This window comes from Dyella psychrodurans (genome assembly GCF_003363265.1).
In the GTDB taxonomy this organism is placed as follows: domain Bacteria; phylum Pseudomonadota; class Gammaproteobacteria; order Xanthomonadales; family Rhodanobacteraceae; genus Dyella_B; species Dyella_B psychrodurans.
Window position 1 is genome coordinate 57672 of sequence record NZ_QRBF01000003.1, and the last position, 227563, is coordinate 285234.

At 61.6% G+C, this 227563-nt stretch carries 218 protein-coding genes, 1 tRNA gene and 1 pseudogene (2 of these 220 only partly in view); 107 read left to right on the forward strand and 113 right to left on the reverse strand.

What is annotated here, in order from left to right; translation table 11 throughout:
* The 9 genes from DWU99_RS09340 to DWU99_RS09385 form a co-directional block, all read right to left on the reverse strand.
* A protein-coding gene (locus DWU99_RS09340; protein ID WP_115477781.1) for an efflux RND transporter permease subunit crosses the window boundary here: on the reverse strand, window positions 1-787 show its start. Its footprint begins 2309 nt before the window's first position; the window shows 787 of its 3096 coding nt (coding positions 1-787); its start codon is at window positions 785-787; its stop codon lies beyond the left edge, outside the window.
* Window positions 780-1907: an efflux RND transporter periplasmic adaptor subunit gene (locus tag DWU99_RS09345; RefSeq protein WP_115477782.1), complete on the reverse strand. Its 1128-nt coding sequence runs from the start codon at window positions 1905-1907 to the stop codon at window positions 780-782. Before DWU99_RS09345 ends, DWU99_RS09340 begins: the two co-directional genes overlap by 8 nt.
* A 246-nt stretch (window positions 1908-2153) precedes the next feature.
* On the reverse strand, window positions 2154-3821 hold the full coding sequence (locus DWU99_RS09350; RefSeq protein ID WP_115477783.1) for a Na/Pi cotransporter family protein: 1668 nt from the start codon (window positions 3819-3821) through the stop codon (window positions 2154-2156).
* Window positions 3822-3998: 177 nt separating this feature from the next.
* Window positions 3999-6662 (reverse strand): magnesium-translocating P-type ATPase, encoded by a 2664-nt coding sequence (gene mgtA, locus DWU99_RS09355; protein WP_115477784.1) that lies wholly within the window; start codon window positions 6660-6662, stop codon window positions 3999-4001.
* A 165-nt stretch (window positions 6663-6827) separates the two neighbouring features.
* On the reverse strand, window positions 6828-7073 hold the full coding sequence (locus tag DWU99_RS09360) for a hypothetical protein (protein WP_115477785.1): 246 nt from the start codon (window positions 7071-7073) through the stop codon (window positions 6828-6830).
* 283 nt (window positions 7074-7356) lie between these two features.
* Entirely contained in the window at window positions 7357-8259 is a 903-nt protein-coding gene (cyoE, locus tag DWU99_RS09370) for a heme o synthase (protein ID WP_115477787.1), read from the reverse strand.
* The gene (locus tag DWU99_RS09375; RefSeq protein ID WP_115477788.1) at window positions 8256-9410 is read right to left on the reverse strand and encodes a COX15/CtaA family protein; all 1155 of its coding nucleotides are present in this window, start codon (window positions 9408-9410) and stop codon (window positions 8256-8258) included. Before DWU99_RS09375 ends, cyoE begins: the two co-directional genes overlap by 4 nt.
* Window positions 9410-9979 carry a hypothetical protein gene (locus tag DWU99_RS09380; RefSeq protein WP_115477789.1) on the reverse strand — a complete coding sequence of 190 codons (570 nt, stop codon included), beginning with the start codon at window positions 9977-9979 and terminating at the stop codon, window positions 9410-9412. Before DWU99_RS09380 ends, DWU99_RS09375 begins: the two co-directional genes overlap by 1 nt.
* Complete coding sequence (locus DWU99_RS09385) at window positions 9976-10716, reverse strand: SURF1 family protein (RefSeq protein ID WP_115477790.1); 741 nt, start codon at window positions 10714-10716, stop codon at window positions 9976-9978. The genes DWU99_RS09380 and DWU99_RS09385 overlap by 4 nt, the downstream gene beginning before the upstream one ends.
* A 59-nt stretch (window positions 10717-10775) precedes the next feature.
* Between DWU99_RS09385 and DWU99_RS09390 the strand changes: the two genes are divergently transcribed.
* Window positions 10776-10991, forward strand: a complete 216-nt coding sequence (locus DWU99_RS09390) for a twin transmembrane helix small protein (protein ID WP_115477791.1) — start codon at window positions 10776-10778, stop codon at window positions 10989-10991.
* 207 nt (window positions 10992-11198) lie between these two features.
* Here the strand turns inward: DWU99_RS09390 and DWU99_RS09395 are convergent, their stop codons facing one another.
* The 5 genes from DWU99_RS09395 to DWU99_RS09415 are packed head-to-tail and all read right to left on the reverse strand — an operon-like array spanning window position 11199 to window position 15474.
* Window positions 11199-12086, reverse strand: coding sequence for a cytochrome c oxidase subunit 3 (locus DWU99_RS09395; protein WP_115477792.1), 888 nt, complete (start codon window positions 12084-12086; stop codon window positions 11199-11201).
* A 39-nt stretch (window positions 12087-12125) separates the two neighbouring features.
* The gene (locus DWU99_RS09400) at window positions 12126-12308 is read right to left on the reverse strand and encodes a hypothetical protein (RefSeq protein WP_115477793.1); all 183 of its coding nucleotides are present in this window, start codon (window positions 12306-12308) and stop codon (window positions 12126-12128) included.
* A 4-nt stretch (window positions 12309-12312) separates the two neighbouring features.
* A complete protein-coding gene (ctaD, locus tag DWU99_RS09405) occupies window positions 12313-13938 on the reverse strand; it encodes a cytochrome c oxidase subunit I (RefSeq protein ID WP_115477794.1) in 1626 nt (541 codons plus the stop codon).
* 59 nt (window positions 13939-13997) lie between these two features.
* Window positions 13998-14972 carry a cytochrome c oxidase subunit II gene (gene coxB / locus DWU99_RS09410; protein WP_115477795.1) on the reverse strand — a complete coding sequence of 325 codons (975 nt, stop codon included), beginning with the start codon at window positions 14970-14972 and terminating at the stop codon, window positions 13998-14000.
* Window positions 14973-14991: 19 nt separating this feature from the next.
* Window positions 14992-15474, reverse strand: coding sequence for a DUF2244 domain-containing protein (locus DWU99_RS09415; RefSeq protein WP_199535751.1), 483 nt, complete (start codon window positions 15472-15474; stop codon window positions 14992-14994).
* Window positions 15475-15953: 479 nt separating this feature from the next.
* Between DWU99_RS09415 and putA the strand changes: the two genes are divergently transcribed.
* From putA to DWU99_RS09435, 4 genes are all read left to right on the forward strand, one after another.
* Entirely contained in the window at window positions 15954-19157 is a 3204-nt protein-coding gene (gene putA / locus DWU99_RS09420; protein WP_115478152.1) for a bifunctional proline dehydrogenase/L-glutamate gamma-semialdehyde dehydrogenase PutA, read from the forward strand.
* An 83-nt stretch (window positions 19158-19240) separates the two neighbouring features.
* A complete protein-coding gene (locus DWU99_RS09425) occupies window positions 19241-19981 on the forward strand; it encodes a TlpA family protein disulfide reductase (protein ID WP_115477796.1) in 741 nt (246 codons plus the stop codon).
* 158 nt (window positions 19982-20139) lie between these two features.
* Entirely contained in the window at window positions 20140-21219 is a 1080-nt protein-coding gene (locus DWU99_RS09430) for an AraC family transcriptional regulator (RefSeq protein WP_233511020.1), read from the forward strand.
* Window positions 21220-21442: 223 nt separating this feature from the next.
* Window positions 21443-22162 (forward strand): c-type cytochrome, encoded by a 720-nt coding sequence (locus tag DWU99_RS09435; RefSeq protein WP_115477797.1) that lies wholly within the window; start codon window positions 21443-21445, stop codon window positions 22160-22162.
* A gap of 18 nt (window positions 22163-22180) precedes the next feature.
* Here the strand turns inward: DWU99_RS09435 and DWU99_RS09440 are convergent, their stop codons facing one another.
* On the reverse strand, window positions 22181-22552 hold the full coding sequence (locus DWU99_RS09440; protein ID WP_115478154.1) for an ArsR/SmtB family transcription factor: 372 nt from the start codon (window positions 22550-22552) through the stop codon (window positions 22181-22183).
* 101 nt (window positions 22553-22653) lie between these two features.
* On the opposite strand from DWU99_RS09440, the gene DWU99_RS09445 reads away from it, so the two are divergent.
* Complete coding sequence (locus tag DWU99_RS09445) at window positions 22654-23400, forward strand: glucose 1-dehydrogenase (protein ID WP_115477798.1); 747 nt, start codon at window positions 22654-22656, stop codon at window positions 23398-23400.
* A 72-nt stretch (window positions 23401-23472) separates the two neighbouring features.
* Here the strand turns inward: DWU99_RS09445 and DWU99_RS09450 are convergent, their stop codons facing one another.
* The 3 genes from DWU99_RS09450 to DWU99_RS09460 all read right to left on the reverse strand — a co-directional run bounded on the left by DWU99_RS09450 (window position 23473) and on the right by DWU99_RS09460 (window position 25005).
* On the reverse strand, window positions 23473-23919 hold the full coding sequence (locus DWU99_RS09450; RefSeq protein WP_147292903.1) for a hypothetical protein: 447 nt from the start codon (window positions 23917-23919) through the stop codon (window positions 23473-23475).
* Window positions 23916-24554 (reverse strand): DUF5671 domain-containing protein, encoded by a 639-nt coding sequence (locus DWU99_RS09455; protein WP_115477800.1) that lies wholly within the window; start codon window positions 24552-24554, stop codon window positions 23916-23918. Before DWU99_RS09455 ends, DWU99_RS09450 begins: the two co-directional genes overlap by 4 nt.
* Window positions 24555-24801: 247 nt before the next feature.
* Window positions 24802-25005 (reverse strand): hypothetical protein, encoded by a 204-nt coding sequence (locus DWU99_RS09460; protein WP_115477801.1) that lies wholly within the window; start codon window positions 25003-25005, stop codon window positions 24802-24804.
* Window positions 25006-25283: 278 nt separating this feature from the next.
* On the opposite strand from DWU99_RS09460, the gene DWU99_RS09465 reads away from it, so the two are divergent.
* Genes DWU99_RS09465 through DWU99_RS09475 form a run of 3 tightly spaced genes read left to right on the forward strand, consistent with a single transcriptional unit; the run spans window position 25284 to window position 28799 of the window.
* The gene (locus tag DWU99_RS09465; protein WP_115477802.1) at window positions 25284-26519 is read left to right on the forward strand and encodes a parallel beta-helix domain-containing protein; all 1236 of its coding nucleotides are present in this window, start codon (window positions 25284-25286) and stop codon (window positions 26517-26519) included.
* An 11-nt stretch (window positions 26520-26530) separates the two neighbouring features.
* Window positions 26531-27691: an SO2930 family diheme c-type cytochrome gene (locus tag DWU99_RS09470; RefSeq protein WP_233511021.1), complete on the forward strand. Its 1161-nt coding sequence runs from the start codon at window positions 26531-26533 to the stop codon at window positions 27689-27691.
* Window positions 27692-27746: 55 nt separating this feature from the next.
* Entirely contained in the window at window positions 27747-28799 is a 1053-nt protein-coding gene (locus DWU99_RS09475; protein WP_115477803.1) for an NAD-dependent epimerase/dehydratase family protein, read from the forward strand.
* A 62-nt stretch (window positions 28800-28861) separates the two neighbouring features.
* Here DWU99_RS09475 and DWU99_RS09480 read toward each other — a convergent pair whose 3' ends face one another.
* The gene (locus tag DWU99_RS09480) at window positions 28862-29542 is read right to left on the reverse strand and encodes a TetR/AcrR family transcriptional regulator (RefSeq protein ID WP_115477804.1); all 681 of its coding nucleotides are present in this window, start codon (window positions 29540-29542) and stop codon (window positions 28862-28864) included.
* An 88-nt stretch (window positions 29543-29630) separates the two neighbouring features.
* Here DWU99_RS09480 and DWU99_RS09485 point away from each other — a divergent pair, with 88 nt between their 5' ends.
* Genes DWU99_RS09485 through DWU99_RS09515 form a run of 7 tightly spaced genes read left to right on the forward strand, consistent with a single transcriptional unit; the run spans window position 29631 to window position 39233 of the window.
* The gene (locus DWU99_RS09485; RefSeq protein WP_115477805.1) at window positions 29631-31259 is read left to right on the forward strand and encodes a xylulokinase; all 1629 of its coding nucleotides are present in this window, start codon (window positions 29631-29633) and stop codon (window positions 31257-31259) included.
* Window positions 31256-31921, forward strand: a complete 666-nt coding sequence (locus tag DWU99_RS09490) for a class II aldolase/adducin family protein (RefSeq protein WP_115477806.1) — start codon at window positions 31256-31258, stop codon at window positions 31919-31921. Before DWU99_RS09485 ends, DWU99_RS09490 begins: the two co-directional genes overlap by 4 nt.
* A complete protein-coding gene (locus DWU99_RS09495; protein ID WP_115477807.1) occupies window positions 31918-33393 on the forward strand; it encodes an aspartate aminotransferase family protein in 1476 nt (491 codons plus the stop codon). The genes DWU99_RS09490 and DWU99_RS09495 overlap by 4 nt, the downstream gene beginning before the upstream one ends.
* Window positions 33394-33398: 5 nt before the next feature.
* Complete coding sequence (locus DWU99_RS09500) at window positions 33399-34034, forward strand: class II aldolase/adducin family protein (RefSeq protein WP_115478156.1); 636 nt, start codon at window positions 33399-33401, stop codon at window positions 34032-34034.
* Window positions 34035-34082: 48 nt separating this feature from the next.
* A complete protein-coding gene (locus DWU99_RS09505) occupies window positions 34083-35270 on the forward strand; it encodes an MFS transporter (protein WP_199535752.1) in 1188 nt (395 codons plus the stop codon).
* Window positions 35271-35327: 57 nt separating this feature from the next.
* A complete protein-coding gene (locus DWU99_RS09510) occupies window positions 35328-37811 on the forward strand; it encodes a TonB-dependent receptor (RefSeq protein WP_115477808.1) in 2484 nt (827 codons plus the stop codon).
* Between the two features lie 6 nt (window positions 37812-37817).
* Window positions 37818-39233, forward strand: a complete 1416-nt coding sequence (locus DWU99_RS09515) for a coniferyl aldehyde dehydrogenase (RefSeq protein ID WP_115477809.1) — start codon at window positions 37818-37820, stop codon at window positions 39231-39233.
* A 99-nt stretch (window positions 39234-39332) separates the two neighbouring features.
* On the opposite strand, the gene DWU99_RS09520 is transcribed toward DWU99_RS09515, so the two are convergent.
* Complete coding sequence (locus DWU99_RS09520; protein ID WP_115477810.1) at window positions 39333-40748, reverse strand: OmpP1/FadL family transporter; 1416 nt, start codon at window positions 40746-40748, stop codon at window positions 39333-39335.
* Window positions 40749-40998: 250 nt separating this feature from the next.
* Here DWU99_RS09520 and DWU99_RS09525 point away from each other — a divergent pair, with 250 nt between their 5' ends.
* Window positions 40999-41289 (forward strand): YcgL domain-containing protein, encoded by a 291-nt coding sequence (locus tag DWU99_RS09525; protein ID WP_115478157.1) that lies wholly within the window; start codon window positions 40999-41001, stop codon window positions 41287-41289.
* Window positions 41290-41356: 67 nt separating this feature from the next.
* Window positions 41357-44824 (forward strand): ankyrin repeat domain-containing protein, encoded by a 3468-nt coding sequence (locus tag DWU99_RS09530; RefSeq protein ID WP_115478158.1) that lies wholly within the window; start codon window positions 41357-41359, stop codon window positions 44822-44824.
* A 72-nt stretch (window positions 44825-44896) separates the two neighbouring features.
* On the opposite strand, the gene DWU99_RS09535 is transcribed toward DWU99_RS09530, so the two are convergent.
* Window positions 44897-46000, reverse strand: coding sequence for a glycosyltransferase family 9 protein (locus tag DWU99_RS09535; protein ID WP_115477811.1), 1104 nt, complete (start codon window positions 45998-46000; stop codon window positions 44897-44899).
* A 142-nt stretch (window positions 46001-46142) separates the two neighbouring features.
* The gene (locus DWU99_RS09540) at window positions 46143-47981 is read right to left on the reverse strand and encodes a monovalent cation:proton antiporter-2 (CPA2) family protein (protein WP_115477812.1); all 1839 of its coding nucleotides are present in this window, start codon (window positions 47979-47981) and stop codon (window positions 46143-46145) included.
* Between the two features lie 114 nt (window positions 47982-48095).
* Here DWU99_RS09540 and DWU99_RS09545 point away from each other — a divergent pair, with 114 nt between their 5' ends.
* A complete protein-coding gene (locus tag DWU99_RS09545; RefSeq protein WP_115477813.1) occupies window positions 48096-48884 on the forward strand; it encodes a glutaminyl-peptide cyclotransferase in 789 nt (262 codons plus the stop codon).
* Between the two features lies 1 nt (window position 48885).
* Here DWU99_RS09545 and DWU99_RS09550 read toward each other — a convergent pair whose 3' ends face one another.
* Window positions 48886-49758, reverse strand: a complete 873-nt coding sequence (locus DWU99_RS09550) for a LysR substrate-binding domain-containing protein (protein WP_115477814.1) — start codon at window positions 49756-49758, stop codon at window positions 48886-48888.
* Between the two features lie 105 nt (window positions 49759-49863).
* On the opposite strand from DWU99_RS09550, the gene DWU99_RS09555 reads away from it, so the two are divergent.
* The gene (locus DWU99_RS09555) at window positions 49864-50436 is read left to right on the forward strand and encodes a DUF4865 family protein (protein WP_115477815.1); all 573 of its coding nucleotides are present in this window, start codon (window positions 49864-49866) and stop codon (window positions 50434-50436) included.
* Between the two features lie 17 nt (window positions 50437-50453).
* Window positions 50454-50834 (forward strand): tautomerase family protein, encoded by a 381-nt coding sequence (locus DWU99_RS09560; RefSeq protein WP_115477816.1) that lies wholly within the window; start codon window positions 50454-50456, stop codon window positions 50832-50834.
* A gap of 4 nt (window positions 50835-50838) precedes the next feature.
* Here the strand turns inward: DWU99_RS09560 and DWU99_RS09565 are convergent, their stop codons facing one another.
* Together DWU99_RS09565 and hemB are read right to left on the reverse strand one after the other, a co-directional pair.
* Window positions 50839-51966, reverse strand: coding sequence for an FAD-dependent oxidoreductase (locus tag DWU99_RS09565; protein WP_115477817.1), 1128 nt, complete (start codon window positions 51964-51966; stop codon window positions 50839-50841).
* A gap of 77 nt (window positions 51967-52043) precedes the next feature.
* Window positions 52044-53036, reverse strand: coding sequence for a porphobilinogen synthase (gene hemB / locus DWU99_RS09570; protein WP_115477818.1), 993 nt, complete (start codon window positions 53034-53036; stop codon window positions 52044-52046).
* A gap of 203 nt (window positions 53037-53239) precedes the next feature.
* Here hemB and DWU99_RS09575 point away from each other — a divergent pair, with 203 nt between their 5' ends.
* From DWU99_RS09575 to DWU99_RS09590, 4 genes are all read left to right on the forward strand, one after another.
* A complete protein-coding gene (locus DWU99_RS09575) occupies window positions 53240-54766 on the forward strand; it encodes a S53 family peptidase (RefSeq protein ID WP_115477819.1) in 1527 nt (508 codons plus the stop codon).
* Window positions 54767-54907: 141 nt separating this feature from the next.
* The gene (gene glk, locus DWU99_RS09580; protein ID WP_115477820.1) at window positions 54908-55924 is read left to right on the forward strand and encodes a glucokinase; all 1017 of its coding nucleotides are present in this window, start codon (window positions 54908-54910) and stop codon (window positions 55922-55924) included.
* A gap of 35 nt (window positions 55925-55959) precedes the next feature.
* Window positions 55960-56643 (forward strand): HAD family hydrolase, encoded by a 684-nt coding sequence (locus DWU99_RS09585; protein ID WP_115477821.1) that lies wholly within the window; start codon window positions 55960-55962, stop codon window positions 56641-56643.
* A 68-nt stretch (window positions 56644-56711) separates the two neighbouring features.
* Window positions 56712-57497, forward strand: a complete 786-nt coding sequence (locus DWU99_RS09590; protein ID WP_115477822.1) for a hypothetical protein — start codon at window positions 56712-56714, stop codon at window positions 57495-57497.
* Window positions 57498-57584: 87 nt separating this feature from the next.
* On the opposite strand, the gene DWU99_RS09595 is transcribed toward DWU99_RS09590, so the two are convergent.
* From DWU99_RS09595 to secB, 3 genes are all read right to left on the reverse strand, one after another.
* Window positions 57585-60614, reverse strand: coding sequence for a DEAD/DEAH box helicase (locus DWU99_RS09595; protein ID WP_115478159.1), 3030 nt, complete (start codon window positions 60612-60614; stop codon window positions 57585-57587).
* Window positions 60615-60708: 94 nt separating this feature from the next.
* Window positions 60709-61734 (reverse strand): NAD(P)H-dependent glycerol-3-phosphate dehydrogenase, encoded by a 1026-nt coding sequence (locus DWU99_RS09600; RefSeq protein ID WP_115477823.1) that lies wholly within the window; start codon window positions 61732-61734, stop codon window positions 60709-60711.
* Between the two features lie 9 nt (window positions 61735-61743).
* Window positions 61744-62232: a protein-export chaperone SecB gene (gene secB, locus DWU99_RS09605; protein ID WP_115477824.1), complete on the reverse strand. Its 489-nt coding sequence runs from the start codon at window positions 62230-62232 to the stop codon at window positions 61744-61746.
* 370 nt (window positions 62233-62602) lie between these two features.
* Between secB and rpmB the strand changes: the two genes are divergently transcribed.
* Both rpmB and rpmG read left to right on the forward strand, forming a co-directional pair.
* Window positions 62603-62839, forward strand: coding sequence for a 50S ribosomal protein L28 (rpmB, locus tag DWU99_RS09610; RefSeq protein WP_115477825.1), 237 nt, complete (start codon window positions 62603-62605; stop codon window positions 62837-62839).
* Between the two features lie 12 nt (window positions 62840-62851).
* Window positions 62852-63019 carry a 50S ribosomal protein L33 gene (gene rpmG, locus DWU99_RS09615; protein WP_026635435.1) on the forward strand — a complete coding sequence of 56 codons (168 nt, stop codon included), beginning with the start codon at window positions 62852-62854 and terminating at the stop codon, window positions 63017-63019.
* Window positions 63020-63175: 156 nt separating this feature from the next.
* Here the strand turns inward: rpmG and DWU99_RS09620 are convergent, their stop codons facing one another.
* Window positions 63176-64369, reverse strand: a complete 1194-nt coding sequence (locus tag DWU99_RS09620; protein WP_115477826.1) for a DesA family fatty acid desaturase — start codon at window positions 64367-64369, stop codon at window positions 63176-63178.
* Between the two features lie 176 nt (window positions 64370-64545).
* Between DWU99_RS09620 and DWU99_RS09625 the strand changes: the two genes are divergently transcribed.
* The 5 genes from DWU99_RS09625 to mutM are packed head-to-tail and all read left to right on the forward strand — an operon-like array spanning window position 64546 to window position 68719.
* Entirely contained in the window at window positions 64546-65298 is a 753-nt protein-coding gene (locus DWU99_RS09625) for an ABC transporter ATP-binding protein (RefSeq protein ID WP_115477827.1), read from the forward strand.
* The gene (locus DWU99_RS09630; protein ID WP_115477828.1) at window positions 65295-66080 is read left to right on the forward strand and encodes an ABC transporter permease; all 786 of its coding nucleotides are present in this window, start codon (window positions 65295-65297) and stop codon (window positions 66078-66080) included. The genes DWU99_RS09625 and DWU99_RS09630 overlap by 4 nt, the downstream gene beginning before the upstream one ends.
* Window positions 66080-67402 (forward strand): GldG family protein, encoded by a 1323-nt coding sequence (locus DWU99_RS09635; protein WP_115477829.1) that lies wholly within the window; start codon window positions 66080-66082, stop codon window positions 67400-67402. Before DWU99_RS09630 ends, DWU99_RS09635 begins: the two co-directional genes overlap by 1 nt.
* Window positions 67399-67890: a hypothetical protein gene (locus DWU99_RS09640; RefSeq protein ID WP_115478160.1), complete on the forward strand. Its 492-nt coding sequence runs from the start codon at window positions 67399-67401 to the stop codon at window positions 67888-67890. Before DWU99_RS09635 ends, DWU99_RS09640 begins: the two co-directional genes overlap by 4 nt.
* A 1-nt stretch (window position 67891) precedes the next feature.
* A complete protein-coding gene (gene mutM, locus DWU99_RS09645; RefSeq protein ID WP_115477830.1) occupies window positions 67892-68719 on the forward strand; it encodes a bifunctional DNA-formamidopyrimidine glycosylase/DNA-(apurinic or apyrimidinic site) lyase in 828 nt (275 codons plus the stop codon).
* A gap of 13 nt (window positions 68720-68732) precedes the next feature.
* Here the strand turns inward: mutM and DWU99_RS09650 are convergent, their stop codons facing one another.
* Together DWU99_RS09650 and DWU99_RS09655 are read right to left on the reverse strand one after the other, a co-directional pair.
* Complete coding sequence (locus DWU99_RS09650; protein WP_115477831.1) at window positions 68733-69506, reverse strand: hypothetical protein; 774 nt, start codon at window positions 69504-69506, stop codon at window positions 68733-68735.
* 33 nt (window positions 69507-69539) lie between these two features.
* Entirely contained in the window at window positions 69540-70172 is a 633-nt protein-coding gene (locus DWU99_RS09655; protein WP_115477832.1) for a thymidine kinase, read from the reverse strand.
* A 141-nt stretch (window positions 70173-70313) separates the two neighbouring features.
* Here DWU99_RS09655 and DWU99_RS09660 point away from each other — a divergent pair, with 141 nt between their 5' ends.
* Window positions 70314-72296, forward strand: a complete 1983-nt coding sequence (locus DWU99_RS09660) for a UvrD-helicase domain-containing protein (protein ID WP_115477833.1) — start codon at window positions 70314-70316, stop codon at window positions 72294-72296.
* 9 nt (window positions 72297-72305) lie between these two features.
* Entirely contained in the window at window positions 72306-73013 is a 708-nt protein-coding gene (bluB, locus tag DWU99_RS09665) for a 5,6-dimethylbenzimidazole synthase (RefSeq protein WP_115477834.1), read from the forward strand.
* An 11-nt stretch (window positions 73014-73024) separates the two neighbouring features.
* Here the strand turns inward: bluB and DWU99_RS09670 are convergent, their stop codons facing one another.
* The 3 genes from DWU99_RS09670 to DWU99_RS09680 form a co-directional block, all read right to left on the reverse strand.
* Window positions 73025-74044 carry an AI-2E family transporter gene (locus DWU99_RS09670; RefSeq protein WP_115477835.1) on the reverse strand — a complete coding sequence of 340 codons (1020 nt, stop codon included), beginning with the start codon at window positions 74042-74044 and terminating at the stop codon, window positions 73025-73027.
* A 160-nt stretch (window positions 74045-74204) separates the two neighbouring features.
* Window positions 74205-74600 (reverse strand): hypothetical protein, encoded by a 396-nt coding sequence (locus DWU99_RS09675; RefSeq protein WP_147292904.1) that lies wholly within the window; start codon window positions 74598-74600, stop codon window positions 74205-74207.
* 17 nt (window positions 74601-74617) lie between these two features.
* The gene (locus DWU99_RS09680; protein WP_115477837.1) at window positions 74618-74911 is read right to left on the reverse strand and encodes an ADP-ribosyl-(dinitrogen reductase) hydrolase; all 294 of its coding nucleotides are present in this window, start codon (window positions 74909-74911) and stop codon (window positions 74618-74620) included.
* Between the two features lie 651 nt (window positions 74912-75562).
* Between DWU99_RS09680 and DWU99_RS09685 the strand changes: the two genes are divergently transcribed.
* Both DWU99_RS09685 and plsB read left to right on the forward strand, forming a co-directional pair.
* Window positions 75563-76540 carry a hypothetical protein gene (locus tag DWU99_RS09685; protein ID WP_115477838.1) on the forward strand — a complete coding sequence of 326 codons (978 nt, stop codon included), beginning with the start codon at window positions 75563-75565 and terminating at the stop codon, window positions 76538-76540.
* Between the two features lie 29 nt (window positions 76541-76569).
* Complete coding sequence (gene plsB / locus DWU99_RS09690) at window positions 76570-79203, forward strand: glycerol-3-phosphate 1-O-acyltransferase PlsB (RefSeq protein ID WP_199535774.1); 2634 nt, start codon at window positions 76570-76572, stop codon at window positions 79201-79203.
* A 7-nt stretch (window positions 79204-79210) separates the two neighbouring features.
* Here the strand turns inward: plsB and DWU99_RS09695 are convergent, their stop codons facing one another.
* From DWU99_RS09695 to DWU99_RS09715, 5 genes are all read right to left on the reverse strand, one after another.
* Window positions 79211-79732, reverse strand: a complete 522-nt coding sequence (locus DWU99_RS09695; protein ID WP_115478162.1) for a demethoxyubiquinone hydroxylase family protein — start codon at window positions 79730-79732, stop codon at window positions 79211-79213.
* 273 nt (window positions 79733-80005) lie between these two features.
* Complete coding sequence (locus tag DWU99_RS09700) at window positions 80006-80599, reverse strand: DUF899 family protein (RefSeq protein ID WP_115477839.1); 594 nt, start codon at window positions 80597-80599, stop codon at window positions 80006-80008.
* A gap of 27 nt (window positions 80600-80626) precedes the next feature.
* Entirely contained in the window at window positions 80627-81355 is a 729-nt protein-coding gene (locus tag DWU99_RS09705) for a DUF899 domain-containing protein (protein WP_115477840.1), read from the reverse strand.
* Between the two features lie 63 nt (window positions 81356-81418).
* The gene (locus DWU99_RS09710) at window positions 81419-81868 is read right to left on the reverse strand and encodes an ArsR/SmtB family transcription factor (RefSeq protein WP_199535753.1); all 450 of its coding nucleotides are present in this window, start codon (window positions 81866-81868) and stop codon (window positions 81419-81421) included.
* Between the two features lie 139 nt (window positions 81869-82007).
* Window positions 82008-82928 (reverse strand): LysR family transcriptional regulator, encoded by a 921-nt coding sequence (locus tag DWU99_RS09715; RefSeq protein WP_115477841.1) that lies wholly within the window; start codon window positions 82926-82928, stop codon window positions 82008-82010.
* Between the two features lie 129 nt (window positions 82929-83057).
* Between DWU99_RS09715 and DWU99_RS09720 the strand changes: the two genes are divergently transcribed.
* Genes DWU99_RS09720 through DWU99_RS09745 form a run of 6 tightly spaced genes read left to right on the forward strand, consistent with a single transcriptional unit; the run spans window position 83058 to window position 88694 of the window.
* Entirely contained in the window at window positions 83058-84284 is a 1227-nt protein-coding gene (locus DWU99_RS09720) for an acyl-CoA dehydrogenase family protein (RefSeq protein ID WP_115477842.1), read from the forward strand.
* The gene (locus DWU99_RS09725; protein ID WP_115477843.1) at window positions 84284-85354 is read left to right on the forward strand and encodes a phosphotransferase family protein; all 1071 of its coding nucleotides are present in this window, start codon (window positions 84284-84286) and stop codon (window positions 85352-85354) included. Before DWU99_RS09720 ends, DWU99_RS09725 begins: the two co-directional genes overlap by 1 nt.
* Before the next feature lie 2 nt (window positions 85355-85356).
* Window positions 85357-86046, forward strand: a complete 690-nt coding sequence (locus DWU99_RS09730; protein WP_115478164.1) for a histidine phosphatase family protein — start codon at window positions 85357-85359, stop codon at window positions 86044-86046.
* 32 nt (window positions 86047-86078) lie between these two features.
* Window positions 86079-86849: an SDR family oxidoreductase gene (locus tag DWU99_RS09735; protein WP_115477844.1), complete on the forward strand. Its 771-nt coding sequence runs from the start codon at window positions 86079-86081 to the stop codon at window positions 86847-86849.
* A gap of 15 nt (window positions 86850-86864) precedes the next feature.
* A complete protein-coding gene (locus DWU99_RS09740) occupies window positions 86865-87653 on the forward strand; it encodes an SDR family oxidoreductase (RefSeq protein WP_115477845.1) in 789 nt (262 codons plus the stop codon).
* A gap of 24 nt (window positions 87654-87677) precedes the next feature.
* Window positions 87678-88694: an NADP-dependent oxidoreductase gene (locus DWU99_RS09745; protein WP_115477846.1), complete on the forward strand. Its 1017-nt coding sequence runs from the start codon at window positions 87678-87680 to the stop codon at window positions 88692-88694.
* 53 nt (window positions 88695-88747) lie between these two features.
* On the opposite strand, the gene DWU99_RS09750 is transcribed toward DWU99_RS09745, so the two are convergent.
* The 4 genes from DWU99_RS09750 to DWU99_RS09765 are packed head-to-tail and all read right to left on the reverse strand — an operon-like array spanning window position 88748 to window position 91838.
* Window positions 88748-89677: a c-type cytochrome gene (locus DWU99_RS09750; protein WP_115477847.1), complete on the reverse strand. Its 930-nt coding sequence runs from the start codon at window positions 89675-89677 to the stop codon at window positions 88748-88750.
* Window positions 89674-90336 (reverse strand): c-type cytochrome, encoded by a 663-nt coding sequence (locus DWU99_RS09755; protein WP_233511023.1) that lies wholly within the window; start codon window positions 90334-90336, stop codon window positions 89674-89676. The genes DWU99_RS09750 and DWU99_RS09755 overlap by 4 nt, the downstream gene beginning before the upstream one ends.
* The gene (locus tag DWU99_RS09760) at window positions 90333-91283 is read right to left on the reverse strand and encodes a molybdate ABC transporter substrate-binding protein (RefSeq protein WP_115477848.1); all 951 of its coding nucleotides are present in this window, start codon (window positions 91281-91283) and stop codon (window positions 90333-90335) included. Before DWU99_RS09760 ends, DWU99_RS09755 begins: the two co-directional genes overlap by 4 nt.
* A gap of 15 nt (window positions 91284-91298) precedes the next feature.
* A complete protein-coding gene (locus tag DWU99_RS09765) occupies window positions 91299-91838 on the reverse strand; it encodes a DsrE family protein (protein WP_115477849.1) in 540 nt (179 codons plus the stop codon).
* 138 nt (window positions 91839-91976) lie between these two features.
* Between DWU99_RS09765 and ubiE the strand changes: the two genes are divergently transcribed.
* Window positions 91977-92726: a bifunctional demethylmenaquinone methyltransferase/2-methoxy-6-polyprenyl-1,4-benzoquinol methylase UbiE gene (gene ubiE / locus DWU99_RS09770; protein ID WP_115477850.1), complete on the forward strand. Its 750-nt coding sequence runs from the start codon at window positions 91977-91979 to the stop codon at window positions 92724-92726.
* Between the two features lie 25 nt (window positions 92727-92751).
* On the opposite strand, the gene DWU99_RS09775 is transcribed toward ubiE, so the two are convergent.
* The 3 genes from DWU99_RS09775 to DWU99_RS09785 all read right to left on the reverse strand — a co-directional run bounded on the left by DWU99_RS09775 (window position 92752) and on the right by DWU99_RS09785 (window position 95183).
* On the reverse strand, window positions 92752-93297 hold the full coding sequence (locus DWU99_RS09775) for an acyloxyacyl hydrolase (protein WP_233511025.1): 546 nt from the start codon (window positions 93295-93297) through the stop codon (window positions 92752-92754).
* A 208-nt stretch (window positions 93298-93505) separates the two neighbouring features.
* Complete coding sequence (locus tag DWU99_RS09780) at window positions 93506-94195, reverse strand: glutathione S-transferase family protein (RefSeq protein WP_115477851.1); 690 nt, start codon at window positions 94193-94195, stop codon at window positions 93506-93508.
* Window positions 94196-94250: 55 nt separating this feature from the next.
* Entirely contained in the window at window positions 94251-95183 is a 933-nt protein-coding gene (locus tag DWU99_RS09785) for a DMT family transporter (RefSeq protein ID WP_115477852.1), read from the reverse strand.
* A gap of 118 nt (window positions 95184-95301) precedes the next feature.
* Here DWU99_RS09785 and DWU99_RS09790 point away from each other — a divergent pair, with 118 nt between their 5' ends.
* Window positions 95302-95802 carry an Lrp/AsnC family transcriptional regulator gene (locus DWU99_RS09790; protein ID WP_115477853.1) on the forward strand — a complete coding sequence of 167 codons (501 nt, stop codon included), beginning with the start codon at window positions 95302-95304 and terminating at the stop codon, window positions 95800-95802.
* Window positions 95803-95863: 61 nt separating this feature from the next.
* Here the strand turns inward: DWU99_RS09790 and DWU99_RS20980 are convergent, their stop codons facing one another.
* A complete protein-coding gene (locus tag DWU99_RS20980; RefSeq protein ID WP_158543253.1) occupies window positions 95864-97654 on the reverse strand; it encodes a DUF3300 domain-containing protein in 1791 nt (596 codons plus the stop codon).
* A gap of 226 nt (window positions 97655-97880) precedes the next feature.
* Between DWU99_RS20980 and pip the strand changes: the two genes are divergently transcribed.
* Window positions 97881-98831 carry a prolyl aminopeptidase gene (pip, locus tag DWU99_RS09800; RefSeq protein WP_115478167.1) on the forward strand — a complete coding sequence of 317 codons (951 nt, stop codon included), beginning with the start codon at window positions 97881-97883 and terminating at the stop codon, window positions 98829-98831.
* Between the two features lie 9 nt (window positions 98832-98840).
* Here the strand turns inward: pip and DWU99_RS09805 are convergent, their stop codons facing one another.
* A complete protein-coding gene (locus tag DWU99_RS09805) occupies window positions 98841-100556 on the reverse strand; it encodes an LTA synthase family protein (RefSeq protein WP_115477854.1) in 1716 nt (571 codons plus the stop codon).
* Window positions 100557-100727: 171 nt separating this feature from the next.
* On the opposite strand from DWU99_RS09805, the gene DWU99_RS09810 reads away from it, so the two are divergent.
* The 4 genes from DWU99_RS09810 (at window position 100728) to thrC (ending at window position 106577) form a co-directional block, all read left to right on the forward strand.
* The gene (locus DWU99_RS09810) at window positions 100728-102752 is read left to right on the forward strand and encodes a bifunctional 2',3'-cyclic-nucleotide 2'-phosphodiesterase/3'-nucleotidase (RefSeq protein WP_115477855.1); all 2025 of its coding nucleotides are present in this window, start codon (window positions 100728-100730) and stop codon (window positions 102750-102752) included.
* Between the two features lie 362 nt (window positions 102753-103114).
* Window positions 103115-104257, forward strand: coding sequence for a homoserine dehydrogenase family protein (locus tag DWU99_RS09815; protein ID WP_115477856.1), 1143 nt, complete (start codon window positions 103115-103117; stop codon window positions 104255-104257).
* Window positions 104254-105243, forward strand: a complete 990-nt coding sequence (locus DWU99_RS09820; protein WP_233511027.1) for a homoserine kinase — start codon at window positions 104254-104256, stop codon at window positions 105241-105243. The genes DWU99_RS09815 and DWU99_RS09820 overlap by 4 nt, the downstream gene beginning before the upstream one ends.
* Window positions 105240-106577 carry a threonine synthase gene (gene thrC, locus DWU99_RS09825; protein WP_199535755.1) on the forward strand — a complete coding sequence of 446 codons (1338 nt, stop codon included), beginning with the start codon at window positions 105240-105242 and terminating at the stop codon, window positions 106575-106577. The genes DWU99_RS09820 and thrC overlap by 4 nt, the downstream gene beginning before the upstream one ends.
* A 48-nt stretch (window positions 106578-106625) precedes the next feature.
* Here thrC and DWU99_RS09830 read toward each other — a convergent pair whose 3' ends face one another.
* Entirely contained in the window at window positions 106626-107195 is a 570-nt protein-coding gene (locus DWU99_RS09830; protein WP_115477858.1) for a hydrolase, read from the reverse strand.
* A 101-nt stretch (window positions 107196-107296) separates the two neighbouring features.
* On the opposite strand from DWU99_RS09830, the gene DWU99_RS09835 reads away from it, so the two are divergent.
* Entirely contained in the window at window positions 107297-107881 is a 585-nt protein-coding gene (locus DWU99_RS09835) for a TetR/AcrR family transcriptional regulator (protein ID WP_233511029.1), read from the forward strand.
* Window positions 107882-108155: 274 nt separating this feature from the next.
* On the opposite strand, the gene DWU99_RS09840 is transcribed toward DWU99_RS09835, so the two are convergent.
* The gene (locus tag DWU99_RS09840) at window positions 108156-108596 is read right to left on the reverse strand and encodes a DUF4156 domain-containing protein (protein WP_115477860.1); all 441 of its coding nucleotides are present in this window, start codon (window positions 108594-108596) and stop codon (window positions 108156-108158) included.
* 274 nt (window positions 108597-108870) lie between these two features.
* On the opposite strand from DWU99_RS09840, the gene DWU99_RS09845 reads away from it, so the two are divergent.
* The 7 genes from DWU99_RS09845 to DWU99_RS09875 are packed head-to-tail and all read left to right on the forward strand — an operon-like array spanning window position 108871 to window position 113733.
* Window positions 108871-109077 (forward strand): hypothetical protein, encoded by a 207-nt coding sequence (locus tag DWU99_RS09845; RefSeq protein ID WP_115477861.1) that lies wholly within the window; start codon window positions 108871-108873, stop codon window positions 109075-109077.
* 40 nt (window positions 109078-109117) lie between these two features.
* Window positions 109118-109588: a tRNA (cytidine(34)-2'-O)-methyltransferase gene (locus tag DWU99_RS09850; RefSeq protein WP_115477862.1), complete on the forward strand. Its 471-nt coding sequence runs from the start codon at window positions 109118-109120 to the stop codon at window positions 109586-109588.
* A gap of 48 nt (window positions 109589-109636) precedes the next feature.
* Window positions 109637-110287, forward strand: a complete 651-nt coding sequence (locus DWU99_RS09855; RefSeq protein WP_115478169.1) for a ubiquinone biosynthesis accessory factor UbiJ — start codon at window positions 109637-109639, stop codon at window positions 110285-110287.
* Between the two features lie 5 nt (window positions 110288-110292).
* Window positions 110293-111930 carry a ubiquinone biosynthesis regulatory protein kinase UbiB gene (gene ubiB, locus DWU99_RS09860; protein WP_233511056.1) on the forward strand — a complete coding sequence of 546 codons (1638 nt, stop codon included), beginning with the start codon at window positions 110293-110295 and terminating at the stop codon, window positions 111928-111930.
* 51 nt (window positions 111931-111981) lie between these two features.
* A complete protein-coding gene (locus DWU99_RS09865; RefSeq protein WP_115477864.1) occupies window positions 111982-112710 on the forward strand; it encodes a pseudouridine synthase in 729 nt (242 codons plus the stop codon).
* A gap of 10 nt (window positions 112711-112720) precedes the next feature.
* Window positions 112721-113143, forward strand: coding sequence for an alternative ribosome rescue aminoacyl-tRNA hydrolase ArfB (gene arfB / locus DWU99_RS09870; RefSeq protein ID WP_115478170.1), 423 nt, complete (start codon window positions 112721-112723; stop codon window positions 113141-113143).
* Window positions 113140-113733, forward strand: coding sequence for a 1-acyl-sn-glycerol-3-phosphate acyltransferase (locus DWU99_RS09875; RefSeq protein ID WP_115477865.1), 594 nt, complete (start codon window positions 113140-113142; stop codon window positions 113731-113733). Before arfB ends, DWU99_RS09875 begins: the two co-directional genes overlap by 4 nt.
* Before the next feature lie 87 nt (window positions 113734-113820).
* Here DWU99_RS09875 and DWU99_RS09880 read toward each other — a convergent pair whose 3' ends face one another.
* A complete protein-coding gene (locus tag DWU99_RS09880; protein ID WP_115477866.1) occupies window positions 113821-114282 on the reverse strand; it encodes a DUF4265 domain-containing protein in 462 nt (153 codons plus the stop codon).
* Window positions 114283-114380: 98 nt separating this feature from the next.
* Window positions 114381-115289, reverse strand: coding sequence for a LysR family transcriptional regulator (locus DWU99_RS09885; RefSeq protein WP_425476813.1), 909 nt, complete (start codon window positions 115287-115289; stop codon window positions 114381-114383).
* A 255-nt stretch (window positions 115290-115544) separates the two neighbouring features.
* Here DWU99_RS09885 and aceB point away from each other — a divergent pair, with 255 nt between their 5' ends.
* A complete protein-coding gene (gene aceB / locus DWU99_RS09890; protein ID WP_115477868.1) occupies window positions 115545-117140 on the forward strand; it encodes a malate synthase A in 1596 nt (531 codons plus the stop codon).
* A 34-nt stretch (window positions 117141-117174) separates the two neighbouring features.
* Complete coding sequence (gene aceA, locus DWU99_RS09895) at window positions 117175-118470, forward strand: isocitrate lyase (protein ID WP_115477869.1); 1296 nt, start codon at window positions 117175-117177, stop codon at window positions 118468-118470.
* A 95-nt stretch (window positions 118471-118565) separates the two neighbouring features.
* Here aceA and DWU99_RS09900 read toward each other — a convergent pair whose 3' ends face one another.
* Together DWU99_RS09900 and DWU99_RS09905 are read right to left on the reverse strand one after the other, a co-directional pair.
* Window positions 118566-120080 (reverse strand): YifB family Mg chelatase-like AAA ATPase, encoded by a 1515-nt coding sequence (locus DWU99_RS09900; RefSeq protein WP_115477870.1) that lies wholly within the window; start codon window positions 120078-120080, stop codon window positions 118566-118568.
* 145 nt (window positions 120081-120225) lie between these two features.
* Complete coding sequence (locus DWU99_RS09905) at window positions 120226-120555, reverse strand: accessory factor UbiK family protein (protein WP_425476812.1); 330 nt, start codon at window positions 120553-120555, stop codon at window positions 120226-120228.
* 113 nt (window positions 120556-120668) lie between these two features.
* Between DWU99_RS09905 and glnK the strand changes: the two genes are divergently transcribed.
* Complete coding sequence (gene glnK / locus DWU99_RS09910) at window positions 120669-121007, forward strand: P-II family nitrogen regulator (protein ID WP_115478172.1); 339 nt, start codon at window positions 120669-120671, stop codon at window positions 121005-121007.
* Here glnK and DWU99_RS09915 read toward each other — a convergent pair whose 3' ends face one another.
* Window positions 121008-121625, reverse strand: a complete 618-nt coding sequence (locus DWU99_RS09915; RefSeq protein ID WP_325048468.1) for a CcdC protein domain-containing protein — start codon at window positions 121623-121625, stop codon at window positions 121008-121010. It lies immediately after the preceding gene.
* 13 nt (window positions 121626-121638) lie between these two features.
* The gene (gpmA, locus tag DWU99_RS09920; protein ID WP_115477871.1) at window positions 121639-122382 is read right to left on the reverse strand and encodes a 2,3-diphosphoglycerate-dependent phosphoglycerate mutase; all 744 of its coding nucleotides are present in this window, start codon (window positions 122380-122382) and stop codon (window positions 121639-121641) included.
* Between the two features lie 145 nt (window positions 122383-122527).
* On the opposite strand from gpmA, the gene DWU99_RS09925 reads away from it, so the two are divergent.
* A complete protein-coding gene (locus DWU99_RS09925; RefSeq protein WP_115477872.1) occupies window positions 122528-123169 on the forward strand; it encodes a DUF4097 family beta strand repeat-containing protein in 642 nt (213 codons plus the stop codon).
* 15 nt (window positions 123170-123184) lie between these two features.
* Here the strand turns inward: DWU99_RS09925 and hemF are convergent, their stop codons facing one another.
* A complete protein-coding gene (hemF, locus tag DWU99_RS09930) occupies window positions 123185-124111 on the reverse strand; it encodes an oxygen-dependent coproporphyrinogen oxidase (protein WP_115477873.1) in 927 nt (308 codons plus the stop codon).
* Window positions 124112-124244: 133 nt separating this feature from the next.
* On the opposite strand from hemF, the gene DWU99_RS09935 reads away from it, so the two are divergent.
* From DWU99_RS09935 to DWU99_RS09945, 3 genes are read left to right on the forward strand one after another with little or no spacing between them, the layout of a single operon-like run.
* On the forward strand, window positions 124245-125459 hold the full coding sequence (locus DWU99_RS09935; RefSeq protein ID WP_115477874.1) for a beta-ketoacyl-[acyl-carrier-protein] synthase family protein: 1215 nt from the start codon (window positions 124245-124247) through the stop codon (window positions 125457-125459).
* Window positions 125456-126247, forward strand: coding sequence for a beta-ketoacyl synthase chain length factor (locus tag DWU99_RS09940; RefSeq protein ID WP_115477875.1), 792 nt, complete (start codon window positions 125456-125458; stop codon window positions 126245-126247). Before DWU99_RS09935 ends, DWU99_RS09940 begins: the two co-directional genes overlap by 4 nt.
* Window positions 126244-127008: a glycosyltransferase family 2 protein gene (locus DWU99_RS09945; protein ID WP_233511031.1), complete on the forward strand. Its 765-nt coding sequence runs from the start codon at window positions 126244-126246 to the stop codon at window positions 127006-127008. Before DWU99_RS09940 ends, DWU99_RS09945 begins: the two co-directional genes overlap by 4 nt.
* A 3-nt stretch (window positions 127009-127011) precedes the next feature.
* On the opposite strand, the gene DWU99_RS09950 is transcribed toward DWU99_RS09945, so the two are convergent.
* The 4 genes from DWU99_RS09950 to DWU99_RS09965 all read right to left on the reverse strand — a co-directional run bounded on the left by DWU99_RS09950 (window position 127012) and on the right by DWU99_RS09965 (window position 129045).
* Window positions 127012-127452 carry a hotdog family protein gene (locus DWU99_RS09950; RefSeq protein ID WP_325048469.1) on the reverse strand — a complete coding sequence of 147 codons (441 nt, stop codon included), beginning with the start codon at window positions 127450-127452 and terminating at the stop codon, window positions 127012-127014.
* Window positions 127449-128396, reverse strand: a complete 948-nt coding sequence (locus tag DWU99_RS09955; protein WP_115477877.1) for a lysophospholipid acyltransferase family protein — start codon at window positions 128394-128396, stop codon at window positions 127449-127451. Before DWU99_RS09955 ends, DWU99_RS09950 begins: the two co-directional genes overlap by 4 nt.
* Window positions 128393-128707, reverse strand: coding sequence for an ApeI family dehydratase (locus DWU99_RS09960; RefSeq protein ID WP_233511032.1), 315 nt, complete (start codon window positions 128705-128707; stop codon window positions 128393-128395). Before DWU99_RS09960 ends, DWU99_RS09955 begins: the two co-directional genes overlap by 4 nt.
* Before the next feature lie 68 nt (window positions 128708-128775).
* Entirely contained in the window at window positions 128776-129045 is a 270-nt protein-coding gene (locus DWU99_RS09965; RefSeq protein ID WP_115477878.1) for a phosphopantetheine-binding protein, read from the reverse strand.
* Window positions 129046-129139: 94 nt separating this feature from the next.
* On the opposite strand from DWU99_RS09965, the gene DWU99_RS09970 reads away from it, so the two are divergent.
* Window positions 129140-130132 (forward strand): chorismate transformation FkbO/Hyg5 family protein, encoded by a 993-nt coding sequence (locus DWU99_RS09970; RefSeq protein WP_115477879.1) that lies wholly within the window; start codon window positions 129140-129142, stop codon window positions 130130-130132.
* 11 nt (window positions 130133-130143) lie between these two features.
* Here the strand turns inward: DWU99_RS09970 and glmU are convergent, their stop codons facing one another.
* The gene (gene glmU / locus DWU99_RS09975) at window positions 130144-131514 is read right to left on the reverse strand and encodes a bifunctional UDP-N-acetylglucosamine diphosphorylase/glucosamine-1-phosphate N-acetyltransferase GlmU (protein WP_115477880.1); all 1371 of its coding nucleotides are present in this window, start codon (window positions 131512-131514) and stop codon (window positions 130144-130146) included.
* Between the two features lie 245 nt (window positions 131515-131759).
* Here glmU and DWU99_RS09980 point away from each other — a divergent pair, with 245 nt between their 5' ends.
* Window positions 131760-132449, forward strand: coding sequence for an SDR family oxidoreductase (locus DWU99_RS09980; RefSeq protein WP_115477881.1), 690 nt, complete (start codon window positions 131760-131762; stop codon window positions 132447-132449).
* Window positions 132450-132517: 68 nt separating this feature from the next.
* Here DWU99_RS09980 and DWU99_RS09985 read toward each other — a convergent pair whose 3' ends face one another.
* The 16 genes from DWU99_RS09985 to DWU99_RS10060 form a co-directional block, all read right to left on the reverse strand.
* Entirely contained in the window at window positions 132518-132940 is a 423-nt protein-coding gene (locus DWU99_RS09985; RefSeq protein WP_115477882.1) for a F0F1 ATP synthase subunit epsilon, read from the reverse strand.
* A gap of 92 nt (window positions 132941-133032) precedes the next feature.
* Window positions 133033-134466 carry a F0F1 ATP synthase subunit beta gene (atpD, locus tag DWU99_RS09990; protein WP_115477883.1) on the reverse strand — a complete coding sequence of 478 codons (1434 nt, stop codon included), beginning with the start codon at window positions 134464-134466 and terminating at the stop codon, window positions 133033-133035.
* 128 nt (window positions 134467-134594) lie between these two features.
* Window positions 134595-135527, reverse strand: a complete 933-nt coding sequence (gene atpG, locus DWU99_RS09995) for a F0F1 ATP synthase subunit gamma (RefSeq protein WP_115477884.1) — start codon at window positions 135525-135527, stop codon at window positions 134595-134597.
* Between the two features lie 94 nt (window positions 135528-135621).
* On the reverse strand, window positions 135622-137172 hold the full coding sequence (gene atpA, locus DWU99_RS10000) for a F0F1 ATP synthase subunit alpha (RefSeq protein ID WP_115477885.1): 1551 nt from the start codon (window positions 137170-137172) through the stop codon (window positions 135622-135624).
* Window positions 137173-137231: 59 nt separating this feature from the next.
* On the reverse strand, window positions 137232-137765 hold the full coding sequence (locus tag DWU99_RS10005; RefSeq protein ID WP_115477886.1) for a F0F1 ATP synthase subunit delta: 534 nt from the start codon (window positions 137763-137765) through the stop codon (window positions 137232-137234).
* Between the two features lie 3 nt (window positions 137766-137768).
* Complete coding sequence (locus DWU99_RS10010; RefSeq protein ID WP_115477887.1) at window positions 137769-138239, reverse strand: F0F1 ATP synthase subunit B; 471 nt, start codon at window positions 138237-138239, stop codon at window positions 137769-137771.
* A gap of 87 nt (window positions 138240-138326) precedes the next feature.
* A complete protein-coding gene (atpE, locus tag DWU99_RS10015; protein ID WP_115477888.1) occupies window positions 138327-138602 on the reverse strand; it encodes a F0F1 ATP synthase subunit C in 276 nt (91 codons plus the stop codon).
* A gap of 54 nt (window positions 138603-138656) precedes the next feature.
* Window positions 138657-139466 carry a F0F1 ATP synthase subunit A gene (atpB, locus tag DWU99_RS10020; RefSeq protein WP_115477889.1) on the reverse strand — a complete coding sequence of 270 codons (810 nt, stop codon included), beginning with the start codon at window positions 139464-139466 and terminating at the stop codon, window positions 138657-138659.
* 3 nt (window positions 139467-139469) lie between these two features.
* Window positions 139470-139835 carry a hypothetical protein gene (locus tag DWU99_RS10025; RefSeq protein ID WP_115477890.1) on the reverse strand — a complete coding sequence of 122 codons (366 nt, stop codon included), beginning with the start codon at window positions 139833-139835 and terminating at the stop codon, window positions 139470-139472.
* A 210-nt stretch (window positions 139836-140045) separates the two neighbouring features.
* Window positions 140046-140441: a phasin family protein gene (locus DWU99_RS10030; RefSeq protein WP_115477891.1), complete on the reverse strand. Its 396-nt coding sequence runs from the start codon at window positions 140439-140441 to the stop codon at window positions 140046-140048.
* A 164-nt stretch (window positions 140442-140605) separates the two neighbouring features.
* Window positions 140606-140968 (reverse strand): 6-carboxytetrahydropterin synthase QueD, encoded by a 363-nt coding sequence (gene queD, locus DWU99_RS10035; RefSeq protein WP_115477892.1) that lies wholly within the window; start codon window positions 140966-140968, stop codon window positions 140606-140608.
* Between the two features lie 58 nt (window positions 140969-141026).
* On the reverse strand, window positions 141027-142466 hold the full coding sequence (zwf, locus tag DWU99_RS10040; RefSeq protein WP_115477893.1) for a glucose-6-phosphate dehydrogenase: 1440 nt from the start codon (window positions 142464-142466) through the stop codon (window positions 141027-141029).
* 3 nt (window positions 142467-142469) lie between these two features.
* Window positions 142470-143495 (reverse strand): phosphogluconate dehydrogenase (NAD(+)-dependent, decarboxylating), encoded by a 1026-nt coding sequence (gnd, locus tag DWU99_RS10045; RefSeq protein WP_115478176.1) that lies wholly within the window; start codon window positions 143493-143495, stop codon window positions 142470-142472.
* A 17-nt stretch (window positions 143496-143512) separates the two neighbouring features.
* Window positions 143513-145828: a glucose-6-phosphate isomerase gene (gene pgi / locus DWU99_RS10050; protein ID WP_115477894.1), complete on the reverse strand. Its 2316-nt coding sequence runs from the start codon at window positions 145826-145828 to the stop codon at window positions 143513-143515.
* Window positions 145825-146898, reverse strand: coding sequence for a transaldolase (gene tal / locus DWU99_RS10055; protein WP_115477895.1), 1074 nt, complete (start codon window positions 146896-146898; stop codon window positions 145825-145827). The genes pgi and tal overlap by 4 nt, the downstream gene beginning before the upstream one ends.
* Before the next feature lie 183 nt (window positions 146899-147081).
* Window positions 147082-147336, reverse strand: coding sequence for an HAD family hydrolase (locus tag DWU99_RS10060; protein WP_147292905.1), 255 nt, complete (start codon window positions 147334-147336; stop codon window positions 147082-147084).
* Between the two features lie 277 nt (window positions 147337-147613).
* Between DWU99_RS10060 and DWU99_RS20985 the strand changes: the two genes are divergently transcribed.
* Entirely contained in the window at window positions 147614-147781 is a 168-nt protein-coding gene (locus DWU99_RS20985) for a hypothetical protein (RefSeq protein WP_158543254.1), read from the forward strand.
* Between the two features lie 82 nt (window positions 147782-147863).
* On the opposite strand, the gene DWU99_RS10065 is transcribed toward DWU99_RS20985, so the two are convergent.
* A complete protein-coding gene (locus tag DWU99_RS10065; protein ID WP_115477897.1) occupies window positions 147864-148085 on the reverse strand; it encodes a hypothetical protein in 222 nt (73 codons plus the stop codon).
* A 624-nt stretch (window positions 148086-148709) separates the two neighbouring features.
* On the opposite strand from DWU99_RS10065, the gene DWU99_RS10070 reads away from it, so the two are divergent.
* Window positions 148710-151892: a TonB-dependent receptor gene (locus DWU99_RS10070; RefSeq protein WP_233511034.1), complete on the forward strand. Its 3183-nt coding sequence runs from the start codon at window positions 148710-148712 to the stop codon at window positions 151890-151892.
* 139 nt (window positions 151893-152031) lie between these two features.
* On the opposite strand, the gene DWU99_RS10075 is transcribed toward DWU99_RS10070, so the two are convergent.
* Window positions 152032-153198, reverse strand: a complete 1167-nt coding sequence (locus DWU99_RS10075) for a XylR family transcriptional regulator (protein ID WP_115477898.1) — start codon at window positions 153196-153198, stop codon at window positions 152032-152034.
* A gap of 841 nt (window positions 153199-154039) precedes the next feature.
* On the opposite strand from DWU99_RS10075, the gene DWU99_RS10080 reads away from it, so the two are divergent.
* Window positions 154040-156253: a bifunctional diguanylate cyclase/phosphodiesterase gene (locus tag DWU99_RS10080; RefSeq protein ID WP_115477899.1), complete on the forward strand. Its 2214-nt coding sequence runs from the start codon at window positions 154040-154042 to the stop codon at window positions 156251-156253.
* A 213-nt stretch (window positions 156254-156466) separates the two neighbouring features.
* Here DWU99_RS10080 and DWU99_RS10085 read toward each other — a convergent pair.
* Window positions 156467-156543: transfer RNA gene (locus tag DWU99_RS10085), tRNA-Met, on the reverse strand.
* Between the two features lie 188 nt (window positions 156544-156731).
* Here DWU99_RS10085 and DWU99_RS10090 point away from each other — a divergent pair.
* The 8 genes from DWU99_RS10090 to DWU99_RS10125 all read left to right on the forward strand — a co-directional run bounded on the left by DWU99_RS10090 (window position 156732) and on the right by DWU99_RS10125 (window position 161805).
* A complete protein-coding gene (locus tag DWU99_RS10090; protein ID WP_115477900.1) occupies window positions 156732-157274 on the forward strand; it encodes an RNA pyrophosphohydrolase in 543 nt (180 codons plus the stop codon).
* Window positions 157275-157341: 67 nt separating this feature from the next.
* Window positions 157342-157542, forward strand: coding sequence for a (2Fe-2S)-binding protein (locus DWU99_RS10095; protein WP_199535756.1), 201 nt, complete (start codon window positions 157342-157344; stop codon window positions 157540-157542).
* Between the two features lie 133 nt (window positions 157543-157675).
* Window positions 157676-158146: a bacterioferritin gene (gene bfr, locus DWU99_RS10100; RefSeq protein ID WP_115477901.1), complete on the forward strand. Its 471-nt coding sequence runs from the start codon at window positions 157676-157678 to the stop codon at window positions 158144-158146.
* Window positions 158147-158260: 114 nt separating this feature from the next.
* Window positions 158261-159022 carry a DUF6776 family protein gene (locus DWU99_RS10105; RefSeq protein ID WP_115477902.1) on the forward strand — a complete coding sequence of 254 codons (762 nt, stop codon included), beginning with the start codon at window positions 158261-158263 and terminating at the stop codon, window positions 159020-159022.
* Complete coding sequence (locus DWU99_RS10110; RefSeq protein WP_115477903.1) at window positions 159009-159431, forward strand: bactofilin family protein; 423 nt, start codon at window positions 159009-159011, stop codon at window positions 159429-159431. The genes DWU99_RS10105 and DWU99_RS10110 overlap by 14 nt, the downstream gene beginning before the upstream one ends.
* A gap of 83 nt (window positions 159432-159514) precedes the next feature.
* Complete coding sequence (gene erpA / locus DWU99_RS10115) at window positions 159515-159883, forward strand: iron-sulfur cluster insertion protein ErpA (protein ID WP_115477904.1); 369 nt, start codon at window positions 159515-159517, stop codon at window positions 159881-159883.
* A gap of 15 nt (window positions 159884-159898) precedes the next feature.
* Window positions 159899-160864, forward strand: a complete 966-nt coding sequence (gene nudC, locus DWU99_RS10120) for an NAD(+) diphosphatase (protein WP_115477905.1) — start codon at window positions 159899-159901, stop codon at window positions 160862-160864.
* 71 nt (window positions 160865-160935) lie between these two features.
* Window positions 160936-161805 (forward strand): regulatory signaling modulator protein AmpE, encoded by an 870-nt coding sequence (locus tag DWU99_RS10125; protein WP_115477906.1) that lies wholly within the window; start codon window positions 160936-160938, stop codon window positions 161803-161805.
* Window positions 161806-161853: 48 nt separating this feature from the next.
* On the opposite strand, the gene DWU99_RS10130 is transcribed toward DWU99_RS10125, so the two are convergent.
* On the reverse strand, window positions 161854-163728 hold the full coding sequence (locus DWU99_RS10130) for an MFS transporter (protein WP_115477907.1): 1875 nt from the start codon (window positions 163726-163728) through the stop codon (window positions 161854-161856).
* Window positions 163729-164001: 273 nt separating this feature from the next.
* Between DWU99_RS10130 and DWU99_RS10135 the strand changes: the two genes are divergently transcribed.
* From DWU99_RS10135 to DWU99_RS10155, 5 genes are read left to right on the forward strand one after another with little or no spacing between them, the layout of a single operon-like run.
* Window positions 164002-164424 (forward strand): GFA family protein, encoded by a 423-nt coding sequence (locus DWU99_RS10135; RefSeq protein ID WP_484488888.1) that lies wholly within the window; start codon window positions 164002-164004, stop codon window positions 164422-164424.
* A gap of 9 nt (window positions 164425-164433) precedes the next feature.
* A complete protein-coding gene (locus DWU99_RS10140; RefSeq protein WP_115477909.1) occupies window positions 164434-164976 on the forward strand; it encodes a GNAT family N-acetyltransferase in 543 nt (180 codons plus the stop codon).
* 41 nt (window positions 164977-165017) lie between these two features.
* Window positions 165018-165383: a DUF2784 domain-containing protein gene (locus tag DWU99_RS10145; RefSeq protein WP_115477910.1), complete on the forward strand. Its 366-nt coding sequence runs from the start codon at window positions 165018-165020 to the stop codon at window positions 165381-165383.
* A 50-nt stretch (window positions 165384-165433) separates the two neighbouring features.
* Window positions 165434-165622: a hypothetical protein gene (locus DWU99_RS10150; protein WP_115477911.1), complete on the forward strand. Its 189-nt coding sequence runs from the start codon at window positions 165434-165436 to the stop codon at window positions 165620-165622.
* Window positions 165623-165658: 36 nt separating this feature from the next.
* On the forward strand, window positions 165659-166042 hold the full coding sequence (locus DWU99_RS10155) for a GFA family protein (protein WP_115477912.1): 384 nt from the start codon (window positions 165659-165661) through the stop codon (window positions 166040-166042).
* A 24-nt stretch (window positions 166043-166066) separates the two neighbouring features.
* On the opposite strand, the gene purD is transcribed toward DWU99_RS10155, so the two are convergent.
* The 6 genes from purD to DWU99_RS10185 form a co-directional block, all read right to left on the reverse strand.
* Complete coding sequence (gene purD / locus DWU99_RS10160; RefSeq protein ID WP_115477913.1) at window positions 166067-167350, reverse strand: phosphoribosylamine--glycine ligase; 1284 nt, start codon at window positions 167348-167350, stop codon at window positions 166067-166069.
* Window positions 167351-167485: 135 nt separating this feature from the next.
* On the reverse strand, window positions 167486-168862 hold the full coding sequence (locus DWU99_RS10165) for an AMP-binding protein (RefSeq protein ID WP_115477914.1): 1377 nt from the start codon (window positions 168860-168862) through the stop codon (window positions 167486-167488).
* A gap of 157 nt (window positions 168863-169019) precedes the next feature.
* Window positions 169020-169592, reverse strand: a complete 573-nt coding sequence (gene tsaC / locus DWU99_RS10170; protein ID WP_115477915.1) for an L-threonylcarbamoyladenylate synthase type 1 TsaC — start codon at window positions 169590-169592, stop codon at window positions 169020-169022.
* Between the two features lie 51 nt (window positions 169593-169643).
* Complete coding sequence (locus tag DWU99_RS10175; protein WP_115477916.1) at window positions 169644-172115, reverse strand: DNA topoisomerase I; 2472 nt, start codon at window positions 172113-172115, stop codon at window positions 169644-169646.
* A gap of 135 nt (window positions 172116-172250) precedes the next feature.
* Window positions 172251-173396: a DNA-processing protein DprA gene (gene dprA, locus DWU99_RS10180; RefSeq protein ID WP_115477917.1), complete on the reverse strand. Its 1146-nt coding sequence runs from the start codon at window positions 173394-173396 to the stop codon at window positions 172251-172253.
* A 79-nt stretch (window positions 173397-173475) separates the two neighbouring features.
* A complete protein-coding gene (locus tag DWU99_RS10185) occupies window positions 173476-174624 on the reverse strand; it encodes a LysM peptidoglycan-binding domain-containing protein (protein ID WP_115477918.1) in 1149 nt (382 codons plus the stop codon).
* Window positions 174625-174813: 189 nt separating this feature from the next.
* On the opposite strand from DWU99_RS10185, the gene def reads away from it, so the two are divergent.
* From def to DWU99_RS10215, 6 genes are all read left to right on the forward strand, one after another.
* Window positions 174814-175323: a peptide deformylase gene (gene def / locus DWU99_RS10190; RefSeq protein ID WP_115477919.1), complete on the forward strand. Its 510-nt coding sequence runs from the start codon at window positions 174814-174816 to the stop codon at window positions 175321-175323.
* Between the two features lie 2 nt (window positions 175324-175325).
* Entirely contained in the window at window positions 175326-176252 is a 927-nt protein-coding gene (fmt, locus tag DWU99_RS10195) for a methionyl-tRNA formyltransferase (RefSeq protein ID WP_115478179.1), read from the forward strand.
* The gene (rsmB, locus tag DWU99_RS10200) at window positions 176249-177544 is read left to right on the forward strand and encodes a 16S rRNA (cytosine(967)-C(5))-methyltransferase RsmB (RefSeq protein WP_115477920.1); all 1296 of its coding nucleotides are present in this window, start codon (window positions 176249-176251) and stop codon (window positions 177542-177544) included. The genes fmt and rsmB overlap by 4 nt, the downstream gene beginning before the upstream one ends.
* 76 nt (window positions 177545-177620) lie before the next feature.
* The gene (locus tag DWU99_RS10205; protein WP_115478180.1) at window positions 177621-179342 is read left to right on the forward strand and encodes an ArnT family glycosyltransferase; all 1722 of its coding nucleotides are present in this window, start codon (window positions 177621-177623) and stop codon (window positions 179340-179342) included.
* A 6-nt stretch (window positions 179343-179348) separates the two neighbouring features.
* Window positions 179349-180359 (forward strand): glycosyltransferase, encoded by a 1011-nt coding sequence (locus tag DWU99_RS10210; protein WP_115477921.1) that lies wholly within the window; start codon window positions 179349-179351, stop codon window positions 180357-180359.
* Window positions 180360-180369: 10 nt separating this feature from the next.
* Window positions 180370-181386, forward strand: coding sequence for a glycosyltransferase family protein (locus tag DWU99_RS10215; RefSeq protein WP_115477922.1), 1017 nt, complete (start codon window positions 180370-180372; stop codon window positions 181384-181386).
* A 252-nt stretch (window positions 181387-181638) separates the two neighbouring features.
* On the opposite strand, the gene DWU99_RS10220 is transcribed toward DWU99_RS10215, so the two are convergent.
* Together DWU99_RS10220 and DWU99_RS10225 are read right to left on the reverse strand one after the other, a co-directional pair.
* Complete coding sequence (locus tag DWU99_RS10220; RefSeq protein ID WP_115477923.1) at window positions 181639-182499, reverse strand: glycosyltransferase family 2 protein; 861 nt, start codon at window positions 182497-182499, stop codon at window positions 181639-181641.
* On the reverse strand, window positions 182496-183758 hold the full coding sequence (locus DWU99_RS10225; RefSeq protein ID WP_158543255.1) for an O-antigen ligase family protein: 1263 nt from the start codon (window positions 183756-183758) through the stop codon (window positions 182496-182498). The genes DWU99_RS10220 and DWU99_RS10225 overlap by 4 nt, the downstream gene beginning before the upstream one ends.
* Before the next feature lie 282 nt (window positions 183759-184040).
* On the opposite strand from DWU99_RS10225, the gene DWU99_RS10230 reads away from it, so the two are divergent.
* The 4 genes from DWU99_RS10230 to DWU99_RS10245 all read left to right on the forward strand — a co-directional run bounded on the left by DWU99_RS10230 (window position 184041) and on the right by DWU99_RS10245 (window position 188022).
* Window positions 184041-184859: a glycosyltransferase family 2 protein gene (locus DWU99_RS10230; RefSeq protein WP_115477925.1), complete on the forward strand. Its 819-nt coding sequence runs from the start codon at window positions 184041-184043 to the stop codon at window positions 184857-184859.
* Window positions 184859-185899 (forward strand): CDP-glycerol glycerophosphotransferase family protein, encoded by a 1041-nt coding sequence (locus DWU99_RS10235; protein ID WP_115477926.1) that lies wholly within the window; start codon window positions 184859-184861, stop codon window positions 185897-185899. The genes DWU99_RS10230 and DWU99_RS10235 overlap by 1 nt, the downstream gene beginning before the upstream one ends.
* A 69-nt stretch (window positions 185900-185968) precedes the next feature.
* Complete coding sequence (locus tag DWU99_RS10240) at window positions 185969-187696, forward strand: ArnT family glycosyltransferase (protein WP_115477927.1); 1728 nt, start codon at window positions 185969-185971, stop codon at window positions 187694-187696.
* On the forward strand, window positions 187693-188022 hold the full coding sequence (locus DWU99_RS10245) for a tetratricopeptide repeat protein (RefSeq protein WP_115477928.1): 330 nt from the start codon (window positions 187693-187695) through the stop codon (window positions 188020-188022). Before DWU99_RS10240 ends, DWU99_RS10245 begins: the two co-directional genes overlap by 4 nt.
* A 220-nt stretch (window positions 188023-188242) precedes the next feature.
* Here DWU99_RS10245 and DWU99_RS10250 read toward each other — a convergent pair whose 3' ends face one another.
* Window positions 188243-189121: an LpxL/LpxP family acyltransferase gene (locus DWU99_RS10250; protein ID WP_115478181.1), complete on the reverse strand. Its 879-nt coding sequence runs from the start codon at window positions 189119-189121 to the stop codon at window positions 188243-188245.
* Window positions 189122-189379: 258 nt separating this feature from the next.
* Here DWU99_RS10250 and dtd point away from each other — a divergent pair, with 258 nt between their 5' ends.
* Together dtd and rpoD are read left to right on the forward strand one after the other, a co-directional pair.
* Window positions 189380-189820: a D-aminoacyl-tRNA deacylase gene (dtd, locus tag DWU99_RS10255; protein WP_115477929.1), complete on the forward strand. Its 441-nt coding sequence runs from the start codon at window positions 189380-189382 to the stop codon at window positions 189818-189820.
* A gap of 165 nt (window positions 189821-189985) precedes the next feature.
* A complete protein-coding gene (gene rpoD, locus DWU99_RS10260; protein WP_115477930.1) occupies window positions 189986-191842 on the forward strand; it encodes an RNA polymerase sigma factor RpoD in 1857 nt (618 codons plus the stop codon).
* Window positions 191843-192061: 219 nt separating this feature from the next.
* Here the strand turns inward: rpoD and DWU99_RS10265 are convergent, their stop codons facing one another.
* Together DWU99_RS10265 and DWU99_RS10270 are read right to left on the reverse strand one after the other, a co-directional pair.
* The gene (locus DWU99_RS10265) at window positions 192062-192433 is read right to left on the reverse strand and encodes a nuclear transport factor 2 family protein (protein ID WP_115477931.1); all 372 of its coding nucleotides are present in this window, start codon (window positions 192431-192433) and stop codon (window positions 192062-192064) included.
* Between the two features lie 607 nt (window positions 192434-193040).
* The gene (locus DWU99_RS10270) at window positions 193041-193307 is read right to left on the reverse strand and encodes a metal/formaldehyde-sensitive transcriptional repressor (protein ID WP_115477932.1); all 267 of its coding nucleotides are present in this window, start codon (window positions 193305-193307) and stop codon (window positions 193041-193043) included.
* 51 nt (window positions 193308-193358) lie between these two features.
* On the opposite strand from DWU99_RS10270, the gene dmeF reads away from it, so the two are divergent.
* From dmeF to DWU99_RS10290, 4 genes are all read left to right on the forward strand, one after another.
* Window positions 193359-194282, forward strand: a complete 924-nt coding sequence (dmeF, locus tag DWU99_RS10275; protein WP_115477933.1) for a CDF family Co(II)/Ni(II) efflux transporter DmeF — start codon at window positions 193359-193361, stop codon at window positions 194280-194282.
* Between the two features lie 98 nt (window positions 194283-194380).
* Complete coding sequence (locus DWU99_RS10280; RefSeq protein ID WP_115477934.1) at window positions 194381-194956, forward strand: TetR/AcrR family transcriptional regulator; 576 nt, start codon at window positions 194381-194383, stop codon at window positions 194954-194956.
* A 93-nt stretch (window positions 194957-195049) separates the two neighbouring features.
* Window positions 195050-195862 (forward strand): oxidoreductase, encoded by an 813-nt coding sequence (locus DWU99_RS10285; RefSeq protein ID WP_115477935.1) that lies wholly within the window; start codon window positions 195050-195052, stop codon window positions 195860-195862.
* Between the two features lie 117 nt (window positions 195863-195979).
* Complete coding sequence (locus DWU99_RS10290) at window positions 195980-196981, forward strand: NADP-dependent oxidoreductase (protein ID WP_115477936.1); 1002 nt, start codon at window positions 195980-195982, stop codon at window positions 196979-196981.
* A gap of 99 nt (window positions 196982-197080) precedes the next feature.
* Here the strand turns inward: DWU99_RS10290 and DWU99_RS21205 are convergent, their stop codons facing one another.
* The 9 genes and pseudogenes from DWU99_RS21205 to DWU99_RS10330 form a co-directional block, all read right to left on the reverse strand.
* The gene (locus DWU99_RS21205; protein WP_233511037.1) at window positions 197081-197869 is read right to left on the reverse strand and encodes a hypothetical protein; all 789 of its coding nucleotides are present in this window, start codon (window positions 197867-197869) and stop codon (window positions 197081-197083) included.
* Between the two features lie 57 nt (window positions 197870-197926).
* Window positions 197927-198379 (reverse strand): annotated as a pseudogene (locus DWU99_RS21440) (TniQ family protein); the annotation flags it as partial.
* A 2-nt stretch (window positions 198380-198381) separates the two neighbouring features.
* Entirely contained in the window at window positions 198382-199395 is a 1014-nt protein-coding gene (locus tag DWU99_RS10300; RefSeq protein ID WP_115477938.1) for an AAA family ATPase, read from the reverse strand.
* Window positions 199392-201809, reverse strand: coding sequence for a TnsA endonuclease N-terminal domain-containing protein (locus tag DWU99_RS10305; protein WP_115477939.1), 2418 nt, complete (start codon window positions 201807-201809; stop codon window positions 199392-199394). Before DWU99_RS10305 ends, DWU99_RS10300 begins: the two co-directional genes overlap by 4 nt.
* 1048 nt (window positions 201810-202857) lie before the next feature.
* Window positions 202858-203175, reverse strand: a complete 318-nt coding sequence (locus tag DWU99_RS20790) for a hypothetical protein (RefSeq protein WP_147292906.1) — start codon at window positions 203173-203175, stop codon at window positions 202858-202860.
* A gap of 472 nt (window positions 203176-203647) precedes the next feature.
* Window positions 203648-204580, reverse strand: a complete 933-nt coding sequence (locus DWU99_RS10315) for an ImmA/IrrE family metallo-endopeptidase (RefSeq protein WP_115477941.1) — start codon at window positions 204578-204580, stop codon at window positions 203648-203650.
* Entirely contained in the window at window positions 204577-205092 is a 516-nt protein-coding gene (locus DWU99_RS10320) for a helix-turn-helix domain-containing protein (protein WP_158543256.1), read from the reverse strand. The genes DWU99_RS10315 and DWU99_RS10320 overlap by 4 nt, the downstream gene beginning before the upstream one ends.
* Window positions 205093-205102: 10 nt before the next feature.
* Window positions 205103-205750, reverse strand: a complete 648-nt coding sequence (locus DWU99_RS10325; protein ID WP_115477943.1) for a hypothetical protein — start codon at window positions 205748-205750, stop codon at window positions 205103-205105.
* Complete coding sequence (locus DWU99_RS10330) at window positions 205747-205956, reverse strand: ribbon-helix-helix protein, CopG family (RefSeq protein WP_199535757.1); 210 nt, start codon at window positions 205954-205956, stop codon at window positions 205747-205749. The genes DWU99_RS10325 and DWU99_RS10330 overlap by 4 nt, the downstream gene beginning before the upstream one ends.
* A 136-nt stretch (window positions 205957-206092) precedes the next feature.
* Here DWU99_RS10330 and DWU99_RS10335 point away from each other — a divergent pair, with 136 nt between their 5' ends.
* The 5 genes from DWU99_RS10335 to DWU99_RS10355 all read left to right on the forward strand — a co-directional run bounded on the left by DWU99_RS10335 (window position 206093) and on the right by DWU99_RS10355 (window position 210872).
* Entirely contained in the window at window positions 206093-206653 is a 561-nt protein-coding gene (locus tag DWU99_RS10335) for a hypothetical protein (protein WP_115477944.1), read from the forward strand.
* Window positions 206654-207084: 431 nt separating this feature from the next.
* Window positions 207085-207549, forward strand: a complete 465-nt coding sequence (locus DWU99_RS10340; protein WP_115478183.1) for a Mov34/MPN/PAD-1 family protein — start codon at window positions 207085-207087, stop codon at window positions 207547-207549.
* Complete coding sequence (locus tag DWU99_RS10345) at window positions 207531-208943, forward strand: ThiF family adenylyltransferase (RefSeq protein WP_115477945.1); 1413 nt, start codon at window positions 207531-207533, stop codon at window positions 208941-208943. Before DWU99_RS10340 ends, DWU99_RS10345 begins: the two co-directional genes overlap by 19 nt.
* Before the next feature lie 131 nt (window positions 208944-209074).
* Window positions 209075-209758: a hypothetical protein gene (locus DWU99_RS10350; RefSeq protein ID WP_115477946.1), complete on the forward strand. Its 684-nt coding sequence runs from the start codon at window positions 209075-209077 to the stop codon at window positions 209756-209758.
* 127 nt (window positions 209759-209885) lie between these two features.
* Window positions 209886-210872 carry a hypothetical protein gene (locus DWU99_RS10355; protein WP_115477947.1) on the forward strand — a complete coding sequence of 329 codons (987 nt, stop codon included), beginning with the start codon at window positions 209886-209888 and terminating at the stop codon, window positions 210870-210872.
* An 881-nt stretch (window positions 210873-211753) separates the two neighbouring features.
* Here the strand turns inward: DWU99_RS10355 and DWU99_RS10360 are convergent.
* Window positions 211754-212392, reverse strand: coding sequence for a hydrolase (locus DWU99_RS10360; RefSeq protein WP_115477948.1), 639 nt, complete (start codon window positions 212390-212392; stop codon window positions 211754-211756).
* Between the two features lie 10 nt (window positions 212393-212402).
* On the reverse strand, window positions 212403-213299 hold the full coding sequence (locus tag DWU99_RS10365; protein WP_115477949.1) for a pirin family protein: 897 nt from the start codon (window positions 213297-213299) through the stop codon (window positions 212403-212405).
* Window positions 213300-213427: 128 nt separating this feature from the next.
* Between DWU99_RS10365 and DWU99_RS10370 the strand changes: the two genes are divergently transcribed.
* A complete protein-coding gene (locus tag DWU99_RS10370) occupies window positions 213428-214354 on the forward strand; it encodes a LysR family transcriptional regulator (protein ID WP_115477950.1) in 927 nt (308 codons plus the stop codon).
* Between the two features lie 225 nt (window positions 214355-214579).
* On the opposite strand, the gene DWU99_RS10375 is transcribed toward DWU99_RS10370, so the two are convergent.
* The 3 genes from DWU99_RS10375 to DWU99_RS10385 all read right to left on the reverse strand — a co-directional run bounded on the left by DWU99_RS10375 (window position 214580) and on the right by DWU99_RS10385 (window position 216857).
* Window positions 214580-215023 carry a hypothetical protein gene (locus DWU99_RS10375; protein ID WP_115477951.1) on the reverse strand — a complete coding sequence of 148 codons (444 nt, stop codon included), beginning with the start codon at window positions 215021-215023 and terminating at the stop codon, window positions 214580-214582.
* A 108-nt stretch (window positions 215024-215131) separates the two neighbouring features.
* The gene (locus tag DWU99_RS10380; RefSeq protein ID WP_115477952.1) at window positions 215132-215758 is read right to left on the reverse strand and encodes an SRPBCC family protein; all 627 of its coding nucleotides are present in this window, start codon (window positions 215756-215758) and stop codon (window positions 215132-215134) included.
* A gap of 79 nt (window positions 215759-215837) precedes the next feature.
* Window positions 215838-216857 carry an aldo/keto reductase gene (locus DWU99_RS10385; RefSeq protein WP_115477953.1) on the reverse strand — a complete coding sequence of 340 codons (1020 nt, stop codon included), beginning with the start codon at window positions 216855-216857 and terminating at the stop codon, window positions 215838-215840.
* 108 nt (window positions 216858-216965) lie between these two features.
* Here DWU99_RS10385 and DWU99_RS10390 point away from each other — a divergent pair, with 108 nt between their 5' ends.
* On the forward strand, window positions 216966-217898 hold the full coding sequence (locus tag DWU99_RS10390; protein ID WP_115477954.1) for a LysR family transcriptional regulator: 933 nt from the start codon (window positions 216966-216968) through the stop codon (window positions 217896-217898).
* Between the two features lie 57 nt (window positions 217899-217955).
* On the opposite strand, the gene DWU99_RS10395 is transcribed toward DWU99_RS10390, so the two are convergent.
* The 4 genes from DWU99_RS10395 to DWU99_RS10410 form a co-directional block, all read right to left on the reverse strand.
* Complete coding sequence (locus tag DWU99_RS10395; protein WP_233511061.1) at window positions 217956-218660, reverse strand: response regulator transcription factor; 705 nt, start codon at window positions 218658-218660, stop codon at window positions 217956-217958.
* Between the two features lie 76 nt (window positions 218661-218736).
* Window positions 218737-220233: an efflux transporter outer membrane subunit gene (locus DWU99_RS10400; RefSeq protein ID WP_115477956.1), complete on the reverse strand. Its 1497-nt coding sequence runs from the start codon at window positions 220231-220233 to the stop codon at window positions 218737-218739.
* 25 nt (window positions 220234-220258) lie between these two features.
* Window positions 220259-223429: an efflux RND transporter permease subunit gene (locus tag DWU99_RS10405; RefSeq protein ID WP_115477957.1), complete on the reverse strand. Its 3171-nt coding sequence runs from the start codon at window positions 223427-223429 to the stop codon at window positions 220259-220261.
* A gap of 10 nt (window positions 223430-223439) precedes the next feature.
* Window positions 223440-224570, reverse strand: a complete 1131-nt coding sequence (locus DWU99_RS10410; RefSeq protein WP_115478184.1) for an efflux RND transporter periplasmic adaptor subunit — start codon at window positions 224568-224570, stop codon at window positions 223440-223442.
* Window positions 224571-224856: 286 nt separating this feature from the next.
* On the opposite strand from DWU99_RS10410, the gene DWU99_RS10415 reads away from it, so the two are divergent.
* Window positions 224857-225273, forward strand: coding sequence for a MerR family transcriptional regulator (locus DWU99_RS10415; RefSeq protein WP_115477958.1), 417 nt, complete (start codon window positions 224857-224859; stop codon window positions 225271-225273).
* Window positions 225274-225368: 95 nt separating this feature from the next.
* Here the strand turns inward: DWU99_RS10415 and DWU99_RS10420 are convergent, their stop codons facing one another.
* The gene (locus tag DWU99_RS10420) at window positions 225369-226031 is read right to left on the reverse strand and encodes a Rossmann-fold NAD(P)-binding domain-containing protein (protein WP_115477959.1); all 663 of its coding nucleotides are present in this window, start codon (window positions 226029-226031) and stop codon (window positions 225369-225371) included.
* A gap of 229 nt (window positions 226032-226260) precedes the next feature.
* Complete coding sequence (locus DWU99_RS10425) at window positions 226261-226701, reverse strand: hypothetical protein (RefSeq protein ID WP_115477960.1); 441 nt, start codon at window positions 226699-226701, stop codon at window positions 226261-226263.
* 452 nt (window positions 226702-227153) lie between these two features.
* Between DWU99_RS10425 and DWU99_RS10430 the strand changes: the two genes are divergently transcribed.
* A protein-coding gene (locus tag DWU99_RS10430) for a MarR family winged helix-turn-helix transcriptional regulator (protein ID WP_325048470.1) crosses the window boundary here: on the forward strand, window positions 227154-227563 show its 5' portion. It continues 7 nt past the right edge of the window; the window shows 410 of its 417 coding nt (coding positions 1-410); it begins with the start codon at window positions 227154-227156; the stop codon falls past the right edge of the window.

Below are 227563 nucleotides of genomic sequence, written 5' to 3' on the forward strand. Positions count from 1 at the left end.
CGTAGCGAAGCTTGCCGAGATCGCGCACCAGTACCGGCACGCCGTTGTTCTGGGTCACGACGACGTCGCCCAGATCCTTCAGCGAGTGCACCATGCCAATGCCGCGCACAATGTAGGACTGCTCGCCGCGCGTAATGCGCCCGCCGCCCGCGTTGGATGTATTGGCTGAGATCGCGGCAGTCACCTGATTGACGCTGACGCCGTAGTGCAGAAGCTGCTTGGGATCCAGCTCCAGCTGAAATTCCTTGGTGAAGCCGCCGAAATTGTCGACGTTGATCACACCCGGAACCTGTTGCAGCGCCGGAATCACGATCCAGGTCTGGATCTCCGACAACTGCATGAGGTTCTTGGTCTTGGACTCGAGCGTGTAGCGATAGATTTCGCCCGCCGGACCGCTCACGGGATCCAGTCCCGGCGTGATGCCCGGCGGCAATATCACCTGGCTGATGTGCTCCATCACGCGCTGGCGTTCCCAGTAGTCGTCGGCGCCATCCTTGAACACCAGCGTGATGAGCGAGAGACCAAAGGTGCTGCTCGAGCGCATGCCCACCAAGCCTTGCGTGCTCGCCAGGCCGCGTTCCAGCGGCGTGGTGATCTGCTGTTCGATTTCTTCCGCGGCGAGGCCTGGCACCTGCGTGGTGACTTGAGCGGTCACGTCGCTCAACTCCGGATAGGCCTCGATCGACAACTGCGTCCACGAGTAGTAGCCGAAGCAGATGACGAGAAACGTCACCACGATAAACAGCATGCGCTTCTCGAAACAGAAGCGGAAAGCCTGATTAATCATTGAGCAGCACTCCGCCCCTGACGATCACGCGATCGCCCGCCTTCAAGCCTTTCAGCACACGCGTGCCATCGGTCTCGTCATAGCTGAGGTCGACGGCGCGGCGCTCGAACGTCCATGGCGAGACTTCGACGAATACCGTGATGCTGTCGTTGTTCATCACGAGGGCCGACTCGGGGACGAACACTTGCGGCGGCTGCGGAATATCGATGCTCGCCGAAGCGAACATGTTGGGCTTGAGCTCGCCATCCGGATTCTGGAAGGTCACGCGCACGAGATCGCGCCGCGTATCCGGCTGCAGAACGGGACTGACGAAACTCACATCGCCGTGGAACACCTTGCCCGGATACGCCGAGAGCGTGGCGTCCACCTTCTGCCCCTTGGCGATCAATCCCGAGTCGATTTCCGGCACGTTTGCGGTGATCCAGACCGTATCCAGATTCGAGACGGTCATCATCGCTGCGGTAGGATCGTTGACATACGTGCCCGGTGACACCGAAAGCGCCGTGACGTAACCGCTGATGGGCGCGGTCACCTGCATCGGGCGCGACGTCTGCGCGTCCGGCGAACCGCTCAGCGCTTGCAGGCGCGTGCGGGCACGGTCGTATTCCGCCTGCGCCTGATTGAAACCGCTCTGCGTCGCTTCAAGATCCTTCACGGCGTTGCCACCCGCCGCTTTCACGCCGCGTGCACGATCCAGCGTTTTCCTGGCCAGATCGAATGCGTCGCGTGCCTTGACGACATCGGCATTGGCCTGCGCCAGGTCACCCGAATCCACCACGGCAAGCAATTGCCCGCGATTGACGTGATCGCCCAAACCAATCTTCAGCTCGACCACCTTGCCCGTCAGCGCGGGCAACACATTCGCCGTGCGTGCCGGATCGGCTTCCACGTTCGCCGGAAACATCATGGCGTGCGGCGCGGCGCGCATGTCTACTGGCTGGATGACCAGTTCCTTGCGCAGCGGGGAATTCTCCGGAACCTTCAGCACGCCATGATCCACCGTAAAGGCCGGCGGCGTCTCGGCATCCTCGTTCGAGCCATGTGAGCAGGCGGCCACGCTCAGTGCCACGGCCATCGCGATGGACACTCGCAATCCATTTTTATTCAGACGATGAAACATAGGGATTTCCCTTCGGCTTGGCGCTCGAATGCGTTCACTGCAGCCACAAGGCCACAGCGCTGTTGCAATACGGTGAAGGGAGGGCGAATCGCTGCGCTTGCAACGACCCGACGCGCCCCCGGACCGCGGTTGGGCCGCCTGAAAAACCACCGCTTCCGGGAAAGCTCCTGCTGGAGCACTCGCGCTGACGGGGTCAGTAAGGCGGGTTAATTGTGGGAGGTTCCGCTTGCGTGTGACTGTCCAAGTTCAGGCTTTTCCTTGTGCGACAGGGTTTGAAAGGGGATTGCGAACCAATCTGTCCTGCAACAGGCCCGCGCGCTCCAGCGGCAGATAGGCAATGGCCGCCAGATGCGAATGAATGCGCCTTAGGTCGCGCAGAATGCGCAGGTAGACATCGCCGCCACCGCCATCGCGCTGTTCGCGCATGGCACGAATGTGCCTGTCCGACGACTCGTTTTCCAAGCGCCATAACAGTTCTTTACGTTCGACCAGCTGTTGGGCCGCACGCAGATCGCCACGCATGAACACGGTAATCCCCAGACGCAGACTCTCCATGACATGCGCATGCATGGCCGCGAGATCCAGGATGTCATCGGCCGAAAAATCCTGCCCGCGTTCGGCTTTCTTGACGGCGAACTCCACGAGGTTGTTGGCGGTGATGTCGCCGATGTGTTCGATGTTCATCACGAACGCGTGGATTTCCTGGCTGCGTTCGCCATCTTCCTCGTTCAAGGCTTCGCCGCCGAGATCGGCAAGATACTGGCGAATGGCAATGCCAAGGCGGTCCAGCCACGGGTCTACGCGACTGATCGAGGCCGCACGCGCGGCGTCGTCCTTGCCGAACACTTCGACCAGGTTGGCGAGCATGCCCTCGACCATGTCGGCCATGCGCATGGATTCGCGCGTGGCGTTCACCAATGCCACGCTCGCGCTATCCAGCGCGGCTTCGTCCAGATACAACGCCTGACCCGGATCAGCGGGACGCGGCGGCTCGGGCTGCAAGCGCACGAGCAACTGCTCGAGCCGCTCTACGGGAAGGATGAAGATCAACGCCAGCCCCAGATTGAAGGCCGTGTGAAAGTTCACCACGACGCGAGCCGGCGACTCGCTGATGTGCGCAAGCCCATCGGCGATGGGGTGCAAGAACGGCAGGCACGCCACGCAGCCGAACGCGCGGACCAGCAGATTGCCGAGCGGCAAGCGACGCGCTACCGGCGTATTTGCTTCGAACAACGCCGGCAGGGTGCTGCCCAGGTTCGCGCCAAGCACCAATGCGAGCGCGCCGGAGGCGTCCACCACGCCAGCCGTCGCGAAGGAGACGATCAACAAGACGACCGCAACGCTGGAGTGACAGGCCCACGTAAGCAACGCGGCGACCACCACGGCCAACAGCGGCTCTTCCGAAAGGCTCTTCAGCAACGTGTGCAGGACTTGGGCATTCTCGATCGGCGCCATCGTCAACACGAGCAGATGCAGCGCCAAGAGCATCAGCCCGAGCCCGATGCTGACGCGGGCGAGATTCTTGTAGCGCGCGTCGTCGCTGCGTCGATGCGTGATGAAGCCGAGCAGCACCAGGATCGGCGCCACCACCGCGATGTTGAACGACATCACCTGTACGATCAGCGTGGTACCGACATTCGCGCCCAGCATCACGGTCAGGCCGGAGGCCAGGCCGAGAAAGCCGCTTGCAGCGAACGACGTGGCCATCATGCCTGTGGCCGTGCTGCTCTGAAGCAGCGCGGTGATGCAGACGCCAAATGCAAAAGCAGCGGGACGCCGGCCCAGGTAATGGCCCAGCCAACGTCGCAGCGCACTGCCGTAACCGCGCAGCACGCCGCTGGTGACCATGTGCGTGCCCCACAACAACAGGGCGACATAGCCCGCGATGTCGAGCAAGGCGAAAGTGCCTTTCATGACACGACTCCCGAAACAACACGATGCGGACGGACCCGCGTCGCCAATCAAATCGAATGGTCGGTGGACACGCCGTCCGCCGAACCCAACTCACCCGGCATCCCAGGCAAGGACCGGCGTGCCGCAACGATCCAGCTTGCCGACACGCCCAGCCCACGCTCCTCGCTATGCGCTTGCTTACAACCAGCGGATATAGCGGCGGATGTAAATGCCCTTCACGAACTGAGTAAGCACGCAGTAGGTGAAGACCGTCACCGCAACCCAGGCGAAGTAAACCATCGGCAATGGTACGAAGCCGAACTTCGGACCGATCCCCGAGAAAGGCAAGACCATGCCGATGACGATCACCGCCGTGGTCAAAGCCAGCACCGGCGCCGACGCAATGCTCTGCACGAACGGAATCTTGCGCGTGCGGATCATGTGCACGATCAGTGTCTGCGTCAGCAGGCTTTCGACGAACCAGCCCGTTTGGAAGAGGGCCTGATGCGCGGGCGAATTGGCGCCGAACACGTGCCACATCAACCAGTATGTAGTGATGTCGAAAATCGAACTGACCGGCCCGATCCATATCATGAAGCGGCCGATGTCGCTGGCATCCCACTTGCGAGGCTTGCGCAGATATTCCTCGTCCATGCGATCGAACGGAATCGACAGCTGCGAACCGTGATAGAGCATGTCCAGCACCAGCAGCTGCAGCGGAAGCATCGGCAGGAACGGCAGAAACGCGCTCGCCACCAGCACCGAGAACATGTTGCCGAAGTTCGAGCTGGCGGTCATCTTGATGTACTTGATGATGTTGCCGAAGGTGATGCGACCTTCGATCACGCCTTCTTCCAGCACCATCAGGTTCTTTTCGAGCAAGATGATGTCCGCCGACTCCTTCGCGATGTCGGTGGCCGTATCGACCGAAATACCCACGTCCGCTTCGCGCAGCGCCGGTGCGTCGTTGATGCCGTCGCCCAGGAATCCAACGGTGTGCCCCTGGCGCTGCAGCGACTTCACCACGCGCGCTTTCTGCAGCGGCGACATCTTGGCGAACACCGTGGTGCGCTTGACCAGCTCGTCCAGCTCGGCGTCTTCCAGCGGTTCGATGTGTTTGCCCTGCGCGGAGTTCACCACGTCGAGGCCCACTTCGCGGCAGATCTTGCGCGTCACCGCCTCGTTGTCGCCCGTGATCACCTTCACTTCCACGCCATGATGATGGAGCGCGGCGATAGCCGTGCCCGCCGTATCTTTCGGCGGATCGAGGAAGGCCAGACAGCCGACCGCGACCATGTCCTTTTCGTCGGTAACGCTGTAGGTACGGTTCGTCGGTGGCTGCTGCTTGATGGCAACGATCAACGCGCGCAGACCATCTTCATTGAGTTCGCGCGTCATCGCCTTGATTTCGGCGCGCAGCTCGTCGGTCATCGGACGAATACCGTCGCTGGCCTTGGCGTAGGCGCAGATGGACAGCATTTCTTCCACGGCGCCTTTGCACACCAGCAGATCCTGTCCTTCGCCGTTGCTGACGATCACGGACATGCGACGGCGCTGGAAGTCGAACGGAATCTCGTCGACGATGTGGTATTTGGCTGCTATCGGCTCCAGATCGCGGTGCGTCAGCACCGCCTTGTCCATCAGGTTCTTCAAACCCGTCTGGAAACGGCTGTTGAGATAGCCGTATTCGAGCGCTTCCTCGGATTCTTCGCCGAACAGATCCAGATGCCGTTCCAGCACGATCTTGTCGAGTGTCAGCGTGCCGGTCTTGTCCGTGCACAGCACATCCATCGCGCCGAAGTTCTGAATTGCGTTGAGGCGCTTCACCACGACCTTGCGCTTGGACATCGCCATCGCGCCCTTGGCCAGGTTCGCGGTCACGATCAGCGGCAGCATTTCCGGCGTCAGGCCGACCGCCACCGAGATGGCGAACAGGAAGGCCTGCAGCCAGTCGTGCTTGTCCAGACCATTGATGAGGAAGACGATCGGCACCATCACCGCCATAAAGCGGATCAGCAGCCAGCTCACGCTCTTCACGCCGCGGTCGAAGCTGGTCTGCACGCGCGTGCCCACGACGGTGCGCGCCAGCGAACCCAGGTAGCTGCGCGGCCCCGTCGATACGATCACCGCCGTGGCCGAACCGCTCACCACGTTGGTGCCCATGTAGCAGATCGTCGAGAGATCGAGCGGCGTTTCGGCGGCTTCGCGGGCGGCCTGCTCGGCATCGACGATCTGCTGCGGCGCCGCCTTTTCCACCGGCAGCGATTCGCCGGACAGAATGGCCTGGCTGATGAACAGGTCCTTGGCGGTCAACAGGCGCATATCCGCGGGCACCATGTCGCCCGCGGCCAGATGCACGATGTCGCCCGACACCAGCTCCGCCACCGGCACTTCGATGCGTTCGCTATGACCGTCGGAAGCGCGGCGGGTCACCGTCGCGGTGTTGCGCACCATCGCCTTGAGTTTCTCGGCGGCCTGCGACGAGCGGTACTCCTGGATGAAGCTCAGGGAGACGCTGATCGTCACCATGATCGAGATGATGGTCGGACCGGTCAGCGTGGTCGGATCGGTCGCCAGCTGAACGCAGGCCAGGACCAGCAACACGACGATGAACGGGTTCTTGAAGGCATGCAGCAGCTGAAGGAACCAGTGCGGCGGCTTCTCATGCGAAACCTCGTTCACACCATCGCGATCGAGCCGCTCGGCAATTTGGTCCTCATTGAGTCCCGCCAGGCTGGTATCGAGGGTCGCCAGCAGTTCGTCGTTCGGGCGGAACGCTTCCTGCGCGACGACCGCACGCGTCGGTGCGGCGCCCTTACCGGCCACCTTGCCTGCGATGGTCTGGGTGGAGTGCTGATTCATGACTCGCTTCCGTGGGTTTGTTGATGCCTGATTGGACCAGCGAGTCGGCGGGTAGACCCCCCGCGGTGACGCCGATACCGCTAGGGCCGCCCATGCGGCCCGCGCCAGGGGTCTGGCGGAGGCCAATCTTTGCGAAGAGCGGCGCCTGTTATCACTGATGACCTATCAGTGACTGGATATCAGCTCTAGATGACCGTTAGATTTCCGCGCGTCATGTTCGTGCCAATGAGCCACCGGGCGGCCACGGGCCGCATCGGCATCCCAGTGCATGTCGATGACCGCGGACGGGGTCGGAGTCACCAGCGGCTGAGGCACGGTGATCGTCCAGGTACGGTTCGAGGTGTCACGGCGACCGCCCAGGCTGGAACGGTCCGCGGTGCGAAAACGAAAGAAGTCGCGAAGGAGCTTCATGGGCCCATCTCCTTTAATAACGGTGCTCACGGCACCGTTAGGAGCGGGCCGGACTTCCCTAGTCGAGGAAAGCGCCGGCCAACCGCTGGCGGTTGCCGCGAACGATCAGCTTGTTATGCAATGCCGGCACCCGATGCTCGCGGATGTCGACGTTGCGACTAGGGTAAACGTCCATATGCCTTGGTTGAGTTCGGACAGAGGCCCGGCCGGCCATGTCGCGCCGGTGGGCGCGTGCATTGTCATGCTGCAGTGCGGGACTGTCAACCCTCTGAAATAAATCTCTTCAGAACGTGTGCTGCAGCGCAATACCTGGCTGGAACATGGGTGCCACCAGCCAGTGATCGGCCAACAGGAAGGCGAACAGGGCCATCAGGTAGACGATGGAATACTTGAAGACCCGCATTGCGAAAAATTCGTCCGGCGGGTTCATCAGGCGGATGGCGTAGTAGAGGAAGCCCGCGCCCAGCACGACCGCGCCGCCGAAATAGATCAGCCCGCTGTAACCGGTAATCGAAGGCAGCAGACTCACCAGCACCAGGAGCACGGTGTAAAGCAGGATCTGCCAGCGGGTGTAGCGCACGCCATGTGTGACCGGCAGCATGGGTATCTCGGCACGCGCGTAGTCGTCGCGGCGAAAGATAGCCAAAGCCCAGAAATGCGGCGGCGTCCATACGAAAATGATCATGCACAGCTGCAAGGCGAACGGATGCAGCGCGCCGGTGACGGCCGTCCAGCCGAGCACAGGCGGAATAGCACCGGCGAGGCCGCCGATCACGATGTTCTGGGGCGTGGCGCGCTTCAGGTACGCCGTATAGACCAGCGCATAACCGATCAAGCCGCCGAACGTCAGCACGGCAGTGAGCACATTGACCAGGAACCCAAGCACCAGCATCGATACGATGCCCAGCACGATGGCGAACATCAGCACCTGGTGCGCCGTGAGCGTGCCGGTGGCCAGTGGGCGACGCGCGGTACGCGCCATCAGCTTGTCGATGCGCTCGTCGATCAGGTGATTGAACGCAGCGGCCGAGCCCGATGCCATCCAGATGCCGAGCGTGCCGAACACCAGCGCACGCCACGGCGGAATGCCCGGCACGGCGAGAAACATGCCGATGACCGCGCAGAACACCAGCAACGCCACGACGCGCGGCTTGGTCAGCTGCAGATATTCGCGGGCAAGACTCATGGCATCGACTCCGGCTGAGCCTGCCACGGCTGCAGGCGCGCGAAGTTCGCCAGCAAGGTGAACAACAACAACGCGGCGCCACCGTTATGCAAGGTCGCAACGGGCAGCGGCAGACCGAAGTGCACGTTGCTGATACCCAGCAATACCTGGATCACCAGCACCACGGCAACGGCTATGCCACCCAGGCGAAATCCGCTTCGCGCGAGTCGATACGACAGCCAACCGAGATAACAGAACACCACCAACGCACCGATGCGATGCGTAATCTGGATCGCGCTGCGTGCGGCCATGTCCAGAATGCCGCCCTCGTAGTTCACGCCGATCTCGCGCCACAGCACGAAGGCCTGATGAAAATCGGTGGGCGGCGCCCATTGTCCGAGGCACTCCGGAAAATCGGTGCCGCAGGCAAGCGCTGCATAGTTGGCGGACGTCCATCCACCCAAGGCAATCTGAAAAGCGAGCAACACGATGCCCAACACCACCGCGTTGCGCAGTAATGCAAACTGGTTGTCCGGCGTACCCACACCGTTCAAGCGCAACGCGGTGTAAGCGAGCAGACCGAACGTCGCCATGCCGCCAAGCAGATGCCCCATCACCACGATGGGCTTGAGCAGCAGCGTCACCGTCCACATGCCGAGCATCGCCTGGAACACGATCACCGCGAGGGTCAGCACGCTCACCTTGAATGCGGCGCGCTCGCTCAACCAGAACGCGCCTGCCATGGGTAGCAAGATCGCGAGCAACGCCAGGCCCGAGGACCAATCGCGCTCGCCATGCAGATACAGCGTTACACCCAATGCCGCGAAGATCGCACCCAGCACGATGGTCAGCATCGTCAAGCGATCTCTGCGTGCCGCAAGCAGCGCAAGCACCAGCACCAGCACACCGAGCGTTCCGGCCAGCATGCGATGCACCTGTTCGCGCCATGCCTTGTCCGCTTCATACGGCCGATCCGGAAACGCCGCATCAGCCTGCGCCACGGCCTGCTCGTGATGCGGCCAGGTGGCCTTGCCATAGCAGGTAGGCCAATCCGGGCAGGACAGTCCGGCGTTGGAGAGGCGTACAAACCCACCGAACATCACCAGGCCGAAGGCGAACACGGCCGCCAGCAAGGCGATATAGGGCACGATTTTCCGGACGCGCAACGACATCAGTGAATCACCTTCTGCAGATCCTTGCGCAACCCGCTCGGATCGAAACCGGCAGGATACAGCGTCAGCGCGGTGCCGTCGGATTCCACAAGTAATGCCGTGACGCTGTCGGGGATGCTTGGCACGTAGACCGCAAGCCGGCCGTCCACGTCCGTGCCGAGCTGCCAGTAGTTTTCCATGCCGTCGGTCGCGGCCTCCGCAGGCGGCTGACCGACATACAGCAAGCGCAGACGGTCCATGTTGTTGTTGAGCGTGATGCGTGCGGCGGCCATCTTGGTCAGCGTATCCACGCAATGCGCCGCGCAACCCGGACCAGCCAGCGCAATCAGCGTGAGGCGCGGAGACGTATCGCGCCAGGGCCACATCTGGCCTTTGGCCAGCCGTACTTGAACATGCTCTTGCCCGAAGTTGCGCTGCGGCGCGATCGGCTGGCCATAACCCTTGCCCGTGGGTTGCCACCCGGCAAGATTGAGCAGGCCCGCCGCGACGATCGGCGCGGTGAACACAAGCACCACGAGCAGGAATTTCAGGCGGCTGGTGCGCAAGGCGCGGTCGGTCGTTTGAGTCATGATGCGTTCTTGTTCGGACGACGCTTCGCCCGATGCAGGACCAGAAAAATCACCACCGCCGCGAAGGCGAAGGTGAACCATTGAAAAGCATAGGCGCGATGCCGCGCCGGCGGCATCGACGAAAGATCGAGCGTATGCACGCGCACATATATGGAAGCCGGATCGGCATCCAAAGTCAGTACGCGCGGATAGAGCGTGGTGTGCAGATCCCCGGCGACCTGCTTCATATCCAGGTAGATCGACGTCTTGGGCCACCGCGCCTGCTGTGCCAGCGCGTTGCCACCCATCTCGAAACCCGTGCCCGGCGGGGGCTGATAAAGGCCCTGCAAGACCTGCCTGCCATCCGGCAGCGGCGGCAGTTGCGGAGGCGTGTCAGTGCTATTGCCCGGAAGAAAACCCAGATCGACCAGCAGCAACTGGCCCTGTCCGTTCGGCTGGAACGGCACGTACGCTTCGACGCCACCCATGTTGTCGTGCTTGGGATTGTCCAGCAAATACAGGCGATCGACGAGGTAATGGCCCTCCACACGCACGCGCGGATAAGCATCCTGCGGCGGATGGAGAGCCACTGCATCGAAGGCCTGTACAGGCGCGCTGGCCGCTGCGGCATACCGTCGCAGAAGTTCGTCCTTGAAGTCCGCGCGATGCAGCTGCCAGATGCCAAGACGCACAAAAACAAGGGCGCCCGCCACGGTCAGCGCCACGGACCACCACGATGGCCTGCGCATCCAGCTCACGCGGTGACTCCGCGGCAGATGGCTATACTGGCAATGTCGACACTGATCGGGTCTGTCACGTGGAAACCGCCTATAAAATCGCGCTGGTGATCATGTTCCTGGTGGTGGTGTTCAATCTCGGCCAGGCTCTGTATTTCATGATGACCGACAAGGACGGCAGCAAGCGCACGGCATGGGCGTTGACGCGGCGCATCAGCTTTTCCCTGCTGTTGATCGCCATGGTGATCGTCGGCATCAAGTTGGGCTGGATTCACCCGCATGGCGTGGGTCAATAAAGCGTGGGTCAATAAGGCGTGAGCCAATAAGCTGCCTTGCTCGGTCACTCCAGCACCAGAATGACGAGCAAACGAGCCATTGTAGCGACCCGCCTGCCCTAGCGCCCCACCCGCGACATTTAGCGCCCCGTTCCATACGTTTCCGGGACACGGAGAAAACAAAAAGCCCGCCGAATGGCGGGCTTTTTTGTTCCAGGCGCCAGGCGCTCAGAGAATGTAGACAAACATGAAAAGGCCCAGCCACACCACGTCCACAAAGTGCCAGTACCAGGCCACGGCCTCGAAGCCGAAATGGTGATCCTTGCTGAAATGACCCGCCAGCACACGCAGCCAGATGATCGCCAGCATGATCGTGCCCAGCGTCACGTGCAGGCCATGGAATCCGGTGAGCATGAAGAACGTGCAGCCGTACACGCCTGTGCCGAGCGTGAGGTTCAGCTCCTTGTAGGCCTCCATGTACTCGTGCGCCTGGCAGAACAGGAACGAAGCGCCCAGCAGCACGGTAAAACCCAGGAAGGCCAAAACTTTCTTGCGATGACCTGCGATCAGCGCATGGTGAGCGATGGTGACGGTGACGCTGGAGCTAAGCAGGATCAGCGTGTTGAGCAGCGGCAGGCCCCATGGCCCCACTGTCTCGAAGGCACCGCCGACATGCGCTGGTCCATTGCCGCCACCCGAACCCCATGATGCGGCGTAATCGCTCCACAGAAATTGATGCGTCAGCACACCGTGGCCATAACCACCCAGCCAAGGCACCGAAAACATGCGGATGTAGAACAGCGCACCGAAGAACGCGCCGAAGAACATCACCTCGGAGAAGATGAACCACATCATGCCCATGCGGAACGAGCGATCCACCTGGCTGTTGTAGCTGCCGGCCATCGACTCGTGAATCACCGAGCGGAACCAGCCGAAAAACATGAGCAGGATGCCGATGAAGCCGACCAGCAACAGCGTCTTGCCGAAGCTCGCTTCACCGGGCTCCGCATTGAGCCAATGCGCCGCACCGAACACGGTGAGGAACATGACCACCGCAGCCACGATCGGCCACTGGCTCTTGCTAGGTACGTAGTAGATATCGTGCTGCTGACCCATGGTGTGTTTCCCGTAGACGTTCCTGGTGACCTACGTGCCTTACTGCATGAGTGAATCGATTTGGTGCTGATGAATCTGCGGGTGATGCTGAAGCCAGAGCATCTGCCCGATGGAGAACACGAACACCACAAAGGCGACGATGCCGATGATCGCCGCGGTGCGTCGCGCGCGACGCAACCGCTGTTCCTGTCCTGTTTCCAGCGCGCGATGATCGAGCTTCATGCGATCAATCCTCGACGTGACCGTGCGCGAGTTCTTCGTCGTGAATCACCGGCGCGACGGTGAAGCTGTGGTGCGGAGGCGGCGAGGACAGCGTCCACTCCAGACCCCTGGCGCCTTCCCACACGCGATCGGTGGCTTTCTTCTTAGAGAACCACACGCAATGGATCACCACGCCGAGGAAGATCAGCTGCGAGGCGCCGAACAGGAAACCGCCGATGGAGCTGATCATGTTGAAGTTGGCGAACGCAACGTTGTAATCCGGAATACGGCGCGGCATGCCGGCAAGGCCGAGGAAGTGTTGCGGGAAGAACAACACGTTCACCCAGATCACCGAGTTCCAGAAGTGCATCTTGCCCCAGAACTCGCTGTACATATTGCCGGTCCACTTCGGGATCCAGTAATACGTCGCGGCGATGATCGCGAAGATCGCGCCGGTCACCAGCACGTAGTGGAAGTGCGCCACCACGAAGTAGGTGTCGTGATACTGGAAGTCCGCCGGCACCAGCGCCAGCATCAGGCCCGAGAACCCGCCGATGGTGAAGAGGATGACGAACGCCACCGCAAACAGCATCGGCGTTTCGAACGTCATCGAACCGCCCCACATGGTGGCGACCCAGTTGAACACCTTCACGCCCGTCGGCACCGCGATCAGCATCGTCGCGTACATGAAGAAAATTTCGGCGCCCAACGGCAAACCCACCGCGAACATGTGGTGCGCCCACACGATGAACGACAGGAATGCGATCGACGCGATCGCGAACACCATCGCCTTGTAGCCGAAGATCGGCTTGCGCGAGAAGGTCGGAATGATTTCCGAGATGATCCCGAACGCAGGCAGGATCATGATGTACACCTCGGGGTGACCGAAGAACCAGAACACGTGCTGGAACAGCACCGGGTCACCGCCACCGGCGGCATCGAAAAAGTGCGTGCTGAAGTACTTGTCGGTGAGCAACATCGTCACCGCGCCCGCCAGCACCGGCATCACCGCGATCAGCAGGAAGGCCGTGATCAGCCAGCTCCACACGAACACCGGCATCTTCAGGAGATCCATGCCCGGCGCGCGCATGTTGAGGATGGTCGCGATGATGTTGATCGCACCCATGATGGAGCTGATACCCATCAAGTGCACCGCGAACACCACATAGGCGAGCGAAGCGCTCTGCAGCGACAGCGGCGGATACATCGTCCAGCCGCCGGCAGGACCGCCGCCCGGCAGAAACAGCGTGGACAGCAGCAGCGTGAAGGCGAACGGCAGGATCCAGAACGACAGATTGTTCATGCGCGGCAGCGCCATGTCCGGCGCACCGACCATCATCGGGATCATCCAGTTGCCGAGACCCACGAAGGCCGGCATGACCGCGCCGAAGATCATGACCAGCGCATGCATCGTGGTCATTTCATTGAAGAAGTACGGTTGCACCAGCTGCATGCCGGGCTTGAACAGCTCCGCGCGGATCACCATCGCGAAGCTGCCGCCGATGAAGAACATCAGCAGCGAGAACACCAGATACAGCGTACCGATGTCCTTGTGGTTGGTGGACATCACCCAGCGCTGAAAGAAATTCAGATGCTCGTGATGCTCGTCGTGATGCTCATCATGGTGGTCGTGGGCGGCTGCTTGGGCCATAACCTTGAACCTCTACCTAATGAATGCGTTGTCGTGAACTGCGTAAGCAGCCGGGTGAATCAACCTTGTGTTCCGTGAGCGGGTGCGACCTGCGCCGTGGTGGCGGCCGCCTGCGCAGGTGCCGCGGCGGTGGACGCCGGCGCCGGCACAGCGGGCGCAACAGGCTTCTGCTGATCGGCCAGCCACTTCGCGAAGTCTTCCTTCGACACGGCCTTGACCACGATCGGCATGAAGCCATGATCCTGGCCGCACAACTCGGCGCACTGGCCGCGATAGATGCCCGGCTCGGTGATGTTGGTCCAGGTGGCATTCACCACGCCAGGAATCGCGTCCATCTTCCAGCCCAATGCGGGCACGAACCAGGAGTGGATCACGTCGTCGGCGGTGATCACGAAACGGATCTTGGTGTTGATCGGCACCACCAGCGGGTGGTCGACGTTCAAGAGATAGGTGTTGTAGCCGTCGACCTTCACCGCATACGGATCGAGGCCGGAATTGAGCTGGCGGGTGGCGTTGCTCTGGTCGTCGAGCTTCGACATGAAGCCCACGTTGCTGATCGCCTTGCCCTCGTAATCGACGTAGTCGTAACGCCATTTCCACTGATAACCGGTGACCTTCACCGTCATCTGCGCGCCGGTGGTATCGGAGAACTGGCGCAGGCCGTCGGTCGCCAGCCAGGCCAGCGTGATCAGAATGATGATGGGGATGACGGTCCAGATGATCTCGACCGTGGTGTTGTGCGACCACTTCTCCGCCACCGCACCGCGCGATTTGCGGAAGCGGAACATGGCGATGAACATCGCGCCGAACACCAGGATGCCGATGACAACGCAGACGCCGAGCGCCACATTGTTGAGCACGTACGGCACATGGGAATAGGTCGTCACGCCTGGCGTGAGATTCAACTGCCCAGGTTCCGGATTGGCCTGGACGGTACCGCCGAACAATCCAAGGGCTAGAACTCCCAACGCCCCGACTACGTGCCTGAAACCTTTTGGTCTACTGCCGTAACGCCCGATGCCGCCAGATGTCATGTTTGCACCTTTGTTGAACCTACCTGTACGGCTGGGATTGGACATCGGCCAGCAGCACCTTGAGTTTCCGGAATAACTCGGTGCGTTCCTCCTCGGCGAGGAAAGCCCCAACTTCCAGCCTGCGTCCGTGCGACGACAACAACAATCGGTAACGCCCCTCCCCTGACTCCAGCAGCACGCGCACCCAATAGGGTTGGAAGCGCATGCAACGGCGACCTGGCAGGGTTTGCACCTCCAGCGACTCAGAGTCGAGGGTGATGCGTTCGCTGCGGTCGCCGGCCCGCCAGGCCACGCTAAGCGCGATGGCCACGGCGGAAGCCTCGATCAGGGCGAACAGCGGAGCGAATACATCGCCCTGCCACGCTCCCAGACCTGCCGTTATCAACGCCAGAGCAGCCAGCACCAGGATCAGGCGACGCAGGCCGCGTCGGCTTAGCACGCGATTGGGCCGAAGCCACAACACGCACGGCAGGCCGCCGAGGGCTGGTCGAAGCACGATCATGAGAGTCCGGCGTGCCTGGAACGTCCCGATCATAGGCTGCGACGCCACATCGGGCAAGGATGGGCGCAACGTGCACGAAACGTGATCAATCGTTGCTCATGCGCTGCGAAAAGCCTAGAAATGCGCCAATTCTGCGAACACAAGCGCACACACGAACGTTGTCACGGATTTGAGATGTGCGACGCGCGTCCGTTCGCCGGTTGCTACAAATTGTCGCGGCCGACTGTTTGCTGGTACCAAATCGCCCATCCGCTCTCGCTCGTCATTCCGGCGCAGGCCGGAATCCAGTGGCAAGAGCGTGTGAACGGAGACGCAAGACAGGGGTGTGAGGACACTGGATTCCGGCCTGCGCCGGAATGACGGTGCGAAGGAAGCCCCGCCCGACCATCACAGCCCTTCCCGACAGTACGGATGCGCCCCACCACGCCCCACCGTACAATTCTCAATTCCTCACCATCCCTGCCCCGCGCCACGCCATCGTGACCCAACCCATTCTTACCCCCGAATTGCCGACCGGCACCGAACCGGCACGCGCACGCATCACCGCGGCCTGGCTCCGCGACGAGACCGAAGCCGTCAACGATCTGCTTGCCCAGGCCACGCTGCCGCCGGCCGAGCGCGAGAAGGTGATCGATCTGGCCGCCGAGCTCGTCAGCCGCGTGCGCGTGCGCGCCAAGGATCAGAGCGCCGTCGAATCCTTCATGCGCCAGTACGACCTCTCCAGCGAGGAAGGCGTGCTGCTGATGTGCGTGGCCGAAGCGCTGCTGCGCATTCCGGACAAGGCCACGGCCGACAAGCTGATCCGCGACAAGCTCGGCGATGCGAACTGGAAGAAGCATCTCGGCCAGAGCGAGTCGCTGTTCGTCAATGCCTCCACCTGGGGCCTGATGCTCACCGGCAAGCTGGTGAACCTGGCGGAAGAAACGCGCCACGATTTCACCGGCGCGCTGCGCCGCCTGGTCGGCCGCGCGGGCGAACCCGCCATTCGCCTAGCCGTGCGTCAGGCGATGCGCATCATGGGCCACCAGTTCGTGATGGGCCAGACCATAGGCGATGCGCTCGACCGCTGCGCCAAACCCGAGTACGCGGTGTACCGCTATTCCTACGACATGCTCGGCGAATCGGCGCTCACCGGCGAAACCGCCGAGCGTTATCAGCAGGATTACCGCAACGCGATCGCCGCCATCGGCGGACGCGGCCCGTTCGCCAACCATACGGATGCGCCGTCGATTTCGGTCAAGCTCTCCGCGCTGCATCCGCGCTACGAGTTGGCCAACCGCGAGCGCGCCCGTCGCGATCTCACCGCCAAGCTGCTTGAACTGTCGCAGCTGGCGATGAAGCAAGGCATCGCTTTGTCTGTGGACGCCGAAGAAGCCGATCGCCTCGAACTCTCGCTCGACATCATCGGCGACGTGTTCGCCCATCCGTCGCTGCAAGGCTGGAATGGCCTCGGCATCGTCGTGCAGGCGTATTCCAAGCGCACGCCGTTCGTGATCGACTGGCTGATCGAAACCGCGCGCGCCGCCGGCCGTCGCTGGTACGTGCGCCTTGTGAAAGGCGCCTATTGGGACGCCGAGATCAAGCGCGCGCAGGAACTGGGCCTTTCCGGTTATCCGCTCTACACGCGCAAGCCGAACACCGACGTGTCGTACATGGCTTGCGCGCACAAGTTGTTCGATGCAGGCAGCGATCTGATCTATCCGCAGTTCGCCACGCACAACGCGCACACGATTGCCGCCGTGCATCACATCGCGCGTGGACGGCCGTTCGAATTCCAGCGCCTGCACGGCATGGGCACGGATCTCTACGCCGAAGTGATCGGCAAGCAGAACCTCAACGTGCCATGCCGCGTGTACGCACCGGTGGGCACGCATGAAGATCTGCTGCCATACCTGGTGCGCCGCCTGCTCGAGAACGGTGCGAACACCAGCTTCGTCAATCGCGTGGTCGACGAAACGCTGCCGGTGCGCGATCTCGTCGCCGATCCCTGCGAAACGGTGCGTCGCTTCGCTTCGGCCAATCACTCCAGCTTTGCGCATCCGCGCATTCCGCTGCCGGTCAATCTGTTTGGTGAGAATTCTGCGCCTGCGCAGAATTCCAATTCGGTATCCAGGAAGAATTCCATGGGCGTCAACTTCTCCAACGACAATGAACTGAAGGCCCTCGCCGAGGCGGTCAACGCGAAGTCCGGTCCGTGGACCGCAGGTCCGCTGGTCGCCGGCGCGCAGGGTGACGGTCCCACCGTGCAGGTGACCAACCCATCCGATCGCCGGCAGGTGGTAGGCAGCTACGTCAGCGCCGACGCGGCACTCGTCGACAAGGCACTCGCCAACGCGGTCGCCGCACAGCAGGATTGGGATCGCCTGCCCGCCGCCAGCCGTGCCGCCATCCTTGAGCACGCCGCCGAACTGCTCGAAGCGCGTCGCGGCGAATTCATCGCACTGTGCGTGCGCGAAGCCGGCAAGAGCCTGCCCGATTCGATTGCCGAAATCCGCGAGGCTGCCGACTTCCTGCGTTACTACGCCGCGATGGCGCGCCGCCTGTTTGGCCATCCGGAACAGCTGCCAGGCCCGACCGGCGAAAGCAATCAGTTGTTTTTGAACGGCCGCGGCGCGTTCGTGTGCATCAGCCCGTGGAACTTCCCGCTGGCGATTTTCCTCGGCCAGATTTCCGCGGCACTTGCCGCCGGCAACAGCGTGATCGCCAAGCCGGCCGAGCAGACCAGCCTGATCGGCCACGCAGCCGTGAAGCTGCTGCATGAAGCCGGCGTGCCGGCCAACGTGCTGCAGTATCTGCCGGGCGATGGTGCCGTCGTCGGCGCGGCACTCACCAAAGATCCGCGCGTCGCCGGCGTCGCGTTCACGGGCTCGACCGAAACCGCGTGGGCCATCAACCGCGCGCTCGCCGCACGCAACGCACCGATCGCCGCGCTGATCGCCGAAACCGGCGGCCAGAACGCGATGATCGCCGACTCGTCGGCGCTGCCCGAGCAGATCGTGAAAGACGTGATCGCTTCAGCTTTCCAGTCCGCCGGCCAGCGCTGCTCCGCCGCGCGCGTACTGTTCGTGCAGGAAGATATCGCCGACAAGGTGATCGGCATGCTCGCCGGCGCGATGGCGGAACTGAAAGTCGGCGACCCGGGCCAGCTTTCGACCGACGTCGGCCCGGTGATCGACGACGACGCGCTGAAGATCCTCGACGACCATGCCGCGCGCATGGACAAGGAAGCGAAAAAGATCGCCGAAGCCAAGCTCGATTCGGCCGCTACGTCGAACGGCACGTTCTTCGCACCGCGCGCGTATGAAATTCCCTCGCTCGACATTCTCAAGCGCGAGGTGTTCGGCCCCGTGCTGCACGTCATCCGCTGGAAGGGCAGCGACCTGCCCAAGGTCATCGATGCCATCAACGCCACCGGCTATGGCCTCACACTCGGCGTACACAGCCGCATCGACGACACGGTGGAATACATCCGCAGTCACGCTCGCGTGGGCAATTGCTATGTGAACCGCAATCAGATCGGCGCGGTGGTCGGCGTACAGCCGTTCGGCGGCGAAAGCCTCTCGGGCACCGGTCCGAAGGCCGGCGGCCCGCACTACCTGCTACGTTTTGCGGGCGAGCGCACGCTTACCATCAACACCACGGCAGCGGGCGGCAACGCTTCGCTGTTGACGATCGGCGAGTAATCGCGCGCCGCATCCATCCCTCCCCTGCACGCAGGGGAGGGAGTATTACCGCAAGCATCTAGCGATTCGGGCTTCCAATCGATATGCGACATATCCTGCTGCTTGCATCCCTATTGGTGTTACTGCACGTCGCACCAGCCTGCGCAAATGGTTTGAGCAATGCGGAACAACACTTCATCGCCTCGCTTCAACTGGGCGCCACACCGCAAGTCCGCTACCTCGACGCGAACGGCAAGCCCCTGGACTACGCCGCCTTCGCGCAACAACTGCACGATCGCCGCTCTTACAGCATGACCCGCGACAACCGCTCCGGTGCGGCGATGCTGCGGCTGCGACCGGCAGGCGCGCACGCGGGCGAACCCGGGCGCTTCGCGTTCGGACGCGGCGATGCATTTCCGCCGTTCGAACTGCCGTCGCTGCAAGGCGGCGTTCAGCGGCTCGACGATTTTCATGGCCGCTACACGCTGGTGAGTTTCTTCTTCGCCGAATGCGCGCCGTGCATCGCCGAGGTGCCGACGCTCAATGCGTACGCGAGCGAACACCACGACATGAACTTCTTGGCCGTGACGTTCGAAGATAGCGAAACCGCGCAAGACTTCGTGAACGAACACGGGTTGACCTGGAACGTGCTGCACGACGGCCAGGGATTGACCGATACGCTTGGCGTGGGCATCTACCCCACCCTGATGCTGATCGACCCTTCCGGCCGGGTGGCGGGAGCCGCGGTCGGCATGACCATGAACGACGATCCAGCCCAACGACTGGCCTATCTCACCCATTGGATCGAACAATGGAAACGGGCCACATCTTCACCCGGCTCCTGAGTCGACGACGGGCAGCATCACCCGCGCTGCACATGACCTGCGCCCTTCATTAACAGACGTATCGCTTCTGCTTGTGCAGCGCGCTAACCACCCCGTATGCATACGTGCTAGAACACCGTATCTGCGCCGAAGAGGGTCGGCACGGGGGATGGTGGGGCATGTCGGAATTCGCATCAGGTATGCAGCATGTGCGGCGCGTGTTGTCGTCGGTCGAACCGGATCCGCGTGCGCTGACTGCCAACATCCCACCCAATGTGCTGGTGCACCTCACTGAGCTCGCCGCGCGGCGCGGCATTGCGTCCGAATCGTGGTTCGTAGGACTGGGCATCACGCGGCAGCAGATCAACGATCCCAGTGTGCGCATCTCCTATCGTCAGGCGCGCACGGTGGTCGCACGCGGACTGAAAGCCATGGGCGACCCCACGCTCGGATTGCAAATAGGCCGCAATCAGACGGTCGGTAGCTTCGGCTTGCTCGGCCTTGCCATGATGACCTCGCGCAATTTCGGCGAGGCCATGACGGTCGGCATCGCCAACCACAAAGTCAGTGGCAGTCTGCTCGACGTGGATTTCGTCGTGATCGACGAACAAACCGTGGCGCTGCAGGCATGGCCTCGGTTTGGCGAAGTAGATCTGCTGCCGTTCCTGTGCGAAGAGATGTTCGCCAGCAGTTTCGCCCTCGCGCGCGAATTGATCGGCCCCAACCTGTCCCTGGTGCGGCTGGAACTCACTTATCCGGCGCCGGCTTATGCTCGCGAATACAGCGCGGCGTTCCAATGCGACGTTCGCTTCGGCGCTCAATACAACCGCATTCTCGTCGACACCAGTTGGCTCGCACATCCGCTGCCTGGCTACAACCCGCTGACCTCCAAGCAGGCGCTGGCGCTATGTCATCAACAATTGCGCGGCGCCACGGGTTCCGACGAAATCGTCGGTTCCGTCGAACGCCTGCTGCGCAGTCGCCTGCGCGAACATCCACGTCTCACGGAAGTGGCGCGCACGCTTCATCTCAGCGAACGCTCGCTACGTCGCAGACTTGCCGACAGCGGTCGCATCTTCCGCGAAATCCACGACAGGGTGCGCGCCGAACGCGCGCTGGAGTTGCTGCACGCCGGCAAGATGAGCGTGGCGGAAATCGGCATCGAGCTGGGCTTCAGCGATCCTCGCGAATTCCGTCGCGCCTTCAAGCGCTGGACAGGCATGCCGCCGCAGCTCGCGCGCCGCGGCATGCCTTCCTGATACATACCGGCATCGATCCCATGGAATATCGAAGGCAGTATCTGTCTGCGCCCGACTGAGCGCCCTTTCAGGCAACGCGCGCCGAACTTTCAGCGCTCACAAGGGCTGCGATGGCCTGACCCATAGTCGCTGTCAATGGCGCTGATATGGAAAATCAAATTCCAAGCTGATACCTGCACACGCATACTTGTCCGCAGCATTCCGTATCCGCAGAGCTGCCCTGATGAGCGCAACATTGCACCGCATTTGTGCCAAGGTGTCCTCGGCGGGCTTCGCTCTGGAATCGTCGCCCGCGAACCTTGCCTGGTGGCGCTGCGCGATGCCGTTCTGGCTGATATGTCTGGTTGCACTGTCATTCCCGCTGTCCGCATCGGCCAACCCTCCCGCCACATCCGCGCCTCGCACAGCGCCTGCCTCCGTGGCGGTTTGCACGGGTTGCCACGGCCCGCAAGGAGCAGGCTCGGCGGCCGGCATGCCACGCATCGCAGGCATGGACCCGCGTTATCTTGCGCACGCACTTGCCATGTTCAAGGCAGGAACGCGTAGCAGCGACATCATGCAGCCCATCGCACGAACACTTTCTGATGCGGATATAGACGCGCTCTCAACGTACTTTTCGTCGCAACATCCGGCGCTCGCCGCCTCGCAGCAAGCGCCCTCGCCACAGTTGATTACGGCCGGTCGCACGTTGGCGATGCATGGTGATTCAAACGGCGTGGCCGCCTGCTTCGCGTGCCATGGCCCTGGGGGCACCGGAAACGGTCAGCGCTTCCCCAGTATCGCCGGCGAGCCTGCCGCTTTCGTGGTCAATCGTTTGCACGAATTCCAAGCGCGCGCCCGCGCCGGCAACGTCAAGCCGGGGTCGATGACCGAAGTGGCTTCGCGACTCACCGATGCCGAAATTAGAGAGGCTTCTGCGTATCTATCGGTGACGTCGCCCTGACGACGTTGCGAATTGGCGTCAGCCCGCGGCGGCCTTTTGCCTTCGTTTGGCTACGCGCATCCGGTCGGCAGCTTGCACCTGATGGGCTGTCATGATGGCTGGCAGCAGACCCGGGAAACGCTGCTCGATCTCTGCGCAACGCGTGGTGTTGCGCATCTCCACGCCTTGCCGCTCGCTACGAATCAGCCCCGCTTCGCGCAGCGCGCGAAAATGCTGCGAGAGCGTAGACTTGGGAATGTCGCGGTCGCTGATCTTCAGAAAGTTCGAACACGTGGCGCCGCTGGAGATCGCCAGTTCCGCATAAATGGCCGCGCGAACCGGATCGGACAGAGCATGGAGAATGCCCTCTACGGTGATGTCCTCGATCGATGGATGAATCAACGGTCTCATGACCGGCATTTTACAGGCGCCTTGACAACTAGTTCCATAGTTCATATGTTGCGAACTATGGTATTAAAGAACTTTCCCACCCACACAGGTCAAGAATCGTCATGAGCAAGCTCAAGGGTAAGGTCGCCTTGGTCACCGGGGCATCCAAAGGCATCGGCGCCGCCATCGCCAAAGCGTTGGCCGCAGAAGGCGCGTCGGTAGTCGTGAACTACGCATCCAGCAAGGCCGGTGCCGAAGCGGTGGTCGCGGAGATCGCGAAGGCCGGCGGCAAGGCCGTCGCCGTGGGCGGCGATGTGTCCAAGGCTGCGGATGCGCAGTCGCTGGTCGACGCCGCGGTCAAGCAGTTCGGTCGCCTCGACATCCTGGTGAACAACTCCGGCGTCTACGAGTTCGCGCCGCTGGAAGAGATCACCGAGGAACACTTCAACAAGCACTTCAACGTCAACGTGCTCGGCCTGCTGCTGACCACCAAGGCCGCGGCAAAGCATCTAGGCGAAGGTTCCAGCGTCATCAACATCGGCTCGCTGGTCACGCGCCTCACTCCGCCCGGCAGCGCCGTCTACACCGCCACCAAGGGCGCGGTCGACGCCATCACCGGCGTGCTGTCGCTCGAACTCGGCCCGCGCAAGATTCGCGTGAATGCGCTCAATCCGGGCATGGTCGAAACCGAAGGCACCCACTCGGCCGGCTTCATCGGTTCGGACTTCCACACCCATGCCACCGCGCAGACGCCGCTCGGCCGTATCGGCCAGCCTCGCGACATCGCGTCGATCGCCGTGTTCCTGGCTTCCGACGATTCGTATTGGTTGACGGGCGAACATTTGTTCGCCGCTGGCGGCATGCGCTGATTGGTTGCTCCTGATAGACAAGGCCCCGCTCGAAAGGCGGGGCCTTGTTCAATTTGAGCGCAAGCCATCACGCTATTGCACGGGAGTACCCATGTTCTCGGCGACAAAGCGAAAACAGTACTTTCCGGCTGGATGCTTCCAGTCCGAGGCATTGGGGATGTAGTAAGACCGCATATTGCGACCGCTCCACTGGCTGGATGCTTCATCAAAGGTTGCGCAGAGACTGTACGTATCTGCGTCACCGCGATTGTAGATGTAGGGTGTACCGGTAACCGGATCCCTGCTATCCGTCGTACTTACGCCCACATCGCCAAGATCCAATGGAAGCGACTTGTGTTGCGTCCAGTACATATGAATACCGAGCGACACGCGCCCAAGCTCGGAAACCCTACGCTGGTCCAGTTGCAATGCGCGCTGATGTCCAGGTGTCCCAAGCACGCGCAAACCAGCCGCCACCGCGCCGATCATAATGATCGAGGCGACCCCCAGAAGTATGCGCACACCCATATGCGGATTCATGCCGCCCCCTCATCGCGGCGCAGATCCCAAAGGTAATATCCGAATATCGCGCCTGCTATGAGGCCGGCAGCAAGCACTTTGAGCGCGAAGCGGGTGGTGATTTCGCCACCCAGAAAGCCATCAACCAATGTAATCAAATCACAAATAAGGACGACGGCCGCGACAAAAAGCGTGAGATACGTAAGCCACCGGCGAACGGCCGATTGCCGTTTTATCGCATGTTGCTTGAGTTCTCGTCCGATTTTTGCGGATAGCAGTAGAAAAACCGGGAATGCGATGACGATGGTGGCAACCGCCCAGCGGATATTTTCTTCAACGCCGTTGGCATACGGCAAAGCTGCATCCGGGAAACTGCGGTTGATCAGCTCAAATAGAAGAGTGCCAAGGTGATAAGCGCTCAGATAAAGCGTGGTAAACAGCACCAGATAGAGAAAGGCCTCCCGCGCCGATAAATAAGCACGCGGACGCGGCACGGGCACGGAAAAATCCACATCCGCATACGCCGCCATCGCACTTCGCGCCTGCTCCGGCGCCCAGCCTGCTTCAAACAACGCCTTTTCGATGCTTTGACGCGAACATCCGCGCATCAGCGCATCGCGCACGAACTGATCCAGGTCCTGCGTCGCACCGGCCATGTGTCCCCCTGTCCCTTTTGTGTGGAAACGTGCATCGACTCACGTCGACTGCGCACGTTCCACACTATGGCATGGCGAAATGGCCGAGCAAGGGCGAAAGCCTGCGCTCTTTGCAACGATGCTTCTCGGGAAAACCGCGACGAATGACCGGCGACGTCGCTCGACAAACGACAAGTGACGACGCGCGTCGATACAGTTGAGTGGATCGATTTGCACGGTGCAGCGCGGAGCGCTGGGAAACCGACTCTTATTGCCTATGCACGCTGCCGTCGCCGATACCCAGGCAAAGACGTGCGAACCGCTTGGGAGCTACGGCACGAACCGGGTCGATCCGCCGGGTGGTGCCTCGCTCAGGCTGCGACACTCCGACACTGCTGGACAAAGCGCTCACCTTGCCAGCCTCACTGCCAAACACCTGCTGGAAAAACTGCGGAACCGAGGACGAATGCATGACGACCTCCGTGGATGCTTGATGGAGAATCAAGTTAATGCACTGACAAACCGCTTAAAAGCGATATCTGTGCAACTCAGTCTTGAATTTTTATCAAGCTAGCCACTGCGATCTGCGAGGTATCCCAGGCCATGGATGGTCAGCGGCCTTTGGCCACATCACCCACACGCTGGCCGAATTGCCCCCCGCCTGAGTCCCGTTTGCCCTCCCCGTCGCCGCGCTCTTGCGTGACAGTGCTGTGCATACCGCGCCGTAGGGTGCGAGGGGAGGATTTCGCCATGCGCAAGACCCACATGCTGATCGGCATCGCGCTGCTGCTGGCTGCCTGCAGTCACCAGGAGTCCGCTCAGCAAAGTCAGACGGATCAATCGTTCGAGAGTAAGCTCGAGCAGCAGTTGCTCGATGCCAAGCCCGGCAGCGTCATCGACATTCCCGCCGGACACTACGCGTTGAAGCGCGGCCTGAGCCTGCGCACGGATGGCGTGACCATTCGCGGCGCCGGCATGGACAAAACGGTGCTGTCCTTCAAGGGCCAGGTCGTCGGCCCGGAAGGCCTGCTGGTGAACGCCAATGACTTCACCATCGCGAACCTCGCCATCGAAGACACGATGGGCGATGCGCTGAAGATCAATCAGGGCAGGAACATCACGATCCACGGCGTCCGCATCGAGTGGACGGACGGCCCCAGCAGCACCAACGGCGCATACGGCCTGTATCCGGTGAAAACGCAGAACGTGCTGATTGAAGATTCCGTGGTGATCGGCGCCTCGGATGCGGGCATCTATGTCGGACAGTCGAACGACATCGTCGTACGACGCAATCGGGCTGAACAGAACGTGGCCGGCATCGAGATCGAGAACTCGGTGAATGCAGACGTCTACGACAACACCGCCACCAAGAACACCGGCGGCGTGCTGGTCTTCAACATGCCCAACCTGTCGCAGGCCGGTCACGCCACGCGCGTGTTCCACAACAAGGTGTTCGCCAACAACACCGGCAATTTTGCGAAAAAGGGCGCGGCCGTCGCCAGCGTGCCGGCCGGTTCGGGCATCGTCGTCAACTCCAACGACAAGGTGGAGATTTTCGACAACGACATCGCCGACAACCAGACGGCCAGCATCATCATCTCCAGCTACTTCTCCACCAACTACTACAACACGCGCGGCGTCGCGGCCGATTACAACCCGTATCCGAAGGGCATCTACGTCTACGGCAACCGCATCACCGGCGGCGGCGATTCGCCGGACGGTTTGAAGTTGAAGACACTGAAGACCGCCGTCTACGGTCTCACCGGCAAATTCCCAGACGTGGTCTGGGACGGCTATGCCGATCCGAAGGATGTCGTGGATGGCCTGCCGCCGCCGAACGATCGCATCTGCATCCAGGATGTGAATGGCGTGCTGAACATCGACGGCCCGCATGGCTACAAGAGCCCGAGCACGGACACCAAAGCGTATCAGTGCACCTTGCCCAAACTGCCGCCGGTCGTGTTGAACCCGCAGCCGAAAGTCTGAGAGCGTTGTCCATGCAGATGAAGATGTGGTTGTGCGGGGGAATGTTGCTTGCGCTGTTGTGCCTGTCGGGCTGTCATCGCGAGATGGATCCCGTCGCGTTTCACGACAGCGGCTATCCGCAAAAATTGAGCGACTGGCACGTGGTCGAAGCGCGCGACGGCGTCCTTCAGTTGAACGACGGCGTCGTGCCCTACGAACTCAACACGCCGCTGTTCACCGACTACGCGCACAAGCTGCGCACGATCTGGATGCCCAAGGGCGTATCGGCCAAGTACAACCCGACCGACACCTTCGATTTTCCGGTCGGCACGATCATCAGCAAGACGTTTTTCTATCCGCTCCCCACAGGCGAGGCGCGCAACGCCACCGACTTGGCTCGCACGTACGACACCAGCCGCGACTTCGCAGGCCCGGGGCAAGGTTTGAAACTCGCCCATGTGCATCTGGTCGAGACGCGCCTTCTGGTGCGTCGCCAGGACGGCTGGGTGGCGATTCCTTACGTATGGAACGCAGACCAGACCGACGCCGTGCTCGCCCGCACCGGCGATGTGCAGGCATTGACGCTGGTCAGCGACAGCGGCGCGCGCGAAAACTTCAACTACGTCGTGCCGGACCAGAGCCAGTGCGTGAGCTGCCACGCACACGACTGGACGACGCGCGCGCTGCAGCCGATCGGTCCCAAAGCGCGCCATCTCAACCGCGACTACCGCTATGCGGACGGCGACGAGAACGAACTCGCGCATTTGATGCGCGTGGGCTATCTCACCGGCGCGCCTGCTCCGGCCGATGCGCCGCGCAATGCCAACTGGATGGACAAGCATGCACCGCTCGATGCACGTGCACGCGCCTATCTCGACATCAACTGCGGTCATTGCCACAACCCGCAGGGCGCCGCGAATACCACCGGCCTGACGCTGGACATCGCCACGCCCGAAGATCACCACATCGGCATCTGCAAACCGCCGACTGCTGCGGGCCAGGGTACGGGCGATCACTACTTCGACATCGTGCCGGGTCATCCGGACGACTCGATCCTGCCTTACCGGCTCAGCTCCGCCACACCCGGCACGATGATGCCGGAGCTCGGTCGCAGCACCGTGCATCAGGAAGGCGTTGCGCTGATCAAGGCGTGGATCGCATCGCTACCCGGCGAGTGCGTGGTGCTTCATTGAACCGAGCGACTGAAGTGCAAAACGACCGCCATCATCGTCCCTTCCCTGGAGCATCATGAAAGAAACGGCATTGGTCACCGGCGGCAGCGGCTTCGTGGCCAGCCATGTGATTCAGCAGCTGCTCCAGGCCGGCGACGCCGTTCACGCCACGGTGCGCAGTCTTGCCAACGAAGCCAAGATTCGCCCTCTGCGTCAGCTGCGACAGCAATTTCCCGATCAATTGCAGCTGTTCGAGGCGGATCTTCTCGCGCCAGGTTCTTTCGATACCGCCCTGAAGGGTTGCACCGTCGTTCACCACATTGCATCGCCCTTTTTGCTGCCGGAAAAAATCAAGGACGGCAAGCGGCAAATGCTGGAACCCGCACTGTTCGGCACCCAAAACGTGCTCGACAGCGTGAACCGGTCAAAGGACGTGCGACGCGTGGTGATGACCTCGACGGTCGGCGCCATCTTTGGCGATTACATCGATGTGCTGGGCATGAAGGACCAGACGCTTGCGGAAAGCTACTTCAACACCAGCAGCACGATCGAAAACAATCCTTACCACTACGCCAAGGTCGAGGCCGAGAAAGAAGCCTGGCGCATGTGCCGCGCGCAGGATCGCTGGAGCCTGGTCACCATCAACCCCGGCATGATTCTCGGGCCGTCGCTGACGCCCGCTTCGGAGTCGGGCAGCCTGTTTCTGCTCGACGAGATGTTCAAGGGCTACTTCTTTTACGGCATGCCGAATTTGAGCCTGACGACGGTCGACGTTCGCGAAGTCGCCACGGCGCACATCCACGCGGCGCGCCTGCCGCAGGCGCAAGGACGCTACATCCTTGCGGAGAAAGACATGATTTCCTTCGCGGAGATCTCCAAGATCGTCCGCAAGATTCACCGGCGCCCCTGGTTGCTGCCCAAGCATCAAGTGCCGGACACGGTGGTCAGGCTGATCGGGCCGTTCTTCGGATTGACGCAGGATTACATCCGCAAGCACCTGGGGATTCGCTTCAAGGTGGACAACCGCAGAAGCATCGACGAACTCGGCGTCGTCTATCGGCCGATCGAACAAACGCTGCATGAGCACTACCGCAGCTGGGCCGCACAACGCGCGGGTGCCACGGCGTGAATCGGTGCGCGATGTCCCGCATGGCTCAACAACGTGCGCGCGGAAACACGCGCCGATATGACTCAGCGCGCCGCGTTGCCCTGCAGGCGCTGGATGTTGCTGGCCAGGCTCGCGGCGACGAGGCGCATTACGGATGGCGCATCGAGCGCGGGATCGTCGAACAGCATTTCCAGCGCCGCGAAGGCCATGCTGTCCGCCACGCGGCTGATGAGTTGCAGTTCGCCCACCGGGATATCCGGAAAAGCTTCAATCAAACGCGCTGTGGCCTGAGTCGCGACCTCGGTCGCCGATTCGAGCCGGACATCCTGCAACATGGGAATCGCGCGCAGCGCGCGCATGATCCAGATGCCGCCCGTGGTTTTGCGCGTGATCTCGTAGGTTTCCAGCAGCAACCCCGTCAGCGCATCTTCCAGATGCCGGGCCGAGACAAACGCCGCGGGCGTCAGCCACTGCGCAAGCAACGCATTCTGCTGGTGCATCAGGCGCAAGCCCAGCTCATGCAGCATGGCGTACTTGTTCGGGAAGTAGCGATACAGGGCGGGCGGCGACAGGCCGGCACGCTGGCAGACCAGATTGGTGCTGAGCTGCTCGAAGCCCACCTCGGCCAGGGCCTGGGCCGTGACATCCAGCAAATGTTCGTAGGTTTCGGCGGCGCGGGGCTGTGCCGGCGTCACCTTGAGCGCCAGATCGAGCTTGGGGCGCTTGGCGCCGGGGCGGGGCCGCTTCTTGGTCGGGGCTGGCACGAACGTGGGTCCTGGCTTTGGGGCTTGCGTGAATTATAGCTAGAACTATATTGTAGCTAATACTATCTTTTTGGGGAGCAAGTCATTCATGCCCAGCACGGCGCAGGCCACCACGGCTTCCGGCAACGACCGCCTCGTTCTCGCGGTCGACCTGGGCACGTCCGGCTGCAAGTGCGCGCTCATCGGCATGGACGGCCGCGTGCTGGCCTGGACCTTCCGCGCCGTCACGCTGCACCTGGTGGATGAGCTGGGCGTCGAACAGGACCCGCAAGACTGGTGGCACGCCTTTCTCGATGGTGCGCAGGAATTGCTCGCCGCGGATGCTCGCCGTCGTCAGCAGGTCATCGCCGTCTGTTGCTCGACCTTCGGCGAATGCACGATTCCGGTAGACGACGAAGGCAACGCGCTGTCGCGCGCGATGCTGTGGGTCGACATGCGCGGAGCGGATGCGATCCGTCGGCGCGCACGCAGCGGGCGCTTGAACATCCAGGGTTACGGTCCGCTCAAGCTCGCGCGCTGGCTGCGACTCACCGGCGGTGCGCCGTCGCTGTCGGGCAAGGATCCCGCCGGCCACATCGCCTGGCTCTACGATCACCAACCGTCGCTGGTCGAGCGCACCGGCAAGTTTCTCAATGCGCTCGACTTCATGAACCTGCGTCTCACGGGCCGGTTTTGCGCAACCTACGATTCCGCACTCACCACCTGGGCCACGGACAACCGCGATCTCTCGCAGGTGCGTTACGACGCGCGCCTGCTGCGCATGCTGGGGGTGGAGCGCGACAAGCTGCCCGAGCTTGTGCATTCAACGGAAGTGATCGGTCATCTGCTGCCCACCGTCGCCGAAACCCTGGGACTTGCGCCAGACACCAAGGTCGTCGCGGGCGCCATCGACAATTCCGCGGCGGCGATTGGCGCGGGAACAGTGCGCGATCGCGAACTGCATCTGTATCTGGGCACCTCGTCCTGGCTCGGCGCGCACATGCCGAAAAAGCGCACGGACATCAACGCGTTCATCGCATCGCTTCCCTGCGCACAACCGGATCGCTATCTGGCCATGGCGATGCAGACCACGGCGTGCGGCAATCTCTCGTTCCTGCGCGATCGCATCCTGTTTCACGCAGATGAACTGCTGGGCGACGACCAGCGCATGGACGTCTATCCGCTGCTCGATCGCATCGCCGACCGCGTACCGCCGGGATCGCGCGGACTGATCTACATGCCCTGGCTGCTCGGCGAACGCACGCCGGTGGACGATCGCCATCTGCGCGCCGGCCTGTTCAATCTTTCGCTGGAACACACGCGCGAAGACATGATTCGCGCTTTCCTGGAAGGCGTGGCTCTGAATACGCGCTGGATGCTGGAGCCGATGCTCGACTTCATCGGCGGCGAACGCGGCGGCGCCATGACGATCGTCGGCGGCGGCGGCCAGTCGGATGTGTGGTGCCAGATGATCGCCGACGTCACCGGCATGGTCGTGCAGCAGCCACATGCGCCGATCCAGGCCAATGCGCTGGGCGCGGCCTTCATTGCGGGCATCGGCCTGGGCGAACTGACGTATCACGACGTGCCGACACTATGCCGGCACCGGCAACGCTTCGAACCGCGCCAAACCCTGCGCGGCCTCTACGACGATTGCTTCGGGACATTCAAGCAATTGCATCGGCAACTCGCGCCGATCTATCGCCGCCTCAATCAGCACCGGAGTCCGCCGCGATGAAATTCGAGTCCATTCGTCGTCGCGTCGTCGAGATGAGCGTACTGCTGGCCGACCACGGCTACTTTGCCGCCACCGGCGGCAACCTGGCCTTGCGCGCGGACGATGAACACATCGTGGTAACGCCATCGGCCGTCGATTATTACCAGATGGGCCCGGAGGACATCTGCGTACTGCGTTTGCGCAACCTGTCCAAGGTCGACGGCGAGCGCAAGCCTTCGGTGGAATCCGGCATGCACGCGCAGTTGCTACGCAAGCGCACGGATTGCTGCGCAAGCATCCACACGCACCAACCCGCGGCAAGTGCCTTGACCCTGCTTGGACAGCCGCTGCCTGTTCAACGCGCGAACCACCAGGCACTGCTTGGACCGCAGGTGCTGATCGCAGGCTACGCGCCATCCGGCACGCGTTGGCTATCCAGCAAACTTACTCGTGTGCTGCGCCCGGACGTCAACGCTTATCTGCTTCGCACGCATGGCGCGATCTGCTGCGGCGCCAGCCCCGAACGCGCGCTGCAAGCCATCGCCGCACTCGAAGCACTGGCCACGGCCTATCTGCGCGAACGCATCGCGGCCCGCGCCGCGCTCGCCACGCCCGAGCAAGGCGCGCTCAGGAAACTGATCGCCACGCTTGACGCGCATCCTGTTCAGGAGTTGATCGCATGAACGTCAAACAGACTTCCGACACCCTTCCGGCGAGCAGCGCCATTTCCCAATGGCCTGACACCGACGCGCTCTACCGTCGTTTCGATGCGCTGGTGAAGCAACCGATCCGTCCGCTGCGGCGCGATGCGATGGAACAGGTGCTCAACTATTTCGAGCAACGCTGCCAGACCTCCAAGCGCATGGCCGAGCAGGCCAAGCACGTCATTCCCGGCGGCGTGCAACACAACCTCGCCTTCAACTATCCGTTCCCGCTTGCGGTCACGCAGGTCAGCGGTGCGCATATGACGGATGCGGACGGCAATCGCTACATCGACTTTCTGCAAGCCGGCGGACCTACCCTGCTCGGCTCCAACTATCCCGACGTGCGCGCGAAGGTACACGCGCTGCTGGAGGAATGCGGCCCGGTCACCGGCCTGCTGCACGAGTACGAGATCAAACTCGCGGAACTGGTGTGCGACGCAATGCCCGGCGTCGACATGCTGCGCATGATGGGCTCGGGCACCGAAGCGGTGATGGGCGCGATTCGTCTCGCGCGTGCGTATACCGGCAAGAAACGCGTGATCAAGATCGGTGGCGGCTATCACGGCTGGAGCGATCAGATGGTCTACGGCATGCGCCTGCCCAATACCGGGCGCATGGAAGCCATCGGCATTCCGCGCGGCGCAACCGCCACCACGCAGGAAAGCCTGCCGAACGATCTGGCGGCGATCCGGCGCAAATTGCAGTGGAACCGTTTGCGCGGCGGCACGGCGGCGATCATCGTCGAGCCGTTCGGCCCCGAAAGCGGCACGCGGCCCGTTACCAAGGATTTCAACGCGCAGCTTCGCCGGTTGTGCGACGAGTTCGACGCGCTGCTGATTTTCGACGAAGTGGTCACCGGCTTCCGCGCCGGCATGGGCGGAGCGCAAGCGTATTTCGGCGTCACGCCCGACCTCACCATTCTCGGCAAATGCCTTACCGGCGGTTATCCCATGGCCGGCGCGATCGGTGGCAAGCGCGAGATCATGATGATGCTGGTCGGCGGCATCGGCACGACCGCCAAGCGCGCGTTCGTCGGCGGCACGCTCACGGCCAATCCGCTGTCTTGCGCAGCGGGTTATTTCGCGTTGCAGGAAATCCAGCGCACGGATGCCGCAGCGAAAGCCGGTCGCGCGGGCGATCGCCTGCGCCAGGGTCTTGAGCAGATCATCGAGCGCCTCGGCCTGCCTTATGTCGCCTACAACATGGGCTCGATCGTGCACCTGCAAACATCCGGCGTGATGCTGCTGGACACCAGCAACCTGCTCAAGCTCGTGCGCCTTAAGAACGAAGCCAGGCAACGCAAGCACATGATGGAGGAGATGGGTGCCGCCTACGCGGCGCATGGCCTGATCACGCTCGCAGGCAGCCGCATCTATACGAGCCTCGCCGATACCGATGCGGTGATCGACGACGCGCTCAATCGTTTCGAAGACGTGCTGAAACTGGTGTGACGCCGATGCCGCTCTCGAACCTGCTCGAAGACGCGATACATCGCCTGGACGGCAAGCATCTGCTCGGCGCCGATGCCAGCGTATCCGTGCGGCTGCCCGGCACGCAGGACATGTTGCTGGGCGCGCCAGGAAAGACGCCGTCGCGCGTACCGCTTACTAGCGGCAACGAGAACACCGAACACGCATGGCATGCCGCCGCCTATCGCGCTCGCGCGGACATCGGCGCGATTGCCTTGGGCGGCGGCTTCTATGGCCGCAGCCTTGGCGACTTCGGCGGCGACCTGCCGCAAGTGTTCGACGAACAGGCGCGGCATCTGGGGCGCGCATCGTTGCCGCTGGCGCAGATGGCCGGCGATCCCGAAGCCAGTGCGCAGCGCTGCCTGGCGACGCGCGGCAACGCATGGGTTTGCGGGCACACCGTGCTTGTGTTCGGCAGCACCGCACAACGTCTGGTGCTCAACGCCGAACTGCTGGAGAAATGCGCAAAGGCTTATGTGCTGGCCACGGCAACCGGCGCGCCGATCCACACCTTGCCCTGGTGGGTATGCCGCATCGCCAACGGACGCCTGAAGAAGGACCAGCGGCGTGCCGGCGAACGTTTCGCACAAGGATTGCTACCTGAAGAAGTGAAAGGCTACTGAGGTGAGCGATATGCAACGGCCCCGAGCGCACAACAGCGAGATACGCCCATGACGACATCGGTCTCGATCAGCTTTCGTCGCTCCGAAGTCGTAGCGGCCCTCGCCATGGGCTGCGTGGCGCTGATGATGCTCGGGCTGCAACCTGCTTTGCTTGGTACGTTGATCGAGCAGCGACGCATTTCGATGGAAGGCGTCGGCATCGTCGCCATGGGCGAAATTTTCTCGCTCGGCATCGGCGTCGTACTGGCCGAGAAGCTGTTGCCTTTGCATCGCATTCGCCCGGTCGCGATCGTCGGCTGCGTGTTGCTGGCGGCAGTCAATCTGCTGACCCTGAGGGTGCATGGCGATGCCGCCTGCACCGCCGTGCGCGTGATGGCGGGCCTGCTTGAAGCGAGCCTGTTCTGGATTACCACCATCGTGATCGTGCGCTCGCGCGAACCGGATCGACTGGCCGGCATCTTCCTCACGGTGCAGACGCTTACGCAGGCGTTCGTGATGTTCGCGATCGCCCGGCTTCCGCTCCATTTCCTGGGTTGGCAGGCGGGATTCGTCGTGCTGGCGCTGGTCTGTCTGCTGCCGTTGCTGGTCAGCTACCGTCTACCCGGACAAGTTGGATCGCATACCGATGCCATCATGCCTTCGGTGGTTTCCCTGCGCGGCTTTTTTGCCTTGCTGGTGCCGTTCGCGCATATGAGCGCGATCGGTACGCTTTGGGCTTACCTGGAACCGCTGAGCAGGAACGCAGGCGTCATCGGCCGCAATGCGGATACGCTGGTCGCGCTGGTGTTGCTGATGCAGGTTGTCGGCGGCAGCGTCGCCGCGATGGCGGTGCGCCGATGGCGCATCATGCCGGCCCTGGCGTTCAGCGCTGCGATCGTGGCGGTCATCGGCATGGCCATCCATCGCCTTCCTTCGCCCAGTCCATGGGGTTTCACGGCGTTGTGCGCCGTGTTGGGTTTTGTATGGTTGTTCCAGCTGCCGTTTCACATCCGGCTCGCGTTCGATATCGATCCGCGCGGGCGCATCGCCCTGCTGGCGCCCCCGGCCCAGTTGTTGGGCTCCGGATTCGGGCCGCTGGCGGCTTCTTTTAGCGTGCACGGCGACGATGTTCAGCGCATACCGCTGATCGCGGCGGGATTCGCGGTGTGCGTGGTAGTGGCACTTTTGTTGGTGAAGTATCGCGCTCCTTCCGGCAATGGGAGAGGGGTTTTGGCCGGGGGCGAGCACATCAAATAAACCCGATGCATCGACTTTGAGGGGCGATGCCATTCGAAGAATTTAGGGGAGAACAACATGACGATGCGGCAACGTACGCTTTCCACTTGCATGCACCAAGCACTGTTCGGTGGTGCAGCGCTGTTCCTTTGCGCATTCTGGTCGTCCGGCGCGCACGGAGCGCCGCAGGACACGGGCAACAATCCGCCTGCCACCAAGCCCGCTGCGAACAAGTCTGCGCCTGACGCAAGCCAGGCCAAGCAACTGGGCAATATCACGGTCACGGCGCAAAGCCGCACGCAGCAGATGGAACAGGTGCCGATTCCGCTGCAGATCCTCACGGCCAAGCAGATCGACACGCAGGCGGCCACGGACTTGAGCAAGATTTCCTTGTTCGTGCCCGGGCTCGTCGTGGACGGCAGCCAGCCGACACAGCCGAATTATTCGCTGCGCGGCATCAGCACGAGCGATTTCGGCATCGGCACGGAATCGGCCGTCGGCGTCTATATCGATGGCGTTTATGCCGCGCGCTCCGGCGGCGCGCTGCTGGCGTTCAACGACATCGACCGCATCGAAGTGCTGAAAGGTCCGCAGGGTACGCTGTTCGGGCGCAACGCGGCGGGCGGCGCGATCTCCATCGTCACCAACGAACCCACCGATACGTTCGAAGGCAAGGCGGTGCTGCGCTACGGCAACGATGGCGAACGCTACGAAAGCGCGCTGGTCAACATTCCGATCAACAAGGACATGGCGCTGCGCGTCAGCGTGCTGGACAACCAGAGCGACGGCTGGATCAAGGACCAGGCGACCGGCCAGCACTACGGCAAGAACGACGACTGGGGCAGCCGCATGGTGTACCGCTGGAACATCACGCCGGATACCCGCCTGTTGTGGTCATGGGATCACGAACGGCTCGATCAGCCCCCTCGACCGGCCATCGGGCTGGTGGCGCTGTCCAACGACACCAACCAGCGCCCGCCGTTTCCGCCCAATCCGCAAACCTACCTCAACCCGCTGACCGCACCGCTCTACAACGATGCGATCGGTGCGGCCGAGTGGCGTCACTTCGACGGCTCCACGCTGATCATCGATCACTCCTTCCCATGGGGGAGCTTTACCTCCACCACCGCGTGGCGTCACTTCAACACCTACAACGCCGAAGACAACGACGGTACCGATCACGTCGTCAGCTACCTGGCCACCACCAACATCGAGCACAACAACAGCTACTACCAGGAATTCAAGCTGGCCGGCGACAACGATCTGATGGACTGGGTGTCGGGCGTGAGCTTCTATTCGGAGCAGGCGCGCCAGAGCAGCGTGGTCAATACCAACACCAACAGCCTCGATACCTTGGCGCAGAACGTAGACAACCAGGGCCTGCCGCTGACCGAGATTACCCAGGGACTGCAGTCGTTCGGCCTGCCGTACAACCTGCTGGGCGATCCGTGGCAGGAGGAAATCAACAACGTCGGCAGGTTCAAGGCGTATGCCGCTTTCGGCGACGTGATCTGGCACCTCAGCGACAAGCTGGACCTCACCACCGGCCTGCGCTACACGGAAGATCAGAAGGACTTCACGTGGCTCACGCCACTACGCACGGCCACCGCCTTCGACCAGACCGTCGCCGAGCTCAAATCCACTGGCATCTTCGGCCTGCTGCCACCCGATGCGCAGCAAGCGCTGAATGCATTCGGCACGAACATCGTGTTTCCCAACGACGTGGGGCAATGGGTGCAGGCCAATCACAGCTGGCATGACTTCAGCCCACGCGCGGTATTGAGCTACAAGTTCACGCCGAACGTGATGGCGTACATGTCCGTCACCAAGGGTTACAAGGCGGGCGGCTACAACAGCCTGCAAGTAGGCTCGCTGTACGCGCCGGAAAAAGTGTGGAACTACGAAGGCGGCATCAAGACCGTGGTGCCCGAGTATGGCCTGATCTTCAACGCATCGGCGTACTTCTACCGCTACACGAACCTGCAATCGTCCGTCCTCGATCCCAACTACACCGGTTCGGGCGTGCCGTTCTATACCGTGATGACCAGCGACCAGCACGCGCACGGCCTGGATGTGGAAGCGCAGTGGCAGCCGGCCGACTCGCTGCGCCTGAACTTCACCAGTGCGTACATCGACAGCACCTATATCAAGGGCATTTCCACCTCGGGAGCGAATCTCGCGGGGCAGCCCACCGGAGAACCGTTCTTCTCGTCGACCGCGGGTTTTGACTACACCTGGTTCGGGGTCCACAACGGCAACCTCGAGTTCAGCATGCAATACGCCTACCGCGGCCCCACCCGCTGCAACGCGGATTCGGGTTTCCAGGGCACCTGCCTTACGACGCCGCTGTTCAGCGTGGGGACCTCCACTCAACGCACCGATGCCCGTCTCGACTGGCATACTCCTGACCAGCGCTGGGGCGTGGGGCTGTACGTCAACAACATGTTCAACAAGCGCTACGTGGTCAGCATCGGCAACGACGCCACCAACGACTTTGGTACGCCTTACGCAGTCATTACGCCACCACGTGTATACGGTGTGGAACTGAGGGCCAAATTCTGAGCCGCCATGAACAAGCCAGACACGCTCGACCTGCCCAGTGAACTCAAGCGCCTGCGCGAGGTGCAATCGCGCGATCCGCTGCCGGGATGGCAGACCCGCGAGCGGCGGCTGCGCGCGCTCGAAGCCGTGGTTCTCCAGCACCGCGACGAGATCGCCGAGGCGATCAACGCGGATTTCGGCTGCCGCCCGCGCGAGGAAACCGAGATGCTGGAGATCTTTCCCAGCGTCTCGGGCATTCGCCATGCCTTGCGTCACGGCCGGCGCTGGATGAAGCCGCAGCGCTCGATGGCGAGCCTGGCGTTTCTGCCCGCACGAACGGAGATGCGGCCACAGCCGCTGGGCGTGGTCGGCATCATCGTACCGTGGAACTATCCCTTGCTCCTCGCCGTGGGTCCGATGGTTGACGCACTCGCCGCCGGCAACCGCGTGATGGTCAAGATGAGCGAATACACGCCGCGCTTTTCAGAGCTGTTCGCCGACCTCGTCGCACGCCATTTTCAGCCCGACGAAGTGATCGTGGTCAACGGCGATGCGTCAGTAGGTCAAACCTTCGCCGGACTGCCGTTCGATCATCTGCTGTTCACGGGCTCTACGGCGGTGGGGTATCACGTGATGCGCTCCGCCTCGGCGAACCTCACGCCCGTCACGCTGGAACTGGGCGGCAAGTCGCCGGCCATCATCGGCCCCGGTGCGCGTTTCGAACATGCGGTGGAACGCATCGTCTTCGGCAAGATGGTCAATGCGGGGCAAACCTGCATCGCGCCGGATTACGTGCTGCTGCCGCGCGCGGATGTGGACCGCTTTACCGCCGCCGCGCGCGACACCGTAAAGCGCCTGTATCCGGACATCGCCAGCAGCAAGCAATACGCAAGTATCGCCACGGACCGCCACTATCAACGCCTGTCCGGCCTGCGCGACAGCGCGGTGGCCGCGGGCGCGCGCGGCGAACGCTTGAGCGATGCCATCGATCAGTCCACGCAGCGCCTTCTTACGCCGATGCTGCTGACCGACGTGAACGACGACATGGCGGTGATGCAGGAAGAAATCTTCGGGCCGCTGTTGCCGCTGGTGCCTTACGACAACTTCGGCGATGCGATCGACTACGTTGTCGCGCGCCCGCGCCCGCTGGCGCTATATCTGTTCGAGGAAAACCAGGCTCGAATCGATCAGGTGCTGTCGCGCACGCACGCGGGCGGTGTCAGTCTCAACGACACGCTGTATCACATCGCGCAACATGGCCTGCCGTTCGGCGGCGTGGGACCTTCGGGCATGGGCGGATATCACGGAGAAGCAGGCTTCCGGACGTTCTCGCACTTCAAGCCGGTGTTTCGTCAGGCACGTCTCAATGGCACTGGGTTGCTCAATCCGCCTTATGGCAAGCGTTTCCGGCAGATGCTGGAGATCCTGCTGCGTCGAGGCTGATTCATAGACGCTCATTCATACGCGTAACATCGACACGACTGCAAATAAAAAACCTCCCCGCGCAAACGGGGAGGTTTTTTTGTTCTACGCGACAACCGATCAGAACTTGTAGACAGCCGACAACGCGAACAGGTTGCCGTAGTCGTCGGAGGTACCGGTGATGACGTCTTCGGTCGCACTGATGTCGTTGCTGATCGCCGCACGGTTGACAAAGATGTGCGCGTACGAAGCATTGAGCGAGAGATGTTCGCTCGCCTTGTAGCCCAAGCCCACGGAGAGCAGCTTGCGCGACTCGTCCGGCACGCGCACGTCACGTGTCGCGCCCGATGTCGGCGTACTGTCGAAACCGATACCGGCGCGTGCGGTCAGCTTGTCGGTGAGGTAGTACTCGCCACCGAACGATGCGTACCAGGAGTTGTGCCAATCGAACGCCTGCGTGGTGGACGGCTGGACCGGATTGCCGTAGTTCACGGTGAGGTTCTTGAACACGTCCCACTGGGTATAGGCCACGTCCGCGCCGAAGCCGAACTTGTCTTCCTGGTGCCAGTAGCTGACCGTCGTCACCGCCGGCGTGGTGAAATCGGCCGTGCCGCTGGTGTTCTGGAACGGCAGGTTGGCGGTATTCAGACCCAGTGCCGGCGCGAGCTGGTTGATCAGCGTGGACACGCTCTGCGGCACGTTGAAATCAGCCGTGCCCTGCAGGCGATGGCTGATCTTGGAGCGGTAGTTCACCGCAAGGCGATCCTTCGGATCGATCTTGTAGTAGGCACCCAGCTGCCAGCCCCAGGCCCAGTCGCTGCCGGTAATGCGCGCGGAACCGTCGGTGCCCGGCGGAATCAGGCCGTACACGAAGCTCGGCGGCAGGTTGAGCTTGCTGCCCGGGCCGGCGAGCGCGAGGCCGACACTGGCGAAGTTGATCGCATTGGTCAGCGTGGCGGTCGTGCGCTGGGCGATGGCGCTGCCGCCGATGCTGAGGTTGTCGGTGACGTCGAACGACGCCGACAGCGTGCCGTCCAGCGACTCGAATTTGGAGTAAATGGCGTTGTAGCGACCGACCCAGTCGTTGTTGTAATCCGTCTTGAAGCCGAACGGCACGGTAAAGGCCGCGCCCACGTGCCAGCGATCGCTGACCTGGGTTTCAAAGAAGAAAGCCGGGACCGGCATGGTGGTGCCAGCGTCGCCACCATTGTTGCCGCTGATCGGATTGCCGAGCACGTCGTGGGCGCTGCCCGAGAACTGGGAGCTGAAATTGATGGCGGTGACGTCCGCCTCGAAATAGGTGCCCTTGAGGTCGGTCATCGCCGCCGGGCCGTTGGCCACCACGGATACATCGCCACCCGCAGTCAGCGAGCCGGCGTAGGCGCGGCCCATGGCCTGCGCACTGTCTTCCTTCAACTGAAAGGCGCTGGCGTGGGCTTGCTGCGGAGCGACAAGCGCACCGGCGATGGCGAGGCCCAGCGCGCCCAGGGCAAGCGGACGGGCACCACGGAGGGTGTTGCGGGAAAGCATGTGCATCAAGGGCTCCTGCTTATTATGTTGACGGCATCGGGTGTGGCAGGGGCCAGCGGAACAGAAATTCATACGCGCGTTTGATACCCCAGGCGGGCACTGTGCCGACTCGGGTCGGGGCATGCAAGTGCAGTCGCAGCAATCGGCGCAGCCATCCAAACCTGACTACGCGCAACACAGCCGCGCGTTGCGCGGGCGACGCTGGCGACCTGGGCTGTTAACCTTCGGGCCCATACGTCTTTCCGCGGGCACCGCCATGCATTGTTTCGTTTATGCCAGCCAGCGCAAGGCCGACACTTATCTGTGGTTGAACCGCAAGGACAACTTCCAGGCGCTGCCCGCTCCGTTGGCGCTGATGCTGGGCGATCTCCGTTTTGTCCTGGAAGTGGAGTTGCATGCGGAACGACGCTTGCCGTACGAAGACGCACACGTGGTGATGGACCATCTCCATGCCCAAGGCTGGCACCTGCAACTGCCACCGCAAGAAGCACTGGCATCGGCAAACCCGGCAGACCAGGAAGCAACACCCAAGCGCCAGGAAGAGTAGATGTGGACGCATAGTCGTTAACAAGTGATTACCGTCTCACGCGCCTATGGTTCCTATACTCGCCGACATGCCACCTATCAAATCGCGCCGCCCATCTTCCGCACTCACTTCCCTCGTCTGGTTCGTACCAGGATTGATCGTGGCAGGTATCGCCGCCGCCATCGGCGCGCATCCGCTCACGCTGATCCCGCTGCTGCTGGCCAATACCTTGACGATGGCCGCGGTCTGCCACGCCATCGGCTTCGATCCTGAACCGAATTTCTCGGCCACCGTATCGCGCCGCGGCGGCGCGCACGTGGCCATGTTCACGTGCTACGTGGCGCTGGTGTTCATGTTGATCGCGTGGCCGATGCTGCACCTCACCCAGCACCCGACGCTGGGAGCCACCCTGTTGTTGGCCGCGGCGCTGGTGGTGGCGCTGATGGTGCTGTGGCGATTGTGGCCCGCCTTTGCGCTGGTGTTCGTGTGGGATGACGCTTATCCCGCGCATGGAAGCCATGACGGCTCGTCGCTATTCACCGCGATGGCGCGCAGCATTGCCTTCGGTCGCCACCTCTCGCGCGAAGAGCATTTTTTCAGCCACTTTTTACCTGCTGCGCTGTCGTTGCTGATTCTGTCGTTCTCCGCGATCTCGTTGAGCGGCCTGTATGGCGTGCTGCCTTCGGAGATGCGCACCGCGGCGCTGGTGCTGTACGCCGTGGTGGTGCTGCCCTTGTGCTGCCTGCTGATCGCCAATCGCACGTTGCGCGTGATGCTGTGCGAAAGCCGTCGTCCGCGACACCGCAAGGACGCATCGACCCAACCTGCAACAGCGGGAGCGAAAGCATCCGTCTCCACGCTTCAGTTGAGCGAGCAGGAACGTACCGCCGGCGCGCCCGAACAGGCACAGGCGCTGCTGGCCGCGACGCGCCAGGGCGACATCGCGCGGGCGCTCGCGCTCGTCGAGGCAGGCGCCGATCCGGACACCGCACCGCAAGAGGGCGACCGCGATCAGCGTCCGGTGCTGATGCTGGCCGCGCTGCTGCCCGATCCGCACTTGTTGCGCGCGCTGATCATCAAGGGCGCCGACGTCAACCGCGCCAGCGGCGGCCTGACACCGTTGCTCGCCGCCACCCGCGACAGCTGGCATGGCCGCGCCGATGCCGTGATGACCTTGCTCGCCAACGGCGCCAATCCGCTCGTCGCCGATGCCGACGGCAATACGCCGCTGCACGGAGCCGTGCTCAGTGGTGAACCCACGGTGGCGGCGATGTTGCTGGATGCGGGCGCATCGGCCGACGCGCTCAACAAGGCCGGCGCCAGCCCGCTGTCGATCGCCTGCCGCGCCGCGAACTGGCCGGTGGTGCAATTCCTGCTCGAGCGCGGCGCCAAGGCGTCGCTGGCCAAGGGCGAACCGGCGCTGGTCGCCGCAGCCGGGATCGCCGACGACGACGTCAAGGGCGTGAAGTTGCTGCTGAAGCATCGTGCTCCCGTGAATACCGTCGACGCCAAGGGACGCAGTGCCCTGATGGCCGCCGCCGCCGAGGGGCACGAGCAGATCGCGCGCACCTTGATCGGCGCGGGTGCGGACGTGAATCTGGTCGACCATCACCGCAGCACGGCCTTGATGGAAGCCTCGCGCGCCGGCGCCAACGGCGTCGTGCAGCAACTCGCTCAAGCACAGGCCGATGCAAGCGCCCGCGATCATCACGGCCGCGATGCACTCACGCTGGCCTGCCAGTCGCCGCACGCAAGAGCCGAAACGATCCGCGCGCTGCTCGCACTCGGTGCCGAACCGAAAACGCCCGGCAGCGACGGACGCAGCGCGCTCGATCATGCCGCCGCCAGCGGACGCTGGGATCTGGTCGCCTTGCTCGATCCGGATACGCCGCTGCCCACCACCCTCGATCTCGGCAGCATTTCCGAAGGTGCCGATACGCCGGCTCATCTTCTCGACGCGCTGCGCTTCGGCCACTGGGCCATCGTCTCCAGCTTCAGCTCGCGCGTGCGCGAGTGGTCGCAGGCGCAACTGGCGCAGCTCTATCTGGATCTCACCGAACCCGGCCTCAGCACCGCGCGACGCTGGCTGCTCGATCACGGCCTGCAAGCCGAAGCGCGCCTGCAGCCGCAACTGATCGACGACCTCGACAGCGAGCATCCCACGCTGCCGTCGCTGGGTCGCCGCCTGTTCGACGCCCTGCTGTCGCTGCTGCCCGAAAGCACCGAAGCCGTCGAGGATCTGCTCGACGCAGGCGCCAGTCCTGCCGGCGCGGGGTTGCTGGCACAAGCGCTGGCGCGTACGCATAACGCCGCACAGAGTGCCGCCCTGCCGCTTGCCTTGCATGAGCGTGGCGCCGATCCCTTCGGCACCGACGAACGCGAGCGCGCGCCGCTGCATCTGGCCGCGACCAACGGCCAGCTCGATCTGCTGCAAGCCTTGCTGGCTCGCGGTTGCGATCCGAATTGCCGCGACAGCAACGGACGCACGCCGCTGTTCGCCGCACTGGAACACGGCGCGGATGCGCTTCCGCTGGTACGCGCGCTCGTCGCGCACGGTGCGGATGCCGAAGCGGTCGACGTGAATGGTGAAACGCCGCTCGGCCTCGCGCTCGAACACCCCGTGCTGGAACGCTGGCTCGACTGGAGCGGCTGGCAGCGCCCGCGCCGCCCGCTACGCGGTGACGACCTGATTCAAGCCGCCAAGCAGGGCCACGACATCGCCGTGCGGCGCCTGCTGGAACTGGGCTTTCCTGTCGATGCGCGCGACGCACAAGGCGCCACCCCGCTGCTGCATGCCTGCGGTGCCGGTCATCGCGACGTGGCGGCCACACTGATCGATGCAGGCGCCGAGTTGTCCGCCAGCGCAAGCAACGGCATGACGCCCCTCGCCGCGGCTGTCGCGGCACGTCGCGAGGCACTGGTCGCACTCCTGCTGGAACGTGGCGTCGATGTGAACCAGCGCCTGCCCGGCGATGCGACGGCGCTGATGATCGCCGCGGTACAGGGTTATCCGGAAATTGCCGAGCAGTTGCTGGACGCCGGTGCCGACGCCAACGCCATCGATGCAAGCGGACACAGTGCTCTGCACGCCGGATCGCAGTTCGGCTTCGAACAGAACGACAGCCTGCGCGCACGCCGCCTGTTCGACGCGTTGCTCAAGCGCAAGGCCGATCCGAATCTGGTCGACAGCGAAGGCAAAACCCCGCTTCTACTGCTGCTCGGCGCCCATCTGCGCCCAGGCAGCGAATGCGACCCGACACACATCGGTGCCTTGTTGCCAGTGCTGCTGGATGCAGGCGCGCGCGTCGACCACGCAGACAAGCGCGGCGTGACCGCGCTGCATGCATGCGCCATGCACGCCCTATTGCCGCCGGCTCGCGTATTGCTCGCCCGCGGTGCCGATCGCAACGCTGTGGACAGCTTCGGCCGCACCGCGGCGGATGTGGCGCGACACATCGGCTTTGTCGATATCGCGCACGAACTGGCGGCCCGTGGCAGCGCGATTCCCAGCGTGCGACAAACGCTGCGCCAACCGGCACAACCGTCGGATTCGTAACGCTTCGCAGAACGCGCAAGCACTCCCTCCCCTGCTTGCAGGGGAGGAGCTTCGTCAACGCATCACCGCGTTCTAGACGCGCGTCTGAGCGGATGCCGACACAGCCTCTGCTTGCCGCACCAGCGACGTGCGCGCCGGCAATCCGTGCCACGCATCAATCACTTCATCGGGCGCAATCGCATCCACGCGATTGAACGGCGGACCGCCCAGCACATGCACGGCGTCGGGCGTACGGCCACGCGGCGTCCAGTGGGCGGGCGACACCGATCCGAACATCACCACCAGCGGGCAGCCCATCGCCGCGGCGATATGCGCAGGCCCGGTATCGACCGAAATCATGCTGTGCGCGATCGCCAGCAACGCTTTCAATCTCGGCAGCGGCAATTCGGTGGCGACCACTTCGACACCGGGCTGCGCCATTCCCTGGCGGATGCCTTCCAGATACGCCGCCTCGTTGGGTGCACCACACAACAAGATCCTGGCATTGGGCAGCTGAGCGTGAATCGCGCTGGCAACACGCGCCCAATGCGCGATCGGCCACTGCTTGTCGTCGTCGCTCGCCGCTCGCACACCGTTCCAGCGGATGGTGCGCTTGTTTGCCGGCTGAAACAGCACCAGCGGGTGCCCGAACAACTCGCGCCGCACCAGCCAGCGATCGCACTCCGCGCGCTCCTGTGCGCTGACCAGCAGCTCTGGCATCGCCGCGGTCGCGCGTGCGACATCGCCGAATGACGCGCGGAACGCCGCCGGCGTGGTGTCGGCCAACTGCAGCAGATGCTCGATCCAATGCTCGCCCGGCTGCAACGGAATGTCGTTGAGAAACACACAGTGATTGTCGGGAATGCCGGCCAGCTTCAACAGCAGCCGGATTCGCGCGAGCGAGCGCGGCTGCGGCTCGCAGACATAGACAGGCACCTGCCGCATTGCACGCAGCGCATGCACGGCACGCCATTGCTCGGGACTCAAAAGAAACGGTCGATGATGCGCCTTGAGCGCGATCACATCCGCCATATCGGGCTGCCCCCGATATAACTCGATGGAGTATTTGCCGATGGCGAACAACTGGCAGGGCTGCCCATAGCGGGCATGCAGCCTGCGCAGCAAGGGCTGCAACAGCAGCGTGTCGCCAAGGCGACCGAAGCGGATGACAAGCGGGCGTAAGGAGGACGTAGACATGCGCAGGTGAAACGCGGTGTGCTCGATGTTGGTTTACGCCATTGACGTGCCGATTCCATGCGCGCAGCTTTCTTGCGCGGAACTTACTTTACGATCCCTTATAGGGATGACACCGTGAAGACGTTGGCCACGTCCTACAGCGCTAGCGCTCACCGACCAGCGGCGTATCCGCATCGGGGCGGTTGTCGGAGGGCGCCTTGATTTCGGCATCGGCCTCGAACAGCCTGTCCAGATCGGCCAAGGCTTCGCGCGTAGTCTGCACCAGCTTGGCTTCGTCGTCGTAGACCAGATATTGAATCTTCATCAGCTCGGCATCCTTGCGGCGGAAATTCTCGACCTCGGCAATCGCCTCTTCCGAACTCAAGCCCAATGCCTCGAGCGCCTTGCGCGTCATCTTGAGGCTCGAAAAAAGCGTTTCGCGAATCGGCTCGTCGATGCCTAAATCCATCAGCCGCCACACGTGTTGGCGATTGCGCGCACGCGCAATGATTTTCAGATCGGGGTAGTGGCGACGCACCACGCGCGCGATACGCAAACTCTCTTCGGGATCGTCGGTAGCCAGCACGAATACGTGCGCCTTGTCGGCCTGCGCCGCACGCAGCAATTCAGGGCGCGCCGGATCGCCGTAGAAAATGTCGTTGGTCCGGCTGAAGCGCTGCACCAGATCCACCTGTTCGACGGAGTGATCCAGCGCGACGAACGGAATGTGCCTCGCGCGCAGCACACGGGATACGATCTGCCCCATGCGGCCGTAGCCCGCGATGATCACGCGCGGCTGATCGGCCACGATGGTGTCGTAAGGACGGGGCGGCTCGGATTTGTGCTGCTTGCCCAGCAGCTTGCCGGTGACGACCACCAGCAAGGGCGTCAACGCCATCGACAGCGTGATCGCCAGCACCAGCAATCCGCTTTGCCGCTCGGCAATCAGTCCGCGTTCCGCCGCCTGTCGCAGCACGACAAACGCGAATTCGCCGCCGCTGGCCAGCAGCACAGCCAAACGCAACGCATCGCCGCGATTCAATCCGCTCGCCGTGAGTCCCAACGGCCACAGCAACAGGCCTTTGACCAGCATCAGCGCAAGCGTGAGCCCGATCACCAGCAACGGCGCCTGCAGCAACAGCTGCACCTGCATCGACATGCCCACGCTGATGAAGAACAACCCCAGCAGCAGCCCCTTGAACGGCTCGATGTTCGATTCCAGTTCGTGGCGATATTCCGAATCGGCGAGCAGCACACCCGCGAGGAAGGCGCCCAGCGTGACCGACACGCCGGTCTCTTCCATCAGCAAGGCCGTGCCCATCACCACCAGCAAGGCGGTGGCGGTCGATACTTCCACCGACTCGGTTCGCGCGACGATGCGAAAGATCGGACGCAACAGGTAACGCCCGCCCACCACCACGGCAACGATCACGGCCACCGTGCGAAGCACGGCCAGCACCTCGATACCGTGGCTGCTCGGCGTGGCCACCAGCAACGGTACGGCGGCAATCAGGGGGATCGCGGCCAGGTCCTGGAACAGCAGGATGGCGAACGATTGGCGCCCATAGGCCGTTCCGGCCTCCTTGCGCTCGGCGAGGATCTGCAAGCCGAATGCGGTCGACGACAAAGCGAGACTGCCGCCGATGATCGCCGCCGCGCCCGACGGCAGGCCAAACCACGCATAAGCAATCACGCCGATCACCGCGCTGCACGCGAACACCTGCAACAGGCCGGTACCGAACACCGCGCGGCGCATCACCCACAAACGTTGCGGCGAGAGTTCCAGGCCGATGACGAAAAGCATCAGCACCACGCCGAATTCGGAGATGGCCGCCACGCCGCCGGGGTTGGCGATCAATCCCAGTTCCGCCGGCCCGATGACGATGCCCGCCACCAGGTAACCCAGCACTGCACCAAGGCGGAACCGCTTGGCGAGCGGTACGGCGATCACCGTCGCCAGCAGGAAAACCACGGCTGTTTGCAGGAAATGATGGCTATCCACGCTAGCTACCTATCGGACTGGTCCTACGAGGACGATTATTTCACGCGCCGACCGACCGGAACGTAAAAAAGTGCTGCTGACGAATCCGTATCGAACATGGGATCATCCGACCCTATGAAACCCATCACGTTCTCCCTCGCCTTACTCCTGCTCTGTTGTGCAAGCATCGCAAGCGCACAGGACAGCGTCCCCGTTTACGGCTACAAGGTCGTGCACACCTATCCGCACGACACCGGCGCCTACACGGAAGGCTTCTTCTACCTCGACGGCAACTTTTACGAAGCCACCGGCGAGGTCGGCCACTCGAGCGTGCGCAAAGTCGACATCAACACCGGCAAGGTGCTGCAGAAAGTCGATTTGCCGCCGCCCGATTACGGCGAGGGTATCGTGGCATGGAAGAACCGGCTGATCGAACTGACCTGGCAGTCGCAGCACGGTTTCATCTACGACCTGCACACGTTCAAGCAGATCGGCAAGTTCGACTATCCCGGCGAAGGCTGGGCGCTTACCGAGGACAGCAAGCACATCTACATGAGCGATGGCACGCCCACGATCCGCGTGCTCGATCCGAACACGCTCAAGCAGACCGGCAAGATCGACGTCACCGCCGACGGCAAGCCTCTGGTCAATCTCAACGAGCTGGAGTGGGTGAAGGGCAAGATTTACGCGAACGTGTGGCTCACTCACGCGATCGTGCAGATCGATCCCGCGACGGGCAAGGTGGTCGGCGTGATCAACCTTACGGGCCTGGGCCCCAATCCGGCCGATCTGACGGATCCCAGCAACGATGTGCTCAACGGCATTGCCTACGACGCCAAGCACGATCGGCTGTTCGTCACCGGCAAGCGCTGGCCGCTGATTTACGAGATTCAACTCACGCCGCCGCAAACAGGCAGCAAGTAAGTCAGGCCGTTTGCAGGCTCAGCAAAACCAACTCGCCTAACCTTTCCACCGCCGGTTCCGCTTCGGCCTCGCTGCGATAAAGCGCGAGGCCGAGTTGTGGCAACGCGGGCAGGTTCGCCGACCGCGGGTCGAGGGCTCGCACATCCGCAGGCAAACCGAACGGCGTACGCACACTGATACCCAACCCCGCCTTCACCGCAGCCCACGTACCCGCCAGGCTTGCACTGGTGAAGGCAATGCGCCACGGGATGCCAGCGCGATCCAGCGCATCGATCGCCGCCGAACGCAACAGGCACGGTGCTTCAAGCACGACCAGCGGCAAGGGTTCGCCCGCTTCGCGCACAGGCTGTTCGTCATGGCTGGCGATCCAGCGCATGGGCAAAGTTTGCACGTGCTGTGAGTGCGCTGCGTGCAAACCGGCTTCCCACGCCAGTGCAAGATCGAGCCGCCCTGCATTCAGCGCATCGAGCAACGCCGTATTGCGTGCGATATGAACTTCGACGCGCAACTTCGGATGCGCGCGTTTGAAGCGTCCCAACACCTCGGGCAACACGCTTTCGCCGAAGTCTTCCTGCATGCCCAGCCGCACGCGCCCTTCGAGCTGCACGCCGCGCACGGCGCTGACGGCTTCGTCGTTGAGTTCCAGCAAGCGTCGCGCATAGCCGAGCATCGTCTCGCCAGCCTCGGTCAGCACCATGCCGCGCCCCGCCTTGCGCAGCAGCGGCGTGCCAGCCTGATCCTCCAGTTTCTTCAGCTGGGCACTGACGGCGGACGTGGAGCGCGCCAGCCGGTCGGCCGCCTTGGCGAAGCTGCCAAGCTCGACGCCGGTGACGAAACTGCGCATGACGTCCAGATCGAAGGTAACTCGCTGCATACAACCATCCATATTTTCGGGATTGTTGATACATAAATTCCCGATTTTCAATATTATGCTGACTCGCTAAGGTGAGCCCGTCAAGTCACCGGGAGCCGACCGCCCATGATCGCGATGCAATACCGCATTGTCCTGCCCGCCGACTACGACATGGGCATCATCCGTCGGCGCATCGCCGAGCGTGGGCACCTGACGGATCGCTTTCCGCACCTCGCGTTCAAGGCCTATCTCTTCTCCGATCGCAGCGCTGCCACGGGCCAGGGGCGGGAAAATCTCTATGCACCGTTCTATCTGTGGCACCACACGGAAGGCATGAACGCTTTTCTCGGCGGCGCTGGGTTTGCCGGCGTCGTCGAGTCATTCGGCCGACCCATCGTGCAAACCTGGTCGGTGTGGCGCGCGGAAACGGCAGCGGATTTGTCCAGTGCCACGCATGCAACGCGCGAACTCATGCCTGTCTCCGCACGCACGACACTTGGCGATCTGCGCGACGCGGAACAAGTTCGCCTGCAGACCGACCTCGATCGCGGCGCACTCGCCGCCGTCAGCGCCTACGATCCCACGCAATGGAACGTATTGCGCTTTCGACTGTGGCGCGGCGCTGTGGAACGACCCGACGGCGACAACGTGGATGTGTATCAGGTCGGCCATATCTCCCAACCGTCATCAAACCACTGAAAAGCAGGAGCAAGACCATGCCTCTCGTCCGTATTGCTTTGCGCCGCGGCAAATCCCCGGCCTACATCGCCGCGCTGCGTAACGGCATCTACGATGCCATGCGCGAATCCTTCAGCGTGCCGGAGAACGATCGCTTCATCCTGGTCAGCCAGCACGACGCCGACGAATTCGATTACGACCCCGGCTATCTCGGCATCGCGCGCACCGACGATCTGGTGATCGTACAGATCGCGTGCAACAACACGCGCACCGTCGAACAAAAGCAGGCGTTTTATCGCGCGGTCGCCGACAAACTGGCGGCGAACCCAGGCGTACGCAAGGAAGACGTGCTGATCAATCTGCTGGAAACCGCCAAGGAAAACTGGTCGTTCGGCAACGGCATTGCGCAGTACGTCTAGTGCACTACGGGTGGATGCGCAGCGGATGATCCATGCCGGAAATGGTGGCTGCCATCATCCGTTGTACCACCGGCAACTGCACCAGTTGCGGTGCCACCACGTTGCGGATTCGCGCAAGCGCTGCAGGCTTGCCGCGCATCAGACGCGTCACCACGGCAATTTTCTTCACGATGTCGTGATGCACCGGTTCGCGCAGCAATGCGTACTCGCGCATACGCTGCAGGCTTCCCTCCATCGCATCGGCTGCACAGTGCGCGAACACCCACGCATCCTCGATCCCCAGATTCATGCCGCGCGCACCCAGCGGCGAGTGGATGTGCGCGGCATCGCCGCCGAGCGCCACGCGCCCGACGCACGCGCGGCTGGCGAGGCGATGCCCGATGCGGAACGTCGATTGCCACTCCACTCGGCCAGTCACGCAGCCTTCCGGCAACTGCGCGAGGGGATCCGCGGTGTTGGCGATCACACGCCAGATGTCGTCGCGCAGCGCCACCATGAACATGAAACCATCGGGCAGCAAAACCACATGCGCGCGTTGCGGATCGAGCGTCGTACGCAGTTGTATGTCCCACAACTGCCAGGGTTCCGGAAGCGTGGTGCCTTCGAAAGCCAGACCCAATTGCTGTCGCACCGCGCTGCGCGCACCGTCCGCGCCGAAGGCGAGAGCAGCCGTGGCGGTCTCCTCCTGTCCATCGGCATGCCGCAAGGTCATCAACACACGATCGGTATCCTGCTGCAGCGTCTGCAGCGATGTCCCGCGTTCGACGGTTACGCCGCGTTCTTCCAGTGCCTTGTTGAGCAACGTTTCGGTGCGCGCCTGGGACAGGCCGATCAGCGGCTGGCCCGGCAGCAGTTTCAGCACGTCGAGCGTGGCGACGACCTTTGCGCCACGATGCATGCACGCCCCAACGAGGCGCACGCCTTCGGTCATGATGCGTGCGGCTACACCGCTATCGTGCAGAATTTCCAGCGTGCGCGGATTCACCAGCAACGCCTTGGATGTCGTGCTCGGTTCCGGCGCGGCATCGATGATGCGCACTGCCACGCCGCGATGCGCCAGAAAAAGCGCTGCGGCAAGTCCCGTAGGACCTGCGCCAACGATCAGGACCGGTGCACGGGCAGTAGCTGTCATGGCGAGCGCGTCCTGGCTGACTGGCTCGCACGATAATCCAGCGCACCTGCGCGCCGGATGTGTCGGACGTCAGGGTGTCATTCGCCGCGCAGCCAGCGCGCGGCGTCGATGGCAAAATACGTGAGGATGGCGTCGGCGCCCGCGCGCTTGAACGCGGTGAGCGATTCGAGCACCACGGCGCGTTCGTCCAGCCAACCGTTCTGCGCCGCTGCTTTGAGCATGGCGTATTCGCCGCTGACCTGATAGACGAAGGTCGGCACGCCGAAGGCGTCCTTCACGCGGCGCAGCACGTCCAAATACGGCATGCCCGGCTTCACCATCACCGCGTCGGCGCCTTCGGCGATATCCAGTTCCACTTCGCGCAGCGCTTCGTCGCTGTTGCCGATATCCATCTGGTAGGTGTGCTTGTTGCCCTTGCCAAGATTCGCCGCCGAACCCACCGCATCGCGGAATGGACCGTAGAACGCGGAGGCGTATTTGGCGGAATAGGCAAGAATGCGCGTGTGGATATGACCGGCGTTTTCCAGCGCTTCGCGAATGGCGCCGATGCGGCCGTCCATCATGTCCGACGGCGCCACGAAATCCATGCCTGCATCGGCTTGCGCCAGCGACATCTTGATGAGCGCTTCGACGGTCGGTTCGTTCATCACGTAGCCGTGCTCGTCGATCAAGCCATCCTGGCCATGCGTGGTGTAGGGATCGAGCGCCACGTCGCCGATCAAGCCAAGATCGGGATACTTCGCTTTCAGCGCACGCGTGGCACGTTGCATCAGGCCCTGCGGATTCCACGCTTCGGCCGCATCCTCGCTTTTCACGGCTCCGCCCGGCGACGGAAACAGCGCCAGCGCCGGAATGCCCAGGCGCACGCATTCGCCGGCGATCTTGAGCAAGCCATCGATGGACACGCGATCCACGCCCGGCATCGACGGCACCGGTTCGCGCTTGCCTTCGCCTTCGATCACGAACGCCACCATGATCAGGTCGCTGGGCAACAGCGTGTGTTCGCGCATCAATGCGCGGGAGAAGGCATCGCGGCGCATGCGACGCATGCGGATGGCGGGAAAGTTCATGCCAGGCATCTCTTGCAAGGTGTCCGCATAGTTTAACGCTGTGAAGGCCGTCACGCGGCCTGACCAAACGTCACACGCGCCTCGACTCAGTTTCTGAGATGCGCTGAGCTGAAAATTAACGCGCGTTTCCGTCTACGCAAGACTCATACATGGAATGTGCGATCTTTGGGTGGTGCACGTTCCCCTTCCCCAGGAGTTGCGTCATGAATCACAGCGCCACGCGTACCCCGCACTGGACCACGCCCGAAGGCATGAAATACCTCGGCCCGCACGAAGGCACGGAACCGATCGAAGTGACTGTCGTGTTACGACGCCGCCAAGGCGCCGTGCCGACGCCTGCAGCATGGCCACATCCCCCGCGCTGGGTGCGCGGCGAATACGGCAAGCATTTCGGTGCCGATCCGCTCGACCTGGACAGTCTTCGCGGTTTTGCGAGCAAGCATGGACTCACCGAAGCCAGCAACGATCTTCTTCGTCGCGTGTTGCGCCTTCGTGGCACGCCCTCCGCCCTTGAGCAGGCCTTCAGCGTCAAACTCGGCAAATACCAGCTCAATGGGTACGGACCGTTTGTCGGCTGCGGCCACGCACCGACGCTTCCGCCCGAAGCCATAGCGGTGCTGGGGCTGGATCGTCGACCGGTCGCACGCCCGCAATTTCGCAAGCCCCTGGCTCAGCCCAGCAGCAGCTTTACGCCGATCCAGATCGGCCAGCTTTACAACTTTCCGGCGGGCACGGACGGCACCGGCGAAACCATCGGCATCATCGAGCTGGGCGGCGGCTTCAGCACCACCGATCTCAACACCTATTTCAGCGGTCTTGGCATCACGCCGCCGAAGGTGATCGCGGTTTCCGTCGATGGCGGACAGAACCAGCCGGGCGGCGGCGACGCGGACATCGAAGTGATGCTGGATATCGAAATGGCTGGCGCTCTGGCGCCTGGCGCAACGATCGCGGTGTATTTCACGCCCAATACCGATCAGGGTTTTTACGACGCGATTTCGCAGGCCGCTCACGACACCACCAACAAACCTTCGGTGATTTCCATCAGCTGGGGCGGCCCCGAGGACAGCTGGAACAGCGCTTCGCGCACCGCGATGGAGACAGCGCTGCAGGATGCCGCGGCATTGGGTGTCACCGTGACGGTCGCAGCCGGCGACAACGGCTCCAGCGACGGTGAAAGCGATGGCCAGCCGCACGTGGACTTCCCTGCATCCAGCCCCTACTCGCTCGCCTGCGGCGGCACCACGCTGGACACGAGCGGCACCACCATCCAAAGCGAAGTGGTGTGGAACGAAACCGCCAGCAACGAAGGCGCGACGGGCGGCGGCGTCAGCATCGAATACGACCTGCCGACCTGGCAGCAGAACGCAAACGTTCCAAAATCTCCCAGCGGCAGCGCGGGGCGTGGTGTGCCCGACGTCGCCGGCAACGCGGACCCGGCGACCGGCTACCAGGTGCTGGCGGACGGACAGTCGCAGGTGATCGGCGGCACCAGCGCCGTCGCGCCATTGTGGGCTGCGCTGATCGCACGCCTGAACCAGAAGCTCGGCACACCCGTGGGCGATGTGCACGCTGCCCTGTATCAAATCGGCGAGTCGGCGTTTCGCGATATTACGCAGGGCAACAACGGCTCGTATCAGGCGGGGCCCGGCTGGGATGCGTGCACGGGACTGGGCAGTCCCAATGGCCAGGCCCTGCTCAATGCGCTGACCGCATTGAAAGGGCCGTAGCGATTTTCGGCCTTCGACCCATGAGGCAACGGGCCGGCACGCACGACATCGCCGGCCCGTTTTTCCGTATAGGCCTAAGCCCAAACTGGACGAACGGAGCGACACAGGGCAGTCTTGTCGGGCTAGTCGTCTGGATGCCCCATGGATCGCTCCGCCACCACCCCCACCCTGCTTGCCGACCTTGGCGGCACGAACGTCCGTTTCGCGCTCGCCGACACCACTTCATCCACGCCGTTGCTGATGGATAGCGTCAGGCGCTATCGCGTGAAGGATTTCGGCACACTGGCCGACACGATTCGCCAGTACTTCACCGACACCGGCCACACGGCATCGCACGCCATCATCGCGGCGGCCGGGCGCATCGCCAACGGCGAAACGGTGCAGATCACCAACAATCCCTGGGCGGTTTCCGCGCACGGACTGCAGGCCGAACTCGGGTTCGACGGCGTGCGGCTGGTGAACGATTTCGCCGCTCAGGGCATGTCGATTCCGTTGTTGCAAAAAGACCAGCTGCAAGCCGTTGGCGCAGCGTTGCCACCGGAACACGACCACAAGTCGGCGCAAACCTTCGTGGTGATGGGTCCCGGCACTGGGCTCGGCGTAGCCGGGCTGCTGCTGCGCTTCGGTCACTGGATCGTGCTGGAAACCGAAGGCGGTCATGCCGGCTTCGCCGCGCACACGGCCGAAGACGTGGAGATCCTGCATCGGCTCAACGCCCGTTTCGGTCGCGTTTCCAACGAACGCATGATCTGCGGCAATGGCCTGGTGAATCTCTACCTAGCGTTGGCCGACATCAACGGCCAGCGAGCTGAGGAATACACGCCCGAAGACATCACCGCGCGCGCCAGCGATAGCAGCGATGCGCTGTGCGTGCGAACGGTCGAAACGTTGGCCGGCATCTTCGGCAGCGTTGCCGGCGATCTCGTGCTGAGCCTGGGCGGCTGGGATGGCGTCTATCTCACCGGCGGCGTGCTGAAAATTTTGATGCCCTGGCTGCAGAGCGGCGGTTTCCGCGAGCGCTTCGAGGCAAAGGGTCGTTTCCGCGACACGATGGAACATGTACCGACGATTGCCATCACGCATCCCGAACCCGGCCTGCTTGGCGCCGCCGCGCTGGCGGTACTGGACACCGGCAAGGCTCTGCCGCAGCAGGGCTGAGCGGACACCTCGATCACATCGACGGACATTGCCTCATGCCCCGCTCGAGCACCGCTTTCCTTTTCGACCTCGACGGCACGCTGATCGACAGCGTCTACCAACACGTGCTTGCGTGGAAGGAATCGCTGGACCGCGAAGGTGTTGTGCTGCCGGTGTGGAGCATCCATCGCAAGATCGGCATGAGCGGCGGACTGTTCACCAACATCCTGTTGCGCGAAACCGGCCTGGACATCACGCCAGAGCGCATCCAGCGCCTGCAGCAATGGCACGCGGAAGCCTTTAACCGCCACCACACGCAAGGCTCGGTAAGGCCGCTGCCGGGTGCGCGCGAATTGCTGGATTTCCTCACCGCGGAAAACATTCCCTGGGCGATCGCCACCAGTGGACGCATGCAAACGGCCGCACACAATCTCGCCGCACTTGGGGTCGATCCGGACAAGGTCCCGGTGGTGACGCGCGACATGGTGCGTCACGCCAAGCCCGATCCCGACCTGTTCCTTGCTGCGGCGGAACGCCTGGGCGTGGACATCCATCAAGCCCTGGTCGTTGGCGACAGCATCTGGGACATGCTCGCCGCTCAGCGCGCACGAGCCTTGGGCATCGGCCTGCTTTCCGGTGGCTATGGCCAGGACGAACTGCAGCGCTCGGGCGCATTCCGTGTGTACGACGACCCGGCCGATCTGCTGCGGCACATCGACGAAGTCGCGGCCCGCGACTGATAGCCACAGGTCATCAAAAACGACCCTGGTGCGTTATGGTGCCTTGGGGAAAGTGGCCAGGTAGGGGTATGTTCAAAACATCGCTGTTTGCTGTCAGCGCGCTGGCCGCAGGTTTGGCGTTCGCGACGGTCGCATCCGCGCAGTCCTCGTCACCCGCTATAACGGTGAATGGCGCCAAGCCCGACGCCTCGCCATACCAACCCGCTCCGGATAATCCGAACCCACCTGTCCCGGACAAGGACATCTACTGCCTGCCGGCCATCGAGCAGTTCCTGCCTGGCGACTACTACGCCTGCGAAGCACGTGCCGCTTACGGCCGGAACAAGTTCCGAAAGATGATCGACATGCTGCAGGAGTCCGCATACTGGGCCAACAAGGGCGCCCAGTACGCGCTTGGTCTGGCTTACTTCAACGGCGACATGACCGATGTGCCACTGAATCGCCCGCTTGGTCTCGCGTGGCTGGCGTTGGCAGCGGAACGCAAGAATCAGCAATATCAGCTCGCGTATGCCAGCGCGCGCTCCGAAGCCACACCGCAGGAATATCAACAGGCATCGACACTGTGGCGGCAAATGCTCCTCAAATACGGGGACAAGGTCGCCGCGAAACGCGCCATCCTGCGCTTCAACCAAACCATCGCAGACATTGACGAAGCGGCGCGCGAAGGCGGCATAGTCTATCTGCCGGGCTACGCACCTTATCCGCAAAGCGCCTTCGTCGTGGCCAACAAGCTTCACGACCAAGCCACCGCCGATTTCGAAAACATCGGCGGAACCGTGGTGGTGGGCAAGCCCGAGTGGCTGCATGGGCAGCAACCCGCAAGCGCTTCGTCGACCTCGACGACAGCGCAATAAGTCTCACCGGGTGGCTCGAGCGCGATGCCCGGACGATCCGGGTTCGCTCCGCGCCACACCTTGCTGCGAATGATCGGTGGCGAAGACCTATCCGCCCGGTGCGAGCAGGGCGTCGAGATCGGCCTGATCGAAGCTGAGCTTCTCGCGCGTACCGCCACCTTCCAGCACGGCCTGGGCCAATTCCGCCTTGCGCGCCTTCAGTTCTTCGATGCGCTCTTCGACGGTGCCCGCGGTAATCAGGCGGAACACGAACACGGGCTTGTCCTGACCGATGCGATGCGCACGATCGCTCGCCTGCGCCTCGGCAGCGGGATTCCACCACGGATCGTAGTGGATCACCGTGTCTGCAGCGGTGAGGTTGAGTCCGACGCCACCGGCTTTCAATGACAGCAGGAACAGCGGCACGTCGCCTTCCTGGAAGCGTTGCACAGGTTCGGCGCGATCGCGCGTCTCGCCGGTCAGCATCACGTAGCGAATGCGGTGACGCTCCAGCTCGTTGGCGATCAGCTTGAGCATTTCGGTGAATTGCGAGAACAGCAGCACCTTGCGGCCTTCGGCGAGCAGCGCGGGCAACATGTCCATCAGCAACTCGAACTTCGCCGAGTCGCGCACGCCACGCGCAGCTTCCAGCTTCACCAGACGCGGATCGCAGCAGACCTGGCGCAGCTTGAGCAACGCATCGAGCACTACGATGCCGCTGTGCGCGATGCCACGCTGCGCGATCACTTCGCGCAATTCATCCGCCAGCGAAAGGCGCAGGCTTTCGTAGAGTTCTCGCTGGCGTCCGTCGAGCACCACGCGACGGGTGATCTCCGTCTTGGACGGCAGCTCCGACGCCACCTGCGATTTGGTCCGGCGCAGGATGAACGGCGCGAGGCGGCGATTGAGGCGCGCCTGGCAGTCTTCGTCGTGCTGCTTTTCGATCGGCACGCGGTAGTGACGACGGAACGCACCCTCGTCGCCGAGCAAACCGGGCACGGCAAGATCGACCTGCGACCACAGTTCGCCCAGATGATTTTCCAGCGGCGTACCGGTGAGGCAGACGCAGCGTGGCGCGCGCAAGGTAAGCGCGGCGCGGCGCGCCTGCGTGCGCGGATTTTTCACTTGCTGCGCTTCGTCGAACACGATCAACGAGAAAGGCTGCTTGCGCAGCGTGACGACGTCGCGCGGCAACAGCGCGTAGCTGGTGAGCACGATGTCCTGCGAAGCGATCTGCGAGAAATCGCCGCTGCGCTGCGGACCGTGCAACGCCAGCGCACGCAGCGAAGGCGCGAAGCGTGCGATCTCGGCCAGCCAGTTCGGAATGAGGCTGGTCGGCACCACAATCAGTGCGGGCTCTTGCAGCGCGCCGCGTTCTTTCAGCGCCAGCAGATGCGTGATCAGCTGGAGCGTCTTGCCCAGACCCATGTCGTCCGCGAGCACGCCACCCACGCCGGCTTCGGCCAGCGCATTCAACCACCGCAGGCCTTCGCGCTGATACGGACGCAATTCGACGGTGAGGCCTTCCGGTATCGCGTCGCTGGCACGCTCGGCGGCATCGCGCAGGCGCGCCGTGAATCCGCGCAGTTGCTCGGGCGCCTGCAGCTCGCCGCCACTGGGCAGGGCTTCGACGATCTCTTCCAGGCGGCCGGCCTGCACACGCGGCAGGTGCAGTTTTTTCTTGGGCTTTTCGAGATATTCGGCCAGCGGCGCGAGCAGGCCACGCAGTTCTTTCAGGCGCACGGGCACGCGGCGGCGTTCGTCGACCGGCGCGTACCACACGGCGTCTTCCGGCTCGTTCGGTGCAGGACTCAGATTGAGCTGATGTTCGGCAAGCGCCTGCGCCACAGCGGGCAGCAGGTTGCGGCGCTTGCCCTCGACCTCGATGCCGATTTCCAGATCGAAGGCGTGATCGTCCGCGTCTTCGACGACGTTGCCGTACCAGCGCACCGGACCTTCGAGCACTTCGAATGGAAAACTCGGCGCGTACTCGAGCAGGAAACCTTCGGCTTCGAGTTTCGGCCGCAGCGCAAGCCAGCGCGCGGGCGTGTTCACTTCAAGTGCGCCCGCATGACCTTTGCCGGGGAACAGCCAGGCGTCTTCGGGCAAGGTGTCGGCGAGGTCCCACGGCAGGCCTTCGGTATCGACACCGAGCGTGAGGCCGGCGCGCTCCAGCTGCTCCATCGTGGACAACTCTTCGGCACGCCGGCGCGTGATCTCCACCAACTGGCCATTGCGCACGCGACGCACCAGCGGCTCGCCACCGCGCCCGGGCAGGCGCTCGCCGGCGTAATCGAAGGCGAGCCGCGCATAGGCCAGCGGCGGCGTGCCCGCGGCCAATCGTGCATGGCGGGTGAGCGCGTGCAGCGTCAGCACCGGCTTGGGCGCGAGTTCCGCGCGGCGCAGTTCTTCGAACACCTGCGGCAGCGGAATGCGCTGCGCCAGGCGGCTGGACGGCAGGATGCGCCGCAGGCTGCGGCCGTACTCGTGCTTGAGCGGCGGCAGGTCGAGCCAATGCGTTTCTTCGGGATCGGCTTCGAGATGACCCAGTTCGGCACGCTCGGCGTCGAGGAACCACAGTCCATCCACGCGCAGCAGGCGCTGGCTGTGCGGAAGCGCCGGAAGCAGGCGCTGGCTGCCATCGTGCTCCAGATGCCAATGCCAGTTCAGCTGGTGCGATTTGCCGCGTGACAGGCGCAATCCGGCGAGACCGCCCAGGAAACACGGTGCGCAGTCGAGCATTTCCGCCAGCAGTGCATTGCCGACATGCCCCGCCAGTCTCGCGTAGCTGCGCGACTTGCGCGGCGTCTGCGGCAACCCGAGCACGGCCGTGGCGAGCCGCTGCTCGTGTGGTTGCAGCGCGCTGTGCGTCACCGCTTTGCTTTCCAACGGCGCCGGGCGCGCGAACCGCCCGTGTTCGACGGGCGTCAGCAGAACGGGAGCGGCATCCAGGCGCGCGTAGGGCGCACCCTCCTCGGGCACTACCTCGAAAAAGAAACCGAGCACGACGTGTTCGTGCGCAGCCGCTGTCGCCGGTCTGGCCAGCAGCTTGCGCCATACGCCGGGCAGGCTCTCCTCGCCGCGCTCATCCTTTGCCGCGGATGGATCGCCTTGGTGTTTCTCGTCCGGTACGTGCATGCGCATGCGATCCCTGGAGCGATCAAAACCTTGAGCTTAGCAGCGATCCGGGTCGATACCGCAAGCGGATATGGACATCCGTGATTTCAATCGCTCAGTAGGGTCCAAACAGACCCTTCGGATACTCAGGTTTTTGCTCGCGCGCCATCAGGGCCTTGAGGCCCTCGACCGGCGTCACCTCGCCATGCAGCACGGCACGCACGCCCTTGCTGATGGGCAGATCCAGGTCGTGCTTGTCGGCCAGGCGCACCACCTCGTCGGCGGTGACGACGCTTTCGACCACCTGGCCGATCTGCGCCACCGCTTCATGAATGCCGATGCCCTGCCCCAGTGCGATGCCCAACCGTCGATTGCGGGAAAGATCGCCGGTGCAGGTCAGCACGAGGTCGCCCAGACCGGACAAACCCATCAGCGTTTCCGGTCGCGCACCCAACGCAACACCGAGGCGCAGCATCTCGTTCATGCCGCGGGTGATCAGACCGGCGCGCGCGTTCAGGCCCAGCTGCATGCCGTCGGCAACGCCCGTGGCGACCGCCAGCACGTTCTTCATCGCACCGCCAAGTTCGGCGCCCAGCACATCCTTGCCGGTGTAGGCGCGGAAGTTGGGCGCATGCAGCAGTGTGGCGATCTGCTGGGCAAACGCCTCGTCTTCCGAATGCACGGTCACGGCACTGGGCATGCCGCCCGCCACCTCGCGCGCAAACGACGGACCGGTGATCACTGCGGCCGCGCGGCCCGGCAGCTTTTCAGCCACCAGCTCATGCAGGAAGCGACCCGTACCCGGCTCGAAACCCTTGGTCGCCCACGCGATGTTGGCGGCGGGATCGAGCAGCGGCACGATTTCGTCCAGCATTTCGGCAAACGCATGGCTAGGCACCACGATCAGCACGATCGTGGCGCCATGGAGTGCGTTGGCCAGATCGGGCTCGAAGGCGAGCCCCGCAGGCAGTTCGAGATCCGGCAGGTAGCGCTGGTTGCGCCGCGTGGCCGCCATCGCCGCCAGCGCAGCCGCATTGCGGCCCCACAAGCGGGTGGGAACACCATTGCGCGCAGCCAGCGTCGCCAGGGCCGTGCCCCAGGAACCCGCACCCAGAACGGCCAGAATCGGCTGGTCGCTCATGGTGTTCGCTCAGCTATTGAGCGTCGGAGCCTCACCGCCCGCCACCCGGCGCTGCTGCTCGGCATAGAGGGCTTCGAAATTGATCGGCTGGAGCAGGAACGGCGGGAAACCGCCTTCCTGAACGAGCGCGGAGATCACCTGGCGCGCATAGGGGAACAACAGGTTCGGGCAGTAGCTGCCGATGATGCCGGCGTGGTCGGCCTCGGTGAAGCCGGCGATGCCGAACAGACCGGCCTGGTGCACTTCGGCCAGATAAGCGGTGCGATCGTTCACGGTGCAGGTGAGGGTCAGGCTCAGCACCACTTCGTACATGTCACTGCCCAGGCCGGTAGCGCGCTGGGTCAGGTTCAGCTGGACCTGGGGAGCCTCGTTCAGCTCGCCCACTTCCTGGAAGATCTGCGGCGCGTTGGGGGCCTCGAAGGACACGTCCTTCACGTAGATCTTCTGCAACATCAGCTGCGGCTGGTTGGCCTGGCCGTTGGCGATGACTTCTGCCATGGGAATTCCTCAGTTCGAATAGGCTGGCGCGTAATGCGCAAAGGAGAGGATTGTTCCATAGATTCCCGGGTTCCGTCATGCGGCGGCGCCCTCGCCCTACCCCGGGGCTTTCGGAACAGGCGGCCTTCTCGCTCCCTCGCAGGCAGCCCACAGGACGGGCCGTTGCTCAAATATTGCGCATACGCTTGTTTTTCTGAGACAATGCGCGGCTCGCCCCCAACCGACCCGATCTTTCGGGCATGTCCACGACGCGATGTGGACCTCACGGCGCACGGCGAACGCAACACCCTCCAGCATCGCGTGGCGCAAGGCGCCGCTGGGCCGATGTCGCCCTGGCCAACGGGCGGTAAACGAAATTACGGAGGTCATCATGGCCCGTGTATGCCAAGTCACCGGAAAGGGTGTGCAGACCGGCAACAACGTCTCGCACGCCAACAACAAGACCCGTCGCCGCTGGTTGCCCAACCTGCATGAGCGTCGGTTCTGGGTTCCCAGCGAAAACCGTTGGGTGAAACTGCGCGTCTCCAACCAGGCGCTGCGCACCATCGACAAGAAGGGCATCGAGGCCGTGATCGCCGACCTGCGTGCCCGCGGCGAAAAGATCTAAGGGAGCTGAGCCATGTCCAAGAGCAAGAGCGACAAGATCCGTTTGATCTCCTCGGCCGGCACCGGTCACTTCTACACCACGCAGAAGAACAAGAAGAACACACCGGACAAGTTCGAATTCAAGAAATACGATCCGGTCGTGCGCAAGCACGTGATCTACAAGGAAGGCAAGATCAAGTGATCCGCCATCCCGGCGAAAGCCGGGATCAGGTCTTCCGACGAAAACCCGCCCTGGTGGCGGGTTTTCTTTTGCCTGCATTTTCTGCACGCCATCAAAAAGCAAAAGAAAAAGCCCGCCAGCGGCGGGCTTTTTCAACGATTCGTTTGGACGTCCGTATCAGTGGGCGACCAACGCGTAGCTCTTAAGGCGTTGCGCGAATTCCTGTAGCGCACGAATACCGCTCTGCTCGGCCTCGGCAATCCACTGCTGCAGACCTTTCAAGGCTTGCTCTGCGCCACGCTGCTCCATCAGTTCGGCGAGGCGGCTACGGAATTCGCATACCGTGCTGAGCATCGGACGCTTCGCCAAGACAGCCTGCATGCGCTCGCGGCCTTCGCCATCGAGCCAGCGACCGCCGTCGGCAAGTGCACGACGCAAACGGCGCGGCGTAGCCTTGATGCCTTCGCCCGCATGCTGCGCTTCGTCGCGCAGGGTGGGCACGATGACGTGACGGTAGTAGTCGGTCATCGCCTGGAAGCGATGGGTGAGCACGGCCTTGAGCGTCTCGGCGTCGGGCAGGTGCACGTTCGGGCGCACGTCCAGCGTCGGCGCCACGCGCAGCACCTTGGCGAGGCCGACGGCGCGCAGCAGGCAGATCATCGCCCAGCCGATATCGAACTCCCACTTGCGCAGCGCGAACTTGGCCGAGCTCGGGAAGGCGTGGTGGTTGTTGTGCAGCTCTTCGCCACCGATCCAGAAACCCCACGGAATGAGGTTGGTCGCGGTGTCGGAGCTTTCGAAGTTGCGATAGCCCCACCAGTGGCCGATGCCGTTGACGAAACCGGCGGCCCAGAACGGAATCCACGCCATCTGGATACCCCAGATGGCCAGGCCGACCACGCCGAACAGCGCGACATTGATGATCATCATCAGCGCCGGCCCCCAATACGGATGACCGGTGTAGAGCTTGCGCTCGACCCAGTCGTCGGGGGTTCCGCGGCCGTACTTCTCGAGGTCTTCCTTCACCAGGCTGGCGTCGCGGTAAAGCGCCACGCCGTCCCAGAAGACCTTCTTGATGCCGTAGATCTGCGGGCTATGCGGATCTTCCTCGGTTTCCACCTTGGCGTGGTGCTTGCGATGCACCGCTACCCATTCCTTGGTGACCATGCCCGTGGTGAGCCAGCCCCAGAAACGGAAGAAATTCGCAATGGCCGGATGCAGGTCGATGCCGCGGTGCGTCTGGCAGCGATGCAGATAAAGGGTGACCGTGAAAATGGTGATCTGCGTGACCACCAGCAGATAAACCAGAATCGCCACCCAGCCGGCTTGGCTCAGGCCGCCGGCAAGAAAATGCAGCACAGCATCTAACATCGTGTGATAACCCGGGAACGTTGAAAAGGCAGTCTAGTCGAGGGCGTCCGTACCTACCAGCATGGTAAGGCCCCGCCGCTTTCGCTTCCGTTAAAGCATTCAGCTCTGTGCCGAAATGTCACATTCGTGACGGCTAACGGTTGTGCAATCGATGGGGTCCCCCGGACAATCATGCAATGAATGCGCCGAAGCCCGCTTCACCTCCCGTACTGAAACTTGAAGACGTCAGCCGGCACCGCGCCGGACGCCCTGCCGTGAGCCACCTCAACCTGAGCCTCGAAGCCGGGCAAGTGCTTGGCCTGCTTGGGATCAACGGGGCTGGCAAGTCCACCACGCTGGCCATGATCGCGGGGGCACTGGTGCCCGATAGCGGCGCCGTCCGGCTTCAGGGGAAGGATTTCCTGGAGTACCCGGAACTGGCACGACAGGCCCTCGGATGGCTGCCGGAAAGTGCCCCAACATGGCCAGAACTGACCTTGCGCGAGCACCTGGAAGCTCATGGCCGCCTGCGCGGCCTGAAGGGCGACAATCTCAAGCAAGCTCGCGACGCGGTGGTCGCCAGACTGGAACTGAAAGAGCTCGAACGCCGCCTGGCCGGCGTGCTGTCCCAAGGCCAGCGCCAGCGTCTTGGGCTGGCGTGCGCGCTCCTCCATCGCCCGGCCTTGCTCGTGCTGGACGAACCCGCCAACGCGCTCGATCCGGTACAGGTCGTCGCGCTGCGCAATCTGTTGCGAGAACTGGCGGCCGGGGGCACGGCCGTGATTCTCTCCACGCACCAGTTGGGTGAAGTCACTGCGGTGTGTGATCGCGTAGCCATCCTGCATGAAGGCACGTTGCGCTACGACGCACCCTTGCATGCGGACGGACACGCCGCACTGGAAAAAACTTTCTTTGACATCGCGATGGCCGGCAGGACACAAGCCGCATGACATTACTCGCCGTGACGCGACTGGAATTGCGCCGCCTGTTTGTGCGCCCGCTCGGCTGGATCATCGGCGCTCTCGCCTTGGCGGAGTTGGGCTGGCGTTTCGCGCTGTTGCTGCAGATATTCCTGCTTAATCAGGTCAGGCTCGCCGCCCTGCCCGATGGCCCGGGCTATACCGATCTGGTGGCCGTCCGCATGTTCAGCAGTTTCATCACCGGAAGCCCGCTGCCGTTTGGCCTGATCGAACTCGCGTTGCTGCTGGTTCCCTTGCTGACGATGTCTACGCTCGCCAGTGAACGCAGTGCTGGAACGCTGCCGCTGTTGTTCTCCAGCGGCCTGTCCGCATCGCGCATTCTGCTTGGCAAATACCTCGCCGTGCTTATCTGGTTGGTGTTGTGGCTCGCGCTCGCGCTTGCCATTCCGGTAAGCCTTGCGCATGGCGCCACGCTGGACTGGGGCAAGCTCGCCGCGGCCGCGATGGGTACGCTCCTTGCGCTCGCCGTATTAGGTGCCATCGGTGTGGCGTGCTCCGCGTTTGCGTCGCATCCGGCCGTTGCCGCCGTCGCAGCATTGATGGTGGGACTGGGGTTGTATTGCATCAATCTCGGTGCGCAGCTTGCAGGCGTCAGCAACGGCTTCCTCAACTGGTTGGCGATGAGCACGCATCAGGAAACCCTGCTGCGCGGACTGGTATCGAGCATGGATGTGATCTGGTTTGTACTCGCGACTGCCGTGGCGTTGTTGCTGGGCATACAACGCCTCGCATCCGACCGGGGGCGCGGCTGATGAACCGGACTCTTCGCCGCTTGAACGGATGGATCTTCGCCGCGCTCGTGCTGCTTGGCGCTGGAGCGATCGGCTATCTCTCCGCACATCACGACCACGTCGCCGACTGGACCTACGGCAGCCGCGTCAGCATGTCGCCGGAAACACGCGCCGTGCTCGCCAAGCTGGATGGTCCCGTCGACATCGTCAGCTACGCCAGTCCGCAGGGCGACCTGCGCCAGACGATTGCTGCGGTAATGCAGCGCTACCAGCAGGCCAAGCCGGACTTGCATCTGAGTTTCGTCGATCCGCAAAAAGATCCCGCCGCGATGCGCAACCTTGGCATCACGGTGGATGGCGAACTGATCCTGCAATACCGCCATCGCGAGCAGCGCCTGGATACGCTGACCGAACGCAGTCTCACCGATGCGATGGAGCGCCTCGTGCGCGGCAACGATCGCATCGTCGCCTTCGTGACAGGCGACGGCGAACGCCGCGCGGACGGTGACGCCAACGCCGATCTCGGCACCTTCGTCCAACAGCTCGAACACAGCGGCATGCGTGCCGTGCCGCTGAACTTCTCGCAAGTCACCGCCGTTCCCGATCACACGGATCTTGTCGTGCTTGCAAGTCCTCAGGCTGCGCTGTCCGCCGGTGCCGTGAAAGCGCTGATCGATTACCTGGGCAAGGGCGGCAACGTGCTTTGGCTCGCCGACCCGGGCAATCAGGATCCCAGCTTGCAACCGCTCGCCGATGCGCTGGGCGTCCGTGTGCTGCCTGGCGAACTGGTCGATGCATCGGCCGCCGCGACGGGCCTGAAAGACCCGCGCATGATCGTGCTTGGAGATTACCCACTCAGCGATATCACGCGCGGTTTCACGCTCACGACGCTATTCCCTGAAGTCGCGCCGCTTGCCGAAGTGAGCAAGCAGGACTGGCAGATCGTTCCGTTCCTGCGTTCCAGCCCACAGGCGAGCACGCAGACGCTCGACGGCTCGCAAGCCAATGCACTGAAAGGACCGTTGGATTTCGGCTTCGCACTGAGTCGACTTTCTCCGAGCCCGAACAAGAGCGAGCAGCGCATTGTGATGATCGGCAACGGCGATTTCCTGTCCAACAGTTATCTCGGCAACGGCGGCAATCGCGCCTTGGGCGAGCGCATTTTCGATTGGCTGCTCGGCGACGATGCCTTGATCAACATGCCGCCACGCGGCGCGCCGGATCGGGTGCTGATGGTTTCCCAGGGCGAATTGAACGTGCTGAGCATCGCCTACATCGTCGTCGTGCCGCTGTTACTGCTGATCATCGGCGGCGTGATTGCATGGCGCCGGCGTCGCGCATGAAGCGTGCAGCGCGCCAACAGTTATGGTTTGCCGTCGCAGTGCTCGTGCTGCTCACTGCGGCCTGGTGGCAACTTCGCAGCGACCGGATGTCCGCGCCGGGCACGCTGCTTTCGATCGACCCCGATGCGATCACACGGGTCAACCTGCAAATCGGCAATGCCTCTGAGCATTACGTGAAACGCGATGGCCATTGGTGGCGTACCGACCAGGCAACTTCCACTCGCGCGGACGATCTGCGCCTGGGCGAATTGACGCGCATCGCCGCCGCGCCAGTACAAAGCTGGCAACGGGCCGATAGCTACGAGCCTGCAAAGATCGGTCTGTCACCGCCCCAGGCGAAACTGAATCTCGATGGCCAGACGCTGCTGTTTGGCGGCATGACCGCCATCGGCCAGAGTTGTTATGTGCAAGCCGGCCAGCGAGTGGGTATCGTTTCGCTGCGCTACATGCCGCGTTCGGCGCAAAGCGCATCGATCAAGGCACCGTGACATGCCGGAACTGCCCGAAGTAGAAACCACCCGACGAGGTATCGCGCCGCATTTGATCGGCCGCCGCATCGTAAGCGTGACGTTGCGCCGCGCGGATTTGCGCTGGCCGATTCCGCGCGAGATTTCCGACGTGCTGCCGGGACAGCGCATCGACGAGGTGGAGCGTCGCGCCAAATACCTGCTGCTCCACACCTCCGCGGGCAGCGCGTTGCTGCACTTGGGTATGTCGGGTGTGTTGCGTGTGCTGCCGCCGGACATTCCGGCCGGCGCGCACGATCATGTCGATCTCCTGCTTGAGCCGACCAGGCAGGAACGCGAGCGCATCCTGCGTTTCACCGATCCTCGTCGCTTCGGTTGCCTGCTCTGGCAGCCAGCCGGAACCACGCACGAACTGCTCGCCAATCTGGGCCCGGAGCCGCTGACTGATGCGTTCGACGGCGCACTGCTGTGGCAACGCTCCCGCGGGCGCAAAGCGGCAGTGAAGTTGTTTCTGATGGACAACGCCATCGTGGTGGGCGTGGGAAACATCTACGCCAGCGAAGCCTTGTTCGCGGCCGGCATCGATCCGCGTCGTGCCGCCGGTTCGGTGTCACGCCCGCGCTACGAACGACTTGCCGCAGAAGTGAAGCGCATTCTCGCGTGGGCGATCGAGCGCGGTGGCACCACGTTGCGCGACTTCCTCAATCCGGATGGCGCGCCTGGCTACTTCTTCCGCGAATTGTCCGTGTACGGACGCGAAGGCGAACCGTGCAAGGTGTGCGGCACGGCCATTCGGCAGGCCGTGATCGGTCAGCGCTCGACGTTCTGGTGCCCGCGTTGCCAGAAGTGAGCGCTGTCCGCACTCACTCTTCGCCGGGCCAATAGAACGCGACGTAAGTATTGTTGAACTGCGGATGGTCGTAACCGCCGCCCAATTCGGCCACCAATCCGCCGAAAATACCGTCCACTTCCATCGCCTGCCCATCGACGAAGTGCGCGCCCAGCGCCTGCAATTGCATCAGGTGCTGCACCAGTGCGCCGGCGCGATCGGCTTCGTGAGCAGGCACATCATGCAGGCTGATGTCGGGCCGGCCGAATTTGCGCAGGCCGCGCGTATGAATCCAAAAACGATCGGAATGCTCTTCTTCGTCGCGCAGGATCAGCACATGGTTGCGCAGCGGTGCGCCATCCTTGACCAGATAGCGGCGCCGCCATTCGTCCGCATCGAACAGGGTGAGGATCTGCGGATCGAGAATCGCCACACCACCGATATCGAGCAATCCGGCAAGCACACCGAACACGTCACGCATGTAGCCCGTATCCGGGCTGTCCTTGAAGCGCCCGCGGATCACCAGCACCTGCGGCGCGGCGATCGCTTTTTCGAAAGCCTCCGGCGCATCGTTCTTGAACAGGTCGCCCAGCGGACCTTTCAGCGGATAGCCTTCCCATTCGCGCAGGCTGCTGTGGTGATGGCTGCTCAGTTCCACCTCTTCCGGCAGGCCATCGCTGCCATAGTCGGCGGACGGCACGCGGATCGGCTTGAAATCACCGAAAACATAGAACTGCAGAATGATTTCCTCGTCGCTCGGCTGCCAGTGCGGGCGCTGCCACGCGGGGAAGTACATCGGATTGCTCATGCATTGTTCCTTCAAAGTCGGCACGGATAGGGATCAGTGCTTGCCATCCAGCGGCAAACCCGGCTGTTGCAGTTCGATACGGCCGTGTCCCTGGGTGATCTTCTTGAACTCGGCGCGGCTCACCGAGACATAGCGTTCATTGCCGCCGATCTCAACCTGCGGACCGTCGGTGATCGCGCGTCCCTGTTCGTCCACGCGCACCACCATGGTGGCCTTGCGGCCGGTGTGGCAAATGGTCTTGATCTCCTCAAGATTATCGGCCCAGGCCAGCAGGTACTTGCTGCCCTCGAACAATTCGCCACGAAAATCGGTACGCAGGCCGTACGCCAGCACGGGAATGTCGAGCTGATCGACCACGTCGCTGAGCTGCCAGACCTGCGCCTTGCTCAGGAACTGCGCCTCGTCGACAAATACGCAGTGCAGCGCACCGTGTTCGGCGATATCCGCCTTCACCAGCGCCAGCAGATCTTCCTTGCCGGCAAAGCGCCGCGCCTGCGATTTCAGTCCGATACGCGACGCGACCACGCCTTCGCCGTAGCGATTGTCCAGGGCGGGCGTGAGAATCAACGTGCGCATGCCGCGCTCGTAGTAGTTGTAAGCGCTCTGCAGCAGGTTGGTGGTCTTGCCGGCATTCATTGCCGAGTAATAGAAGTAGAGCTTGGCCATGCGGGCGTCGGGATGCTGGATGGCGCATGTTAACCCGCCGCGCTGCCATCGGAACGGATCGGGCGCAAGCCTGCTCGGGGGAGCCGGCGTTTGCTAGGATCACTCGTTACCTCGCCTCCCTCCTACCGGTCCATCCGCCGCATGCTCAACCCCCAACAATTGGCCGCCGTCGAACACGTCGACAGCCCGCTGCTGGTGCTGGCCGGCGCCGGTTCCGGCAAGACCTCGGTGATCACCCAGAAGATCGCCCACCTGGTGCAGCGGCGAAAGCTGGCCGCCTCGAAAATCGCGGCCATCACCTTCACCAACAAGGCGGCGCGGGAGATGCGCGAGCGTGTCGGCAAGCTGGTGAGTGCGGACGATGCGCAGGCGCTCACGGTGTGCACCTTCCACGCCCTTGGCCTGAAATTCCTGCAGATCGAGCATGAACGCGCCGGCCTGCGCCGCGGCTTTTCCGTGCTGGATGCGGACGACAGCGAAAACATCGTCAAGGAACTGGCGCCCAAAGGCGCAAAGCCCGACGTGCTGTTCGGCCTGCGCAACCTGCTCAGCCGCGCGAAGAACAGCGGCCTGTCCCCAGACGAAGCGCTGGCTGCCGCACGCAGTCCGCGCGAGCTGGACGCGGCCACGATTTATCAGATGTACCAGCAGCGCCTCGCGGCGTTCAATGCGGTGGATTTCGACGACCTCATCCGCTTGCCCCTGCGGATCCTGGAAAGCGACGAAGCGTGCCGCAGCGGCTGGCGCGAACGTCTGCGCTATTTGCTGGTGGACGAATATCAGGACACCAACGACGCGCAGTACCGCCTGCTGAAAGCCTTGTCCGGCGATCGTGGCAATTTCACCTGCGTGGGCGATGACGATCAGTCGATCTATGCATGGCGGGGCGCGAACCCTGAAAACATCGATCAGCTCGGCAAGGACTGGCCGAGCCTGCGCGTGATCAAGCTGGAGCAGAACTACCGTTGCGGCAAGCGCATCTTGCGTGCCGCGAACCAGCTTATCGCCAACAATCCGCACTTGCATGCGAAGAAACTCTGGAGCGAGCACCCGGAAGGCGCGCCCATCCGCATCATCGAATGCAAGGATGCGGAGCACGAAGCCGAACGCATCGCCGGCATGGCCGCGACCCTGGCGGAAAAGCACAAGGTGCGTTGGCACGACATGGCCATCCTCTATCGCGGCAATTTCCAGGCACGTCCGCTGGAAAAGGCGCTGCGCCTGGCACGCGTGCCGTATCACCTTACCGGCGCGCTGTCGTTTCTGGACCGCGCGGAAGTGAAGGATCTGCTGTGTTATCTGCGGCTGCTCACCAATCCCAGCGACGATGCCGCGTTCCTGCGCGTGGTGAATGTTCCCAAGCGCGAAATCGGCGCCACCACATTGGAGAAACTCGGCCAGCTTGCGCAATCGCGCCACGGCTCGCTGCTCGATGCCGTCCGCAGCGACAGCGTGCTGCGCCAGTTGAGTCCGCGTCCTGCCGCGGCACTGGCCTCGTTCTCGGATCTCCTGGACGAACTGCGCAGCGCGTCGCTACATGAAAGTGCAGCCGACCTCGTGGAATGCGTACTGACGCGCACACAGTACGCCGCGCATGTCGCCGCGGGTACGAGCGATGCCGCTTTGCGCGAACGTCGCCTGGGCAATCTGCGGGAACTGACCGACTGGTTCCGCGCCATGCAGAAAGGCGGCAGCGGCGCGGGCGATCTCGCTTCGCAGCTGGCGCTGCTTAGTCACGCCGATCGCGACGAACCGGGCAACGCGTTGCGCATGATGACATTGCATGCGGCAAAGGGACTGGAGTTCCGCTTCGTTTTCATCGTCGGCTGCGAAGATGGCACGTTGCCGCACGACGGCGCGATCGACGAAGGCCGCACCGACGAAGAACGTCGCCTGATGTACGTGGGCATCACACGCGCCAAGGAACTGCTAACCTTGTCGTGGTCGTCCAAGACCAAACGCTACGGCGAAGTGCACAGCAACCAGCCCAGCCGCTTCCTGCACGAACTGCCGCAGGACGACTTGCATTGGGAAGGCAAGGACCCCGAAGCGGACAAGGAAGCCGTCCGCGAAACCGCCGAGTCGCACATGGCGAAAATTGCCGCGATGCTCGCCGGCAACTGAGGTGATTGTATGAACCATCACGGCTTTCCGGACGAACAGCGCGAAGGGTTGTACCGCGCGATTCGCGAACGTCGCGACGTGCGCTCGCAGTTCCTGCCCGATCCCATTGCGCCGGATGTGCTGGTACGCCTGCTGCGCGCGGCGCATCACGCGCCCTCGGTCGGCTTCATGCAGCCGTGGGATTTTCTCGTCATCGACAGCATCGAGATCAAGCGTGCAGTCAAGACGCTGTACGAAGAGGCCAATGCCGATGCCGCGGCGAACTACACCGACGAACGCGCGGTGCTTTATCGTCGATTGAAGCTGGAAGGCATCGTCGACAGTCCGATCAATCTTTGCATCACTTGCGACCGCCAGCGCGGCGGCCCGCACGTACTTGGGCGCAACACGATGCTGGAGACCGATCTCTTCAGCACCTGCCTGGCCGTGCAGAATCTATGGCTGGCCGCGCGCGCCGAAGGTATCGGCGTGGGCTGGGTCAGCATTGTCGATCCGACGCAATTGGCGCAAACGTTGAACCTGCCTTCCCATGTGCAACCCGTCGCGTACCTGTGCCTGGGCTACGTCAGCGAATTTCTGCCACGTCCGGAACTGGAAATCGCGGGCTGGCGTTCGCGCCTGCCCCTGGAGCAGTTGCTGCACGGCAATACCTGGGGTCATGCACTGGATAACGAGGCCTTGATGGCCGCAGTGCGCGCACCGTCCGATGCGATCTGAGCGCAACGCGCTCAGATCATGCCCTCGGTCTCCAGCTCGCTCTTGAGGTAGGCGTAGTAGATCGGCGCCGCAATAAGACCCGACAGGCCGAACGCCGCCTCCATCGCCAGCATCGCCACCAGCAACTCCCACGAACGCGCGCGGATCTGCGTGCCGATGATCCGCGCGTTGAGGAAATACTCGAGCTTGTGGATCACGATGAGAAAGCCGAGCGACGCGACAGCCACCCAGGCCGATACCGACAACGCGGCGATCGTCACCGCGGTGTTGGAAATGAGATTGCCGATCACCGGCAGCAGCCCGGCGACGAAGGTAAGCACCACCAGCGTCTTGGAGAGCGGCACGTGAATGCCCATCAGCGGCAACACGCCCAGCAGAAAAATCGCCGTCGCGATGGTGTTGATCAGGGAGATCTTGATCTGCGCGAACACGATGTTGTGGAAGGCCTCGGCCAGGTGCTGGCAACGCTCGCCCAACGCGGCAGCGAGCGGCCCCACCTGGTGCGGCGGACGCTCGCGGTTCAATGCCACCAGCGCGCCAAGCACCAATCCGATGATGATGCGCACCAACACGCGCACGGTCTCCGTACCGGCCATCTGCAGGCTCATCGCGTGCTTGCGGGTCAGGTCCAGCGCCATCACGCGCAATTCGTCCACGCTGTCCGGCAACCAGCCGGTGAGCGTCGCCGGCAATTGCTCGCGCGCCTTTTCGACCAGCGGCATCAGCTGCTGCTGCCACATCAAGTCGGGGTTGCCGATTTCCTTGCGGAAGAAACTGATCAAGGCAATCACCAATAGCGTGAGCAGACCGACGACGATCACACCCAACCCCGTCACCACGACCAGGCGCGCACGCTCGCCGGAGATGCGTCGCCCCAGCAGCGGCGTCACGGCATGCACGAGTTCGTACACCAGCAAGCCCGCAAACAAGGCAGGCAGCAGTCGTATTTGCAGCACCAGCAACAACGTCACGCCTGCCAGCACATAGCTGGTGATGCGGACGCCGCGCGTGGAATCGGAGAATGCAGGCATCGTGCTTGCCCTAGGGACAGGATGTCGGCAAGTCTGTCATAAACTTTCGTCATCCTGACCAAGCATGGCTATTTCTTTCACACCCCTGTAGCAATTTGCCACCTTGCCAACAAAAACCCCGCCGAAGCGGGGTTTTATCGATCTAAATTGGAGATGTGCGTTAGGCAATGCGACGCATGAAATCACCGACAGGGACAGTCGGCTCTCCTGCCTCACTTTCCTTTCTCTTAGCTTCTTCGAGAAGCTTCTGATAGATCTCTTTGCTTTCCGAAATGGCGAACCTGTTTAAAAGATCCCGAATCATCGGCTGGTAACCAATGCCGTGATACTTAGCGATCGCCTTTAATGCGTCCAACAGACCTTTCTGAAGCCTGATGGAAATCGGCTGCAAACCTAATGCAACGTCGACCTCCATCATTTCTTCCGAGGTAGCGACACGCACATGCTCCTCGCTCATCCCGAGCTGGCCAGACTCCCACGGGCAATCCTGTTGGATAGCCTCTTTTTTGCGGGCTGCGGTCATTTTCTCCTCCTTCCTGGGGGCGGACTTATTCATGCTGGTACTTTTCTTGGTCACGGTTTCAGTCCGTACTTTCGATAGATACGGATCTCCTCCTCATTGGGCTCGTACGCTGTCTTGATCTCAACACCTTCATTAGTCGGAACAAAGACAATCTTCAGCAATCGGCAATGGTTGGTAGGGGCAATAAACCACCGCGTACGCGGATCAGTGAGATGTTCTGCCCGGGTATCGAAAAGATCCGGCCCTTCGCGATTCTCAAAGCATTCGCGGATTTCCTTGCCGGTGACGCCGCCATGCTTCGTAGCCAGCTTTTCTTTCGTCTTAGCCGAGATGCGAATGTCCACGGCTCCATCCCTGCAACCTTTTGTTGATCCTATTGTATATACAAACAGTTTAGGCATCAACAGATTGTTTATTCAGTGACTTAAATCACGGCATATCACTTTGTATATACAGATCTCAATATGAGGGTGCGTAGCCCCTCTTCAAGTCACCCGCTATTTCACTGATTGGCCTGCCCGATCATTCCTTCAATCCGCAGGGCATCAGAAGGGCAAAAAAAGCATCTTTATACCGAGCGGCTTTCCGTATTTTTTCCGTACTCGCTCCAGAGCTCACTGGATGCAGGCTAAGTAATTGATTTACTTGGCTGACGACACAGGGATCAAACTAATGACCCCTTACATGCCAACAACTAGTGGGATACCCCTCGCGACCAGCGGAGGCAGCAGAAGATCGAAACCTTGCGCGTTGACTAATTAAATATCAATAACTTAGATGATTACATCTAAAGTATTGCCTGAACTGGAATACGCCCGTATCATGGCCCAGCCGGAACCTGCTGACCTCCAATTTACTGCGGGCCTGGCCATTTCCCTTCCGGCATTGCCGGCATCACCCCGCGAGGCCCAACGCCCGTGGGGTTTTCTTTAAGATGCACCGCCAGCCCATGCCTGCCTGGCGGCAGGTCACCGCCCTCTTGAGCGAGACATTCCATGCGTTTTCAGACACTTAGTTGCAGCCTGCTGCTTCTGGCGACGCTCTTGCTGGTCGCCTGCCACAACAAGGAACAAGCCTCTACGGCCCCCGGCGGCGATACGCCGGAAGCCGCAGTTCAGCAATCTGTGACGCTCATCAAGAATGGCGATTTCGCCGGCTTCTGGAAAGAAGGCCTGCCTCCCGCCGATTACGCCAATCTGCGCACCGACTGGACACACCAGCGGCCGGACCAGAAGCCGATCACCGACGAGGATCGCGCCCGCTTCGCCACGGCCGTGCAGCAGCTCACCGAACCCAACGCCGAGACCAAGCTCTACCAGCAGCTGCAACCCAAGCTCGCGCAGATGGAGCAGCAATATCACGACCAATTGCCGGTGATGATCGGCATCGGCCAGGCCATCCTCTCCACCGGCATCGCGCAGAACAAGACGATGACCGAAAACCAGAAGCAGCAGGCTCGCGATGTGCTCAACGTGCTTCTGCCCTGGGCTCAGCAAACGCCGTGGTTCGATCAGGGCAAGGCCAAACAGGCCGTAGGCGTTGTCGTCGCCACCACGCGCCAGCTCAACCTCAAGAGCCCCGATCAGCTGCAAAACATGGATTTCGACAGCGCGATGAAGGAGTACTCGACCGCCTACGGCGGCATCAAGCAGCTGTTTGTGATTTACGGACTCTCCGTCGACGACACGTTGAATTCCGTGAAAGTCTCCACGCAAAGCGTCGATCACGATCACGCCACCGTAAAGATCGACTACACCTTGCTCGGCAAACCGCTCAGCACCCAGTCGCAACTGGTGCAGGTGGATGGACGCTGGTACAGCCAGGACCTGGTCAACAGCGAACGCACGCAGCACGAGCAGCTGTTGCATCCAGCCCCGGCAAGCAGCGCGGCGGCAGCACCGGCGCCAGCCGCGAGCACCCCCGCACCGGCCAAGGCCGCATCGGCGCCGCCTGCGCTGGCCTCAAAACCGTGAGCTAAGCGCCGTCCCGCTACACTATGCAGATGCCTATCATGACGACCGCGGAATCCACTTACCGCAGCCGCGCTCCCTGGTGGTTCAACATCGCCGGGCACCTGCTCGAACCCTGGGTACGCATCCGCCGCGACCCGGCCGAACCGGCCGGCCTGCTGCAGGGCGATGCGCCGGTTTGCTACGTCATCGAGCGCGACGGTTTTTCCGACGCGCTGATCCTTGACCGTGCCTGCCGCGAAGCCGGCCTGCCCAGCCCGATGCAGCCGTTGCTGCACACGCGGCGCAAGCGCTCCGTGTTTGCCTTGGCGCGTCGCGACGGCTGGATTTTCGGGCGCAATCGGCAGCGCTCGCCGAGCGAACCGCTCGGCCAGCTGATCCGCTCGCTGGAAGGTTTCCCGGAGCGCGACATCCAGATCGTGCCTGTCTCCATCTACGTCGGTCGTGCGCCGTCGCGCGAATCGGGCTGGTTCAGCGTGCTGTTCGCGGAAAACTGGGTGGTTGTCGGTCGTTTCCGCCGCATGCTCGCGTTGCTGCTCAACGGGCGCGACACGGTGGTGCATTTCTCCGCACCGGTTTCGCTGCGCAGCGTGATGGACGAAGCGGGTGACATTCGACCGGAACGTTTCGCACGCAAGATGGCGCGCGTGTTGCGCACGCACTTCCGCCGCATTCGTGCGGCGGTGATCGGACCAGACCTTTCGCACCGCCGCACCGTTGTTGATGCTGTACTCAATTCCGAACCGGTACGTGCCGCCATCACCACCACCGCGGCAAAGGAAGGCATTTCTTACGCAAAAGCCTGGGAACGCGCTTACAAGATGGTGATGGAAATCGCCGCCGACTATTCGCACCCCGTGGTGCGTTCGGCGTCGTTCCTGCTGCGCAACTTCTGGAACAAGCTGTACGACGGCATCACCATGCACCACTTCGACAAGGCCCGCGCTGCCGCGCCGGGTTACGAAGTGGTGTACGTGCCCACCCATCGCAGCCATGCCGACTATCTGCTGATGTCCTATCAGCTGCACGCATCGGGCGTGGTGGTGCCGCACATCGCGGCGGGCGTGAATCTCAACCTCCCGCTGATCGGCCCGATCCTGCGTCGCGGCGGTGCGTTCTTCCTGCGCCGCAGCTTCAAGGGCAATGCGCTGTATCCGGTGGTGTTCAACGAATACATGGCGCAGCTCATCGACCGCGGCGTGCCGATGGAATACTTCATCGAAGGCGGACGCTCGCGCACTGGCCGATTGCTTGCGCCGCGCGCCGGCCTGCTGGCGATGACGGTTCGCGCATTCCTTCGCGCACCACGCCGCCCCGTGCTGTTCCAGCCTGTCTACATCGGCTACGAAAAGCTGATGGAGGGCAAGAGCTACATCGGCGAGCTTTCCGGCAAGCCGAAGGAAAAGGAATCGCTGATCGGCCTGATACGCGGCCTGAGCGTGCTGCGCCAACGCTACGGACACGTCGCCTTGAACTTCGGCGAGCCGATCGAACTGACGCCGCTGCTCGACGCTGCCGCGCCCGACTGGCGCGAAACCACCGCCGATCCGGACGCCAAGCCGGAATGGCTCAACAGCGTCACCAACGAGCTGGCGGAAAAGATCCAGGTCAACATCAACCGCGCGGCGGACGTCAATCCGATCAACCTGCTCGCGCTCGCCCTGCTTGCCACGCCCAAGCACGCGATGGCGGAAAACGATCTGCTCGCGCAGATCGAACTGATGAAGGCGCTGCTGGAAGAACTGCCGTATTCCGACCGCGTGACGCTCACGCCGCTGGACCCTCCCGCCATCGTCGCTTATGGCGAACAGATGGGCTGGATCACGCGCGTGCGCCATCCTCTCGGCGACGTGCTCACAGTGGAAAGCGAACAGGCGGTGTTGCTGAGCTACTTCCGCAACAACGTGCTGCACCTCACCGCCGCCGCGGCGTGGGTGGCTTGCTGCTTCCTCAACAACCGCCGCATGTCGCGCGCCTCGATTCTGCGCCTTGGCCGCATCATCTACCCCTTCATTCAGGGCGAACTGTTCCTGCCCTGGGATTCGGAAGGCTTCGGCGTACAGCTTCAGGCCACTGTCGATTTCTTCGTACGCCGCGGCCTGCTGGAAGCCACCGGCGAAGGCCGCGTGCTCGAGCGCGGCCCCGGACAGGACGACGCGGCCTATCAGCTCAAGGCGATCGCACGCAGCCTGATCCAGGCGTTCGAGCGCTACTACATCGCCATCGCCGCGCTGGTGAAGAACGGCCCTCATACCATCACCGCCGCGGAACTGGAAAACGTCTGCACGCTCACCGCGCAACGCCTCAGTCTGCTTAGCGAACCTTCCGCGCCGGAATTCTTCGACAAAGCGCTGTTCCGCGGCTTCATCCAGAAGCTGCGCGAAAACCGCGTAGTGTGGACCGACGAGGACGGCAAACTCGACTACGACGCCGTGCTGGAAGACATGGTGCGCGATGCGCGCGTGATCCTGGCCCGCGAAATGCGCCATTCGATCCTCAAGATCACCGGCAAGGACAGCGAGAAAGAAGCGCTGCGTGCTGCGGAAGCGGAACCTGCACCGGCTCCCACCGAATCTACGAATACCAGCGAAGAGCTGCATGAGCGGCATGTGAAGTTCGAACACCACGAGCACGAGCATGTGTCGGAGAATCAGGATAAGGACTGATCTGCGTTTAAAGTCGCATCCCCAACCAGATCACCGACTCTGTAGCCGCCGCCACTATGGGCCTCAGTATTCGATACCAAATGCGCCCTCTGGAAACGTGCGAGGCAGCACGGTCGTGATGCAGTCGTTCCTCAGAGACGATGACAGAGATGGCAGAAATCGCAGATTCGTCGACGCCGCGCAGCTCTTCTAACTGCCGCTCTAAATGGCGAAGCACCACACTTTCAACGGCAACCGTAGTCGCCGATATAGCCGGGCGCCCCAACAAACCAGTCATAACGCCAAGCGTCAAGCCACCAACCCCGCACAGCCCATAGCTTCTACAGCGTCGACATTGTCGTCGCTTGAGTTCCCTCGCAAAAATTTCTCTGTGCCGGTGCTCATGGGAACGAAACTCCACAAGTTCTGGAACCAGTTCCTTTGCAAAAAGGCGGGCGACCGCGATTTGACCCGTGTAGATACATATGGCGCCGAATTCCCCGGCGTGATTGACCTTGATGACCCGGTTACCGAGATCCATCCGCGCCATCGGCAGCTCCATATAGACGGCTCACGCCACTATTGCATTATCTACACTTCGTGCCAGATGGCAGTACTCCGGATATCAAGCGTCTGCGATCACGGGCTTTGGAACGATCGACGAGATCACCCCTCCGTTTACCAGTCATATCCGACGGGGCTTGATCCCGTCGTCGGATAATTGACCGTAGCGAGAGAGCCGTAACTCCTCCGGCCGAGCCTGCACCACTCAATGCGTAGAGAAGAGTTCCAATACAAACGGGACACATGACGCGCACTCCATTCAGTGACTTTCACAGCAGGATGGCCGGCCCTTCGATGGCCCCGGCCACTCGCCGATGCCACCCGGCAGCATGTCGAAGAAGTGCCATATCGCGCAAAAATCGTCGCCAGGACTGAAACCCGTATCCGATACCCGCGTGATGACGTCGCCGTCCCGCCTGAAAACAGAAACGCCCGGCATCCATCCGCCCTTCGCCGACACATAGCCCATGTCCGCCGCAAAACTCGAATCGGCATGACTCACCATCGGAAATCTCCACCCGCGGCTTTCGGCGAATTTCTTCTGCACCTCGGGACGATCAGGACTCGAAACAACAAAGCCCGCGCGCGTCACGACGTGCTGATGGAAGCCGTTGTATCCGTCGGCCCACAAGGTGCAGTACGAACACGCCACCCCCATGTTGTGGATGACGATGAGATCTTCGTGCTCGCCAAAGAGTTCGGACAGGTGCACCGAACCTTCGGCGCTTGCGAATTCGTAGTCCTTGACTTCCTGAGGCTCGACGGTGGCGAGAGTCTCCCTCATGCTCTCCCGAATGCTGGCGATTTGCCGGCGATAGTCGGCGAGCTTTCCGTTTACGTCTGCGTATTTCATTGTCGTGCTCTCCAGCCGTGCGCCGAATCAGTGTTCGTACGCGGTGCGGTACTTCACCCATGACATCGGGAATGACAAGGCATCCTCATCGCGCCCCTTCGGCGCCATGTCCAGGTAGTGGTATGCGGTGTTGAACATGTCCACGCCGCGCGAGTACGTGGAATAGGTGTGATAGATCTGATCGCCGTCCTTGAAGAACGCGCTGATGCCGGGAAGCTCAGTCGCTGCTTTCGATGTATGGCAGTCGCGGGTGACTTTTTGCGTCCCGAAGTTGTAGTACGCCTCGCCTTCGGCCACGTCTTCCGGCGAGAACGAAACCTTGTAATCGAAGTTGAAATCGCTGTCTGACGAGGAAACCCACTTGAACGTCCAACCCAGTTTCCGCGCCTGGGCCCGCAGCTTATGCAGCGGCGCGCGCGAGACGGCCACCATGGCGACGTCCCGCTGATTGAGATGCGGAATGATGCCGTTGAAGTTGTCCGCCCAGAAAGAACAGCTCGGGCAACCCATCTCCCAATCCGGATCGAACATGAAGTGGTAGACGATCAACTGGCTATGCTTGCCGAAGAGATCCGCAAGCGTTTCCTTGCCGTTCTCGCTTTCGAAGATGTACTGCTTTTCGACGCGTTCCCAAGGAAGATCCTGCCGCTCCCGACTGAGTTCATCGCGCAGATGGGTGAACTCTTTTTCCCTGGCGAGAAAGCGCGTGCGCGCGGCGATCCATGCTTCGTGATCCACGATGTGATGTTTAGCCATGACACTCTCCGTACAACGTTCTGACGCTGATATGGGACTGGCACCGCGCCCATGCGGCGCCGTTCATTGCTTGCGCGACGGGCGTTTCTTCGTGTGTTTCGGCGACTGCGCGGATTTGGGCTGCTTCGCCTTTCGTTCGTCGATGTCCGCCAGCGTGGCCGCCAGCATGTCGAACTGCTGCTGCCAGTACTTGCTGTAGCGATTCATCCAGACTGCTGCATCGAGCATCGGACCGGCATCCAGGCTGCATCGGCTGATGCGCCCCGTGCGCTCCTGCTGGACGAGCCCGGTTCGCACCAGCACCTGGATATGACGCGATACCGCCTGCAGCGAGATATCGAATGCTGCAGCGAGCTCGGAAACGAGCAACGCCTGTCCGTCGAGCCGCTCCAGGATCTCTCGCCGCACGGGGTCCGACAGGGCAAAGAACACCTGGTCCAGCTGCGCCTGCGCCGCATCCGGGTCCAGCCCGGCCTCACCCACCGCCCGCAGTGTCTGTCGAATAGTCATCATGGCGTATGAATATCAACATATCTGTTGATTGTCAAGCATTATGTTGATTATTCCGATAACAGAACGCCCGCCGGTCAAACCACAATAAAGGATTTCAGCCATTTCGTAGGCGATCTGGCTCTATATCCTCGCCATCGCCCTACCGCACGGGCTTAATGCCCGCGCCGATCGCCTCCACAACGCATCGCCTGAACCATACATGCGCCGGATCTTCGTTCGTGGATTCGTGCCAGTACGCCATGATGGGAAACGCCTTCAGCTTGATCGGCAACGGCAATACGACGATGGGAAGCAGCGAAGACAGATGCAACGCATAGGAACGCGGCACGGTCAGCAGCAGATCGGTGCCGGATGCAATCTGGCACGCCGAGAAGTAATGCTGGCAGACAAGCCGGATCTGGCGAAACGTGCCGCTTTGCCCCAGCAGTACATCCAACGCACTGATTTCTCCAAACGGCGACACGGTGACATGCTGGGCAGCAAGATAGTCGCTTCGCTTCAATGACGACGCCAGCGAATGACCCGCGCGCATCACGACCACCAGCGTTTCTTCCGCGAGATGTTGGCGCGCGATCTGCGGACCGGCGCGCAGGGGACGATCGACGACGAGGCTCAATGTCCCCGCTCGCAGCTCTCTGTCCACTTCACCCGCTGCGATGCGGTGGCTGACTACTCGCACATGCGGCGCCTCGCGCTCGATGCGCTTGAGCAGAACGGGAAGTGCGATGGATTCGAGAATGTCTCGAAAACCGATCGTGAATTCCAGCTCCAGGCGCGCCGGATCGAATCTCGGCTGTGCATGCGCGGTGGCATGCAAGCCCTCCAGATGCGCTTGCACGGCAGGCATCATCGTGCGCACTTTTTCCGTAGGCAGCAGCCGGTTTCCCTGGCGTATGAACAGCGGATCGCCAAGATGATCTCGCAGGCGCTTCAGTGCGTGCGTCACGGCGGGCTGGGTAAGGTGCAGCACACGCGCCGCCGCGCTTACGCCGCCATAGGTGTAGATCGCGTCCAGGACCCGGAAAAGGTTGAGATCGATGCGACTGTCCGTGCGTTCCATGGCTTCCCCTGATTGACGCTTTGAGCATACGCCAACCCATTCATGAAAGTGATAGGTACCCATTAGACATATTCATTTCAATAATCCCCTTGAGTAGGCGTAGGCTGAACGGATTCAGGAGACAAGCCCGTGGACTTCGCCCCTTCCGAACGCACCCAGGCCCTGGCCGAACGCCTCACCCGATTCATGCGCGAAGAGATCGCGCCGGCCGAAGCGCTTTACGTCGCCGAGTTGAGCGGCAGCCCCGATCACCGCGTCTGGCGGCAGCCGGCGATCATGGAAACGCTGAAAGCCAAGGCGCGCGAAGCCCGTTTGTGGAACCTGTTTCTTCCCGACGCCGAATACGGCCCGGGACTGAGTAATGCGGACTACGCACCGTTGGCTGAAATCATGGGGCACTCGTTCATAGCCCCTGAAGTGTTCAACTGCAGCGCACCCGACACCGGCAACATGGAAGTGCTGCATCGCTACGGCACGGACGAGCAGCGCGAGCGCTGGCTGAAGCCGCTCCTGGCCGGCGACATCCGTTCGGCGTTTTGCATGACCGAACCCGATGTCGCATCCTCCGACGCCACCAATATGCGCGCCACCGCGCGGATCGATGGCGATCATGTCGTGTTGAACGGACGCAAATGGTGGACGACCGGCGCAGGCCATCCGCATTGCCGTTTCGTCATCTTCATGGGTTTGAGCAATCCCGAAGCGGAACCGCACAAACGGCATGCGATGGTGATCTGTCCGCTCGATACACCCGGTGTGAAGATCGAACGCATGTTGCCGGTGTTTCATCACTACGACGAACCCTCCGGTCATGGCGAACTGAGCTTTACCGATGTCCGCGTGCCGGTCGGCAATGTGATACTCGGGCCGGGACGCGGCTTCGAGATTGCACAGGGAAGACTCGGGCCGGGACGCATTCATCACTGCATGCGCGCGATCGGCGCAGCGGAGCGCGCGTTGTCCCTGTTGTGTAAGCGCGCCAGATCGCGCAAGGCGTTCGGAAAGCATCTCGCGGAGCTGGGCGGCAATCCCGATATCGTGGCGAACCTGCGGATGGCCATCGACCAGGCGCGCCTGCTCACGCTGAAGACGGCGTGGACGCTCGACACGCAAGGCACCAAGGCCGCGCTGGGCCTTATTTCGCAGATCAAGGTGGTGGTACCCGCCGTCGCGCAACAGGCGGCCGATGCGGCGATCCAGATTCACGGTGGCGCCGGCCTTTCCGATGACTTCCCTCTCACACAGTTGTTTGCGTATGCCCGCGTGCTGCGCCTGGCCGATGGTCCGGACGAAGTACATCGCAGCGTGATCGCCAAGCTCGAAGCAAAGGCGCAGGCCCACATGGAGTCGCTTTGATGAGCAGCACGCTGGATCAGGCGCGCGCCCTGCGCGAGGAAGATGCCTTCGACGTTGCGCGAGTCGACGACTATCTCAAGCAACACATCGAAGGACTGCAAGGCACGCCGACAGTTGCGCAATTTCCGGGCGGCGCCTCCAATCTCACGTATCTGTTGACGTACACGAATCGCGAACTGGTCTTGCGCCGCCCACCCATCGGCGCCAAGGCGAAATCCGCGCACGACATGTTGCGCGAGGCGCACGTCATGGCGGCACTGAAGCCGCACTATCCGTACGTGCCATTCATCCTCGCCATCTGCGACGACGAATCCGTCATCGGCCAGCATTTCTATGTGATGGAACGACTGCGCGGCGCCATCCTTCGCCGCGATATTCCACAGCAACTCGGCCTGGACGCCGATGGCGTGCGCACGCTATGCCATGGCTTCATCGATCGTCTCGTCGAATTGCACAAGATCGATGCATCCGGAACTGAACTGCACGGCATTGGCAAAGGTGAGGGCTACATCGCGCGCCAGGTTTCCGGCTGGAGCGACCGTTGGCGCCAGGCCGTCACCGACGGCACCGACGCATGCGAAGACGTGCTTGCATGGCTGGCCGGAAAGCAACCCGCCCGCGACAACGCCACCTGCATCATCCATAACGATTACCGCTACGATAACGTGGTGCTCGATCCGGAGCAGCCGCTGCGCATCATCGGCGTGCTCGACTGGGAGATGGCCACGATAGGCGATCCGCTGATGGATCTCGGCGGCTCGCTCGCGTATTGGGTGCAGGCCGATGACGATGCCGTCTTCCAGTCGTTTCGCCGCCAACCCTCCAACGCACCCGGCATGCTCACGCGCCACGAAGTGATCGATTACTACGGCAGCCGTACCGGCATGAGCGTGGGCAACTTCGATTTCTACGAGGTGTTCGGCCTGTTCCGGCTGATGGTGATCATCCAGCAGATCTACCGCCGCTTTGTGCTGGGCCAAACCACGAACCCGCAATTTGCCGGTTTTGGCGACGCTGCCCGCTATATGGGCGCACGCTGCCGCCGCATCATCGCGCGCTCGGCACTGTGACCGTGCGCAGCGTGCTTCTGATTCGTCATGGACAGGCCAGCTTTCGCGCGGCGGATTACGACCGTCTTTCGGAGCTGGGTGAAGAGCAGTCGCGGCGGCTCGGCACGTGGCTGGCAGCGACAAGCCCCACGCCGGACCTCGTCGCCGTGGGACCGCGACAACGTCACTTGCGCACGGCCGAGTTATGCCTGCAGACCGCAGGCATCGATCGTCCGCTGTTGCATCTGGACGGATTGGACGAAGTCGACCACGAAGAGTTGCTCGCGCGGCTCCGTCCCGACCTGGCCGCGCCGGATGCCTTGCGCACTGAACTGAAGCAATCGCCGGATCCGTATCGCGCCTTCCAGCAATTGTTTTCCGCCGCCATCGCACGATGGATCGCCGGCGCACACGACAACGACTACACGCTCACCTGGTCACAATTCCGCGATCGCGCAATGGCGACATTGAAGGTGCTTGCGGATCAAGATGCAAAAACGATCTGGGCCTTCACCTCGGGCGGCCCGATTGCCGTGCTGACCAATGCGGTGATCGAGGCACCCGTCGAGCAGACCTTCAAGCTCAGCTGGCCACTGGTCAACACCAGCCTCACTCGACTGCGCATGGGCAAGCACGCTCCATCGCTGATCACCTACAACACCTGGCCACATCTGGAACGGATCGAAGACCGACATCTGATCACCCATCGCTAAACGGCACGCCACCTTCAACGGATACACGCATCATGACCACACCACCGAGCTTCGATCTTTCAGGAAAGATAGCCATCGTCACGGGCGCCAGCCGCGGCATCGGCGCGGACATCGCCAAGCTGCTGGCCGCCCAAGGCGCGCACACGATCGTGTCGAGTCGCAAACAAGCCGATTGCCAGACTGTCGTCGACGAGATCGTTGCCGCCGGCGGTTCGGCCGAGGCCATCGCCTGCCACATCGGCGAACTCGAACAGATCGAAGCCTTGTTCGCGCACGTCGCGCAGAAACACGGCCGGCTCGACATTCTCGTCAACAATGCCGCCACCAATCCCTTTTTCGGCCACATTCTGGATACCGAGCCGTCGGTGTTCCAGAAGACCGTGGACGTGAACATTCGCGGCTATTTCTACATGTCCACGCATGGCGCGCGGCTGATGGCGAAGAACGGCGGCGGCTCCATCATTAACGTGGCATCGGTGAATGGCGTGGTTCCCGGCTTTCAGCAAGGCATCTACTCGATCACCAAGGCCGCGGTCATTTCGATGACCAAGGCCTTTGCGGTGGAGTGCGCCGAATCGGGCGTGCGTTGCAACGCGTTGCTGCCGGGCCTTACCGACACCAAGTTCGCCTCGGTGCTGGTCAATACGCCGGCCATTCTCAAACAGGCGCTGGCGCACGTGCCGATGCGCCGCGTCGCTCAACCGTCGGAAATGGCGGGCGCGGTTCTTTATCTCGCTTCCGATGCAGCGTCGTACACCACAGGTGCGGTGCTGAATGTCGACGGCGGCTACCTTTGCATTTGAGAACCGGGATTACACATGACTGATACCTCCACACAGCGCGTTGCCGGCAAGTGCGCCTTCATTACCGGCGCGGCAGGCGGACTCGGTGCCGCAACCGCACGCATGCTTGCGCGACACGGCGCCAAAGTGTTCATCACGGATATCGATGAAACCGCCGTAAAGACGGTGGCATCCGACATCAATCGCGAAACCGGCGCTGACGTGGCGTGGGCTTCAAAACAGGATGTTCGCGATGAGACGGCCTGGCAACGCTTGCTTGATGAAGCAGCCGACGTCATGGGCGGTCTGTCGGTGCTCGTCAACAACGCGGGCATCGGGTCGCTGGGCGGCGTCGAGCGCATCGAGCTCAAGGAATGGCGGCGCGTGATGGAAGTAAACGTGGAGAGCATCATGCTCGGCTGCAAGCACGCATTGCCGCATTTGCGTAAGCAGCAGCCCGCATCCATCGTGAACATCTCCTCGCTGGCTGCATTCAAAGTAGATCCGGATTACACCGCATACAACACGTCCAAGGCCGCCGTCGCGATGTTGACCAAGTCGGTGGCCGTGGATTGCGCTCGCCAGAAGATCGACGTGCGTTGCAACTCGATCCACCCGGCATTTATCCGCACGGGTATCGTGGCACCGTTCTTCGCCTCGCTGGGCGAGGAAGAAGCGACGCGCAAACTCACGCGAGGCATCCCGATGCGACGTCTTGGCGAACCGGACGACGTGGCCTATGCAGTGCTCTATCTTGCCTCCGACGAAAGCCGCTATGTGACCGCTGCCGAGCTCGTGATCGACGGCGGCGCCTGCGCCGTGTAATGACTCTCTCCAAAGGTGTACGTCATGTCCCTGATCAATCGCCAATTGCGCCTGAAAACCCGTCCCGAAGGCCTGGTCAAGCGCGAAGATTTCGAGCTGCATCAGCAGCCCGTTCCCGAACTCAAGGACGGCGAATGTCTGGTGCGCGTGCTGTACCTGTCGATGGACCCCACCAACCGCGTGTGGATGAGCGACATCCCGCAGTACATGCCTCCGGTGGCGATCGGCGAAGTGATGCGTGCGCTGGGCGTGGCGCGCGTGGTCGCATCCAAGTCCTCGTACTACGCCGAAGGCGATCTCGTGCAGGGGTTGGTCGGCTGGCAAGACTACGCCGTCATCGACGACCGACGCCGCAAGGACTACGTCAAGCTGCCGTCACGCGCTCCCGTGCCGCTGCCCACGCTGCTTGGCGCCTGCGGCTTCAGTGGCATTACGGCTTACTACGGCCTTACCGAGATCGCACCCGTGCAACCGGGCGAAACACTGGTTGTGTCCGCGGCGGCGGGTTCGGTGGGGTCGATTGCCGGTCAGATCGGTAAGCTGCGCGGTGCGCGTGTCGTCGGCATCGCGGGCGGTGCGGACAAGTGTCGCCATCTTGTCGACGAACTGGGCTTCGACGTGGCCGTCGATTACAAAGCCGACAACTGGAAGCAGGCACTCGCCGACGCCACGCCGGACGGCGTGCACGTCAATTTCGAAAACGTGGGCGGACAGGTCATGCGCGCGGTGCTGTCGCGCATGGTCAACGGCGGCCGCGTGGCGCTTTGCGGATTGATCGCCAACTACACCACCGGCTCGCGCCCCAGCGACGACTACAGCATCATGATCGTGAAACGCCTGACCGTGCGCGGATTCCTTGCGTTCGACTACCACGACACGCAGAAGGCCGTGCACGATCTGGTCGGATGGGTATCCACCGGAAAGATCAAGGCCGAAGAGACCATCGAAGACGGACTCGAGAATGCGCCGGTCGTGCTCAACAAACTGTTCGAAGGCGGCAATCGCGGTAAGTTGTTGCTGCGTGTTTCCGACGAAACGTAATACTTGGCAATCGCCACGAGGCATCGCCAGTTCGATGCCTCGCGGCGCCATGGTTAATCAGTGGGTTGTCCCTGCCCCAACATGCGTCCATTGACTTCGGTGCCGTATAGCGAATCGGGGGTGTCGTGATACGAGGCACGGGTGGCCTGGATCGAACCCGTGAAGCGCGGATCCTGCGGTCGCTCGTGCGCATCCATGAAGTACGCGACATCCCACGCATCCTGATCAGTCAACGTGTTGCCGCGACCCAACGGCATGTTGGCCTTGATGAAGCCCGCGGCAAAATTGACCTGCTCCATGCCTGCGCCCCAATTGAACGATTGCGATCCCCACAGTGGCGGAAACACGGTGCGCCCTGCCGACTGTTGGCCTTGGCCGTTGTCGCCGTGGCATAGCGCGCAATCGCGTTTGAACACCGTCTCGCCACGCGCATAGTCGGGCGCAAGTGCTGGCTTCGCTAATTTGGGATAGCCGCGACCGGGAAGCGACGCGCCCACCGGTGCGCCTTTCGCCATCCAGTACGCGTAGGTTTCCAGTGCTACCAGCACGGGATCGCCAAGCGGCGGCGCCTTGCCGTTCATGCTGTAGTTGAAGCAACCCTGCAAGCGCTCGGCAAACGTGTTGACGTGATGATTCTTGCTGCGATACGCGGGATACATCGGATACGCACCCCACAGCGGCGCTGACTGCGCAAGACGTCCCGCATCGAGATGGCAGTTCTCGCAACTCAACTGATTGCCGACGTAAGCCTTCGCATAACGAGCCGGATCGATGAAGATCTGCCGGCCAAGGGCAATCTGCTTGCCGAAATCATCGTTGGGAATGTCCGATTCGGAAGGTGGAACGAAAGCAGACTGTTTTTTCGAAGTTGACGTTGCAGGTGCAGGATTTTTCGCGACGGGTGCAGCCAGCTGAGGCGTGGCGTGATCGCACGCTGCCAGCGATAGCGCGGCGCCAAGCAGAATGAAGCGCATGTGTTTCATGGCTGCTTCTCCTTCGAGGGTGCCATCGACTGTGCCGCGTACCACGCGCTGACTGCCGCGATATCCGCATCGCTCAACCTGGTGGCCACGTTTTGCATCAACTGCAAGGGATCGTTGCGGCGCGCCCCCTGTTGCCAGGCATGCAGCTGGTTGGACAGATAGACGGCCGATTGCCCGCTCAACGGTGGAAAGTGGTCGCCCACGCCAACACCATCGGGCCCATGGCATTGCTCGCATCCCGGCAACGATTTCGTCCAGTTCCCGCGCACTGCCAATGCCTGTCCCGTCTGCGCGGCATCGCCGGAAGGTGCAGGCGACAGCGTCCATGCGGGCGCGGGAAGCTTGCTGTAGTACGTAGCCACTGCATCGCGCTCGGCGTCGCTCAAGCCATTCGCGACGGGCTGCATGGTGGCGTTGACGCGTGTGCCGCCGGCGAAATCATCCAGCTGTTTGCGCAAGTAGGCTTGCGACAATCCAGCCAGGCGCGGAAACCCCGCGGCGGCCTGTCCGGCGCCATCCGCGCCATGACAGGCCAGGCAGGGTGCCACGCCGTGGCCGTTGCCTTGTTGCGCGATCGTCGCACCGTTGGGCGCATCGGCCAGCGCGTGCGATCCCCACAGCGTGAGAAGAACCATCAGCGTGGCGCGCAAGGTATTCATGGTGTCGCCGGCTGGAAGCCGTACTTGCGATAAATGGCTTGCGCATCGGATGACGCCATGAACGCGAGAAAATCCTTGGCGGCCTGCACGTGCGGCGCAGCTTTCAGGCGCGCCGCCGTGTATGTCGCGGTAACGTTCTGGTCAGCCGGTATCACGATGGTTTCCACTGGCCGATGCAGGATCTGCTGCTGGAAATAGGCTTCGGTGGACCACACCGGCGCCGCATCCGATTCGCCCTGCAACACGCGCAACGGCGATTCGCGATGATGGATGGTCGTCAAATAAGTGCTGCCATCTTTCACCTTGGTATCCATCACGGCCTGATCGAGCGCATCGCCACCGGCTTTGCGATAGCTGGCTTCGATCTGCTTGGCGATGCCTTCCCACTTCGGATTGGGCATGCTCACGCGCACATCGGAGCGACCGAGATCTTTGAGGCCCTGGACGTGCTTGGGATTGCCCTTGGCCACCATGATCGCCAAAGGATTGCGCGCGTAGTCCACCGTATCGGCAAACCAGTCGTGCTCTTTCTGCAGATCGGCCATTGAACCCTTGCCGTTGGTGAAGATGTCCGGTTTGAGCGCAATGCGCAGATTGCCCATCACCAGCGAACCGGTTTCGATCTGCTTGGCGAGAATGCCCGGCGGCAGCGTTTCCACGTAAACACGCTGATACTGCGGATAGCGTTGCTTGAACGCCTCGACCAGATCGTGCACCACCATGAACTGGTTGCCGGCGAAGAACACCGTGAGTTGCGGATCGACGATATCGCCGTGCAGATCGGCGATGGCGTCGAACGGCGGCATCGCGAACGACACGCCACCGGTCGGCGGTGGATTCCACGGCGGCAGGTAATCGTTTTGACCCGCGCTGGCGCTGCCGCACAAGGCGACGAGCAAGCTCGCCAGCAACGCGCGTTGCCAAGGGCCGTTCAAACGTGACGACATGGTCGGCTCCCTTTCTTACAGCGGCAGCAGGGCGTAACCCTTCTGCTCCAGTTCGGAGATCGTGGTCAACGCGGAAAGACTCAGCGTCACATCCTTGGACGCCCATTCGTTGGGATAGTGATGCTCGGCCATCGCCTGACCGCAGACGGCCACATCGACACCCGCCTTGCGCAGTTGCGCGATGGCTGCGAGGTTGGGGTTGGCGGTGCCGAACTGCGCCTTGTAGTGCTCGTCGTCCAGCACCAGGCTGGTAGCGGCACCGTAGGCCACCGCGACGAACTTCAGATGATCGAGCGGCACGCCCGATGCCACGTATAGATTGACCGTGCGCGCCACGCGCTCGAGGCCGGGATTGATCTGATCGGGCTTGTCGCTACCCTTGGTCAGCGAGAACACCACCTTGTACGTCGCGGCCGGATCGGGCTGATAGGCCGCCTTGGGCAGTGGATGATAGGCGCCTGCAGCCGTGATGACGGCAGGGGCGCTCTGGGCCAGGACGGCAGCGCAGCCAAACAGGCCGGCGACGCAGGACAGCAACAGAATCGAACGTTTCATGCTTCTACCTCGCTAGGCAACGCGCGGGTTGCGACCTTGGCAAGGCTACCCCGCTGGCGGCGATCAGGCTACTTCACGTTGCCCTTATGGCGGATAAGGTCGTCTTATCGGCACCCGCCATCGGGTACCATTCCGCTCATGAGCGAACAGCCCACTACCCATTTCGGCTTCCGCGACGTTCCGGTCGGGGAAAAACAAAAACTGGTCGGCCAGGTCTTCACCTCGGTCGCCCGCAGCTACGACCTGATGAACGACCTGATGTCGTTCGGCATCCACCGCCTGTGGAAGCGCCATTTCGTGGCCGTAAGCGGCATCCGCCGTGGTGACCGCGTGCTGGATCTGGCGGGTGGCACGGGCGACATCGCCGCGCTGATCAAGCCGGTGGTGGGCGAGGAAGGCGAAGTGATCGTGGGCGACATCAACGCCGCGATGCTCAACGTCGGTCGCGACCGCCTGACCGACCGCGGCGTGGTATCCGGCCTGCGCTGGACGCAGTTGAATGCCGAAGCGCTGCCCTTCCCCGACAACAGTTTCGACGCCGTGACCATGGCCTTCGGCCTGCGCAACGTCACCGACAAGGACAAGGCGCTGGCCGACATCTGTCGCGTGCTCAAGCCGGGTGGCCGCGCGCTGGTGCTGGAGTTCTCCAGGGTGCAGAACGAACTGTTCGGCAAGCTTTACGATTTCCATTCCTTCCAGGTACTGCCGAAACTCGGCCGGCTTTTCGCCGGCGATGCGGACAGCTACCAGTACCTTGCCGAATCGATCCGCAAGCATCCCGATCAGGAAACGCTCAAGGCGGTGATGGAAAACGCCGGCTTCGGGCGTGTGGAAGTGCGCAACCTCAGCAACGGCATGGTCGCCATTCATCGGGCCTACAAGCTCTGAACTGCCTTCGCACCGTGCATCGCGCTCAAAACGTGACGCCTCCCACGAGCATCGTTTCACCCAGATTGGGCAAGTGCAGGCCTGCGTTGGAAATGTGGCGAACGCCCATCATCCAGTGCGCAGCTTGCCACCCCAGGGTAAGTGTAAATTCGTAAGAGCCGCTCAGGCCCGGTGTGCGTCCGGTGTGCAGCGTCGGCTGCACGCTGAAGAAAAGCGGGCGGTACCATGCCCACGCTGCGCCGTAATGAAAGCGCAGCCCTCCTGCGATCAACCAGATGTCGTCGCGCGTCGAATAATTGTAGCGGCCGCCAGGCGGATCGCCGCGTCCTGACATCCAGCCTGCAGTGATGTCAGGCGCCCAGGTAAACGCGGTGTTGCCGATGGAGTAGTCGTCGAACACGGCCTCCGCGAAGGCGGCGGCAGCTCCTTTGTCCGCGGTGAAATCCTGACCCATGAAACTCCATCCACCTTCGATGGAAATCGCGGGACCGGCGGCCTTTGCAGGAAATGCAATGCAGCTAAGCATCAACGCAAACACCGCCATATGGCAGGGGATTGCAATAGCTTTCATTGGCGACAACGTCGATACACATGCTTTTTGGGCACGTATCAGTCGACCAAGCTATGAACCCCTGCAATCGCCTGCATAAGCGATTTACTTGGCAAACTCGCACGCAGGGGCGCAACACTACCCGCGCATTGATTATCGGATCGTTTGCGATACGCGAAGTTTTTGCTATGTCGCCGACCGGATAAGCGTCGGCGACAAGCGTCTTTTGTCACGACGCGCGCAGGTCTTCCAGCAACGTCCCCGAACGCAAGGTGTCCTTCTCGTGATCGGTATCGCGCCAGACTTCCTTCAGCGCGGCGGCATACCAGCGCTGCATGGAAGGCAGCGCAAGCATGCGCTGGACATAAGCCTGCGCCGTCGCATCGACGTTCAAGCCATAGCTTTGAATGCGAAAGACAACGGGCGCGTAGAACGCATCGACGGCGGTGAATGCGTTGCCGGCGAGATAGGGACCGCCGAATCGTTTCAGCCCTTCATGCCACAGCTCCTGCAGGCGGGCGAGGTCGCGCGCCAGCGCGGGCGGCACGGTACTCAGCTGCAGGCGGATGCCGCAGTTCATCGGGCAGGTCGAACGCAAGGCTTCGAAGCCCGAATGCATCTCCGCCGCCGCGCTTCGCGCCCAGGCGCGTGCCTGCTTGTCGGCCGGCCACGCCGTGGGATGTTGCTCGGCCACGTATTCGGCGATGGATAGCGAATCCCATACCGTGGTGTCGCCATCGTGCAGGCACGGCACCTTGCCGGTGGGACAAAACGCGCGGAATGTCGTCCAGTTCGTCGACGTGCCGTGCTGGAACGGCGTGAGCTTTTCCTCGAACGGAATGCCCAGCTCGGTCAGCAATATCCAGGGCCGCAGCGACCATGAGGAGTAGTTCTTGTTGGCGATGTAAAGCGTGACCATGCAGATCCCTCTCGAAAGATGCAAACGCTATTAGATAACCTGCGAGCGAATATGGCTATGGTTCGCAGGCTTCCTTGCCCGCCGCGGCAGCGACCGCCGGGGCAACAGGTCGCGCGGTGCTTCGCGCGTTGGCCAGCGCGACACCACCCACGGTGATCGCGCCGCCGATCAAGGTCAGCCAGCCGGGTTGCTCGCCCAGCCACACCCAACCGATGAGCACCGCAATGGGTGGCGAAAAGTAAATGAAGCTGGAAACCTGCGACACCGATGCGCGCCGCAGCGCCGCGTTCCAGGCCAGATAACCGACGAATGTCGGCGCAATGCCAAGCCACAGTAGCGCCGCGATATGCGACCACGGCGCCGCGGCCAGCGCGTGAGGCAACCCGAGTCCGAACGGCACGGTACCCAGCGTGCCCGCGAAGAATCCGAACGCGGTCACGCCAATCACGTCGTTGCGCGCAAACAGCGGCTTCTGCCCGACAAAGAAGATCGCGCAGGCGATCACGCTCACTAGCACCAGCGCGGCCATCGGCTGGAATGTCACCTCTTTGCCGCTCGCCAGCACGACCAGCACCACGCCCACGAGCGCTACGCCAAGGCCAAGCGCCCTGCGCGCACTGATGCGCTCGCCGATCCAGAACGCCGAGAGCGTGGTCGTGGCCGCCGGTACCAGCGATATCAGAATGGCCGCGGTACCGCTGGCGATGCGCGTTTCAGCGTAGTTGAGGCACATGTGATAGACCGTGAGCCCGATGACGCCGAGCACCGCGAGCTGCAGCCAATCGCTGCGCCGCGGCATGGGCGTGCGCTTGACCCACATCAGCAAGGCAAAGCAAAGCGAACCGATCACCAGCCGCGCCAGGGCGACTTCGCCTGGCGTGAACGAGGCAAGGGCATACGCAATCGCCGCATAGGCGGACGACCAGGTTATCAAGGCAATACCGATATAAATCAGGGCACGCCCGTCGAGGCGTTCGGCCGTGTGCATGGGTAAATTCCGTGGGGAAGGAATGTGCAAATCCTAGCCTTGCGATGCTCGCCGGTGAATAATGGCCCCGTAACCGTCCTGCATGTTTCGCCGTCGAACGAAATATAGATAAGCGCCCATGACCTACGAATCGAAGCCCGAATGGGACGCCAAGGATTGGCAGCTACTGGAGGCCCTTCAGCACGACGCCCGCCTGGGCTACGCCGAGCTGGGCCGCAAGGTGCGACTGTCGGCGCCCGCGGTCGCCGAGCGCGTCAAGCGCATGGAAGAAGCCGGCGTGATTGCCGGGTATCGCACCGTGATCGACCCGAAGCGGCTTGGCTACGGCATCGAAGCCATGGTGCGGCTGCGCTGCGACGGCGGCATCTGCGCACGCATCGGCAAAATCGTTGCCGATGTACCGGAAGTGCTCGATTGCCGCCGTCTTGCGGGCGAGGATTCCGCACTATTGCGCGTGGTCGCGATGTCGATCAGCCATCTCGAGGTGGTGCTCGATCGCCTGCTTAAAATTCACTCGAGCATCAGCACCACGACACTGATCGTGCTGCAGACGCCCCATGCGAACCGTTCGATCACGCGCGCCATGTTCGATGCGGGGCGCGCGTTGTCGGAAGAATGATGCGCTTGACTGTGTGACCGAAAGGCCTCTTTGCCCGGGATATGCAAAGAGGCCACTGATATCAGTTGTGCTGCTTGTCGTCCTTCTTCGGCGGCGGCTGATGCGCAGCATTGTTGTTTTGGTGCTGCTGCGGCGGCGGAGGTGGCGGCGCAGCATGTGCCTGTGGTTGCGGCTGAGGCTGTGGACGCGGCTGGGGTTGCGGCTGTGGGCGCGACGGAGGTGCAGGCTGCGCCGGCGGCGGCACGAATCGCGGCGCGGGCGCGACGGCAGGAGCCGGACGCTGCGGTGGTTGCGGATGCGCCTGTTGCTGCGGCGCCGAAGCAGGATGGAATACCGGCTGTGCTCGCTGCGGCTGCGGCGCCGGGGCGGGATGGAATACCGGTTGCGCTCGCTCCGGCTGCGGAGCCGGGACAGGATGGAATGCGGGTTGCACTCGCTCAGGCTGCGGCGCCTGCGGGACGGGCTGATGTACCGCTTCCTGTGGCCGTGGCGTAAAAGCCGGATGCGTAGGAGCCGGCACATTCGGCTGCTCGTGCGCGATGTTCGCGCGCGGCGCTTCCATCGGACGAGGCGAATACTCCGGATGAGGCACTTGCACCGGACGTGCCGCCTCGGCGGCGGCGCGCGGCGCGGCCGCCGGCGGATATCCCGCACGGGCGAAGTTCGGCACGCTCATCGGCTGCCCTGCCGGACGATTGTTATTGGTGACGTTGTTAGCAGCGTTGCGATTGAACTCGTTGCGATTGTTGTTGACGTTGTTCGTTGTGCTGTTGTTGTTGAACGTACGACTGTTGTTGACGTAGTTGGTGTTGTTGACCGTGTTGTAGCGATTGTTGGTGATGTTGGTGTAACGATTGATCACCGTCGTCGAGCGCGACACATACGTCTGGTTGTTGTAAACCACCGCAGGGTGATGCCAGCCGCCACCTTGGCCTCCACCGTTGTAGCCACCGCCACCACCGCCATGCCAGTTCATGCCCCACGAATGCCAGCCACCTTCGTGGCGGTTGTCGAGCATGCTGCCGATGATGATCGCCGCTCCGAATGCCACGGCACCGACTGCAACCACTTCGCCGGTGGTGTATGTCGGCTGCTCGTACTGGTAGCTGGGGTAGTACGGCACGTCGCCGCCGTAGACGGTCTGCGGATCGTAACTGGGCACGTACACCGCATCCGACTGCGCCGGTTCGATCTGGATGATCTGGCTCGGCGGCGGCACCACGTCCGGACCGGAATAGACGGGCGGCTCGCTGCCGTTATCGGCATAACCGCTTTCGTCCTCGCTCTGCGCGACCTGCTGCACGGGCTGCGTGACGACTTGCTGCTGCGTCGAACTGCGCAGGTTGCCTTGCGCCGCCGCGCGCTGGCGCATCACCTGGATCGCATTGAGCACGTCGGTGGGATCGTTGACGTACGCCTGACCCAGCGCGGTGGTCCACTGGACGTTCTGCGCCATCTGGCTGAGCACCGACGGAAACTGCGTGAGCCCTTTTACGCTCGGATCCCAGTTCTGCGGCTGCACGGCGGCCTGCAGCAGATCGCCTTTCAGATTCGGATTTTGCGTGACCAGGTTTTCCGCTGCCGTGATCTGGTCCGGATAAGTGGCGCCGGCCAGCACCTGCGCAACCAGCTTGTCCGGGAACAATGCGATCGGCGCCACCAGCTGATACAGCTGATCGGCGGTCGGCGGCGTATACGCCTGCTGACCCGTGGCGGACGCAGCCGGCGCGGTGGCCGAAGACGCCGGCGCATTGGCGGAATTGGATGCCTGCTGGCTGCACGCCGCCAATACCAGCATGGTGGCGCACAGGCCTGCGGCAATCGCCGGGCCGGTTGAATAGTGCTTGGTCACTGGACCACTCCTGAGTGAAGCCCGTCGCGGGTAGGTCGGCGCGCCCTGTGTCGCGTTTGCCGACCGTTCGTAAGAACGGCTTGAGTATGCCTACGCGATGGCTGCATTTGGGCTAATGCGCGATAAACGTCGCGCGCGTTTTGCCTGCATTAGGCAAGCCAGTAAGCTTCCCGTCAGCCGCGCGCCGGCAACCCGCTTCTTCCTCGCACGACCGGACGATTCGACCATGCGCACGATGTACCCCGAGATCGAGCCCTACCGCACGCATCGGATCGCGGTGAGCGGCGGCCATACGCTCTATGTCGAGGAATGCGGCAATCCGCGGGGGTTACCCGTGGTGTTCCTGCATGGCGGTCCGGGTGCGGGATTGTCGCCGTATCACCGGCGCTTCTTCGATCCGACGCGCTACCGCATCGTGCTGTTCGATCAGCGCGGTGCGGGACGTTCCACGCCGTTTGCCGATCTCACCGACAACACGACATGGCATCTGGTCGACGATATCGAAGCGATTCGCGAGCACCTCGAGATCGAGCGCTGGGTGGTGTTCGGCGGATCATGGGGCTCGACACTTGGACTTGCCTACGCGCAGACGCATCCCGAGCGCGTGCTCGGCCTGGTGCTGCGCGGCATCTTTCTCGGCCGGCCCGAGGAAATTCGCTGGTATTACGAAGAAGGCGGCGCTTCCTGGATTCTGCCGGAGAAGTGGCAGCGCTACGCGTCGGCGATTCCGCCGGAAGAACGCGGCAACATGCTCGACGCGTATTGGAAGCGACTGACGAGCGACGATGAAACCGTGCGCTTGAACGCGGCGCAGGCGTGGGGCGCATGGGAAGGCGGCGGCATCACGCTGGAAGAAAGTCCGGAAACCGAGGCCAGCTTTGCCGCGCCCGATGTCGCGTTGAGTTTGGCGCGCATCGAAGCGCATTACTTTCGCAATCGCGTGTTCCTGGAAGAGGATCAGCTGCTGCGCCATGTCGACAGGTTGCGCCACATCCCTGGCACGATCGTGCACGGTCGCTACGACATCATCTGCCCCGTGAAGAGCGCCTGCGATCTCGCCGCCGCGTGGCCGGAAGCGGACCTGCGCATTGTGCTCGCCGGACATGCCGCATCGGAGCCGGCGATCGTCGACGTACTCGTCGAAGCAACCGACCGGCTCGCCGATCGCTACTGCTAGGTCTGTCCGTTACTGGTACACGTGCAGATGGTTGAAGATCCACGCGTAGTACGACCGCACCAGATCCTTGTCCGCGCAATCGGCATACAAACCGTTGCAACGCTCGCGCAGTGAAGTCAACGCGGAGAAGTACGGATCCATCGGCAAACCCGCCGCCTTGAGCACCATGCCGGGCAGATGCGCGATATCCAGCATGGGATACGTCGGCAGCAGCGCACCCTGCACGTTGCTCTTGATCATGTAGTACGTGAGGTAGTCCTGGTACGGCACCAGTGCCGGCGGCATGGTGCGCGGCAGTTGGCGCATCTGGTCGTCGAACGACGGTTGGTGATCGCCGAAGTGCACCAGCACGGTCGGCTGTGCACGATCCAGGAAATCGTGCTCCAGGCCCTTCATCGCCGCATCCGAATCGTGCAGGCGCTGCAAATACGTATCGAAGTTCAACGCAGCGAGCGAAGGCAGTCCCTGCAGCAGATTCTGGAACTGCTTGGGCAAGGTCGACATCGGATCGTCGTGCGGCCCGTGCTGGTTGATCGTGAGGATCATGATGAAGACCGGCTGTCCCGGCTTCTTCAACTTGTCGTAGACGCGCTTGGCGGCGGCGAACATCTGCGCGTCGGTTTCATCCCAGTCGTCCAGGCCCAACTCCGCGGCGCCGTAGAAATGATCGACGCCGTAGCCCTTGTATGCATCGCGTCCGTTGAGGAACACGCCATTGGTCGGATAGATCGCCACGGTGAGATAGCCCAGTCGCTGCAACTGGCGCGGCAGCGAGTCGCGCACGTGCGGTGCGAGCACGTAAGGTGCGTACATGCCGCCCGGCCCGAAGATGTCCTGCGGCATGCCGGTGAGCGCGGCAAATTCGCTAACCCATGTGCCGCCGCCAAACGTATGCACGCGCATCGCGCCCGTGCCGCGCGTGCGCGCATCGGACTTGAACATGTCGAGGTTGCATTCGGGCACGGTGCAATGCGTGAACGGCGCTGGATCGAAGGTGCTCTCTTCCAGTACCTGGACGATGTCCGGGTACTGGCCTGGATCGACCGTTCCCGTTGCCGGATCCGATGCGGTGGCCTGCCAGTCGCGTTCGGCGGCCTCATCGCTGGCCATGGCCGGAATGTGCACACTGGAATCGCGTAGGTTGACGAAGAAGTTGGTGAGGTCGGCGTCGTCGGACATCTTTTCCCACGTCCCGCGCTCATGCACCTTCGCGAACGGGCCCGAAGGTAGCAGGCAAACCCAGAACGCCGACGCGCACAGTGCGATACCGCCCAAACGCAGCAGCGTCTGCGGCAACGCGCGTAACGTTGCGAGGCGTCGCCGATCGCAGTACCACGCCAGCCAAAGCACGACGGGCACGGCGATGCCCACGCATATGCCGACGCTGTAGAGATTGGGATAGCGACGCAACGTTTCGAACAAACTCGAACGCACGTAATAAACGAAATCCGCCGGCATCAGCGGCGATTCGAGATACTCCTGCTTCAGCACCGTGATCGCGCGCAAGAGCAGAAACAGGCCTCCGCTCAGCGCGAGCGCAAAGGCCAGTCGCACGAACAGAAAAAATGCAACGCCGAAGACGCAGAGCATCAACGCCAGCACGAAGCAGCGCTGCTCCAGCAGCGGCTCCTGCCAGGCGGTAAACCAGATGCAGATGGCGTAGAACGCCACCGCGCAGACCATAGTCGTACGGTTTCGCGAGGCGCGAAACGGAATCAACGGCATGGAAGGGATCCCCCTGGTGTGGCGTCGCCTCGCAGGACGGCGCTTCGTCTTGTGGTTGTCAACAACGCGTCATTTTAAAGCCTTTTTATCGTCAAAAAGTCAGCCGAACGCAGCGAACGGTCATTCATATCTGCTAGGTTCATGCCCTGTTCGCCTTCTGCCGGAACTTTCATGCTCTCCCGTGCTTGCCGCTCCACCGCTCTCGCCCTCGCCTTTCTGCTTGCCGGCTGCGCAACCCAAGCACCTGCCCCACAAGCCCCGAAACTTCCCGATGGCTTGCGCGCCGACGTGGCGGTGCTGGAAACCACGGACCTGCATTCGAACATCCTCAGCTACGACTACTACAAGCAGAAAGCCGATCCGACCGTCGGTTTCGAACGCACCGTGACGCTGATACGCAAGGCACGCACGCAGTTCACCAACAGCTTCCTGTTCGACGCCGGCGACACCATCCAGGGCAGCGTGCTGGCCGATTACCAGGCGCAGGTCCAGAAGGTGGACTGCGGGCAGGAACTTGCGATGTACAAGGCGATGGACGCCATCGGCTACGACGGCGGCACCATCGGCAACCACGAATTCAACTACGGCCTGTCCTACCTTTCGCAGGTCACCGGCACGCCGATGAATGTGGACGGCGGTGCGACGCAACGCTGCGCCGGTCCGCACTATCCGCTGGTGCTGGCCAATGTCTACAGCGCGCGGGACGGCAAACCGATCTTCAAGCCGTGGACGATCGTCGATCGCAAAATCGCTGCGTTCACGCCCGACGGCAGCGAGCTGAGCGTGCCGCTGCGCATTGCCATCATCGGCTTCGCGCCCCCGCCGATCATGCAATGGGACAAGCAGAATCTCGAAGGCAAGGTCACCGTCACCGGCGTAGTCGAGGCGGCGCGGAAGTACATGCCGGAAATCCAGGCGCAGCATCCGGATCTGGTGATCGCGATTCTTCACGGCGGCTTGAATACGGCGCCCTATACGAACGACATGGAAAACGGCGGCTGGTATCTCGCCGGCGTGCCGGGCATCGATGTGCTGCTGCTCGGCCACGAACACGTCGACTTTCCCGGCCCGCGCTTCGCGCACATGCAGGACGTGGACGATCAGCACGGTTTCGTGCGTGGCGTTCCCGCCGTCATGGGCGGTTTTTTCGGCAAGGATCTCGGCGTAGTCAAACTCGCACTGGTGCGCCAGCAGGATCATTGGGCGATCGACAAGACCAAGACCTTCAGCCAGGTGTGGCCGATCTGTCCGCCCGTCACGGTCGCGGGCAAGCCCACCGTTTCGCCATCCAATTGCGTACCTGCCGATCCGCAGGTGTCGCTGACCGTCGACAAGGTGCATCAAGCAGCGATCGACTACGTGAACACGCCGATCGGTCAAAGCAATGTACGCATGAGTACCTACTTTGCCGATGAAGGCGACATGAGCGCGCTGGCGCCGGTCAATGCCGCGCAGATCGACTACGCGAAACAGGAACTGTCGTCGGCGCATCCCGAACTGGCCAACGTGCCGGTCATCGCATCGGCCGCCGCATTCCGCACGGGTTTCGGCGGCCCCGACGATTACACCGATGTGCTGCCCGGACCGTTGACGCTGCGCAGCGCAGCGGATCTGTACTTCTATCCGAATACGCTGACCGCGGTGAAACTCGACGGCGCCGGCGTGAAGGCGTGGCTGGAAACATCGGCCCAACGCTTCAACCGCATCGATCCGAGCGCGACTGGCGAACAGCCGCTGATCAACGCGAAGTATGTGGGCTTCAACTTCGACCAGATTCAAGGCGGCATCGCGTACGTCATCGACGTTTCCAAGCCGGTGGGTCAACGCATCGTCAAGCTCACGTACCTCGGCAAGCCCATCAAGCCCTCGCAGACCTTCATCGTAGTGACGAACAACTATCGCGCCAGCGGCGGCGGTCATTTCCCTGGATTGGATGGCACTAACGTGGTGCTGGCCGCGCCTGACGGTACGCGGGAAATCCTGGCGCGTTGGTTGCAGGCGCATCCTTCGCTCGACGCCAAGGATCTGCCGCGCACGTCATGGCATTTTGCCCGTCTTAAAACGCGCGGCACGGTGGTATTCACGTCCGCAGGCGACAAACAAGCCATCGCGGAAACGGACGGCCTGCATATCATCCGCCAGCTTCGCGATAACGGTGACGGCACCGCCGTTTACGCCATCGACCTGTCGCACTGATACGGCCGGGCCGCCCTCCTCGCGAGCGCGGCCCATGATCGGCGCGGGTGTAACAGCTACATGCCATTGTTTCATTAGCGAACAATTGACAGCGGCTCGGAGGCGCAACTATCTTCGGACCCATGTCGCCACTCTTTACGCCAGCATCCATGCACAACACCCCGGTCCATACCGGGCGTGCCGGCGTTTTTGCCGCGACGATCGCCACGATTATTACCACCTCCACCGGAACCGGTACGACCGGCTCTGGGTGGGTGTCCGTGCGCGAATAAGGTTTTCCATACGCAACGGCCCCCTCGACGAGGCGGGCCGGCATCCACCGAACCGTCACAGCGAAAGGGGTCTCTACCGGAGAGGCCATCATGGACAGCTGTGCATCACTCATCGCCGAACACCCTCATCGCCTGCCGCCGATTCAGGCCGCCAGCACGCGTCGCCGTACCCTGGCCATCGGCCTGATCGGCCCCGGACGTGTCGGCGGCGTGCTGCTGACCCAGCTGCGTGCCGCGCAAGACCGGCTGGCCCGCGAGACCGGACTCGAATTGCAGCTACGCGGCGTCGCGGCGAGCCGCCGCATGTGGCTGGATTGCGACGATGCCGAACTCAATGCGCAGCACGACGCGCAAACCTGGCGCCCCACCGATCTCTATGAATTCGCCGCCTACATTCGCGGCGACGACCGGCGCCACGCGATGCTGATCGACTGCAGTGCGAACGAAGACGTGGCTTCGCAATATCCCTACTGGCTCGCTTCCGGCCTGCACGTCGTCACGCCCAACAAGCTGGCGAGCAGCGGTCCACTTTCCCGCTGGCAGGCGATTCGCGCGGCGGGCAGCCACGGTGGCCGCTTCCGCTACGAAGCGACGGTATGCGCGGGCCTGCCGGTCGTGCAGACGCTGCGCGATCTGCTCGATACCGGCGATCAGCTGCTGTCGGTGGAAGGCATGTTCTCCGGCACGCTGGCCTGGCTGTGCTGCCAGTTCGACGGCTCGCGTCCGTTCTCCGAACTGGTGCGCGAAGCGCATGCGCTGGGCTACACCGAACCGGATCCGCGCGACGACCTGTCCGGCATGGACGTGGCGCGAAAATTGGTGATCCTCGCGCGCGAAGCGGGTTGGCCGCTGTCGCTGCAGGACGTCCCCGTCGAAAGCCTGGTGCCTACCCACTTGAAAGCGCTACCGCTCGATGAATTCATGCAGCGGTTGGACGAACTCGACGCGCCGATGGCCGAACGCCTCGCGGCGGCCCAGGCGGCGCATGGCGTGCTGCGCCACGTTGCCAGCCTCGACCATCACGGTCACGCCCAGGTCCGCCTGCAAGCGCTTCCGGCGGCCCACCCCTTCGCGCACACGCGCCTCACCGATAACATCGTGCAATTCCGCACGCAGCGTTACCGCGATAATCCGCTGCTGGTGCAGGGCCCCGGCGCCGGTCCGGAAGTGACGGCCGCCGGTGTGTTTGCCGATCTGCTGCGCATCGCCGAATCGCTGGGGGTGCGCGCATGAATACTCCTCTTGCCACGAAGTCCGCCATGTCCGCGCAACAACTTGAGTCCGCTTCCGCGATCGCCTACGCCAGCGTGGGCAACGTGGGCGTGGGTTTCGATATTCTCGGTCACTGCATCGAAGGCGCCGGCGATCGCGTCGAGGTGCGGCGCATCGATACGCCCACGGTGCGGATCGCCGGCATCCACGGCTGTGTCGAAGTGCTGCCTACGGATGCGGCGCAAAACACCGCCGGCATGGCGTTGATGGCGTTGCGCAAGGCGCTCGGCTTGCAGCATGGATTCGAACTTTCCATACACAAGGGCATTGCGCTCGGGTCAGGCATGGGCGGTTCGGCAGCCTCGTGCGTCGCGGCGCTGGTGGCGGCGAACGCCTTGCTTGAGCGGTCGCTGCCACGCGAAGCGCTCTACAACTTCGCACTTGAGGGCGAAGCGGTCGCCAGCGGCGGCCGTCACGGCGACAACGTGGGACCGATGCTGCTCGGCGGCCTCGTACTCGCCACGCGCGATCGGCTGGTGCGCGTTCCCGTTCCGCCAACCTGGCACTGCGCCCTGGTGCATCCGCATGCGGTGCTGGAAACACGCACAGCGCGCGCGGCGCTGGCCGGCGATTACGCGCTCGGCGAATTCGTTGCGCAATCGGCCAATCTTGCGCTGGTGCTTGCCGGCTGCTGGCGCGGCGATGCGGCGCTGGTGCGCGAAGGACTGAAAGACGTGCTGATCGAACCGCGACGCGCGCCCCTGGTGCCCAATTTCGCGCGCGTGAAGCAGGCCGCACTGGATCACAAGGCCCTGGGTGCGAGCATTTCCGGCGGCGGCCCCAGCGTATTCGGATGGTTCGAACACCGTGTTGAGGCTGAAGCAGCAGCCGATGCCATGTGCAGCGCGTTCGCGGAAGCGGGGCTGGATAGCGATCGTTTTGTTGCGCCGGTGGAGGGTCCCGCAGCCTCGCTGGTCTCCACCTCCAACAAGGGCGGCGCGGCATGAACGTGGCGTTGCGATATCTGAGTACACGCGGCGCAACACCCGCGGCCACGCTCAGCGAAGCGATAGCGGCGGGCCTGGCGCCGGACGGCGGCCTGTATGTGCCCGAACGTTTGCCGGCGCTGCTTACCGAGCAATTCGATCCCGAAGGCACGCTCGCCGATACCGCTGCAACGTTGCTCGCGCCTTTTTTCGCGGGCGATGCACTCGCCAGCGAGCTGCCGGCCATCTGTGCCGAAGCACTGACGTTTCCGACACCGCTGCGCGTGTTGCCGCAGCATCCCAAGTCATCCGTACTGGAGCTGTTTCATGGCCCGACGGCGGCATTCAAGGATGTCGGCGCGCGCTTTCTCGCCGCATGCATGCGGCGCCTTCGCGCCGAGGCCACCTCACCGCTGACCATTCTGGTGGCGACGTCCGGCGACACCGGTGCAGCCGTGGGCGCGGCATTCCATCGCCAACCTGGCATCGACGTGGCGATCCTCTTTCCGGATGGCCGTGTGTCGCCGCGACAGGCGCACCAGCTCGGATGCTTCGGCGACAACGTGCAAGCTTTGCGCGTACAGGGTCATTTCGACGATTGCCAACGCATGGTCAAGGCGGCGTTGAACGATAGGACACTGCAGGCGCAATCGCCGCTCTCCTCCGCCAACAGCATCAGCCTCGGGCGACTGCTGCCGCAGATGAGTTATTACGCGCACGCTGCACTTGCATGGTGTCGCGAGCATCACGAACCACTGAACCTGATCGTGCCGACGGGCAATCTGGGCAATGCGCTCGCAGCGCAATGGGTCCGCACGATGGGCTTGCCCGTGGGGCAGATCAAACTCGCCTGCAACGCCAACGCCACGCTGCCCGATTTCTTCGCCGGCAACGACTACTCACCGCGCGAGGCCGTCGCAACGCTTGCCAATGCGATGGATGTCGGCGCGCCGAGCAACTTCGAACGCCTGCGCTGGACGCTTCCCGACGCGGCTTTGCTGCGCTCGCAGCTGCAGGCGCAAAGCGTGGATGACCGCACGATCAGCGCAACGATCGCCGCGCATGCACGCGAACACGGCGAGGTGTTCTGCCCGCACACGGCGACGGCCATGCATCTGCTGGATCAGCTGCGCGCCGCCGGCGATGACGCGTCCTGGGCCATCGTCGCCACGGCGCATCCGGCGAAATTCGAAAGCGTGGTCGAACCCTTGATCGGCAGGCCCGTCGAGGTTCCCAGCTCGCTGGCGGCGATGCTGCAGCGTTCGGCGTCGGCCGAAGCCATGCCTGCGCAGGATGGCGCGTTACGTCAATGGCTGCTGGAACGGGCGACACATCACGCTGACGCTCTGTCTTGAACGCATGCCATGTCGGCGAAGGCTCCGGTCTCCGCCGAATGACATCGATCAGCCAAGCATCTCTAGGATCTGCGCCGAACTGCGCACACGGCCAAGGCGCGGAAAGATGTTTTCCACGGCAAAGGCGTGCTGCTCGCCATTGGCGGCGCTCATCGCATCCTCGGCGAAGACGAGACCGAATCCGATCTCCCACGCGTTGCGCGCGGTCGATTCCACGCCGATGTTGGTCGAGATGCCGCCGATGACGATGTGCTCCACGCCGCGGCGACGCAGCTGCAATTCCAGTTCAGTACCGTAGAACGCACCCCATTGACGCTTGACGATGCGGATGTCGCTGTCGACGACGCGCAGCGCTTCGGGAAACTCCCACCAGTCCGCCGGCAGGCTCATGTTCGGCATGGGGCGGTCCACCTCCTGGCGCGGTACATCGCCGCCATCGGCCGACCAACCCACGCGCACCAGCGCCACGGGTGCATGAAGCTGGCGAAAGCGCGTCGCAAGTGCGCTGGCTTTATCCAGTACGTCGGCTGCCGCATGCGGGCCGCCTGCAAACGGTAGGATACCTTTCTGCAGGTCGATCAGAACCAGCGCCGTTCGGCTTGGATCGAGCTTTTCCATGGAACTCTCCGGACCAGTTAAGTGAGGAAACCCTCACTTAGGAGTTTATGAGGATGTCCTCACAAAAATCAAGTGCACCGAAGCCTTCAGAAGCTCGACGCGTGCCGCAGCGACAGCGCGGCCGCGAGCGCGTGGCCGCGTTGCTGGAGGCGGCGGCGGCATGCTTTGTCGAGAAGGGTTACGAGGCGACCACGATGACCGAAGTGGCCGCCCGCGCCGGTGCGGCCATCGGCTCGCTCTACCAGTTCTTTCCTACCAAGGAAGCGCTTGCACAGGCGCTGGTAGAACAATACGGGCAGGCGTTCTATGCGGCGATCGGAAAGCTGGCCGAACAATCGGCCGACTGGAATATCGACGAACTGGCGGCGCAGTTGAGCACGTTCCTCATCACGTTCCGCCGGCGTCATCCGGCCTTCGTGATGCTGGTGGAATCGGGCCCCGCACCTGCTGCCGATGGCATGGCGATACGTCGCGGCTTTCGTGCCGAACTGCAGGCGCTGCTGACGCAACGCGCGCCCGGTCGCTCGGCCGAAGACATGCATGCCGTCGCAGTTGTCGTGCAGCAGATGATGAAAGCGGCGGTTGCGATTCAGGCGGAGCCTGGCATGCCCGGTCGCCAGGCCGCGTTGGCCCAATTGCAACACGCCATGCAGCTCTACCTGCATGGCGTGCTGGAAGCGACCTAGGGCCTGTTCGCACTATTTGCGTGGCCCGCGCCGGGAGCTGTTTGCCCGCCAGCCAAGGAAGAGCGAGGGAGTGTACGTCCGTACACGACTGAGCGATGACGCCGGATGGCGGGCAAACAGACCCGGCCCTTCGGGTTGCCGTTGAGTGGCCGCCATGCGGCAGCGCGCGGCTTGACTTGGCAGCCAGCCAAGCCTGCGCCACGCACTACCACCTGACGGCCACTCAACCGCAACGCGGGCTACGCAAATAGTGCGAACAGGCCCCCCCTAGGCATCAACCGCCTTTGCTGGGATAGGTCTGAAAGCCGCCACTCTGCTGCGGGGCAGGCGGCGCCTGTTGTGGCGACTGCTGCGATGACGCGCCTTGCACCGGCGGCGGCGCGGACGGTCCCACCACATGACTCCCGCAGTAATAGGCCTCCCACGGCTGCGAACCGTCCACCGGATCGGCCAGCGGCTTGATGGTGTCCGCCTTCATGTCGACGGCGCTGTTGCGCGCCTGCACATGTAGTTCGTCGCGCACCTTGATGTCGTTGCGATCGATCGGCCCGACGTGATCGGTCACCGAGACGGTGATCTTGCCCAGATCCCGGCAGCCGGAAACATCGCCGCTCCACGCGGTGCGAACGTTGTCCGAGCCAGCTACCGGATTGATGCCCCAGGTACAACCGCCGAGCAGCACGACAGGTGCGAGCAGCAGCAGGGTCTTGCGCATGAGTAGCTCCGTAATTAGGCGGGGAAATGCGAAGTGTGTGGCCATGCCTTGCATCCTAACTCTTTGACGCGCGCCATCCCCGAACGCAGGCTTAGCGTGTCCGTCCGGACACTGTCCGGTCGCGAGTGTCCGGTGTCCGCGGACAATGCGGCGCCCATCAGCGCGCGCCAACAAATGCATGCATATCAACGCATTATGCCAAAGCAGAGGGCTGGCACGGGGATTGCTGAGTAAAAGGCGAGGACTTTCCCGTCCAAACTTAGGAGATAGGGACATGAAATTTGAAACCATGGTTCTGCGCAGTCTTTTCGTCGCATGCGTGCTGGTTTGTGGACTGATCCTGGCTGGGATGATCACCGCCAAGCCGACACCGGTGCAGCTGGCCAACAGCAACCGTGTCAGTGCGCTGTTCGCCTCGGCCCCCGCGACCTGCGCACTGCCTGTCGCCGGCGAGATTGCCTGCATCCGCATCGTGGGCTGATCGCGAGACGCGATCGCCCTTGCCGTCCGATAATGACGGCATGCTGCATGTCATCCTGTTCCGCCCCGAAATCCCGCCCAATACCGGCAACGTGATCCGTCTGTGCGCCAACACCGGCGCCGGACTGCATCTGATCCGCCCACTGGGCTTTGAGCTTGACGATACGCGCCTGCGGCGCGCCGGCCTCGATTATCACGAGTATGCGCGCGTCGCGGTGCATGACGATCTCGATGCCTGCCTGGCGGCGATCGGCCATCCTCGTGTTTTCGCATTCTCCACGCGCGGCCGCACCATGCACGTGGATGCACGCTTCGGCGACGGCGATGCCTTGCTGTTCGGTTGCGAGACCGCCGGCCTGCCGGACGGCGTGCTCACCGCGTTGCCGCCGGAACAACGCTTGCGCCTGCCGATGTGTCCGGACAGTCGCAGCCTCAATCTTTCCAACAGCGTGGCGGTGGCCGTTTACGAGGCATGGCGCCAGCTCGGTTTTCCGGGTGCCGTGGCACTCTGATTGCCATGGTCACCGCAGCTGCAGCGCGCGGGCAGCTACAATCCCGGTATGAATGCCGCCTCATCTTCAAACCTGCTCCCGCAGCCGCTGCGCCAGCTGGCGGGTCGCGCGCTGGAAACCGCGCTCAATCATGTGATGTCGCTCGATCCGGATACCCAGGCGAAACTCGCCACGCTCGAAGGCCGAAGCGTACAGCTGCAGCTTCGCGGGCTCGATCTTGCGCTCGCCGTGACGGTGGAACAGAACCGGCTGAAAGTAGGTCCTGCGCCAGAATCGAGTGATCTGCGCGTGGCCGCCACGCCGGGCAGCCTGCTGTCGATGCTGCTGAGCCGGCACAGCGACAGCGTGTCGCCGGGCAAAGTGGAGATTGCCGGCGACGCCGAGCTCGCACGACGACTGGAAAAACTCGCCAGCGGCTTCGCCCCCGATTTCGAGGAAGCCTTCACGCGCACCTTCGGCGACGTGCTGGGTGTGCCCGTCGCCAAGGCCGTACGCAGCGGCCTTGCGCACGCACGCGACACCGCGACCCATCTCAGCCAGGACGGCGCCGCGTGGCTGCGCGATGAATCGCGCATGGCGCTGGCGCCCGGCGAAGTCGAAGCGTTTCTCGACGACGTGGATCAATTGCGCGAACGCACGGAACGCCTTGATGCGCGCCTCGCGCGTCTGGAACGTGCACGCCGGGGAACGACTCCGTGACGCCGCTGAAAGCCGTGCCGGGCTTGCTGCGTGTTGCTGTGGTGCTGTTGCGCTACCGGCTGGACGAACTGGTCGACGCGACGCATCTCTTCCGCCCGCTCAAGCTGGTGCGTCCGATGCTGGGACGTCCGGTTGTCGACGTGCGCCCCTTGTCGCGTGGCGCACGCATTCGGCTGGCCCTGAACGAACTCGGCCCGATCTTCGTCAAGGCCGGCCAGGTGCTTTCGACGCGCCGCGATCTGGTTCCCGGCGATATCGCCGACGAGCTTGCGCTGCTTCAGGACCAGGTGCCGCCGTTTCCTGGCGACCAGGCACGCGACACTATCCAGCGCGAACTCAAGGCGCCGATCGACACGCTGTATGCGAGTTTCGATCCGACACCGCTGGCGTCCGCATCGATCGCGCAGGTACACGCCGCGACGCTGAAAGGCGGACACGCCGTCGTGGTGAAGGTGTTGCGCCCGCGCATCGAGGAACGCATCGCGCGTGACGTGCGTCTTCTGCATTCGCTCGGCGAACTGGCCCAGCGCTGGCATCCCAACGCGGACAAGATCCGCCCCCTCGACGTGGTGACCGAAGTCGAGAAGATGCTGGAGAACGAGCTGGATCTGCAGCGGGAAGGTGCCAGTGCCAGCCTGCTGCGCCGCAATTTCGCCAGCGGCGTCGACATGTACGTGCCGGAAGTCTTTTGGGATTTCACCACGGCGAAAGTGCTGACGCTCGAACGCGTATCCGGCGTGAGCTGCGACGACATCATCGCCATCGATGCGGCGGGAATCGATCGCAAGAAGCTCGCCGCGAAGGGAGTTCGCCTGTTCTACGAACAGGTGTTCCGCGACAACTTCTTCCACGCCGATGCGCACCCGGGCAACATCTGGGTCGATCCCACGCGTATCGACGAACCGCGCTTCATCGCGCTGGATTTCGGCATCATGGGTTCGCTGCCGGAAGCGGATCAATACTGGCTGGCGCAGAATTTCATCGCACTGTTCGAGCGCGATTATGCGCGCATCGCCAAGCTGCACATCGACGCCGGCTGGATGCCCGCCAGCATCCGGGTGGACGAATTGGAAGCGGCCGTACGCACCGTGTGCGAGCCGTACTTCACGCGTCCGCTGTCGCAGATCTCGCTGGCCGAGCTGGTGGTGAAGCTTTTCCAGACCGCACGGCGGTTCGAGCTCACCGTGCAGCCGCAGCTCATTCTGCTGCAGAAAACCCTGCTCAATATCGAGGGCGTGGGTCGCATGCTCGATCCGGACATCGATATCTGGGCGGTGGCGCATCCCGTGCTCAAGCGCATTCTGCGCGAGCGTTACAGCCCGCTGCGCACGCTGCGCGAGATCCGCAAGCGCGTGCCAGAGTGGTTCCACAACGCGCCCCAGCTTCCGGAACTGGTGCGCAACGCGTTGCGTCAGGCGGCCGTCGGCGAGCAGCGCATGCTGGCCGATGCGGAAGAACTCATGCATCAGCGCCATCTCGTGCGCCGCATGCTTGGCGTGATCGGCGGCGGACTGTTTGGTACGACGCTGATCATCTGCGCCACGGTGATGTGGACGTTCGCTCCGCAGCATGGCATCTGGCCGCCGGTGTGCGTAGGCGGAGTTGGCGTGCTTTCGTTTGCGCTCGCGTGGTTGCGCCGATAATGCCCTCTCTCCTTCCCCTGCAAGGCAGGGCAGGGAGCAGGCGATGCACTGATGCTTGAAATTCTTTATCAGGACGATGCACTCATTGCGGTGAACAAGCCCGCAGGGCTGGCCGTGCACCGCTCCAAGATGGTCGGCAACGCGGAGACCTTTCTCATCGATGTCCTGCGCGAACAGGTGGGCGGTATCGTATATCTGGCCCATCGCCTGGATCGCGCCACCAGCGGCGTGCTGCTGATTGCGCGATCCACGGAAGTCGCCGCCGCGCTGGGCGAGCAGTTCATGGGGCGCGATGTGCACAAGCAATACCTGGCTGTCGTGCGCGGCTGGCCGGAGCCCACGGAAGGTGTGGTCGACTACGCGTTGCCGGGTTCGCGCGAGACCGGTCCGCGGCGCGAAGCACGTACCGCTTACCAGCGACTGGCTACGGTCGAAGTACCTATCGCACTGGGGCGCTATCCGCAGCAGCGTTATGCGCTGGTGCTGGCCGAACCTGAAAGCGGACGCTTTCGCCAGATCCGCAAGCACATGGCGCATATCCATCACCCGGTGATCGGCGACTGCCAGCACGGGCGCGGCGATCACAATCGTCTCTACAAGCAATACTTCAGTTGCCACCGCATGCTGCTGCATGCCTGGCGCCTGCGGTTTCGCCATCCGGTGGATGGCAGGCCGATGGAGCTGGAGGCGCCCCTGGACGATGCTTATCGCGGGCTGCTGGCGCGCTTTGGCTGGCAGCTGCCCATGGACCAGTCCATAAGCCTCGCGCCGACCAGCTAAAATGCGCGGCATGTTGCCCGTAAGCCCATCCATCGTCCTACCGGAATCCGAGCTGGTCGTGCGCTTTTTGCGCGCCGACGGGCCCGGCGGCCAGCACGTAAACCGCACCGAGAGCGCGGTCGAACTGCGTTTCGACGTGCTGAACTCGCCTTCGCTACCCGACGACGTGCGGGCAAGGCTGCTTGCGCGTCGCGATCGGCGTCTTACCGACGAAGGCGTGCTGGTGATCCAGGCACGCCGTTTTCGCGACCAGGGCCGCAACCGCGACGACGCACGCGAACGCCTGGTGGACATCCTGCGTGGCGCACTGCAAGCGCCCAAGAAACGCATTGCCACCAAGCCCACTCGCGCATCGAAACAGCGTCGCCTGGAAAGCAAGCAGTCGCGTGCAAAACTCAAGCAGACCCGTTCGCGCTCCTGGAGCCACGAGTGAGCCAACCCATTCTTCCGGCGATACCGGCGCAAGCCCCGAGACTTAACAGCCGCTTTTGGCCATGGTTGATGCGCAGCCTGCTGCGTCTCTCCGGCTGGCGCCTGCTCGGCGAGCTACCGAATCTGCCGAAAGTGATCATCATCGGCGCGCCGCACTCTTCGTACTGGGACGGCGTGTGGGGACTGATGATGAAGATCGGCCTCGGCGTCAACATCAACATCATGATCAAGCGCGAAGTGCTGGACGGGCCGCTTGGCATCATCCTGCGTCCGATCGGATTGATTCCCATCAACCGCAGCGCAGCGTTGAACGTCGTCGACCAGATGGTGCAGCGCTTCAAGGATCACGAGCAGATGTGGCTGGGCATTACGCCGGAAGGCACGCGCAAGCACGTCAAGCACTGGAAATCGGGCTTTCTGCGCATCGCGCACGACGCGAACGTGCCGATCCAGACGCTATTCATCGACTACCCCAGCAGGACATTCACGCTCGGACCGCTCATCCGCGCAAGCGACGACCATGAGGCCGATATGGCGACGATTCGCGCGATGTTTCGCCCTTATCGCGGCAAGCACCGCAATACTGAATAACTTCTCGGTATTGCGGCTATAGCGTTCACAGCGGGCGGCGCTAGAAACCTTAAGCCCGAAGTTGCGTGCCTATTCCTCGAGAAATCGCTATGTCTCATCCGGGAATAGCGACGCGTATGACGGGTCCGCATGCTCCCACTGTGCTTTCTTCTCGACGAGATATGAACGCACCTGCTCCAACGCCACGTCAGGCGGAATGTTGATCGCGATATACGTGGGCTTGGCTCCCTCGTAGCTGCAGCCGAGTGCTACCAGCTCATGAAGAATTTCATGTGAGGCGTTGCCTGGAGACGCGGGCGAATCAAAGATGATCCGGATCGTTCGATTGCCGGATTTTTCGATCACGGCCTGAAACGTTGGAAAGCCCTCTTGCGCATCGTAGGGCGCAAGAACGATGTCTTCCCATGAAACACCATAAGCAAAGAACGGCGAATTGCAGAGCTTGTATCGATCGTTACCAAGCGGTGTAGCCCAGAGCGTTTCGACGGTGGCGTCACCGTCATCGTCCGGCACACGAAAAAGCACTTTGGCTGTAGCGTCATGGCTCATGCTGTATCACCACCCTTCGGATAGATGACAGCCGGTTATACCTCTTTTTCGTTTCACCGAAAGAGATGACTACCCGTCCATATCGCGCGACTTCGGCATCAGCGTTCGGAGTGCCCCGATTCGTCATAGTCGCGATGCGTCAGTAAACCGGGACGTATCAGATCAATGAAGTTGCGCGCTTCCGTGGTAAGAAATTTGCCCTTGCGCATCACCACGCCGTAGCTGCGCTGCGGGAAGTATTGGCGCATGTTGCGCACGGCAAGTCGCCCGCGATCCGCGTCGGTGATGCAAATGCCGGTGACGATGGAAATTCCCAGACCCATCGCCACGTATTCCTTGATCACCTCCCAGCCGCCGACTTCGATCGCGACCTGATACGGCACCTGGCGCTGCTGGAACACCAGATCCACCAGTCGATAGGTGGACAGGCGTTGCGGTGGAAGGATCAGGCCGTAGGGCGAGAGGTCCTCCAATGTCACGCTTTCCTTTCGCGCGAGCGGATGATCGGGCGGCGTGATCAGCATCGGGTCGTAGTGATAGACCGGTGCCCAGGCGATGTCGTTGGGCACATCGAGCATCGAGCCCACCGCGAAGTCGGCCTCGTCCGCGCGTAAGAGCGCCATGCCGTCCTTGCCGGTGACATTGGCCAATTGAAGCTGCACCGCCGGGAAGCGCTCGCGATAGCGCCTCACCAGCTCGGGCAGCAGGTACTGGATGGTCGAGCTGCCGGCCGCGATGGTAAGCCGGCCTGTCTGCAGACCTTTTATCTTGGTCTGAAAGTCGCGATCGAGGTTTTCCCAGCCTTCCACCAGCGGGCGTGCCAGCTCGTAAAGCGCTTCGCCCGCATCGGTGAGGTTGATGCGGCGCCGGGTGCGCTGGAGCAATTCCACGCCCAGCTCGCGTTCCAGCGCCTGCAATTGCAGGCTGATCGAGGGCTGCGAGAGATACAGCGATTCGGCGGCGCGGCTGAGGGTGCCCAGTTTCACCGTGGCGACGAAGGCCCGCATCTGCTTCAGCCGGTTGCCTTTGTAGTAGTAGCGGCTGGCGTCGCCGGCCGGTTCAGCGCTCTTTTGCACCCGCCGCGAGGGTTTCGCCGCGGGCTTTTTTGTCATGTTCGGCTTTCGGTCAGGCGTTTTCATGACAGTTAACTCAATACGTTAGCGTATGTATTGACATTTATAATATCAAGAATTGAAACATTTATTTTGTCAAATCGAAGATAGATCACTAGCTTCTGCCCCAAGCCCAAGGTGGAGAAGCACATGGCAGTACCCAGCGAAAAATTCGTCAGCAGGTCGGCCGAGATCCTCGCGGAGACCGCTGGCTATGAAGACATCCTTACCCCGGATGTCCTGGCCTTCCTGGCCCGGCTGCACCGGTTCGCCGAGCCGCGGCGCCAGCAGCTGTTGCAGGCCCGCCGCCAGCGGCAGGCGCGTTACGACATGGGTGTCCTGCCCGATTTCCGGGTCGACACCAAGGCGATCCGCGAATCCGACTGGAAGGTGGCCCCGATCCCGGCTGCCCTGCAGGACCGCCGCGTGGAGATCACCGGCCCGGTCGAACGCAAAATGATCATCAACGCGCTCAATTCCGGCGCGAAGGTGTTCATGGCCGACTTCGAGGATTCCTCTGCGCCGAGCTTCGCCAATCAGCTCGATGGCCAGCTCAACCTGCGCGATGCGGTGAACGGCACGCTCCAGTACCGCTCGCCCGAGGGCAAGGAATACCGCGTGGGCGCCAGCCCGGCCGTGCTGGTCGTACGCCCTCGCGGCTGGCATCTGCCGGAACGTCACGTAACGGTCGATGGCGAAACCATGGCGGGTGCGCTGGTCGACTTCGGCCTCTACGCCTTCCACAACGCGCAGGCGCTGCATGCACGCGATCTCGGCCCGTATTTCTACCTGCCCAAGCTCGAAGCCATGGAGGAAGCCGCGCTGTGGAACGAGGTGATGGCGCTGGCGGAAAGCGAGCTGGATCTACCCAACGGCACGATGAAAGCCACCGTACTGATCGAGACGCTGCCGGCCGTGTTCCAGATGCACGAGATATTGCACGCGCTGCGCGATCGCGTGGTCGGCCTCAATTGCGGCCGCTGGGATTACATCTTCTCCTACCTGAAGACCTTGCGCGGCCACCGCGATCGCCTGTTGCCGGAACGCGGCCAGGTGGTCATGACGGTGCCGTTCCTGAAGACGTATTCGGAACTGCTGATCCAGACCTGCCATCGCCGCGGCGCGTTTGCGATGGGCGGCATGGCCGCGCAGATCCCGATCAAAGGTGACGACGACGCGAACGAGAAGGCGATGGCCAAAGTCCGCGCCGACAAGCTGCGCGAAGTGCAGGCGGGCCACGACGGTACGTGGGTGGCGCATCCCGCGCTGGTGCCGGTCGCCAAGGACATCTTTGACCGCCACATGCCGGAACCGAACCAGTTGCACGTCAAGCGCGACGACGTGAAGGCCAATCGAGATGCGCTGATCGCACCCTGCGGCGGCACCATCAGCCGCGCCGGTTTCGACAACAACGTGGAAGTGGCGCTGCGCTATACCGCCGCGTGGCTGGAAGGCCTGGGCTGCGTGCCGATCCATCACCTTATGGAAGACGCAGCGACGGCCGAAATCGCACGTGCGCAGCTGTGGCAATGGCTGCATCACGGCAGCCTGGAATTTCCCGATCACGCACCGATCGATTTCGCCTTGTTCGATCACGCGCTCGCCACCCACGCGCATCGCCTGCGCGAAAGCACCCTGCCCGGCGCACGCCGTGCCGAGGACGCCGCAAGGTTGCTGTTCTCGATGACGCACGCCGATCAGCTCGGCGATTTCCTCACTCTTCCCGCTTACGAACAGCTTGTCTGATCGCGCGTACCGAAACACTCACGGAGTACACGACATGAAAAACACACTGCCCACCGCCGAACAGATTTCGCTGGACTGGAAGAACAACCCGCGCTGGGCCGGCATCCGGCGCAACTACAGCGCCGAGGACGTGGCGCGTTTGCGCGGCACTGTGAATGTCGAGCATTCGCTTGCGCGCCGTGGCGCGGAGCGCTTGTGGAAATCGCTGCACAAGGAAGATTTCGTCAATGCGCTCGGCGCCCTCACCGGCAACCAGGCCATGCAGCAGGTGAAGGCCGGACTGCAGGCGATTTATCTCAGTGGCTGGCAGGTTGCCGCGGATGCGAATGTCGCCGGCGAGATGTATCCGGACCAGTCGCTGTATCCGGCCAACTCGGTGCCGCTGGTGGTCAAGCGCATCAACAACACGCTGCTGCGCGCCGACCAATTGCATCATGCCGAAGGCAAGGACGACATCGACTGGATGGTGCCGATCGTGGCCGACGCGGAAGCGGGTTTCGGAGGTGTGCTCAATGCCTTCGAATTGATGAAGGCGATGATCGAAGCCGGCGCGAGTGGCGTGCATTTCGAGGATCAGCTGGCCTCGGTGAAGAAGTGCGGGCACATGGGCGGCAAGGTGCTGGTGCCCACGCGCGAGGCGGTGGACAAGTTGAATGCCGCGCGCCTCGCGGCAGACGTACTCGGCGTGCCGACCTTGCTCGTTGCACGCACTGATGCCGATGCCGCGGATCTCATCACCTCCGACATCGACGAGAACGACCAGCCGTTCACGACGGGTGAACGCACGGTGGAAGGTTTCTTCCGCGTTCGCGCCGGTCTCGATCAGGCAATCAGCCGTGGCCTGGCCTACGCGCCGTATGCCGATCTGGTGTGGTGCGAAACCAGCAAGCCCAACCTGGAAGAAGCGCGCAAGTTCGCCGAAGCGATCCACGCGAAATTTCCGGGCAAGCTGCTGGCCTACAATTGCTCGCCGAGCTTCAACTGGAAGAAGAATCTGGACGACGCCACCATCGCGAAGTTCCAGAAGGAGCTGGGCGCGATGGGTTACAAGTTCCAGTTCATCACGCTTGCGGGTTTCCACAGTCTCAACTACGGCATGTTCGATCTGGCGCACGGTTATGCGCGCCGCCAGATGAGCGCGTTCGTCGAGCTGCAGGAGAAGGAGTTCGCCGCCGCCGAACGTGGCTTCACCGCCGTGAAGCATCAACGCGAAGTGGGCACGGGCTACTTCGATGCCGTGACGCAGGCGATCCAGCAAGGTCAGTCGTCAACCACGGCGCTAAAGGGTTCGACCGAAGAAGCACAATTCCATCGCGCCAGCGCTGCCTAAAAAGCAGCCACACACCCTCCCCTGCTAGCGGGGGAGGGTCGAGCTGCGCACACAGTCATTCGATCGCCGCGCGCAGATAGAAAATCTGCCGGCACTTAATCGGAAACCAGCGACAACCGCCGATATTGCAACGCCTCGGCAAGATGCGTGAGATCGAGCGCCGCAGCACCGTTGTCGAGATCTGCAATGGTACGCGCCACACGTAGCGTTCGATGGTACGCACGCGCAGACAAACCCAGACGCTCCAGCGCACTATCGAACCAGCGACGCTCGCTCGGCCCCAACGCGCAATCGCGTTCCAGTTCACGCGTACTGATCTCGGCATTGGGCCTTCCGGCGCGCGCCAGCGCATGCTGACGCGCACGAATGACGCGCGCGCGCACAGTGGCCGAGTCTTCGTCGTGCACGCTGCGTGGCGCGCCCAGTTCCGCCAGCGGCACGGCAGGTACTTCCACGCACAGGTCGATGCGATCGAGCAACGGACCGGAAATGCGCGAGCGGTAGCGCTGCACCTGATCGGGCGTACAACGGCAGCGTCGACGGGTATCGCCCGCATAACCGCAAGGACACGGATTCATCGCCGCGACGAGCTGGAACTGCGCCGGAAACGTGAGCTGACGCGCGGCGCGCGAAATGAGGATCTCGCCCGACTCCATCGGTTCGCGCAGCACTTCGAGCACGTGCCGGCTAAACTCGGGAAGCTCGTCGAGGAAGAGCACGCCATTGTGCGCAAGCGAAATTTCGCCAGGCCTGGGTTGCGAGCCGCCACCGACCAGTGCCGCGGCGGAAGCGGTATGGTGAGGCGATCGAAATGGACGGTAGCGCCAGCGCGCGGGATCGACCGCCTGACCGGCTACCGACATGACCGCGCACGTTTCCAGCGCCTCCGATTCGCTCATCGGGGGCAGGATGCCGGGCAGGCGTTCGGCCAGCATGGTCTTGCCGGTGCCGGGAGGCCCCATCAGCAACATGTGGTGACCGCCGACTGCGGCGATCTCCAGTGTTCGGCGCGCTTGCAGCTGTCCGCGCACGTCGATCAGATCGGGGCCACCATCGTCGTTGCTCAAGGTCAATGACGCTGCTGGCGGGGGTAATTCCTGCACACCGCGCAACCAGCCGCAGACATCGGTGAGCGTATCGGCCACGCGCACGTCGACTTCCGGAATCAGCGCCGCCTCTTCCGCGTTGGCACGCGGCACCACGACGCGGCGCCCGCGCGCCCGCGCGCGGAGCAGTGCCGGCAGCACGCCCGATACCGGACGCAATTGCCCCGAAAGCGCCAACTCGCCAAGGAATTCGCAATCGTCGAGCTTCTCGCGCGGCACTTGGTGGCCTGCCGCAAGAATGCCGAGCGCAATAGCCAGATCGAAGCGGCCACCGTCCTTGGGCAGCTCGGCCGGCGCCAGGTTCACGGTGACCTTGCGGTTGGGGTACTCGAAGGCAGCGCTCTGGATGGCTACACGCACGCGATCGCGTGCTTCTCGCACGGCGGCTTCGGGCAGGCCGACGATGCTGGTGCTGGGCAATCCACCGGAAAGATGCACCTCCACCATCACCTGCGGCGCGGCAACGCCTTCCTGGGCACGACTTAGCGTGACGGCCAGGCTCATGGAAGGCGGGGGTGACGAAGTAGCGTCAGGGAGTCGCTGCTCAACCGGTCCATCGGACGACTCCATGTCATCGGGTGCGGAAAAAACGGCCGCCCCCGACTCCTTGGGGTGATGGTGACGAATCGGGGACGGCTACCGGAACTGGCTATGTACCGCGAGGTGACATGCCGGTTTCCAGCTCCGCCACGCGTTTCTCGAGTTCCTCGACCCGGGCGCGGGTTCGCGCCAGCACTTGAGCCTGAACATCGAATTCCTCTCGGGTAACTAGCTCGAGACGGCGCAGTCCTTGCGCCAGGATATCGCGAAAATTGGCGCGCAAATCCTTATGCGCGTCTGCCAGCCCTGGCGGTACCAACGAAACCAGTCGTTGAGCAATTTGATCGATATCCTGCCTGCCCGTCATGGTAGGCACCTCGAACTCGTCGGGGAAAAGTTTAAATAGAAGCGAAAAGGGGGCGCCATCGGCTTGCTCCATCAGAAGTTGTAGGCATTTTCCTACAGTACGGGACAGGGTGCCTTGAGGAAGGCAGAATGTATGCTTCGCAACCCGTGACCGGGATGTATCGGCTCGATGAGGAAGGAAATCCCATGAAATTGGTGGTGGCAGTCATCAAACCCTTCAAGCTGGACGATGTCCGCGAGGCATTGGCCGATGTGGGTGTCCAGGGCATCACGGTGACCGAGGTGAAGGGTTTCGGCCGCCAGAAAGGCCACACCGAACTCTATCGGGGCGCGGAATACGTGGTCGATTTCCTGCCCAAGATCAAGCTGGAGGTGGCCGTCCCGGACGACCAGCTCGAGCGTGTCGTGGAAGCCATCACCCAATCGGCGCGCACGGGCAAGATCGGCGATGGCAAGATCTTCGTCAGCAGCCTTGAGCAGGTGATCCGCATCCGCACCGGCGAGCTGGATCACGACGCGCTCTGATCACTCCGCCAGCTCCGGCCGGTTGCGCACCAGGCGCTGGTGGTGAATCAAAAGACCCGCGTAATAGCAGATGTAATAACCCACGAAGAGTCCGAATATGGCTAGCGTCAGGGGACTCTGCCCCATCTCCGGCCCCTGGACGGGCGGCGTGACTCCGGTTGGATCCTGCATCTGGGGAAACAGGACTGAGAAGCGCCATAGCAATCGCCCCAGGAACAACACGGTCACCAAGGCACCCACGTAGGGATTGGGCACATAGCAATCCCCTTTCACCGGGTCGATCGTGAAGCGGCTGAGGCGCAAGCCGACGAAACCCAGCACGAGTCCCGCCACCAGACCGCCACCGAGTCCACCCAGCAGTCGCAAGTCGTGCGTGGCGAAGCTTGCCGCCACGGCACAAAGCACGGAAAAGATGACGATGCGCACGATCATCCGCTTGCGCTGGATCGGCTGCGCGCCGAACTGCCGGCGCACACGCCGCCAGACCGCGAACACCAGCAGGGGAATCATGACCAGTGGTGCCGTGAGATGGGGTGCCATGGCGCTGCCCGCGTCGGGATGGATGCCACCCAGCTTAGCAACCGGCCGCATGACAGGCGACTGACGCCTGTCATGCATTGCACGTCCAGATTTACTTCGCCTTGCCCTGGTTGGCCACGGCGGCCATTTTCGCAGCGATGGCGTCGGCGTCGCCCAGGTAATAGTGGCGCAACGGCTTGAGGTTATCGTCGAATTCGTACACCAGCGGCACACCGTTGGGGATGTTCAATTCCACGATGTCTTCGTCGGAAATGCCGTCAAGGTATTTCACCAGCGCGCGGATCGAGTTGCCGTGCGCGACGAGCAGCACGCGCTGACCGCTGCGAATGGCCGGCGCCAGGACCTCGTCCCAATACGGCATGACGCGGGCGACCGTGTCTTTCAGGCACTCGGTGTCCGGAATGAGCTTGGGATCGAGGTCGGTGTAGCGCGGGTCGCGCAACGCGGGATTCGAATCACGCGGCAGCGGCGGTGGCGGAATGTCGTAGCTGCGACGCCACACTTTCACCTGGTCCTCGCCGTACTTGGCGGCGGTTTCGGCCTTGTTGAGGCCGGTGAGGCCGCCGTAGTGGCGTTCGTTGAGGCGCCAGTCGGTGAGCACCGGAATCCACATCAGGTCCATCGCATCCTGCACGTGCCAGAGCGTGCGCACGGCACGCTTGAGCACCGAGGTATGCGCCACGTCGAAGTGGTAGCCCGCCTGAAGCAGGAGCTCGCCCGACTCGCGCGCCTCGGCAGCGCCCTGGTCGGTGATGTCGACGTCGGCCCAGCCGCTGAAGCGATTTTCGAGGTTCCACAGGGACTGGCCGTGGCGGATCAATACGAGCTTGTGCATGGCGTGTTCGGATGACTGCGGGGCAAGTGGGGAATGGTGAGGGTCCGCCCGTGCCTCCGTCAATTCCTGCCCCTGCCGAAGGTCACGCTAAACCTATCGGCAACCTGGCGCATCTTTAGTCCTGACAAACCCACGGAGCTTTCTCATGCGACTGATTACCCTAGCCCTCGTCACGCTTCTGCCACTGGCCGTTGCCGCGCAGGACATCGACAAGGTCAATGGCAACGCTTCGGTGGCGCCCGGCGAACGCGCTGGCGACGTCCATAGCGTCAATGGCTCGGTCCATGTCGGCGATGGCGCCATTGTGCAAACGGCCGGAACGGTCAACGGCTCGGTCGATCTTGGCGCGAACGCGCAGGCCAGTTCGCTGCACACCGTCAACGGCGCCATCTCGCTTGCCCGCAGCAGCCGTGTAGGCGGCGGGGTCAAGAGCGTGAATGGCGACATCTCGCTGGATCCCAGTGCCGATGTGGCCGGCGGCGTATCCAACGTCAATGGCACGATCTCGCTCGATCACGCGCACATCGCCGACGGCATCGAAACAGCCAACGGCAATATCACCGTGGGCGAAGGTTCGCGCGTGGAAGGCGGCATCGTGGTCGACGAAGTCAACCCGCACGGCAGAAACTGGCCCAATCGTCCGCCGCACATCGTGATCGGCCCTCATGCCATCGTGACGGGCACACTCGATTTTCGCCGCGAGGTACGACTCGATGTCAGCGACACCGCGCAGATCGGCCCCGTAAAAGGCGCCACGGTCAACACGTTCCACGGCGCATCGCCGTAATCGCGATGATCTGAGTTATAGCCAGTCGCGCGGCTTGAGGTAATCCGCAAGCCGCGCCTCGGCTGAACCTTCTTCCGGTTGATAGGCGTACTCGAAACGTACGCGGGGCGGCAGGCTCATCAGGATCGATTCGGTGCGGCCACCCGATTGCAAGCCGAATAGCGTGCCGCGGTCGTAAACAAGATTGAATTCCACATAACGACCGCGGCGATAAAGCTGAAACTCGCGCTCGCGTTCGCCGTAAGGTATTTGCTTGCGGCGTTCGACGATGGGCAGATACGCGTCCAGAAACCCTTGTCCGACCGCCTGCGTAAACGCAAAGCAGCGCTCGAAGCCGCCTTCGTTCAAATCGTCGTAGAACAGGCCGCCCACGCCACGCGTTTCGTCACGGTGCTTGAGATAGAAATAGTCGTCGCACCACTTCTTGTAGCGTGGATAAACCTCCGCACCGTAAGGCGCGCACAGGTCGCTTGCGACGGTGTGCCAATGCCGCACATCCTCGTCGAAGGGATAGAACGGCGTGAGATCGAATCCGCCGCCGAACCACCACACCGGCTCGACACCCGGTTTGCTCGCTTCGAAATAGCGAACGTTTGCATGCGTCGTGGGCACGTACGGATTGCGCGGATGAAGCACCAGCGAAACGCCGGTCGCCACGAAACTGCCGCCCGCCAATTCGGGACGATGTGCCGTCGCGCTCGGCGGAAGCTTGTCGCCATGAACCAGCGAGAAATTCACGCCCGCCTGTTCGAATATCCCGCCATCGCGCAGCACGCGCGTGCGCCCGCCACCGCTGGCGGGGCGCGTCCAGCTGTCCTCGACAAATCGCGCGCTGCCATCGATCTGTTCAACTGCCGCGCAGATGCGGTCCTGCACCGCGCGCAAAAAGTGTTCGCTTCGTTCAATCTGCTCGCTGCTCACGATCCCGTCTACCGGCGCCATGCGTATCGCAAGCTTAGCAAGGTCACGTCCGCATGAAGATGTGGTGCGGTGTCACGCGATTGCGTGAACGCCAGCTACCAGAGGCTGCTCGCGCCATCTAGGCAAGGTGTGGGGCCGTCGCTAGGCTCGTGACATGCGCGTGACAACCCTACCACTCGCGGTAACGGCCTATACCGCTACCTCTGCACTGGGCCTCGGCCTGGGCGCTCATCTGGACGCACTCGAGCAACAGCGCAGCGGGCTGCGTGCCAACGATTTTGGGGACAACCCTTTGGCCTGCTGGATCGGCCGCGTTGCCGGGCTCGAATCGGCCGCGTTTCCCGACCGGTACGCGCAATGGGATTGCCGCAATAACCGCCTCGCCTGGCTGGGATTGAACCAGGACGCGTTCGCGTCGAAGGTGGAAGCCGCCCAACGCCGCTACGGACCCGCACGCCTGGCGTTGCTGCTGGGCACCTCGACCGCCAGCATCGGCGCCACCGAAGAGGGTTATCGCCGCCTGGAGGACGATGTCCGGCTTCCGGCCGATCTGCACCGTACCGCTATCCACACGCCACACTCCCTGACGGCCTTCGTCGCATCGGCGCTGGACATCGATGGTCCCTGCCTGACCATATCCACCGCCTGCTCGTCCAGCGCCAAGGTCTTTGCGGGCGCGGAGCGGCTTATTCGCCTGGGCATGGTCGATGCCGCCGTGGTGGGCGGCGTCGATTCGCTTTGCGACAGCGTGCTGTACGGGTTCAATGCACTGGAACTGGTGTCGCCCGAACCGTGCCGACCATTCGACGCAGGCCGGCGTGGCATTTCCATCGGCGAAGCAGCCGGATTCGCGTTGCTCGAACGCATCGGGCCGGACACCGAGCATGCACCACGCGTGCTTGGCTGCGGCGAATCCAGCGACGCGCATCACATGTCCACACCCGATCCCGAAGGCGTCGGCGCCGAACTGGCGTTGCGCGACGTGCTCGAGCGCACCGGCCTCGATGTCGCGCACATCGACTACATCAACCTCCACGGCACCGCGAGCCAGAAGAACGACGCCATGGAAGCAGCGTTGGTCGCACGTCGCTTCCCGACCAGCACGCGTGTCAGTTCGACCAAGGGTTTGACAGGCCACACGCTGGGCGCTGCCGGCATCGTCGAATCCGTGATCACGTTGCTGGCGATGCGCGAGCGTTTCGTTCCGGGCAATGCGGGCATGGCGACAGCCGATCCGGCATGCTCATCGCATTTCGCGTGGCGTAACGAAGCGCGCCCGATTCGGATCGCACTCAGTCATTCGTTCGGGTTTGGCGGCAGCAATGCCTGTCTGGCGTTCGCGCATGCAGTAGCAGGAATCGACGCATGAGTTCCCTGCGTGTTCAAGTGGAGGGCATCGGCGCGTGGTCCCCAACGGTGGCCGACTTCGATGCCTTTCGCCGCCTGTTGGAGGATGACGCTGTCGCCGCACCTTCCGCACGTCCGCCTGCATCGGCGCTGTCGCCCAACGAGCGGCGCCGCGCGCCGGAGAGCGTGCTTGTCGCCATCGAAGTCGCCTCGCAGGCGGTCGCCATGAGCGGGCGCGCGGCAGACACACTTGCCTGCGTCTTCGCATCGGCCTATGGCGACCAGGCCACGACGGACTATATGTGCCGCGTGCTGGCGAGTGCACCGACAGAGCTATCACCCACGCGCTTCCACAACTCCGTGCACAACGCACCTGCGGGCTATTGGACGATAGCCACGAATTGCCGCGCCCCCTCCAGTGCAATCTGCGCAGGGCATGCGAGCTTTGGCGCGGGTCTTCTGGAAGCAGCCGCGCAGGCCTGTGCCGATGACCGCGCCGCATTGCTCGTGTGCAGCGATACGGCGGGCATGGGTCCTCTGGGCGAACTTATCGGATGCCGACATCCCTTCGGCGCGGCGCTGGTGCTGTCGCCATGCAAAGACGCAGGCGTGCCGGGACTACTTCTCGCGCCGGTGACGGACGCTCCTTCACATGCTCCATTGCCTGCCGTATGCGCGACGTGGATGCATGACAATCCTTCCGCTGCGAGTCTTCCGTTGCTGGCCATGCTTGCGCGCGGCGGCGGCGAATGCGTACTGGCCGTCTCCGATCGATTGGGGCTGCATGTCGAGATGGAGATCGTCGCGTGAACGAAACGCCACGCTGGTGTGTGCTGATTCCCTGTCTCAATGAGGAGGCGGCGATCGCATCGGTGGTGAAATCGGCGCTGCAGCTTGGCGCGCCGGTGATCGTGATCGACGATGGATCGACCGACGGCACACCGGAAATCGTTGGCACGTTGCCCGTCACGCTGCTTCATCACGCGACTCGACAAGGCAAGGGTGAAGCACTGCGCACGGGATTTCGCGAGGCGCTCCGGCAAGGCTTCGACGCGGTGGTGACCATGGACGGCGACGGCCAACACCTGGCCTCCGATATACCGCGCCTGGTCGATGTGGCCAGGCGTTTTCCCGATCACATCGTGATCGGCGCGCGACTCCTGCAACGCGAACAGCAGCCCAAGGCGCGCCGCCGCGCCAATGCCTTCGCCGATTGGGGCATCTCCTGGGCATGCGCGCAGCCGGTGGCCGATACGCAGAGCGGTCAGCGCTGGTATCCGCGCAGCGCTTTGGATCTGGTGGAACTGGATGCGGAGAACTTCGTGTTCGAAGCCGCGGTACTTATCGCCGGCTCGCGCGAAAAAGGCCTAGGTATCATCTCGGTGCCGATCGCGTCGCGTTATCAGGGCGAATTCCGCATCAGTCACTTCAGTCCGGTGCGCGATGTGGTGCGCATCACGATGTACACGATCGGACGCGTACTTCACTACGGCGGCGTCCTAACGAGCTATCGTCGTTCGCGCGCGCAACCGCTGGTCATCGACGACACGTATTCACGCCGGGCGGTGTGACGGTCACGCTTCCATGTGCATCACCGCCACGCGACCCGTGGCAAGCACTTGCGCACGCTGCTCCACCCTGAAGGTGTACTGTGCGCCACGCTCATCGGCGATCAGACACTCTGCGTGTATGTCCAGGGGTGCTGCTGAAAGGTCGACATATTCGGCCGTCAGATGCACATCGCGCAGGCTTACCAACCTGCCCTGCCGCACTCGCGTATCGCCTCTCGACGCAGCCAGAAGCGCACCATGCACCGCCACTGCTTGCGCTCCGTATTCGGCCAGATGGACGGCGTGCAGGCTCATACCATCGCACAATGGGTGTTCGTGCGATTGGAGACGCTCGCCTTTCGCATGGATGCTCGTCGCATTCCAATCATGCACGATGTCGAGCAAGCGCATGGCGCCCGTGTGTGGTATGCGCTCCATCCAATCGGCTTGCACGGTCACGCTCATGCCTCGCGCATGGCATCGACGCTTGCGGGCGCGGCGTCCTGGCGATCGCCTTGCTGCCAGAAGTCGTAGAAGTTGAACCAGTTGTACGGCTCCAGGCGCGCATAGTGCTCCAGCCGGGCCGCATAATGGCGCAGGATGTCGTCCAGCGCGCGATGACGATGTTCGCGCGGGATATCAACGCGATCGGCGAACGACTCAAAGGTGAGCGTATAGCGCCGTCCACCGCGATACATGCCGAAACACAACATCACGGGTACTTGCAGTGCGTGCGCAAGTAGCCACGGACCGGTCGGGAATGGCGCGGGCTGCCCCAGGAAATCCACGCGACGCAGTGTTTCGTGTGCCCGGCCTCGATCGGCCAGCAAGGCCACCATGCCGCCAGCCCGGCAGGTCTCCGACGCCGCCAGCGTGATACCTGCCCCACCCTGTGACACATCGATCACCGCCTCGCCCACTTCGGGAGCGAGCGCTTCAAGCAGTTGGGTAATCGCAGGCGTCTTCTGCTTGTCGAGCAACACGCGCAGCGGAACCTGCGGGCATCGTGCGCTGAGCGTTCGCAGCACTTCGAAACTGCCTTGGTGCGAACCGATCAACAGCAAGCCCTTGCCTTGGGCCAGATACTGCTGAAGTTGCTCGATGCCATGTACGTCAATCTCGAAATCGCGCTCGCCATGCGCAAGCAGAAAGATGCGATCGGTCAACGTGATGGCGAAATAGTAGAGGTGCTTCAGCACCTCCCGCATGCGCGCGGGACGACCGAACACGCGACGAAGATAATCGCGTGAAGCACGACGCTCCGCGCCGCGGCGGAAGAAGTAGTACAGCGTGATCGGATACAGGCATGCACGCATGAAGCCGCGCCCGCAACTCAGCGCCGCACGCACGACAAGGCCGATCGAGAACAGGTCCCCGCCCTCGCGTTGTTCCTGCCAGTGAGCGCTCATGCCGCGCCCTCGATCAGTCCGCGCGCAAGCACAATGTCCTCGCGACGGATTTCAAAACGAATGCGTCCTGCGGCGTCGCCCAATTCCACCTCGGCATGTTCCCCGGGGTGCAGCGGCGCCAGAAACTTCGCTTCCAGCACGCGCGCAAGACGCTGCGCACGCCAGTCGCGCAATGCCTTGGCCACGTGTTCAAGCAGCAACACGCCGGGCACCAGAGGATGCCCGGGAAAGTGCCCCGGCAGGCAGGGGTGCTCCGGCGGAACGCATATGTCCGCGCGATAACGCTGGGCGCTCGAGTTGCTCTGATCCACGTGAATTTGCCGCTGGGAATACCGGACTGATGATGCCGATCCGACCTGTCAGCGGCCTTAACGCACCATCAAGCCGTTCGCTCTCGCTCAATATGTTCGGACAGCGCGTGCAAGCTGCTGAAAATACGCTGGTTGTCGGGGTGGTCCGAACGTAGCTGCATGCCATAGCGCTTGGATACGGCCAGCGCAATCTCCAGGGCGTCGATCGAGTCCAGCCCCAGATCGCCGCCAAAAAGCGGTGCCTGAGGGTCGATCTGCGCGGGATCGACCGCCTCCAGATTGAGGGCCTCCACGATCAGGATCGCCAGTTCGTGTTCGGCAGCGGTCTGCGTGGGCATGGGTGTTTCGTGCTCCGGATACGCGGCCAACCCGAGGGCTGGAGCGGCCTGCCAGTGTAACATAGGGGGTCTTTAGTCGTTCCCGGTTGCGAGCATGGTCCAGGCAAGCGAACACCTGCAGGTCGAACCCGGCCTGCCGCGTACTCCGCGCGTTACCTACCGCATGACGGATCTCAAGGCCGCGCTGGCCGAGCCGGGCGTGCTGGCCGTGTTCGGTTTCGGTGCCGGCGCCCCTGGCAGCGACGATCCGCGCTGGCTGCGCGTGGCGCTGGAGAGTTTCGACGCACCGGCGCCTTTGGAGCTGTGGCAGGTCGACGGCGAGGTGACCTGCGGTCGCGACGATGTGGTGCGCTGGTCTAGCGGCGGCAGCTGGCTGTTTGCGGTGATCGAACTCGACGAGCGCGAATGCGGCGGTACCGAGGGTGCTGCGCGAAAAGCGTATGCGGCTTTGCGCCAATTCATGAGCACACGCGGCGAGCGCAACGTGTTGCGCATCTGGAACTACATCGGCGACATCAACGAAGGCGATAACGACGCCGAACGCTACAAGCAGTTCTGCGACGGCCGCGCTGCGGGACTGGGCGATTTCTTCGCAGAAGGCTTTCCTGCGGCCACCGCCATCGGCCATCACCACCACTCGCGCGTGCTGCAGATTTATCTATTGGCCAGCACGGATGCGGGCACCGCCGTGGAGAATCCGCGACAGGTCAGCGCATGGCGGTATCCCCGCCAATACGGCCGCACGTCGCCGGGCTTCGCGCGCGCCATGGTGATGCCCGCGCAGGATGCGCTGGCGATTTCCGGCACGGCCGCCGTCGTAGGACACGCATCGACGCACGAAGGCGATCTCGAAGCGCAGCTCAACGAAACACTGACCAACCTGGAAGCCCTGCTCACCACGGCGGGCATGCCGGCCGGTTTCGACACGCATTCGCCACTCAAAGTGTATGTGCGCCTGCCCACGGACGCGCCTCGTGTGCGCGACATTCTGCAGCGTCGACTGCCGGGCGTACCCGTGCTTTTGATGCACGGCGATGTCTGCCGCAGCGAGCTGCTGGTGGAAATCGACGGCTGGTGCTTCGCGTAGCGCGAAGTTGCTCAGGCCTTTTTTTCAGGCCGTTTCCAACCTGGCAGTACGGTCTGTCGAGCACGGGCAAGGCTGAGCTCGCCGGCGGGCGCATCGCGGGTGATCACTGAACCCGCGCCGATGGTCGCCTGCGCACCGATCGTTACGGGCGCCACCAGCGCACTGTTGGATCCGATGAACGCGCCATCCTCGATGGTGGTCGTGAACTTGTTGATGCCGTCGTAGTTGCAGGTAATCGTGCCCGCGCCGACGTTGACGTGACGACCGATCACGGTATCGCCCAGGTAACTCAGGTGATTGGCCTTGCTGCCTTCGCCGATGAGCGTCTTCTTGGTTTCCACGAAATTGCCGACGTGCACGCCCGATGCCAGTTCCGTACCGGGACGCAGGCGCGCGAACGGACCGATGATGCACGGGCCATGCGTGACCACGCCTTCCAGATCGCAATGCGCATGCACGATGGTGCCGGCGGCTAGCCGCACGTCTTTCAGCCGTGAATAAGGGCCGATACGTACATCGTCGCCCAGGTGCACATCACCTTCGAGGATGACGTCGATGTCGATCTCGACGTCAAGGGCCGCATGGACATTCCCGCGTACATCCACCCTGCGTGGATCGGCGACGCGCACACCTTCGGCTGTCAGCGCCCGCACTGCGCGTTCGCGATAAGCATCTTCCAGCTCCGTGAGTTGCCAGGGCGTGTTTGCGCCGGCCGCTTCGATAGGATCGTCGCATTCGATGCTCTGCGCGGCGCGATTTTCGGCCGCGGCCATCTTGAAGATATCGGTGAGGTAGTACTCGCCTTGCGCATTGTTGCGATCGAGGCCCTTGATCCAGCGCTTGAGCGATGCCGCGTCGGCCGCCACGATGCCGGTGTTGATCAGGTTGATCGCGCGCTGGAACTCGTCGGCATCTTTTTCTTCGATCACCGCGCGCACCAGGCAATTGCCATCACGCAACACCCGACCATAACCGTGAGGATTGGCCACGCGTGTGGCAAGCATGGTGAAGCCACCTTCGGTGGCGACCAGACGCTGAAGGGTTTCCGGGCGGGTCAGCGGCACGTCGCCATACAACACCAGCACCTGCGCACTGTCGGGCACATTGCTCAACGCCTGATCGACGGCGTGGCCCGTGCCCAATTGCTCCGCCTGCAGCGTCCAACGCAGATCCGGCTGCCCGTCGAACTCGGCCAATACCTGATCGCCACCGTGCCCATACACGACATGGATCGCTTCCGGCTTGAGCGTGCGCGCCGTCGTCAGCACATGCGCCAGCATGGGTCGACCCGCCAGCGGCATCAGCACCTTGGCTCGCTTGGACTTCATGCGCTTGCCTTCGCCGGCGGCGAGGACGATGACATGGAGCGGTTGGCTATTCATCGTATGGGAACCCACTGATGGAGTCGAACAAGCTTAGCAGCCAAAAGTGGCGTGCAATCTGTCCGTTCGGTCGGCAGGTGGCACCTATGCGGGCCGATTCGGGGCAAAAGCAACGGCGCGGCTCTGCGCAATGTAGGTCGAACTTGTAGGCTTTGATCGTTCCAACGCGAAGGGCGCACGTAGATGCGCTCCACCCTGCCAGATCACTGGCCACAATGGTCGTTCTTTCATAACCAGGGACGATCATGAGCAAGACATGGTTCATCACCGGCGGTACCAGTGGAATCGGCGAAGCAACGGCACGGCTTGCTGTCGCCGAAGGTCATCGGGTTTACGTCACCGGCCGCAATGCGGAACGGCTGCGCAACTTTCTCGAGTCATTCGACGACCACTCTCGTGACCGGGTAGCAGGTGATGTCGTCGACGCCGGCTCGTGGGAGCAGACCGAGCGCGCCGTCGAGGCCTGTCAGGATCGTTTCGGCGAATTGAATGTCGCTTTCGCCAACGCGGGCTTTTCCTCACGCGGCGATCTTGCCAGCGGCGATCCTGAGAGTTGGCGCGAGATGGTCATGACCAACGTGCTTGGCCCGGTTCTGCTCATCAAGGCCGCCCTGCCGGCGCTCATGGAATGCCGTGGACATTTCCTGTTTACGGGCAGCACGGCCGCGCGCAAGGTCTATCCAGGCAATCTGTATACCGCCACCAAATGGGCGGTGACCGGACTCGCCGAAAGCCTGCGACAGCAGGTGGTGGGTACCGGAGTGCGTGTCAGCGTGATCTCCCCTGGGCATGTCGATACGCCACTATGGGCAGCGAAGGAAACTCACATGATGCCCCCCGAGGACGTGGCTCGCGCCGTGATGTGGATGCTTGCTCAGCCTGAGCATCTCGACATGAGCGAATTGATTATGCGCGCCCTCGGGCAGGAGTTTTGATCGTTGCATGCAGGAACAAAAACGCCGGCAATTGCCGGCGTTTTTCACCTGCGAAGCAACGTCTCGACTCAGTGCTTGAGGTTCTTGCGCATGCGTTCGAGCGCCTGTAGCTGGGCCAGGGCCTGGGCAAGCTTGGCCTGTGCTTGGGCGATGTCTTCTGCATCGGTGCGATTGGCCAGCGCGTCCTCGGCTTCTTTCTTGGCGCGCTGGGCGGCGGCTTCGTCCAGGTCGGCGGCGCGGGCGGCCGTGTCGGCCAGCACGGTGACCACCTGCGGCTGCACTTCGAGAATGCCGCCGGAAACGTAAAACTGCTGGCGCTCGCCGCCCTCCAGCACCACGTCGATGTGGCCGGGCTTGAGGCGTGTGATCAGCGGGGCGTGGCGGGGCGTGATGCCCAGCTCGCCCAGTTCGCCGGTGGCGACGACCATCACCGCTTCGCCGTGAAAGATCTCGGCCTCGGCACTGACGATGTCGCAACGAATGGTGCTCATAACTCTCTCGCTTCGTTCGACGTATCGAACGGAAAGGATGCGGTCTTTCCGGAGTCACCCAACGCGTGGACGACTCCGGACGAAACGGTGGATCAGGCGGCCTTCTTGGCGCCCATGTCTTCGGCCTTCTTGATGGCCTCGTCGATGCCGCCGACCATGTAGAACGCCTGTTCCGGGACATGGTCCACGTCGCCGTCGACGATCATCTTGAAGCCGCGGATGGTTTCCTTCAGCGTCACGTACTTGCCCGGCGCGCCGGTGAACACTTCGGCCACGTGGAACGGCTGCGAGAAGAAGCGCTCGCACTTACGTGCGCGGTACACCACCTGCTTGTCTTCCTCGGACAGTTCGTCCATGCCGAGAATGGCGATGATGTCCTTCAGTTCCTTGTAGCGCTGCAGCATGCCCTGCACGCGGCGGGCCACGTCGTAGTGCTCGGCGCCGACCACGTTCGGGTCGAGCTGACGGCTGGTGGAGTCCAGCGGATCCACGGCCGGGTAGATGCCGAGCGAGGCGATCTGACGGCTCAGCGTCACGGTGGAGTCCAAGTGCGCGAAGGTGGTGGCCGGCGACGGGTCGGTCAGATCGTCCGCGGGCACGTAAACGGCCTGGATCGAGGTGATCGAACCGGTCTTGGTGGAGGTGATGCGTTCCTGCAGCACACCCATTTCGTCGGCGAGCGTCGGCTGGTAACCCACGGCGGACGGCATACGGCCGAGCAGCGCGGACACTTCGGTACCGGCCAGCGTGTAGCGGTAGATGTTGTCCACGAAGAACAGCACGTCGCGGCCCTTGCCGTGTTCGTCCTTCTCGTCGCGGAAGTATTCGGCCATGGTGAGGCCGGTCAGCGCCACGCGCAGACGGTTGCCCGGCGGCTCGTTCATCTGGCCGTACACCATCGCCACTTTCGATTCGGGCAGGTTGTCCAGCTTCACGACGCCGGCGTCCTGCATTTCGTGGTAGAAGTCGTTGCCTTCGCGAGTACGCTCACCCACGCCGGCGAACACCGACAGACCCGAGTGCTGGGTCGCGATGTTGTTGATCAGCTCGAGCATGTTCACCGTCTTGCCCACGCCGGCGCCGCCGAACAGGCCGACCTTGCCGCCCTTGGCGAACGGGCACACCAGGTCGATCACCTTGATGCCGGTTTCCAGCAGTTCGTTGGCCAATGCCTGCTCGTCGTAGGACGGAGCTTCGCGGTGGATGACCCAGTGGTCCTTCGCTTCGATCGGACCGACTTCGTCGATCGGGTTGCCGAGCACGTCCATGATGCGGCCGAGCGTGGCCTTGCCGACCGGCACCTTGATGCCTTCGCCGGTGTTGCGCGCAACGAGACCGCGCTTCAGGCCGTCGGTGGAACCGAGGGCGATCGTACGCACGACGCCGTCGCCCAGCACCTGCTGGACTTCCAGCGTGATGTGGGTGCCGTCGATCTTCAGTGCGTCATACACCTGCGGCACCTGATCGCGTGCGAACTCGACGTCGATAACCGCGCCGATGATCTGTACAACTTTGCCCTGGCTCATGGATGTGCTCCGGATGGATCTTTAAGGTTCGTTTTACTGTGACAGCGCCGCCTGGGCGTCGCTCTTCAATTTAATAGTGCCGCCATGGATGGCCGCTTTTTGATCTTCGCGATCATGGATGATCGCACTCAGACAGCCGCCGCGCCGCCGACGATTTCCGAGATTTCCTGCGTAATCGCGGCCTGGCGCGCCTTGTTGTAGCTCAGCGTCAGCTCGCCGATCACTTTGCTCGCGTTGTCGGAGGCCGACTTCATCGCCACCATGCGCGCGGCATGTTCGCTGGCGAGATTTTCCAGCACGGCTTGGTACACCACCGACTCCACGTAGCGGTTGAGCACGTGGTCGAGCACCGTGGCGGCATCGGGCTCGTAGAGGTAATCCCAATCGTGGGTTTGCTCGAGCTTGAGACCCGCGACCGGCCAGTTCGGCATCTCGGCACCCGTGCGGCCTTCGGTGGCTTCCATTTCGGCAGCCACCAGCGGCAGCGGAATGAGCGCATCTATAGTGGGCCGCTGGGTCATGGTGTTGACGAAATCGTTGTACGCCAGGTACACGCGATCCAGTCCACCCGCCGAATACGTATCCAGCACAACCTTGATGACACCGATGAGCTGCTCGATCTTCGGGCGCTCGCCCAAGTGCGTGGTGCTGCCGATCAGGTTGACGCCCTTGATGCGACGGAAGAACTGCACGGCCTTTTGGCCGATCGCCACCACATCGACCTGCACACCCTTGTCCTGCCATTCGCGGATCGCTGGCAACAGACGGCGGAACAGGTTGGAGTTGAGGCCACCGCACAGACCGCGGTCCGTGGTCACCACGATATAACCTACACGCGCAACATCCTCGCGTTCGGTAAGGAACGGATGGTTGAAGTCCGTGCTGGCGTGCGCGACATGCGCAACCACCTTGCGCATCGCACGCGCGTAAGGGCGCGAGGCCTTCATCAGGTCCTGCGCTTTGCGAATCTTGGAGGCCGAGACCATTTCGAGCGCGCGCGTCACCTTGCGCATGTTCTGCGTGCTCTTGATCTTGGATTTGATTTCGCGTCCGCCTGCCACGTTTACCTCAACTTGTTGGGTCTATGCAGATCCGGTCGGTCGACCGGCGTGCGGTGCAGCCATCCATCTCGGACGACTGCACACCCTTTATTGCTTACCAGCTACCGGTCTTCTTGAACTCGTCGAGGCCTGACTTGAAGACCCCTTCGATGTCGTTGTTCCAGTTGCCGGTATTGACGATAGCCTTCATCAGGTCGCCATGGTTCTGGTGGAAGAAGTCGTGCAGACCCTTCTCGAACGCCAGCACCTTGTTCACCGGCAGATCGTCCAGGTAGCCCTTTTCGGCGGCGTACACGGAGAGCGAGAGTTCGGCGATGGAGAGCGGCGCGTATTGCTTCTGCTTCATCAGCTCGGTGACGCGCTGACCGCGGTCGAGCTGGGCGCGGGTGGCCGGATCGAGGTCCGAGGCGAACTGCGCGAACGCGGCAAGCTCACGGTACTGCGCGAGTGCCAGCTTCACGCCGCCGGAGAGCTTCTTCACGATCTTGGTCTGCGCCGCACCACCCACGCGCGACACCGAGATACCGGCGTTCACGGCCGGACGGATGCCAGCGTTGAAGAGGTCGGTTTCCAGGAAGATCTGACCGTCGGTAATGGAGATCACGTTGGTCGGCACGAATGCGGACACGTCGCCGGCCTGCGTTTCGATGATCGGCAGCGCGGTCAGCGAACCGGTCTTGCCTTTCACTTCACCGTTGGTGAACTTCTCGACGTACTCCTCGGACACGCGAGCCGCGCGCTCGAGCAGACGCGAGTGCAGATAGAACACGTCGCCCGGATACGCTTCGCGGCCCGGCGGGCGCTTCAGCAGCAGCGAGATCTGGCGGTAGGCCACGGCCTGCTTGGACAGGTCGTCATAGATGATCAGTGCGTCCTGGCCGCGGTCGCGGAAGTATTCGCCCATGGCGCAGCCGGCGTACGGCGCGATGTACTGCAGCGCGGCCGATTCGGATGCGGAAGCGACGACGACGATGGTGTTGGCCAGCGCGCCGTTCTCTTCAAGCTTGCGCACCACGTTGGCGATCGACGAACGCTTCTGGCCGATGGCCACGTAGACGCACTTAATGCCGGAATCTTTCTGGTTGATGATCGCGTCGACGGCCAGCGCGGTCTTGCCGGTCTGACGGTCGCCGATGATCAGCTCGCGCTGGCCACGGCCGATCGGAATCATCGAGTCGACCGACTTGTACCCGGTCTGCACCGGCTGGTCGACCGACTTACGCCACACCACGCCGGGCGCGACCTTTTCGATCGGCGAGCTGAGCTTGGCGTCGATCGGACCCTTGCCGTCGATCGGATTGCCCAGCGAATCCACGACGCGGCCGAGCAGTTCCGGGCCGACCGGCACTTCGAGAATGCGGCCGGTGGTCTTGGCGACGTCGCCTTCGCGCAGATGCTGGTATGCGCCCAGCACCACCGCGCCGACCGAGTCGCGCTCGAGGTTCAGCGCCAGCGCAAACGCGTTGCCCGGCAGTTCGATCATTTCGCCCTGCATCACGTCGGCCAGGCCGTGGATGCGCACGATGCCATCGGACACGCTGATGATCGTGCCCTCGTTGCGGGCTTCCGCGCCGAGCTTGAACTGCTCGATGCGGTTCTTGATCAGTTCGCTGATCTCGGACGGGTTCAGGGTGGTGCTGGACATGGTCGTTATCCTTGGGTTTGCGCCGCGCTAGCGGCACCCGGTGATTTTTGAAATCTGTGTCAGTGCGTCAGTGCGGTTGCCAGGCGCTGCAGGCGACCGCGCGCGGAGCCGTCGATCACTTCGCTGCCGGCATCGATCACGACGCCGCCCAGCAGCGACGGATCGACCTGCGTCTGCAGTTCGATGTCGCGCTTGAAACGGCGCTTGAGCGAAGCCTTCAGCTGCTCGGTTTGCGCGTTGTCCAGAGCCATCGCGCTGGTGACTTTCACCAGCAGCTGCGACTCGGATTCGCGCTTGTAGGTCTCATACAGCGCACCCACTTCCGGCAGCAACGCCATGCGGCGCTTTTCCGCCAGCTGGGTGAGGAAGTTGCCGAATGCGCCATCCGCCTTCGAACTGTCGGGCAGATGCAGCGCAACCAGCTGTTCGGGCTGCACGCGTGGATCGTTGCTGAGCGCAGCGACGCGGGGATCCCTCGCCACTTCCGCGGCGAAAGCCAACGCCTGCGACCAGGCGCCAAGAGCACCGTCCGCCTGCGCCAGCTCGAAAGCGGCGCGGGCGTAGGGGCGAGCGAGCGTGATTGCCTGGGCCATCGATTAGATCTCGGCTGCGAGCTGGTCGAGCATTGCCTTGTGCGCCGACGCGTCGATCTCGCGCTGCACGATCTTGGATGCGCCTTGCACAGCCAGAGCACCCACGCGCTCGCGCAGTTCTTCGCGGGCACGCTGCGCCATCGAGGCGATATCGTCCTGCGCGGCCGCCTTCAGGCGGTTGATCTCGGCCACGGCATCCGCACGGGCCTTGTCCAGGATCTGGTTGGCCTGTTGCTGGGCACGGTCAATGATTTCGGCAGCCTGCTGGCGAGCCTGCTTGATCTCGGCAGCCACTTTGCTGTCGGCGTCCTTCAGTTCCGCATGCGCGCGCTCGGCGGCATTGAGGCCCTCAGCGATTTTCAGCTGGCGCTCTTCGATGGCCTTGGAGATGTGGGGCCAAATGAAGTGGACGCAGAACCAGATCAGGATGGCGAATGCGATCATTTCGCCGACCAAGGTCGCGTTGAATTCCATCGCTGCGTTACCTGTACATGTCGATTGCTAAATGGATGCGATCGCAAGCCTGCGACCGCACCCGGGAGTTAAACGCCGGACGGCTGATTAGCCGTGGATGACGCCGAGCAGCGGGTTCGCGAAGGCGAAGAACATCGCCAGCGCCACGCCGATCAGGAACGCTGCGTCGATCAGGCCGGCCAGCAGGAACATACGACCCTGCAGCAGCGGAACCAGCTCGGGCTGGCGAGCAGCGGCTTCAAGGAACTTCGAGCCCATGATGCCGATGCCGATACAGGCGCCGAGCGCACCGAAACCGATGATCAGGCCGAGTGCGATGGCGGTGAAGCCCTGGACTTGGGCAAGGTGAGCAACTAGTTCCACGGTGGTCTCCTCAAGAAAAGAAAAGCAGTTGTTCTGACAAAGTTAGTGAATGAATCAGTGGTGATCGTGAGCCATCGAGATATACACGATGGTGAGCACCATGAAGATGAAGGCCTGGATCGAGATGATCAGGATGTGGAAGATGCCCCACACCGCATATCCGATCACGCCCATGCCGTAAAGAATCCAGCTACCGGCGCTGAACAGGCCCGCGATGAGCATGAAGACCAGCTCGCCGGCGTACATGTTGCCGAACAGTCGCATCGACAGGCTGACCGGCTTGGACAGCAGCTCGACGAGGTTCAGCAGGAAATTGGGGATCCACAACAGCGGATGGGCACCGAACGGGGCCGTGAAAAGTTCGTGGGTATAGCCGCCGAAGCCCTTGGCCTTGAAGCTGTAGAAGATCACCAGCAACAGCACCGTGATCGACATCGCAAAGGTGAGGTTGAGGTCAGCGGTGGGCACGGCGCGGAAGTGGCCGATACCGAACTGGTGCGTGATCCAGGGCAGCAGATCGACCGGCAGCAGGTCCATGGCGTTCATCAGGAACACCCAGACGAAAACCGTCAGCGCCAGCGGGCCGAGGATGCGGCGATCACCGTGGAACACGTCTTTGACCTGGCCGTCGACGAATTCGAGGATGATTTCCACGAAAGCCTGCCCTTTGCTGGGCACGCCGGAGGTCGCCTTGCGGGCCTTGGACCAGAACCACAGGCAGAACGCAACGCCAAGAAACAGGGATACGGTCAGCGAGTCGATATGCACCGACCAGAAGCCGCCTTCGCTGATCTGCACCGGCTTGAAGTGGTGCAAATGGTGCTGGATGTATTCGGTAAGACCGCCCTGCGGCTCGCTTGCCATCTTTTAACCCTTGAATCTGAACGCCAGCAGATTAACCGCATAGGCCACCACTAGCCCCGTGATGGCGGCCAGCGGCGGCAATTTGTATTGACCCATGATTGCGATCAGCCCCCCGACGATCACAACCCATTTCAGGACCAGCCCCGTCAGCAGGCGCGTCAGCGCAAATCCCGCGCCACCTACCTGACTGAACAACCTCGCCGACAGCAGCGCGTTTCCCAGCGCCACAATCGCCGCTCCCGCCGCCGCCGCTATCGCCCATCGGAACCCACGCGCCGAAAAAGCGAGGCCCACAATCACCGCCGCGACTAGTTGCCATAGCAGCAATCGCAGGGCGAGACGTCGACCGGAGGCTAAACTGTTGAGCACGTGAGGTTCCCGCGGTTTCGCACCAGGCATTCACCACGCCACGGGTCACGATCCAATCCGGAAAAGTATATCAGCGTGACTTTTGGCCCAGCAAGCCGCGCTCGCTGCGACACGTCGCCCCACGAGGACATTTCGGACAAGAAAAAGGCCGGGCGCAGAGGGCCCGGCCTAAGGACATATCGCAAGGGGAGTCGCGATACGTGGAAGGTATTACTTGGTGGAAGCAGCAGCCTTCTTGATGGCGGCGACAGGCGCGGCCACGGCTTCGTTGGCGGCCTTCTGCTGTTCCTGCAGGAGAGCATTGAGGGATTCGGCGGTCTTCTGCGCCACGGCGACCACTTCCTTGGTCACGGAAACGGCGTGCTCGGCCTGCTCACGGCTCACGCTGGTGCCCTTCTCCCACAGACCGCGCAGGGCGTCGATATCACGCACTTCGGCAGCCTGGGCGATGAAGTCGGCCGTGGCCTGGGCCTGCTTTTCCAGCGCGGCGAGCTGCAGTTCGGCGACCTGCTCCAGACCCTTGATGGTCAGGGCATGAGCCTTGAAGGCGTTTTCCGACAGCTGCTTGGCATACGAAAAAAGCTGGGAGTTCAGTTGCTGAGTCATGGCTAAGCCCCTCAAGGGGAAATGGGAGAGTGGAACAAATCCTAGCAAGGCTTTTTGTGCATTGCAATATCTTTTTTGTTAATAATCCGCTATGTCACGAAATATTCAACAAACACATACTGTTAGTGACAAATCGATTAATTTTGCACCGCGTCAAAATGACGTTAAAAGCTGGCTCGGGAGCAACTGGCCCCCGACGTGCAGGTTTCGTGTACCACCACTTTGTCCAGGCCAGGCAGGGCCGGCTCCAGCCGCTTCCAGATCCAGCGCGCCAGCATCTCGCTGGTGGGGTTCTCCAGGCCTTCGATGTCGTTGAGGTAGTGGTGATCGAGCTGCTCGAACAGCGGCGCGAAGGCTGTCTTGACGTCGGCGAAGTCCATCACCCAGCCGAGCTTGGGATCGGGTTCCCCAGCGAGATGGATTTCGACACGGAAGGAATGACCGTGCAGCCGCGCGCATTTGTGCCCTGGCGGCACGTTGGGCAGGCGATGCGCGGCTTCGATCTGGAAAACTTTGAAGATATGCATGCCGCTATTCTACCCGCCGCGCATCGGCACCGTCGGCGCGAACGCCGAGGTGGCGCGATCACGCCTCGCCGTTGCGTGCGATCGATCGCCAGGCATGCCCCGCATCAAGCAACCGCTTCTGCGATGTCGGCCCTTCGGAGCCGGCGGCATAGAAATCCGGCGTTCCGCTTTGCCATGCATCCAGCACCGGCATCAGCAGACGCCACGCCCACTCCACTTCGTCGAAGCGCAGGAAGTGCGTGCGATCGCCCTCGAAAGCATCCATCAGCAACTGTTCGTATGCCGAAAACTCGCGATGATCGGGACTCGCATACGGCGCCGTCAGCACCACAGGGCGACCTGCGAGCTCCAGACCCGGGCGCTTTGCCGTCACCAGCAAATCCATTTGCTCGACCGGGCGAATGCGAAAGATCATCCAGTTATTGCCCGCGTGCACGGCCTTGGGCAGCGCGCCGGGCACTTCGCGGAACTGCACGGCTATTTCGGAGTAATTGCTGGCCAAACGTTTGCCGCTGCGCAGATAGAACGGCACGCCGCGCCAGCGCCAGTTGTCGATTTCCAAACGCAGTGCCGCGAAGGTTTCCGTGCGCGAACCTCGCGCAATACCTGGCTCGCTGCGATAGCCAATAAGCTTCTTTCGCCCCAGCTGTCCCGCGCGATACTGCCCGCGCACGGCATGCGAATCGATGGTCGCGGCGGTGATCGGCACCACCGAGCGCAACACTTCCACTTTGTGATTGCGCAACACCTCGGCATCCCATTCCGCCAGCGGCGCCATCGCCGTGAGGCTGAAGAGCTGCATGAGATGGTTCTGCAACATGTCGCGCAGCGCACCGGCCTTGTCGTAGTACGCGGCGCGCTTTTCGACACCAAGCGTTTCCGCATAAGTGATCTGCACCTGCGCGATGTGCTGCGCATTCCAGATCGGCTCGATGAAGCGATTGGCGAAGCGGAACACCATCAGGTTCTGCGTCGTTTCCTTGCCGAGGAAATGATCGATACGCAGGATCTGTTCTTCCTCCCAGTGCGCATGCATCTGCGTGCGCAGCGCTTCGGCCGAAGCGAGGTCCGTACCGAACGGCTTTTCCACCACGAGCCGCCGCCAGCCATTGCGCGGACTTTTGGCGACACCCGCCTCGCCCAGCGCCGTCGCCGCCACACCGAACAGCGGCGGCGGCAAGGCGAGGTAGAACAAGGTGGCAGGACTTAGCCTGTCCTTGAGTGCCGACAACTGATCGGCCTTCAGTTCACCGCCCACGTAATCGAGCTGGCGACGGAAGCGGTTCCACTGCGACGCGCTGTAGTCGGGCGCGAAGTCCTGCAAGGCCTTCTGGATGTGCCGCTCGAAATGCTCGCGGCTCCACGATTCCATGGCGTAACCGACAATGCGCAAATCCGGCGTCAGACCCAGCGCATGCAGCCGGTACAGCGCCGGCATCAACAGGCGTTTGGTGAGATCGCCGCTTGCTCCCAGGATGACAAGCGTCGTCGCGGCCATGGCTCAGCCTTTGTTGTCGGTTTTGATTTCGTTGTGACCGCCAAACGAGTGGCGCATCGCGGACAACACTTTGTTGGCGTACAGCTCGTTGCCTTGCGAGGTGAAGCGTCCGAACAATGCCGCGGTGAGCACCGGCACCGGCACGCCTTCGTCGATGGCGGCCTGCGCGGTCCAGCGACCTTCGCCGGAATCGGAAACGCGACCGGTGTAATCCTTGAGCGTGGGGTCGCGGCCAAGTTCCGCTGCGGTGAGGTCAAGCAGCCATGAACCGATCACGCTGCCGCGCCGCCACAGCTCGGCGATATCGCCGAGGGGGAAGTCGTATTGATAGCGCTCGGGATGTTCCAGCGGCGACGTTTCCGCATCGGCGGTGCGTTGCTGTTTACCCGCGTTGGCGTTCTTCAGCACGTTGAGGCCTTCGGCATACGCCGCCATCAAGCCGTACTCGATGCCGTTGTGGACCATCTTCACGAAATGCCCCGCACCGTTGGGGCCGCAATACAGATAACCCTTTTCCGCCGCCGACGGCTCGCCCGAACGACCTTCGCTGCGCGGGGCGGCGCCAACACCCGGCGCAAGCGCGGCAAACACCGGATCCAGCCGCTTAAACGCCGGCTCCGGTCCACCGATCATCTGGCAATAACCACGCTCGCGGCCCCATACGCCACCGCTCACGCCCACGTCGACATACATCAGCTTATGCTTGGACAAAGCTTGTGCACGGCGTAGATCTTCCACGTAATGCGAGTTGCCGCCGTCGATCACGATGTCGCCCTCAGACAGCAAGGGCGTCAACTGATCGAGCACCACGTCCACCACCGCAGTGGGCAACATCAGCCATACCGCGCGCGGTCCGTCGAGCCTGGCGACCAGATCCTGGATCGAATCGGCAGCGGTGGCGCCGTGGCTGGCCGCTTCGCGGCGCGCTTCAAGATGCGTATCGAACACCACGCATTCGATGCCCGCTTCCTGCAATCGCCTCACCATGTTCAGACCCATGCGACCGAGCCCGACAAAGCCCAACTGCATCGCTTCCTTCTGTGCACTCATGCCTTGTTCTCCCAGAGACGGAAGCCGCCCTTGAACGCATTCTTGTTGTCGCCGCGACGCACGCCCTCGGGCAGCTCCGGCAGATGTCGCACGTTGCCGCCGCCGAGCACGATGTAATCCGGCTCGAGCGCAGCTTTGAGCTGTTCGATAACGTCGACGACGTGTGCGTGCCACTTCTTCTTGCCGAGATGCTTCATGCCGCGCGTGCCCACATAGTCCTCGAACGTCCCTTTCTTGTACGGCAGGTGTGCCAATTCCATCGGCTCGATAATGCCGTCCACGATAAAGGCCGTGCCCAGGCCGGTACCCAGCCCGAGGAACAGCATGCGGCCGCCCTCGTAACTGCCCAGCGCCTGCATCGCCGCATCGTTGATGACTTTCACCTTGCAACCGAACGCCTTGGCGAAATCGAAACCCATCCAACCCTTGCCGAGGTTGTGCGGATCGCGCGCGATACGGTCGTGCAACAACGGGCCGGGGTAACCGATGCTCACCGCATCGTATTTCCAGCTGCGGATCGCCGGGCGCAAGAGCTTGATCATCGCCTCGGGCGTCAGCGTGCGACCGGATTTGATCTCCACTTCGCGCGGATTGCCGCTCAGCATCGCCTTGACGTGACTGCCGCCGATATCGATAGCCAGCACGCGATGTGCCGGCTTTTCTTTTGCAGCGGGTGCAGCCGCTTCGGTCTTGCGTCGTGCCTTGCGATACCAGGTGATGGCCGCGTTCGTCGCACTGTCGTGATGAAGCGGCTTGCGCGGGGATTCGATTTCGTCCACGACGCGCAGGGCGAGCTGCTTGCCCAGCTCCACACCCCACTGGTCGAACGGATTGATGTCCCAGATCGCCGCCTGCGTGAACACCAGATGTTCGTACAAGGCCACGAGACTGCCCAAGGCATGCGGCGTCAGACGCTCGGCCAACAACAGGCTGGACGGACGATTGCCTTCGAATACGCGATGCGGCGCCAGCTCGTCGCTGATGCCCTCGTCCTTCACCTGTTGCAGCGTCTTGCCAAGCGCCAACGCTTCGGCCTGCGCGATCATGTTCGCCAGCAGCAGATCGTGATGACGTCCCGACGGATTCAACGACTGACCGAAACCGACGAAGTCACACGGAATCAGCCGCGTGCCCTGATGAATCAGCTGATAAAACGAATGCTGCCCGTTCGTGCCCGGCTCGCCCCAGTAGATGGGACCGGTGGCGTAATCGACCGCGCTGCCTTCGATGGTGACGTGCTTGCCGTTCGACTCCATCGTCAGCTGCTGCAGGTACGCAGGAAAACGCTTCAGGTATTGCTCGTACGGCAGCACCGCCACCGTTTCGGCACCGAAGAAATCGGTGTACCAGATGCCGAGCAAGCCCATGATCACCGGAAGATTGCGTTCCAGCGGCGCGGTACGGAAATGCTCGTCCATCGCGTGGAAGCCGGCGAGCATTTCATGGAACGCATCGGGGCCGAGGGCGATCATCGTGGAAAGGCCGATCGCCGAATCCATCGAATAGCGACCGCCCACCCAATCCCAGAATCCATACATCTGCTGAGTGGATATGCCGAACGCCTCCACCGCTTTTTCGTTGGTCGACAGCGCGACAAAGTGCTTGGCCACCGCTTTCTCGTCGCCACTCGCCGCAGCCAACAGCCAATCGCGCGCGCTGTGCGCGTTGGTCATGGTCTCCAGCGTGGTGAAGGTTTTAGAGGCGACGATGAACAGCGTTTCGTCGGGACGCAGATCGTGCACCGCTTCGGCAAAATCGGTGTAGTCGACATTGGAGACGAAGCGCATCGTCAACGCGCGGTCGCTGAAATGACGCAAGGCCTCGAACGCCATCACCGGACCGAGATCGGAACCGCCGATGCCGATATTGACGATATTGCGGATCGGCCGGCCCGAGAAACCCAGCCAGCGTCCTTCGCGGATCGCGTTGGCGAGTTCCGCCATGCGCTTGAGCACCGCGTGCACGTCCGGCACCACATTGACGCCATCGACCTTGATCGACTTCCGCGACGGCGTGCGCAGTGCCACATGCAGCGCGGCGCGCTGCTCGGTGGTGTTGACTTTCTCGCCCGCGAACATCGCATCGCGGCGCGCTTCCAATCCACACTCGCGCGCCAGTGCGAACAGATGCGTCAGCGTTTGATCATCTATGCGATGACGCGCGTAATCCAGCCGCCAGCCCACCGCTTCCGCGCGATAGCGTTCAGCGCGACCGGGATCCGCGGCAAGCAGATCGCGCAGATGCTGTTGGGCGATGTCGTCTTTGTGCTGCTCCAGCGCGCGCCATGCGGTTTTCTCGCGCAGCGCGCTCATGCAGCCGCCTCCAGGCGCTGGCTCACGGTATCCAGCAGTTCATGCCAGGACTTCACGAACGCATCGGCGCCTTCCTTCTGCAGCACCTTGGCCAGCGGCTCGACTTCGATGCCCGCCGCCTGGAACTTGGCCAGCACGCTTGCCGTGTCGATGCCGTTCAAGCTCATCAAGCGCTCGGCCTTGCCGTGATCGGCGAAGGCGAGCAGCGTCTTTTCCGGCATGGTGTTGACGGTGAGCGGCGCAGCCAGGTGTTCGATGTAGAGCACGTCGCTGGCTTTGGGATCCTTGGTGCCGGTGCTGGCCCACAGCAGGCGCTGCACGCGCGCGCCGTTGTTTTGCAGGCGCTGCAGGCGCGGCGAATCGAGCAGCTTGCGGTAGCTGGCATAGATCTTGTCGCACACCGCGAAGCCCAGCGTGTTGTGCAGTTCGGCGGGCACCTTGTCGACCACTTTCACGTCCCAGCGGCTGATGAACACCGACGCCACCGAGGCGACATCCAGCTCCAACCCCGCCGCGTGACGGCGTTCAAGGCCGCGCAGCCACGATTCGGCAGCGGCTTCGTACTGTTCGGGCGAGAACAACAGCGTGACGTTGATCGGCACGCCACGGAAAATCAGTTCCTCGATCGCCCCGATGCCGGCCGGCGTACCCGGCACCTTGATAAAGAGGTTATGCACCGCCGCCTTCTTGTGCAGCGCTACGGCCTGCTCGATCGTGCCCTGCGTGTCGTCGGCCAGCAGCGGCGACACTTCCAGCGACACCCAGCCATCCACGCCATGCGTGCGCTGGTACACCGGCTCGAAGATCGCCGCGGCGCGACGCAGGTCGTCGATGGCCAGGTCGAAGAACACCGCTTCCGGGTCCTTCCGGCCGCCCGCGCGGATCGAGGCGTCGTAGTCCTTACCGGTCTTGATCGCCTGGGCGAAGATCGTCGGGTTGGAGGTCAGGCCGGTCACCGTCTTCTCGTCGCGGTAACCCAGCAACGTGCCGTCGCCCAGCATGCTGCGAGTGATGTTGTCCAGCCACAGGCTCTGGCCAAGTCCGTTCAGCGTGCGGGTCGGATGTTGCATGGTCTTACTCCTTACATGAAAAGAGGCGGGATGGCGCGTCGTCGAGGTGCGTTGCGCACAGAGGCGGGGCGACGGCCTGATGGGGAAAGCTCAACGTTGGAATTTAAATCCATTCAGCAGAGTATCAAGGGGCATATCGCGGCCTGATGACCAATGCGACTAAGTCCAGCCGACTGATCGGCCTCAGGCCATCTCCTGCCAACAGTAATACCGGCGGTGCGCCCGCTGCAGCATGCCCAGGTCCTCGTGCGTGTCGCTGCAGGCATAAATCACAGGAAATTCATTCAGATCCAGCACCTCGCAAATGCGTCGCGATTTCTCCGGCCCCACGCACGGCGCGCCGCGGTAACGCCCGGCGAGCATGCCGCCGCGCGTTCCCGGGCGGGAGCAGAGCAGATCCAGACCGTGATGTCGGCGTCCATGGGGTGAGATAACCATCCGCATCGCACAGGTTCGCGATGTGCCGGAACGAGCGAACTGCGATGAGCCGCATCTGGATGAGAGCCGCACGTCAGTCGCCAAAGATTGGCACTGATGTCTTGTGAATATCGGGTCGACGCGCTTGCGCGACGGACATGTCAACAAGATGTCATACCCGTCACAGCGGTCGAACTTATAAATTTCGCGTTCGCCAAAACCGCCACTTGCTTTAACTGGATGCGAACGAACGGATCGATAGCCTGAGCTTCCCATCACAAACAACTGAGGAGTGCATATGGATCCCACGACCCTTGTTGCGCTGGTTGCGAGTGCGGAGCCATACGAAGACGGCAAGCGGGTGTCGTTCGAGCCTCTCGACGGCTATGTGCTGAATCCCTGGTCCGGCCTGTATCAGGAAACCGACGCGACCTACGTGAATCGCCTGTCCGTGGAGACGGCTTGAGGTCACGCGCCGATGCGGGGCGACCGCAAAATCTTCGAAGAAAATGGAATGCGCAAGGCGATGCGCCGTCGCGCAGATGTTGCTACAGCGCCTGGATCGTAAGGCGATACTTTTTACCTGGCTGGAAGAAATCCAGCATCTTCGGCTGAGTAACCGTCATTTCCAATTCGCCGGCTGGAAATGGTTCGGCCGACCACGATGTGTTGTCACCCTGTCCGGCATGTACCGCCGACAAACTCACCGTGCGCGAATTTCCCGCCGAGGCATTGATCTCGTCCACGCCGAACGTCGCTGTGATCGTCATGATCCTCTTCCTGTCTCGTTATGGTTGATGCGCACGATTTTCCTGCACCCGGGCTCAAGGCATTGTGTTCGACAAAGCGGGCATTCGGGCTTGGCGGTCGAACCATGTATGTCACCAACGCTCATGGACCGGCATGAGGTGATCTCGCGTTTTTTTGCGAAATCGGCAGATCAACCACGTTGGCATTGGCGATAGTCGCCCATCCAGGGATGCTCTGAATAAGCCTGCGCAGGCGACATGACTACCGCTTGATCATGTCCATCTTGTGCTCAGCAAGATGCTCCTTCGACGAAAATTCATCACGAAACTCCCCCGCTTCTACATCATTGCGCCCTTTTTATCTTGCGCCGCAACAAGGCACCCCATCCCTCTGTTGCACTCCCCTCCTGCCAGTTTTCAAACGTTTTTTTGCGGCAATCGCAAATGAAGAAACGTTAGGCGGATCTTGCAATTTCGTAATTGTGCGCACCCGACCGCTCTTATTCACTACACGAACGCTGCGAGTCGGAATGGAAGCCACGACATCGGAACGATTGGGGAGACCAGATGCCGCATAGGGACGCCTCGCAAGCCATATAGCCATCGCCAATGGCTCTTTAATAAGAATTAACGGGGAAAAATTAGATGACCGATACGACGCACTCTTTGGGCGTGCAGGGGCGCACGCGCTCACGCCCGGCACCGTCGAGTTCACGATTGGCAACGGCAATCTTGTTGGGGCTGGCGCTCACGTATGCACCGACCAGCGCATCCGCACAGACCGCGAGTCAGGACGGCAACACCACCGCCACCGCACCTGCACCCGCTAAAACCGCTGCCGGCAAGACGGATAAGAAGCAAGATCCGAAAAAGGATCAGAAAGACGTCAAGAACCTCGACGGCATGACCGTCACCGGCATCCGCGCCAGCCTTGAGTCGTCGCAGTCGCTCAAACAGAACGCCACCCAGATTGTCGACTCCGTTACCGCGACGGATATCAATGCCCTGCCCGACCGCAGCGTGACCGAAACCCTGCAGCGCATCAGCGGCGTGACGGTAGATCACTACTTGGCCGATGACGACCCGGATCATCCGTCCGCCGAAGGTAGCGGCGTGCTGATCCGTGGACTTCCCTACGTCGCCAGCCTGCTCAACGGCGCTGAAAGCTTTTCGGCCAACAACGGCCGCGCGCTGGGCTTCGAGGACGTGCCGGCCGAGCTGATGCAAGGCGTGGATGTGTACAAGAATCCGTCGGCGGAGCTCATCGAAGGCGGTATCGGCGGCACCGTGGACCTGCGCACGCGCATGCCATTCGACGCTCCAGATCGGGTGATCGGCTTCTCGACGGGCGTCAATGAAGGCGACATGGCGAAGAAGAGCAAACCGTCCTCGTCATTCCTGTACAGCAATCGCTGGAAGACCGAAAACCTCGGCGAATTCGGCGCGCTGCTCGATGTGTCCTACTCCGAGCTGGCCTCGCGCACCGACGGCATCCAGGTCAATCCCTACGTCCTCGAACCGGAAAACCATGTCGGCAACTGCCCGTGCGAGCCCACCTCGTCCATGGGCAACGTGGCCATTCCGGGCGATATCAACTACTACGAGATGGACATGCAGCGCAGGCGCACCGGTATTTACGGTGCATTCCAGTGGCGTCCGACCGACAACCTGGAATTCGACTCGCGCTTCTTCCGCTCCACCTACGACCTGCAGTGGCAGGAGCACGAAGTCCAGGCCAACGAGGGCAACTACTACAACATGATCCCGGTGCCGGGCACGTCGTTCGGTTACAACAACGGCGTCTTCGAGAGCGGGGACATGGTGTCCGGTTCGTGGCAGGGCGGAGGCACGGGCCCCGCCAAGGCAACGCTGGACACGGGATGGCCGCCGATCGGCGGTCCGAATTACTACGCCCTCACCCGCGCGCAAACCCAGTTCACCCGCACCACCGACTGGTCCAACACGTTCAAGTACAACATCAGCGACAACATGATCTGGTCGGGCGAAATACAGTTCGTCAAGTCCACCGCCAATGAAACGGACTTCACGGTGTACAACCAGTTCTTCATGCCGCCCGCTAACCTGAACATGGGCAGCGGCACACCCAGCCTCACGCTGTTGAACAACACCACGTACGCGTACATCCCGTCGAACACCACCAACCCGAACAGCCTGACCAACTACGCCAACTACTATCTCGGCGCAGCGCTGGATCACTTGGAATACGACTACGCGATGGAGCGCACCGTACGTACCGACCTCGAATACAACTTCGAGGACAGCAACTGGTTGCAGTACTTCCGCGTGGGCGTGCGCGCCACCAACCACGGCACATATAGCAACAACAACAGCAGCAGCTACAACTGGGGCTATATCAGCCAGGACTGGGCGGGCAGCTACAAAGGCCCCTCCTCGCTGGACTGGGCCAACAACATCCCGGCGTGGATGGAACAACAGTTCACGTTTGGCGACTTCTTCCGCGGCCAGACGAAGCTGCCCAGCACGCTGGTGTTCCCCAGCATGTCGCTGGTGGGCAATTACTACGGTGCGATCGCCGCGCTGCGTTCGCTTGAGATGTCTGGTGGCTGGTGTCCGCAGGTTTTCAGCGAAAGCGCGGGCGACGGATGCAACCCGGGCTCGGGCATGAGCGCGGACTATATGCACGAAACGACCCAGGCTGCCTATGCCTCGCTGTACTTTGGCAACGACACGGCATTGGGCATTCCGTTCGATGGCAACATCGGCCTGCGCTTCGTCCGTACCAGCGTGAGCGCCAACGGTTCGGTGACCTATCCTTCATCGGGCACCATCCAGAATCCCGCGGGCATCACGCCAGCCCAGATGGCCTTGTTCAACGGCATGACCACGCCCATCAATGGCGGGTATGACTACCACAACCTGCTGCCCAGCCTTAACCTGCGCTTCAAGCTGACCGACGACCTGCAGTTGCGTCTGGCCGCCTCCAAGGCCATTACCCGACCCACCATCAGCCAGCTCAACTCGTACATGGTCATCGGTACGTCGTGGAGCTCGCCAGGGCCGGGCCAGCAGGCACAACTCGCGGGCTTTAACGCCACTACCGGCGGCAACCCGAACCTGAAGCCGCTGGAAGCCAACCAGTTCGACGCCGCGCTGGAGTGGTACTTCGCGCCCACCAGCGAGCTGTACACCACGCTGTTCAAGAAGAACATCTCCAACTACACCACCACCGAGGTGCATAGCCAAACCATCGACGGCGTGCCGGTGGCGGTGAGCGGTCCCACCAACGCGGGTACGGGCACCGTCAAGGGCGCCGAAGTGGGCTACTCGCAGTTCTTCGACTTCTTGCCGAGCGTCTTCAAGGGCCTGGGCGTGCAGGCCAACTACACCTTCCTGCAGAGCAGCAAGATCTACGGCACCACCTCGTGCGACCCGAACCATGGCAACGGCTCGTGCTCGGCCAACGACGTCGTCACCAACCCGGGCCTGCCCATGCAGGGTCTGTCGCCGCACAACTACAACATCACCGGCATCTATGAATACGGCGACTGGTCGGCTCGCCTGGCCTGGTCGTGGCGCAGTCGCTATCTGATCACGCCGGTCGACTCGGGCGACACATACCTGCCGATGTGGAACGCCGCTTCGGGCCAGCTCGATGCCTCGATCTTCTACCACATCAACAAGAACATGCAGGTTGGCCTGCAGATGAATAACCTCACCAACACCGTGCAGAAAGTGTTGATGGGCCCCACCACCTACATCAACGGTTACGTGGACACGAACCTGTACACGCGTGCGCTGTTCATGACCGACCGTCGTTACGAGCTCGTGTTCCGCGCGAACTTCTGATGAAGGTTCTTGCCAGCAAGGCAAGCCGCTGAATGCTTGCTTGTTTGTTCATCGTCGCCGGCATGCATGCGCATGCCGGCGACGTCGTCTCTACCGTGCGGATGTTCCCGTCCAAATAGTGACCACGCAGCAATGAACCTCAGACGCGCCGCTGCGCCAGAAACTGCTTCGGCGTGCAGTCGTACTCGCGCCGGAAGACGGCATACATGTACTGCAACGACGTAAAGCCGCTGCGCACCGCAACTTCGGCCATCGAAGCCTTGGGATCGGCAAGCATCTGCATGGCCACTTCCAGCTTGTGATCGAGAATCGCCTGATGCACAGACTTCTTCAGCTCACGCTTGAAGTGCTCTTCCAGCAGCGTGCGTGACACGCCCACGTAACCGGCCACCTGTTCCGACTTGATGCCCGTGCAGGCGTATTGGCGAATGAAATGCCGGGCCCGCATCACGTACGGGCTGCGTACGTGCTCATGCTGACTGCTGCCCTGCACGTGAATGCCGGACGGCGGCACCAGGATGCGCGTACTGGAACAGTCGCCGCCGTGCAGCATCTGATGCAGCAACTGTGCAGCGATACGGCCCATTTCCTCCGCCCCCTGGATGACCGACGTGAGCCGAATGCTGCTGAGCGTTTGCACAATGGGATCATTGTCGATGCCGACCACCGCAACCTCATCGGGAATAGGCACGTCGGCCACCACGCAGGCCTGCAACAGCTGACGCGCTCGCGCGTCGGTAGCGGCGATGATGCCGATCGGCTTGGGCAAGGCACGCACCCATTCGGCCATTTCTTCTTGCGCGCGTCCCCAGCCGCCGGCGCTGACGGACGAGCCGTGGTAGACGATGCCTTCCAGCCCATCCGCCGCCGTCATCCGGCGAAACCACATTTCGCGCTCGTGCGCCCAGAGGTGGCCAGGCTCCAGCGGCCTGCCGAAGAACGCAAAGCGCTGCAGGCCATGATCGATCAAATGGTCGTAGGCCATCCGCACCAATTTCTGGTTGTCGGTAGCCACGTAGGGAATGCCATTCGGATACTGCGATTCATCGGCATAGGAGCCGCCTATCGCCACCACCGGAATGGAAAGCGCCGATACCGCTTCGGCCACGACCGGGTCGTCGAAGTCGGCAATGATCCCATCGCCGCGCCACTGTCGAATGCCGAGGGCGTGGCTGCGGAAATCCTCTTCCATGAACAAGTCCCACTTCACGCGCGTGAAAGTGAGATATCCCCCGATGCCGGCAAGCACCTGCCGGTCGTACACCTTGTTGGCATTGAAGAGCAATGCGATGCGATGTGGCGACATGTGTTGCGGCAATGCCTCTTGGTTTTCCCCTGGGTCAGTCTAAGAAATCCACGCCCTACTTGGACGTAGTGTTCACCCATGACTAACGGCAGGCTTCCAGACAAATCCTAAAAGCGGCCGACGGCTCGAGAGCGGTGATGACGCGTCTTCCAACCGGCGATAAAAAACCCGCGAGGGGGCCCCGCGGGTTTTGGGTCATCCGTCTTTACGTTGCTTTGCCGGGAGGGGAGGCCTGGCTAGGCGATGGGACTGATGTCTCTCGACATGGATTAACTATACCGTATAGTTTGTTAATTGGTTGTAACCAGGTTCGAGCCCGATTTCCTGCTTAGCGCCTGGGGTTGAACTGCGGGGACGGTAATGTCCGCTTCCAGCCCAAAGCAGGCTCTATTCGCCAAGGCTTCTTGACGTAGGCATGGGATTTCACTGATATGCGCATCGCGAGGGGTGCGGACTGACAAACCGATCCCATCGCAAAAAAAAGAAGCGACGTGCGGTGGATAGCTTCTTCAGAAATTAGTACGCGCCGCGCGTGGAGTTTTCTCGTAATCTGGCTCCATAGGGGGCCATGAAGAAATCGCGGTTCGGCGACAGCTAGACCATCGCAGTGCTCAAGCAGGTGCAGGCCGGCACGACTGTGCCGGAGTTCCGCCGAGAACACGGCGTCAGTTCAGCTGCGTTCCGCCCATGGCAAAGGGTTCACTCCAATCCCGGCTCAGCTTTGTAGTGCCGGTCATCAGGATGACGGTGAAGCGCAGTGCGAGTCACAAGTTCATTTCTCAAGACACCGGCCCTGTTCATTTTTTCGGGAATCGCCATCACGCTTGCCACCACGAGTGTGATGTTCGTGTCGCTGTATCAGATGCGACGGGACGCGATGTCGCAGGCACGCGACGCCACGGAGAATCTTGCCAGTTCACTGGAGAAGGAAACCGAACGCAACCTCGACGTCTTCCAGCTTGCGATGCGCGAGGTTGCGACGAGCATCAAGACGCCTACGCTCCTGCGTCTCCCCTTGGATGTCCGGCAGCTGGTGGCATTCAGCACGATCAGCGACGCCAAAGAACTCGGCACGCTGTCCGCGACCGATGCGGCGGGCAATTTCATTCTCGACTCGCGCTCTCCGGTGCCGCGCAAGCTCAATGTGAGCGACCAGGATTACTTCCAGGTCCAGCAACAAAGCAGGGATATCGGCCTGTATCTGAGCAAGCCGTTCATACCGAAGACCGGCGATTCCAGACAGCCGACCATCGCATTGAGCCTGCGACTCGAAAAGGAGGACGGCCAGTTCGCCGGCATTGTCGCCGGTACGCTTCGCCTCAATTACTTCCACGACATGTTCAAGGACGCGATCCTGGGTCAGCACGGCACCATCACGCTGCTGCGCACCGACGGGACCGTCCTGATGCGGCAACCGTACCACCCCGGCGACGTAGGCAGCACACTCGCTGGCGGCCACTCGTTCCTGCCGCTCGTACAGTCGGATCAGGGTAGCTATGTCGATGTCGCAGTACTCGATCACATCGAGCGGCAGTACAGCTTCAAACGCATCGGCAAATATCCGCTGATTGTCGTGGTCGGCTTCGCGACCGAGGACATCTACGCAGGGTGGCACAGACGCGCGGTTGCCATTGGCGCCGTTACCGTCGTGATCGACGTGCTCTCCATCTGGCTGTCGCTGATGTTCGCCAGTCTGCTGCGCCGAAGGCTTGAAATGGAAAGCCAGCTGCAACAACTGGCCTGGTTCGATTCGTTGACCGGCCTACCCAACCGGATACAGCTCCAGCGGGAGGCAGGCCGCATCCTCGCGCACGCGAAGCAGAATGCCTCGGATTTCGCGACGCTGTTTATCGACCTGGACCGTTTCAAGCGCGTGAACGACACACAAGGTCATGCCGTCGGCGACGAAGTGCTGCGCGAGATCGCAGAGCGCCTGCGCAAGCATGTCCACACCGGGGATTCGATCAGCCGCCTCGGCGGCGATGAGTTCCTTGCCATTCTGCAAGATTGCGATGTGCTGAAGGCCATGCATGTGGCTGAACGCATTCTGCATACGGTCCGCGAGCCCATAGCCTTGGACTCGAAACGCGACACCCGCATCACGATCAGCACCAGCATCGGCATCGCGATGTACCCCTACGACGGGCTGAACATCGATGTCCTGCTGCGCAACGCGGACATGGCGATGTATCAGGCCAAAAGCGCTGGGCGCAATCGGATCCACTTCTATGCGCCCGAGTACGAGCGCAAAGCCAGGGAGCACCTCGACCTCGAGATCGCCCTGCAGCGTGACTTCGAAGCAAAGGTGCTCAGCGTCGTCTACCAGCCCAGGGTCGACGCGACGGGCATGCTGTGCGGAGCCGAAGCGCTGGTGCGCTGGTACAACGACAAGATGGGTTTCATTCCACCGGACTATTTCATCCCTATCGCGGAAGAAAGCGGGCTGATTGCGGAACTGGATGCCTGGGTGCTCGGCGAGGCCTGCCGCCAGCTTGCCGCGTGGCGGGCCTCGGGTCTGGCGGTGCCGAGCATCTCGGTGAACGTCTGCGCCATGGACCTCAAGCGATCGGACTATCCAGGCTTTGTCACACGGACGCTGGAGGCTCATGGTCTCGCACCGGACGACCTGATTTTGGAAATGACCGAACGCGTCATGTTCGACGAGGCGGCCGACGATATCCGGACTTCGATCGACGAGATCCACGCCATGGGCGTTACGCTCGCCATTGACGATTTCGGCACCGGCTTCTCGTCGCTGAACTACCTGCACCGGTTCCCCATCAAGGAACTCAAGATCGACAAAAGTTTCATCCAAGGCATCGGCGAGAGCATGACGTCCGAATCCCTCGCGCAAACCATCATCAACATTGGCAAGACCCTGAAACTGACAGTCGTCGCCGAAGGTATAGAGACGCAAGCGCAGAGAGATTTTCTGAGTCGGCACGACTGTGACTTGTACCAAGGCCATCTATTCTCCCCGCCATTGCCGCCGGACGACTTTGCGCTCTGGGCGGTAAAGCAGAGTCACGTCACCCTTCGCAGACAACTGCCGTGACCGTTGATGCTGACTGCAAGGTCAAATAGATAGTAGATATTGCGCTTCCGCTTTCGACCCCGAGCAAACCTTTCATGGGAGGGGTGCGTGGGGCAGGAATGACGATGCGCGAAGTGAAGACTTGTCGCCAAAGTTGCAGCACGTCCCGTGGCACTGCGCCAAAACGGTGCGGAAATGCTAGAAAACTCGGTCCAGTCAAGGACTCTGGCGAGATGGTGGCTATGGGTGGACTCGAACCACCGACCCCAGCATTATGAGTGCTGTGCTCTAACCGGCTGAGCTACATAGCCAAAGGGGCGCGCCGTCCGGGAAGTATGCCGGATCGGGCTGGATTCAGGCGGGGCGCGGCAGTTTAATCGCCTCGCCCTTGCGGTTCAAGTGGTTGGCTTGCTCCGGCTTTGTGGGCTGTGGTTGAATCGATCTCGGGTCAGACGCTCGCGCCAAGGCAGGCCGCGCTGACTTGGCCCGAGGAGGTTGGATGATCGACGTTGATGGCTACCGTCCGAATGTTGGCATCGTTCTGCTGAATGCGGACGGCCGGCTGTTCTGGGCGCGCCGCGTCCATCGCGACGGTTGGCAGTTCCCCCAGGGCGGCATGCGCAGCGACGAGACGCCGCTGGAAGCCATGTACCGGGAGTTGCAGGAAGAAACCGGTCTTTCCCCCGAACACGTCCAGGTGCTGGCCAGCACCCGCGGCTGGCTGCGCTACAAGCTGCCCAGCCGCTATATCCGGCACCACCAGCACCCGACCTGCATCGGCCAGAAGCAGGTGTGGTTCCTGCTGAAGCTGGTGGGCGGCGAGGATGCGCTGTGCCTGAATGCCTGCGAGAAACCCGAGTTCGACCTGTGGCGCTGGGTGGATTTCTGGTACCCGGCGGCGCATGTGGTTAATTTCAAACGGGATGTTTATCACAGGGCCCTGCGCCACTTCGCGCCGCTGGTGGAGAACATGCTGAGCATCGAGCTGGGTCCGCAGCCGCAATCGCGCAGGAATTCACCCCGGAACAAGCGGGCCGCCTGAACCGCCGGGCCGGCGCAAACCGAATGCTTGTTGACAATCATTCGCATTCGCGTTGAAAATACGCGACATGTACATATGCCTTTGCAACGCCGTCACCGATCACGACATCCGTCGCGCTGCCGCCGACGGTGTGCAGACGTTCGCCGAACTGCAGGCCCGCACCGGCTGTTCCGATTGTTGCGGCTGCTGCGAAACCGAAGCGCGTGCCACGCTGGATGAGGCGATCGCCAAGATCGCGTTCGATCTGCCTATCCTCGTCGCGGCCTGACATCTTCCGACGCGCTATCGACGCCACCGCCCGGTGCGGTGGCGTTTTTGCATGCGCGACTTGTTCGCATTACCCCCCACTCGTGCTCAGAATCCGTATAGTTTCCCGATCAGCCAACGTAGGGAGAGCAGCGATGAAGGGCGACGCCAAGGTCATCGAGTTTCTCAACAAGGTGCTCTTCAATGAGCTGACCGCGATCAATCAGTACTTTCTGCATTACCGCATGTTCAAGAACTGGGGCTACCAGGAACTTGCGGAGCACGAGTACAAGGAATCGATCGACGAGATGAAACATGCCGATCATCTGATCGAGCGCATCCTGTTTCTGGAAGGCCTGCCCAATCTTCAGCATCTGGGCAAATTGCGCATTGGCGAGAACGTGCTGGAATGCATTCAGGGCGATCTGGACCTGGAACTCGCCGCCACCAAGGATCTGCGCGCGGCAATCGCATACTGCGAAAGCGTGGCCGACTACGTGAGCCGCGATATGTTCAAGACTATATTGCGCGACGAGGAAGACCACATCGACTGGCTGGAAACGCAGCTCAGCCTGGTCAAGGACATTGGCGCGGAGCGTTATCTGCAGTCGAAGATGGAAAGCTGAACTACCGCACCGTCGCGGTGCACCAAAGCGACCCCGGACACAAAGCCGGCGACGATTCCTTGACGGTTTCGTCACGACCGGGCTATATCCATCGTTTTCCCGGAAAGGCCGCGCATGGTTTCCCGCCCACCACCGCGCTACGTCGTACGTCCGCACGACGCTGCCAGTCAGCGTCGGCGCGTCATGTGGCTTGCCGCGGCATGGCTTGGCAGCGTGATGCTGGCCGGATTGATCGTGGCGCTTGCGGTAGGCGCATGGAAAGGCGTGGTGCCGCGCATCTCCGATCGACGCGCGCTGCGCACGCTGACCGTCGAGAATGAAGATCTGAAACAGCAAGTGGCGAACTTGCAGCGCTCGCAGCAAGTCACCGACGTCGCCACCAAGGCCTTGCGCCAGACGATCTCGCAACGCGACGAGGAAATCAGCGGACTGCGCGCGGACCTGGGCTTCTATTCGCGACTCGTCGGCGGCGATGCGCAACGCGAAGGGCTGAAGGTGCAGGAAGTGTCACTGCAAGCTGTACCGCACTCGCAGGCGTGGAATCTCGCCATCAGCCTCACCCAGAACATCAAGCGCGACGACGACACCAGCGGCACCACCATCGTGAGCGTGGAAGGCTTGCGCAACAACAAGGTGGATCAACTGGCGTGGTCCACCCTGGGTGACGCCGCCGAGAAAGACGGCATTCCGTTTCGCTTCCGCTACTTTCAGCAACTTCACACCACGATCGCGCTGCCGGCCGATTTTCGGCCGACGCGATTGCATGTCACAGTCCAGCCGGAAAATGGTGGCCCCGTCAGCCGCGCCGTGGCATGGAACGACGCCTTATCCACCCCGGTCACCACCACTCAGGGGGAAACTGATGCTCAGCCGTAAACGCAACGACCAACCCAGCCGCAACGCGGAAACCAGCCTCATCTCGCTAGGCACCATCATCCGCGGCGATGTCCGATTTACCGGCACGCTGCACCTCGACGGGCGCATCGAAGGCGCCGTGATCGGCGAAGGTTCCAGCGCCTTGTTCACGCTGAGCGAGCACGGCCAGGTGCAGGGCGAAGTACGCGTGCCCCACGCCATGATCAACGGCCAGGTGAATGGCGATATCTACGCCAGCGAACGCCTGGAACTGGCGCCGCAGGCGCGCGTGATCGGCGACGTACGCTACAACCAGCTGGAGATGGCCGCCGGCGCGCAGGTGAACGGGCGCATGGCGCATCAGGGCGAGGACCACGTTCAGCGCGAGCTGCCGGCGCCGGAAGTACGCTCCGAGCCGGTCATCGTCTGAACCGGGCCCAGGGCTTCGGCTGATGGCTGCCTTGACGGTGCGGTATCCTTGAGTCCGCACCGCCGCAGCCTCATATGCCCCTTATGGAAACTATCGTCGCCATCCCCGATTACCGCCAAGCCGGCGCGCCGTTGATCTTTACGGTCGCTGCCGCGCGCAAGGTGCATGAACTCATTCAGGAAGAGGGCAACCTCGAATTGAAGCTGCGCGTATATATCACTGGCGGCGGCTGCTCGGGCTTCCAGTACGGCTTCACCTTCGACGAAACGCAGGCGGAAGACGATTTCGCCCTCGACCGCGAAGGCGTCACCCTGCTGGTCGATCCGCTTTCGCTGCAGTACCTCACCGGCGCCGAGATCGATTACGCCGAGAACCTCAGCGGCTCGCAGTTCGTCATCCGCAACCCCAACGCCAAGACCACCTGCGGCTGCGGCTCCTCGTTCTCCACCTGAGCGACTGCCGCTCGGATGGCTTCGACGAACTCCAATACCTTCGCCGGACTCAGCCTGATCCTCGACCGCGTTTCCGAACAGCGCGACGAGAGCGACTGGGTGTCGGCGAAGTCGCAGGCGTCCGACGCCCGTTATCTTTTGCTCGATCCGGCCGGCGATGCATTTTTGCATCGCGAGCAGGATGCCCTGCGCTGGCTCAATGCCGAGGAACGCGAGCGCTTGCTGCCGCAGGCGTCGAGCAGCCTGCTCGGGTTGATCGACGATCGGCCGCATTTCATGTTGCTGCTCGACGAAAGCGACGATGCCGCGGCATTGGAAACTGCGCTGCACGCCCGTCGCAGGGGCCTGCGCGAAGCGGGGCTGCAACTCGCCGCCGATGAAGCGGGCCTGTTTGCCTATACCAAAGGCCTTGCGCACTGGCAGCGCGAAACCCGCTTCTGCGCACGCTGCGGCGCGCCGGTGAAGCTGGTCTCGTCCGGCCATCGCGCGCAATGCACCAACCCGGCGTGCGGCCGCTTGCACTTTCCGCGCACCGATGCCGCGATCATCGTCATCGTCGAATACGAGGGCGCCTGTCTGCTGGGTCGACAAGCCGGATGGCCGCCAGGACGTTACTCCACACTGGCCGGTTTCATCGAACCGGGCGAAGCGCTGGAAGACGCAGTTCGCCGCGAAGTCGCCGAAGAATCCGGCGTGATCGTCGGCGATGTGCACTATCACTCCTCGCAACCCTGGCCGATGCCCGCGTCGCTGATGGTGGGTTTCACCGCCACGGCGGTGTCACCCGCGATCCACCTGCGCGATGGCGAACTGGAAGATGCGCGCTGGTTCACGCCACAGCGGATCATCGACGGACTGGCCGATGGCAGCCTCGCCACGCCGCCGAAGCTTTCCGTCTCGTATCAACTGATGTCGCATTGGCTGAGCGAGCGCGCGGGTCTGGACCTGGACGCACTGATCGCCAAGGGGCGCAGTCGATAACACCCTTGCGGAAACGTTAACGGGCTCCCATCACTCGCATACAATGCGCCCATCCATCGGAGTCCGTTTTCATGGCTATTCGCCTGCTTGCCGCGCTCATCGCCCTCGGACTGCTGCACGTGCAGCCGCAACTTGCGCATTGGCGCAACGACGGCGGCTTCAGGCGCTGGGTCAACCAGCTCTCCGACACCTCCGGCGTGGGACGCGTTTTGCTGGCGGTGCTGGTTCCGGTGGCGGTCTGTCTGCTGGTGATGTGGATACTGCACAAGCTTCCGCTGGCGGATCTGCTGATGCTCGTCTTTGCGTTGGCCGTGCTGCTGTTTTCCTTCGGCCCGCATGCGTTTGAAGCCGACATCGAAGCCATTCTCAAGGCGCCCGATCAAAGCAGCCGCGAAGCCGCGGCACAGGCGCTGTGCGACGAGGGCGAAACCGTCGCCTGGACCACGGCCGATCTCGGCGAAGCCACGGCCTACGCGGCGCTGCGTCGCCGCTTCGGCGTACTGCTGTGGTTTTTCCTGCTTGGCCCCATGGGCGCCCTGCTTTATCGCCTTGCGCGTCAGCTTGGCCATGACAATACGCTCGCACTCGACGCCGGTGCGCGCACGGCGGCCCGCCACCTCGCCAACGGGTTGGATTGGCTGCCGGCCCAACTGCTGGTGTTCACGCTGGCCTTGGTCGGCCACTGGGATGCCGTGATCGGCGCGTGGCGCCGCTGGCATCAGCAAGCCGCACCGAACAGCTGGTATCTGTCCAACCCCGGCTTTCTCGGTGCCGCCGCACGCGCCGACGTGCTCACCGACATCGAAGGTGGCGAAGGCTATATCGAAGAACGCACCGATCCGCTGCACGAACTTCGCCGCCTGCGCGATGCGCTGTTGCGCGCCTTGCTCGCATGGCTGAGCGTTGTCGCACTCATCGTGATGGGCAGCTGGATTTCCTAAGCCCTTATCCCCTGCCCTGCAAGGCAGGGAGAGGCCGGGGGAGGCCCTTCAAGCAAAATCCCCCCGCAACACCTGCACCCGCTGCTCCAACACCGCCGCAGTCACCTCCGCCGCAGGCCTCGGCGCATCCACCACCAGCTCAACCCGTGCCCGGAAGCGGCGCGGCAGCCGCGTACGCCCCATCATCGAATCGTGTCGACTCCACACGCTGCCCCACAATCCGCGCAAGGCCATCGGCACCACCGGCACAGGACGACGCTCGAGGATTTTTTCAACACCAGGACGGAACGGCGCGATGTTGCCATCCTTGGTCAAACCACCCTCCGGGAAAATGCACACCAGTTCGCCGTTCGCCAGCGCCGCATCGACATCCTCGAACGCTTGATGCAGCACAGCCGGATCTTCTTTCTGCCCGGCAATGGGAATCGCCTTCGCCGTCTTGAACACGAAGTGCAGCAATGGAACGTTGAAGATCTTGTAATACATCACGAAGCGCGCGGGGCGACGCAGATTCGCCATCAGCAGCAGCGGATCCATGAAACTCACGTGATTGCAGACAAGCAGCGCAGCGCCCTCTTCCGGCAAGTTCTGCATGCCATCCACTCGAATGCGATAAAGCGTATTCACCAACACCCAGGTGATGAAGCGCATCAGGAACTCAGGCACCAGCGTGAAGATGTACGCCGCCACCACCACATTGAGCACCGCGGCCAGCAGAAAGATCTGCGGCGCATTGAAACCCAACATCCCCAAGCCAAGCCCGAAGACGGAGGCAATGACAATCAGCAAGGCGTTGAGGATGTTGTTGCCCGCGATCACGCGCGACAGGCGATCGCGTTGCGTGCGTGCCTGCACGAACGCGAACAGCGGCACCACGTAGAAGCCCGCGAACACACCGATCAAGGTCAGATCCAACACGATGCGCCAGCTGCCCGACGCGGCGAGAAACGCATGCCAATCCAACCCGCGCACCGCCGCCGAGCCGGGTCGCGCAAGGAAAAGATCGATGCCAAACGCGGTGAGCCCGAATGCACCCAGCGGCACCAGACCGATTTCCACGCGCTTGCCCGACATCTTCTCGCACATCAACGCACCGACACCGGTGCCGATCGAAAAGAGCGTGAGCACCAAGGTGTTCACCGAGCCATCGCCGCCGAGGTTGATGCGCGTATACAGCGGCAGCTGCGCCACCAGCACCGTGCCGAAAAACCAGAACCAGGAAATGCCCAACACCGCGTTGAACACGGCGCGATCTTCGCCCGTGATGCGCAGCACCCGCACCGTTTCCGTCACCGGATTCCAATTGAACCGCAGATCCGGCGCCGTGGCAGGCGCAGGTGGAATAAAGCGGCTGGCGATGTAGCCGATCACCGCAACGCCAATGGTCAACGCGGCGGAAAAATGCGGGCCGATACCCGTGATCAGCATCAGTGCGTTACCCGTCATCATGCCGATAAGGATCGCCATCTGCGTCCCCATCTCCACCAGACCGTTGCCGCCCACCAGTTCCGACGGTTGCAACGCCTGAGGAAGAATCGCGTACTTGATCGGACCGAACACGGTCGAGTGCACGCCCATCATGAAAAGCACCACCAGCAAGAACGCCAGGTGATGCCCGATAAAGCCATATGCCGCCAGCGCCATGGCGGCGATCTCGAACAGCTTGACGAAACGGATGATCCGCGTCTTCTCGAACTTCTCCGCCAACTGCCCTGCCGTCGCGGAGAACAGAAAGAACGGAAGGATAAACAGCGCCGGTGCCAGGTTGGTATACAAACCCACCTCACGATCCGACAACCCCATCTGGAACGCCGCCAGCATCACCATCGCATTGCGAAACGCACTGTCGTTGAATGCTCCCAGCGCCTGGGTCCAGAAAAACGGCGCAAAGCGACGGCGACCTAACAGGGCGAACTGGCTCATGCGGGTCCTTGGCGGTGGCGACGGTGCGTAGCCTAGCGCGAAAGGCCTCCCGCCATCGAATCCTCCCTAGTTATCGCTACCGCACTGTGCTGTCATAGGGTCTCGCGGCAACCGTGATAGTTCATCCGAGCAACTCCATCATTCGCGCGCCGCTCGTTTCACGTATCAAGCATCATCAAACAGGGAGAGACGCACAACGTTCCACCTCAGCGACTAGGCTTGCACTACTGATGCACTGTTAAACCCATAAGCATCGAGATCCACATGACAATGATGCATGGCAGCTGCCACTGCGGCGCGTTGAACATCGAATTCACCACGTCGAAAAGTACCTCGGAATTTCAGCCTCGCGCGTGCGACTGTTCGTTCTGCCGCAAGCACGGCGCGGCTTATATTTCCGATCCGAAAGGAAAGCTGTCGATCATTCAGCGAAACGCCGGTGCCTTGCATGAATATCGACAAGGTTCAAATACTGCGCGCTTTTTGCTGTGCAAGGACTGCGGCGTTTTAGTGGGTGTTGCCCTTGACCACGAGTCGGGCACCTATGCGGCCGTCAATGCCGGGTGCCTGGATGACGTGACGGAACTCGGCGAATCGCTTTCGGCATCGCCGCAACGGCTCAGCCCGGAGGAAAAGGTGTCGCGCTGGCTGGCGTTATGGGTGCCCGATGTTGTTTTCACCACCGTGCCGCAGTAGGGACCACTTATGACGATCCGACTGCTTTCCGGCAAGGATGCATTGGCCTATCAGACACTGCGCCTTCTGGCACTGAAGGAAAACCCCGCTGCGTTTAGCGCCAGCTATGAGGACGAGGTGAATCGTTCGCTGGACGACGTGGCTGCTCGCATATCGCCTGCGGCAGATGGCTCCGTCTTCATGCTGGGAGCGTTTGATGCGGACAACATGGCCGGATTCGTCGCGGTTATTCACCCACAGCGGGCCAAGTTACGCCACTGTACTGAAGTGGCAGGCATGTTTGTCGCGCCCATGTATCGCCGGCGCGGATATGGGCAGGCCTTATTGCAGGCTGCGATTGACCGTGCCCGATCCATCGCCGGCGTTCGCCAGGTCAAGCTAGGCGTGAATGCCACCAACACTGCTGCGAAGGCACTGTACGAATCGGCAGGGTTTGAGCGTTTTGGCATCGAGCCCGACGCCCTGTGCGTTAACGGAAAATTCTTCGGCGAGGAGCACTATCTGCTTCGCCTGACTCCTGCCGATTCGGGAAGCATTACTGCTGGCGATTGAGGAGACAGGCCGGCCACTCATCGAACGATGACGGTACACACATGTATTCGCTTATCGCCGCCAATACCGTGCTGCTGTTTCACCTGGCATTTATCCTGTTCGCGACGCTCGGGGCACTGCTCGCCTTGAAGTGGCGATGGATTCTTTTCCTGCAATTGCCCGCTGCGGCCTGGGGATTTTTTGTCGAGTATTCCGGCCGGATCTGCCCGCTTACGGAGCTTGAGAATTATTTTCGCCAGCGTGCCGGAGAGGCAGGTTATGGCGAAGGCTTTATCGAGCATTACTTGCTGGCAACGATTTATCCGAATGGGCTTACGAGAGAGATTCAATTCGCGCTGGGCGCGTTCGTCGTCATCGTCAATTTTTCCATCTATGCCTTGCTGCTTATGCGCCGGCGGGTGCGATAGAGACGAACCGGGGCTGGGCGTTTTCGCGATGTTAATCAGGAGGTCGCGCCATGCAACGTAACTATGCACTGATATCGAGCGTCGTATTCGGCCTGGTGACCGTTCTGCAAATCACCCGCGTGCTGGAGCAATGGCCGGTACAGATCGGGCCGATCCAAATACCCTTATGGTTTTCGTGGATTGCCGCCATCTTCGCCGCAAGCCTTTGCATTTGGGGCTTCCGGTCAGCGCGCGGATAATATCCGCCTGAAGCGCACCCATCCTGGAGAGCAACAATGTGGTACCGCGGAGGTTGTCATTGCGGAGCCGTGCAATTCGAAGTGGAAGCGCCTGAAAGAATTGCATGCGAGGACTGCAATTGCTCGATCTGCGCGAAGTCGGGCTATTTGCACCTGATCGTTTCAAAGTCGCGATTCAAGCTATTGCAGGGCGAGGAAAGCCTTACGACTTACTCGTTCAATACAGGCACCGCCAAGCATCTCTTCTGCAAAATCTGCGGGATCAAATCGTTCTACGTTCCCCGATCCAATCCCGATGGCTATGACGTCAACGTACGCTGCCTGGAACCTCTGCCCGCGAACTTGGACATCAGAACGTTCGATGGGCGCAACTGGGAGCTGCACGGCGCAAAGCTCGCCCATTTGAGCAGGGATGAATGACGCGGCAAGCCGATAACGCGAATCTTATCCCCGGCGCAAGGCACGATGTGCGATGTCTCGGCGGCAGAACGCGCCATCGAAGTGGATCTTGCTCACCGCGTCATAGGCATGTTCGCGTGCGGCAGCGATGTCCTTGCCGAGTGCGCACACGGTCAACACGCGGCCGCCCGCCGTGATCGGCTGCCCCTGCGCGTCGAGCCTGGTGCCTGCCTGGAATACTTTGACTTCGGCGCCAAATGCCTGATCCAGGCCTTCGATGACATCGCCACTTCTGACTTTGCCCGGATAACCGCCCGCCGCCATCACCACGCCGATGGAAGGGCGCGCATCCCATTGCACGTGCGTGTGATGCAGTTCGCCGTCCAGCGCCGCCTCGATCAATTCGACCAGATCGGATTTCAACCGCATCATGATCGGCTGCGTTTCCGGATCGCCGAAGCGCACATTGAATTCGATCACCTTCGGCGCGCCATGCTTGTCGATCATCAAGCCGGCGTAGAGAAAACCGATGAAGGGCGCGCCTTCGGATGCCATGCCGTGCAGCGTGGGTTCGATCACTTCCTTGAGAATGCGCTTTTCCACCTCGGGCGTGACGACCGGTGCGGGCGAGTACGCCCCCATGCCGCCGGTGTTGGGGCCGAGATCGTTGTCGTCGCGGCGCTTGTGATCCTGGCTGCTGGCCATGGGCAGCGCGTGGCTGCCGTCGCTCATGACGATGTAGCTGGCTTCTTCGCCATCGAGGAATTCTTCGATGACGACACGCGCGGAGGCATCGCCGAACGCGTGCGCGCCGAGCATGTCGTGCAACGCGAGTTCGGCATCGCCCAGCGTCAGTGCCACGACGACACCTTTGCCAGCAGCCAGGCCATCGGCCTTGATCACGATCGGCGCGCCGTGCTCGCGCACATAGGCGAGCGCTTTGTTGAGTTCGGTGAACACCGCGTAGCGCGCGGTGGGGATGTTGTGGCGAAGCAGGAAGTCCTTGGCAAAGGCCTTGGAGCCTTCGAGCTGCGCGGCAATGGCGCGCGGCCCGAAGATGCGCATGCCCGCTGCCCGGAATTTGTCGACGACGCCGGCCACCAACGGTACTTCGGGCCCAACGACGGTGAGCTCCACCTTTTCGGCTTTGGCCAGTTTCAGCAACCCTTCGATATCGGTCACGGCCACGTCGGCGTTGCGCAGGCCGCGCTCATGCGCAGTGCCGGCGTTGCCCGGGGCGACGATCACTTCGCTGACGCGCGGGGACTGCTTGAGCTTCCACGCCAGCGCGTGTTCGCGGCCGCCGTTGCCGATAACCATGACTTTCATGCTGTGGACTCCGTGACTGCGGGCGCCTGGGGTGGGGGCGCGAGCCGGCTATTGTAGCGGGAGGATGGTGGGGCTTTTGAGGGCTGCGCCGGCGCGTGGCTCCCCCGCACTCCCCTGCGTGCAGGGGAGGAAGTGTCAGGCGGGAATGTGGCGGGCCAGCAGGTCGAGCAAAGCGGCGCGCGGGAGCTTGCCGGTTTCGTTGCGCGGCAGGGCTTCGACCAGGCGCAAGGGACGCGGCAGGAAAACCGGGTCGATCGAGGCGCGCAGGGCGTCGAGGATGATGGATTCGTCCAGCGTGGGCGCCACTGCCAGCGCGGCGATGCGGCGCACGCCGATGGCATCGGCATCGTCGAGCTGGAATATCACGCCATCCTCCACGCCCGGGATTGCCAGCAGGCGCCGGGTGAGGTCGCCGAGCGAGGCACGCTTGCCGGCGATTTCCAGCAGATCGGCGTGACGGCCGCACAGTTCGAAGCGCCGGCCTTCATCGTGCAGCGTCACGATATCCGCCAGCGTGGCGGGGGCATCGAGCTGCGGCGCTTCGATTTGCGTGCCGTCGGGTTGCGGATGCAGGTGCACGCCGTGATACAGCGACCAGAGGCTATCGGCGGTGACGCGACGCGACGCGAAGGCACAGGTTTCGGTGGAGCCGAACACTTCCAGCAGTGGCGCGTCGAAATGTTGTTCGGCCTTCGCCGCGAGTTCCGGTGGCATCGGCGCGGTGGCGGAGAGCATCGCCGCCAAAGACGGCAGGCGCACGCCCGATTCGACCAGCGCGCGCAGATGCACGGGCGTGGTGACCAGCACGCGTGGCGCCGGCATCGCTTCCAATGCCGTGGCGATATCGGCCGGGAAGAACGGGCGACCGGAATGCACCTGCACGTCGCCGAGCAACGGCAGCAGCACCGACATTTCGATGCCATAGATGTGCTGCGGGGGCACGGTGGCGACCACCGAGAACCGCTCGCCGACAACGTTGTGCAGCATGCGCAGGTTCCCGGCCGTGCTCGCTTGCAGACTGCACCAGGACTTGGCGTTAGGACGCGGCGTGCCGGTGGAGCCGGAGGTGTAACCCACGGCCACGGTCTGCTTCGCGGGAATGGATGGCCATTCGACCGACGCCGGAGCATCGAGCGGCAACGGCGGCAGTGCGTGATAGCGATGCGGTGCGGGGTCCATGGGACGGTCACCCACCGCATGACAACCAGGATGGGCAGCCATCACCTCTTCCACGGCATGCGGCGCGCGCGACGGCGGCAGCAGATTGGCCTGCCCGCGCAAGGCGATGGCGCAGAAGGCGACAAGGAAAGCGTAACGGTCTTCGCACAGGTTCACGGCCGCGGTCGCAGTGGGCAACAGCGCGGCGACGTGCTCGACATGCGCGATGAACTGCGCGGCGCTGATCGGCTGCCCGTCATGCACGGCCACCACGCGACGCGGATCGTCCACCTTCAACAAAGGCAGCAGGCGCTCCGCTTCATCGCGTTGATAGGTGTCGTAGACGATCGCCACGCCGCGCACTCCAGTGTTGTTCTACCGATGCAATAAACCCCACCCCGGCCGAATCGGCCGGTTGCTGCCCCAAGCAGGATGATCTGCTACGCCCCCATATCCTCATGGTCGCCGCTGAATCGGCACCTACCGTGCCGGCCACCGCGTTCTGCAGGATTCAGGTTCGGATGATACCGCCTGTCAGCGCATCCCGGATGGTGGTGGGCGTGGCCGCGCCGCCGAGCGGGGCGTCGAGCACGCCGTCCAGCGCGTCGCCGAAATAACGAGCCAGGGTCGCCAGATCGCGGGCCGGGGGCTCGCCGTGCGGGTTGGCGCTGGTGGATACCAGGGCGCCTCCGTAGGCGCGGCAGAGCGCTGCCGCAGGGGCATGTGCCGTGACGCGCAAGGCGATGCCGGCGTGTGCGCCGGCGACCCAGTCGGGCACCGCATCGCTGCGGGGGAACACCCAGGTGAAGGGTCCCGGCCAGCTGGCGTGGACCTGAACCATCACTTCCGCGGGCACCTTGGCGGTGTCGATGTAGCGCTCGACCTGCGCGAAGTCCGCTGCGACCAGCAGCACGCCCTGCGTGGCAGGACGTTGCTTGAGTTCGAAGATGCGCTCGAAGGCCTTGCGGTCGTGCGGATCACAGCCGAGACCGAAGACGGCTTCGGTGGGATAGGCGATGACGCCGCCGCGATGCAGCACGTCGGCGGCAGCAGGGAGTTCGGCGGTTGTGTAGTGGTGGGGCATGCTTTTCTTCCTCTCCCCCGCGGGAGAGAGGAGGCAGGTCCTGCGAAATGTCTAGACTTCGGCTTTTTTGGCGGCGGTTTTCTTCGTAGCCGTCTTTTTGGTCGCGGTTTTCTTCGCGGCGGTTTTCTTGGTCGCGGTTTTCTTCGTGGCAGCTTTCCTGGTCGCCGTCTTCTTGGCCGCAGATGCGGCTTTCTTGGCGGCGGCCTTCTTGGCGAAGCGGCCTTTCTTGACCGGTGCGGCAGCCAGCAACTCCATGCACTGCGCTTCGGTCAGGTCTTTCGGTTCCTGATCCTTCGGAATGCGCGCGTTCTTTTCGCCGTCGGTGATGTACGGACCGAAGCGACCATTGAGCACCTGCACGCCGTTGCCGAAATCCTTGATGATGCGGTTGGCGATGAGGTCCAGCTTTTCCTGCACGATCTGCAGCGCGCGCGGAAGTTCGATGGTGTACGGGTCGTCCTCGGCCTTCAGCGACGCATAGGTGCTGCCCTGCTTCACGAAGGGCCCGAAGCGACCGATGCCGACACTGACTTCATCGCCGTTTTCGGCATGACCCAGCTTGCGCGGCAGCTTGAAGAGCTCGAGTGATTCTTCCAGCGTGATCGTGTGCATGCTCTGGCCGGGACGCAGCGAGGCGAACTGCAGCTTTTCGTCCGTGTCCTTGTCGCCGATCTGCGCGTACGGTCCATAACGCCCCAGGCGCACGGAGACCGGCTTGCCAGATTTCGGATCGCTGCCTAGTTCACGAGCACCGGTCGCTTCGCTGCGGTCGACCGATTCGGTCTTCTCTTCCACCTGCTGCTTGAACGGCTGCCAGAAGCGACGCATCAGCGGCACCCAGGCCTCTTCGCCGCGGCTCACGGCGTCGAGCTCGTCTTCGAGCTTGGCGGTGAAGTCGTAATCGACGTAGCGCGTGAAATGCTGGGTGAGGAAGTTGCTGACCGCACGGCCTACGTCCGTCGGTTTGAAGCGGCGGTTATCGAGCAGCACGTATTCGCGGTTCTGCAGCACCTGGATGATGCTGGCGTACGTGGACGGCCGGCCGATGCCGTATTCCTCCAGCGCCTTCACCAGGCTCGCCTCGGAATAGCGCGGCGGCGGTTCGGTGAAATGCTGGTCGGCGTCGATGTCGTGCAACGGCACGTCTTCGCCTTTTTCCAGCTTCGGCAGGCGGCGGCCTTCGTCGTCGTCCTCGGCGCTCTTCTGGTCGCGGCCTTCCTCGTAGACGGCGAGGAAGCCAGGATCGACCACGGTGGTGCCGGTCGCGCGAAACGCGGCGTCGCCGCCCTTGACGTGCTTGAGATCGAAATCCACCGACACCGTGTTCAAGGTGGCGTGCATCATCTGGCAGGCGACGGTGCGCTTCCAGATCAGCTCGTAGAGCTTGCGCTGTTCATCGTTGAGGTACGCGGCCACTTCGCGCGGCGTGCGCATCGCGGAGGTGGGACGGATCGCCTCGTGCGCTTCCTGTGCGTTCTTGGATTTGGTGCGGTAGACCTGCGGATGATCCGGCAGCGACTTGTTGCCGTAGTCGCGTGCGATCAGCTGGCGCAACTCGCCGACCGCGTCGTCCGACAGCGCCGTGGAGTCGGTACGCATGTAGGTGATCAGACCGACATTGCCTTCGCTGCCAAGGCCCACGCCTTCATACAGACCCTGCGCGACCTTCATCGTGCGGCTGGTGCCGAAGCCGAGCTTGCGCGCGGCTTCCTGCTGCAACGTGGACGTGGTGAACGGCGGCGCGGGGCGACGCTTGCGCTCCTTGCTGCCGACTTCGCTGACCGTGAGGCGGCCGTGCGCGGCTTCTTTCAGCGCAGCGCGCGCCGCCATCGCGTCGGCCTCGTTGGTGAGGTCGAACTGTTCGAACTTTTTGCCGTGCAGCTTGGTGAGACGCGCGCTGAAGTCGCCGGCGGCGTGCTTCAACTGAGCTTCCACGGTCCAGTATTCGCGCGCGACGAAGGCTTCGATTTCCTCTTCGCGCTCCACGATCATGCGCAGCGCCGGGCTCTGCACGCGACCGGCCGAAAGACCGCGCTGCACTTTGCGCCACAGCACGGGCGAGAGATTGAAGCCCACCAGGTAGTCGAGCGCACGACGTGCCTGCTGCGCATCGACCAGGTCGTGCGACAACGCGCGCGGCGCGGCGACGGCAGCCTTGATCGCCTTGGGCGTGATCTCGGAGAACACCACGCGGTGCAGCTGCTTGCCCTTGTCCAGGCCGCGCTCCTTGAGGATCTCGCTGATGTGCCAGCTGATCGCCTCGCCTTCGCGGTCCAAGTCGGTCGCCAGATAAATGTCGTCGGCGAGTTTGGCGGCCTTCGCGATCGCATCGACGTGTTTCTCGTTGCGCTCGATCACCTCGTACTTCATGGCGAAGTTGTGCTCGGGGTCGACCGCGCCTTCCTTCGGCCTCAGGTCGCGGACATGGCCGTAGGAGGCCAGGACCTGAAAGTCCTTGCCGAGGTATTTGTTGATCGTCTTGGCTTTGGCCGGCGACTCAACGATGAGCAGGTTCTTTGCCATGTGGCTTGGTTATCCAGGTTCCATCCGCGGTCGTACGGTAGCCGCGCTATATATAGTTGGAAGCACGCCCACTCGACGACTGTCAAGCGCGCTGGTGTGAAATCGCGGCCTGGCGCCCCTTTTGAGGAACCCGGCTCAGGCGTCCGGCAGTCGTTGGTAGCGACCGCCCGGCAAACCCTCGACGCATCCCTCCAGCTCCAGCATGAGTAGCATGGATGACAGGACGGCGGCGACCTGCCCGGTTCGCGTTACCAGCTCGTCCAGCGCCACGGGATCGTGTCCAAGCACGTCCAGCAGGCGCTGGTAGTCCGGATCGGCGCGCCAGCCACCTGACGCCGCGCGAGTGCCTTTCCCGGGCGCCACCGTCGGCTGTTCGAGGCGCTGGGCCAGCTCGGCACCCAGCGCCCGCGCGGCGGGAACAAGGGATTCGACGATTTCCGAAGCGCTTTCGACCAGCCGCGCACCATCCCTGATCAGGCGGTGGCAGCCACGAGCGAGCGGATTATGGATGGAACCGGGCACGGCGAATACCTCCCGCGCATGCTCGGCCGCCAACCGGGCCGTTATAAGGGAGCCCGACTGCAACCCCGCCTCGATCACCAGGGTACCCAGCGACAATCCCGCGATGATGCGGTTGCGACGTGGAAAGTGGTCCGCACGCGCCGCGGTGCCGGGAGGAAATTCGCTGACCAGCAGGCCATGGGCCTCCACCCGCGAGGACAACTCGCGGTTTTTCCGCGGGTAGACCAGATCGGGGCCGGTACCGATCACGGCGATCGTCGGTCGATCGGCATCGAGGGTCGCCTCGTGCGCGGCGGCGTCGATGCCGTCAGCCAGGCCACTGGTTACCACGAACCCAGCCAGAGCCAGGCTGCGGGCAAACGTGCGTGCGTTGGTTTTTCCGGCCGTGCTCGCGCTGCGTGCACCAACGATCGCCACCTGCGGATGAAGCAGGAGGCTGGCGTCGCCACTCAGGAACAACGCTGCGGGCGGCTGGGAAATCGTCTCCAGCTGCGGCGGAAAATCCGCTTCGGTGTAGCGCAACAGTCGATGGCCGGGCGCGGCCAGCCATGCCAGGTCGGCGGCGATTCTTTCTTTATCGGGCTCATCCAGCCATGCCTGCGCGCTGGCATCGAGCGCGGATGCGTGGCGCCGCATCTGGCTGAGCACCTCTCCGATACAGCCCTGCGCCGCCGCCAACCGTTCGCGCAACCCCGCCGAACCCAGCCCTGGCGTGCGCAGGGCGACCAACCAATCGCGTAACTCGGCTTCCTCGCTCATGGCGCGAGTCTACGCGAGGGCCGGAAACAACAACGGCGCGGGATGACCGCGCCGTTGTGTGGGTCGATGACGCCAGGATCTACTCCGGCATCTTCGCGAGGGCACCCATTTTGACGGGCTTGAGACCATCCATTACCACGCCGTAGCTGACACGGTCGAAGGTGCGGAAGATCATCACGTGCCCGACGTATTCGTCCGGCAAGGTCACGAACTTGTGGTTGTAGCGGCTCCAGCTGGAATGCGCCACGTCGTCCGGCACCTGCTCGCCGGGCTGCCACAGCGAGAACGTGGTGCCGTTGTCGACGCCATCTTTCGAGCCGATCGACAACACCACGACATCGTTCGGACCGACCTGATTCAGGCGTTCCTGGGCGTAGGCGATCACGCGGCCGTTCGCCGGCAAGGTCTTGGGCGGATGCGGGTAGTAGTACGGATCGTACGGCGAATCGTTGACTGGCATCAGCCGATCGCCGGCGCGGATTTCCATGATCGAACTGAGCAGCAACAGGGTGGACGGATCGCCGCCACGCAGCACTTCCGCCGTGCCGATCACAGTGACTTCCATCGCGAGCGTCTTGCCACGGAAAGCATGGTTTGGCCGGGAGTTGCCGATGTCGGTCTTCCACTCTTCATTCCACGGCGACTTCCCGGTGGCGACGTCGCTCTCCGCGATATTGGCGGCCATCTCGTCGCTTTCCTGCGCTTCGTCGCCGCCGTAGGTACGGAAAACGTGGGTCGGGCGCACGATGGCCCAGCGCTGGCCGGGCTGCGCGTCAAGGTTGCGGACGTAGATGTTGCGGCCCGAGGTGCCGGTGAGATCACCTTCCTCGAAGCCCATCACGTAGGGCGCGTTCTTGACCTCGTCCGGATCCACGACGCGGGAATCCTTGAGGTACGCCTTCAGCTGATCGACGGGAATCGCCGGAATGGCCTCACCTTCGTGGTGAATCGCCGGCTCCAGACGCAGCGACGGTCCGCCGTTGATGAAGGACAGATCGAGCACGTCACCCGGATAGATGAGGTGCGGATTACGAACTTGCGGATTGGCCTGCCAGATCTCTGGCCAGAGCCAGGGCTTGGACAGGAAACGAGCCGAAATGCCCCAGAGCGTATCGCCGCGATGCACGGTATAGCTGTCGGGATGGTCGGCGCGAAGTTGCGTACCGGCCGCATAAACGGCCACTGTGACCAGCATGCCAGCCAGCAGCCCGATGGACTTTCTGATCATAAACGGGAATCCCCCCTCCCCCGACGCTCGGGCGAGTGTAACCGAACCATTAACCCAAGCAACACGTTCCAGTTCGCAAATTCTTCTGCCTACAACAGCTTGAACCACGTACAATAAGCACATTCTAGACTGCGCTAGGGCTGGTTTTTCACCAATTCGCCCGCACTTTCAGCGCCCGAGGTAAGCGCCATGTCCGTTCTGACCATTCTCGAATTCCCCGACCCCCGTCTGCGTACTAAGGCCGCGCCGGTCACCGTCTTCGATGCCGCATTGAAGCAGTTCGTCGATGACATGTTCGAGACGATGTACGCCGCCAACGGCGTGGGTCTGGCCGCGACCCAGGTCAACGTGCACAAGCGCGTGCTGGTGGCCGACATGAGCGATGAGCGCAACCAGCCGCTTGCCCTGATCAATGCCGAGATCCTGGAAAAGGATGGCACGCAGGTCTACCAGGAAGGCTGCCTGTCCTTCCCGGGCATCTATGCCGACGTGACCCGCGCGCTCAAGGTGAAAGTGCGCGCGCAGGATGTCGAAGGCAAAACCTTCGAGCTGGAAGTGGAAGGCCCGCTCGCCGTGTGCATCCAGCATGAGATGGATCATCTGGCCGGCAAGGTGTTCGTCGACTATCTGTCGCCGCTCAAACGCTCGATCCTGCTCAAGCGCATGGAGAAGCAGCGCAAGCAGGCGGCCAGCGCTTGAGTCTGCGCGTTGTCTTTGCCGGTACGCCGGAGTTTTCCGTCCCTTGTCTCGAAGCGTGCCGCGCCAGCGGCGCCGAAGTCGTGGCCGTCTACACACAACCGGATCGTCCCGCCGGTCGCGGACGCAAGCTCACGCCAAGCCCCGTGAAGCAGGCCGCGCTTGGCGCAGGCATTCCGGTCGAACAACCCGAAACGCTTAAAACCATCGAAGCGCGCGAAACGCTTGCGGCTTATCGTCCTGACTTGATGGTGGTGGTGGCGTACGGCCTGATCCTGTCGCGCAAGGTGCTCGCGATACCGCGACTCGGCTGCTGGAACGTGCACGCAAGCCTGCTGCCGCGCTGGCGCGGCGCCGCGCCGATCCAGCGTGCGATTCTTGCCGGCGATACGGAAAGCGGCGTCGACCTGATGCAAATGGAGGCCGGCCTCGACACTGGCCCCGTGCTGTTGGAGCGCCGCACACCCATTACGCGCGAAGACACCGGTGGCTCGCTGCACGACCGACTCTCGCAACTCGGTGCCGAAGCGCTGACCGAAGGCCTGCGTCGAGCGATGGCGGGCGAATCGCTGCGCGCGAAACCGCAACCCGAGGACGGCGTGATCTACGCGCACAAACTCGAAAAAGCCGAGGCACGGCTCGATTTCTCATGCGCAGCCATCGCACTGGAGCGCCAGGTGCGCGCCTTCGATCCATGGCCGGTCGCCGAAGGCGACCTCGCCGGGGAAAACGTGCGCATCTGGGCCGCACACGCGCTCGATGAAAACCACCGTGGAACACCTGGCCACGTCATCGCCGCGCAACGCGACGGCATCGACATCGCCTGTGGCGAAGGCGTGTTGCGCGTGACCTCGCTGCAACGCGCCGGCGGCAAGCGCATCTCCGCAGCCGACTATCTCAACGCGCGACCCGAATTGCGCGGCGCGCGATGAACGACACCCGCGCTCTCGCCGCGCAGGCACTGGCGGACGTCGCCTTGCGCGGCATGTCGCTGCGCGAGGCCATGGAGCAACGCGCGCCGAAGCTGAGCGATCCGCGCGATCGCGCCTTGTTGATGGCCTTGCTGAGCGATGGCGCACGCTGGTGGCTGCGCTTCGACGCCGCACTAGACCACCTCCTCGACAAGCCGCTGCGTCGCAAAGAGCCCGAGGTTCACGCACTGCTGGTGCTGGGCCTGGTGCAACTGGAAATACTCGAGCTGCAGGATTACGCGGCGGTCGCCGCCACGGTGGAAGCCACACGCGCACTTCATCGTCCGCGACTGTCGGGCCTGGTCAATGCCATCTTGCGTCGCTGGCAGCGCGAACGCGAAAACCTGCTCGCCCAACTCGACGCCAACGCGGAAACGCGCCATGCAATGCCGCGCTGGCTGGCCGATGTCATCCGCGCCGATTGGCCGCAGCAAGTCGACGCCGTACTCGCTGACAGCAACCGCGAACCGCCGCTGATGTTGCGCGCCAATCGCCGCCGCGCAACGCGCGACACCGTGGTCGATGCATTGCGCAACGCAGGTTACGGCGCCGATGCGCATCCATGGCTGTCGGATGCCATCGTGCTGCCGCACAGCAGCGATGTGACGCGCATGCCGGGATTTACGCAAGGATGGTTCGCCGTGCAGGACGGTGCCGCGCAAGTTGCCGCCGACCTGGCCGACGTGCGCGACGGGCAGCGTGTACTCGACGCCTGCGCCGCCCCGGGCGGCAAGGCCTGCCATCTGCTGGAGCGCGCGGACATCGCGCTGACCGCCCTGGAATTCGACGCCGACCGCACCGCACGCATCCGCCAGAACCTGGACCGCCTCGGCCTGCACGCCGAGGTATGCGTGGGCGACGCGGGCGATCCGTCCACATGGTGGGACGGCAAACCGTTCGATCGCATCCTGATCGACGCACCCTGCTCAGCCACCGGCGTGCTGCGCCGGCGGCCGGACGTGCGCCTGCACCGCCGCGCCAGCGATATCGACGCACTGGTGTCGCAACAACAGCGCATTCTCGCCGCACTATGGCCGCTGCTTGCGCCCGGCGGACGCCTCGTCTACGTGACATGCTCGTTGCTGCGCGCGGAGAACGAGGCGGTGGTCGCCCGTTTCCTGGCCGACCGCAACGACGCGAACGCGGTGCCCGTGACATTGCCCGTGGGGCAAGCCGCCGCCACGGGCTGGCAGATTCTTCCTGGCGATGGCGATCTCGACGGCATGTACTATGCCGTGCTCGAACGCCGGTGACGTCTGCGCAAATGCGGACCACCCCCTCCAACCTCCTCCGTAAGCAGGTGGAGGAGAACGTAGTCGGATGCCTTTGATGCCAACTTCCGCCAACGCCACACCGCAGGAACGCCGCCTATTCTGGCTGCTGGCCGCGTTCGCCCTGCTGATGCTCGGCATCGGCATCGGGCTGCGCGATCCCTGGCCTTCCGACGAACCGCGCTTCACGCTGGCCGCCAAGCAGATGGTGGAAAGCGGCGATTGGCTCTTCCCGCATCGCGGCGTCGAGCTGTATGCCGACAAACCGCCGATGCTGATGTGGCTGGAAGCCGCGAGCTTCGAAATCGTGCGCAGCTGGCGCATCGCCTTCATGCTGCCGTCGCTGCTGTCCGCGCTGGGCACGCTATGGCTGGTCTACGACCTGGGCCGGCGGCTGTGGACGCGCAAGGTGGGCATGTACGCGGCGATGGGCGTGTTGATGTGCGTGCAGTTCATATTTCAGGCCAAGCGCGCGCAGATCGACCCGCTGGTGGTCTTCTTCATCACCGCGGCCAACTGGGGTTTGCTGCGGCACACCCTGTGCGGTCCGAACTGGCGCGCTTACTGGTTCGGCTGCTTCTGCGCCGGCCTCGGCGTGATCACCAAGGGCGTGGGATTTCTCGCCCTGTTCATGCTGCTCCCATACGTGTGGGCCAGTCTGCGCAAATGGAACGGCGTGGCGACGATGGGCAGCAACGCCTGGTGGCGCTGGCTGCTCGGTTTGGCGGCGACGCTGGCCGCCATCGGCGTGTGGCTGGTGCCGATGCTGCTTGCCGCGCATGCGCACGCCGACGATCCGCGCTACACGGCGTATGTGAACAACATCCTGTTCCATCAGACCGCGGGCCGCTACGCCCACGCCTGGCATCACATCCATTCGGCGTTCTATTACCTGCCGATCATGCTCTACAACTGGCTGCCGCTCTCGCTCACCTATCCCGGCACGCTGCCGCGCTGGTGGCGCGCGTTGAAAGCGAAGGATGCGCGCATCCTGGTACCGCTGGGCTGGATCGTGCTGGTGCTGCTGTTCTTCAGCGCCTCGGCCGGCAAGCGCGACGTGTACATCCTGCCGATCCTGCCGATGCTGGCCTTGATCACCGCGCCGTATCTGGACGAACTGCTCGCGACACGTTGGTTGCGCGCGCTCTGCGCGTTGTTCGCCGCGCTGATAGGCACCGGCATGCTGGCGCTGGGCGTTTACGCATTGATCGCACATCCCGCCTTCGCCACCAAGCTCGCTTTCGATCGCGGCTTCGAAGGGCCGGAAAACAGCCTGTGGTGGATGTGCATCGTCATCGGCGCCGCGCAATGGATATTGCTCGCCATCTTCCGGTTGCGCCGCGCGCACTGGGCGGTCGCGGGCGGCATGCTGGCGTTGTGGATGATGTGGGGCACATGGGCCTATGCGCTGCTCAACGACAGCAGTTCCTCGGTCGGTCTGATGAACGCGGTACGTACACATCTGGGGCCACAGGATGAAATCGGCCTGGTCGACTGGAAAGAACAGAACAAGCTGATGCTCGACCATCCTTCCACCGATTTCGGCTTTACCGCGCCGACGACGTTGCAGTTCACGCGCGCCGCGGCATGGCAGGCTGCTGCGCCCGCCACGCGCTGGCTGTTTGCGCAGGATCCCGCCATGGGCGATTGCGTCCAGCGCGACAAGGCGATCAACATCGGTCATGCCAATCGTCGCAACTGGTGGCTGTTCAAGGCCGATGCGGTCGTGCCCGGCTGCGTGCCGTCGGAACACTCCGATGCGGATGACCCCGGCGAATAATCGATCATGGCCAATATCAACCTCATCGCACGCGACAACGGCGCCGGACTCACCCGGGATATGCATCTGCTCGCGGGCCTGCTCCGCGAAGGCGGCCACGACGTCACGATCACCGGGCTCGGCCACCGCAGCCGCCTGAGCAATCGCCTGCGCCGTCTCTACGCGCGCCTGCGAAGGCTGTTTCGCGGGTGGTTCAGCGGCAAGCTCAATGCGCGTTACGACATCAACATCATGCTCGAACACGTGCGTCCGGAATCCTTCGATCAGGCACACGTGAACATCCTGGTGCCGAATCCGGAATGGTTCCGCGAAGAATGGCTGCGTGAATTGCCGCACATCGACCTGATCTTCGCCAAGACGCGCCATGCCGAGCGCATCTTCAGCGAACTCGGCTGCCGCACCATGTTCGTCGGCTTCACCGGCTCGGATTATCTGGACGCCAACGTGACGCGAGCGCCCACGTTCTTCCATGGCCCGGGACGCAGCGGCAACAAGGGCACGCTGCCGCTGCTGGAGCTGTGGGCGCAGCATCCCGAGTGGCCGCAGCTGACCATCGTGTGGCGGCGCAAGCATCTGGAGTTGCCGCCGATTCCCGCCAATGTGCAACTGATTCGCGACTATCTGCCCGAAGCCGAACTGCGCCGCTTGCACAACGCCCACACGTTCCATCTCTGCCCGTCGCAAACCGAAGGTTTCGGTCATTCGCTGATCGAGAGCCTGAGCACGGGCTGCGTCACCATCACCACCGACGCCGAACCGATGAACGAACTGGTCACGACCGAACGCGGTGTTGTGGTCGGTGCGCACCAGGCCGGCACACAGGAACTGGCCACGCTGTACGACTTCGACCTCGATGCCATGCGCGATACCGTCGAACGCTGCATCGCCATGACGCAGGACGAACAGGCATCGCTGGGCAAAGCCGCGCGCGAATGGTACGAGGCCAACGACCGCGCGTTCCGACAGCAATTCCTGGAAGCCATCGCCGCCGCAACACCCCCGGCACCCGAAACCTGAGACCGGCGCCGTGAACACGCACAAGCCCTTCAACGTCAACTTGGTGGTGCGCGACAACGGCCTGGGCCTGACGCGCGACGCGCAGCTTCTCGCCGACGCGCTGAAGGCAAACGGTTGCCACGTGCACGTCACGTCGCTGGGCGAACAGGACGAACAGAACCGCTGGCGTTACGGCCGCGGCCGTCGCGTGTTCTACAGTCATGCGCGTCACGCATGGGCACGCATGCGCCATCGTGCGATCTACGATCTCAACATCATGTTCGAGCACGTGTGGCCGCTGCACCTGCCGCTGGCGCGCCACAACATCGCGCTGCCGAATCCGGAATGGTTCGACACCAAGGATGCCGCGCACCTTCGGCGCATCGACCATGTCTGGGCGAAAACCGGTCACGCACAAGCGCTTTTTCAGCGCCTTGGCTGCAAGACGTCCTATGTGGGGTTCGACAGCGACGACCATTACGACCCTCGCATTCCGCGCACGCGGCGCTTCTTCCACCTCGCCGGCGGCAGCCGCATCAAAGGCACCGAACGACTGCTTGATCTCTGGCGCAGGCATCCGGAATGGCCGCAGCTCACGGTGCTGCAGAATCCCGCTTGCGCCAAACCGGGAACTCCGCAGGCAAACATCCGTCACTGCGTCGAATACGTCACCGCAGAATCACTGCGCGAGCTGCAAAACGCGCATGCCTTCCACGTCTGCCTCTCCGAGGCGGAAGGATGGGGTCACTACATCGTCGAAGCCATGGGTGTCGGCGCCGTCGTCATCACGACGGATGCGGTACCGATGAATGAATTCGTCAACACCGATCGCGGCTTGCTGGTCGGTTACGCGAGTACGGGCACGATGGGTCATGCGACCACGTACTTCTTCGACGAAACCGCCATGGAACAGGCCGTCGCCAAAGCGCTGACGATGAGCGACGAAGCACTGCGCACCACCGGCGAACGTGCGCGCCAGTGGTTCATCCAAAATCACGATGCCTTCGCCAAACGCGTCGGCGACGCGCTGGCCGAGATCAGGCTGTAAGAGCCTGTTCATGATCTCCGCGTAGCCCGCGCCGGGAGCTGTTTGCCCGCAAGCCAAGGAGGAGCGAGGGCGCGTATGTCGATACGTAACCGAGCGAGGACGCAGGATGGCGGGCAAACAGACCCGGCCCTTCGGGTTGTGTCGGAGTGGCCGCCATGCGGCAGCGCGCGGCTTGACCAGACAGCCAGTCTGGCGCTGCGCCACACACTACCACCTGACGGCCACTCCGACACAACGCGGGCTACGCGGAGATCATGAACAGGCTCTAAGCGCCGGATCGTTCACATGCTGATCGATGCCCTTTTCGCAGCGCGTGATGCGCTCGGTAATCGTCGCGCGGTAGAGCCGATTGTTAGGCAGGCTCATGTCGTTCACATCGATCTGCGCGCGCGTTGCGTGTTCCAGATGCGCCGCCAGCGCGCACCACTTTAGCTGGCGTCGACGCAAGCCGGCATTCTCGAGGCGTGCGGCCAGTTCGCGATCTTCCGCACCGTAGCCTTCCATGCGCTCATCGAAACCGTTGACGCGGATCAGGTCGCTGCGCCAGAAGCTCGTGTTGCAGCTCATCACGCGACCGCCGTTTTTGCCGCGCGCTTTCCAGCGCGCCAGCGCCGGTGCACGGAACGAATAAAGCCGCTTGATACCGTCGAAGACACGAAAATCGGCATCCGCCCACGGCGCAAAAACCGGACGGCCGCCCGCCAGCAATCGCGCCGTTTCGCGCGCACGGGTCTTGAAGCGACCGCCCTGGAGAAAACAGCCCGGTTCGGCGAGCATCAGGTGATCGGCGATGAAGGACGGATGCAGGATCATGTCGCCGTCGATCAGCACGATGTAGTCGCCGCGACTCGCAGCGATGCCGAGATTGCGACAGCGCGCCGCGCGGAATCCGAGATCTTCCTGCCAGATATGGCGCACAGGCACCGGAAAAACGGCCGCCATCGACTTGACCAATTGGCGCGTATCGTCGGTGGAGCCGTCGTCGGCGATGATCACTTCATCGGGCAGCCGTTGCTGCACGGCAACGCTGTGCAACACCTTGTCCAGCGCAGCCGGCCAGTTATACGTGATGACGATCAACGACACTTTTTGTGGCTTGATCGCATCGCTCATGCGCGAACCTCCGTTCCACGATCTCGCTGACTGTCGCGAATGCTCCATGACAAACCCATGCTCATCGCGACGGGCAGCCAACCCAGGAACCACTCCACGCTCGGTTTTTGCATCAGCTCCGGCGCATCGAACTGAAACGCGACCGTGGCGAATACCCACAATGCCAGCAAGCAACGTCCCGTGGTGAGGTGCCTGAAAAGCCAGCCGCGCCAGCCGACGACGATCCACAGCGCCACCCATACGAGCATGCCCGGGATACCTACCATTATCGCGGTGTGCGTGAAGACATTGTGGCTGTGCGTCCAGGTCTGGTCGGCGACCTGGATCGTGTAATGGCTGCCTTCGCCAAGCCCACGCCAGGGATGTGCGCGGATCCAGGCCTTGGCCTGCTCGAATATCTGCGGCCGGTAGGACATGCCGCGTTCCTCGACATATCGCCAGCCACCGAATGCCACGGCCGCCACCGATACCACCAGGATGGCGAAAGCGCGCAGCTTGACGTGTCCGTGCCGCGTAGCGATCAGCATGCAAGCTTGCGCCACCAGAATCGCCAGCCACGCCGAACGGCAATAGGTCAAGACGACAAACACCGCCATCACGATCAGCGACAGTATTTGCACCACATGTTTCCAGCGTTCACGCACCGCGCTCTGCGCCAGCCAGACTATCGCCGCGCCATACGCAAACGCCGCGAGGTTGGGATTGTCCAGCGCGCCGAACGCGACCACACGGCCTTCTTCCTGCCAACTCAGGGTATGCAGCACACGCGAGGGGAAGATCGTGACCGCGCCCAATGCCACCAAGGCAAGCCCGATCGCCGCCCAGAAAAGCAACTCGCGGAACCATTGCGGATTGCCGGCCACCACCGCAGCCCAGACGACGACGAACAGGAGGATGTACACAGCGTTGAAAACCATGTCCCCGGCGTGACCGTAGTTGGACCAGGTCGCCGACAGGCCAGCCCACGCCAGGAATACCAGCAGCAAGCGTCCGTCGACACCGCTGATGAGCCGACGGCCGAATTCGCCACGGCGCTTCCACACCCACCACAACGCCGGCGCCATGAACAGCACGATAAGGCTGTCGTGATACGGCTTGCCCGGATTCCACACCTTGCTGCCCACCGGGCTCGCCGCCAGGCCGACCAGCAGCCACCACATACCCAGCAGCAGCCAGCCGCCGACCCATCGAGGCAAATCGGTCTGCAGATGGAATCGCTGTCCACGCATCACCGACATCTTGGATTCTTCTAACTGCATGCTGGAACGTACTTCCCGGGTTTCATCGCGCTGCATCCATCGCGCCTCACGAGCAGGCGCCCCTTATTCCCTGCGGCATCCAATGACCGGCTCTAATGCCGAGCATGTTGCCCCAAGTAAGCTGAAACGCAATGGACTGGTAAAAGGCATACACGTACCTGCGTCACGGCACCGGAGTTTGCCAGCAGTGCGCTTGTCCGGGCAGACCGTTCGATCCGTGTTACGGGCGTGTGACCCGGTGGCCAATCCAAAGACCTCGCAGCCTTCCGCTAGAATGCGCGCATGGCTCACCTTCTCCCGCTCACGCTTGTCGTGATGACCCGCAATGAGGCGCAAAAAATCGCACGCTGCCTCGATAGCGTGCCGTTTGCCGCCGAAAAACTGGTCGTGGACAGTGGCAGCACCGACAACACCGCGGCCATCGCCAGGGCCCATGGTGCGCGCGTCTTGCATCAGGACTGGCTGGGTTTCGGCCCGCAACGCAACTTCGCCGCCGCGCAGTGCAGCCATCCCTGGATTCTCATGCTGGACGCGGACGAATACCTCACGCCCGCACTGATCGACGAACTGCAGCAGCGGCTTCCCGCGCTGATGGAAAGCGACGGCGCCGCGGCGGTCCTGCGTCGGCACCTGATCTACATGGGCAGGCCGATGCGCTGGTATCGCCCTGCCGTCGGCGAGAAGATGGCCCGCTTCTACCATCGCGACCGCGCGCGCTGGAGCGATGCGCGCGTGCACGAATCGCTGCAGTTCAAGGGCTTCCCGGTCACGATGAAGGCGCCCTTCCTGCACGACAACAATCCGAGCCTGGTGGAAAAACAGCTCAAGATACTGCTGTACGCCGAGCTGAAGTGCCGCGACTGGCTCGACAAGAACAAGCCGGCACGCATGTGGCAAACCCCCTTCGTGTTCGCGCTGGCCTTCATCAAGGATTATGTGCTGCGCCTCGGTTTTCTCGACGGCTGGCGCGGCTACGCGATCTCGCAGACGGCCGCCAGCTACGCTGCATATAAACGCATGCGTTACTACGAAATGCGGCAAAATCCCGCTTCCCGCGATACCGCGACGGCCGCCTTGACTCGCAGCGGACTTGACCACTGATGTCCAAGCCTGCCCTTAAAAAGCATTACCTGCTCTACGGTTCCGAACGCTACGCGCTGGCCATCCTGCGTCCGCTGCAGGCCGCCATTCGCGCGCGTGGCGACGAAGCGGCGTGGTTTTTCGACGGCCCCGGCGCGGAGGATCTGGTGGAAGGCGAACGCCTGCTCACGGTGGAAGAAGTACGCCGCTGGAATCCGATCGCCGTGGTCACATCCAGCAATCACCTGCCGCATTTCTTTCCTGGCGTGAAAGTGGAAACGTTCCACGGCTTCAACGCCGGCAAGCCGCGTCATGTGTACATCCGCGGCTTCTTCGACCTGTATTGCACCACCGGGCCGCGCGATACCGCGCAGTTCGGCGCGCTGGCGCAAAAGCTCGGTCACTTCACCGTGACGGAAACCGGTTGGCCCAAGCTCGATCCTTTCATGAAGGAGATCGCCGGACCCTTGCCGCCCGTGCGCACGCCGCCGGTGATCCTTTATCACTCCACGTTCTCGCCCTCGTGGAGCGCGGCGGAAATTCTCTACGATGAAGTGAAGCGCCTTTCACGCGACGGGCGCTGGCGCTGGATCGTGTCGTTTCATCCCAAAATGGAGCCCGGGACGAGGGCGAAATTCAAGGCGCTGCAAAACGAATACCTGACGTTCGCCGAGAACGACAACATTCTCGACCTGTTCCCGCAGGTCGACATGATGTGCTCGGACACCTCCTCCGCGTTGAGCGAATTTCTGCTCACCGGCAAGCCTGTGGTCACGTTCAAGAACCGCGCGCCGGGCCCCCAGCTGATCGACATCGACGATCCCGCTCAATTCGAGCCCGCGATCAAGCGCGCGCTGTCGCGCCCGCCCGAGCTGATGCAGGCCATCAAGGCATTCCGCGATGCGATCCACCCCTATCGCGACGGTCATTCCAGCGAGCGCGTGCTGGATGCCATCGACGCCTTCATCGCGGCCGGCGGCCGCAATCGCAAGTCCAAGCCGTTGAATTTCTGGCGCAAGTTCAAATTGCGGCGCCGCATCGGTTATTGGGGACCGGCTTAGGTAACAGCCGGTTCAGCCTTGTACTTCGCTAAAATCACGATCACCTCATCACGGACGGCCTGACAACTCGTGTCGACCAACAGCCTTCGCCGATCCGAATATCTACGCAGCCTTTGGCCCTGGCTTCCTTTGTGGACCGTGGTCGCCCTGCTCGCGATCTTCTCGCACGGGCCCATGCCGCTTTATTCCACCCGAACCCTCGCCGTTGCCTGGGAGATGTGGCGCGAGCACCACTTCCTGGTGCCCTACATCAACGGCGAACCCTATAGCGAAAAGGTGCCGCTGCTCTACTGGCTGATTCACGCGGGCTGGTATGTGTTCGGCGTCAGCGACATCTGGCCGCGCGTACTGGAAGTGATCTTCGGCGGCGTGCAGTTGGTGCTGCTGTCGGTACTTGCACGGCGACTGTTCCCGATGCGCCCATGGGTCGCGAAGGCGGCGCCTTGGATGTTGCTGGCCTTGTCGTACGCATTCCTGTTCGGCCTGCAGATCATGTACGAAGTGCTGCTGGCCGACTGCGTACTGGGTGCGCTGTTGTGCCTCACACCGAAAGCGAATCGCGCCGAGCCACGCTGGCTTCTGTTCGGCCTGTTGATCGGCGCGGGCTTGCTGACCAAGGGGCCGGTGATGCTGCTGCACATCGCTTTTCCGTGGTTGCTCGGCCCCTTCTGGAACGATTGGGCGCGCGAGCATCGCACGCGCTGGTACGGTCGCGGCGTGCTTGCGGTGTTGCTGGGTCTGGCGATCTTGCTGGCATGGGCCATCCCGGCTGGTTTCAGCGGTGGCGACGCCTACCGGCATCGTCTGTTCTTCACGCAGACGGCTGCGCGCGTGGTGGACGGGGTGCAACACGATGAACCACTGCAAAATCACGCACACCCATTCTGGTGGTACGTGCCGTACTTGCTGGTGCTGGCGTTTCCCTTCAGCGGCTGGCCGCGCGCATGGGTGGCACTGGGTACGCTGCGCAAACCGTTCGATACGGGGTTGCGTTTCGCCCTCTGCTGGCTGGTGCCGGTGTTTGTCCTGTTCTCGGTGATCAGCGGCAAACAGCTCTATTACCTATTGCCTGAGTATGGCGGCGGCATGTTGCTGTTGGCCGGCGCGATGGCGGTGATGCGCGAGCGCCGCGTACCCCTCGCTGAAAACTACTGGCTCGGTAGCTGGCCATTGGGTATGGGCGGCATTTTGTTTGCCATCTGCCTGTTCGCCATGCCGAATCTGGTGGCACACCACTACCTTCACGGCGAATGGTTCGAAGGTGCCGCGCCTTACAGCCGCACGTTCAGCGTCGCATTCCTGCTGCTGGGCTGCCTGCTCCTGTTGCGCGGACGCGGTGAAATGCGTCGCGTTGCCGTGGCGGGTTTGCTGGGCGTGCTGGCGCTCAACACCTTGTTCACGCTGACGCTGTGGCACAAGTACGACTTGAGCCCGACGACGGCGCTCATCGCCTCCGCCCAATCCGGCAAACGCGCGATCGGCATCGATGGCAGCTACGAAGGTCAGTACCACTTCGCGGGAAGACTGAGTGAAGCGATCATCGAACTGCACGACGGCAAGGCACTGCAGGACTTCGCCCGCAGCCATCCCGATGGGTTGATCATCACCCATCCGGACACGCTCGATGCTGCCGCCCAGCGCTATGCGTTGATGGCGCAACCGTTCCGTTCCGCGTGGGTCGTGGTGTGGTCGGCACCGACCTTGGCAGACCTGCGCGCGGGCCGTACACCCATGGAGCCCGCGCAGCCACCGCAGATATTTCCCGGTGCCAAAGTGCAGTACGGCGCGCAGCCATGAACGCAGCACTGATCGCCGGCTTGCGCGCGCAATGCGGCGGCCCGCGCGATGGTGCGCTGTTGCGTTTTTCTCTAGGGAATGCGCTGCTGGAGCAAGGCGATCATGCGGCGGCCGTCGACGAATTTCGTCGCGCCGTTTCATTCGATGCCACGTACTCCGCTGCGTGGAAACTGCTTGGAAAAGCCTGCCTCGGGAGCGGTGACGCAACCGGCGCAGCGGAAGCGTGGCGGCAGGGCATCGACGTTGCGCGACAGCGCGGCGACAAGCAGGCGGAAAAAGAGATGGCGGTGTTTTTGCGTAGGATTGAGCAGAAAGACCCAAGCTAATTCGCATTGCTCGCTTGCGAGTTTAAATCTCCACACACCAGATAACGCGGAATTTTTTCCTCACCGTCATTCCGGCGCAGGCCGGAATCCAGTGTCAACACGCGTCCGAAGGACACGAGATCGATTTCGAGTACTTCGCACGATTTATTGAAACTGGATTCCGGCCTGCGCCGGAATGACAGTGAGGTGTGACGACACTCCTTGAGGTCGCCCCGGGTTCTCAATACGGACTCGGCCGGTTATCCGCCGAATACCGCTTGTAGTGCCACTGATACTGCGCAAACGCGATATTCACGCAGCTCTCAACACCACGATTGAGCGCCGCACAGGCGCGCGGCAAATCCGCATCGGCCAATTCGTCCGGCATCGGCAGGAAATGGATGCGATAGCCCTCGCCACGCGGCAAGCGCTCCGCAAACGCAAACAACACCGTGGACCCCGTGCGCGCCGCAAGCCGCGGCAACAGCACCATCGTCATCGCCTCGCGACCGAAGAATGGCGCAAATTCGCCCTCGCCCGCACGCGGCTTCTGGTCCGGCAAAATGCCCACCGTGCCGCCCGCTGCCAGGCGCTTGTACAGCGCACGCACGCCCGCGCCTTCGGCGCGCACCTGCTCCGGCGCCAGCGCACCGCGCACCTTGCGCAACAAGGCTTCCACCGCCGCGATGCGTGGCGGCCGGTAGAGAATCGCCATGGGCGTCTTGCGGCATAGCCAGTAGTTGAGCAACTCCCAGCAGCCCAGATGCGGCGCCGCGATGATCACGCCCTTGCCGGAGGCCAGCGCCGCATCGAACAGCGCTTCGCCACGCACCTCGCGCACCAGGCCGAGCGCCCGTTCGGCACCGGCGCCCCAGATCTTCACGATCTCGGTGATCGACTTGCCGGCCTCGCCCATCACCTCGCGCAACAGCGCGGCGCGTGCCTTGTCGTCGAGGTCCGGCCGCACGATGTTCAGATTGACGTCGGTGTAGCGCGCCATGCGCCCACCGCGCCGCAGCGCCAGCTGTCCGAAACCCACGCCGATCGCCTGCAGCCAACGCAGAGGCAGCAAGCCGAGCAATCGCAGCAGCAGGTAGACGAGATAGATGTCAGGGCGCATGAGTGAAGGGGTAACGTCGCGAAGCGGACGCGTAAGGGTAAAGGCACGAAGCATCGGGAGCGAGGGGTAAGCCACTGCGACGCGGGCATGCACTCAAGCTTTGGCCGCCGCTGCCGCTGAATACCAAGACACGCCTGTCGGCCGCAGCCTTCCTACGCCATCGGAACATGCGCTCCCGCCACCGACGCCTCGCCCCTTTACCGCCCAGCCGTTCCCCTGCAAAGTTGCCGTACTCGTCCTTCTTCCAGCCCGCCATCCATGATCGCACTCATCCAGCGCGTCCTTTCCGCGCGCGTCGATGTCGACAACGAAACCGTGGGTGCCATCGGCCCGGGCCTGCTGGCCCTGGTCGCGGTCCAGCCGGAGGATGGCGAGGCCCAGGCCAGGCGGATGCTGGAACGCCTGCTCGGCTATCGCGTGTTCTCGGACGAGGCCGGCAAGATGAACCGTTCCCTGTCGGACACCGGCGGCGGCCTGCTGCTGGTCAGCCAGTTCACGCTGGCCGCCGACACCCGCTCCGGCATGCGCCCCAGCTTCACCAGCGCCGCCGCACCGGAACATGGACGCCGCTGGTTCGAGCGACTGGTGGAACTCGCAAAATCAGCGCACCCGGCAGTGGAAATCGGACGCTTCGGCGCCCATATGCAGGTACACCTGGTGAACGATGGTCCCGTAACGTTCTGGCTCGACGTGCGTTAGCCGAACGGCATGCAAACGAATCGCTCGGACATGACGAAAAAAGCGCCGAAGATCGTGTTCTGGCGCGATTTTTGCGTGTGCGAGTTACTGAATTTTTCAACTTGAAACTGGTCAAAAAAGCAGCATATCGCTATACTGGTCAGTTCCACTCCCGCGGCGGTCGGTATGAATAACAAAGCCCACGAGCAACAGTCAGAAATCAAGGCGCTCATCTCCAAGGGTCTGGAGCAGGGCTATCTGACTTACGCCGAGATCAACGATCACCTCCCCGACGACATCGTCGATCCGGAGCAGATCGAAGACATCATGGCGGTGCTCAAGGGTGTAGGCATCGACGTACACGATGCCGCCCCCGATTCCGACCCGCTCGCCGACAACGCGCCGGGCTCGGCCACCGACGACGAAACCGCCGCCGAGGAAGCCGTCGCGCTGCTCTCCGCCGTGGACGCCGAAGTGGGCCGCACCACCGACCCGGTACGCATGTACATGCGCGAAATGGGCACGGTGGAGCTGCTGACCCGCGAAGGCGAAATCGCCATCGCCAAGCGCATCGAAGAAGGCCTGACCCAGGTTCAGACAGCCCTGGCCAGCTTCCCGCTGACCATCGAACTGCTGCTGGAAGAATACGACCAGCATCTGGACGGCAAGCGCCGCCTCAGCGAAATCCTGGCCGGCTTCGCCGACCTCGAGCAGGCCGCCGACGCCGCGCTGGCCGAAGCCGAACTGGCCGACGCCGATGCCGACGTTGAAGACGAAGAAGAAGACGTCGAAGCCTCCGGCGACGACGAAGAAGCCGGCCCCAGCGGTCCCGATCCGGAAGAAGTGAAGCGCCGCATGGAACTGCTGCGCGACTACTACGGCAAGTTCCAGAAGGCCGCCCCCAAGGCGACCGACATCAGCGACAAGAAAGTCACCAAGCTGCGCGACCAGATGGCCGAGGAATTCCTCAAGCTCAAGCTGCCGTCCGCGCTGATCGACAGCTTCGTGCGCAAGCTGCGCGATGTCGTGAACGACATCCGCCACCACGAACGCGTGTTGATGGAGATCTTCGTCAAGCACGTGAAGATGCCCAAGGCCGAGTTCCTCAAGACCTTCCCCAGCAACGAGGGCAACCTCGAGTGGGCGAACGAGCTGGGCCGCAAGCGCCAGAAGTGGTCGCCGAACATCAAGAACTACCGCGAGCAGATCGACGGCGAGCAGGAAAAACTGCAGGCCATCGAAAAGAAACTGTTCCTGCCGCTGACCGACATCAAGGAAATCAACCGCAGCATGTCGGTAGGCGAAGCGAAGGCTCGCCGCGCCAAGAAGGAAATGGTGGAGGCCAACCTGCGCCTGGTGATCTCCATCGCCAAGAAGTACACCAACCGCGGCCTGCAGTTCCTCGACCTCATCCAGGAAGGCAACATCGGCCTGATGAAGGCGGTGGACAAGTTCGAATACCGCCGCGGCTACAAGTTCTCCACGTACGCCACGTGGTGGATTCGCCAGGCCATCACGCGTTCGATCGCCGACCAGGCGCGCACCATCCGCATTCCGGTGCACATGATCGAGACGATCAACAAGCTCAACCGCATCTCGCGCCAGATGCTGCAGCAGTTCGGTCGCGAGCCGACGCCGGAAGAGCTGTCCAAGGAAATGGACATGCCGGAAGACAAGATCCGCAAAGTGCTGAAGATCGCCAAAGAACCGATCTCGATGGAAACCCCGATCGGCGACGACGAAGATTCGCATCTGGGCGACTTCATCGAAGACACCAACGCCAGCTCGCCGATCGACTCGGCGACGGAAACGGGTCTCGTTGAAACCGTGCGCGACGTGCTCGCCGGCCTCACGCCGCGCGAAGCCAAAGTGCTGCGCATGCGCTTCGGCATCGACATGAACACCGACCACACGCTGGAAGAAGTCGGCAAGCAGTTCGACGTCACGCGCGAGCGCATCCGCCAGATAGAAGCGAAGGCGCTGCGCAAGCTGCGTCATCCGAGCCGCTCCGAACAGCTGCGCAGCTTCCTCGATATCGACTAAGCACATCGCTTAGCAGTCACAAAAAAGCCCCGCAAACGCGGGGCTTTTTTCTTTACCCCCTCCCCTGCCTGCAGGGGAGGGCTGGGGAGGGGTAGCACGAGCTTGCCGCAAGCTTCAGGGTCTACACCCACCCCGTCCCTTCCCTACTGCACGTAAGGGAGGGAGCTTGTTTCAACAGACGTGAGTCGCGATTCCAAAGTACGAAACTTCTCGACGCGCTCAATGCACGTCATAAAAAAACTGCTCCTGCACAATCTTGTCGTTCTTCACGTGATAAACGCAGATCTCGCGCATATCCGCGCGTCCGCGCCCTTTCATCGTGGCGTCCACATGCATGGCGACGCTGAACCAGCCATCCGCCACCACCGGATCGCTGATCTCGTTGTTGTGAACCGCCTCGACACTTTCCGCCCAATGCTGGCCCTTCTCCAGTATCGCCTTCAGCCCCTTCACATTTCCCATCGGGCCATTGGACATCTCCTGCGGTTCAATGCTTATCGCATCCTTCGCATAAAGCTCGCGCTGCGCCTCTTCGAACTTGCCCTCGCGGCACAAAGAGACCAGACGATTGGCAACCGTTGCAGTGCTCATGACCAGACCTCCACATGCAAAAAAGGGAAATTATCGTAGCCCCGGCCATGTTAAGAATGCCGAAGCGCGAAGCCTTTCCCGCCTTAAGAAGTGCCCTGCCCCGAGCGACACAGTTCCGGTGTCATGCTGTTATCATTCCCGATGAGATAGGGCCTATAGCTCAACGGTTAGAGCAGGGGACTCATCGAAAGGTGCCGTCGCGCAGTAATGCGCGAACGGGAACGGGATGAATTCAGGGAAACCTTAGCGACGCGTTCGCGCGGATCGATGGCAACCCTGAGCCAAGCCGGCGGTACACCGCCGGACGGTGCAGAGACTACCTGAGGACTTCAGCGTCCTTCATAACAGGCTCGAGCGTCCCGCACCCCACCCGACACGTCGGAGGGTGAAGAGATAGTCCGCGCCGAGAGGAAACTTTCGGAACACGCGAATCCCTTGGTTCCAGGTTCGAATCCTGGTGGGCCCACCACTTAAGCCGAGCGCAGTATTTGTTGTTCGTTAAAGCATAAGTTGTCCGTTTCGGACAACTATTGGTTTAACTAAAGCATAAAGTGTCCGCGTGATCGCTCAATGCCGCATATATCCGCTTGGGGTCGAACGCGGACATTCACTTCAAATAACTTCGAAGCACAGAAAGCACCGGAGCGAGCTCAGCTTGATCCGCCGGATTGTCGTGGGCGACATGTGACTTCAAGTGCCCTTCCATGACCTCCAGGATGAGCCCGTTGATGGCACCACGCACGGCGGTCAACTGCTGAAGAATGGCACCGCACTCGGTGTCCCGCGTTAGCGCACGCTCAAGCGAAGCGACTTGCCCACTGATCCTACGCACGCGTGCTACGAGTTTTTTCTGATCTTGCTTTATGTGTGCCATGGGTTCGATCCCCGTATACTGGGGGGCAGTATATGGAGCGGAGCGAGCACCGTGCAAGAAATCGACACATCCCGATTCACTCACGATCACCAGTTCCACGCAGACAGTAGCCAAGGCGAGAAGAGAACCCGGCTCGTTGTTCTAATCACCGCGACCATGATGGTCGTCGAGATTGTCGGCGGCTACATGTTGAACTCGATGGCGCTGTTGGCGGATGGCTGGCACATGAGTTCGCATGCCTTGGCGATGGGGCTTTCGCTGTTGGCGTTCGTACTTGCCAGAAAGTACGCCAACGACCACCGCTTCACGTTTGGTACCTGGAAAATCGAAATCCTGGGCGCCTTCAGCAGTGCTCTACTGTTAGCGGTCGTTGCAGCGCTCATGATGTATCAATCCGTTGAACGCCTCTTTGCACCAAGCCCCATTCACTACAACGACGCGATCGTCATCGCCATCGTGGGCCTTGCCGTAAATCTGCTTTGCGCGTGGCTTCTACGCGGCGAGCACAGCGGTCATAGCCACGACCACGGGCATCATCACGATCACCATCATCATGATGTAAATCTTCACTCGGCTTACATCCATGTCATCGCTGATGCCGCTACGGCAGTGCTGGCTGTCTTGGCGCTTCTCAGCGGCAAACTATTTGGCGCGGCGTGGATGGACCCCGTTATGGGCATTGTGGGCTCCATTCTCGTCGCGCGCTGGGCGGTCGGATTGCTGCGAGAGTCAGGGCGAATCTTGTTGGATGCTGAAATGGACGCGCCGGTTGTGCAGGAGGTCAGGGACGTCGTCGCGGAGAAGATCCCGACTGCAAAGATTTCGGACTTGCATGTGTGGCGTGTTGGTCGGGGAAGCTATGCATGCATCCTCTCTCTTGTCTCAGATAAACCGCTGCAGGCTGAAGACATACGAGCGCACCTCGCCATCCACGAAGAACTCGTTCATGTAACGGTTGAGATTGCACAAGCCTGAGGCAAGAAGACGTCCGCTTGGGGTTGCAGACATCCGCCTCTCCCGCCCGTACGCATAACCCTTGCATTTTGCCGCCAAACAAATATGATGATCATCATATGAGACGTGTTACCACCAGATCCAAAGAAGCCACGCACGAGCGCATCGTCGAAACTGCCGCGCGCGCCATCCGGCGCAGCGGTTATGACGGCACGAGCGTCGCCGATATCATGAAGGAGGCCGGGCTCACTCACGGGGGCTTCTATGCCCACTTCCTTTCACGCGAGGCGATGCTGGCCGAAGCCGCTGATCGGGCCGGCGCCGAAGCCGTCGCCCTATCAACACACATCGCCGCTACAGCGCCGCCGGACGAAGCGCTGCAGTGCATGGTGCGCGCCTATTTGTCGAAAGAACACCTAGAAAACGCAGAGATGGGTTGCCCAGTTGCTGCTTTGGGCTCGGAAATGCCGCGTCAGGCGCCCGAGGTTCGGAAAGCTGCCACGCGTCGCATCAAAGAGATGATTGATGTCATTGCTCGGCAGTCGCCCGATTGGGGGCAACCTGGCGCCCACCAGCAGGCCTTGGTGACCGCCGCGACGATGGTGGGCACGATGGTGATGGCACGTGCAGTCGACGACCCGAAGCTTTCCGACGCCTTGTTGGAAGCGGCATTGGATCATCTTGCCCCCGCCTGAGACCGGTTCCGCTTCAACGGCCTTTTGTTGGAGCACAAATATGATGATCATCATATTAAATAACACCCAATCGCTACCTAAGAGGCATCCGCCATGAAACCTAAGAAGCCCATCGCACTGGTCACAGGTGCCTCCTCCGGCATCGGAAAGGCCACGGCAGAGCGACTCACCGTCGCGGGTTACAAGGTCTACGGCACAAGCCGACGCGGAGCACAAGCAAACCAGCAATCCTTTGTGATGCTGTCCCTGGACGTGACCCATGATGAGTCGGTCGAAGCCGCTGTTGATGAAGTCATTCGATTGGAGGGTCGCATTGATCTGCTAGTGAACAACGCGGGCTTTGGCGTTGCGCCAGCCGGTGCGGAAGAAAGTTCCATCGAGCAGGCGCAAGCGATCTTCGATACCAACTTCATGGGCATCGTCCGGATGACCCGCGCCGTCGTTCCCCACATGCGGCAGCAGCGCAATGGTCGGATCATCAACATCGGCTCGGTGCTGGGCTTCTTGCCGATGCCCTACATGGCGCTGTACTCCGCCACCAAGCACGCAGTCGCGGGTTATTCGGAGGCGATCGACCATGAGTTGCGTACGATGGGCATCCGCGTCTCCGTCGTGGAGCCCGCCTACATCAATACGCCATTCGACGCGAATTTGATGAAGCCCGATGTTCCTCTCGATGTGTATCGCGACGTTCGTGTACGTGTTGAGCGCCGGGTGAAGGAAGTGCTCGTAAGTGCAGACGGGCCAGAAGTCGTCGCCGAAATCGTGCTCAAAGCGGCCATGGCTGACCATCCGAAACTCCACTACACGCCGGGACTGGCGAGCCGCATGCGACTGCTCCGCAGATTTGCACCCGCCGGCGTGCTGGATGCGGGTGTCCGAAAAGACCTGCGCCTCGAAGCCTAGCCCCATGTTGCGAATCGGCGCGCCCGTGCTTGGTCACCCATCGACATGGCAATGCCAAAAGTAAGAACACCCTTGCTCGATACATTTACTCGATACATTTACTAGAGAGAAAACATCATGAAGGCATTCGTCATTGATCGGTATAGCAAAACGGATCCGATGCGGATTCGGGAAATGTCGCGACCTGAGGTTCGAGATGACGATGTGCTGATCGAAGTTCATGCCGCAGGTCTGAATCTCCTGGATTCCAAAATCAAAAGCGGCGAGTTCAAGTTGATCCTGCCTTATCGCATGCCGCTGGTGCTGGGCCATGATGTGGCCGGCGTCGTGGTCCAGGTTGGATCCCGCGTTCGGCAATTCAAAGTGGGCGATGAAGTCTATTCCCGGCCACCGGATCATCGCGTTGGCACGTTTGCGGAGTTCATTGCCGTGAACGAAAACGATGTCGCGCTCAAACCCAAGAACATCACCATGGAAGAAGCGGCGTCAATTCCACTGGTCGGCTTGACGGCATGGCAAGCACTCGTTGAACGAGCTCACCTGACGAAGGGGCAAAAGGTCTTTATCCAGGCAGGATCGGGGGGCGTTGGCACCTTTGCCATTCAATTGGCTAAGTACGTTGGGGCGACGGTAGCCACCACCACCAGCAGCGCCAATACCGACTTGGTAAAGCGCCTCGGCGCGGACATCGTCATCGATTACAAGAAAAACGATTTTGAGAAAGTGCTGCAGAACTACGATGTGGTCCTGAATAGCCAGGATGCAACGGCTTTGGAGAAATCCCTAAGCGTATTGAAACCCGGTGGCACACTCATCTCCATTTCTGGCCCACCTGATCCGGCATTCGCCAAAGCGATCGGAGCGCCATGGTTCGTCAGAACCATCATTAGCCTACTGAGTTCCGGCGTGCGAAAGAAAGCGACTCGTCGCAATCTGAAGTATTCGTTTCTATTTATGCAGGCGAACGGGAAGCAATTGCGCGAGATCACCGGGCTTGTCGAGGCCGGAGCGATTCACCCCGTTATTGATCGCATCTTTCCATTCGAGTCAACCAACGAGGCCCTGACTTATGTCGAAGCAGGCCGAGCGAAGGGCAAAGTCGTCGTGAAGATCAAATGACGTCGACTTTCAATTTAGGCCCACTTAGGGTCGAAAGCGGACCTTTCGGCGGGTCGTTTCGACCACTATCGGCTGCCCGCGCTAACTAACAACGTTTCCTCAGTCCGGTTGGGCTTTGAGACGCAGTTTTTCGATCTCCTTTTTCTCGAAAGCTTTAACTCGTTCGCGCACTAAATGGACTGGGGCTTTCAATTCACATGCTAGGCGTTGAACGATCTGCTTTTTCGTTTCATCACTGGCGCTCGCAATGTGCTTCTTAAACAGACGATCAATGCGCCTTTCTTTTTGCGCTCTCTTCGCCTGGATGTAAGACCTGGTTAGTTGTGCGAGCTCAAATATCAAAGGCTGGACTTGTCTGGGCCGCGCGTAAACCGACATGTCGCTCTGAAGCGCCAAATGGCGAATTGGGGGGTATGGCGGGCCTTTTTTTATCGCCTTTTTCAACGCCAGCTCATAGGCATCCACCCGCTCCTGGCTAAAAGCGCGTCGTCTCTTAGGTACCCTTCGTTCTTTTTTACCCTTGAAGCCGATCGCCATTTGTCGACTTGCCTCCTCAGGGTCAAGAAGGATGCCGAGAAGCGGGATATCAAAATAATTTGCCATCCAAAGAAGTGAGTTCAGCTGCGGCCGAACCTGTTTCTCGCGGATGTGAAACACATCGCCGGCAAAATGAATCAGGTCTGATCTTTTGAACGAAGGATCCAATGCGTCGAGAAAGTGCCATGGCGCTGATCTTTCAAATCTAACGCCGGGGTTCTTGGCCACATAGTCAACAATAGATTCCAGATCAGTTTCACCAGGATCAGGATTGTCCGTGAAGTGCCAGTACTTGCCCTCATGCGAAAGACTTAATCTGCATCGACGGCACCTATCCAATTCGAGATCCAATCTTGCATCGCTCTGAGCAGCGCCGCAAAACGGGCAACATGTCATTAGTTTGATCTTGTGAATGGAACACCTTTCATATGCCTGTAGCCGCCAGAGGAGTCTGTCGTATAAAGGCCGCCCCGCCGCTCGGTCCTCCTGATAACAGCGTGGACACCATGCTCGGGGTCGTCGAGTCGACCCCGAGCCGTTCTTTGCACAAACGTCGACCAACGCGAGTAGCGTGCTCGCCCGGATATCCGATATACCCGTTGCATACTCAAGTGCTGTAACGAGTATCTCGGTATCAATGCTGTACCCATTAAGCCTTGATTCGATGCACTGCCGAGGAAGTGGCTGTGCTTCCCTACCGTTCTTCGCCCACCACATGGAGAGGTGGCTCGTTAACTGATAGCGAGTAGCACCATGTAAGGCAGACAGTCGATTTACGTAAGAGCTAAGACATTCAATCTCACGCGTCCCGGCTCCGCACAACGCTAGCTTCAGGTAGGTAGGCTCGCGCGCGGATCGCATCGCTACACTCCCACGGGATCCCGACCCGGCTTTCTCGTTCCTGGCTTTAATGACGCCCGATGTGCCCCTCTATTCCTTGATCGCCCTGGTATCGAGAGCTCATCGCCGTCCGTTGAGGCCAGCTCATTCATCAACGAAACACCCAATTCAATGTCGTCTTTTATCGGAGCGATTTGCTCCTTTAGCTGTGTTCTAGAGAAATGCAGCATCTTCAAGGTTTTCGATTTTGCAGCCTCCATCTCTGCGAGTGCCGCCGATATCCATCGAATCAGAAGACCGTAACAACCAAGCGTCCCTGAATAAATGAAGTTCCGATAGTTGAGCAGGCAGTGACCATTTGCCCACGGCAGCAACCGGTCTATGCTCGCGAGAATACCGTCGTAGACATGGATGTCAGCGCCGGTCGCCTTATAGTTGCTGAAGTCGATGAATGTTGCCCTGCCGTTCAAATGTGCCGATTGAAAGCAGGTCTTCAACAATTCATAGCCGCCGAACAAGATCAATATCACGCCCGTTTCGTTGGCCAGACACTTCAAACTATCCAGTACGGAACCGATGGCTCTATTGCTCTTTGTTCGCAGCAAATGGTGCGCTTCATCAATTAAGATAAAGCGAGTTCCCCGTGCACGAAGTGCCTTATCAAGGCGAGACCTCAATTTCGTTTCTGAATCTGAAAGACGCGCCTGATATCCATCGTCGTCGTAAAACGGGTGCTTCAATGCCTGAAGCATGCGAAGGGTTAAGTACTTGGACGAGATGAATCCTCTGTCTGTCGTCGCAGCTTCAATTCGTATCAACGGAATGTCGCTTCCTTCAACAAGATCGCTGCAAGCCAGCTTGCTTTCTAATAGCCGCGAAAGTGTCGTCTTACCCACCCGTGTCGGGCCAACAACCATGATGACGGAATCTGTCAATCCCAACGCCGCGTGAGCATAAACGCGATCAAATGCCTCCTCGAACTTTGGATGCATGAAGTTTGCCTTTCGCAGCTTCTTTAGCACGTCTCGCGTATTCATGACTGACCTCCAATTGTGTCGTCAAAGTGATCGAATCTTGGCAAGTTCGTTTTGACGGTAGGTAACTGCTTTGTGCTTGATGATTTGTTTCTCTTTGGATCAAGCTGAACGTTACGCATCGCGCGATCTTTTGCTCGACGCGTACCTTCGGCGATTTGATTGGCAATCTGCAGGTTGCGTTCCTCTTCGATTTGGGCGCGCACCGAGCCGGATCCGAGATGCAAAATGCTCTCCATCATTCGGCCTTCCGCAAATGGAAAGTCTTGATCGTCCTTACGTCCGTGGTAGCAGCTGATCCATTTATCGCCAATCAAGACATATAGGCACCTCCAGTCCCATGGTTCCCACATGGCATCAACCTTTGATTCGGGCGGAAGAAGGAACAGCTCCGGGCAGGAGTACCAGTGATCGTTATGCCGAACGCCCCTTTGCGGGTCCACCTTCAACGGTTCGCGAACCGGAATGGCGGACGAAATAAGAAATTGCTTATCGAACTCGACGCGGATACCTAAGCAACTGAGCTTCCGAAATCCGCCGTCCAATAATTGCCAAGGCGATTCGCAGCCACCCCGAACTGGAATTTCATTAACGCAATCCAAAAAGTATTTCTCATAGGCGTGAAAGGCGTCAGTTAATGTCCACTCTGCCCCTGCTTGTCCGCGATGGCTGCTACTGATGGAGCGTCCTCGCTCGTCATTGGATGTGCTTCCAGGCAGTGCGTTGAGAAACTCACTTTTAAACTTACGAAAGATCGTTTCAATCGTCGATCCAAACCGGGGAGCTCCGGGCGGTCGACTCTGCTTGGAAACACCGTACTTCGCCAGAAGCGTCTCGAAGTAAATGGAGTCGAACTCCTTTCCGTTATCGACAACTATCACCTCTGGCAATCGTCCATATCGACGAACGATATCTCTTAGAACTGTTGCGCAAGAAATCCTGCTTGGAGCGTAAAAGCTAAGCGACATTCCGACGATGGCGCCCGTGTATTCGTCGCGGGCCAGTGTCAGCCACAGCCTTCCAGTTATCTTCTTCCTTCCCACTATCACCAGCACGATGTGCTGGTCAGTTAGATAATGGTCGATGTGAACACGCTCGAATGGCCTACTTGCCCCTGGGCTCCGCTTCTCTACAGAGACAGGTGCCGCGGCGGCGTTGGCTGCTCGGTTGCCGCCTCTTTGCTCAGCTGTCTTCTCAAGATCCAAACTTCGGATAAGTTTCAAGAAGGTTGGGAAGCTTATGTGTATGACATTTGCATACTTCTTTTTCTTGCGCGCCAACGCTATGTCTTGCACATATAGACGGAACGCGGAGTAAGGCGTCATGCCGACCTTGGTGCCGTAGTGCTTCTCTATGGACTTAAACACGAGACGTCGGTCGACTCGGGACATGCGTGGCTCGCGTCGACCTTTCAATCGATGCTGGGGAACCAGCGCTAGAGGGTCACCACCCGCTCGCCGTAGGTCCTCGCGCCACCTTCGAAGCGTTCGAACTGAGACCATGATCGCTTCCGACAAGTTAATTTGACGCAGCCGGGTCACCATGTCAGCAGCGTCGCGGGGACGTGGCATCTTGTCGACGGCGAGATGGCCTACACCCTTCGATTGCGATAGCAGCCCTTGTGCTTCGAGCGCTAACTTAAGATCATCTTTGCTTAGAGCTACGAGTTGATTTTCTCGGTCAACCAGGTTGTGCTCGTCGAGATTCGCAAAAATGATCCCATCATCGATCAATTTTAGAATCAGCGTCTGATCATCAATGGCAAGCTGATCCATCAGTTTCGATATGCAAATAATCAGCTCTTTTTGTACGAATTCAGATGCGCTCTGTTTGAATGCATTCGTATAGCTTTTGCATTCCGCACGCCGTGCCTGAAGTAACAACTGAACATTGGCAGCCTTGACTTGACTTATGTCTCGATCGGTAATGACGATGTGCAGTAGCCCAAGACGCGAAAAGTACTCATCTGCCACGGTGTCTTGAAAACCGCCATTCTTGTACGCCCATCGATGGGCTCGCTGCTCTACCAGGTCTTTGCATGAGTCATAGGGCTTGATCTGCACAATTTGCGGACCACTTTCTTTGAGTACGAGCACGTCGGGCGTATATGCGACACGTTGCGTTCGCCCAATATTGTTGGGATAGACGAGGCTGACCGTCGTTGGCTGCTCCCAATATTCGAGGACGTCGTCGTCGTATTCGCAGAGGGAGAGAAATGCTTTTTCTAGCGTGCTTTCTGCACTGATCGTGCAACGCATTTTGTAGCTGGCATAGCGCCACACCGTATTGCGACATCCATTCGACGCGACGCGACGCGCTGGAGGGCTACATCGAACATTCCTTATGTAAACCGCGCCTTCTTCCGGCAGATTCCAACGCTCTAGAAACCCTTCAATGTCATGAGTTAAAGCAGTCATATTTAGGACCCTCAATTCGACAACGGCGAGTTGAGTGAGCCGAAGCGTGCCTAGCCAAGCGCCGGCAACGCCTCGGCGCTCTTCGCCAGATTCAGGACGAAAAGTCTTGACTTTTTCGGTCTAGGGGCTCTGAATATGAAGGCGAGCGGAGCCGCAAAAGCCCGCTTCATCTGGAAAAGCCCCGCCTCGCCGCGGGGTTTTTCTTTTTCAGCGCCCGGAATGTTTTATCCGCTCACGGGGCTGCCCTCCTCTTCGTTTGATGCTTCGGTTACGAGGTCGACGAGGGCGCTTTCAAGCCACGCTTTCACTACGTGCCTGGCCGCAAACCACCCGCGTCGCCCGGGAAGTTGAAACATGGGAATGGGGAGACGGCCTGTTTGTCGCGCTTTATTTAATGAATGAATGGATGGGTAGCCCATCGCACGCGCAGTTTCAGCCGAAGAAAGGATGGCTGTTCGAGGCAAGAACAGCTCGACGCTGGAGACCAGATGCCTCGTTGCCGTCATGCGGACACACCCTTGTCGGCTAGTCGCAGTCTGTCGCGATTTATCCATCTAGTCGCAGACCAACCGCGACATAACAGTTGTTAGCGGACAGACTGGCACTAAGGGCCAAATGTGTCAATAACTCATTGAAAGTATGGAATATTTATAGCAGACCACTTCGCATCCCCCGTCACCGCGGGCGCGCTAAGCTAGTGACACGGTCGATAGAGGGGAACTCGATATGCTTGGGTGGTGGATAACAATCAACCGTGCGAGCGACCCGCGCGAGACGAAAGTCGCTTCCTGGGAGGCGAGCCTTGGGGGCGATGATTGGCCCAATCATCTTGTCGAATGCGGCCAGGCTTCCCAAGTCCAATTCAATGGATATCCGAACCGGTATGAAGCAAGGGCTGCAAATGTCATCCCGGTTATTGAGCATGGTCCCCCGCCTCATGCCGGCCCTATGGTGATTGGTGACGACTATGTCTCGGACGGCGGGTGGTCCAGAGACTTCACGCTAAACGCAGACGTTGCTTCTAGATGCTCGCCTGACGAAGTGCTCATCATTGATGTGTGGGATCAAAGCTAGGCGGTACTGGAATTGCGAGCTCTTCACGAAGCCTCCCAGATTTGGCATACGCCATCTCTTCTAGGAGCGGGATGTCGGCGTCCAGTGGCGCTATTACTAAATCCCAGTACGGAGGTAATTCAAAGAGATTTGCTTCAATCCCAATAGCTCTGCACACCTCGTCCCTTAGAAAGCGTGCCGACTCTCTACTGAGGAGGCCACCTATCCAAAATGCTTCTCCGTACTTCAATTGCTCGCTGGCGTTGGAGAACCATTCTTTGATGACGGAATCTTTTTCGTCGTCAGTAAGCACCGTTCAATTCTCAGATTACTTTTGTTTGTGGTTAAAGAGTTTTTCAACCTCAATGCCCTTAGATCAGAGCGAATTCAATTCTTGATACTAAAAGAATTATTTTACGCCATTGACCCAAATCCCCAATTCTCGAGACGCACATATGCGTGAAACTTACATGCCACAACTGGGCACACCACGCTCGGCTCCAATGTTCCGTCTTCACTGACTGAATGCCCATTGAGCGTAAATGTATGCCCTTCCGGGCAAGCCATGGTCGCCTTGTATCTACGCATGGTAGACGGATGGCAAGGTGTCCAATACAAAGGAGGAGGAGTGTCCTGCTCAACAAGGTGTCGCTTTACCTCCACGGTGACAACACATGAAGATGGCAAGCTAGTCGGTATCTTTTTTGACCCGACGAATATCCCTTTAAATATCCATCGAAGGCATCGGATGAGTGGACTCAATATCCCCATATCCACGCCTTAACCTACGACACCGCGACAACCGTCGATGGGAGCATTCGCTGGGCCCATCCGAGAGTCAGAACCTGATAGCCGTTGGAAAAGCTTTCGATCACAAATTCCCAGACGCACCCGCTCGCATCGGCAAAGGCATGAGTGCATTGAAGAACAGGCCCAGTCTTCCTATAGGCGACTTGCTTCTCTAGGACTGGATAAATGTCCGCGGGGGCTAGGTCGCCAAACTGAATGCGAAATGCCGCCGATCTAATAAAGTAGCGCCAAGGGTCCGGACCATCGTGATCGCCGATGGCTGGATGCTTTGGATGAATGCTAATCAGTCCAAAAACCGGTAGGGCGGGATCTCGGTCTTCGACGGTTCGCCAAAAGGTCGAAAGAATGGAATTGTCGTAGCGCTTGGCAAGACGTCTGATTGAATCAAAACTTAAATTCAAATCGCGTGCATCATTGAAAAATTGGTCCTGCAAGAACAGGAGTCTCCCGGCACCATAGTTGGCTTCGGCCTCCAACGTGGCATGGCAGCCGGGATCAAGCGTCTGAGTGTTGTCCCCCAACAAATAGTGCTTATGCCATGGGGTGACACTATGAGAGATTTCGTGTGCCTCAATCCAACGATGTTTGCGGTCCGGAAGATTGGCATCCACAAAGATTCGCGAGTCTTGAGGCACCCAAAACGCACACAGTCGTGACTTAGCCAACGCACTCAGCAAATGCTTTCCTGCATCGGGCAGAGTCTTCCGCGTCAAAATTTGGAACTTGTGGGTCAGCTCACCTATAAGGCTCACATCCGAACTGCTGTAATAGCGAAGATCCAACCTTAAGAGTGATCGAACATCTTCTAGACGCAGCGGCGGCTCCGGTCTTCCTAGATCCGAGAGAATGCGATCGACCTGGTCTCGAATTCGGCGCTTCTGAATATCACCGACCAGGACGTCAATCACGGATGTACCTTAGCCGTGTCGCGCAGCGTTGCCACAAATGCGTTGAGCGCGTCAGTTTCTTCGTGCGTCATGGTTGACAGATCTTCAGAGTGCGCAGCGTACCGCACCGCTTTATTATAAAAAACTCTATCAACAGCATGGGTTTGCCCAGCCATTTGGGAAAGATTCGCGAGCGGAAGGTTAAAGAACTCAGAGAGCTGATAGATAAAATAAGCAGTAGCAGTAAAACTTGGATCACGCTCTACATTTCTAAGTTCTTCTTCATCTACATCGGCTTGCTCGGCAAGATCGGTTATCGATAAACCTCCTTGTCTTCGTAGTTGACTTACGAAGACTCCTAACGCAAGACGCATTTGTCTTACTACGCGATCGTTCGCGGGGGCGCTCTCCGACGTCAATAGTTCATCAGTACTTGGATGCATTAAGCCAAGACGCGAATCAACTTCAGCGTCATCACCATGGCTTTCGGAGACCTTTTTGCGCATCCATTCATTGGAAAAGTGCAGTTTCATAGGAGTTCTCTCAGCCATTCTCAAGAAATTCTTTCGCTTGTTCCTCTGTTGCCTCGAAATAAATCATGTCCTTCTCAGGATCCATGCCGAGATTCGTAAAGTTGGTTTTTTGTTCATACCAACTTACTGATTGCGGAAGTGAATGCAGTCCAAGCCGCCCCTTCAATTCGGATTCAATGCTAAGGCTAATGGCAGTACCGAGAAGAATTTGGCCAACACCTCCGTAAATTGGTGTCGGAGTGAGCTGGCTCCGATTCCAAGGCGCTGAAGCCAGCATTTCCACATAGACCATGTCGAGGCCTCTTTGATCCTTGTGGCGAGCAAATTCGGACAAGTTGAGGAGCATCATGCCCTGCGTTTTGCCGTCACACTCAATTGCAAATGATTCGAGCGACATGTCGGCATTTGCTTTTCGCCCCTTCTCTGTCCACGCCCAGTGCGCGTCCTGCGCGTTGACCTTGCCAGATTCGAGCCAGGTCGAGAAGGATGCTTTTGCTTGAACAAGCGTCGGCCTCCATAGCCGCTCGTAATCGTCGAAATTTTTCTGATCCAGTCCGCGAAACAATTGTGCTTCCACAACATTCCCTGTGCTGCGTTCTGACAGCAACACGGTTGCGACGAATTCCTTCGTCCAAGAGCCCGCGACCGAATCTCTCATAGCACCATCAACTCCGTCTTTTCTTTTGTACTCGGACGCTCGACGAAGACCTTGTCGCCGCTGTCCAACCTCTCAGTAACGGACTGATACAGCCGCAGTGCCTGGCGCACGAGGGCCGTCTTAGTCATACCCCGCGACTCGGCGAGCTGGTCCAGAACCAGCATTTCCTTGTCGCTGAGCACCAATGTCATTTGCTTGCGATCCATGGAGCAGCCTCTTAATGCTTCGGTCGTGACAATACTCTTTATAGGCCAGAAATACAAGTAATAATGGCCTTTAAATGGCCGCTTGACATGTATTAACTGGCCATTTAATCTGTATACGTCATAGTGAGGTATCTCCATGAACACCGAAAACACTCATCATCACGAAGGCGGCCCCAGCCATAACGGGCAGGTCGAAGTCGCCATTCGCTCCCCCAAAGGCTCCTTCCCGGCGGAGGGCTTCAATGCCGTGCCTAAGGATCAGCGGATCAAGGACGAGCTGGATCGGGCAAAGCGCGCGCTTGGTATAGAAGACGCCTCGCACTGGGTCATCCGAGTCGCCGAGCCTGGGGGTGGCAGCCGCCCCGTCGACCCGGACGACACCTACGAGGGCAACGCGCTGCGCGGTCAGGTCACGCTGGAATGGCACCCTCGAAATGACGTTGAGGTGTCGATCTCCACGACTGCAGGCTTCTTTCCCGCTGAGGGCTTCAACACTGTGCCTCTCGATCAAAAAGTCGAGGAAGAGCTCCACAAAGCTCAGCTGGTGCTAAAGATCAAGGACACGAGCAACTGGCGCGTTAGCGTCGTCGGGCCAGGTGGAAAGCGTCCTATCGTGGCGTCGAGAACTTATCGCGAAAATGGTCTGTTCGGGAGGGTGGAGATTGATTGGGGTCCGGGTGAAGGTGGTGGTGGCTAATGCATCCGGCGGCCGTCAAAGAGTTCTTCGATCGTGACGTTTCGAATCTAACCCCTGCATTGGCAACACGTAGGGGGTGGACGATTCATTTACTAGAGTTTCCGACGATCGACTGCTCGTTCCATGCAAATGGCCGTACGCCATTGCGTATTCAGATGGCATGCAACAACTGGAACGAGACACCACCTTCGGTAACGCTGCACACGTTCGATGGTTCATTAGTCACTGCGGCGCCAACTAACCCTACCGGGATCTTTCATCCATCTCCACATCCTACGACGCAACGCTTCTTCGTTTGCATGCGGGGAACGCTCGAATACCACACTCATCCGAGCCACCTGAACGATCCCTGGGAAGCCATCCGTTCCAATTACACACTCGGCGACATACTGACGCAGATCTGGCACGGGTGGGAAAAGGGAGCGGGTTGAATGATCGTCCTATGTAACGTCAATGCGATAGACACGACACTTGCTCACCTCCGCGAAGCCGGCTCACGCAACTGCGAGGGCATCGTCCTTTGGCTCGGACGACGAACTCCCAGCGCAATCCATGTCGAAGCTGTTTATCGACCCGCCCACGTTGCACGCGAAGATATGTTCCACATTCCGCCGGCCAGCATGACTGCTTTGCAAGCCGAGCTACGGCAAAGACGCCTGATGGTTGCAGCCCAAGTCCACTCCCATCCCTTGGAAGCATTTCACTCAAGAGCAGACGATCAATGGGCGATCATTCGACATGAAGGCGCCCTTTCACTCGTGATCCCCTATTTTGCAAGCCAAACGACGACTGGGACGTTTTTAAAGGATGCAAAGGTCTACCAATTCTCGGCCAATGCCAAATGGACCGAAGTGCCAAGTAAAGAGGTATCCAGTTCATGGCTTCAAATAAAGTAACTACGGAATCGCATAACGAGAACGCCATCACTCTGGCTGCGGCCCTTGGCTTGAGCCAAGAGCAAGCCTCTAAATTACTCAACTTGACCGTTTTAGTGACGGCTCACGAAGGTGATCCAATTGGGCTGCAATTTGCTCAAGAGGTCTCTGACCTATTGGTCAGAACCGTTGACACTGTCGCCTCGACCTATGTCGAGCACACAAATGTTGAAATTGTCATTGGCGTTGCCAAACCAAGAACGAATGCAACCGCGATTTATGTCAGTCTAGATGAACAGAGAGCTGTCATAAGCAGCCACCCATGCGCAACTTCCGCCAGTCAATACGCACCTAAGATCTTCCACCTTATCGCAGCGTGCTACACGTCGGCAATGTCGCTCTATTTTGCCACAGGAAGCCAGCTTCCCTCGGGCATACAAGATCCGTTGAAGATCATATTCGCTGATTTCGGAATCGATCCAGCCAGTGTTGAACAACCAGTCGACATCGGCCATGCCTACCTTGCCGGCGCGGGCGCCATCGGTAACGGTCTATTGTGGGCAGCTCGTCATCTTAATTTTTACGGTCAGTTAGAAATTGTCGATGACGACGATGTGTCGTCTGGCAATCTCAACCGACAGGTGTGGTTTGATACCGACGATATCGGGCAGCCAAAGGCCGCGCGCTTGGTTAAGCGCGCTCAAAATGCCTTCCCAAATCTTAAACTTGTTCCGAGGCAGCAGCGGCTACAGGATTTGCAAGAGCACAATCATGACGCATGGCTGGCTCGGTTAATCGTTGCCGTGGATAGTCGGCGTGCAAGACGAAGTTTGCAGAGAGAGATTCCTGGCGAAGTATTCGACGCTTCAACGACAGATATAAGAGAAGTCGTCGTCCATTACCACAAGCAACCTAATCTTTATGCCTGTCTGAGCTGCATTTACGAGCAGGATGAAGAAGAAACTACGCGGGAAAGGCACATCGCGGATCATCTTGGCGTCTCAATCGAAGAAGTAAAAACAGAACGAATTTCCGATGCATCTGCTGAGGCAATCGTCAGGCGATTCCCAAAGCTTTCAGGGGCCGCGATAGCGGGAACTGCTTACGATTCTTTGTTCAAAACACTTTGCGCGGAGGGCGAACTTAAGGACGTCTCAGATAACCGCGTCGTAGCACCTTTCTCATTTGTCTCGGTATTGGCTGGCTCCCTTTTGGCTCTTGAGCTAGTTCGTCGGCTAGGTCATGGTCACCGTGATACTGGCTTTAATTATTGGCGATTGAGCCCGTGGCACGAGCCTTTGCCACGTCGACGCGCACTCCGTCCTAAACAGTCAAATTGTGAGTTTTGCGATGAACCGATACTCGTCAAACTTGCCACGCGATTTTGGGAGAACAAAGAGACGAGCCGCGCTTAACGCTCATTCCTACGAGGCACTGAGCGCTGACAGCGCCGTATAGCGCTCAGTGGAAAGGGCTGAGACCTTCTTTACAGCGAGAACATAACGCATGGTATCGCACCGTTTCGTCGCCCTTGTAAGGATGGGCTATGTTTAAACTTTCAAGTGATAATCCGATAGACGTGAAGTCTTTATGGGACGTCACCAAGGTCTTTGCGGTCTACGGTGCGTTTCTCACAATATGGATTATTGTGAAAGCGCGGCTGTTTCAGATTGGTGAAGTTGACGCAGCCGGCAACCTCTTGAATGAGCCAATAGCGACTGTATCGTGTGGTGTGCTTTTGATTATTGGACTCGTCGGAGTGATGGCTGCGTACGTGCTTTGTCCGTCTGGCACGCGGCTACGTGATGTTTGGCTTGTTCGCAAATGGGCGGTGCCGACCCTCAATGCTGGGCTGTCAGCAGGGGCAATAATGATCGGATTTCTTGCCGGATCGGGACTCGCCCTTTTGCTCCTGTCGCATATCGGGATCGCAGGACATGCAGATGGACTCTATGCGATTGGGCTTTTGAAGAGCGCTCTGCTTGTGTTGATGCTTGTGGCAGGTATTTCCTTGCAATCACGGAATCTTTTTGTTGAGTCCCTGCAAGAGCGAAAATTTATGCTCCTTCTCGTATTTGCCTATTGCGCCTTTGTGTTGGGATCTCTTTGGTATCTAGCCAGAGATGCCTTTTCGCATGCATTCGTCGGCCTGCTAACTGCCTGCTTACTTGTCGCGGCGGCGTTTGTATACAGATGGGCAAAGGGAAAGAAGCTTGATTGGCTCGGCTAACCGCACATAGGAATGGAGCCAGGGGCACTTGAGCAAGTAGCGCTTAAGCTCTCCTTTCGGTTCAGACGGCGACGTGTTGCTAACCAGATTAAATAATCTTCATCCACAACAACAAAGGCATTTCGGAATGGATTGGGACTGGTTTTTTAGCTCGATCGCGCAGTCAGCCGCCGCGATCGTGGGTATCTTCGGTGCTTTCATCATCACGAAGGTTCTATCCAATCAAGCGCAATTCGGTGAAAGGTCTGTCCGCATCCGAACTCTAAAGATCACCGCCTCTAAGCTGGTGGATAGCGCAAACAATCTCGCGTTCGCGTGGTACATACGGCTAAATAGGGAGTATCAACTGGAGAAGGCAGAAGATCTCTTGGAGGAGAATGACAATCTGGATCCTGACCAGCTTTATGCAAAGCTCAGATTCCCGTCCTTCCTCGCGCGCGAAGATGCCATTCAAGATCTTCAAGCCATCAAAGCTCGTCGTGCTCGCGAAGTGGAGGAGGAACGGCAGCGTCTGGAGGAAGAACTCAAACAGCTCGCGGAACTACAAAAAACGAGTAGGCTATTTGGGCTGAATAATCTCATGGGGCTTGGCGCAGGCACGCCCGGCTTAATTGGGCGACCAAAGGCTATAGTTCCCCGGTTGTTATCTCACCCTCACGAGGAACTCGCGAAGGAGCGCGACGCGATCGATGCGCTGGAAGTGGAGGTTCGCCATCACATGAGAACTATCTCAGACTTTTTGATGACGATATCCTCAAATCCGGAATCGTCGGTGGCGATAACGTGGGCCTTGGTCATGGTCGCTGCACTGTTCCTCGTTGGCGTGATTTATCCCTTAAGCTTCTTGCCAACTCCTACCTCGTGGACTCCAGCGTTGGAACTACATGGGTTCTGGACCCGCTTGTTCTCATTGAGAGGCGTACTACTAACGATCGTTTCGTCTATCTTCCTCGCTGCGCTAACCATGTTTGCAGTCATGAATCGCCGCTTGCGGTATCCGCAAGAGGAAGTCCAGTCGTTGGATAAGTTCACGCGCATCGGAACATATTCGGCGTACTATGCGATCGCCGAGGAGAACGAAAAGATCGCACGCGGGAAAGGCCAGAACGTATGACTACTTGCCCCGCCAATGTGTTGACATAACTCACGAGGTCACTCTGGATGATGTCAACTGGACTAGCACCGATCCAGAGCTTGCTCATAAAGATCTTCCTGAGAGAGCCTATCGAGGCTCCTCATTTTGGTTGGCACCTGTGAGTCTCCGGCTGACAGTCTTCGGAAAGCGATCTCCAACCTTGCGGACGGCGGCGTGGAATATTCAGTACGAGGTTGCGCCACTGGCGCCGCACCTGTATCTGGCCAAGACCCAGCCTGCCGCCATGCAGTAAGAGCCAAAGCGTGGCATCTGCGCTGACGCGGCCACCAACTCCTCAACCACGGCCTGATCCTTGGCCAGCGGCTTCAGGACTACCGTGCCTCGCCGCTAATTGGTGCGCGAAAGGATGAACCGGGCGATAGCGCGACCGAAGCCCAGGGTTCTACGCACAAAGAGTGCCCAACGCCAGACAGTAGGATGCCCTCGAATCGGACGCCGGCTCTAAAGACGGAAATTTGGCCGTGTTTGGCTCAGTGCGACTTTCCGGCCATTGATGTGGACAAGTTATGCTTTAACAGCGCGGACAACTTATGCTTAAACGAACATTTGTTGCGCTTTGAATCAATGGTTGACCGCTTTGGCCAACCATTGATTCAAATTGCGAAAGTTTGGCCGACATGGCGCGATTAGATTTTTCCTAGAAATGCGCTCCAGCGCATCGGCTAATTCAAGACCATCGTTTTCACTAGGCAAAATCGCGCCGCAATGCCCGCTTCGGGTTACGTGCTCAACGGGTCAATGCAACACTCAAAGACTGAGGAATCGGGTGCGTGTTGTGATGGTGCCCAACCGTCGATCGCGCGCTCCGGGAGCAACGTGCTCCCGGAGCGGATGACGCATCATTCTTTGTCGTACCCGAACTGCAAGCCCGCCGTGCCGCCAGTTTCGATAAAGAGATTGATAAATGCCGGCACAGTTTCTTGGCGTTGCCAGTCGCGCTGCAGTTCGCAGAACAGTTGCGCCACACTGATCATCTTGCCGCCGGCCTGTTCAATGCGTCGCAGTGCCATGTCGTGCGCGGCGACCGAGGTACCGCCCACGGCATCGGCGACCACGTACACCTCGTAACCTTCCTTCAATGCATCCAACGACGGAAAAGTGAGGCAAGCCTCCGTCCAAAGCGCCGTCATGATGAGTTTCTTGCGGCCGGTGGCTTCCACAGCTTTTCGAAACTCCACATCCTCCCATGAGTTGATGGACGTACGGTCATACGTTGGATACTTGTCCAATACCTTGCGCAGTTGCGAGATCGGAGGCTTGTTCAGCCCGGTCTTCACGTTGACCGTCGAGTGCACGATAGGCAGGCCGTATACGACAGCAGCCTTTGCGGCGCCAACGATGTTGTTCACCAGCAACTGGCGATCCATCGACGCGATGGAATTCACTTGCACGGGTTGATAGTCGATCAGGACAAAAGCCGCGTTTTGTGGTGTTAGCAGATGATCTTTTGCGGGATCACGAATCGGTTCGCTTGCCATGGGTGTCTCCTTATTCAGGGTGGGTGGAAGTACTTGAGGTTTGCGCAGGCATCTGGCCGAATTGCCCGCTGTTGAAGTCGACGATGGCCTGGTTGATTTCGTCGATCGTGTTCATGACAAACGGGCCGCGGCCCACGATCGGCTCGGCGATCGGCTCGCCGCTCAACAGCAGCACAGTGCTATCCGCCTGCGCGTTGAGCAGCACCCCGGTGCCCTGTCGTTCCAGCATCACAAGCTGGGCATCGCGCGCCGTGGCGGAGCCGTTTATTTGCACGGCCCCATGCAGCACGATCAGTGCGACAGTGTGGCCTTCGGGAATGTCCAAGCGCGTTGCTCGATCTGCATGCAGACGGATATCCCACACGTTGATGGGCGTGAACGTTTGTGCAGGTCCTCGATGACCACGGTAGTTGCCCGCAATGACTCGGATATGTCCCGCGCCCTCCGACAGATCGAGTACGGGAATGTCACGATTGAGCAAGGTTTGATAACCCGGTGCGGAGAGCTTGTCCTGCGCGGGCAGGTTGACCCACAGCTGCACCATTTCCAGCACGCCGCCAGTGCGCGTGAAGTCGCTGGAATGGAATTCCTCGTGCAGGATGCCGGACGCGGCAGTCATCCACTGCACATCGCCCGGACCGATCTTGCCGCCTGCGCCGGTGGAATCGCGGTGTTCCAGTTCACCCTGGTAGACGATGGTGACGGTCTCAAATCCACGATGGGGGTGCTTCCCCACGCCGCGCGGTTTCCCCGACGGTTCGAACGTGGCGGGACCGGCGTAGTCGAGCAACAGAAACGGGCTTACGTGTTGCCCGTGGCTGTCGTAACTGAAGATCGAACGAACCGGAAAGCCATCGCCAACCCAGTGGCCGCGAGGGGCGCTATACACACCAAGCACTTTCTTCATTTCCCGTCTCCTGTGGCGCGGCCCACGGCCGGCTACTGTTGACAAAGGACGTTACGCTTGGAACGATGGTCTCGGTAGATAGCAATTTTTGCTCCCTCCGTCCTATTTTCAGAACGATGGATGCTGCCATGCGGGACCTCAACGACCTCTATTATTTCGCCCACGTGGTGGAACATCAGGGCTTCGCGCCGGCCGGCCGCATCCTGCACATACCCAAGTCGAAATTGAGTCGACGCGTCGCGATCCTCGAGGAGCGGCTGGGCGTGCAGTTGATCCAGCGATCATCGCGCCATTTTTCGGTGACCGAAATCGGTCAGGAGTTCTATCGGCATTGCCAGGCCATGTTGGTGGAAGCGGATGCCGCCGATGACGCCATTGCGTACCGGCGCGCCGAACCCCAAGGTATCGTGCGGCTGACGTGCCCCATAGCGCTGCTGCATGCAAGAGTCAGCGCCATCCTTGGCGACTACCTCGCGATGTACCCGAAGGTGAAGTTGCAACTGGAGGCCACCAATCGCCGTGTTGATGTGATTGCCGAAGGAATCGATGTGGCGATTCGCGCCAGGCCACCGCCGCTTGAGGATAGCGATCTGGTTTTGCGCGTCTTTGCCGAACGAAGCTGGAAGCTGGTCGGATCGCCAGCCATCATCGCATCGCTGCATGCACCGGATGTACCGGCGGATCTAAACCGTTTCCCCACCATCGATCTATGCCCGCCCAGCGGTGTCCATGTGTGGGAGCTCATCGGACCTCAACGCGTCAAGGCATCCATTCATCATGATCCGCGCCTGGTTACGGACGACATGATCGCGCTGCGCACAGCCGCCGTGAAAGGCATCGGCATCGTGCAACTGCCAAGCATGGTGGTCTCCGGTGAATTGAAAGCTGGCAACCTGGTTGAACTGTTGCCGGACTGGACGCCCAAATATGGCGTCGTACACGCAGTATTTTCTTCACGTCGCGGCCTGCTTCCCGCCGTACGTAGCCTTATCGACTTCCTAGCGGAGCGGTTGGCTGTCGATGAGGACGAGACAACCGGACCGACCGCAAAGTGATCGAGCCTATCCACATGGTTATTCGCACACCAACAGATCCATTCGCGACGTGCATGGGCGAATATCCGCTCCGACCAAAACTGCGCATGCGCTCGAAAAGACAGCGCCGATTAGACTTAGTTCGCTCATCGGACGGATCGAGTGAAAAGGAGCCCGGCCGAACGGTTTCAGCAATGTGTTGCGTTGACCGGTTGAAGTCGCAGCCAAAAGCAGGCATGAGCGTTGCTACGAGTACTCGGAGTAATACCCCTTTTCTCCGACTCCCAAGCTCTCAAATGGGAGAGCGTCGTCCGCACAGGATCGCCGCAATGCCAGTTCCATTGATGGACATGTGAACGAGCAACCGTTCTCTGACTCCTCCCAATCGACCCGTGCTTTCAAGGCATCGAGAAGTTCACCCGAGGGCCTGTCGAAGACCGCGATGTCAAACAACAGCACGTCCACGTCTGGCCCGCGCGAAAGCTCGATGAATTCGACCCATGGTACTTCTCCAACATACGAAACCTGCATAGATCCATCGAACCAGATATCGATCGCATAAGTTGAAAATGGCGACCGCTTGAAGCTTCGCTGTGGTTCGCCGAGAGCCGTTATCACGGACGCCCTGCTAAGGCCGAAACCCACGCCAGCAACGCCAGACAAAGGAGCAATCGTTAGCTTCGTTGTCATTGGCACCTCTTTGAAGTTAATGCCTGTGATACAGGTCCTGTAATGGCATACATGGATTCATTCCTGTTCGTTGTTGTGCGCGATACGTCCGCCAGGCACATGTGAGACTCAGGGCCCTTCAGAAACCCACTTTAGCGTGGCCAGCCAAAGGTCGTGGCCACGGTGCATCAGACTCTCGTCGGTCTCACGCAAGTGGGCAGCATCGGCACCCTTGCCAACTTCATCCATGACAACGTCACAAGCATCGCCCGCGGATGTCAGATACCAGGTGTGGTAGAACGTAGGCTTGGCACCTGGCGCATAGCCGTACCATCCGATTCGCGTATACGGCACGTACTCGTTAACTTTGCTTTCCAGCGGCAGTCCGAACGTCGTCCAGCGAAAGACCGTGCCTTGTGCGAGAGAAGGGCTGCTGCCAAAGATGCGTACATGCTTCGAATTGGGGTACCAATCCGGCCATTTGTTCGCATCGATGATGTGTTTCCACACTCGCTCGCACGATGCGTTAATGACAAGCTCGTTATGCGAGAACAGATCCGCCTTTTCAGGCTCGAATCCAGTTGGCCAATGAATATCGTGCGAACGATTTTCAAGGTCTTGTTCCATGCTTCCAGCAATCGTCGCCACCTTTTGTTGGGCTTGCGTGCTGGATTGACTCCAGGCGGGCGCCGCTGCGAGCGCTGCCACGGCCAAGGAAATCAAAGCGCATCGCGCGGTTGTGTTGCGATTGATCATGACGTCACCCTCTCTTACAGGTAGAAGAAACAGACTTGGTTGCTGCGCTTCCGTTCATTGTTGAGTGCTCTGCGGCGCATCACGCGCGATCTTTGTCGTGAAAGCGCTGCATCCAATACGGATAGGGCACGATGGGCTGCGATACATCGTTCAGGCGTTGACGATGCTCCGGCGACAACATCCGTTCCGCCGCCTGCAAATTGGCCGAGAGCTGCGATTCGGAACTGGCGCCGACAATGACGGTGGCGACTTCATCCCGTCCCAGCAACCAAGCCAGGGCAACTTGCGCCGGTGTCGTACCCATCGCTTCGGCGACAGCACGCAGTTCATGCACGATGGGATCTACCCTCTGCGGATCGATCGGCGGAAAGTTGAGATTCGTGCGGCGCCCCTTTGCAACCTGACCATCCTGCGCGGTGTACTTTCCGCTGAGATAGCCACCCGACAACGGACTCCAAACCATCAGCGCCACATTGTTTTGGCGCGCCACTGCAGCAATGTCGTGTTCGATGTCGCGGGCCGCGAGCGAGTAATGCACTTGGTTACTGGTGACCTGCGCCCAGTGCGCGTGCGAAGCGATAGCGTGAGCGCGCTCGAGTTCCGCAGCGCTGAAGTTGCACACGCCGATGTGGCGAACCTTGCCTTGACTGACCAGGTCGTCGAGTGCGCGCAAGGTCTCGTCGAGAGGTGTCAGCGCGTCACGATCATGAAGTTGCATCAGGTCGATGTGATCGCGGCCGAGACGCTTGAGGCTCGTCTCCACCGTACTCAGGATATGCGAGCGGCCAAGGCCGACCTGGTTGGGCCCGGGACCGGTCCGCAGGCGCACTTTGGTCGCAACGAGCATGCGTGTTTCATCGAGACCGAGATCGGCAAGCACTTGCCCAACCACTTGCTCGGACTCCCCTTGCGAGTAGACGTCCGCCGTATCGATCAGATTCACCCCTTGGTCCAGAGCGAGAGCCACCAGGCGGGTGGCCTGTCCACGATCGAGGCCGGCAATCGATTCCCAGATGCCGCTACCCGCTCCAAAGGTCATGGCGCCCAGTGCGAGACGGGAAACGCTTAGGCCAGAACGGCCGAATGTGCAGTAGTTCATCACTTGGCTCCAGTACGGATCGACGATGGAGCACACGATAAGTATTCGACCGGCACTCGCCTAGAGCGTAAAATACGAAATACTTCTTCGTTATGAGCGAATAATAGGATGCGCGTCGATCAACTGGCGGCCATGCGCCTGTTTGTCCGCATCGTCGAAACGGGCTCGTTCGGCCGTGCTGCACGAGCCCTGGCAATGTCGTCGTCGAACGCGACGGAACGGATGGCCCGGCTGGAGGAGACCTTGGGCGTGCGTCTATTGGCCCGCACGACGCGAGCGGTCGCGCCGACCGAAGCCGGAGCGCGCTACTACGAAGTCTGCCGCCGCGTGCTCAACGATCTGGACGAGATTGAAGCGTCGCTAACCGATTCACGTGAAGCGCTGACGGGTAAGGTCCGGGTGAGCGCCAATATCTCAGTAGCGCGATCGATCCTCATCCCACGACTGCCGCAATGGCATGCGCAGCATCCAGGCATTCACGTCGAACTGGTGATGAGCGACCAGCGTAGCGACTTCGTGCGCGACAGCATCGATTTCGCAGTGCGCATCGGTGGTCTCGAAGATCAGGATCTGGTGCTGCGACCCTTGGGGCGCCCGCGACGCGTCACCGTGGCATCGCCCGACTATCTGCGCCAGATGGGCTGCCCGAAAAATCCGGAAGATCTGCGAAGGCATCGACTGATCGGCTTGCTTCTCCCCCAGCCAGGGGCACAGTTGGAATGGGAATTTGAAGCCGATGGCAAGCGTAGCGAGTTGTATCCACCGAGCGTGGCATCCGTGAACGATTCGGATGCACGTCTTCAGCTCGCGATAGCGGGCATGGGCATTGTGCAGAGCCTGTGCTTCATTGCTGCTCCGGCATTGCTGGACGGCAAGCTTGAACGTGTACTGACGGCATGGGAAACGCGTGCTCCCGAGATATCGATACTCTATCCGCGCGATCGCCATCTGCCTGCACGAATCCTGGCGACGATGGATGCGTTCTCTGCCTGGATAAGAGAGGCACTGAGCGACAACCTTGTCGCAAGCACTCACCCTTGAGGCGCACTTCGAGCAGTCGGCCTGTTCGAAGTGCACTCAACTGGAAGACGGGCAGTGTCAGATGGCTAACACATACCCGGCTCCACGCACGACATCCAGCGGGAGCGGCTCGCCAAGTGAAAGAATCACTTTACGGCGAAGACGTTGAATGATCGAATCAAACTGATGCGGTTTGAATTCAATAACACCGTCCATAAGCGTAGCGATAATGGAATCTCTCAACACAATCTCATAAGGCTTTCTCATGAGGATGCCGAGAAATTGTCGCTCCATTTCGTTGAGTTTCACGCCAGCCCCCGCAGGCGATAGAAGAAGCCACCCATCGGAGCTCAAGCTCCACGTCGCAACGGCCGCAGGTGCTGCGGACCTCAATCTGCGTGCAACGCTATAAAGCGTTGCCACCAGTACGTCGTCATCGACCGACTTCGAGAGGCATGCATCGGCGCCCTCCCTGAGACCTCGGACTAAGTCCGCCCGCTTCAATGGTCGACTTACCATGACGATTCCAACATCGATCCGCTCGGTACGAAGCTTTCGAGCGACGGCGAAGCCGTTGCTATCAGGAAGCGATATGTCCAACAAGACAATGTCGGGCAATCGCTTCTCGAAGACCTCATACATTTCCATGACACACCCGGCCTTCACTACGTCGAAGCCAAATTGCTCCAGCGTCGGGCCCAACGCCCAGTCTCGAAGCGGCGTATCACCCGTCAAAAGTAGTACGCACACCGACGAGGGACGGTCGAATGAATTGCGCGACATCGTCACGACATGACTCCACGAAATAAAGCGCCACCAACGCAAGTCGCATCCTCGTGATGCGACTTGCACGCTACGTTCAGCGCATAGCCATGGCGACCGGTTTAGTCGCGTCCACGTCCTCGGTCGCGGACGGCTTTTCCGCGTCTGGCAGTTTCTGCGGCCAGCCTCCGGCCAGCGCCTGGTACAACGCGATCGCGGATGTGACGCTGCGCGTGTGGCTGTCGGCCGCGGCATCTTGTGCGGAGAGCATTTGGCGTTCGGCATCCAGCGTTTCGTAGAGCCCGATCGTTCCCGCCTGATAGCGCACTTGAGCCAGCCGCGCCGCTTCCGCACTGTCGCGCGCGGCGCGCTCGAGCTGCGCATCTTCGCTGCGTGTGCGCGCATCGCGGATCAGCGCGTTCTCGGTGTCCTCCAGTGCGAGCAGTACCGTCTGCTGGTATTGCGCGAGCAAGCCTGCCGCATCGGCGCGGGTCGCATCGATGCGAGCGCGCACGCGGCCGATGTCGAGAAAGGACCAGTCAATGCCGAGGAATGCCGAGTTCATCCCGCTGCCACCCTGAAACAGCGCACCATGAGTGAGCGCCTGCGTGCCGATCAGGCCGCTGATGGAAAGCCTCGGGAACAAGTCGGCCGTGGCAACGCCAACCTGCGCGGTTGCCGCGTGCAAGCGCTCTTCCGCCGCGGCGATATCGGGACGGCGACGAATCAGGTCGGCCGGCGTGCCCGGATCAATGTTCGCAGGCAGGGCCGGCAGCGGCTTTGGCACATCGAGTTCGGCGATCAGCGCCTCGGGCTGGCGACCGGTCAGCACGGCGAGGCGATGTTCGGCCACCGCTACTTGAGCTTCAAGCGCGGGCACGCGTGAAGAAGTGGTCTCGAGCTGGGATCGCGCGAGCGAAAGCTCGTAGTCGGTGTCGCTGCCGGCTTTGTAGCGTGCCTCGACAAGCTCCAAGGTTTCGCGCTGGCTGTTGGCGTTCTCGCGCGCCACGCGCAGTCGCTCCTGCAGTCCGCGCAATTGCGCGTACGTGCTTGCGGTTTCGCCCGCAATCGACACTTGCAGAGCAGCAAGATCCTCTCTGCTGGCGGCAGTGTCTGCACGCGCAGACTCCACTTCGCGGCGCACGCGGCCCCACACATCGAGCTCCCAGCTCGCATTGGCCTGGACGTCGTAGCTGCGGAATGATCGCGGTGTACCTGGTATGACCTGTGACTCGCTCAGTGTCTGATGACCGCCCTGTGCGCTGGCAGTGATCGTCGGCACGAAGTCGAACTTGGCCTCGCGCAGCAGCGCGGCGGCACGGTCGTAGTTCGCCAGTGCGCTGCGCAGATCGTTGTTCGCGGCCAGTGCCTGTTCAACGAGTTGAGTCAGCTCAGGATCGTCAAACGCCTGCCAGAACTGCATTTCGGCCGGATTCGGCTCGGCGATGCCAGCGCTGCTCGATGCCGGCGCTGCTTCCTGTCGTGCGTATTGCGCGGGTGCATGCAGGTCCGGACGATGGTAATCGGGGCCGACCGCGCAGCCGGCCAAGATCAGGCTGGCTGCGATCAGCATGGACAGTGTTGTGCTGCGCATGAGGTTTGCTTCTCCAGGAAATCGTTTAATGGTCCAAACCATGCGCCAGGCTCGCAGCGCCGTGATGGACCAGCCTGCGACCGGACAGCTTGCGCAGGCCGACGTAGAACACCGGCGTGAGGAACAGGCCGAACAGGGTCACGCCGATCATCCCGGCAAACACGGTGATACCGGTGGCAGAGCGCACCTCGGCACCGGCTCCGTGCGAGAGCACAAGCGGAATGGTGCCGGCAATGAAGGCGACCGAGGTCATCACGATCGGGCGCAGGCGCAGGCGGCAAGCTTCGAGCGCGGCCTCGACGATACCCTTGCCCTGGAATTCCAACTCGCGCGCGAATTCCACGATCAGGATCGCGTTCTTGCAGGCCAGTCCCATCAACACCACCAGACCCACCTGCACGAACGTATTGTTGTCGCCGCCGAACAGCTTGACGCCAGCCAACGCCGAGAGCATGCACATCGGCACGATCAGGATGACCGCGAGCGGCAGCACCCAACTCTCGTACAGCGACGCGAGCACGAGAAAGGCCAGCAAAATGGCGACCGGGAACACGAGCAACGAAGCCTTTCCTTGGGTGGCTTCTTGATAACTCAAGTCGGTCCACTCGATGCTCAGGCCGTTCGGCAGCACTTTATTGGCAACCTCGGTGATCTTGTCCATCGCCTGCGCGGACGACAGCAGAGCCGGGTTGGCCTCGCCCACGAAATCGGCGGCCGGATAACCGTTGTAGCGGATCACCGGATCGGGACCGTAGCTCTGCTTGATGTTCACCATCGAGCCGATCGGCACCATCTCGCCCTGCGCGTTGCGCGTCTTGAGATTGGCAATGTCCTCGACCTTCTTGCGATAGTCGCCCTCGGCCTGCGCGTACACGCGCCAGGTACGGCCAAACAGATTGAAGTCGTTGACGTAGCTCGAGCCCAGATACACCTGCAAGGTCTCGAACAGATCGCTCAATGCCACACCCTGGCTCTTGGCCTTGACGCGGTCGACATCCACGTCGAGCTGCGGCACGTTGGATTGATAGCCCGAGAACGGAAAGCCCATACCCGGCTCCTTCATCAACGCACCTTGCAACGCGCCCACGCCTTGCTGCAGTACGCCGTAGCCGCGGGCTGCGCGATCCTCGACGAATAGCGAATAGCCAGCGCCGTTGCCGAGGCCGAGGATGGGCGGCGGCATCATCACGAAGGCGGTGCCTTCCTTGATGGTGTTGAGCTTGGCCTGGATCGCGCCGGCGATCTCTTTGGCACTGACGTGGCGTTCGTCGAACTTCTTCAGAATGACGAAGGCGATGGCGTAGTTAGGTGTGTTGGTGAACTGGGTCGGGTTGAGGCCCGCGAACGAAAGCGTGTGCGCAACGCCCTCGGTATCCAGCGCCATTTTGACCATTTGCTTTACCACCGCGTCGGAGCGGCTGATCGAGGTGCCCTCCGGTAGTTTCACACCGGCGATCAGGTACAGCTTGTCCTGGGTTGGGATAAAGCCGCGCGGCACGGTGTTGAACATCACGCCAGTACCCACGAGCAGAACCACGTAGACCATGAACGCCATCCCGCGGCGCCCGAGGATGCGCGACACGGCGCCCTGATATTTTTCGGAACTTGATTTGAAGAAGCGGTTGAATGGTACGAAGAGCCAGCCGAACGCCCGCTCGATCCCACGCGAGATCGCATCCTTGGGCGCGTCGTGCCCGCGCAGAAGTTTGGCCGCGAGCGCCGGCGACAAGGTCAACGAGTTGATCGCCGAGATCACGGTCGAAATCGCGATGGTCACCGCGAACTGCTTATAGAAGGTGCCGGTGACGCCGCTGAGAAAAGCCATCGGCACGAACACCGCGCACAGCACCAGTGCGATGGCCACGATCGGCCCGGACACTTCTTTCATGGCCTGGTGCGCGGCCTGCAGCGGCGTGCGTCCTTCTTCGATATTGCGCTCGACGTTCTCGACCACGACGATCGCGTCGTCGACGACGATGCCGATGGCCAGCACGAGGCCGAACAAGGTCAGTGTGTTGATCGAGAAGCCGAGCACATACAGTACGCCGAACGTGCCCACCACTGACACCGGCACCGCGATCAGCGGAATCATCGAGGCGCGCCATGTTTGCAGGAACAGGATCACCACCAGCACGACCAGCACAATCGCCTCGCCCAGCGTGTGCACCACGGCCTTGATCGAATCGCGCACAAAGATCGTGCTGTCGTAATCCGAGCGGTAGGTCATGCCGGGCGGGAACTGCCTGGACAGCTCGTTCATCTTCGCGATCACTTCGTCGCGCACGGCCAATACGTTCGCGCCCGGCGACTGGAACACCGCGATCGCCGTGGTGTACTTGCCGTCGAGTGCGCCACGCAAGGTGTAGTCGCTGGCGCCCAGTTCGATGCGCGCCACGTCGGCCAGGCGCACAACCGCGCCGTTGGCATCGGCCTTGAGCACGATGTTGCCGAACTCCTCGGCCGATTCCAGGCGGCCCTTCGCATTGATTTCGATCAGGGAATCGCTGCCACCCTTGATCGGTTCGGCACCGAGTTGGCCGGCCGAGACCTGGATGTTCTGATCCTGGATCGCGCGCACCACGTCGCCTGCCGTCAGGCCAAGCGAGGCGACCTTGTTCGGATCGAGCCAGACGCGCATCGCATAGTCGCCGCCGCCGAACATGCGTATTTGACCGACGCCGGGCAAGCGCGAGAGTTCGTCCTTGATTTTGATGTTGGCGTAGTTGCGCAAGTAAAGCGCGTTGTAACGGCCGTCCGGAGAGTACGGCGTGACCATCACGGCGAAGGTCGGCGACTGCTTCTGCGTGGTCACGCCGAGCGCGACGACTTCCGATGGCAGGCGCGATAGCGCCTGGGCGACGCGGTTCTGCACATCGACCTGCGCCTGATTGGGATCCGTGCCCGGCTCGAACGTAATCGTCATCTGCAGGACGCCGTCGGAACCAGCCACCGATTTCATGTACATCATATGGTCGGCGCCGTTGATCTGCTCTTCCAACGGAACCGAGACGGTTTCAGCGATCACCTTGGGATTGGCGCCCGGATAGGTCGCGGTCACGACCACGGTCGGCGGCACGACTTCCGGGTATTCGCTGATGGGCAGCAATGGGATCGCAATCAGGCCGGCAACGAAGATCACGATGGACAGCACCGCCGCGAAGATCGGGCGATCGATGAAGAATTTGGAGAAATCCATGGCGTCGTCCTTACTTCGCCGCGATCGCGGACAGCGCGGCGGGCGGTGCCAGCGGCGCCCCCATGACCACGTCGCTAGCCTTCACAGGTGCGCCCGGGAAGAAGATCTTCTGCATGCCGGCGACGATGACCTTGTCGTTCGGCGCGAGTCCCGACTCGACGATGCGCAGACCATCGGCAAAGCCGCCAAGCGTGATGTCCTTGCGCAAGGCTTCGTTCTTCGGGCCGACCACATAGACGTATTTGCGGTCCTGGTCGGTCATGATCGCCTTGTCGTCGACGAGCATCGCCTTGAACTCGGCACTGCCCTCCAACTGCACGCGCGCGAACAGGCCCGGGATGAACACGCGATTGGGATTGGGCACCACCGCGCGCAGATTGATCGTGCCGGTGGTTGAGTCGACCTGGTTATTGACGAAATCGACCGTGCCCGAATACGGAAAACCCGTGTCGTTGGCCAGCCCGACACGTACGGGATTGGCCGAGTGTGGCCGTTGGCCTTTGCGCGCGAGTGCCGCGTAGCGCAGATAGGTCTGCTCGTCCGGCTGAAAGTAGACGTAGACCGGGTCCTGCGAAACCACGCTGGCCAGCACGCTTTGGTCGGCCTGGGCCAGATTGCCGACCGTCAGCATGGCGCGTCCGACGCGCCCGGCAATCGGCGAGCGCACCTCGGTGAAACCGAGATTGAGCTTGGCCGTGGCCAGCGCCGCCTGGGCGGCGCGCACGTCGGCATTGCCCTGGGCCAGGTCCGCGTGGCGCGTGTCGAATTCTTCGCGTGACATCGCCTTCGCGGTGATGAGTGTTTGTGCGCGCTCTTCTTGCAACTGCGCCAATTGCGCTGCCGCATGCGCGCGTTCGAGTTGCGCCGCCGCGCTGTCGTAGGCGGCCTGGTAGGGGCGCGGATCGATCACGTACAGCAGATCGCCAGCCTTCACCTCGTCGCCTTCCTTGAACGCGATGCGCTCGATGTATCCGCTGACCCGGGCGCGCACCTCCACGGCGTCGGTGGCGGCGATGCGGCCGGTGAATTCATCCCACTGGCGCACGGGCTTGATAACAACCTGAGCCGCGTCGACCTCGGCCGGCGGCATCGCCCCCGCCTGCGCGCCGCCCTTGTCGCAGGCAGCGAGCATGGCGGCCATCAAGGCGACGGCAAAGACGGGATAACTAGCGCGCAAAAACACGCGCTTATGCGGGAAGTAAGGCACAAAGCATCTCCTTGACCAGAAACGCGGACCAGCTCTATATTGAAGCTAACTTCAACTTCATATCATATTGAAGTTGACTTCAACTTAAGTCAAGTGCCCGTGCACCCATTTTTCCGGCAGGATGGCCTGCCACAGCCGGTGACGCGGCTCCAAACCGCGCACCCTTGCGCGAACTGCGTAGGCCGTTCACGATGAATGCGTAACCACGAAAATCTTCCCCATGACCGCTTCCCCAAAAACGAAGGCTGGCGCCCGCGACTTGCCTCGCACTGTCCAGCTCATCAGCATCCGCGATGTGGCGCAGCAGAGTGGCGTGCCTGCGTCCACGCTGCGCTACTACGAAAAGCTCGGGATGATCGCCTCCGAACGACAAGGCAGCGGTGAGCATCGCCGCTATCGCGAAGTGGTCCTGCAGCGCATCAACTACATCACGCTGGCCCAACGCGCCGGATTCAGCCTGGAGGAAATCGCCGGACACCTCGCCAAGGTGGCGGCGAACGAGCTGCCGTGCGGGAAAAACTGGAAGCCGTTGTCGCGCTTATGGGAGCAGCGCATCGATCAGCGCATCGCCGAACTCGAGCAGTTGAAGATCGATTTGAGGCAATGTGCGGCCGATGCGGCCGATTGCTCTCCATGAGGTGATTTCAATTCTTGAGTCGGCAATCGGCCAACGATCCGACTGTCGTCGGTCAACTGGGTAGAGTGAATCGAAAATCCGCGCAAATGCACGGATTACTTATTTCCGTGCCGCCCCAGGGCCACTAGATCCGCACTCTCCAACACCCGCTCGGAAGCGCCCCTGCGTGCGGCGACGATCATCGCGCGCCCCAGCTCTTCGGTGGTGATGACGCCCTTGGGCCAGAGCCATTGGAAGATCGGCCAGAGCGGCGACAGCAAACTAAGCAGCACGCTACCGCCCGGTGCCTTCGAGCGCTCGCGATGCATGGGGCGCAGCGCAGCGAGCCGGATCATGAACGCCTCGGATAAAAGCGCGAGAAGATCATTCTCCGTGCGCCCCTTCACGCGTGCCCACATGGCTTTGCCGCCGGTACCCATGCCGGAGACGTAGAGGAATCGCATCGCCGGATTCTTGCGTGCCAATGCGCGAGCCCAACCCATCGTGAGGTCGTACGTAAGGTGCCTATATTCGGCCTCGCTCATGCGCGCGGAAGAAACGCCGAGGCAAAAGAAGCACGTGTCATAGCCTTCCAATTCGTCCGGGTCCACGTTGAAGTCGAACATGTCATCGCAGACAAGATCATGCAGCTTCGGGTGTGCGACGCCGCACGACCTGCGGCCGATCGAAAGAACCGCCTCGACGTCCGGATCGAGCAGGCACTGCCGAAGGACACCCTTTCCCACCATGCCTGTCGCACCAAAGAAAATGATCTTCATGCAGTACTCCTGAGCTTTTCGTAGCGATCATGTACTACGAAGTACTCGCTATCGCCTTCGCACGAGCGCTGAGCGAGCTCAAAGAAAGGCTGGTGGTTAGTGGACACTACCGTGGCAGGCAATGACTTCGGGCATGCGGAACACATGCTCAACACATGCAATGTCCACCGTTCATGGCGATGCTGCTTCCGGTTCTAAGACAAGCGTCCCGGTTACCAGAGCCACACGTTCACCCTTCATGGGTGTTCTTTGCAGTGAGTTCGCTGAAAAGGGCGTTCATGGCCGCGTGAAACGATGACATCGCCTCCGAATGACCCATCGCCTTGGCGGTATCGTGCTGCCAGATTTGGAACGCATCCCGTAGCCCGGTCACGAACAGGGTGTGGCTGGTGATGGCCACCTGCGCCATGGATTGCGCATTGCTTACATGCGCCTGCGCAAGACGCATCAAAGCTTCGCCTGGATTCGCTGTCAATGATTGCGGATCATCGTTCCGGGCAATCTTATCGATCTCTTCCTGGGTTTCTTCGATGTTCTCGCCGACCATGTAGCCGAAGGTGTAGATCCAGCATTGCCCACATTCTTTCAGTAGTTTGCTCGTACGCAATGCAAATTGCAGGTTGGCCTTATATACATCGAGTGGAACCCCGGTTTTCGCCGTAACGGACATGACTACCTCGTTATGGAGTGAAAGGCCGTTCCTTGCAGGGCGGCACGGGTTCATGCCTGGCATAACAACTGGGTTATGGCGGCGTCGCCTTGAAGACATGAACATTCCTGGCTGACTGTACAGCACGCAATGCGCATGCATTGCTTAGTGTCACTTAATACCGAATGAAAATTTCAGCGACTTTAATTTCGACATGGCACCGTTACATTCGTTGGCATGGTTGATATTGAAGCGGGTTTCAAGCGATCTGATGACAATCAAATTTTCGTTCGCATTGGCGAGGCGGCGTTTGGCAACTCGAATGTGATTATTTTCTCCCCTTCCCGCATTCACGTCGCCTCGCCCCTCTCATTGGTATCGCGGTTCGCTTCGCCCACGTTGCCGCGGTGGCCGGCCATTCGCTTGAACGGCTTTGTTGAGATGACTCTTTCTCCACCCAGGAGACGCATGGTGTGCTGATCTACTTCGTTCGCACCGAAATGGTGCGCGGCATTGAGGCGGAAATCGCCGCCAACGGTCTTAGCCTCCGTTTCATCCAGTTCCTGATCATCAAGCACCTGGCCATGTTTGGCGCGATGACCGCCACCGAACTCGCCCGCGCGGTGGAGCTGAGCGTTGGGGCCATGACGCGCCAGCTCGACCAGCTGGAGGGCAAGGGTTATCTGCGCCGCGGCCGGCACGAGCAGGACCGACGCGCCATGCGAATCAGGCTCACCGAAGACGGACATGCGCTGTGGCAACAACTGACGGGTTGTAACGAGCGCGTGCTGGAAGCGGCGCAGCTTCCGCTGAGCGATATCGAGCGGGAGCGTTTGCACGACTATCTCAGCCGTGTACTGCGCGCATTGCGCGACAAGAACAA

Excerpts from the sequence above, each read along its gene's own strand:
- glnK (WP_115478172.1), top strand. The coding sequence starts at position 120,669 with ATGAAATTGGTGGTGGCAGTCATCAAACCCTTCAAGCTGGACGATGTC.
- aceB (WP_115477868.1), top strand. The coding sequence starts at position 115,545 with ATGGCAGTACCCAGCGAAAAATTCGTCAGCAGGTCGGCCGAGATCCTC.
- arfB (WP_115478170.1), top strand. The coding sequence starts at position 112,721 with ATGTTGCCCGTAAGCCCATCCATCGTCCTACCGGAATCCGAGCTGGTC.
- thrC (WP_199535755.1), top strand. The coding sequence starts at position 105,240 with ATGAACGTGGCGTTGCGATATCTGAGTACACGCGGCGCAACACCCGCG.
- nudC (WP_115477905.1), top strand. The coding sequence starts at position 159,899 with ATGGCTTCGACGAACTCCAATACCTTCGCCGGACTCAGCCTGATCCTC.
- atpB (WP_115477889.1), bottom strand. The coding sequence starts at position 139,466 with ATGGCAAGCGAGCCGCAGGGCGGTCTTACCGAATACATCCAGCACCAT.
- DWU99_RS10140 (WP_115477909.1), top strand. The coding sequence starts at position 164,434 with ATGACGATCCGACTGCTTTCCGGCAAGGATGCATTGGCCTATCAGACA.
- DWU99_RS09950 (WP_325048469.1), bottom strand. The coding sequence starts at position 127,452 with ATGAGCGTGACCGTGCAAGCCGATTGGATGGAGCGCATACCACACACG.
- DWU99_RS09900 (WP_115477870.1), bottom strand. The coding sequence starts at position 120,080 with ATGAGCCTGGCCGTCACGCTAAGTCGTGCCCAGGAAGGCGTTGCCGCG.
- DWU99_RS09640 (WP_115478160.1), top strand. The coding sequence starts at position 67,399 with ATGAAGCGTGCAGCGCGCCAACAGTTATGGTTTGCCGTCGCAGTGCTC.
- DWU99_RS09375 (WP_115477788.1), bottom strand. The coding sequence starts at position 9,410 with ATGTCGTTGCGCGTCCGGAAAATCGTGCCCTATATCGCCTTGCTGGCG.
- DWU99_RS09755 (WP_233511023.1), bottom strand. The coding sequence starts at position 90,336 with ATGAATACCTTGCGCGCCACGCTGATGGTTCTTCTCACGCTGTGGGGA.
- DWU99_RS09980 (WP_115477881.1), top strand. The coding sequence starts at position 131,760 with ATGAGCAAGACATGGTTCATCACCGGCGGTACCAGTGGAATCGGCGAA.
- DWU99_RS10325 (WP_115477943.1), bottom strand. The coding sequence starts at position 205,750 with ATGAGAGATTCGGTCGCGGGCTCTTGGACGAAGGAATTCGTCGCAACC.
- DWU99_RS10390 (WP_115477954.1), top strand. The coding sequence starts at position 216,966 with ATGCGCGTCGATCAACTGGCGGCCATGCGCCTGTTTGTCCGCATCGTC.
- DWU99_RS10070 (WP_233511034.1), top strand. The coding sequence starts at position 148,710 with ATGACCGATACGACGCACTCTTTGGGCGTGCAGGGGCGCACGCGCTCA.
- def (WP_115477919.1), top strand. The coding sequence starts at position 174,814 with ATGTCCGTTCTGACCATTCTCGAATTCCCCGACCCCCGTCTGCGTACT.
- DWU99_RS10385 (WP_115477953.1), bottom strand. The coding sequence starts at position 216,857 with ATGAACTACTGCACATTCGGCCGTTCTGGCCTAAGCGTTTCCCGTCTC.
- bluB (WP_115477834.1), top strand. The coding sequence starts at position 72,306 with ATGAACCATCACGGCTTTCCGGACGAACAGCGCGAAGGGTTGTACCGC.
- tsaC (WP_115477915.1), bottom strand. The coding sequence starts at position 169,592 with ATGCCCCACCACTACACAACCGCCGAACTCCCTGCTGCCGCCGACGTG.
- rpmG (WP_026635435.1), top strand. The coding sequence starts at position 62,852 with ATGTCCAAGAGCAAGAGCGACAAGATCCGTTTGATCTCCTCGGCCGGC.
- DWU99_RS09535 (WP_115477811.1), bottom strand. The coding sequence starts at position 46,000 with ATGTCTACGTCCTCCTTACGCCCGCTTGTCATCCGCTTCGGTCGCCTT.
- mgtA (WP_115477784.1), bottom strand. The coding sequence starts at position 6,662 with ATGAATCAGCACTCCACCCAGACCATCGCAGGCAAGGTGGCCGGTAAG.
- DWU99_RS09850 (WP_115477862.1), top strand. The coding sequence starts at position 109,118 with ATGCTGCATGTCATCCTGTTCCGCCCCGAAATCCCGCCCAATACCGGC.
- DWU99_RS10290 (WP_115477936.1), top strand. The coding sequence starts at position 195,980 with ATGAAGGCATTCGTCATTGATCGGTATAGCAAAACGGATCCGATGCGG.
- DWU99_RS09415 (WP_199535751.1), bottom strand. The coding sequence starts at position 15,474 with ATGATCGTGCTTCGACCAGCCCTCGGCGGCCTGCCGTGCGTGTTGTGG.
- DWU99_RS10230 (WP_115477925.1), top strand. The coding sequence starts at position 184,041 with ATGGCTCACCTTCTCCCGCTCACGCTTGTCGTGATGACCCGCAATGAG.
- cyoE (WP_115477787.1), bottom strand. The coding sequence starts at position 8,259 with ATGAGTCTTGCCCGCGAATATCTGCAGCTGACCAAGCCGCGCGTCGTG.
- DWU99_RS09695 (WP_115478162.1), bottom strand. The coding sequence starts at position 79,732 with ATGGCGCGGATGGATCTCGGTAACCGGGTCATCAAGGTCAATCACGCC.
- DWU99_RS09935 (WP_115477874.1), top strand. The coding sequence starts at position 124,245 with ATGCGCGTGACAACCCTACCACTCGCGGTAACGGCCTATACCGCTACC.
- DWU99_RS09845 (WP_115477861.1), top strand. The coding sequence starts at position 108,871 with ATGAAATTTGAAACCATGGTTCTGCGCAGTCTTTTCGTCGCATGCGTG.
- DWU99_RS10350 (WP_115477946.1), top strand. The coding sequence starts at position 209,075 with ATGTTTAAACTTTCAAGTGATAATCCGATAGACGTGAAGTCTTTATGG.
- aceA (WP_115477869.1), top strand. The coding sequence starts at position 117,175 with ATGAAAAACACACTGCCCACCGCCGAACAGATTTCGCTGGACTGGAAG.
- DWU99_RS10345 (WP_115477945.1), top strand. The coding sequence starts at position 207,531 with ATGGCTTCAAATAAAGTAACTACGGAATCGCATAACGAGAACGCCATC.
- DWU99_RS09590 (WP_115477822.1), top strand. The coding sequence starts at position 56,712 with ATGTTCAAAACATCGCTGTTTGCTGTCAGCGCGCTGGCCGCAGGTTTG.
- tal (WP_115477895.1), bottom strand. The coding sequence starts at position 146,898 with ATGCAACATCCGACCCGCACGCTGAACGGACTTGGCCAGAGCCTGTGG.
- DWU99_RS09785 (WP_115477852.1), bottom strand. The coding sequence starts at position 95,183 with ATGCACACGGCCGAACGCCTCGACGGGCGTGCCCTGATTTATATCGGT.
- DWU99_RS09435 (WP_115477797.1), top strand. The coding sequence starts at position 21,443 with ATGAGCGCAACATTGCACCGCATTTGTGCCAAGGTGTCCTCGGCGGGC.
- DWU99_RS09525 (WP_115478157.1), top strand. The coding sequence starts at position 40,999 with ATGCATTGTTTCGTTTATGCCAGCCAGCGCAAGGCCGACACTTATCTG.
- pgi (WP_115477894.1), bottom strand. The coding sequence starts at position 145,828 with ATGAGCGCGCTGCGCGAGAAAACCGCATGGCGCGCGCTGGAGCAGCAC.
- DWU99_RS09505 (WP_199535752.1), top strand. The coding sequence starts at position 34,083 with ATGACGACATCGGTCTCGATCAGCTTTCGTCGCTCCGAAGTCGTAGCG.
- DWU99_RS09780 (WP_115477851.1), bottom strand. The coding sequence starts at position 94,195 with ATGGTCACGCTTTACATCGCCAACAAGAACTACTCCTCATGGTCGCTG.
- DWU99_RS09490 (WP_115477806.1), top strand. The coding sequence starts at position 31,256 with ATGAAATTCGAGTCCATTCGTCGTCGCGTCGTCGAGATGAGCGTACTG.
- DWU99_RS10380 (WP_115477952.1), bottom strand. The coding sequence starts at position 215,758 with ATGATCAATCGCAACACAACCGCGCGATGCGCTTTGATTTCCTTGGCC.
- DWU99_RS10285 (WP_115477935.1), top strand. The coding sequence starts at position 195,050 with ATGAAACCTAAGAAGCCCATCGCACTGGTCACAGGTGCCTCCTCCGGC.
- DWU99_RS10220 (WP_115477923.1), bottom strand. The coding sequence starts at position 182,499 with ATGAGCGATGCGATCAAGCCACAAAAAGTGTCGTTGATCGTCATCACG.
- DWU99_RS09395 (WP_115477792.1), bottom strand. The coding sequence starts at position 12,086 with ATGGGTCAGCAGCACGATATCTACTACGTACCTAGCAAGAGCCAGTGG.
- DWU99_RS09510 (WP_115477808.1), top strand. The coding sequence starts at position 35,328 with ATGACGATGCGGCAACGTACGCTTTCCACTTGCATGCACCAAGCACTG.
- DWU99_RS09685 (WP_115477838.1), top strand. The coding sequence starts at position 75,563 with ATGCGTTTTCAGACACTTAGTTGCAGCCTGCTGCTTCTGGCGACGCTC.
- DWU99_RS09485 (WP_115477805.1), top strand. The coding sequence starts at position 29,631 with ATGCCCAGCACGGCGCAGGCCACCACGGCTTCCGGCAACGACCGCCTC.
- DWU99_RS09705 (WP_115477840.1), bottom strand. The coding sequence starts at position 81,355 with ATGGCTAAACATCACATCGTGGATCACGAAGCATGGATCGCCGCGCGC.
- DWU99_RS10130 (WP_115477907.1), bottom strand. The coding sequence starts at position 163,728 with ATGAGCCAGTTCGCCCTGTTAGGTCGCCGTCGCTTTGCGCCGTTTTTC.
- rpmB (WP_115477825.1), top strand. The coding sequence starts at position 62,603 with ATGGCCCGTGTATGCCAAGTCACCGGAAAGGGTGTGCAGACCGGCAAC.
- hemB (WP_115477818.1), bottom strand. The coding sequence starts at position 53,036 with ATGAACTTTCCCGCCATCCGCATGCGTCGCATGCGCCGCGATGCCTTC.
- mutM (WP_115477830.1), top strand. The coding sequence starts at position 67,892 with ATGCCGGAACTGCCCGAAGTAGAAACCACCCGACGAGGTATCGCGCCG.
- DWU99_RS10090 (WP_115477900.1), top strand. The coding sequence starts at position 156,732 with ATGATCGACGTTGATGGCTACCGTCCGAATGTTGGCATCGTTCTGCTG.
- DWU99_RS10250 (WP_115478181.1), bottom strand. The coding sequence starts at position 189,121 with ATGCGCCCTGACATCTATCTCGTCTACCTGCTGCTGCGATTGCTCGGC.
- DWU99_RS09545 (WP_115477813.1), top strand. The coding sequence starts at position 48,096 with ATGAAACCCATCACGTTCTCCCTCGCCTTACTCCTGCTCTGTTGTGCA.
- DWU99_RS10330 (WP_199535757.1), bottom strand. The coding sequence starts at position 205,956 with ATGGATCGCAAGCAAATGACATTGGTGCTCAGCGACAAGGAAATGCTG.
- DWU99_RS09550 (WP_115477814.1), bottom strand. The coding sequence starts at position 49,758 with ATGCAGCGAGTTACCTTCGATCTGGACGTCATGCGCAGTTTCGTCACC.
- DWU99_RS10175 (WP_115477916.1), bottom strand. The coding sequence starts at position 172,115 with ATGGCAAAGAACCTGCTCATCGTTGAGTCGCCGGCCAAAGCCAAGACG.
- DWU99_RS10370 (WP_115477950.1), top strand. The coding sequence starts at position 213,428 with ATGCGGGACCTCAACGACCTCTATTATTTCGCCCACGTGGTGGAACAT.
- DWU99_RS10110 (WP_115477903.1), top strand. The coding sequence starts at position 159,009 with ATGCTCAGCCGTAAACGCAACGACCAACCCAGCCGCAACGCGGAAACC.
- DWU99_RS10425 (WP_115477960.1), bottom strand. The coding sequence starts at position 226,701 with ATGTCCGTTACGGCGAAAACCGGGGTTCCACTCGATGTATATAAGGCC.
- DWU99_RS09445 (WP_115477798.1), top strand. The coding sequence starts at position 22,654 with ATGAGCAAGCTCAAGGGTAAGGTCGCCTTGGTCACCGGGGCATCCAAA.
- DWU99_RS09530 (WP_115478158.1), top strand. The coding sequence starts at position 41,357 with ATGCCACCTATCAAATCGCGCCGCCCATCTTCCGCACTCACTTCCCTC.
- DWU99_RS09925 (WP_115477872.1), top strand. The coding sequence starts at position 122,528 with ATGCGACTGATTACCCTAGCCCTCGTCACGCTTCTGCCACTGGCCGTT.
- pip (WP_115478167.1), top strand. The coding sequence starts at position 97,881 with ATGCGCACGATGTACCCCGAGATCGAGCCCTACCGCACGCATCGGATC.
- DWU99_RS10145 (WP_115477910.1), top strand. The coding sequence starts at position 165,018 with ATGTATTCGCTTATCGCCGCCAATACCGTGCTGCTGTTTCACCTGGCA.
- DWU99_RS09970 (WP_115477879.1), top strand. The coding sequence starts at position 129,140 with ATGGTCCAGGCAAGCGAACACCTGCAGGTCGAACCCGGCCTGCCGCGT.
- DWU99_RS09630 (WP_115477828.1), top strand. The coding sequence starts at position 65,295 with ATGACATTACTCGCCGTGACGCGACTGGAATTGCGCCGCCTGTTTGTG.
- DWU99_RS10125 (WP_115477906.1), top strand. The coding sequence starts at position 160,936 with ATGGCTATTCGCCTGCTTGCCGCGCTCATCGCCCTCGGACTGCTGCAC.
- DWU99_RS09660 (WP_115477833.1), top strand. The coding sequence starts at position 70,314 with ATGCTCAACCCCCAACAATTGGCCGCCGTCGAACACGTCGACAGCCCG.
- DWU99_RS10360 (WP_115477948.1), bottom strand. The coding sequence starts at position 212,392 with ATGGCAAGCGAACCGATTCGTGATCCCGCAAAAGATCATCTGCTAACA.
- DWU99_RS09940 (WP_115477875.1), top strand. The coding sequence starts at position 125,456 with ATGAGTTCCCTGCGTGTTCAAGTGGAGGGCATCGGCGCGTGGTCCCCA.
- DWU99_RS09520 (WP_115477810.1), bottom strand. The coding sequence starts at position 40,748 with ATGCACATGCTTTCCCGCAACACCCTCCGTGGTGCCCGTCCGCTTGCC.
- DWU99_RS10335 (WP_115477944.1), top strand. The coding sequence starts at position 206,093 with ATGAACACCGAAAACACTCATCATCACGAAGGCGGCCCCAGCCATAAC.
- DWU99_RS09725 (WP_115477843.1), top strand. The coding sequence starts at position 84,284 with ATGAGCAGCACGCTGGATCAGGCGCGCGCCCTGCGCGAGGAAGATGCC.
- DWU99_RS09380 (WP_115477789.1), bottom strand. The coding sequence starts at position 9,979 with ATGACTCAAACGACCGACCGCGCCTTGCGCACCAGCCGCCTGAAATTC.
- DWU99_RS10030 (WP_115477891.1), bottom strand. The coding sequence starts at position 140,441 with ATGACTCAGCAACTGAACTCCCAGCTTTTTTCGTATGCCAAGCAGCTG.
- DWU99_RS10095 (WP_199535756.1), top strand. The coding sequence starts at position 157,342 with ATGTACATATGCCTTTGCAACGCCGTCACCGATCACGACATCCGTCGC.
- DWU99_RS09350 (WP_115477783.1), bottom strand. The coding sequence starts at position 3,821 with ATGAAAGGCACTTTCGCCTTGCTCGACATCGCGGGCTATGTCGCCCTG.
- DWU99_RS09560 (WP_115477816.1), top strand. The coding sequence starts at position 50,454 with ATGCCTCTCGTCCGTATTGCTTTGCGCCGCGGCAAATCCCCGGCCTAC.
- DWU99_RS10185 (WP_115477918.1), bottom strand. The coding sequence starts at position 174,624 with ATGATCAGAAAGTCCATCGGGCTGCTGGCTGGCATGCTGGTCACAGTG.
- DWU99_RS10280 (WP_115477934.1), top strand. The coding sequence starts at position 194,381 with ATGAGACGTGTTACCACCAGATCCAAAGAAGCCACGCACGAGCGCATC.
- DWU99_RS09595 (WP_115478159.1), bottom strand. The coding sequence starts at position 60,614 with ATGCACGTACCGGACGAGAAACACCAAGGCGATCCATCCGCGGCAAAG.
- DWU99_RS10005 (WP_115477886.1), bottom strand. The coding sequence starts at position 137,765 with ATGGCCCAGGCAATCACGCTCGCTCGCCCCTACGCCCGCGCCGCTTTC.
- DWU99_RS10225 (WP_158543255.1), bottom strand. The coding sequence starts at position 183,758 with ATGCAGTTAGAAGAATCCAAGATGTCGGTGATGCGTGGACAGCGATTC.
- DWU99_RS10010 (WP_115477887.1), bottom strand. The coding sequence starts at position 138,239 with ATGGAATTCAACGCGACCTTGGTCGGCGAAATGATCGCATTCGCCATC.
- DWU99_RS09500 (WP_115478156.1), top strand. The coding sequence starts at position 33,399 with ATGCCGCTCTCGAACCTGCTCGAAGACGCGATACATCGCCTGGACGGC.
- DWU99_RS09345 (WP_115477782.1), bottom strand. The coding sequence starts at position 1,907 with ATGTTTCATCGTCTGAATAAAAATGGATTGCGAGTGTCCATCGCGATG.
- DWU99_RS10210 (WP_115477921.1), top strand. The coding sequence starts at position 179,349 with ATGGCCAATATCAACCTCATCGCACGCGACAACGGCGCCGGACTCACC.
- DWU99_RS09515 (WP_115477809.1), top strand. The coding sequence starts at position 37,818 with ATGAACAAGCCAGACACGCTCGACCTGCCCAGTGAACTCAAGCGCCTG.
- DWU99_RS09425 (WP_115477796.1), top strand. The coding sequence starts at position 19,241 with ATGCGACATATCCTGCTGCTTGCATCCCTATTGGTGTTACTGCACGTC.
- plsB (WP_199535774.1), top strand. The coding sequence starts at position 76,570 with ATGCCTATCATGACGACCGCGGAATCCACTTACCGCAGCCGCGCTCCC.
- DWU99_RS10405 (WP_115477957.1), bottom strand. The coding sequence starts at position 223,429 with ATGGATTTCTCCAAATTCTTCATCGATCGCCCGATCTTCGCGGCGGTG.
- DWU99_RS10415 (WP_115477958.1), top strand. The coding sequence starts at position 224,857 with ATGACCGCTTCCCCAAAAACGAAGGCTGGCGCCCGCGACTTGCCTCGC.
- DWU99_RS10235 (WP_115477926.1), top strand. The coding sequence starts at position 184,859 with ATGTCCAAGCCTGCCCTTAAAAAGCATTACCTGCTCTACGGTTCCGAA.
- DWU99_RS09865 (WP_115477864.1), top strand. The coding sequence starts at position 111,982 with ATGCTTGAAATTCTTTATCAGGACGATGCACTCATTGCGGTGAACAAG.
- DWU99_RS09915 (WP_325048468.1), bottom strand. The coding sequence starts at position 121,625 with ATGCATGACAGGCGTCAGTCGCCTGTCATGCGGCCGGTTGCTAAGCTG.
- DWU99_RS09400 (WP_115477793.1), bottom strand. The coding sequence starts at position 12,308 with ATGAAGCTCGATCATCGCGCGCTGGAAACAGGACAGGAACAGCGGTTG.
- DWU99_RS09765 (WP_115477849.1), bottom strand. The coding sequence starts at position 91,838 with ATGAAACGTTCGATTCTGTTGCTGTCCTGCGTCGCCGGCCTGTTTGGC.
- DWU99_RS09760 (WP_115477848.1), bottom strand. The coding sequence starts at position 91,283 with ATGTCGTCACGTTTGAACGGCCCTTGGCAACGCGCGTTGCTGGCGAGC.
- DWU99_RS10420 (WP_115477959.1), bottom strand. The coding sequence starts at position 226,031 with ATGAAGATCATTTTCTTTGGTGCGACAGGCATGGTGGGAAAGGGTGTC.
- DWU99_RS09360 (WP_115477785.1), bottom strand. The coding sequence starts at position 7,073 with ATGAAGCTCCTTCGCGACTTCTTTCGTTTTCGCACCGCGGACCGTTCC.
- DWU99_RS09710 (WP_199535753.1), bottom strand. The coding sequence starts at position 81,868 with ATGATGACTATTCGACAGACACTGCGGGCGGTGGGTGAGGCCGGGCTG.
- DWU99_RS10135 (WP_484488888.1), top strand. The coding sequence starts at position 164,002 with ATGCATGGCAGCTGCCACTGCGGCGCGTTGAACATCGAATTCACCACG.
- DWU99_RS09430 (WP_233511020.1), top strand. The coding sequence starts at position 20,140 with ATGTCGGAATTCGCATCAGGTATGCAGCATGTGCGGCGCGTGTTGTCG.
- DWU99_RS10245 (WP_115477928.1), top strand. The coding sequence starts at position 187,693 with ATGAACGCAGCACTGATCGCCGGCTTGCGCGCGCAATGCGGCGGCCCG.
- rpoD (WP_115477930.1), top strand. The coding sequence starts at position 189,986 with ATGAATAACAAAGCCCACGAGCAACAGTCAGAAATCAAGGCGCTCATC.
- DWU99_RS10355 (WP_115477947.1), top strand. The coding sequence starts at position 209,886 with ATGGATTGGGACTGGTTTTTTAGCTCGATCGCGCAGTCAGCCGCCGCG.
- DWU99_RS10080 (WP_115477899.1), top strand. The coding sequence starts at position 154,040 with ATGTTCGTGTCGCTGTATCAGATGCGACGGGACGCGATGTCGCAGGCA.
- DWU99_RS09635 (WP_115477829.1), top strand. The coding sequence starts at position 66,080 with ATGAACCGGACTCTTCGCCGCTTGAACGGATGGATCTTCGCCGCGCTC.
- DWU99_RS09855 (WP_115478169.1), top strand. The coding sequence starts at position 109,637 with ATGAATGCCGCCTCATCTTCAAACCTGCTCCCGCAGCCGCTGCGCCAG.
- hemF (WP_115477873.1), bottom strand. The coding sequence starts at position 124,111 with ATGGCGCCGGTAGACGGGATCGTGAGCAGCGAGCAGATTGAACGAAGC.
- DWU99_RS09575 (WP_115477819.1), top strand. The coding sequence starts at position 53,240 with ATGAATCACAGCGCCACGCGTACCCCGCACTGGACCACGCCCGAAGGC.
- DWU99_RS09790 (WP_115477853.1), top strand. The coding sequence starts at position 95,302 with ATGACCTACGAATCGAAGCCCGAATGGGACGCCAAGGATTGGCAGCTA.
- DWU99_RS09565 (WP_115477817.1), bottom strand. The coding sequence starts at position 51,966 with ATGACAGCTACTGCCCGTGCACCGGTCCTGATCGTTGGCGCAGGTCCT.
- DWU99_RS09470 (WP_233511021.1), top strand. The coding sequence starts at position 26,531 with ATGCAGATGAAGATGTGGTTGTGCGGGGGAATGTTGCTTGCGCTGTTG.
- DWU99_RS09655 (WP_115477832.1), bottom strand. The coding sequence starts at position 70,172 with ATGGCCAAGCTCTACTTCTATTACTCGGCAATGAATGCCGGCAAGACC.
- DWU99_RS09650 (WP_115477831.1), bottom strand. The coding sequence starts at position 69,506 with ATGAGCAATCCGATGTACTTCCCCGCGTGGCAGCGCCCGCACTGGCAG.
- DWU99_RS09700 (WP_115477839.1), bottom strand. The coding sequence starts at position 80,599 with ATGAAATACGCAGACGTAAACGGAAAGCTCGCCGACTATCGCCGGCAA.
- zwf (WP_115477893.1), bottom strand. The coding sequence starts at position 142,466 with ATGGCCGCGACGACGCTTGTCATCCTGGGAGCAAGCGGCGATCTCACC.
- DWU99_RS10320 (WP_158543256.1), bottom strand. The coding sequence starts at position 205,092 with ATGAAACTGCACTTTTCCAATGAATGGATGCGCAAAAAGGTCTCCGAA.
- DWU99_RS09905 (WP_425476812.1), bottom strand. The coding sequence starts at position 120,555 with ATGGAGCAAGCCGATGGCGCCCCCTTTTCGCTTCTATTTAAACTTTTC.
- rsmB (WP_115477920.1), top strand. The coding sequence starts at position 176,249 with ATGAACGACACCCGCGCTCTCGCCGCGCAGGCACTGGCGGACGTCGCC.
- glk (WP_115477820.1), top strand. The coding sequence starts at position 54,908 with ATGGATCGCTCCGCCACCACCCCCACCCTGCTTGCCGACCTTGGCGGC.
- DWU99_RS10065 (WP_115477897.1), bottom strand. The coding sequence starts at position 148,085 with ATGACGATCACAGCGACGTTCGGCGTGGACGAGATCAATGCCTCGGCG.
- coxB (WP_115477795.1), bottom strand. The coding sequence starts at position 14,972 with ATGACATCTGGCGGCATCGGGCGTTACGGCAGTAGACCAAAAGGTTTC.
- ctaD (WP_115477794.1), bottom strand. The coding sequence starts at position 13,938 with ATGGCCCAAGCAGCCGCCCACGACCACCATGATGAGCATCACGACGAG.
- ubiE (WP_115477850.1), top strand. The coding sequence starts at position 91,977 with ATGAGCGAACAGCCCACTACCCATTTCGGCTTCCGCGACGTTCCGGTC.
- DWU99_RS09805 (WP_115477854.1), bottom strand. The coding sequence starts at position 100,556 with ATGCCGTTGATTCCGTTTCGCGCCTCGCGAAACCGTACGACTATGGTC.
- DWU99_RS10270 (WP_115477932.1), bottom strand. The coding sequence starts at position 193,307 with ATGGCACACATAAAGCAAGATCAGAAAAAACTCGTAGCACGCGTGCGT.
- atpA (WP_115477885.1), bottom strand. The coding sequence starts at position 137,172 with ATGTCCAGCACCACCCTGAACCCGTCCGAGATCAGCGAACTGATCAAG.
- DWU99_RS10410 (WP_115478184.1), bottom strand. The coding sequence starts at position 224,570 with ATGGCCGCCATGCTCGCTGCCTGCGACAAGGGCGGCGCGCAGGCGGGG.
- DWU99_RS09885 (WP_425476813.1), bottom strand. The coding sequence starts at position 115,289 with ATGCGGGCCTTCGTCGCCACGGTGAAACTGGGCACCCTCAGCCGCGCC.
- secB (WP_115477824.1), bottom strand. The coding sequence starts at position 62,232 with ATGGCAGAAGTCATCGCCAACGGCCAGGCCAACCAGCCGCAGCTGATG.
- DWU99_RS09750 (WP_115477847.1), bottom strand. The coding sequence starts at position 89,677 with ATGAAACACATGCGCTTCATTCTGCTTGGCGCCGCGCTATCGCTGGCA.
- DWU99_RS09745 (WP_115477846.1), top strand. The coding sequence starts at position 87,678 with ATGTCCCTGATCAATCGCCAATTGCGCCTGAAAACCCGTCCCGAAGGC.
- DWU99_RS10395 (WP_233511061.1), bottom strand. The coding sequence starts at position 218,660 with ATGTCGCGCAATTCATTCGACCGTCCCTCGTCGGTGTGCGTACTACTT.
- DWU99_RS10150 (WP_115477911.1), top strand. The coding sequence starts at position 165,434 with ATGCAACGTAACTATGCACTGATATCGAGCGTCGTATTCGGCCTGGTG.
- DWU99_RS09620 (WP_115477826.1), bottom strand. The coding sequence starts at position 64,369 with ATGTTAGATGCTGTGCTGCATTTTCTTGCCGGCGGCCTGAGCCAAGCC.
- DWU99_RS09820 (WP_233511027.1), top strand. The coding sequence starts at position 104,254 with ATGAATACTCCTCTTGCCACGAAGTCCGCCATGTCCGCGCAACAACTT.
- DWU99_RS10305 (WP_115477939.1), bottom strand. The coding sequence starts at position 201,809 with ATGACTGCTTTAACTCATGACATTGAAGGGTTTCTAGAGCGTTGGAAT.
- erpA (WP_115477904.1), top strand. The coding sequence starts at position 159,515 with ATGGAAACTATCGTCGCCATCCCCGATTACCGCCAAGCCGGCGCGCCG.
- DWU99_RS09440 (WP_115478154.1), bottom strand. The coding sequence starts at position 22,552 with ATGAGACCGTTGATTCATCCATCGATCGAGGACATCACCGTAGAGGGC.
- glmU (WP_115477880.1), bottom strand. The coding sequence starts at position 131,514 with ATGAATAGCCAACCGCTCCATGTCATCGTCCTCGCCGCCGGCGAAGGC.
- DWU99_RS09475 (WP_115477803.1), top strand. The coding sequence starts at position 27,747 with ATGAAAGAAACGGCATTGGTCACCGGCGGCAGCGGCTTCGTGGCCAGC.
- gnd (WP_115478176.1), bottom strand. The coding sequence starts at position 143,495 with ATGCAGTTGGGCTTTGTCGGGCTCGGTCGCATGGGTCTGAACATGGTG.
- DWU99_RS09600 (WP_115477823.1), bottom strand. The coding sequence starts at position 61,734 with ATGAGCGACCAGCCGATTCTGGCCGTTCTGGGTGCGGGTTCCTGGGGC.
- DWU99_RS09465 (WP_115477802.1), top strand. The coding sequence starts at position 25,284 with ATGCGCAAGACCCACATGCTGATCGGCATCGCGCTGCTGCTGGCTGCC.
- DWU99_RS10400 (WP_115477956.1), bottom strand. The coding sequence starts at position 220,233 with ATGCGCAGCACAACACTGTCCATGCTGATCGCAGCCAGCCTGATCTTG.
- DWU99_RS09810 (WP_115477855.1), top strand. The coding sequence starts at position 100,728 with ATGCTCTCCCGTGCTTGCCGCTCCACCGCTCTCGCCCTCGCCTTTCTG.
- DWU99_RS10340 (WP_115478183.1), top strand. The coding sequence starts at position 207,085 with ATGATCGTCCTATGTAACGTCAATGCGATAGACACGACACTTGCTCAC.
- DWU99_RS09815 (WP_115477856.1), top strand. The coding sequence starts at position 103,115 with ATGGACAGCTGTGCATCACTCATCGCCGAACACCCTCATCGCCTGCCG.
- dtd (WP_115477929.1), top strand. The coding sequence starts at position 189,380 with ATGATCGCACTCATCCAGCGCGTCCTTTCCGCGCGCGTCGATGTCGAC.
- dprA (WP_115477917.1), bottom strand. The coding sequence starts at position 173,396 with ATGAGCGAGGAAGCCGAGTTACGCGATTGGTTGGTCGCCCTGCGCACG.
- DWU99_RS09675 (WP_147292904.1), bottom strand. The coding sequence starts at position 74,600 with ATGAATAAGTCCGCCCCCAGGAAGGAGGAGAAAATGACCGCAGCCCGC.
- DWU99_RS09460 (WP_115477801.1), bottom strand. The coding sequence starts at position 25,005 with ATGCATTCGTCCTCGGTTCCGCAGTTTTTCCAGCAGGTGTTTGGCAGT.
- queD (WP_115477892.1), bottom strand. The coding sequence starts at position 140,968 with ATGCATATCTTCAAAGTTTTCCAGATCGAAGCCGCGCATCGCCTGCCC.
- DWU99_RS09495 (WP_115477807.1), top strand. The coding sequence starts at position 31,918 with ATGAACGTCAAACAGACTTCCGACACCCTTCCGGCGAGCAGCGCCATT.
- DWU99_RS09955 (WP_115477877.1), bottom strand. The coding sequence starts at position 128,396 with ATGAGCGCTCACTGGCAGGAACAACGCGAGGGCGGGGACCTGTTCTCG.
- DWU99_RS09455 (WP_115477800.1), bottom strand. The coding sequence starts at position 24,554 with ATGGCCGGTGCGACGCAGGACCTGGATCAGTTCGTGCGCGATGCGCTG.
- DWU99_RS09450 (WP_147292903.1), bottom strand. The coding sequence starts at position 23,919 with ATGAATCCGCATATGGGTGTGCGCATACTTCTGGGGGTCGCCTCGATC.
- DWU99_RS09965 (WP_115477878.1), bottom strand. The coding sequence starts at position 129,045 with ATGCCCACGCAGACCGCTGCCGAACACGAACTGGCGATCCTGATCGTG.
- DWU99_RS10375 (WP_115477951.1), bottom strand. The coding sequence starts at position 215,023 with ATGACAACGAAGCTAACGATTGCTCCTTTGTCTGGCGTTGCTGGCGTG.
- bfr (WP_115477901.1), top strand. The coding sequence starts at position 157,676 with ATGAAGGGCGACGCCAAGGTCATCGAGTTTCTCAACAAGGTGCTCTTC.
- DWU99_RS20985 (WP_158543254.1), top strand. The coding sequence starts at position 147,614 with ATGGATCCCACGACCCTTGTTGCGCTGGTTGCGAGTGCGGAGCCATAC.
- DWU99_RS09830 (WP_115477858.1), bottom strand. The coding sequence starts at position 107,195 with ATGGAAAAGCTCGATCCAAGCCGAACGGCGCTGGTTCTGATCGACCTG.
- DWU99_RS10205 (WP_115478180.1), top strand. The coding sequence starts at position 177,621 with ATGCCAACTTCCGCCAACGCCACACCGCAGGAACGCCGCCTATTCTGG.
- DWU99_RS09740 (WP_115477845.1), top strand. The coding sequence starts at position 86,865 with ATGACTGATACCTCCACACAGCGCGTTGCCGGCAAGTGCGCCTTCATT.
- DWU99_RS10075 (WP_115477898.1), bottom strand. The coding sequence starts at position 153,198 with ATGTCGCCACATCGCATCGCATTGCTCTTCAATGCCAACAAGGTGTAC.
- purD (WP_115477913.1), bottom strand. The coding sequence starts at position 167,350 with ATGAAAGTCATGGTTATCGGCAACGGCGGCCGCGAACACGCGCTGGCG.
- atpD (WP_115477883.1), bottom strand. The coding sequence starts at position 134,466 with ATGAGCCAGGGCAAAGTTGTACAGATCATCGGCGCGGTTATCGACGTC.
- DWU99_RS10105 (WP_115477902.1), top strand. The coding sequence starts at position 158,261 with ATGGTTTCCCGCCCACCACCGCGCTACGTCGTACGTCCGCACGACGCT.
- DWU99_RS10060 (WP_147292905.1), bottom strand. The coding sequence starts at position 147,336 with ATGGTTATCTCACCCCATGGACGCCGACATCACGGTCTGGATCTGCTC.
- DWU99_RS10365 (WP_115477949.1), bottom strand. The coding sequence starts at position 213,299 with ATGAAGAAAGTGCTTGGTGTGTATAGCGCCCCTCGCGGCCACTGGGTT.
- DWU99_RS09585 (WP_115477821.1), top strand. The coding sequence starts at position 55,960 with ATGCCCCGCTCGAGCACCGCTTTCCTTTTCGACCTCGACGGCACGCTG.
- DWU99_RS09985 (WP_115477882.1), bottom strand. The coding sequence starts at position 132,940 with ATGAGCACCATTCGTTGCGACATCGTCAGTGCCGAGGCCGAGATCTTT.
- DWU99_RS09670 (WP_115477835.1), bottom strand. The coding sequence starts at position 74,044 with ATGCCTGCATTCTCCGATTCCACGCGCGGCGTCCGCATCACCAGCTAT.
- DWU99_RS09735 (WP_115477844.1), top strand. The coding sequence starts at position 86,079 with ATGACCACACCACCGAGCTTCGATCTTTCAGGAAAGATAGCCATCGTC.
- DWU99_RS09625 (WP_115477827.1), top strand. The coding sequence starts at position 64,546 with ATGAATGCGCCGAAGCCCGCTTCACCTCCCGTACTGAAACTTGAAGAC.
- DWU99_RS09840 (WP_115477860.1), bottom strand. The coding sequence starts at position 108,596 with ATGCGCAAGACCCTGCTGCTGCTCGCACCTGTCGTGCTGCTCGGCGGT.
- DWU99_RS09775 (WP_233511025.1), bottom strand. The coding sequence starts at position 93,297 with ATGAAAGCTATTGCAATCCCCTGCCATATGGCGGTGTTTGCGTTGATG.
- DWU99_RS09715 (WP_115477841.1), bottom strand. The coding sequence starts at position 82,928 with ATGGAACGCACGGACAGTCGCATCGATCTCAACCTTTTCCGGGTCCTG.
- DWU99_RS09880 (WP_115477866.1), bottom strand. The coding sequence starts at position 114,282 with ATGAGCCATGACGCTACAGCCAAAGTGCTTTTTCGTGTGCCGGACGAT.
- DWU99_RS09555 (WP_115477815.1), top strand. The coding sequence starts at position 49,864 with ATGATCGCGATGCAATACCGCATTGTCCTGCCCGCCGACTACGACATG.
- DWU99_RS10265 (WP_115477931.1), bottom strand. The coding sequence starts at position 192,433 with ATGAGCACTGCAACGGTTGCCAATCGTCTGGTCTCTTTGTGCCGCGAG.
- gpmA (WP_115477871.1), bottom strand. The coding sequence starts at position 122,382 with ATGCACAAGCTCGTATTGATCCGCCACGGCCAGTCCCTGTGGAACCTC.
- DWU99_RS10300 (WP_115477938.1), bottom strand. The coding sequence starts at position 199,395 with ATGAATACGCGAGACGTGCTAAAGAAGCTGCGAAAGGCAAACTTCATG.
- DWU99_RS10155 (WP_115477912.1), top strand. The coding sequence starts at position 165,659 with ATGTGGTACCGCGGAGGTTGTCATTGCGGAGCCGTGCAATTCGAAGTG.